The sequence below is a fragment of the Hymenobacter telluris genome, from assembly GCF_017313265.1.
GTDB classification, from domain to species: domain Bacteria; phylum Bacteroidota; class Bacteroidia; order Cytophagales; family Hymenobacteraceae; genus Hymenobacter; species Hymenobacter telluris.
This window is the reverse complement of sequence record NZ_JAFLQZ010000006.1, coordinates 115,344-289,970: the sequence shown is the minus strand read 5'-3', so window position 1 is coordinate 289,970 and position 174,627 is coordinate 115,344. Positions and strand designations below refer to the sequence as shown.

The 174,627-nt window shown below is 57.9% G+C and carries 155 protein-coding genes, 1 tRNA gene and 1 riboswitch (1 of these 157 cut by a window edge); of the genes, 82 read left to right on the top strand and 74 right to left on the bottom strand.

What is annotated here, in order from left to right; translation table 11 throughout:
- The first annotated feature begins 253 nt into the window (after positions 1–253).
- On the top strand, positions 254–2,686 hold the full coding sequence (locus tag J0X19_RS12160; RefSeq protein WP_206984627.1) for a zinc-dependent metalloprotease: 2,433 nt from the start codon (positions 254–256) through the stop codon (positions 2,684–2,686).
- Positions 2,687–2,716: 30 nt separating this feature from the next.
- Positions 2,717–3,484 carry a DUF6348 family protein gene (locus J0X19_RS12155; protein ID WP_206984626.1) on the top strand — a complete coding sequence of 256 codons (768 nt, stop codon included), beginning with the start codon at positions 2,717–2,719 and terminating at the stop codon, positions 3,482–3,484.
- Between the two features lie 69 nt (positions 3,485–3,553).
- Here J0X19_RS12155 and J0X19_RS12150 read toward each other — a convergent pair whose 3' ends face one another.
- Together J0X19_RS12150 and J0X19_RS12145 are read right to left on the bottom strand one after the other, a co-directional pair.
- Complete coding sequence (locus tag J0X19_RS12150) at positions 3,554–3,910, bottom strand: Imm51 family immunity protein (RefSeq protein ID WP_206984625.1); 357 nt, start codon at positions 3,908–3,910, stop codon at positions 3,554–3,556.
- Positions 3,911–3,949: 39 nt separating this feature from the next.
- Positions 3,950–6,181, bottom strand: coding sequence for an ATP-binding protein (locus J0X19_RS12145; RefSeq protein WP_206984624.1), 2,232 nt, complete (start codon positions 6,179–6,181; stop codon positions 3,950–3,952).
- Between the two features lie 263 nt (positions 6,182–6,444).
- Here J0X19_RS12145 and J0X19_RS12140 point away from each other — a divergent pair, with 263 nt between their 5' ends.
- Positions 6,445–9,039: a M1 family metallopeptidase gene (locus J0X19_RS12140; protein WP_206984623.1), complete on the top strand. Its 2,595-nt coding sequence runs from the start codon at positions 6,445–6,447 to the stop codon at positions 9,037–9,039.
- Positions 9,040–9,114: 75 nt separating this feature from the next.
- Here J0X19_RS12140 and J0X19_RS12135 read toward each other — a convergent pair whose 3' ends face one another.
- From J0X19_RS12135 to J0X19_RS12095, 9 genes are all read right to left on the bottom strand, one after another.
- Positions 9,115–11,484: a DUF5682 family protein gene (locus tag J0X19_RS12135; protein ID WP_206984622.1), complete on the bottom strand. Its 2,370-nt coding sequence runs from the start codon at positions 11,482–11,484 to the stop codon at positions 9,115–9,117.
- Positions 11,485–11,490: 6 nt separating this feature from the next.
- Positions 11,491–11,874 (bottom strand): hypothetical protein, encoded by a 384-nt coding sequence (locus J0X19_RS12130; protein WP_206984621.1) that lies wholly within the window; start codon positions 11,872–11,874, stop codon positions 11,491–11,493.
- A gap of 9 nt (positions 11,875–11,883) precedes the next feature.
- A complete protein-coding gene (locus tag J0X19_RS12125; RefSeq protein WP_206984620.1) occupies positions 11,884–12,477 on the bottom strand; it encodes a hypothetical protein in 594 nt (197 codons plus the stop codon).
- A 77-nt stretch (positions 12,478–12,554) separates the two neighbouring features.
- Positions 12,555–13,652, bottom strand: a complete 1,098-nt coding sequence (locus J0X19_RS12120; RefSeq protein ID WP_206984619.1) for an ATP-binding protein — start codon at positions 13,650–13,652, stop codon at positions 12,555–12,557.
- A 190-nt stretch (positions 13,653–13,842) separates the two neighbouring features.
- The gene (locus J0X19_RS12115; protein ID WP_206984618.1) at positions 13,843–15,477 is read right to left on the bottom strand and encodes a DUF5691 domain-containing protein; all 1,635 of its coding nucleotides are present in this window, start codon (positions 15,475–15,477) and stop codon (positions 13,843–13,845) included.
- A 36-nt stretch (positions 15,478–15,513) separates the two neighbouring features.
- Positions 15,514–16,980, bottom strand: coding sequence for an SWIM zinc finger family protein (locus tag J0X19_RS12110; RefSeq protein ID WP_206984617.1), 1,467 nt, complete (start codon positions 16,978–16,980; stop codon positions 15,514–15,516).
- Positions 16,947–17,297, bottom strand: coding sequence for a hypothetical protein (locus tag J0X19_RS12105; protein WP_206984616.1), 351 nt, complete (start codon positions 17,295–17,297; stop codon positions 16,947–16,949). The genes J0X19_RS12110 and J0X19_RS12105 overlap by 34 nt, the downstream gene beginning before the upstream one ends.
- 169 nt (positions 17,298–17,466) lie before the next feature.
- On the bottom strand, positions 17,467–18,039 hold the full coding sequence (locus tag J0X19_RS12100) for a hypothetical protein (RefSeq protein WP_206984615.1): 573 nt from the start codon (positions 18,037–18,039) through the stop codon (positions 17,467–17,469).
- Positions 18,040–18,114: 75 nt separating this feature from the next.
- Positions 18,115–20,415: an efflux RND transporter permease subunit gene (locus J0X19_RS12095; RefSeq protein ID WP_206984614.1), complete on the bottom strand. Its 2,301-nt coding sequence runs from the start codon at positions 20,413–20,415 to the stop codon at positions 18,115–18,117.
- A gap of 191 nt (positions 20,416–20,606) precedes the next feature.
- On the opposite strand from J0X19_RS12095, the gene J0X19_RS12090 reads away from it, so the two are divergent.
- The 5 genes from J0X19_RS12090 to J0X19_RS12070 all read left to right on the top strand — a co-directional run bounded on the left by J0X19_RS12090 (position 20,607) and on the right by J0X19_RS12070 (position 23,885).
- Positions 20,607–20,828, top strand: coding sequence for a hypothetical protein (locus J0X19_RS12090; protein WP_022824966.1), 222 nt, complete (start codon positions 20,607–20,609; stop codon positions 20,826–20,828).
- Between the two features lie 127 nt (positions 20,829–20,955).
- A complete protein-coding gene (locus tag J0X19_RS12085) occupies positions 20,956–22,074 on the top strand; it encodes a type I restriction endonuclease (protein WP_206984613.1) in 1,119 nt (372 codons plus the stop codon).
- 185 nt (positions 22,075–22,259) lie between these two features.
- Complete coding sequence (locus J0X19_RS12080) at positions 22,260–22,556, top strand: TIGR03643 family protein (protein WP_206984612.1); 297 nt, start codon at positions 22,260–22,262, stop codon at positions 22,554–22,556.
- 147 nt (positions 22,557–22,703) lie between these two features.
- A complete protein-coding gene (locus tag J0X19_RS12075; RefSeq protein WP_206984611.1) occupies positions 22,704–23,498 on the top strand; it encodes a thymidylate synthase in 795 nt (264 codons plus the stop codon).
- Between the two features lie 180 nt (positions 23,499–23,678).
- Positions 23,679–23,885: a hypothetical protein gene (locus J0X19_RS12070; protein ID WP_206984610.1), complete on the top strand. Its 207-nt coding sequence runs from the start codon at positions 23,679–23,681 to the stop codon at positions 23,883–23,885.
- 42 nt (positions 23,886–23,927) lie between these two features.
- On the opposite strand, the gene J0X19_RS12065 is transcribed toward J0X19_RS12070, so the two are convergent.
- From J0X19_RS12065 to J0X19_RS12050, 4 genes are all read right to left on the bottom strand, one after another.
- Complete coding sequence (locus J0X19_RS12065) at positions 23,928–24,761, bottom strand: aminotransferase class IV (RefSeq protein WP_206984609.1); 834 nt, start codon at positions 24,759–24,761, stop codon at positions 23,928–23,930.
- A 116-nt stretch (positions 24,762–24,877) separates the two neighbouring features.
- Positions 24,878–26,002, bottom strand: coding sequence for a DNA-processing protein DprA (dprA, locus tag J0X19_RS12060; protein WP_206984608.1), 1,125 nt, complete (start codon positions 26,000–26,002; stop codon positions 24,878–24,880).
- A 167-nt stretch (positions 26,003–26,169) separates the two neighbouring features.
- Positions 26,170–26,526, bottom strand: coding sequence for a MerR family transcriptional regulator (locus J0X19_RS12055; protein ID WP_206984607.1), 357 nt, complete (start codon positions 26,524–26,526; stop codon positions 26,170–26,172).
- A 99-nt stretch (positions 26,527–26,625) separates the two neighbouring features.
- Positions 26,626–27,717 carry a glycoside hydrolase family 53 protein gene (locus J0X19_RS12050; RefSeq protein WP_206984606.1) on the bottom strand — a complete coding sequence of 364 codons (1,092 nt, stop codon included), beginning with the start codon at positions 27,715–27,717 and terminating at the stop codon, positions 26,626–26,628.
- Between the two features lie 287 nt (positions 27,718–28,004).
- On the opposite strand from J0X19_RS12050, the gene alaS reads away from it, so the two are divergent.
- On the top strand, positions 28,005–30,686 hold the full coding sequence (gene alaS, locus J0X19_RS12045; RefSeq protein ID WP_206984605.1) for an alanine--tRNA ligase: 2,682 nt from the start codon (positions 28,005–28,007) through the stop codon (positions 30,684–30,686).
- Positions 30,687–30,853: 167 nt separating this feature from the next.
- Here alaS and J0X19_RS12040 read toward each other — a convergent pair whose 3' ends face one another.
- Complete coding sequence (locus J0X19_RS12040; protein WP_206984604.1) at positions 30,854–32,668, bottom strand: DUF885 domain-containing protein; 1,815 nt, start codon at positions 32,666–32,668, stop codon at positions 30,854–30,856.
- Between the two features lie 34 nt (positions 32,669–32,702).
- Between J0X19_RS12040 and J0X19_RS12035 the strand changes: the two genes are divergently transcribed.
- From J0X19_RS12035 to J0X19_RS12015, 5 genes are all read left to right on the top strand, one after another.
- Positions 32,703–33,491 (top strand): DUF5995 family protein, encoded by a 789-nt coding sequence (locus J0X19_RS12035; protein ID WP_206984603.1) that lies wholly within the window; start codon positions 32,703–32,705, stop codon positions 33,489–33,491.
- A gap of 98 nt (positions 33,492–33,589) precedes the next feature.
- On the top strand, positions 33,590–34,342 hold the full coding sequence (locus tag J0X19_RS25130; protein WP_206984602.1) for a TonB family protein: 753 nt from the start codon (positions 33,590–33,592) through the stop codon (positions 34,340–34,342).
- A gap of 124 nt (positions 34,343–34,466) precedes the next feature.
- A complete protein-coding gene (gene gatB, locus J0X19_RS12025) occupies positions 34,467–35,924 on the top strand; it encodes an Asp-tRNA(Asn)/Glu-tRNA(Gln) amidotransferase subunit GatB (RefSeq protein ID WP_206984601.1) in 1,458 nt (485 codons plus the stop codon).
- 364 nt (positions 35,925–36,288) lie between these two features.
- The gene (locus J0X19_RS12020) at positions 36,289–37,428 is read left to right on the top strand and encodes a TlpA disulfide reductase family protein (protein WP_206984600.1); all 1,140 of its coding nucleotides are present in this window, start codon (positions 36,289–36,291) and stop codon (positions 37,426–37,428) included.
- 169 nt (positions 37,429–37,597) lie between these two features.
- Complete coding sequence (locus J0X19_RS12015) at positions 37,598–38,722, top strand: TlpA family protein disulfide reductase (RefSeq protein WP_206984599.1); 1,125 nt, start codon at positions 37,598–37,600, stop codon at positions 38,720–38,722.
- A 50-nt stretch (positions 38,723–38,772) separates the two neighbouring features.
- Here J0X19_RS12015 and J0X19_RS12010 read toward each other — a convergent pair whose 3' ends face one another.
- The 4 genes from J0X19_RS12010 to J0X19_RS11995 all read right to left on the bottom strand — a co-directional run bounded on the left by J0X19_RS12010 (position 38,773) and on the right by J0X19_RS11995 (position 43,534).
- On the bottom strand, positions 38,773–39,612 hold the full coding sequence (locus J0X19_RS12010) for a hypothetical protein (protein ID WP_206984598.1): 840 nt from the start codon (positions 39,610–39,612) through the stop codon (positions 38,773–38,775).
- A 144-nt stretch (positions 39,613–39,756) separates the two neighbouring features.
- Complete coding sequence (locus tag J0X19_RS12005; protein WP_206984641.1) at positions 39,757–40,275, bottom strand: acyl-CoA thioesterase; 519 nt, start codon at positions 40,273–40,275, stop codon at positions 39,757–39,759.
- A 195-nt stretch (positions 40,276–40,470) separates the two neighbouring features.
- Positions 40,471–42,684 (bottom strand): M43 family zinc metalloprotease, encoded by a 2,214-nt coding sequence (locus J0X19_RS12000; protein WP_206984597.1) that lies wholly within the window; start codon positions 42,682–42,684, stop codon positions 40,471–40,473.
- A 196-nt stretch (positions 42,685–42,880) separates the two neighbouring features.
- The gene (locus tag J0X19_RS11995) at positions 42,881–43,534 is read right to left on the bottom strand and encodes a protein-L-isoaspartate(D-aspartate) O-methyltransferase (RefSeq protein WP_206984596.1); all 654 of its coding nucleotides are present in this window, start codon (positions 43,532–43,534) and stop codon (positions 42,881–42,883) included.
- Between the two features lie 208 nt (positions 43,535–43,742).
- On the opposite strand from J0X19_RS11995, the gene J0X19_RS11990 reads away from it, so the two are divergent.
- The 4 genes from J0X19_RS11990 (at position 43,743) to J0X19_RS11975 (ending at position 47,048) form a co-directional block, all read left to right on the top strand.
- The gene (locus tag J0X19_RS11990; RefSeq protein ID WP_242582482.1) at positions 43,743–45,158 is read left to right on the top strand and encodes a sugar transferase; all 1,416 of its coding nucleotides are present in this window, start codon (positions 43,743–43,745) and stop codon (positions 45,156–45,158) included.
- Positions 45,159–45,265: 107 nt separating this feature from the next.
- On the top strand, positions 45,266–45,865 hold the full coding sequence (locus J0X19_RS11985; RefSeq protein WP_206984595.1) for a riboflavin synthase: 600 nt from the start codon (positions 45,266–45,268) through the stop codon (positions 45,863–45,865).
- A 246-nt stretch (positions 45,866–46,111) separates the two neighbouring features.
- Positions 46,112–46,630: a hypothetical protein gene (locus J0X19_RS11980; protein WP_206984594.1), complete on the top strand. Its 519-nt coding sequence runs from the start codon at positions 46,112–46,114 to the stop codon at positions 46,628–46,630.
- Between the two features lie 211 nt (positions 46,631–46,841).
- Positions 46,842–47,048 carry a hypothetical protein gene (locus J0X19_RS11975; RefSeq protein ID WP_206984593.1) on the top strand — a complete coding sequence of 69 codons (207 nt, stop codon included), beginning with the start codon at positions 46,842–46,844 and terminating at the stop codon, positions 47,046–47,048.
- 71 nt (positions 47,049–47,119) lie between these two features.
- On the opposite strand, the gene J0X19_RS11970 is transcribed toward J0X19_RS11975, so the two are convergent.
- The 3 genes from J0X19_RS11970 to J0X19_RS11960 form a co-directional block, all read right to left on the bottom strand.
- Positions 47,120–47,698 (bottom strand): phosphatase PAP2 family protein, encoded by a 579-nt coding sequence (locus J0X19_RS11970; RefSeq protein ID WP_242582481.1) that lies wholly within the window; start codon positions 47,696–47,698, stop codon positions 47,120–47,122.
- Positions 47,695–48,648, bottom strand: a complete 954-nt coding sequence (hemF, locus tag J0X19_RS11965; protein WP_206984592.1) for an oxygen-dependent coproporphyrinogen oxidase — start codon at positions 48,646–48,648, stop codon at positions 47,695–47,697. Before hemF ends, J0X19_RS11970 begins: the two co-directional genes overlap by 4 nt.
- Before the next feature lie 631 nt (positions 48,649–49,279).
- Entirely contained in the window at positions 49,280–49,795 is a 516-nt protein-coding gene (locus J0X19_RS11960) for a GNAT family N-acetyltransferase (protein ID WP_206984591.1), read from the bottom strand.
- Positions 49,796–49,981: 186 nt separating this feature from the next.
- Here J0X19_RS11960 and J0X19_RS11955 point away from each other — a divergent pair, with 186 nt between their 5' ends.
- Positions 49,982–52,174, top strand: a complete 2,193-nt coding sequence (locus tag J0X19_RS11955; protein ID WP_206984590.1) for an alpha-ketoacid dehydrogenase subunit alpha/beta — start codon at positions 49,982–49,984, stop codon at positions 52,172–52,174.
- A gap of 99 nt (positions 52,175–52,273) precedes the next feature.
- Here J0X19_RS11955 and tamL read toward each other — a convergent pair whose 3' ends face one another.
- Entirely contained in the window at positions 52,274–54,793 is a 2,520-nt protein-coding gene (gene tamL, locus J0X19_RS11950) for a translocation and assembly module lipoprotein TamL (protein ID WP_206984589.1), read from the bottom strand.
- Between the two features lie 35 nt (positions 54,794–54,828).
- On the opposite strand from tamL, the gene J0X19_RS11945 reads away from it, so the two are divergent.
- Positions 54,829–55,572: a TrmH family RNA methyltransferase gene (locus tag J0X19_RS11945; protein WP_206984588.1), complete on the top strand. Its 744-nt coding sequence runs from the start codon at positions 54,829–54,831 to the stop codon at positions 55,570–55,572.
- Between the two features lie 92 nt (positions 55,573–55,664).
- Here the strand turns inward: J0X19_RS11945 and J0X19_RS11940 are convergent, their stop codons facing one another.
- The 3 genes from J0X19_RS11940 to J0X19_RS11930 are packed head-to-tail and all read right to left on the bottom strand — an operon-like array spanning position 55,665 to position 58,252.
- Positions 55,665–56,837 (bottom strand): outer membrane beta-barrel protein, encoded by a 1,173-nt coding sequence (locus J0X19_RS11940; RefSeq protein ID WP_206984587.1) that lies wholly within the window; start codon positions 56,835–56,837, stop codon positions 55,665–55,667.
- A gap of 13 nt (positions 56,838–56,850) precedes the next feature.
- Entirely contained in the window at positions 56,851–57,687 is an 837-nt protein-coding gene (locus J0X19_RS11935) for a hypothetical protein (RefSeq protein ID WP_206984586.1), read from the bottom strand.
- On the bottom strand, positions 57,668–58,252 hold the full coding sequence (locus J0X19_RS11930; RefSeq protein WP_206984585.1) for an RNA polymerase sigma factor: 585 nt from the start codon (positions 58,250–58,252) through the stop codon (positions 57,668–57,670). The genes J0X19_RS11935 and J0X19_RS11930 overlap by 20 nt, the downstream gene beginning before the upstream one ends.
- Before the next feature lie 239 nt (positions 58,253–58,491).
- Between J0X19_RS11930 and J0X19_RS11925 the strand changes: the two genes are divergently transcribed.
- Together J0X19_RS11925 and J0X19_RS11920 are read left to right on the top strand one after the other, a co-directional pair.
- A complete protein-coding gene (locus J0X19_RS11925; RefSeq protein ID WP_206984584.1) occupies positions 58,492–59,256 on the top strand; it encodes a DUF6250 domain-containing protein in 765 nt (254 codons plus the stop codon).
- Between the two features lie 68 nt (positions 59,257–59,324).
- Positions 59,325–62,054, top strand: coding sequence for an exo-rhamnogalacturonan lyase family protein (locus J0X19_RS11920; protein ID WP_206984583.1), 2,730 nt, complete (start codon positions 59,325–59,327; stop codon positions 62,052–62,054).
- A 75-nt stretch (positions 62,055–62,129) separates the two neighbouring features.
- Here the strand turns inward: J0X19_RS11920 and J0X19_RS11915 are convergent, their stop codons facing one another.
- Both J0X19_RS11915 and J0X19_RS11910 read right to left on the bottom strand, forming a co-directional pair.
- A complete protein-coding gene (locus J0X19_RS11915; protein WP_206984582.1) occupies positions 62,130–62,489 on the bottom strand; it encodes a CoA-binding protein in 360 nt (119 codons plus the stop codon).
- Positions 62,490–62,571: 82 nt separating this feature from the next.
- Complete coding sequence (locus J0X19_RS11910; RefSeq protein ID WP_206984581.1) at positions 62,572–64,146, bottom strand: NAD(P)/FAD-dependent oxidoreductase; 1,575 nt, start codon at positions 64,144–64,146, stop codon at positions 62,572–62,574.
- Between the two features lie 155 nt (positions 64,147–64,301).
- Here J0X19_RS11910 and J0X19_RS11905 point away from each other — a divergent pair, with 155 nt between their 5' ends.
- The 3 genes from J0X19_RS11905 (at position 64,302) to J0X19_RS11895 (ending at position 66,317) form a co-directional block, all read left to right on the top strand.
- Complete coding sequence (locus tag J0X19_RS11905) at positions 64,302–65,510, top strand: site-specific integrase (protein ID WP_206984580.1); 1,209 nt, start codon at positions 64,302–64,304, stop codon at positions 65,508–65,510.
- Between the two features lie 80 nt (positions 65,511–65,590).
- Positions 65,591–66,046, top strand: coding sequence for a hypothetical protein (locus tag J0X19_RS11900; RefSeq protein WP_206984579.1), 456 nt, complete (start codon positions 65,591–65,593; stop codon positions 66,044–66,046).
- 34 nt (positions 66,047–66,080) lie between these two features.
- Positions 66,081–66,317, top strand: a complete 237-nt coding sequence (locus tag J0X19_RS11895; RefSeq protein ID WP_206984578.1) for a hypothetical protein — start codon at positions 66,081–66,083, stop codon at positions 66,315–66,317.
- Positions 66,318–66,428: 111 nt separating this feature from the next.
- Here J0X19_RS11895 and J0X19_RS11890 read toward each other — a convergent pair whose 3' ends face one another.
- Positions 66,429–66,806, bottom strand: a complete 378-nt coding sequence (locus J0X19_RS11890) for a hypothetical protein (RefSeq protein ID WP_206984577.1) — start codon at positions 66,804–66,806, stop codon at positions 66,429–66,431.
- Positions 66,807–66,940: 134 nt separating this feature from the next.
- Between J0X19_RS11890 and J0X19_RS11885 the strand changes: the two genes are divergently transcribed.
- The 11 genes from J0X19_RS11885 to J0X19_RS11835 all read left to right on the top strand — a co-directional run bounded on the left by J0X19_RS11885 (position 66,941) and on the right by J0X19_RS11835 (position 72,974).
- Positions 66,941–67,492 (top strand): Nmad5 family putative nucleotide modification protein, encoded by a 552-nt coding sequence (locus J0X19_RS11885; RefSeq protein WP_206984576.1) that lies wholly within the window; start codon positions 66,941–66,943, stop codon positions 67,490–67,492.
- A 76-nt stretch (positions 67,493–67,568) separates the two neighbouring features.
- A complete protein-coding gene (locus J0X19_RS11880; RefSeq protein WP_206984575.1) occupies positions 67,569–67,835 on the top strand; it encodes a helix-turn-helix domain-containing protein in 267 nt (88 codons plus the stop codon).
- Positions 67,822–68,184: a hypothetical protein gene (locus J0X19_RS11875; protein ID WP_206984574.1), complete on the top strand. Its 363-nt coding sequence runs from the start codon at positions 67,822–67,824 to the stop codon at positions 68,182–68,184. The genes J0X19_RS11880 and J0X19_RS11875 overlap by 14 nt, the downstream gene beginning before the upstream one ends.
- Entirely contained in the window at positions 68,184–68,600 is a 417-nt protein-coding gene (locus J0X19_RS11870; protein ID WP_206984573.1) for a hypothetical protein, read from the top strand. The genes J0X19_RS11875 and J0X19_RS11870 overlap by 1 nt, the downstream gene beginning before the upstream one ends.
- Positions 68,597–68,932 (top strand): hypothetical protein, encoded by a 336-nt coding sequence (locus J0X19_RS11865; RefSeq protein ID WP_206984572.1) that lies wholly within the window; start codon positions 68,597–68,599, stop codon positions 68,930–68,932. Before J0X19_RS11870 ends, J0X19_RS11865 begins: the two co-directional genes overlap by 4 nt.
- Positions 68,933–68,947: 15 nt before the next feature.
- Positions 68,948–69,898: an ArdC family protein gene (locus J0X19_RS11860; protein WP_206984571.1), complete on the top strand. Its 951-nt coding sequence runs from the start codon at positions 68,948–68,950 to the stop codon at positions 69,896–69,898.
- Positions 69,899–69,980: 82 nt separating this feature from the next.
- Entirely contained in the window at positions 69,981–70,559 is a 579-nt protein-coding gene (locus J0X19_RS11855) for a Lar family restriction alleviation protein (protein ID WP_206984570.1), read from the top strand.
- Between the two features lie 183 nt (positions 70,560–70,742).
- Positions 70,743–71,465 carry a hypothetical protein gene (locus tag J0X19_RS11850; RefSeq protein ID WP_206984569.1) on the top strand — a complete coding sequence of 241 codons (723 nt, stop codon included), beginning with the start codon at positions 70,743–70,745 and terminating at the stop codon, positions 71,463–71,465.
- Entirely contained in the window at positions 71,462–71,929 is a 468-nt protein-coding gene (locus J0X19_RS11845) for a P-loop NTPase family protein (protein ID WP_206984568.1), read from the top strand. The genes J0X19_RS11850 and J0X19_RS11845 overlap by 4 nt, the downstream gene beginning before the upstream one ends.
- A 9-nt stretch (positions 71,930–71,938) precedes the next feature.
- Positions 71,939–72,367, top strand: a complete 429-nt coding sequence (locus tag J0X19_RS11840; RefSeq protein WP_206984567.1) for a hypothetical protein — start codon at positions 71,939–71,941, stop codon at positions 72,365–72,367.
- On the top strand, positions 72,345–72,974 hold the full coding sequence (locus tag J0X19_RS11835; RefSeq protein WP_206984566.1) for a hypothetical protein: 630 nt from the start codon (positions 72,345–72,347) through the stop codon (positions 72,972–72,974). The genes J0X19_RS11840 and J0X19_RS11835 overlap by 23 nt, the downstream gene beginning before the upstream one ends.
- Here the strand turns inward: J0X19_RS11835 and J0X19_RS11830 are convergent.
- Positions 72,937–74,676 carry a type IV secretory system conjugative DNA transfer family protein gene (locus J0X19_RS11830; RefSeq protein ID WP_206984565.1) on the bottom strand — a complete coding sequence of 580 codons (1,740 nt, stop codon included), beginning with the start codon at positions 74,674–74,676 and terminating at the stop codon, positions 72,937–72,939. The two genes, J0X19_RS11835 and J0X19_RS11830, sit on opposite strands and share 38 nt — an antisense overlap.
- A 258-nt stretch (positions 74,677–74,934) precedes the next feature.
- Between J0X19_RS11830 and J0X19_RS11825 the strand changes: the two genes are divergently transcribed.
- Positions 74,935–75,252, top strand: a complete 318-nt coding sequence (locus tag J0X19_RS11825) for a hypothetical protein (protein WP_206984564.1) — start codon at positions 74,935–74,937, stop codon at positions 75,250–75,252.
- Positions 75,236–75,967, top strand: a complete 732-nt coding sequence (locus J0X19_RS11820; RefSeq protein WP_206984563.1) for a relaxase/mobilization nuclease domain-containing protein — start codon at positions 75,236–75,238, stop codon at positions 75,965–75,967. The genes J0X19_RS11825 and J0X19_RS11820 overlap by 17 nt, the downstream gene beginning before the upstream one ends.
- Before the next feature lie 414 nt (positions 75,968–76,381).
- Here J0X19_RS11820 and J0X19_RS11815 read toward each other — a convergent pair whose 3' ends face one another.
- The 22 genes from J0X19_RS11815 to J0X19_RS11710 all read right to left on the bottom strand — a co-directional run bounded on the left by J0X19_RS11815 (position 76,382) and on the right by J0X19_RS11710 (position 94,969).
- On the bottom strand, positions 76,382–76,687 hold the full coding sequence (locus tag J0X19_RS11815) for a hypothetical protein (RefSeq protein ID WP_206984562.1): 306 nt from the start codon (positions 76,685–76,687) through the stop codon (positions 76,382–76,384).
- Positions 76,684–77,193 (bottom strand): lysozyme, encoded by a 510-nt coding sequence (locus J0X19_RS11810; RefSeq protein ID WP_206984561.1) that lies wholly within the window; start codon positions 77,191–77,193, stop codon positions 76,684–76,686. Before J0X19_RS11810 ends, J0X19_RS11815 begins: the two co-directional genes overlap by 4 nt.
- Complete coding sequence (locus J0X19_RS11805; protein WP_206984560.1) at positions 77,174–77,506, bottom strand: hypothetical protein; 333 nt, start codon at positions 77,504–77,506, stop codon at positions 77,174–77,176. Before J0X19_RS11805 ends, J0X19_RS11810 begins: the two co-directional genes overlap by 20 nt.
- Positions 77,507–77,551: 45 nt before the next feature.
- A complete protein-coding gene (locus tag J0X19_RS11800) occupies positions 77,552–77,902 on the bottom strand; it encodes a hypothetical protein (RefSeq protein WP_206984559.1) in 351 nt (116 codons plus the stop codon).
- Positions 77,902–79,017, bottom strand: a complete 1,116-nt coding sequence (locus J0X19_RS11795; RefSeq protein ID WP_206984558.1) for a hypothetical protein — start codon at positions 79,015–79,017, stop codon at positions 77,902–77,904. The genes J0X19_RS11800 and J0X19_RS11795 overlap by 1 nt, the downstream gene beginning before the upstream one ends.
- A complete protein-coding gene (locus J0X19_RS11790) occupies positions 79,014–80,363 on the bottom strand; it encodes a hypothetical protein (protein WP_206984557.1) in 1,350 nt (449 codons plus the stop codon). Before J0X19_RS11790 ends, J0X19_RS11795 begins: the two co-directional genes overlap by 4 nt.
- 14 nt (positions 80,364–80,377) lie before the next feature.
- The gene (locus J0X19_RS11785) at positions 80,378–81,514 is read right to left on the bottom strand and encodes a hypothetical protein (protein WP_206984556.1); all 1,137 of its coding nucleotides are present in this window, start codon (positions 81,512–81,514) and stop codon (positions 80,378–80,380) included.
- A 2-nt stretch (positions 81,515–81,516) separates the two neighbouring features.
- Positions 81,517–82,452, bottom strand: coding sequence for a hypothetical protein (locus J0X19_RS11780; RefSeq protein WP_206984555.1), 936 nt, complete (start codon positions 82,450–82,452; stop codon positions 81,517–81,519).
- A gap of 195 nt (positions 82,453–82,647) precedes the next feature.
- The gene (locus J0X19_RS11775) at positions 82,648–84,060 is read right to left on the bottom strand and encodes a packaged DNA stabilization protein (protein ID WP_206984554.1); all 1,413 of its coding nucleotides are present in this window, start codon (positions 84,058–84,060) and stop codon (positions 82,648–82,650) included.
- Positions 84,057–84,749 carry a hypothetical protein gene (locus tag J0X19_RS11770; RefSeq protein WP_206984553.1) on the bottom strand — a complete coding sequence of 231 codons (693 nt, stop codon included), beginning with the start codon at positions 84,747–84,749 and terminating at the stop codon, positions 84,057–84,059. Before J0X19_RS11770 ends, J0X19_RS11775 begins: the two co-directional genes overlap by 4 nt.
- A gap of 3 nt (positions 84,750–84,752) precedes the next feature.
- Complete coding sequence (locus J0X19_RS11765; protein WP_206984552.1) at positions 84,753–85,148, bottom strand: hypothetical protein; 396 nt, start codon at positions 85,146–85,148, stop codon at positions 84,753–84,755.
- Positions 85,149–85,204: 56 nt separating this feature from the next.
- Positions 85,205–86,425, bottom strand: a complete 1,221-nt coding sequence (locus J0X19_RS11760) for a P22 phage major capsid protein family protein (protein WP_206984551.1) — start codon at positions 86,423–86,425, stop codon at positions 85,205–85,207.
- A gap of 36 nt (positions 86,426–86,461) precedes the next feature.
- Entirely contained in the window at positions 86,462–87,229 is a 768-nt protein-coding gene (locus J0X19_RS11755) for a hypothetical protein (protein ID WP_206984550.1), read from the bottom strand.
- 52 nt (positions 87,230–87,281) lie between these two features.
- Entirely contained in the window at positions 87,282–87,836 is a 555-nt protein-coding gene (locus tag J0X19_RS11750; protein WP_206984549.1) for a hypothetical protein, read from the bottom strand.
- Positions 87,836–89,356: a GDSL-type esterase/lipase family protein gene (locus J0X19_RS11745; RefSeq protein ID WP_206984548.1), complete on the bottom strand. Its 1,521-nt coding sequence runs from the start codon at positions 89,354–89,356 to the stop codon at positions 87,836–87,838. Before J0X19_RS11745 ends, J0X19_RS11750 begins: the two co-directional genes overlap by 1 nt.
- Before the next feature lie 2 nt (positions 89,357–89,358).
- A complete protein-coding gene (locus J0X19_RS11740) occupies positions 89,359–89,682 on the bottom strand; it encodes a hypothetical protein (RefSeq protein ID WP_206984547.1) in 324 nt (107 codons plus the stop codon).
- On the bottom strand, positions 89,679–91,763 hold the full coding sequence (locus J0X19_RS11735) for a portal protein (protein WP_206984546.1): 2,085 nt from the start codon (positions 91,761–91,763) through the stop codon (positions 89,679–89,681). Before J0X19_RS11735 ends, J0X19_RS11740 begins: the two co-directional genes overlap by 4 nt.
- Positions 91,763–93,172 carry a terminase large subunit domain-containing protein gene (locus tag J0X19_RS11730; protein WP_206984545.1) on the bottom strand — a complete coding sequence of 470 codons (1,410 nt, stop codon included), beginning with the start codon at positions 93,170–93,172 and terminating at the stop codon, positions 91,763–91,765. Before J0X19_RS11730 ends, J0X19_RS11735 begins: the two co-directional genes overlap by 1 nt.
- On the bottom strand, positions 93,147–93,461 hold the full coding sequence (locus J0X19_RS11725; protein ID WP_206984544.1) for a hypothetical protein: 315 nt from the start codon (positions 93,459–93,461) through the stop codon (positions 93,147–93,149). Before J0X19_RS11725 ends, J0X19_RS11730 begins: the two co-directional genes overlap by 26 nt.
- Before the next feature lie 26 nt (positions 93,462–93,487).
- Positions 93,488–93,775, bottom strand: coding sequence for a hypothetical protein (locus J0X19_RS11720; protein ID WP_206984543.1), 288 nt, complete (start codon positions 93,773–93,775; stop codon positions 93,488–93,490).
- Position 93,776: 1 nt separating this feature from the next.
- The gene (locus J0X19_RS11715; RefSeq protein ID WP_206984542.1) at positions 93,777–93,962 is read right to left on the bottom strand and encodes a hypothetical protein; all 186 of its coding nucleotides are present in this window, start codon (positions 93,960–93,962) and stop codon (positions 93,777–93,779) included.
- 755 nt (positions 93,963–94,717) lie between these two features.
- Positions 94,718–94,969 carry a hypothetical protein gene (locus J0X19_RS11710; RefSeq protein WP_206984541.1) on the bottom strand — a complete coding sequence of 84 codons (252 nt, stop codon included), beginning with the start codon at positions 94,967–94,969 and terminating at the stop codon, positions 94,718–94,720.
- A 60-nt stretch (positions 94,970–95,029) separates the two neighbouring features.
- Between J0X19_RS11710 and J0X19_RS11705 the strand changes: the two genes are divergently transcribed.
- Positions 95,030–95,440 carry a hypothetical protein gene (locus J0X19_RS11705; protein WP_206984540.1) on the top strand — a complete coding sequence of 137 codons (411 nt, stop codon included), beginning with the start codon at positions 95,030–95,032 and terminating at the stop codon, positions 95,438–95,440.
- Here the strand turns inward: J0X19_RS11705 and J0X19_RS11700 are convergent.
- From J0X19_RS11700 to J0X19_RS11690, 3 genes are read right to left on the bottom strand one after another with little or no spacing between them, the layout of a single operon-like run.
- The gene (locus tag J0X19_RS11700; RefSeq protein WP_206984539.1) at positions 95,435–95,737 is read right to left on the bottom strand and encodes a hypothetical protein; all 303 of its coding nucleotides are present in this window, start codon (positions 95,735–95,737) and stop codon (positions 95,435–95,437) included. The two genes, J0X19_RS11705 and J0X19_RS11700, sit on opposite strands and share 6 nt — an antisense overlap.
- Positions 95,718–96,605 carry a YdaU family protein gene (locus J0X19_RS11695; protein ID WP_206984538.1) on the bottom strand — a complete coding sequence of 296 codons (888 nt, stop codon included), beginning with the start codon at positions 96,603–96,605 and terminating at the stop codon, positions 95,718–95,720. Before J0X19_RS11695 ends, J0X19_RS11700 begins: the two co-directional genes overlap by 20 nt.
- The gene (locus J0X19_RS11690; protein ID WP_206984537.1) at positions 96,602–97,174 is read right to left on the bottom strand and encodes an MT-A70 family methyltransferase; all 573 of its coding nucleotides are present in this window, start codon (positions 97,172–97,174) and stop codon (positions 96,602–96,604) included. Before J0X19_RS11690 ends, J0X19_RS11695 begins: the two co-directional genes overlap by 4 nt.
- A 236-nt stretch (positions 97,175–97,410) precedes the next feature.
- Here J0X19_RS11690 and J0X19_RS11685 point away from each other — a divergent pair.
- A tRNA-Trp gene (locus tag J0X19_RS11685) sits at positions 97,411–97,484 on the top strand.
- Between the two features lie 151 nt (positions 97,485–97,635).
- On the opposite strand, the gene J0X19_RS11680 is transcribed toward J0X19_RS11685, so the two are convergent.
- Positions 97,636–98,001 (bottom strand): RusA family crossover junction endodeoxyribonuclease, encoded by a 366-nt coding sequence (locus J0X19_RS11680; RefSeq protein WP_206984536.1) that lies wholly within the window; start codon positions 97,999–98,001, stop codon positions 97,636–97,638.
- Between the two features lie 284 nt (positions 98,002–98,285).
- Here J0X19_RS11680 and J0X19_RS11675 point away from each other — a divergent pair, with 284 nt between their 5' ends.
- Genes J0X19_RS11675 through J0X19_RS11645 form a run of 7 tightly spaced genes read left to right on the top strand, consistent with a single transcriptional unit; the run spans position 98,286 to position 101,260 of the window.
- Positions 98,286–98,669, top strand: coding sequence for a hypothetical protein (locus tag J0X19_RS11675; RefSeq protein WP_206984535.1), 384 nt, complete (start codon positions 98,286–98,288; stop codon positions 98,667–98,669).
- Positions 98,669–99,349, top strand: coding sequence for a hypothetical protein (locus J0X19_RS11670; RefSeq protein ID WP_206984534.1), 681 nt, complete (start codon positions 98,669–98,671; stop codon positions 99,347–99,349). Before J0X19_RS11675 ends, J0X19_RS11670 begins: the two co-directional genes overlap by 1 nt.
- Entirely contained in the window at positions 99,346–99,600 is a 255-nt protein-coding gene (locus tag J0X19_RS11665; RefSeq protein ID WP_206984533.1) for a DUF2312 domain-containing protein, read from the top strand. The genes J0X19_RS11670 and J0X19_RS11665 overlap by 4 nt, the downstream gene beginning before the upstream one ends.
- Positions 99,601–99,603: 3 nt before the next feature.
- Complete coding sequence (gene ssb / locus J0X19_RS11660; RefSeq protein WP_206984532.1) at positions 99,604–100,059, top strand: single-stranded DNA-binding protein; 456 nt, start codon at positions 99,604–99,606, stop codon at positions 100,057–100,059.
- A gap of 15 nt (positions 100,060–100,074) precedes the next feature.
- Entirely contained in the window at positions 100,075–100,563 is a 489-nt protein-coding gene (locus tag J0X19_RS11655; RefSeq protein ID WP_206984531.1) for a siphovirus Gp157 family protein, read from the top strand.
- Positions 100,563–100,946 carry a hypothetical protein gene (locus tag J0X19_RS11650; RefSeq protein ID WP_206984530.1) on the top strand — a complete coding sequence of 128 codons (384 nt, stop codon included), beginning with the start codon at positions 100,563–100,565 and terminating at the stop codon, positions 100,944–100,946. Before J0X19_RS11655 ends, J0X19_RS11650 begins: the two co-directional genes overlap by 1 nt.
- The gene (locus J0X19_RS11645; protein WP_206984529.1) at positions 100,943–101,260 is read left to right on the top strand and encodes a DUF968 domain-containing protein; all 318 of its coding nucleotides are present in this window, start codon (positions 100,943–100,945) and stop codon (positions 101,258–101,260) included. The genes J0X19_RS11650 and J0X19_RS11645 overlap by 4 nt, the downstream gene beginning before the upstream one ends.
- Here the strand turns inward: J0X19_RS11645 and J0X19_RS11640 are convergent.
- From J0X19_RS11640 to J0X19_RS11625, 4 genes are all read right to left on the bottom strand, one after another.
- Positions 101,257–101,721 carry a hypothetical protein gene (locus tag J0X19_RS11640; protein ID WP_206984528.1) on the bottom strand — a complete coding sequence of 155 codons (465 nt, stop codon included), beginning with the start codon at positions 101,719–101,721 and terminating at the stop codon, positions 101,257–101,259. The two genes, J0X19_RS11645 and J0X19_RS11640, sit on opposite strands and share 4 nt — an antisense overlap.
- 3 nt (positions 101,722–101,724) lie before the next feature.
- Positions 101,725–102,003 carry a helix-turn-helix domain-containing protein gene (locus J0X19_RS11635; RefSeq protein ID WP_242582479.1) on the bottom strand — a complete coding sequence of 93 codons (279 nt, stop codon included), beginning with the start codon at positions 102,001–102,003 and terminating at the stop codon, positions 101,725–101,727.
- A gap of 137 nt (positions 102,004–102,140) precedes the next feature.
- Positions 102,141–102,953, bottom strand: coding sequence for a NotI family restriction endonuclease (locus J0X19_RS11630; RefSeq protein ID WP_206984527.1), 813 nt, complete (start codon positions 102,951–102,953; stop codon positions 102,141–102,143).
- Positions 102,929–104,077, bottom strand: a complete 1,149-nt coding sequence (locus tag J0X19_RS11625) for a DNA cytosine methyltransferase (RefSeq protein ID WP_206984526.1) — start codon at positions 104,075–104,077, stop codon at positions 102,929–102,931. Before J0X19_RS11625 ends, J0X19_RS11630 begins: the two co-directional genes overlap by 25 nt.
- 230 nt (positions 104,078–104,307) lie before the next feature.
- Between J0X19_RS11625 and J0X19_RS11620 the strand changes: the two genes are divergently transcribed.
- Positions 104,308–104,607 carry a hypothetical protein gene (locus J0X19_RS11620; protein WP_206984525.1) on the top strand — a complete coding sequence of 100 codons (300 nt, stop codon included), beginning with the start codon at positions 104,308–104,310 and terminating at the stop codon, positions 104,605–104,607.
- Between the two features lie 263 nt (positions 104,608–104,870).
- Here the strand turns inward: J0X19_RS11620 and J0X19_RS11615 are convergent, their stop codons facing one another.
- Together J0X19_RS11615 and J0X19_RS11610 are read right to left on the bottom strand one after the other, a co-directional pair.
- Positions 104,871–105,191, bottom strand: a complete 321-nt coding sequence (locus tag J0X19_RS11615) for a hypothetical protein (RefSeq protein ID WP_206984524.1) — start codon at positions 105,189–105,191, stop codon at positions 104,871–104,873.
- A 139-nt stretch (positions 105,192–105,330) separates the two neighbouring features.
- The gene (locus tag J0X19_RS11610; RefSeq protein ID WP_206984523.1) at positions 105,331–105,762 is read right to left on the bottom strand and encodes an acyl-CoA thioesterase; all 432 of its coding nucleotides are present in this window, start codon (positions 105,760–105,762) and stop codon (positions 105,331–105,333) included.
- 182 nt (positions 105,763–105,944) lie between these two features.
- A riboswitch (cobalamin riboswitch) is annotated at positions 105,945–106,138 on the bottom strand.
- Positions 106,139–106,458: 320 nt separating this feature from the next.
- On the opposite strand from J0X19_RS11610, the gene J0X19_RS11605 reads away from it, so the two are divergent.
- The gene (locus J0X19_RS11605) at positions 106,459–109,182 is read left to right on the top strand and encodes a sugar-binding domain-containing protein (RefSeq protein ID WP_206984522.1); all 2,724 of its coding nucleotides are present in this window, start codon (positions 106,459–106,461) and stop codon (positions 109,180–109,182) included.
- Positions 109,183–109,368: 186 nt separating this feature from the next.
- A complete protein-coding gene (locus tag J0X19_RS11600; protein WP_242582477.1) occupies positions 109,369–109,893 on the top strand; it encodes a DUF2911 domain-containing protein in 525 nt (174 codons plus the stop codon).
- 361 nt (positions 109,894–110,254) lie between these two features.
- On the opposite strand, the gene J0X19_RS11595 is transcribed toward J0X19_RS11600, so the two are convergent.
- Positions 110,255–111,232, bottom strand: a complete 978-nt coding sequence (locus tag J0X19_RS11595) for a tryptophan 2,3-dioxygenase family protein (RefSeq protein WP_206984521.1) — start codon at positions 111,230–111,232, stop codon at positions 110,255–110,257.
- Between the two features lie 523 nt (positions 111,233–111,755).
- Between J0X19_RS11595 and J0X19_RS11590 the strand changes: the two genes are divergently transcribed.
- The 3 genes from J0X19_RS11590 to J0X19_RS11580 all read left to right on the top strand — a co-directional run bounded on the left by J0X19_RS11590 (position 111,756) and on the right by J0X19_RS11580 (position 114,954).
- Positions 111,756–112,643, top strand: coding sequence for a helix-turn-helix domain-containing protein (locus J0X19_RS11590; RefSeq protein ID WP_206984520.1), 888 nt, complete (start codon positions 111,756–111,758; stop codon positions 112,641–112,643).
- A gap of 52 nt (positions 112,644–112,695) precedes the next feature.
- Positions 112,696–113,466, top strand: coding sequence for an SDR family oxidoreductase (locus J0X19_RS11585; RefSeq protein ID WP_242582475.1), 771 nt, complete (start codon positions 112,696–112,698; stop codon positions 113,464–113,466).
- Positions 113,467–113,925: 459 nt separating this feature from the next.
- Positions 113,926–114,954, top strand: coding sequence for a LacI family DNA-binding transcriptional regulator (locus J0X19_RS11580; protein WP_206984519.1), 1,029 nt, complete (start codon positions 113,926–113,928; stop codon positions 114,952–114,954).
- Between the two features lie 118 nt (positions 114,955–115,072).
- On the opposite strand, the gene J0X19_RS11575 is transcribed toward J0X19_RS11580, so the two are convergent.
- The gene (locus tag J0X19_RS11575; protein ID WP_206984518.1) at positions 115,073–116,425 is read right to left on the bottom strand and encodes a sugar MFS transporter; all 1,353 of its coding nucleotides are present in this window, start codon (positions 116,423–116,425) and stop codon (positions 115,073–115,075) included.
- A 480-nt stretch (positions 116,426–116,905) separates the two neighbouring features.
- Between J0X19_RS11575 and J0X19_RS11570 the strand changes: the two genes are divergently transcribed.
- The 16 genes from J0X19_RS11570 to J0X19_RS11495 all read left to right on the top strand — a co-directional run bounded on the left by J0X19_RS11570 (position 116,906) and on the right by J0X19_RS11495 (position 144,428).
- Positions 116,906–120,157 carry a VCBS repeat-containing protein gene (locus J0X19_RS11570; protein ID WP_206984517.1) on the top strand — a complete coding sequence of 1,084 codons (3,252 nt, stop codon included), beginning with the start codon at positions 116,906–116,908 and terminating at the stop codon, positions 120,155–120,157.
- Positions 120,154–121,518, top strand: a complete 1,365-nt coding sequence (locus tag J0X19_RS11565) for a vanadium-dependent haloperoxidase (RefSeq protein ID WP_206984516.1) — start codon at positions 120,154–120,156, stop codon at positions 121,516–121,518. The genes J0X19_RS11570 and J0X19_RS11565 overlap by 4 nt, the downstream gene beginning before the upstream one ends.
- 86 nt (positions 121,519–121,604) lie before the next feature.
- Complete coding sequence (locus J0X19_RS11560) at positions 121,605–122,633, top strand: N(4)-(beta-N-acetylglucosaminyl)-L-asparaginase (protein WP_206984515.1); 1,029 nt, start codon at positions 121,605–121,607, stop codon at positions 122,631–122,633.
- Positions 122,630–123,382 (top strand): copper homeostasis protein CutC, encoded by a 753-nt coding sequence (locus J0X19_RS11555; RefSeq protein ID WP_206984514.1) that lies wholly within the window; start codon positions 122,630–122,632, stop codon positions 123,380–123,382. Before J0X19_RS11560 ends, J0X19_RS11555 begins: the two co-directional genes overlap by 4 nt.
- A gap of 60 nt (positions 123,383–123,442) precedes the next feature.
- On the top strand, positions 123,443–123,814 hold the full coding sequence (locus J0X19_RS11550) for an L-rhamnose mutarotase (RefSeq protein ID WP_206984513.1): 372 nt from the start codon (positions 123,443–123,445) through the stop codon (positions 123,812–123,814).
- 293 nt (positions 123,815–124,107) lie between these two features.
- Entirely contained in the window at positions 124,108–125,682 is a 1,575-nt protein-coding gene (locus tag J0X19_RS11545; RefSeq protein ID WP_206984512.1) for an alpha-L-fucosidase, read from the top strand.
- 26 nt (positions 125,683–125,708) lie between these two features.
- Positions 125,709–127,154, top strand: coding sequence for an alpha-L-fucosidase (locus J0X19_RS11540; RefSeq protein WP_206984511.1), 1,446 nt, complete (start codon positions 125,709–125,711; stop codon positions 127,152–127,154).
- Positions 127,155–127,386: 232 nt separating this feature from the next.
- Positions 127,387–129,780, top strand: coding sequence for a glycoside hydrolase family 3 N-terminal domain-containing protein (locus tag J0X19_RS11535; RefSeq protein WP_206984510.1), 2,394 nt, complete (start codon positions 127,387–127,389; stop codon positions 129,778–129,780).
- Positions 129,781–129,821: 41 nt separating this feature from the next.
- Positions 129,822–130,898 carry a sialidase family protein gene (locus J0X19_RS11530; RefSeq protein WP_206984509.1) on the top strand — a complete coding sequence of 359 codons (1,077 nt, stop codon included), beginning with the start codon at positions 129,822–129,824 and terminating at the stop codon, positions 130,896–130,898.
- Positions 130,899–131,027: 129 nt separating this feature from the next.
- The gene (locus J0X19_RS11525) at positions 131,028–132,278 is read left to right on the top strand and encodes an ROK family transcriptional regulator (RefSeq protein WP_206984508.1); all 1,251 of its coding nucleotides are present in this window, start codon (positions 131,028–131,030) and stop codon (positions 132,276–132,278) included.
- A gap of 105 nt (positions 132,279–132,383) precedes the next feature.
- Positions 132,384–134,327: a glucosamine-6-phosphate deaminase gene (nagB, locus tag J0X19_RS11520; protein WP_206984507.1), complete on the top strand. Its 1,944-nt coding sequence runs from the start codon at positions 132,384–132,386 to the stop codon at positions 134,325–134,327.
- Positions 134,328–134,509: 182 nt separating this feature from the next.
- Positions 134,510–135,394 (top strand): ROK family protein, encoded by an 885-nt coding sequence (locus J0X19_RS11515; RefSeq protein WP_206984506.1) that lies wholly within the window; start codon positions 134,510–134,512, stop codon positions 135,392–135,394.
- Complete coding sequence (locus J0X19_RS11510; RefSeq protein ID WP_317194769.1) at positions 135,391–137,739, top strand: glycoside hydrolase family 20 protein; 2,349 nt, start codon at positions 135,391–135,393, stop codon at positions 137,737–137,739. Before J0X19_RS11515 ends, J0X19_RS11510 begins: the two co-directional genes overlap by 4 nt.
- 145 nt (positions 137,740–137,884) lie before the next feature.
- Positions 137,885–139,192: a sugar MFS transporter gene (locus J0X19_RS11505; RefSeq protein ID WP_206984505.1), complete on the top strand. Its 1,308-nt coding sequence runs from the start codon at positions 137,885–137,887 to the stop codon at positions 139,190–139,192.
- 131 nt (positions 139,193–139,323) lie between these two features.
- On the top strand, positions 139,324–141,972 hold the full coding sequence (locus J0X19_RS11500) for a glycoside hydrolase family 2 protein (protein ID WP_206984504.1): 2,649 nt from the start codon (positions 139,324–139,326) through the stop codon (positions 141,970–141,972).
- Positions 141,973–142,130: 158 nt separating this feature from the next.
- Positions 142,131–144,428 carry a GH92 family glycosyl hydrolase gene (locus J0X19_RS11495; RefSeq protein ID WP_206984503.1) on the top strand — a complete coding sequence of 766 codons (2,298 nt, stop codon included), beginning with the start codon at positions 142,131–142,133 and terminating at the stop codon, positions 144,426–144,428.
- 33 nt (positions 144,429–144,461) lie between these two features.
- Here the strand turns inward: J0X19_RS11495 and J0X19_RS11490 are convergent, their stop codons facing one another.
- A complete protein-coding gene (locus J0X19_RS11490; RefSeq protein ID WP_206984502.1) occupies positions 144,462–145,547 on the bottom strand; it encodes a LacI family DNA-binding transcriptional regulator in 1,086 nt (361 codons plus the stop codon).
- Between the two features lie 931 nt (positions 145,548–146,478).
- On the opposite strand from J0X19_RS11490, the gene J0X19_RS11485 reads away from it, so the two are divergent.
- The 4 genes from J0X19_RS11485 (at position 146,479) to J0X19_RS11470 (ending at position 153,717) form a co-directional block, all read left to right on the top strand.
- A complete protein-coding gene (locus tag J0X19_RS11485; RefSeq protein ID WP_206984501.1) occupies positions 146,479–149,553 on the top strand; it encodes a SusC/RagA family TonB-linked outer membrane protein in 3,075 nt (1,024 codons plus the stop codon).
- 8 nt (positions 149,554–149,561) lie between these two features.
- Positions 149,562–151,154, top strand: a complete 1,593-nt coding sequence (locus tag J0X19_RS11480) for a SusD/RagB family nutrient-binding outer membrane lipoprotein (protein ID WP_206984500.1) — start codon at positions 149,562–149,564, stop codon at positions 151,152–151,154.
- 311 nt (positions 151,155–151,465) lie between these two features.
- Positions 151,466–152,626 carry a carbohydrate-binding family 9-like protein gene (locus tag J0X19_RS11475; RefSeq protein ID WP_242582473.1) on the top strand — a complete coding sequence of 387 codons (1,161 nt, stop codon included), beginning with the start codon at positions 151,466–151,468 and terminating at the stop codon, positions 152,624–152,626.
- A complete protein-coding gene (locus J0X19_RS11470; RefSeq protein WP_206984499.1) occupies positions 152,623–153,717 on the top strand; it encodes a family 10 glycosylhydrolase in 1,095 nt (364 codons plus the stop codon). The genes J0X19_RS11475 and J0X19_RS11470 overlap by 4 nt, the downstream gene beginning before the upstream one ends.
- 178 nt (positions 153,718–153,895) lie before the next feature.
- Here the strand turns inward: J0X19_RS11470 and J0X19_RS11465 are convergent, their stop codons facing one another.
- On the bottom strand, positions 153,896–156,157 hold the full coding sequence (locus J0X19_RS11465; protein ID WP_206984498.1) for a GH92 family glycosyl hydrolase: 2,262 nt from the start codon (positions 156,155–156,157) through the stop codon (positions 153,896–153,898).
- Between the two features lie 353 nt (positions 156,158–156,510).
- Here J0X19_RS11465 and J0X19_RS11460 point away from each other — a divergent pair, with 353 nt between their 5' ends.
- Positions 156,511–157,929 carry a glycoside hydrolase family 125 protein gene (locus J0X19_RS11460; protein ID WP_206984497.1) on the top strand — a complete coding sequence of 473 codons (1,419 nt, stop codon included), beginning with the start codon at positions 156,511–156,513 and terminating at the stop codon, positions 157,927–157,929.
- On the opposite strand, the gene J0X19_RS11455 is transcribed toward J0X19_RS11460, so the two are convergent.
- Together J0X19_RS11455 and J0X19_RS11450 are read right to left on the bottom strand one after the other, a co-directional pair.
- Entirely contained in the window at positions 157,918–160,470 is a 2,553-nt protein-coding gene (locus J0X19_RS11455; RefSeq protein ID WP_206984496.1) for a PAS domain-containing sensor histidine kinase, read from the bottom strand. The genes J0X19_RS11460 and J0X19_RS11455 overlap by 12 nt on opposite strands.
- Before the next feature lie 227 nt (positions 160,471–160,697).
- Positions 160,698–161,255, bottom strand: a complete 558-nt coding sequence (locus J0X19_RS11450; protein WP_206984495.1) for a hypothetical protein — start codon at positions 161,253–161,255, stop codon at positions 160,698–160,700.
- 496 nt (positions 161,256–161,751) lie between these two features.
- On the opposite strand from J0X19_RS11450, the gene sdaAB reads away from it, so the two are divergent.
- From sdaAB to J0X19_RS11420, 6 genes are all read left to right on the top strand, one after another.
- A complete protein-coding gene (gene sdaAB / locus J0X19_RS11445) occupies positions 161,752–162,432 on the top strand; it encodes an L-serine ammonia-lyase, iron-sulfur-dependent subunit beta (protein ID WP_206984494.1) in 681 nt (226 codons plus the stop codon).
- A gap of 98 nt (positions 162,433–162,530) precedes the next feature.
- Entirely contained in the window at positions 162,531–164,066 is a 1,536-nt protein-coding gene (locus J0X19_RS11440) for a TolC family protein (RefSeq protein ID WP_206984493.1), read from the top strand.
- A gap of 131 nt (positions 164,067–164,197) precedes the next feature.
- The gene (locus J0X19_RS11435; protein ID WP_206984492.1) at positions 164,198–165,607 is read left to right on the top strand and encodes an efflux RND transporter periplasmic adaptor subunit; all 1,410 of its coding nucleotides are present in this window, start codon (positions 164,198–164,200) and stop codon (positions 165,605–165,607) included.
- Positions 165,608–165,665: 58 nt separating this feature from the next.
- Complete coding sequence (locus J0X19_RS11430) at positions 165,666–166,703, top strand: NAD(P)H-dependent glycerol-3-phosphate dehydrogenase (protein ID WP_206984491.1); 1,038 nt, start codon at positions 165,666–165,668, stop codon at positions 166,701–166,703.
- Positions 166,704–166,783: 80 nt separating this feature from the next.
- Positions 166,784–167,212, top strand: coding sequence for a DUF4259 domain-containing protein (locus tag J0X19_RS11425; RefSeq protein ID WP_206984490.1), 429 nt, complete (start codon positions 166,784–166,786; stop codon positions 167,210–167,212).
- Positions 167,209–167,646 carry an EamA family transporter gene (locus J0X19_RS11420; protein ID WP_206984489.1) on the top strand — a complete coding sequence of 146 codons (438 nt, stop codon included), beginning with the start codon at positions 167,209–167,211 and terminating at the stop codon, positions 167,644–167,646. Before J0X19_RS11425 ends, J0X19_RS11420 begins: the two co-directional genes overlap by 4 nt.
- A 16-nt stretch (positions 167,647–167,662) precedes the next feature.
- Here J0X19_RS11420 and J0X19_RS11415 read toward each other — a convergent pair whose 3' ends face one another.
- From J0X19_RS11415 to pdxH, 5 genes are all read right to left on the bottom strand, one after another.
- Positions 167,663–167,941, bottom strand: a complete 279-nt coding sequence (locus J0X19_RS11415) for a hypothetical protein (protein ID WP_206984488.1) — start codon at positions 167,939–167,941, stop codon at positions 167,663–167,665.
- A gap of 142 nt (positions 167,942–168,083) precedes the next feature.
- Positions 168,084–169,835 (bottom strand): hypothetical protein, encoded by a 1,752-nt coding sequence (locus J0X19_RS11410; protein WP_206984487.1) that lies wholly within the window; start codon positions 169,833–169,835, stop codon positions 168,084–168,086.
- A gap of 13 nt (positions 169,836–169,848) precedes the next feature.
- On the bottom strand, positions 169,849–170,427 hold the full coding sequence (locus J0X19_RS11405; RefSeq protein ID WP_206984486.1) for a Maf family nucleotide pyrophosphatase: 579 nt from the start codon (positions 170,425–170,427) through the stop codon (positions 169,849–169,851).
- A gap of 104 nt (positions 170,428–170,531) precedes the next feature.
- Positions 170,532–171,857, bottom strand: a complete 1,326-nt coding sequence (locus J0X19_RS11400; protein ID WP_206984485.1) for a DUF1015 domain-containing protein — start codon at positions 171,855–171,857, stop codon at positions 170,532–170,534.
- Positions 171,858–171,977: 120 nt separating this feature from the next.
- Complete coding sequence (pdxH, locus tag J0X19_RS11395; protein ID WP_206984484.1) at positions 171,978–172,628, bottom strand: pyridoxamine 5'-phosphate oxidase; 651 nt, start codon at positions 172,626–172,628, stop codon at positions 171,978–171,980.
- A gap of 308 nt (positions 172,629–172,936) precedes the next feature.
- Between pdxH and J0X19_RS11390 the strand changes: the two genes are divergently transcribed.
- Entirely contained in the window at positions 172,937–173,503 is a 567-nt protein-coding gene (locus J0X19_RS11390) for a YqgE/AlgH family protein (protein WP_206984483.1), read from the top strand.
- Between the two features lie 71 nt (positions 173,504–173,574).
- Positions 173,575–174,627: the 5' end (the start) of a DUF349 domain-containing protein gene (locus J0X19_RS11385; protein WP_206984482.1), read on the top strand. The gene runs 1,371 nt beyond the window's last position; the window shows 1,053 of its 2,424 coding nt (coding positions 1–1,053); it begins with the start codon at positions 173,575–173,577; its stop codon lies off the right edge, out of view.

Sequence of the window (174,627 nt, the reverse complement as noted above, 5' to 3'; positions counted from 1 at the left end):
CCAGACCCCGGCCAGACCCCCTCCCCTAGGGGCCGGCCACTCTTTTAGACCCCCCCCCCGCGGGGCCGCCCCGGAACCTCCCCCCCCCCCCCCCCCCTCAACCAACCCCCCCCCCCCCGGGCGCCCCCCCCCGCCCGCGCCTCTGCATGACGAACCTTTCTTATTCTTCATACTCCCCGGAAAATGAGGCCGGGTTCGTTGTGCAAGAACCCGGCTGGCTGTTTACCTTGGCTTTCTGTAATCCTCTCTCCGCATGAAAAAATACTACTTGCTTCTGTGCTTACTTGTTAGCTGCGTCCAGCTGCTTTCTGCGCAGAGCTTGGCCGAAAAGACCAAGGGCCTGCAAAAATTCTCGGGCTTCTTTCCGTTTTACTGGGACGAGAAAGGCGGCCGTATCCTGCTGGAAATCGACAAGCTCGATCAGGAAGTGCTGTACGTCAGCTCGTTGCCCAACGGGGTTGGCTCCAACGATTTGGGGCTGGACCGGGGCCAGATTGGGCAGACGCGCATCGTGAAATTCGTGCGTAGCGGCCCCAAGATTCTGCTGCTGCAACCCAACTACAAGTTCCGGGCGCTGAGCGACAACGCCGACGAGCGCAACTCGGTGGAGCAGGCCTTCGCGCAGTCGGTGGTGTGGGGTTTCAAGGCGGAAGCGCAGGAAGGCAACCGGGTGCTCATCGACCTGACCCCGTTTCTGCTGCGCGACAGTCACCAAATCGGCGACAAGCTGGAAGCGCTGAACCAGGGCAGCTTCCGAGCCGAAGAAACCCGCTCGGCAGTGTTTATGCCCAACACCAAATCGTTTCCGCAAAACACCGAATTTGAGGCGGTTATTACGCTGGTGGGCAAAGCCAAAGGCCGGGAAATCAGCTCAGTAACCCCCGACCCGAACGCCGTGACGGTGCACATGCACCACTCCCTGATTCAGCTGCCCGATGCGCAGTACCAGCCCCGCGCCTTCGACCCGCGCGCCGGCTACTACGCCCACGAGTACATGGATTACGCCACGCCCATCAACCAGCCCATTATGAAGCGACACCTGGTGCGGCACCGGCTCCAGAAAAAGGACCCCAATGCCGCCGTGAGTGACCCGGTGGAACCCCTTGTGTACTACCTCGATAGGGGCGCGCCCGAGCCGGTACGCTCGGCTCTGCTGGAAGGTGCCGCGTGGTGGAACCAGGCCTTTGAAGCCGCCGGTTACCGCAACGCCTTTCAGGTGAAGCTGTTACCGGAAGGCGCCGACCCCATGGATATTCGCTACAACCTCATCCAGTGGGTGCACCGCTCCACCCGGGGCTGGTCGTACGGCTCATCCATCGTGGACCCGCGCACCGGCGAAATCATCAAGGGGCAGGTGTCGTTGGGCTCGTTGCGGGTGCGGCAGGATTTCCTGATTGCGGAGGGGCTGTTGCAGCCCTACGAAGATGGCAAGCCCACCAGTTCCGAAATGCTGCAAATGGGCGTGGCGCGCCTGCGCCAGCTGGCCGCGCACGAGGTCGGCCACACCCTGGGTTTGTACCACAACTACTCGGCCAGCACCAAAGAGCGGTCCTCTGTGATGGATTACCCCATGCCCCGCATCAAGCTGCGCCCCGACGGCACCATCGACCTGAGCGACGCCTACGCCGTGGGCATCGGCAACTGGGACAAGCGCGCCATCCTCTACGGCTACCAGGATTTCGGGCCGCAAACCAACGAAGCCGCTGGCCTCAAGGCTATTATGAACGAAACGCTCAAGGACGGCTACGTGTTTATGGCCGATGCCGATGCGCGGGCCGTGGGCAGCGCGCACCCCGCCGCGCACCTCTGGGACGACGGGGCCAATGCCGCCGCCGAGCTGAACCGCCTGATGGACGTGCGGCGGAAGCTGCTGGCGGGCTTCTCGGAAAAAGCGTTGGCGCCGGGCCAGCCCATGGCCATGCTGGAAGAAGTATTGGTGCCGATTTACCTGCTTCAGCGCTACCAGGTGGAGGCCGCCTCCAAGGAAATAGGCGGGCTCTACTACACCTACGCCGTGAAAGGCGACGGCCAGACCATCACCCAATTTGTGGAGCCCGCCGAGCAGTGGAAGGCCTTCGAGGCGCTCATGCGCACGATTTCGCCCCGGGAGCTGGTGTTTTCCGAGGAGTTGCTGGCCAAGATTCCGCCGCGCCCCATCAACTACGGCCGCTCGCGCGAAACCTTCCCCACCCGCACCGGCCTCACCTTCGACCCCCTGGGCGCAGCCGAATCGGCGGCGGCTACCACTTTGGAGCTGTTGCTGAATCCGCAACGGGCGGCCCGCCTGGAAGAGTACCACGCCCGCCAGACCGCCCAGCCCGGCCTCGCTGCGGTGCTGGATAAGCTGCTGCAACGCACCTGGCACAGCAAGCCCGAAACCGGCTACGTGGGGCAGCTCCAGCTATTGGTGAATACGCTCACGCTGCAAAAGCTGCTGGCCTTGGCCGCCGCCCCAACGGCCCCGGCCAACGTGCGGGCGTTAACTGCCTTGAAAGTAGATGAGCTAAAAACCTGGTTGCAAAAAGAAGAAAAGCGCACCAAGGACGAAGCCCGCAAAGCCACCCTATTCGCCGCGTTGCGCACCATCAGCCAGTTTGAAGCCGCCCCCGAGAAGTTCCAGCCCGAGCCCGCCCTCCCCATGCCCGACGGCGCCCCAATTGGGGATACTGGCTGTGAAGGGTTCTGAGGCAGTAAACAAGTATATAAGTCTATCCTAATGAATCTCTTAAAGAAATTGCGTCAAAAATTTCTTAGCAACGCTCCTGCTGCCTCTGATGTAACCCATCCAGAATCAGAGGTGCCTACACTTGATAATGTACTGCATAAACAAATCCTCACTCACTTAACTGCACTTTTCCCATCCCTGCAAATAGAGAAACAGGGCGACGAATTTATTCTCAAGCCCTACAGGCTGATACTACAGGCTAGTGTAGTAGAGCGAACGGAACATCCTACTGCAATTGTGCTGGCCTTAGGCATGTGGCTGAGGCACGCGGAGTATTTTCCTGAAGCCATGATGGAATGTCTGGCAGGTATTGGAGAAAATGATTTTGATGCTATTGACAGGGGAGTTCAAAACTACCTGCATAGTGTACTACCTGTAGTTATAGAGGCCTTGGAAGGGTACCATATACCTGATCTAGATATCGTCTCAGCTACTAACGAAGTACTGTGGCATCCAATAGTAAGTGAGCTGCAGCTACAAGGCGCCTGGGCTCGACAAATAGACCAAACAGATGACCGCCATTTTCTAACGCTACTAAAGCCCTTTTTGCTTCAGCACTTGACTCCTCAGCCAATTCATTGGCTGAAAGTGTATGCGAGCAAACTGCCCGATGGAGAGTTTATTGGAGAGTGCTTGTTAAACAATGAACCGTGGCCGGAAGGACTAGCGCTGATCCAGGATAACACGGAGGCGTGGCCCACTGGAGGAGACTTCGCAGGGCAAAAGCAATTTATTATTTTCCGTCGGTGTGGACCATAGGCTACGATAGTGTCAGGTGCCGACATCCTTTAGATAGTTCGAGTGATATCTACATCGACAACTAAGCTATTACTCGAAAAAGTCGCCGGGGTCGGTTTGGCTGAGGTACTTATTGAGGCTGCCGAGGTTGCCGAAAATCGGGTGGAGCAGGCGCAGGAACTGCTCGGTGCTGGCGCGGCTGTCGGTGTAGGCCCGGAAGATTTCGCCTTCGCCGGCCAGCTCCAGGTGGTCCAGCAGCTCGGGGGCGTGCTCTTCCAGAATGGTTTCGATGTGCTCCACCCAGGAGGCGCCGCTGCCGCTGTAGCCGTGCTTCTCGAACACGTTGTAGTAATCGTCCAGGTCCGACAAGTCCACTACAATGCGGTACTGGCGCTCGGGCGTGGGCTCCGGCACGTTGAAAACGACGAAAGGAAAGGTAGAACTCATGCGGCCAAGGTAGGGCAAAATACCCAGCGGCGAAGTCAGCTACGCCCGTAGCGTCACCACGAATTCAGTGTACTCACCTGGTTGGCTCTCCACTTGCAACCGGCCGCCGTGGCCTTTCTCTATGATGTCGTGGCTGAGCGAGAGGCCGAGGCCGGTGCCTTCGCCGGCTGGTTTGGTGGTGAAGAAGGGCTGAAAAACCTGCTGTTGAACTTCCTCGCTCATGCCCAGGCCATTGTCGCGCACCCTGATTTCGACGGTGTGGCCTAGCTGCCGGGTCCGGACCAGCACCTGCGGCTGGTAGTCGGGTTCGGCGGTTTGGGCGCGCTGCTGCACGGCGTAGAAGGCATTGGTAAGCAGGTTCAGCAGGGCCCGGCCCATATCCGGCGGTGCCAGCGCCAGCAGCGGCAGCTCGGGGGCCAGGTCGAGGGTAAGGGAAACCTGAGCAGCGGAATCCTGCGCCTGTAAGCCCTGGTGCGCCAACTGGGCCTGCTCGGCTACCAGCGCGTTCAGGTCGGTGGGGTGGCGGGGGCCGGTGCCGGCGCGCGAGTGGGCCAGCATGTCGCGGATGATGGACGAGGCGCGGGTGCCGTGCTGGCTGATTTCCTGCAAGTTCTGCTTCAACCCCGCCATAATATCGTGCTCCAGCCCGGCGGGTGCTTGGCTGTGCTGGTTCTGCTGCTTCATCTGCTCCAGCATGGTGGTACTGACGTCGGCAAAGCGTTTCATGAAGTGCAGCGGATTCTGCAGCTCGTGCGCAATACCGGCCGATACTTCCCCCACAAACGCCCATTTTTCGGCCGCTACCAGCTGCTGCTGGGTGGTCCGCAGCTGGGCCAACGTACGCCGGTTGAGGCGCAGCTGCCAGTACAGCACCGCCCCCAGGCCTGCCAGCAGCAACACTGCCCCGGCAGCCATTCCCAGCAGCAGATTCCGGTGGTAGAGGCGTAGCTCCTGCACGGCCCGCGCCTGCTGCAACCGGGCAATCTGGGCCTGCTGGGCCTGTTCCTGCCGTTCGCCCTCGTACTGAGCCACGTAGAAACTCCCTTGCGTGCGCACCAATGAGTCGGTGAGGGTCAGGTAAATGCGGGTGTACTGCTGCGCCTGCTTGGGCTGCCGGCGGGCATCGTAGAACCGGATAAGCTCTTGCAGCAGCTTGGGCCGCAGCATGTTCAGCTGGCTGGTCGTAGCTTTTTGGAGGGCAATTCGCCAGTGTGTTTCGGCCAGCGCATACTGCTGGCGGGCCACGTAGTACCGGGCCCAGGCTTCATCAAGCATAAACTCGCCGGGCCGCCCCGAAATGTCCATGTGCAGCGAATCGGAGAGCTGCTGGCTGCGTTGCAGCAATGGATACGCCTGTGCCAGCTGGCCTTGTTGCAGCAGCACGGCACTTTTCAGCACCAAGGCGTAGGCCGTGTAGGTAGGGCGGTTGGTGGGGTCGTGGAGGGCGGCTTGCAGTGCCAGCTCGGCGTAGCGCAGGGCCTGGGCTGGCTGCCCCAGCTGCCGGTGCAGCCTGGATAGGGCATTGAGAATGTACACTTCCTGCAAGCCCCTGAGCTGATAATGGCGCAGAAGTTGGTCGGCCTGTTGCAGGTACTGGATGGCTTTGGCGTGGTTGCCCCACTCGGAGTAGGTGCTGCCGGCCACCATCAGCTCGTTGGCATACAGCCGCCGGTCGAAGTGCCGGAACAGGTCGGCGGCGTGCAGAAAGCAGCTGATGGCCTGGTTGAAGTCGCCGAGGTGGCGGTAGCTGCCGCCCAGCACCAGGTAGCAGGCCGCCGCATTTTCGTGGTAGTTGTGCAGGCGGTAGTAGGTGAGCTGCCGCCGAAAATACGTCAGCCGGGCCGCCGACTGGTGCATGCGGTTGTAGAGCGGGGCCAGGTCGATGAGCAGCTTCGGCACGGGGTGGTGGGCCTGGTCGAAGAGGGTGATGGCGCGGTGTAGCTCGGTCATGGCCCGAGCGTCGGCGCCGCCCTGCACCCACAGGCCAAGGCCGGTGCGCAGGTGGCGGTAGGGTTGGGCGTTGAGCAGCGGCAGCCGTTGGTTGAGGGACAGCAGCTCATCCAGCAGGGGCAGGGCCTGCTGCCGGCGCTGGGCGTCGCTGAGCTCCGTGATGTCGAGCAGCTGGACCAGGGTGCGAAGGCGGGCCGTATCGGTGGGCTGCTGCGGCAGGGTGCGTTGCAGCGAGTCGTAGTTGGTGTTCCAGTAGTTGCGAGGAAGCGCCCGCACCGGCGGGCTGCCCAGCAGCCCGCCCGCTAGTAGCAGTACGCCCAACAGAACCCTTATCTGGAAAAAGTACACAAAAAGAAAAAAAGAAATCGAAAGCCGAAGTGCGAAACACCAATAGTTGGCATAAACCGCTCAACGGTGCTATATGGCCGGGGCAACCGTCAAAAATACGGAAGCAGGACAGAACAACGGAATACTTGCCGGAAAGAATTAGCTGCCGTGGCCTCTGTAGCGGTCCACTTCGCTGAGAGCCCGCCCGCGCCGGCCGGCAGTTGGCCGCCGCCGTTTTTCGCCCGACCTTGCGGCGCATGACTACTTCGGCCTTTTGCGCCCACGGCGCCCGTTTTTCACTGTGGCTAGCATTGCTGGCCTGCACCAAGCCTTTAGCGGTTACCAACGCCCCTACGCCGCCGGCGGCCACCGTGGCGGTGGTGCCGGGCGTGAGCCGGGAGTTGGCCGAGGACCGGGCCCGCCGCATTTCCCGGCTCGGCTATCAGCTGGCGCTAACCGTGCCGCCTCGTAAAGCCGACCCCGTTACCGCCACCGAAACCCTTACGTTTCATCTAGCCGACACTCGCCAGCCGGTGCAGCTCGATTTCAAGGAGCAAGCCGACCGCCTCAAAAGCCTGACCATCAATGGCAAATCCGCCGCCATTGATTTTCGGGAAGAGCATTTGGTGCTGCCGGCGGCTAGCCTGAAAACCGGCTCTAATCAGGTTGAAATCCACTTCATTGCCGGCAACCAGAGCCTCAACCGCAACGACGACTACCTGTACACGCTGCTCGTGCCCGACCGCGCCCGCACGGTGTTTCCGGTGTTCGACCAGCCCAGCCTCAAGGCCTCGTTCACGCTGGCCCTGACGGTGCCGAAAACTTGGCAGGCTCTGGCCAACGGCCCCTTGCAGGATTCCACTGTTACGGCGGAAAACAAGACGCTCCGCTTCGCGCCGTCCGATACTATCAGTACGTATTTGTTCTCGTTTGCGGCCGGCAGGTTCACGCGCATTTCGCGCAGCATGGCGGGGCGCGACATGCAGTTTCTGCACCGCGAAACCGACAAGAACAAACTGAAGCTCAGTCTGAACCCCATCTTCCAGATTCACGCTGATGCGCTGAAATTCTTGGAAGAGTACACCGGCATCCCGTATCCGTTCCGCAAGTTCGATTTCGTGGCGCTGCCCGATTTCCAGTACGGTGGCATGGAGCACGTGGGCGCCATCGACTACAAAGCCAGCACGCTCTTCCTGGACGAAGGCGCCACCCAGGACCAGAAAATAGCCCGCTCCAACCTGATCAGCCACGAAACCGCCCACATGTGGTTCGGCGACCTGGTAACCATGCAATGGTTCAACGACGTGTGGATGAAGGAGGTGTTTGCCAACTTCATGGCCGATAAAATCACTGAAATAGCCGTTGCCAATTCCAACTACGACCTCAAGTTTGTGGTAGACCACTACCCGGCTGCCTACGGTGTAGACCGCACCGCTGGCGCCAATCCTATTCGGCAGGAGCTTGATAATCTGAAAGATGCCGGCTCGCTCTACGGCAACATTATCTACCACAAAGCGCCCATCATGATGCGGCAGCTGGAGCGGCTGATGGGGGAGGAGCCGTTCCGCCAAGGCCTGCAGGAGTACCTGCGCAAGTACGCCTACGGCAACGCCACCTGGCCCGACCTCATTGTCATTCTCGACGCCCGTACCCCCGCCGATTTGCAAACCTGGAACCAGGTGTGGGTGAACCAGCCCGGCCGCCCGGTGTTCAGCTACCGCCGCGGCGGGCACGATGGGCAGACCGTGCTGGAAATCACGCAGCAAGCCGAAGATGGTTCAGCCCGCCTATGGCCCCAGGAGTTTACGGTGCTGTTGGAGTTTGAGGATGGGCGCACGCAGGAAAGAACCGTGAAAATGACGGAAAGAGAGGCAACCTTGAAAGTATCAGGCAACCCGCAACGTGTGGTGTTCAACGCCACGGGCATTGGCTACGGCGTGTTCCCGGTTGATGCCCCGTCGGCGGCTGAGCTGGTGGCCTTGCGTAGTTCCGTCACCCGCGCCGCCGCCTACGTGAACCTGTACGAAAACATGCTCAACGGCCGCACCTTGGCACCGCGCCAGCTGCTGGATGTGTACCGCCAGGTGCTGCCGAAGGAGCCAGAGGAGCTGAATATCAAGCTGCTGACTGGGCAGGCTACCGACATTTTCTGGAAGCTGCTTAAGCCTGCGGAGCGTGTAGCCCTGGCCCCGGCTCTGGAAAAAGAGCTGTGGACGGCCATGCAGCAAAATTCGGCGTCCAACTCCAAGAAGCTGCTGTTCAAGGCCTACCAATCGGTGGCCCTGACCAAGGAAGCGCAAACCCGGCTCTATACCATCTGGAACCAGCAGCAGGCGCCCCCCGGCATCAAGCTCACCGAGGACGACTACACCGCGCTGGCCCTGGCCTTAGCCGTGCGCGACTACCCGGCTGCTCAGCCTATTCTGCCCGCGCAGCTCGCCCGCATCCAAAACCCCGACCGCCAAAAGCGCCTGCAGTTCCTGCTGCCCGCCCTGGCCCCCGATGTAGCCACCCGTGACGCCTTCTTCGCCTCGCTGAAAGACGAAAAGAACCGCGAGAAAGAAGCTTGGGTGGTTTCGGCGCTGGGGTATCTGCACCACCCGCTGCGCGCCGCCACCTCCGAGAAGTACCTGCCCGAAAGCCTGGCGCTGCTCGAAGAAATCCAGCAGACCGGCGACATCTTCTTCCCGTATTCCTGGCTGCAAGCCACGCTCGGTTTCTACCAGACGCCCACTGCCGCCCGCACCGTGCGGGAGTTTCTGGCCGCACACCCGCAGTACAACCCCAAGCTGCGCGCCAAGCTCCTGCAAGCCGCCGACGACCTGTTCCGGGCCGAGAAATTGGTGAGGTAGCGGCGGGCGAAGTTGCTAAGAATGTAGCCAAACCGGTAGGCCGCGCCCCGCGAAGCTTGAGGGCCGGAGAATTCTCTAAACAGCTGCCGGCTCGACAAATCCCAGCAACTCCCGCAGCACCGGCAGCACCCGTTGGCCCCGTTCCAGGTCGAAATCCTCGGCCACGGCCAGCGCAGCCACGGGCTTGCCACTTTGCACAGCCAGTTCCAGTACTTGGCGGCGCTCCGGCTGGCTGAAGTCGGTGAAGGCGCGGCGCAGCAGGGGCACGATTTCGCGGAAGGTGTCTTCGTGTAGCTCACCAAGCCACTGGTCGAGCAGGTCGAACAGGGGACGATGGTGAAGTAAGAGCTGGCCGCTGCCGCTGAGGAAGCCTTCAATCCAGGCGGTGGCGTAGGCGGTGGGTTGGGCAGGAGCCAGGGCCAGGCCGAGGGCGGTGCCGGCGTCTTCCGAGGAAAGCTGGTGGGCATCAAACAGCAAGCGCCCCGCCGCACCGGCTAGCAAACCCGAACTGGCGGGATTGCGCAACACCACGGCCAGGGCGTCGTACCAGTCCACTTCCTGCGCGGTATCCTGAAGCAGCCGGATGGCTTGGTGGGTGCCTTCGATGCGAGGCAAAATCTGGCGGGCCGCGTCGTAGTCGAGGCCGGTGCAGGCCTGGGGCAGCCCGATGCAGAGGCGCGGCACCAAGTGGTGCACCACCTGCGCCACCTGAGCGGTTTCGGTGCGGCGCACGTTGCCGTAGCGCAGCACGTTCACCAGCGGCGGCAGAGCCGCCAGCAGATGCGTTACGTCGCGGGTGCCGGCCGAGAGGGTTTCCAGGCGCGCTACCAGGGCGGCTATGGCGGGACCAAGTTCGGCTTGCAGGGCTTCTTCCAGCAGCTTGCTCACGGTTTCCAGGTCGGGAGCTTCGCTGGCGCGCTGGCGGGCGCGGCCCACGGCGGCATCCAGAATGGTATTGCCCCACCGACCGGCGTCGAGTACGTGCAAGGCGTAATCGGGCTGCCATTGTAGCTCCCAGATTTCGTGGAACGTACCGGCTTTGCCTTGCGCCCGGCGCGGCTGGCCCCAGGGCACCTCCAACAGGCGCAGGCGGTGCAGCAGGTGGCTGCGGCTGAGGTCCAACTCCTTGCGCAAATCCAGGTCGAGGGTGCGGGTGGCGGCTTCGGGCTTGAGGCGGGTGAGGCGCTGCTGCTGCGTGAGGTCCTGCTGCAAGGGCGTGGCGGGCAGCTCGGCGGGCACTTCGCCCAGGCGCACCCCAATCACCAACTCGCGGTGTACCAAACTCAGTGCTTCCTCGTAGCCGCCACCCAATATAGCCACGGCCGCTTCCTGCAACTCCTCGATACCCGGCAGCGCCCGGCCCCGCACGGCGGCCAGCGTCTCGGCCAGCCGCACGCCCTCAATGGCATGCGCCGACGAGGCATCCAGATCCTGCCCGCGCAACAGCCGCGCCGCCCGCACCATCCAGTGCGTTACCACCTCGGTATGTGGCTCGGTAAACAGCAGCTCGTACCAGGCCGGCGACAACACGCCCGCCCCATAGCCGGAGCTGTAGGAGAGCCGCTCGTAGGTCCACGGAATCCAGGTGGCTTCAATGGGTACTTTCTTCAGGCCTTTGAGCAAAGCTTTGTCTTCACGCTTGAGCAGGTCGGGGTGCAGCACGGGCGCGTGCCAGGCCCCGCAGACCACGGCCACGCGCTGGTAGCCCTGCTTGAGCGTGTTGCGTAGGGTTTCGCGCATGAAAGCTTCGCGGAGCAAGGTTTCCTCGCTTTCCGGCAGGGCCAGTTCCTCCCGCAACGCCGTCATCATGTTCAGCACTGCCCCAAACGTATCGGCGTGGCCGGCGTGGTGCTCGAAGCGCAATTCCCACCACCGTTCCCCGTCGTCGTAGCCATCCAGCTCAGCGAGGTAGGAAATAGGGTCGCGGCGGACCTCACCCCCTAGCCCCCTCTCCAAAAGAGAGGGGGAACTAGTTTCCAGCTGATTTTCTAGCTCTATTTCTACTGCTGGTTCTGTTTCTTCCCTGGAAGGAGTACTAGTAGCTAGTTCCCCCTCTCCTGGGGAGAGGGGGCTAGGGGGTGAGGTTCCCGCCGGCACGTCTTCCACAGCATCCGGCAGGGCAAACCGCAGCGCGGCCGGCAAATCCATGCAGCGCAGGTGGGCGCCGTGCTCGTGGCAGTAGCGGAGCACCTGCGTTTCGGGCGAGAACGTGGCGAAGGGCAGAAACGAGGCCTGCTGGTACTGCTTGGGATTGTAGAGCAGCAGCGCCACCGGCATCCGCAGATCGGGGTGCTGAATGATGGTTTGCACGGCGGCTTCGCCATCGGCGGGGCATTCCAGCAGCACGATGTCGGGCCGGAACTCGTCGAGGGCGTGGCGCAGGCTGGCGGCACTGCCGGGGCCGTGGTGGCGGATACCGAAAAGGCGGAGGTCAGGCGTGGGCATGAGTATCTACGGATGTTGCTGAGGGGTCTTCCAGGTTGGTAAAACCTCACATAAGTATTCGGCAAACTCCTTGGTCAGTCGGTGTGGACCACCTTCAGTGGCAAAATGCTCTGCAATCAAGCTGTGGACCGCCGGGGAGTAGCAGACCTTCGGACGAAACTGCTCTAGCGTGTTTACGCGCATCACTAGCTTCATAAGCTGGTGAGACTTGCGGTGGTGCCCAATGACCGTCACTGCGTCACACATGCCTGGAAACCAGTCAATGATGTAAACTTTAGCCCCGGGCTGAAAATGCTTGGTTCCGCTGCGAGTTTCCAAGCCGCCTGGCCCATAGGGGCGCTCCGCAACCACGTTGGCAACGGCCGTCCAGTAAGAAGAATCCTCACTCATAGTAAAAAATTAACCCGCGGAATTTCCTGCTGTGGTTGCCTGCCGCTCCTGCAATAGTTCCTGCGCGGCCACTAGGGCAGCAGCAACAACTTTTCTTCCTTGCAGCATCAGGAGTAAGTGCTCATCTGACTTGCGGGCAAAAGTTTTTTTGAACTGGTCGATGCTTTCCCGGCGCCGCTGGCTGGCTTTCTCGGGCGTCGGCGTAGGAATAATATGCTGGTTGATGAAAGCATGAGCGGCTGGTTTATTCAGGAAATAGTACAGAAGCACTAAAGACAAGCCTAGGATAGAAAAACCTACTCCAACGTCGCCAAAACCAAAATTGAATTTGACGGAATCCGGCAAGAAATTGATAATGCCTAGCAGTGTTAGTGCCAGTGTCAGCAACAGCAGGGGCTTAAAAAGTTGGCGCCGAAAGAAGTACGCCAACAAGTTCAGCAGTAGTGCCACAAAGGCACCATAGTGCGCGAGTGTAAAAGCCCGCTGATAGGCTTCTCCATCTTGGTAAACGGGTACAGTTAGTACCTGAAGAACAGTGTACACACTAACTACTGCCAGCAGAACAAGTGGAAGTAGATTTTTATTGGTGCGTAAGAATTGCATTGCGTAAGAAGAAGAGTGAAAATGCGAGCGAGATGCTTCGTTGCACTCAGCATGACGGCCGGGCGAATCAGTGAATTCTACTCCACCACCTCCCGGCAGGCGCGGTACAAATCTTTCCAGCCGTCGCGCTCTTTCACTACGGTTTCCAGGTATTCCAGCCAGACGGTGCGGTCCTGCACGGGGTCTTTCACCACGGCGCCGGTGAGGCCGGCGGCTAGGTCGTGGGCGCGGAGGCTACCGTCGCCGAAGTAGGCGGCCAGGGCCAGGCCGCTGTTCATCACGGATATGGCTTCGCCGGTGCTCAGGGTGCCGCTGGGGCTTTTGAGCTTGGTTTTGCCGTTCTCGGTCACGCCACTGCGCAACTCCCGGAAGATGGTCACGAGGCGGTTGATTTGCTCGACGGCAGGCGCTTCCACCGGTAACTGGAGCGCCTTGCCCTGCTTGGCCACGCGGGTTTGCACGATGCGCACTTCCTCGCTCAGGTCGGTGGGGAGGGGCAAGACCACGGTGTTGAAGCGCCGGCGCAAGGCGCTGCTCAGCTCATTTACGCCCTTATCCCGGTCGTTGGCGGTGGCAATGACGTTGAAACCGCGCGCGGCCTGCACCTCGGTGGCGAGTTCGGGGATGGGCAGCACCTTTTCCGAGAGCATAGTGATGAGCGTATCCTGCACGTCGGAAGGAATGCGGGTGAGTTCTTCGAGGCGCACGAGGCTGCCTTCCTGCATGCCCTTAAACAGCGGCGAGGGCACCAACGCACCCAATGACGGACCTTCGGCAATCAGGCGGGCGTAGTTCCAGGAGTAGCGGATGGCGTCTTCGGAAGTACCCGCCGTGCCTTGCACCAGCAGGTTGGAGTGCCCGCTGATGGCCGCCACCAGATGCTCGGAAACCCAGCTTTTGGCCGTGCCCGGCACCCCCAGCAGCAGCAACGCCCGGTCGGTGGCGAGGGTGGCCACGGCAATTTCCATCAGCCGCCGCTGCCCGATGTACTTCGGCTCGATTTCAAACCCGTTGTCGAGCTTGCCGCCCAGCAGGTAGGTGACCACCGCCCATGGCGAGAGTTGCCAGTTGGTGGGCTTGGGCCGGTCGTCAACCGCAGCCAGCGCGGCTAGTTCTTCGGCATATAGCACTTCGGCGTGCGGGCGGAGCAGGTTCTCGGTTGGCGTGGCGGACATATAGGATAAGGTGAGGTGACAGAAGGTGAAAGCGAAGCTCTAAAGCTAGAATGATTAGGGAGCTAGTTCCCCTCCTTTTTTAAGGAGGGGTTAGGGGTGGTAAAACCGTCAGAACAACAACTGGTGCTAGCTTTCTAGCTCTAGATGAACCACCCTTAACCCCTCCTTAAAAAAGGAGGGGAACTAGCTTTTATCTTTCTTCCAGCGAAGCAGCCAGCTCGGCGCGGAAACGAAGGGTTTCGAGTAGGTTGTGGATGCTGTTCTGGAAGGTGCTGTGTACTTCGGGTAGGGCCAGCAAGGTGGTTTCCACCAGAGGGGCATCAGCAGGCGCAACGGCGGGGGCGAGGTGCTGGCTGATAAAGTAGGTAAGCTGGTAGAGGTCGGAGTGGAACCGTTCGAGGGTGGCGGAGTTGGCTAGCTTGGCGCTGAGGCTTTGCAGGACTTCGGTGGTTAGCTCATGGGGCCAGGGCGTGGGGAGTTGCAGCAGGTCGTCGGTCCAGCGGGGTTCCTGGCGCCGGACGCGCAGCAGCATGGGCTTTAGCAGGAGCTGTTGCCGGGTGGCGGCGGGCAGTAGTTCGGTGAGGGCTGCCCAATCGATGTTGCGGTCAGCGTGGTTTTTTTGCAGCGTCGGCCGCTGGTGCAGCCACAGGTGCAGAAAGGCGGCTGCAAAATCGGTGTCCTGGTGAGTGAGCGTGCTGATGGCCCAGCACGGCAGCAGCGGCACCACCCATTCCGAAGCCAATGCCGCGGCCAGCAAGTCATCGGCCGAAACGCCTAAGTGCGCGGTCCAGCGGCCGGGAGGCAGCAGCGCCAGCAGGTTGCCGAGCCGGATGGCGCTGGGGCCCAGCGGCGTGGCCCGGTTGCCGGTACCCGAATAGTAGGCGTACTGGTCGTTTTTCTCTTCGATGCCATCGGTTAGCCAGCTTTTGTCCCAGGTGGTAGGCAGCGTAACTTCCAAGGTGATTTTGCCCAGGCCCAACAAGCCGCGCTTCACGGTCAGCAGCGGCGCGGCCCGCGCCCACAGCCGTTCCACCAGCGCCGCACCAGGTAGCCGCACCAGCAGCGCGGCGGCTTGGCGGCGCACTTCCTGGCCCCGCGCCCGGAGCAGGGTTTCCAGCACGGGTTCGGTGTCAGGGTGCAGATAATCGGCCAGGATATTCAGGAAAGCTTCTTGCGCTTTGGCTGGTTCGGTGGGCAAAGCAGGTAGCAACAAAGCGCGGGCGGCAGCGGCGTCCTGCTCGAAGCGGGTGCGCAGCCAGGTGCGGCGCGTGGGCAGGGTACCGGTTTCCCAAGGCTCCAGGTCAAGGACACCGGAAGCAGACGAGGCCGCTAGCAGCGTGTGCCACGCGGGGTTGAGGGCGGCCAGCCACCGGCCGCGGGTACCGGCCACCGGGGCCAGCACCGCCACCGTTTCAGAGGAGCCAGCGGCATGGCGCAACAAATACGGCAGCAGCGAATCGGGCACCCGGCGCCCGGCGGCGGCTATTTGCTGCAAATATTCGGGCAGCATCTCGGGGTGCTGCGCGTCCAGCAGCATGCGTTGCAGACAAGTTGTGCCGAGCGGGCCAAGGGGCGGCACGGGGTCGGGGAGGGCGGGCACGGGCGCCGGGGTTGCTACCACGGGGGGCTGGTAGCCGGCGCGCCGCATCAAGGCCAGGGTGCCAGCGGCTAGCAACAGCTGCTTTTCCCGGTCGTCGGTGCTGGCGGTGGCGGTGTCGAATACGGCGGGCACGGGCTCCCCGCTTTGGCGCGTGCCCAGCAGAGCCACGCGGAGCAGCTGCGGCCAGGATGGTTGCGGGAGGGAGGTCGTTGTTGGACTGGACATGGCGCGGCTCGGGCTTTCTGAGGTGGTGGTATCCGCTTAGTGGGTGCTCTCGAAGTAGGTCAGCACGTGCAAGGTGCGGCCGTTCCATTCGCCAAACACCCGCATCGGTTGCCCGCCGCTGGCGGCCAGCAGCTGCCACCCAACTTCCGGCGCCAGGCGCAAGGGCAGCGCCACCGGCTCGGTGGCGTGGTGCAGCACCCACGCGTCGTCGGTGGGGAGGTAGGTGGGCAGCACGTCGTGGAGGGTGGCGGGCCATTGCCGTAGCCACGGATGCCGGGCCAGGGCGGTGGCGTATGCATCGAGCAGCTGCGCGGGGCTTTGGCCGGGTGGGTCGAGGTCGGGTGGCGCGGGGTTCAGTACAGTGAGGGTCACCGGAATAGCCCGCAGCTCCAACAGGCCAGGGTAGAACACCAGCTCGCCACTATACAGCGCATTGTGCACCAAGGCAGTAGCAAAGCGCTGGTTACCGAAAGCGTATTCCAGCACCAGGGCGTACCGGCCCGTATGGCGGCCCCACAGCCAGGCCCGGCGCACCGTCAGGCGTTCTTCTTCTTCCGTGTACAGGCCTACTACCTGCCATTCGTCGGTTACGGTGGGTTGGCGGGTGAGCAGGTCTTCTTTCTTGAGGTTGACCCCAATCTGCTGCAAAATCTCCTCGCGGGCCTCGGGCGTTTGATGGTCGAGGCGTTGGAAAGCGCCCACCAACAGATACAGCTCCCCGAGGCGGGTTAGTAGCTGGTCGGGCCAGTCGGGGCCGCTGTGGCACAGGGCCGGTAGCTCACGCACCACGCTGGCCAGCCCCGGCAGCTGGTTATCTACGAGGCGGGCGGCGGGTGTTTCCCAGTAGCTGCGCGGCTGGCTTTTGGCCACGGCCGTACCGGCGCGCACCAGGTCCAGCAGCCATTCTTCCAGCTCCGCCGCGCCCTGCCTCATGCGGGCCAGCCGCTTGTGCAGCGCCTGCGAGGCTTTGGCGCCAGAGGTGTCGTCGGGGGCGGCTTCCGCGTCCGGGGCGGCCAGCGAATCCGGCGGCACTTGCCGGGGCGCGGGGGCTTTGGGTGGAGCCTTGGTGGTTTTCTTTTCCTGGGTTTGCTGGCGCTTTTCCAGCCATTCTTCCAGCCAAGCAGGGGGAACCGTACCACCGAAAAGCTGCGGCTGGCGGGCTAGCAGTATCAGCAAGCCGGCGCCGTGCTTGCACGGAAACACCCGGCTCGGGCAGGAGCACTTGAAGGCGGGCTCGGTGAGGTCGATGCTGGTTTGGTAGGGCTTGGAGCCGCTGCCTTTACATTCGCCCCAGGCGGCGGTGGCAGTTTGGCCCAGGTTGCTCCATTTGGCGGGGCCGGCTAGTTCGAGGCCCCGTTTCAGGGTGCCGGAGTCGGTTATCAGGGCGCGGGCCTGTTCTTCGGTCCAGGTCAAGGAGGCAGAGGTTATGCCCGCCGAAGCGGAGCGGTAGACCCCGGCAAAGTAGTGGTTCAGACCGGAAATTCCGCGTTGCAGTTCGGGCATTTGTGCAGGACGGTGCCCGCGTAGAACAGCCGTTTCCACCACGCCGGACTAGGGCTGGGCACGGGGTCAGGAGCCTTGCACTTCGGGCAGCGCAGTACCCGCAGGCTGATGCGCTCAGCCTCAAAGGCTTCCACCGTTTCCCGCGCCGCTTCGGCCTCGGTTTCCTCTATCCAGAGCTGGTAGTACATGCCCTCCCCGTAAGGAAACGTAGGCGGCCCCGCTGATTTCACCAGCGCTATAATATCCTGCTCCCTTAAATCATTGTAAAGCGCCACCGCCTCGGCATAGGTTAGGTAGTCGGCGGCAGGGATGAGCATGGCGGAAGGTTAGAAAAGGTGCGGGATATCCTTCGCAACTAGAACGGCTGTAGAGACGCGACACTTCGCGTCTCGGCATTGAACGACTGGAACCACGCCTTTGTAAACAGCATCAGCACGCGGGAGACGCGAAGTGTCGCGTCTCTACAGCCGTTCAGGAAATTTCCTTTCACTTCCGCCGCCGAGCCGCTGGTTTCTGGCTGCGCAGCTTCACCACGTACACCAACAATCCCAAACTGAGGGCAGCCAAACCGGCGGCCAGCAGGTCGCGGCTGGAGCGGGCGGCAACGGCTTCGTCGGCGGTGGCTTGGAGGTCGACGAGCTTCTTTTGGCGCTGTTTGTCGCGGAGTTCCAGGTTGGTAATCTGGTTTTGCAGGTCGTAGAAGCGTTGCTGGGTGCTGCTTTGGTCGGTGCGGGCTACGGTCACCTGCTGCTTCACCTGCTGATTTTCGGCTTGCACGGCAGCGGTACGGCGCAGGGTTTCGGCCTGCACGGCGCGCACAATTTCGGTGTCTTTGCGGATGATGCCTTTCAGCGCGGCTACTACTTCTTCCAGGTCCTTCTTGCTGGGCTTGTTGCCGAACAAACTGTTGCGCTGGGCGTTGGCGGCTTCGTACTGCCGTACCATCTCTTCCCGTTGCTGAATGAGTGGGGCCAACGGGTCGGCGGGTGGAGTTGGCGCGGGCGTTTGGGCCTGGGCGGCGCAGGTGAGGAGCAGCAGGAAAGGCAGGAGTCGTTTCATAGCCGCAAATATGGCGCAGATGGTTGGTTCCCGCAGAAGGCGCAGAACGTTCTGCGCCTTCTGCGGGCTAAAAAATCACCCGCCCAGCGCCGGTACCGGCTGCCGGATTTCCTTAGGCTTGTGCCGGTAAAAAGCCAGAATCAGAATCGGCAGTAAGGTCAGCTCGGCTACTACCCCAAACAGCAGCGTGAGGCCGATAAGCAGGCCCACGTAAAAGGTGCCATCAAACGAAGAGAAAATCAGAGTGGAGAAGCCGCCCACCAGAATCAACGACGTAACAATGACGGCCTTGCCGGCCAGCAAATACGTGTGGCGCACCGCCTTGAATAGGTTGGGCTCCTTGAGCAAGGTCAACTTCAACTTGCTGATAAAGTGAATGGTATCATCCACGGCAATGCCGAAGGCAATGGTGAAAATGATGCTGGTACTCACCTTCATACTCACGCCCGCCAGCCCCATCACGCCGGCCACAATCAGGATGGGCACCAGGTTCGGAATCAGCACTACCAGCGTCATGCGCAAACTGCGGAACAAGGCCAGCACGATGAGCGTCACCATCACAATGTCGATGGTCATGCCGGTTATCATGTTGAGGGTCAGGTTCTCGTTGTTTTTATCAATGAGGTTGGCCGAGCCAGTGAGGCGGGTTTGCAGCACGTTCGGGTCGATATTGTCACGCAGAAACACGCGGAAGCTGGCGTTCAGCTTGTCGGCCCGGATGCTGCCCACGTCGGGCATGCGGCCGGTGAGGCGGCCCTCGGTGCCATCGGGCAGCACCAGGGCCTTAAACTCCGGCTTCTTGCGGAATAGCTTGATTTTGCTGGTGATGCGCCGCAATTCGGCCTCGGAATCGGGGAGGCGATACTCGCTCAGCAAGCCGCCGTTCAGGGCCTTGCGCACCGATTTCACTAGCGTAACCGGCGAGGCCACAAAGTTCAGCCCGAATTGCTTGGTCAGGTAGGTTTCGATTTCCTCGGTTTCGCGCAGCACCGCCAAGTCGTAGATGCTGCGCCCGGCGGCCGGCTTCAAATCCAGCTCCACGGGCCGTACACCGGCAAACTGCCGCTCGAAAAACTGGAAATCCAGCTTCACCGGGTCGTTCTTGGAAAGGTCGTCGAGCAGCGCCGAGTTGATGCGAATGCGCGAAGCTGAGGCCACCGAGCCAATCAGGAGCAGCGCGCTAATAGCTACCACCCACTGCCGCCGCGCCAGCACCCGCCGGAACAAGTTGCCCAGCACGCCGTCCCAGCTGTGGCCCTGCTCGCGCGGCACCCGCAGCTGCGGCTTGCGCAAAAGCAGCAGCATGGCCGGCAGCAGCGTGAAGCTGAGCGCAAACGTCAGCAGCACCGAAATGCCCGTAAATAGCCCGAAGTTGTAAATCGGCCGGATGGTGCTGGTCATCAAGGTGAAGAAGCCGATGCTGGTTGTCAGGGCCGAAAGCCCCGAGCCGAACCCCGATTCCTTGAGCGCAATCAGCAACGAATCCTTCTTGCTGGCCCCGTAGCCCAGCTCCGTGACGTACCGCGTGATAATGTGGATGGTATCCGACATGCCCACCACAAACAGCATCACCGGCAGCAGGGCCGTCATCAAATCAATGCTCACGCCGCAGGCACTCATCAGCCCCAGGCCCCATAGAATAGCGCCCAGCACCACCACCAGTGGCAGCACCACGCCCCACCACGTCCGGAACGTGAGCCAGAGCAGCCCCGTCACGAGCACCACCGACAGGCTCATAAACACCATCAGCTCCATTTGCAGCCGGTCCACGAACACCGACTGGGCCACCATTTTGCCGGCCATGTGGTACTGGCTTTCCGGAAAGTTCTGCCGGGCCAGCTCGGTGCGTACCGCCGCCAGCAGCGAGTCGCCGGGCGGTTTGCTGAGGTTGGGCGAGGTCTGGAACAGGATGGTGACGGCCCGCGCATCCTTGGAAATGAGGTTGCCCACCAGCCCCGGCGTGCGGTACACCAGGGCAGAATCCTGGGCGCGGCGGCTGGGCTCCTGGGGCCGCAGATACGGGATGTTGAACACGCCCAGGCCCTCCACCACCGGGTTGGTGGCCGTCGTCGGCGAGGATACCTGCGTGACGTGCCGCCGCCGCTGAATGAAGCGCGTCAGCGAATCGACGCGGGTCAGGAAGCGGGGCTCGAACACGGTCTGGCCGGCCGGGGCTTCCAGGCCCAGCAGCACATAGTCGTTGTCGTTGCCGAAGCGGGCGGAGTACTGCTGGTAATAGTCCAGGTCCGGGTCGCCGGCGGGGTAGAAGTCGTTGAAGTTGTAGTTGAACCGTAGCTGCGCCACGAAAAACAACGCCAGCCCCGACACCACGGCCAGGGCGAGCAACACACTGTAACTGAGTTTGCGAAGCGGCATAAATAAGTAGCGCGAAGCCTTTGCTTCGCGTAAGGATGCACGAGCAGCAGCGCATCGTGGCAACAAAGAACGGTTGGGAACACGCGAAGCTGGAGCTTCGCGCTACTTTTACTATCTTGGAGCCAGTAGGTGGCCCACGCAAGCCAACCGCCGTTTTCCTCGTTTTGTTTCCTTCTTACAACTTCCACTCCATGAAAAACGCTCTGCTCGCCCTCGCCCTGTTTGCCTTCGTTGGTACTGCTTCTGCCCACGGCGACAAAGACGCCAAGAAAGGCAAAAAAGGCTCCGCCAAAATGGAGTGCTCGGAAGCTCAGAAAACCGCTATGGGCAGCTCCTGCTGCATGAAGAAAGGCGCCAAAACCGCCGCAGTAACCCCAGCTCCCGCCGCTGCCCCAGCTGTGAAGTCGCTGTAAGTTTCCCGTATATGTATTTAGCTAAAAAGGCCGCCTTAAACAGGGCGGCCTTTTCTGTTTCTAAGCTATTGCGTTTTTGCTGAATGCAGCTACATTTAAGAATCTAAAAACAATTTAAAAACTATATATGGAGCTTATTGACCAGTTGACCAATCTAGCATCTAGAGCGCAAAAGCAACTTGCTCACGTTCAGACCGAGGAAGCCACGAAAAACGCGCTTATTATGCCGTTTATCAACGCGCTTGGTTACAACGTATTCGACCCTACAGAGGTAGTGCCTGAGTTTGTCTGTGATATTGGTACTAAGAAGGGCGAGAAGATTGACTACGCCATCATGCGAGATGGTAAGCCCATTATCTTATTTGAGTGCAAGCACGCAGGTGGCGACTTGAGTATCAACCACGCCAGCCAGCTATTTCGCTACTTCCACGTTACTGAGGCTCGCATTGCCATCCTGACCAACGGTATCACCTACCGACTGTTCACTGATTTAGAACAGCCCAACAAGATGGATGAGCGTCCTTTTATGGAATTCGACTTGTTCAACTTTCAGGAAAACGATGTTGCAGAGTTGAAGAAGTTGGGCAAGACATCTTTCAATCTGGAGGATATGCTTTTTGCGGCCTACAACCTTAAATACATGCGGGCCTTCAAAAAGTATTTTGATGAGCAGTTTACGCAGCCCTCCGCCGACTTCATTCACTTTGTTTCTAAGCAGGTGTACGATGGGGTACTGACACCCAAACTGAAAGAACAATTCAGCGCTTTGGTGCACCGGTCGTTTCATCAGTTTCTAAACGACAAAATCACTATGCGGCTACGTTCTGCCATGATGGATACGAGCAGTGGCAGCTTATTAGTGCCCGAAGTGCCTGCTGCCCCGCTGCCTGAAGTAGTTACAAATCAGGCAATTTCTGAGCCAGCGGATAAAGGCATCGAAACGACAATGGAAGAAACCGAAGGCTTTATGATTGTGCGAGCTATTCTACGCAAGATGGTACCTGTGAATCGAGTGGTCATGCGCGACGTGCAGTCATACTGCGGTATTCTGCTCGATGACAATAACCGCAAACCAATATGCCGCTTGCATTTTAACGGCAGTAAAAAATTTGTTACGGTATTTGATTCTGAAGGCGGAGAAAGGGTTGATATTAGTTCGCTTGATGATTTGTATGGCTTAGCATCTCGCATCCGGGTTGCTGTGCAACGCTATGAAACAAAGCCAGTTGTGGCGCCAACAGTGTAGTTGATGAGCCAAGTAGTGGAAAAGCCGTCCGTAACTGGCCGGCTTTTTCTGTTCTATGTCATTTCTCTGAGTTGTTATGCCATACTAAACTTGCAGCAGAAAAGCCGACAAAGCCGCCGGGAGTTTGTTGTAAGTATACCGGAGGGCAAAGAAACTGCCGGCACCCTCTTCACAACCAGCATCCCATGAACCACGAACCTTCGCCCCTAGAACACCTGTCAGCCGCCGACATCGACCGGATTATGGAAATGGGGTGGGAAGACCGCACGCCGTTTGAAGCCATTGAAGCGCAGTTTGGCTTAGCTGAAAAAGACGTTATTGCCCTGATGCGGCGCGAAATGAAGCTTTCTTCGTTTCAGATGTGGCGCAAGCGCATGAGTGGCCGCAGTACCAAGCACCGCGCCCTACAGGCCGAGGAGCCACGGCACTTCAAATCCAACCAGCAGCGCAGCATCTCGCTGAACAAAATCAGCAAGCGGTAAGCCACAGCCTGTTTATTGCGGACGCTGCTGAGTTGTGTAACAAGAAAAGCCGCTCCATCAGAGCGGCTTTTTCTATTTTTGAAGATTGCTACCAGTCTGCGCCATTTCGCTGCAAACGGAAGCTCCTGCCATTAATTTTCTTCCTCCATGCGCCAATACCTCAACCTCGTTCAGCATATTCTCGACCACGGCACCGCAAAAACCGACCGTACCGGCACCGGTACGCTCTCGGTATTTGGCTACCAGATGCGCTTCAACCTGCAAGAGGGCTTTCCGCTGGTAACCACCAAGAAAACCCACCTGAAAAGCATCATTCACGAGCTGCTGTGGTTTCTGAAAGGCGACACCAACAACAACTCGCTGGAAGAAGTAGGCGTGAAAATCTGGCGGGAGTGGGCCGATGCCGACGGTAGCCTCGGCCCCATCTACGGCCAGCAGTGGCGCAGTTGGCAAGCCCCCGACGGCCAGAGCATCGACCAGATTGCGGAAATGGTGCGCCTGCTCCGCACCCAGCCCGATTCGCGCCGCATGGTAGTATCGGCCTGGAACGTGGCCGACCTTCCGCAGATGCGCCTCACGCCCTGCCACGCGCTGTTCCAGTTCTACGTGGCCGAGGGGCGGCTGAGCTGCCAGCTCTACCAGCGCTCCGCCGACGTGTTCCTGGGCGTGCCGTTCAACATTGCCAGCTATGCTCTACTCACCCTCATGATGGCCCAGGTAACGGGCCTGCAACCCGGCGAGTTCATCTGGACCGGCGGCGACACCCACCTCTACAGCAACCACTTAGAGCAGGCGCGCCTGCAACTCACCCGCAAGCCGCATCCGCTACCACAGATGCGCCTGAACCCCGAAGTGAAAGATATTTTCGAATTCCAAATCAACGATTTCCAGTTGGAGAACTACGAGCCGTGGCCCGCTATTAAGGCGCCGGTGGCCGTGTAAGTTCGTACTGTATCTAGTTATAGTAAGAAGCCCGCTAAGTGAGATTAGTGGGCTTTTTTGTGCTATGCAATGAGCTAAGAGTAAGCTCAGAAGCAGGAGGTTAGATGAAATGCAACTTCTTGTTATAATTAAATTATAAAGTAAAAATCCAAATATGATTATAACTACGTAGCTTAGGGCATGAATCACGCTATTGCTACTATGCCCGCCAGCCCACTCTCACGCCGCGACCGTGCCTGGATTGCCTTGTACTCTCTTGATAACCGTCATTACAACCGTAATTACAATCAACAGTACGTGTTGTGGGCGAACAACGTAACCGAACAGGATTTAGCAGAATTCGAGGATAGCTGGCTGAAACTGCGTTGTCGGCCTACTGAACAATAGTCCGGCGTATAGCCACCCAAACCGCAAAAAAGCGCTGAGGCGCTAGTTGAGTTGTGCTTCCCACGCCCGAAGCTGCATTAGAAGCAGGTGCTCCGGCGCTAGCGCAGTAGTGGCCAGTTGTTGCACCACCCGAATACCGGCCACATTAGCCGTAAATACTACTTCAGCGGCTTCTAGCGCCGTTGGGAGGGCCAGCACTTCAGCAACCGGAACTTGGTGTTGCCGGGCTACGGCCAGCAGATGAGCCCGCCGGACTCCTGCCACGCATCCTGTAGTAAGTGCGGGAGTGTATAAATGACCTTCGCTGATCCAGAATACAGCGGCAGCTACGCTTTCCGCCACGTGGCCAGCCGCGTCGAGCAGCAGCAACTCGTCAAGGCTACGCTGGGTTCGTTCGCGCGCGGCCAGCACGTAGGTTAGGCTATTAGGGCCTTTGCAGAACGAAACCGGCGAGAAGTGCGTCCGCACGGTTTCGGCAAACCCGGCCGCAAGCACCGGGGTATCGTTAGAGTGAAAGGGGCGGCTGGTTGCCAGCCAGTTGCAGGCGGTGGTGTCGGGCGCGTACAGGCCGCCGCCGCCGCGCCACACTTGCAGCCGTATGCGGTAAGCGGCGTTGCTTTGGGGCTTCTGGGTTTCAGCTACTAGCTTATGCAGCGTCTGGGTTAGGCTTTCTGCCGTTGCCAGCTCGGGCGGTAGTAGCAGCCCTAAGGCATCGGCGGCGCGTTGCAGCCGGGTGAAGTGGTGCGGCAGGTACCGGATGCCCGCTTCAGCCCATACCAGTGTCTCGAAAAAACCGTCGTTGAAAAACAGGCCCCGGTTCGGTAGCGTTAGCGCAAAGTCCTCTTCAAACAGCAACTGACCATTGTAAAGAAGCATGCGTGAGGCTAATAGGTGGGTGAGGGTAGGGGGAACTTCGGGCCGCAGTTCGGGTACGGTACAACAGCCGCAAACCGGCAACTGTTCATCCGGGGCGCCAATTCCGAGCAGATGCTTCAGATCAAGCTAAACCGCTTGCCGGGTAGCGCCTTCACTACGTTCCGAAATTCCAGCCCAAGCAACAGAGACGCCATCTGGTGCATGGGCACTTGCGTTTTCCAAGCCAGATTGTCGATGTGCTCCTCTCTGGTGGCTTGCAGCGCTTCAATTACGCTGAATTCGGCGGGCGTGAAATCATCGGGGTTGTAAGTGGGAGGGCCTTTGAACTTGCCGTTGAGGTGCAGGGCGGCGTCCCAGTTCAGCAATTGCTCCAGGTCCTGGGGCTCGGAGTACAGCGCCGCGCGGTTGGCCTTAATCAGCTCGTGGCAGCCCTCGGAAGCCGCCGAGCCCAGCGGGCCGGGCACGGCCAGCACGTCCCGGTCGTAGCCCAGGGCCAGGTCGGCGGTGATGAGCGCGCCGCCTTTTCGGGCCGCTTCCACTACCACCGTCCCATCCGAAAGGCCCGCAATAATCCGGTTCCGCGAGGGGAAGTTATACTTGTCGGGCTGGGTACCGAAGGGAAACTCGGTGAGCAGGCCGCCTTGGGTGAGCATCTTCTCGGCGGTTTTGCGGTGGACCGCCGGGTAGAGCACATCCAGCCCCGTAGCCATAACGCCCACTGTTTCCAACCCTTCCTGCAAGGCCGCCCGGTGGGCGGCAATATCAATACCGTAGGCCAGGCCACTTATTATCAGCGGGCAGTGCTGCACTACGCCCTGTACCAGCCGCTCGGTTTGCTCGCGGCCGTAGTCGGTGGCTTTGCGGGTGCCCACTATAGCCAGGGTTTTGGGCTGGTTGAGGTCGGCGGTGCCTTGATAATAGAGCAGGGCGGGGGCATCGGCAATCTGCTTGAGGCGCGCCGGGAACTGCTTGCTGGTGTAGAACAGCACCTGCACACCGTCTTTTTCCGCTTTTCGCACGATGCTTTCGGCCTGATTCAGGGCGGCGGTGCGGTCGGCACCGGTCAGGATAGCCACCGTGGCCGGCCCCACGCCTGGCACCTTGCGCAGCTTGCCCGGCGGCAGGTGCAGCACGTTACGGGCCGAGCCGCCGTAGCTCATCAGCTGCCGCGTCATCTGCGGGCCGATGTTAGGAAAGAGGGTAAGCGCGACTTCGTAGAGTAGGGTGTCTGTATCGTGCATATGGCGAACCTCACCCCCTAACCCCTCTCCAAAAGAGAGGGGGACTAGCTTTTAGTGTTCTAGCACTTAAAGCTAGTTTTTATGAAAGGGAAAAGGGTAGGTTTTTATAAACTAATAAACTAGAGCTAGTTCCCCCTCTCTTTTGGAGAGGGGGTTAGGGGGTGAGGTTACTCCGCCTTACCAATCGTGTCCAGTTCCTTCTTCATCGTAATCAGAAACTTACGTACTTTTTCCAGGCTCTGAATCACGTCGATTTTCTCTTTGAGCTGGGGCCCTTTCTGCCGAATCATCTCGCGGGCGCCGGGAATGGTGTAGCCGCGCTCCTTCACCAGGTGGTAGATGGTGCGGAAAATGTCGATGTCCTGGGGCGTGTAGAGGCGGTTGCCTTTCTTGCTTTTGCGCGGGCGCAGTTCCTCGAACTCGGTTTCCCAGAAGCGAATCAGCGACGGCGCCACGTTGAACTGCGCGGCTACTTCGCCGATAGTGAAATATTGCTTTTCGATGTCGCGCTCTTTGTATGGCATAACGGGTAGGAGGAGCACCCCGGTTGAGCGAAGGCGCTGAAAATACTGCCCGAAGATAAAGCGGAACCAAACACCTGTTCCACTAAAGCGCGGGCTAAATTAGTTGAGCTTATACTTTTCACTTATTTCATCATACACCGGCAGCAACTCGTTGGCTTGGCCCTGCTTGTCGAATATCTGCTCCCAGGTGTTGAGCGGCTCCCAGATAAACGTGCCTTTGCCTTTGCCATTAGGCAGGGTGAAAGCAATGTCGTTTACCTCGCGTTTGCGCTCCGAGTATTCCACCACCACAATGTCCTGCGGGTAGCGGGCCGCCAAATCGGTGAGGTTCTGCTGCAACTCGGGCAGCGTGCGGTGCCATTTGGGGTAGTACGACTGCCCGATAACGTCGCAGGTGACGCCGCGGGCAAACATGTTATCCAGCCAGTACCTCGACTGCTCGTTCTGGCCACCCAGCGCAATATGCAGCATCACGATGCTCTTGGGGGCGGTTTCGCGCACGGCCGCCACGCTGGCTTTTAGCAGCATTGCCAAGTTGTCGAGTTTGGCTACGCTGTCGGCGCTGTGCACGTCGCCGTCGGGCCAGAGCAGGCCGTGGTTGATTTCGTTGCCGACCTGCACCATATCGGGCGGGGTGCCCTGGGCCTTGAGGGCCAGCAGCACGTCGCGGGTGTAGTCGTGCAGGGTTTGGGCAAGCTGGGCGCCGTGCAACTCTTTCCAGGCTTCGGGCTTGAACTGCTTCTGCGGGTCGGCCCAGGTGTCGCTGTAGTGGAAATCGAGCAGGAGCTTGAGGCCGGCTTTTTTAGTGCGGGCGGCCATTTGCAGGGTATGGGGCAAGTCGCAGAAACCTTTTTTCGGGGAGTAGCCGCTGTCGGCCGCCGGGTTATTGAACAGCCGCAGCCGCACGTAGTTAAAGCCGTGGTCCTTGAGAATCTGGATGGCATCCTTCGGCTGGCCTTTGTCGGAGAACTTCACGCTCCGCGCCTCCAACTGCGGCAGAAACGAAATATCAGCCCCCAGCATCTTGCCAATTTTCTTGCGAGGGCCGCCCAGGCTGGCGTCTTGCTTGGTTGGTTGCGGCGGCTTCACGGCCTGCGCCTCCGCCGCGGAAGCTGCGCATAAAAGCAGGAACAGCAGGATGAGCGGCTGAAAAAAGAGGGTAGGCTGCTGCAATGGAGTAAATGGTTTCATCGAACCTGTTTAGAAAGTTGCCGGACCGTCATGCGGAGCGGAGTGGAAGCATCTCTACCCCTTCGTTGAATGAAATTAGCTAGTGGTAGAGATGCTTCGGCCAGCTCCGCATGACGTTCTGGGTTTTCACGTAATACAATTGCCAAAATACGCACTGCTTCGACTTCCGGGCGAAGTGGCTACATTTGCAGGAATTGCCTTTCAGCCCAAATCAGTTGGGTTTCTGATGCGGCAAAATAGCTAAAATTGCCGCCGCCGTGGTTGCGGCGCTTCCTTATATCTCCCTCATGTCACTGCCCACCGCCAGTCACGTCCGCCAGCAATTCCTGGATTTCTTTGCTTCCAAAGGCCACCACATTGTGCCCTCGGCGCCTATTGTGGTGAAAGACGACCCCACGCTGCTGTTCATCAACTCGGGCATGGCCCCGTTCAAGGATTACTTCCTCGGCAATAAGCCCGCGCCCTTCAAGCGTATTGCTGACACCCAAAAGTGCCTGCGCGTGTCGGGCAAGCACAACGACCTGGAGGAAGTAGGCTACGACACCTACCACCACACCATGTTCGAGATGCTCGGCAACTGGTCGTTTGGCGACTACTTCAAGAAAGACGCCATTGCCTGGGCCTGGGAACTGCTCACCGACGTGTTCAAGCTGCCCAAAGACCGGCTCTACGTCACCTATTTCGAGGGCGACAAAGGCGACGGCCTCGGCCCCGATACCGAAACCCAAGACCTGTGGCGGCAGTACGTAGCCGAGGAACGCATTCTGCCCGGCAACAAGAAGGACAACTTCTGGGAGATGGGTGACACCGGCCCCTGCGGCCCCTGCACCGAAATCCACATCGACCTGCGCGACGACGCGGAAGTAGCCGCTAAATCCGGCCGGGAACTGGTGAATGCCGACCACCCGCAAGTGGTGGAAATCTGGAACAACGTGTTCATGGAGTTCGAGCGCCGCGCCGATAAGTCGCTGCTGAAACTGCCGCAGCAGAACGTGGACACCGGCATGGGCTTCGAGCGGTTGATGATGGCCGTGTCGGGCGTGAAGTCCAACTACGACACCGACGTATTCCAGCCGCTTATTCAGTTCATTGCCAAGGAAGTGGGCCTGAAATACCACGGCACCGCACCGGCCACGGTGAACGACCAGCCCGCCACCGAAAACGAGAAAACCGACATTGCCATCCGGGTCATTGCCGACCACATCCGGACCATCAGCTTCACCATTGCCGATGGTCAGCTGCCGAGCAACGTGAAAGCTGGCTACGTCATCCGCCGCATTTTGCGCCGAGCGGTGCGCTATGCCTTCTCGTCGCTGAACCAGAAGCAGCCGTTCCTCTACAAGCTGGTGCCCGTGCTGGCCGACCAGATGCGTACCATCTTCCCCGAGTTGAAAGCACAGCAGCAGTTCGTGCAGCGCGTGATTGAGGAAGAGGAAATAGCCTTCCTGAAAACCCTGGAAACCGGTTTGCGCCGCCTTGATGCCCTCGAAGAAACCGCCAAAGCCAACGGCAACCGTATCGACGGCAAAACGGCTTTCGAACTCTCCGATACCTTCGGTTTTCCGCTCGACCTCACCGCTCTGATTGCTCGTGAAAAAGGCTTGACGATAGACGAGGAAGGATTCAAAAAGGAACTGGAAGCCCAGAAAAACCGCAGCCGCAACGCCCAGGAAGCCGAGCAGAGCGACTGGACCATTGTAAAGGAATCGGAGGAGCAGCCGGCTTTCGTGGGCTACGACCAGGACGAGGCGCCGGCCCGCATCCTACGCTACCGCCGCACCGACCGCAAAGGCAAAACCGAATACCAAGTGGTGCTCGACCAGACGCCGTTCTACGCCGAGCAGGGCGGCCAGATTGGCGACACCGGTTACCTGGAGTCGCCGCTGAGCAAAGTGCGCGTGCTGGACACCAAGAAGGAAAACGACCTCATTGTACACACGCTGCTGGAGCTGCCGCAGGACCTCGACGCCGAGTTTACGGCCCGCTACGACCACGCCCGCCGCGCCCAGATTCAGCGTAACCACACCGCTACGCACCTGCTGCAAGCCGCCCTCCGCGACGTGGTAGGCGCGCACGTGGCCCAGAAAGGCTCCCTGGTAAACGAGAAACTGCTGCGCTTTGACTTCTCGCACTTCACCAAAGTAACCGACGACCAGTTGCGGCAGGTGGAAACCATCGTGAACGAGAAAATCCGCCAGCAAATCCCGCTCGATGAGCGCCGCAACGTGCCCATTGCCGAGGCCAAAAACCTGGGCGCTACGGCACTATTCGGCGAGAAGTACGGCGAGTTCGTGCGCGTTATCACCTTCGACCGGGACTTCTCAGTGGAGCTGTGCGGCGGCACCCACGTGCGCACCACCGGCGACATCGGCTACTTCCGCATCACGGCCGAAAGCGCCGTGGGCGCCGGTGTGCGCCGCATTGAGGCTGTAACCGCTGAGGCGGCCGAAAGCTACGTGAACCAGCAGCTCGACCTGCTAGCTCAGGTGCGTGAGGCGCTCGGCAACCCGCAGCAGCTGCTCACCAGCATCGAGAAGCTGAGCGAAGAAACCGCCGGTTTGCGCAAGCAGATCGAGCAGTTCGCGCAGCAGAGCATCAACCAGCAGAAAGAGCAGCTAGCCGGTCAGGTGAAGCCCTTGCATGGCATCAACTTCCTGGCCGCGCAGGTGCAGGTTACGTCGGCCGATGGCCTCAAAACCCTGGCCTTCAACCTCCGTCAGGCGGTGCCCAACCTGGTAGCTGTGCTCGGAGCCGAAATCGAGGGCAAGCCCCAGTTAGCCGTGATGCTAGATGATGAGCTAGCCAAAGCCGGTAAGCTCAACGCCAGCACGCTGGTGCGCGAATTGGCTAAGGAAATCCAGGGCGGCGGCGGCGGCCAGCCGTTCTTCGCTACGGCCGGCGGCAAGAACGTGGCCGGTTTGGGCGCGGCTATTAGTAAGGCAGAGGAACTGGTAGCTAAATCGTTGTAAAATAACAGCACCAACAACCAAGAAGCCCGGCTGCATATGGCGCAGCCGGGCTTCTTGGTTGTTGGCATTTAGAGTGTATTCGGGTGGAAAAGCGTGCCAAGCTAAGTTGGTCGGAGCATGACGGAAACGGCGTTGTATAAAATGCCAACCACAGTGGCAGTTGAATATCAGGCTGCCGTTTTTTTGGCCGCTATGTAATTGTTCACTACCTGTTCCAGGATTTCCAGCGGCAGGCCGCCGTTCTTCAACACCACATCGTGGAAGTCACGCAGGTCGAACTTGGGGCCTAGGGCTTGCTTGGCTCGCTCGCGTAATTCCAGGATTTTCAGCATGCCTACTTTATAGGAGCAGGCCTGGCCGGGCATGACAATGTAGCGCTCCACCTCGGCCGTGACGTCGGAGAGGGCCATGCCGGTGGTGCGGCGCATGTAGTTGATGGCCTGCTCGCGGGTCCAGCGCTGGTCGTGGATGCCGGTATCCACTACCAAGCGGACGGCCCGGAACAGCTCGGCCCGGAGCCGGCCCAGATTGTCGTACGGGTCTTTCTCGAAGCCCAGCTCCGAGGCCAGCCGCTCGGCGTACAACGCCCAGCCTTCCCCGTAGGCTGGGAAGGGTATTACGGTGCGGAAGGTGGGCAGGCCCTGCAATTCCTGCGCAATGCCAATCTGGAAATGGTGGCCCGGAATGCCTTCGTGGTAGGCCAGGGTGCGCATGCCAAACTTGGGCGTGGCCTTCACGTCGTAGAGGTTGGCGTAGAACACGCCCGGCCGCGAACCATCAAGAGCAGCCGGCTCATAGTACGCGCCCGGCGAGGTTTTCTGCTTGAACTCGGGCACCCGGCGCACTTCCAGCGCGGCTTTGGGCCGAATGCGGAACGCGCTGCCCAGGCCCTTATCTACTTCGGCGAGAATGCGGCGGTAGTCGGCCAGAATTTGGGTGCGGCCGCTGTCGGTATCGGGGTACGAGAACCGGGGTTCTTCCCCGAGGCGCACCATCGTGGGCCCTACGCTGTCGGCGCCGGATATTTTTTCAACTTGCAGAATGGCGCGCATCTCGGCCGTGATGCGCGTTACTTCGCTCAGGCCCAGGGCGTGAATCTGGGTGGCGCTGAGGTTGGTAGTGGTATAGAGCTGGAGGCAATAGGCGTAATAAGCCTTACCGTCGGGGAATTTCCACACGCCCGCGTCGTTGGTGGAGCGGGGGCGCAGGGCCGTAAAATAGCCTATCAGCGCCTGGTAAGCCGGATACACATTGCCGGTTATCTGCCGCTTGGTTTCGGCTAGGATTTCGGCCTGCGCGGCGGCATCCAGGTCTTTCACCTTGCCAAGCTTTTCCACCAGGGAAGTGTACAGAATGCTTTGCTCAGGCGCCTGCGCCACGAGGCCCGACATTTCAGTTAGCACCTTATCAATCACGAAGGTAGGCGGCACCACGCCGTGCTTTTCCCGTATTTTCAGCCCTTCCAGTACCTGCGCAAACTTGACGCGCACGGCCGCCAGCCGCTCGTTGTAGTAGTCGGCGTCGCGGCGGTTGTGCACCTGATGCACGTCGGCCATAAAGCTGGGAAAGTCGTTCTGCACCCCGAATAGCTGGTTGACGGGGTAATTGTCGTAGCGGAACTTCATTCCGGCCACTTCTTTGGCAATGTACCAGTCGAGTACCTGGTAGTTGAGTTGGTCCTGCCCGCGCATGCCGGTGGTATCATAGCGGTGCAAGGTGGCTTGCGTTTCGAGCAGAAACCGGAATTTCCGATTGTTCTCGGCCTCCGAAACGTCGTCGAGCTTGCGGTTGTGGCCCTGAATGCCCAGGCCCTCCACCAGCCGCAGCCGGGAAAGCAGCTCCGGCGAGTCAAACGCGAATTTCACGAAAACCCGCTCGTAGAAAGCCCGGATGAAAAATGGCTTAAACCAGATGGTGTTAACCACTAGTACAGCGAGTAGGAGCAGTACAGCGGCCAGCATACGAAGAATAATTTTTCTCATACAGGGAGGTAAGTAGCCAAGTAGTTGGAAATATTTGCTATTTACTATTTATATCAATGCAGTGATGGAGCCGCGCACAATTTCGGAAGTAGTAACCGCCATAGACGATATTGTACAGTACTGCCAGCAGCACCGCAACCGGGCGGGCTACTTCGCGGCGTTGTACAAGCGCATGACAATGGCCGTGGCGGAGGGCATTGCGGCCGGCGCCTTCGAGAACGGGCCGCGCATGGAGCAGCTGGACGTGGTATTTGCGCAACGCTACCTCAGTGCCTGGCACGCGTACCAGCAGCAAGGCGAGTGCACCAATTCCTGGAAATACGCTTTTGATGGCTGCCTCAATCAGTCGCTCACCGTGTTGCAACAGCTGGTGCTAGGCATCAACACCCACATCAACCTCGACCTGGCCATTGCTGCCGCCACCGTGGCGCCCGGCGCGGGCATCCACGCTTTGCAGCACGATTTCAACCGCATCAACGAGGTCATCACCTCACTTATCGATGACGTGCAGCAGTGCCTGGAGCAGGTGTGGTTCCCGATGCGGTGGCTGAAACGGGTGGCCGCCACCCAGCAAACCGACGTGCTTGATTTCAGCATTGGCGCGGCCCGCAAGGCGGCCTGGGCCAATGCCGTACTGCTAGCCAATATGAGGCCGCAACAGCAGCAACTGCATATCCGGGCCATGGACGCTACCGTGCACAGTCTGGGTCGGAAAATTATCAATCCCGGCTTGTGGTCGAAAGCCCTGCTGCAAGCCGTCAGGGCCACCGAGTACGAGGACGTGGCCCGCACCATCCGGCTGATTGATACCACCGTGGTGTAGTAGCGGGGTGATGAAAGTAAGGCAAATTGGGTAGTAACTTCTCGGCTTCACCTTACCTTTAAGCTCAACTTTTGCATCAATAATTACTTCAGATTCACGTGAAGAGACATCTAGTGCTGCTGGCCCTGCTAGTGGGCGGCTTCTCTGTTTCAGCGCAGCAAACCGTTCCCCCATCCGGCGCCAGGAAAGTAGAGTATTTTGACAAGGACGACCATTTGCTGGCTACGGCCCAGGGCGCTGAGTATCGCCTTGAAACAGAGTATGGCGACAGTACGGCGGGTATCCAGCGCGAATACGCGGCGGCGGGCCATCTGGTAGCTGTCACGCACTATTGCAATCTGCGGTGGAAAACGCAGCATGGCCCAACAGAACACTATTATCCTTCGGGCCAGTTGGAAGAGGTGCTCCCCTTTAACCGGGGCAAGATGGAGGGTGAAATTCTGCGCTACCACTCCAATGGAAAGCTACAGCGGCGCGAACAGTTCAAGAACTACGCCTCATTAGGCGGCGAGTGTTTTGATGCGGATGGCAAGCCGGTGGCATTCTTTCCGCATGTACTGCTGCCCCAGTACGCCGGCGGTCTAACTGGTTTGGCCCAGGAAATTGGCGCGCGTACGAAATACCCTATTCAGGCTATGCGAGCGGGGCAGGAGGCAAAAGTGATGATTGATTTCATTGTAGACAAAAAAGGCAAGGTGCAAAATGCCCACGTGCGGGAGGCTGGCTATCCGTTGCTTGATGCCGAAGCCTTGCGCGTTGTAAAAAGTCTGCGTCGCTGGACGGCAGGCCAGCACGAGGGTGCCCCAGCCGATATTGCCTTCACGCTGCCCGTTACCTTCAAGCTGCAATAGCGCTGCTTGCCTGTTGCTACTTATGAAATAAGACCTCCGTTTTTTGTCGTTTGTGGGGGCCGGATAGTGCTTAACTTGCAGCCTAATCAGCGCAATCAACCAAATCAGCGCTACTTAGCGATTCATGGACGAAAGCATAAAAGCCAAATACCAGCCCGTCATCGGCCTCGAAGTGCACGCGCAGCTGCTCACGCACAGCAAAATGTACTCCTCCGACGAGAATGAGTACGGCGCCCTGCCCAATAACAATCTGAGCGTTATTACTTTAGGTCATCCCGGTACGTTGCCGCGCGTAAACCGCACGGCCGTGGAGTACGCCATCAAAATGGGCCTGGCCACCAACTGCCACATCCGCCGCGACAACCTGTTTGCGCGCAAAAACTACTTCTACCCCGACCTCCCGAAGGGCTACCAAATCACTCAGGACAAAACGCCTATCTGCTACGAAGGCCACGTGGAAGTGCGCCTGGCCGATGGCTCGACCAAGCAGATTGGCGTGACGCGCATTCACATGGAGGAAGACGCCGGCAAGAGTATGCACCTGGCCGGCGAGGTGGAAACCCTCGTGGACTTGAACCGCGCCGGCGTGCCGCTGATTGAAATTGTGTCGGAACCCGACATTCGGAATTCCGAGGAAGCCTATGCTTACCTCACCGAAATCAAGAAGCTGGTGGAGTACCTGGAAATCTGCGACGGCAACATGGAGGAAGGCTCACTGCGCTGCGACGCCAACGTATCCGTTATGCTGCGTGGGGCCGAGAAGTTCGGTACCAAAGTGGAGGTCAAGAACATGAACTCGTTCCGGAACGTGCAGCGGGCCATCGAGTACGAAATCGAGCGGCAGATTGAACTACTGGAGCGCGGCGAGGTTATCGACAGCGAAACCCGCGGCTTTGATGCTACCACCGGCACCACCGGCGGCCAGCGCAGCAAGGAAACCATGAACGACTACCGCTACTTCCCGGAGCCCGATTTGCCCCCGGTGGTCATTGATGATGCCTGGCTGCACCGCGTGCAGGCCGAGTTGCCCGCCTTGCCGCAGCAGCTCTATACGCGCTTTACCGGCGAGCTGGGCCTCTCGGATTACGATGCCTCGGTGCTGACGGTGGAGAAGGATGTGGCCTTGTTCTTTGACGCACTGACTCGCCTGACGCCGAACGCCAAAGCCGCCGCCAACTGGGTGCAAGGCGCCGTGAAGTCGTTTTTGAACGAGCGGGCCCTCACCATGGCCGAGTTTCCGCTCACTGCTCAGCACCTCGCCGATATCATTCAGTTGATTGACGACAACAAAGTCAGCCACTCGGTGGCCAGCAAGCAGCTGTTCCCGTACCTGCTCGATAACCCCACGCAAACCGCCGCCGCGGCGGCTGAAGCCCAGGGCTTGTTGCAGCAGTCGGACAGCGGGGCCTTGGAAGTGATGATTCAGCAGGTGCTGGACGCCAACCCAGCCAAAGTAGCCGAGTACCGCGCTGGCAAAAAGTCGCTCACCGGCATGTTCATGGGCGAGCTGATGAAGCTCACCGGCGGCAAGGCCGACCCGAAACTAGCCAACCAACTGCTGCGCCAGAAACTGGAAGGCTGATAGGTAGGAAGTTATTGTCCTTGTGCAAGCCCGGATTACGTGCGTAATCCGGGCTTTTTCATGCGCTGGCTCTGAGTGCGGATTATAGTTGGTCGAAGCGGAGTTGCCTTGAAGGCAGGCGTTGCAAGTGCTCTGGAATTGGCTGCAAATACCTTTGGAATACTTCTTTGCAGAAGTAAAACAACTGGTTGCGGCCCGTCCTGGAACCAAGCTGTACCGTCTGGTTGTAACGCAACCGATAGGACGCAGGGGAAGTATTTTTGCATTCCCGCCGAAATCGGCAACTTGCATCCTCAAATCCCGACATTAGTAAAACCAGTGTGCCGGCTTGGTGCCGGCCTCTTCGCCTGAGATGATACAGAAAATGAAAAGTGTAGTGTTGATTGGAGCTGTGCTGGGCATGGCCAACGCCTGCAATAAGTCCACGCCGCCGACTACGGGCACGGCCGCCAACGCTGGTACTGGCTACCAAGTAACCGGCCAGTTCACCAACGCGCCGGCTGGCACCAAAGTGTACCTCGCCGAGCTGGGCGACACCCAGTTTATCTCGCGCGACACGGCCACCGTTGACGATAAAGGCCAGTTCAAGTTTACGGGTACGGTGCCCGAAGCCGGCTTGTACCAAGTGAAAACCAACGACCAGAACCAGGTGCTGGTGGCCATGGCCAACGGCAGCAGCCTCGCCCTGACCGGCGACGCGCAGAAGCTGGCGGAAAGCTACACCGTGAAAGGCTCGCCCGATTCCGAGATGCTGCAACAGCTCAACCGCACCATGTCGCAGTCGAAAATGCAGATGGGCCGCCTGGAGCAGCGCTATAACCAGAACGCCCAGGCCAACCGCACCGACTCGATGCAGGTGATTGAAAAGCAGTTCTACGCCTTGCAGGCCCGCGGCACCGAGAGCATCAAAACGATGGTACGCCAGCATCCGAAGTCGGTGGTGTCGAGCTTCGTGGTAGCCAACCTCATCAACCCCGACGAGCAGTTCGCCTTTGCCGACTCGATGACGACGGTGTTCAAAACCGCGCAGCCCGATTCGCGCTACACCAAGGCCTTGGTGGCTAAGCTGGAACCCATGCGCTCCACGGCCGTGGGCGTGCAAGCCCCGGAAATCAACCTGGCGGCCCCAGACGGTAAGGCGCTACCCCTGAGCAGCCTGCGCGGCAAATACGTGCTCATCGACTTCTGGGCCAGCTGGTGCGGCCCGTGCCGCCGCGAAAACCCCAACGTGGTGAAAGCCTACAACAAGTACAAAGGCAAAGGCTTTGAAATCTATGGCGTGAGCTTCGACCAGGACCGTGACAAATGGCTGAAAGCCATCCAAGCCGACGGCCTTACCTGGAAGCACGTATCGGACCTGAAAGGCTGGGAAAGCGCCGCCGGCCAGACCTACAGCATCAAGTCCATTCCGGCATCCATCCTGCTCGACCCCCAGGGCCGCATCATCGGCAAGAACCTGCGGGGCGAGGCGCTGGAAGCTAAGCTGGCTTCGGTGATGAAGTAAGAAGAAACACCGGCATAAAAAAAGCTGAGCCTACACAGGCTCAGCTTTTTTTATGCCGGTGTTGCGTGTGAGTTGCCGCTTATAGTCAGTGGTATATGATAATAGAAGAATTAAAGCTATATCGGTGCGTAGTATCTCGAAAGGTGTCATCATCAGTCTCTATTTCTATATGAAATTAGGTATGTGCTTCTCGCTTTTTATGACGTGTATAGTTCAACTTAATTGGGCCCAAACAGGTGCAGAAAGACTGCAACAGTATCAGCAAACGCTGCGGACTGTCCACACGGTTGGCTACAACGTTCAACGCATAGACACCTTCGGGAATGGGAGCGTGTGGAACCATGCGGGGCAAGTTCTGATGCAGCGCAACCCTACTAGCAAAATCCTGGCAAGCAGTTTTGTGGCATCCCGGCCCGACAAGGCTCTCTCATACCACTATAATGGTAATGTTGGCTTTGCTTTGGATGATAAGGCCAAAACATTTGAAATAGAAAAGGACCCCTACGAGCCTAGTGTGCTCGGGAGCCCGACCGGCCAAATGTTGAGCGAGGAATTGCTGACTATTGATCCGTCGTACCAAACGGTAACATACAGTGCAACTCCTCAAGGAGGCGTTTTTCACTTGCAGTACCCCGACCAGCCGAACGTAGATGTACTAGACCGACACACTTATCTACTGTTAGATGCTGCCACTGGCTTACCGCGCGTAATCAAAACGACGCAAGTGCGGGGTGGGGGCAAATGGACTACCATAAAGACTATTTCCAATCTTCGTGTCAACGCGCCCACCGATGTAGATACGCTCCAAAAACAAGCATTTCTCACAACATATACGCCTATAGTGACAGCGCCCTTAGCCGTGTCTACACCAAGTATGCGGGGTCAGATAGCACCGGCTTTCAAGTTGGCAAGTTTTGATAAACAGCTGGTTAACTTAACTGCTTATCGAGGAAAGGTTGTGCTACTTGATTTTTGGGCTACCACCTGTAGCCCATGTATTGGTTCTATGCCAACTATACAGCAGATGCAAAATCAATACAAGAAGCAGGGGTTGGTCGTATTGGGAGTGTTACTGAATGACGAATCCACGGAGAAAGCGCAGGGTATTTTACGACGGCAGCGGGCTACTTACACCAACCTATTGGGGAGCAAGGCTGTAGCTAGTGCATACCATATTGAATCGTTTCCGCGCTATATCGTTATTGGTAAGGATGGCAAAATTGCCTTAGATCAGGTAGGCGGCCCTCACATGGAACAAGTAGAAGCCGCCATTAAATCTGCGCTGGATAAGTAGTTAACTAACTTCCGGTAGTGGTCGGCTATTATCCGCAACTAGTAACCCATTCAAAGAAACATCCGCTGCATAGAGTGCCAGAGCTGCTTTTTGCGGCCGGCGTCGTACTCCAGCATCTTCACCTCACTGGCCCCGAGGAAAGCCGTATCACCGAAGAGGAGTACCGGTTCGTAGGGCTGAGTGGTGTACACGGCCACGTCGAGCAGGTTCTTGCCGAAGGCCAGGAACTGCTTGGCGGCTAGGGTCTGGCGCAGGGTACACAGAGCCACCGGATACTTTTCGTGCTCCACGTTTACCAGCACCACGTCTTCCATTACCAGCCGGATGGCTTTGAGAATGTTGTTGAGAAACACGTTGCGCGGCAGCTTCCGGAACTCCTCAGCCGGCAAACGCACCAGCAGAATCAGGCCGTTGGGGTTGCTGCCCAGCGTGGCAAACGGAATGTGCGCCACCGGCGACTGAGTGGGCGTGGGCTGCACGCGGCCCGGCTGCGACGCCGGGGCGGCGGGAGCCGCCGGCAAGTCGGCCAGGGTGGGCATCGAGAACAGGGGGCCGGCGGACTCCGGTGAAGGTACCGGAGCTGGGCCTGGAACGGCGGGTGCTACCGGCGCAGAGGAGGGAGGAATGGCTAAACCGGCCAGTGAGGGCAGCTTGGCCGGGGCCACTGGCACTGGGACGGGCGCCGCTGCAGGTACCGCTACGGGTACCACAGGGGCCGGTGCAGCCACAGAAGGTGCAGGTACTGGTGTGGGGGCTGAACTAACCACTGGCACTACAGGAGCCGCTGTTGTGGCGGCAGGGGCTTGTACCGCGGCCGGCTCCGGAACCACGTACAACGACACATCCGTGTAGAAATTCTGGAAGAAAGCTAAGGAGTCGGCAGTTGCCATAGAGAGTAACTGAGCAGCGGAGTAACTGAGTAATCGAGGAGCCTTAAATAGTGCCCGAATTTCCGGTATATCAACAGCAAGCAAGTAGGAAAGTGCCTGCCTCAAGCGGAGTAAGTTGATTACTCAGGTACTCCGCTGCTCTTTCTATTCAATATCGAAAAACGCTTTGAGCTCGGTGGCATCGGCGGGCTTCATGCGGCCCCCGAGTACCAGCCGGAGCTGGCGGCGGCGCAGGGCACCGTCGTACAGCTGGATTTCTTCCGGGGTTTCTGGTACGGCTTCCGGCACGTCAATCGGGCGGCCCGACTGATCCACGGCCACGAAGGTGAAGAACGCCTCGTTGGTTTTCATCTTGGTGCCGCTCGGAATGTCCTCGGCCCACACATCGATGTGCACTTCCATGCTGGAGCTGAAGGCCCGGGTCACCTGCGCCTGCAACGTCACGACGTTGCCCAGCCGAATAGCATCCCGAAACGACACGTTATCAACCGAAGCCGTTACCACAATGCGGTTGGAGTGCTTTTGGGCGGCAATGGCGGCGGCAATGTCCATGAGGTGCATCATGCGGCCCCCCATCAGGTTGTTGAGCGTGTTGGTGTCGTTGGGTAATACCAGTTCGGTCATTATCACGAACGAGTCTTTGACGGGCCTTTGTTTACGCATCATGCAGAAAAATCTCGGAGAAAGTAAGGGTGCAAAGATAGAACGACGGTTCGCTTAATCGGGGAATTGTTGCGGAGCGCATCATTACCAGTTTCGCTCCACTCAGCGGCCGGCCACTCAGCTACACCTAGTCAGTCAACAAAAACGCCCCGGCACCATTGGGCACCGGGGCGTTAGTAGTAGTAAAAAGCAAGGCTATTGCACCAGCACTTTCGTTGTGAAAGTTTTCTCGCCAATAGTCAGCTGTACCATGTATACGCCAGCCGGCAAGGCCGCCCCGTTAGAGGCTTGCAGGCGGATAGACTGCGCACCAGCCCCGTAGGATTTAAGCGCCGTGCGAGTTACCTCGCGGCCCAGTAGGTCGGTGAGGCGAACCTGAGCGCGCTCGGTGCCCGTGAGAGTGAAATGTACGGCCGTTTCAGCAGTTAATGGGTTAGGGTATACGCTGATGCCCCGACGCGCCATTTCCGCATCCTGGATGCCCAGCGGGTCCAGAATGCGCAGGTTGTCGATGTAGAGTGGGTTACCGCCCGTGCTGATGTCCTCCAACCGCAGCTGGAAACGCTGCGCACGCTGTACAGTGCTAGGCAACGGTAGCGACAGAGTCTGCCAATCAGCGGCAGTTGGCACAAAGCCAATCTGCGGATTCGAGCCGCGGGTGCTGAGGGCGGTAGCATTGTAGGCTTGCAAGGTCAGCCAGGTAACGCCGCAGTCGGTACTGTACGATACCAGCAGTTGCTCGTTGGAGGCCGTGGTCCGCAGGGCGAAGGCCCGGTCGAAGAGCAGAGTAGCCGTGCCCGAAATATTGCTTAGGTTGATGTTGGGCGAGGTGAGGGTGCTCACGGTACCCGTGGGCAGGAAGTTGTTGCGCACCTGCAAGAATGCGCTGCCATTGCTGGCTACGCCAGTTGCCCGTTCCCACGTGAGGCCTTGGCCACCGGGCAGCGAGGTGGAAATTTGCCAGTTGCGGATAGGCGCTGCGGGGTTGCTCTGCGGGAAGTCGGCATTTTCAAACGACTCGACAAGCGGAGCCCGCTCGCCGGAATTTGGGCCCTGTACGCGCACTAACTGCGTGAGGGTGAGCGTGTCGCGGCCGGCAGGGGTGATAACAATCAGGGTAGCATCGTAGCTGCCAGCAGTAGGATACGTAACAGTAGGGTTGCGCTGGGTGCTGGTAGCTGGCTGGCCGCCAGCAAAGCGCCAGTCGAACTGGGTGTTAGCCGCGTTGAAGGTGTAGTTATACGAGTAATCGGTGTAAGTTACTGTGCCTCCCTCGCACACCGACGGCGTGGTGCTTTGGAATGCGGCCACTGGGGCGCATGGTACGGCAATGTAGCCGTCGTTGGTACCGGTATCGTTCAGGTTGGCGGCCGATACCAGCGTAGCGCGGCAGGTAAGCAAGAGCGAAGCGCGCATCACCGTTTTCTGACCGGTCGTGAACATCAGGGCGCATGTAGCGTAGTCCATGTAGTTCTGCACGTTGGCCAGAATACCGTTGGGGTTGTTGTTGGGCGTGCTGGAGCCGGTGGTGCTGTTGGGGTTGCAGGGGCGGTATGTACTAACGGGGCAGCCCGAGCCTACACCCGACGTATTGGGCGTATCAGCAATGCCGTCGTCGAGGCCACAGTTGGAAGCCATGCCCGGCGTATTGGTGCCACCCCAGGTGTGCGGCAAGCCGAAGTAGTGGCCTACCTCGTGGGTCAGGGAGCGGTTGCAGAAGTTGGAACCACAAGAGCGGCCAATGCTGGCAAACTGTGAGTTGCGAATTACAATGCCATCAATACCAGTAGGTGGGCAAGGCAGGTAGGCGTAGCCACCCGCACCGCTGGCAATGTTGTCAACCACCCAGATGTTGAGGTAGCGGTTGGTGTCCCACCGGATCAGGCTCTTCACATTGTCGCTGGCCGAGGAGGTCAGGCTAGAATAGGTGCGGGTGATGCCAGTGGTGCAGTTGCCGTCAGGATCCTTCTTCGCTAGCCGAAAGCGGAAGCCGATATTAGCGTAGATGGGCTGGAAAGCGGCAATTACTGAACTGGTATCCGGGTTGGTTTTGCTGTAGTCCTCGTTGAGGATGCGGATAGCATCATTCACTTGGGCATCCGAGATGTTGTTGGCGGTACCGGTATGAATGATGTGCACTACTACCGGCACTGTTACATCAGGTTGGGCCAGAATACGAGCTTGGTCGGCCGCCGATAGCATAGCCGTTTGGCGCAGAAAGGCGCGGTACTGCTGCTCGGCGGCTGGGTTTTGCCGCCATTGCACCTGCTGCATACTGTCGGAGGCGCAGCGGAAGCCGTAGCGCTGTTCCGGATACAGCGTCCGGAGCTGCTGGGCGGCAGCCGGCCGGCTTCCGAAGCCAAGCACGGCTATAAGCAGCAAGTAGTTGAGTAGTTGTCTAAGTGGCATTTAAACTGGAAAAGAGGTGGAAGAAAAAGAAGGAAAATAGAAGGTGGTGATTACAGCAAAGGCAGCGTGAATACTTGCGGGCCAAGTATATACCAAGCAGAATGCAGTATGGTCCGACAAGTTACAATACAGGCAGATAATATTTTGCCTGAACGCAGGTTTTGCTTGTTACAACCAGCTACTTGCGCAGCGCAGGCTAGCCGGCCCAGCCGGCCCGGCCCAGCAATGGCACGAAGCGGAATTCCTCGAACTCTTCGCGCGTAAATTCCTCTTCGCTCACCCGCGTTACGCGTATCATGCGCTGCACCTGCGCATCGCCCACCGGAATTACCAGGCAGCCGCCCACCCGCAGCTGCCGCAGCAGGGGGCGGGGTAGGGTTGGGGAGCCAGCCGTTACCAGTATCCGGTCGAAAGGCGCGTGGTCGGGCAAACCCAGGGAGCCGTCGCCACAAAACAAGTGAGCCGCGCGGTGCAGGTGCGCCAGCCGCCGCCGGGTGCGCTCAAACAGCACGGGCTGGTACTCGATGCTGAATACGTGCGGTGTCAGCTCCAGCAGCACGCAGCACTGGTAGCCCGAGCCGGTACCCACTTCCAGTACTCGGTGCTGGGGTTCGGGAGCCAGCAAAGCCGTTTGGTAGGCTACGGTGTAGGGCTGCGAAATCGTCTGGCCCTCACCAATCGGGAAGGCCTTGTCCTGGTAAGCATGAGCCTGAAAAGCCGTTTCAAAAAAAGCGTGGCGCGGCACAACTAGCAGTGCCTCTAGCACCCGCTCGTCGCGGATGCCTTTACGGCGGAGCTCTTCTACGAGGGTGCGGCGTTGGCCGCGGTGTCGGTAGGTGTCGGCGTGCATGCGGTAAAATCAGGGCCTCTGGTAAGGTCTTTGATGCAAACAAAGGAATAGTGCAGCTTTTCCTTGTTTCCGGTTTATTGCCCTACCTTTGGCCCGCTGGAAAACGGGCTATTATGGCCTGCTACGGCATTTGTTTCGGCGCGAAGCTACCTATTCGCCCCCATAAAATCACTGGCTGGCTCTCGTGTCGGCCCCAATCCGTGCCCCTTTGATTCGCACCTTGCAACTACTAAAGCTGATAGCCGCCGACTTTCTGGCGGCCCTCTTGGCCTGGGTATGTTTCTATATCGTGCGCAAGTACTTGCTCGATGAGCTAACCAGCTACCACTTCACCGAAGGTATTCTGTTCGACCTGACGGGCTCGGCCCTGATGATTGCGGTTTTCTGGACCCTACTGTACACCCTCATCGGCGAGTACCGCGACATCTTTCGCAAGTCTCGCCTGTCTGAGATTATCCGGCTTGGGCAGGTATCGGTGCTGGGTGGGCTGGTGATTTTCTTTGTACTGCTGCTCGATGACGAGGGCGTGCAGAACTACAAATCGTACTATAAAACCATTTCGGCGTACTTTCTGCTGCATTTCAGTATCACGGCCGTTCTGCGCACCTGGGCCGTAAGCAGCGTGCAGAGCCTGGTACGTAACGGCACCATCTTTTTTAATACGCTGCTGGTGGGTTCTAATGCGCTGGCGCTGGAAACCTACCACGAACTACGCCGCAACAGCCGCCATCTGGGCTTGAAATTAGTGGGATTTGCGCCCGTGAGCAATACGGTTGATGCCGAGCTAGCCGCCCTGCTGCCCACCCCCGGTTCGTACCACCGCATGCCAGCGCTGGTGCGCGCCCTGAAAATAGAACAGATTGTTATTGCCATCGAGCCCTCTGAGCACCGCGTGGTAGAAGAGATTCTGACGCTGCTCGAAGGCACGCCCGCCCGTATCAGCGTGCTGCCCGACCTCTACCAGATGCTGCTGGGCTCGGTGAAAGTGAGCCACATTTTTGGTACGCCGCTCATTGAAATCAAGCAGGACTTGCTGCCGCCGTGGCAGCGGGTGCTCAAACGTATTATCGACGTGGGGGCTTCCGTGCTGTTCTTACTGCTGGCCTGGCCGGTGTATGCCTTCACGGCCGTTATGGTGAAACTGTCGTCGCCGGGACCGGTGTTTTACTCGCAGGAGCGGATTGGGCGGTTCGGGCACCCGTTCCGCATCTACAAGTTCCGCTCGATGTACACCGACGCCGAAAAGCAGGGCCCCTCGCTCAGCTCCGACCACGACCCGCGCATCACGCCCTGGGGCCGCTTTATGCGCAAGGTGCGGCTCGATGAGCTACCCCAGTTCTGGAACGTTATCAAGGGCGACATGAGCATTGTGGGGCCGCGCCCCGAGCGGCAGTTCTTCATCGACCAGATTGTGCTGCTCGCGCCGCATTACCGCCACCTGCACCGCGTCCGGCCGGGCCTCACCAGCCTCGGGCAAGTGAAATACGGCTATGCCGAAACCGTGGCCCAGATGGTGGAACGCCTGAAATTCGACATTCTCTACATCGAAAACATGAGCCTCGCCATGGACTTCCGGGTGCTGCTTTACACCCTTAAAATCATTATCGAAGGACGAGGTAAGTAGTCAATTAAAAATTGAGAATTAAAAATTAAAAATGGTCGTTGCAGGTCATCAGACCATTCAGCAGGCCTTATTCTCAATTCTCAATTTTTAATTTTTAATTGAAACCCATGTTCACTGGTATCATAGAATCTCTCGGAACCATCCAAGAGGTGCGCCGCGAGGGCACAAACATTCATTTCACGGTAGGGGCGCCCTTTGCCGCTGAGCTGCAAATCGACCAGAGCGTGGCGCACGACGGCGTGTGTTTGACCGTAGTAGCCGTGGATGCCGCCGCTGGTACGCACGTAGTGACGGCCATCGACGAAACGCTGCAAAAAACCAACCTGGCGCACTGGGAGCCCGGCCGCCGCGTGAATCTGGAGCGGTGCCTGGCCGCCAATGGCCGCTTCGACGGCCACATCGTGCAGGGCCACGTTGACCTCACCGCCACTTGCGAATCGGTGGAGGACCAGAACGGCTCGTGGCTGTACCGGTTCCGCCACGAGCCCGGCCCCGGCCGCGTAACCGTGGAGAAAGGCTCCATCTGCATCAACGGCACCAGCCTAACCTGCTTCAACTCCACCGATGATGGTTTTTCGGTGGCCATTATTCCCTACACCTACGAGCACACCACCTTCCAGGACCTGCGCCCCGGCCACCAGGTGAATCTGGAGTTCGATATTGTAGGTAAGTACGTGGCCAAGCTGCTGGGGCAGGTCAGCCGCTAAGGACGCCGTAATTGACGGTCTGTGCAGGCTAGGCAATGAGCGGCATTGCAACCTTTCCCGAGGGACGGGGCTCCAGTAATAGAACAGCTAATTCCCATTCCGATGAGTCGCCTCAGAATCCTGTTGCCTCCTATACTAGGCTCTTTTCTTGTGTTCTCCTGCGCCAAGCAAGAGGAGCGTCCTGGCAAAGATTGTAGCGAGCCACTGACTGTGCCGGTGAGTGCCCACAGCTTAAGCAGCTCCGATGTGGCAACTATCAACAGTCTGTTTGTTCGCAACCGCCTCGACAGCCGCAACCTTCGCTATGTGCGCTATGTGCGCGAATCGGTGCAAACATTTTTTTCACCTTATGCCAGTTTCGACTCGCAGGTAGTTACGGTGGAGGAATACACCAACGGGTTGCGCATCTTCACGGCCCAGTTAATTTTCGCCTTTAAAAATGGGTCGTTCAACTTTCAAAACGGTCAGCTCAGCAGCGGCACCAGCCTCAATACTACACCCACGCTCAGTGCCGGGCAGGTGGGCGAACTTTTTCAGGCTGCTATCACGGAGTTTGATGCTGGCCGTTTGAAAGATGTGCAGCGCCAGTGCGTGAGCGCCGAATTTGGGTATTACAACCTTAACGCGGGTATCAGCAACGCCCCCGAAAAGTTGGTCAAAGCGTGGCGGGTGAGCCCGAAAAATCAGGAGTATCCATTTGCTTACTATCAAGACGAGGCCGCGCAGCTGATTTACTACGACAACGGTATTCGTACGTTTCGCTAAGGGTTAGGGGCTTCTGCGGAAACAAAGTCGATGGATATAAGACAGAAAGCTGGCCTAGTAAAGCAGTGGGTATACCACTCATGGGTGGTACCTGCTTCAACTCTACCGATGATGGTTGCAATCAGGGTGACAACCCGGTAAGCAAGTAGCTAACCTGCTTGGCAAGAAGTGCGTATCAAGTAGATCGTCAACTTGTTACTTCCTTCCCGCCATGCCGAAATCCAAGCGCGAACAACTAGAGCCTACGCCCGGCGACAAGCGCTACGTGCGCCGGAATGCACGGGGCCAGTTCACCAGTGAGGTGGACCTGAACCGTTCTTTGTCGCAGGACGACCAGCACAACTCCAAAATCACCAGCAAGCCCGGCCAAGGCGACCGGGGCGACGGCCACACCGGCAACCGCAAGCCTGCCAAGTAGTATTCTACCCGATAAGAAAGCCGCTGTCAGGAGCTTGACAGCGGCTTTTATATAATTGAAAAAAGGCTTTTCTAGAAAATTTTACTAAGCGGGCCGGTACTGGTTAGGCGCTTATAAAGCGTGGCAAACCCCCAAGCCAGCAAACTGCCGAGCAGAGCGCCGGCCAATACGTCGGAAGGGAAGTGCGCGGCCAGATAGATACGGCTGTAGCTTACGATGATGGCCCAAACCAGTAGTAGCCATTGCGCCACCCGATAACGGCGAGGTAGCACCAAGGCCATGAACACCGTGAGGGCAAAGGCGTTAGCCGCGTGCGACGACATAAACCCGAACTGCCCGCCGCAGCCATTCACCATGTTCAACGTAGCCGATAGGGTAGGATCATGGCAGGGGCGGAGCCGGGCGAAGTAGGGCTTAAACAGGCGGCTGGAAATAATGTCGGCCAGGGCTACCGTGGCGCCCAGCAGCGGCAGCAGCACCCAGGCCCGGCGCCCCACCAGATACGCCAGCACCACCAGCAGCACGAAGTAAGCCGGAAACCACACAAACCGCTCGGTGAAGAACACCATCAGTTCGTCCAGCCAGGGGGCATGGTGGCGGTTGGCGGCCAGCAGCAGCCAGTTGTCCAGAGATTTTAGAGCTTCAATCAAGCGGGGCGGGAGGTTTCAGTAAGCCAGTCTACGCCTTTGCGCAGCCAGGCCTGGGTGGCGGCTTCGGGCGAGTTGGGCTCGATGGGGAAATTGTAGTGCCACTCCACCTGGGGGGGCAAGCTCATCAGAATGCTTTCGGTGCGGCCCCCGGTTTCCAGCCCGAAGCGCGTACCCCGGTCGAAGGCCAGGTTGAACTCGGCGTAGCGGCCCCGGCGCACCAGCTGCCACTGCTTCTGTTGCTCGGAGTAGGGCAGGTTGGCATTCTGGCGCATCAACTCAGTGTAGGTGCGGCCAAAAACCTCGCCCACGGCCCGGATAAAGGCAAACAGCGCCTCGGCCTCACCGTCTTTACCCACCGTGAGCCGGTCGAAGAACAGGCCGCCGATGCCGCGCGTTTCCTGGCGGTGAGGCAGGTAAAAATAATCGTCGGCCCACTGCTTGAAGCGGGCGTAGTAGGTAGGATTGTGCTGCGCGCACACCTCGGCAATCTGCTCGTGAAACCAGCGGCCCTGCGCTTCATCCACGTAAATCGGGGTTAAATCGAGCCCGCCGCCAAACCACGCCTCGCCGTTGCCGGCCTCGAAATACCGCACGTTCATGTGCGAGATGGGCACCAGCGGGCTGCGCGGGTGCTGCACCACCGATACGCCAGTGGCGAAATACTCGGGGTTGGGCATGAGCAGCACGCGGGCCGCCTGCTCGCTCATGGTGCCTTGCACGGCCGAAAAATTCACGCCGCCCTTCTCGATGATGGTGCCGTGAGTGAGCACGCGCGAGCGGCCGCCGCCGCCGCCGTGGTGCTGCCAAGCGTCTTCCTGAAAACGGCCAGTGCCGTCGGTAGTTTCCAGCTGCTGGCACAGCCAGTCTTGAAATTCGCGCAGCCAAGCTTCTACGCTGGCGCGCAAGGTGGCAGCCGGAGTGGCGGTAGGAAATGAGGTAAGATTCGACATAGAAGGCAAGGCGGCGCGTGGTGAGTAAGCAACGGGCCCACTCAGAAACGGATGCCACGTAGCGCCGCCGCAGTTTTCAAGGCTGCGAAGGTACGGCTTTACTGGTTTTGCAGACGTGCAGAGGCCTCGGATACTTTATTTGCACATGGTAAGTATAGCGGGACCAACTTGCTGTGCTACGGTTAGTTTGTCTTTTTTGGAAAGAGGCCCCGAGTCAACAAACTGAACCTGATATTTTTCGCCCTGTTCAAGCTTGAATTGCTGAAACCAATGCGTTGTGTCCTGAAGCCGAATTTCTGACAGTGGCGGTATGATAATTACGCCGGGCAGTGTACTAGTCGGTTCACTTATTATGGTACGTTCCGGCTCCTCCATAGTCGATATGTTTTCAATAGAATAAAAACCTAAACGAAATGAGTTAAACCGGATGCTTTCACGATTTGGGTTAAATACAACATACTCCAAGGCCGTAGCCTTTTCTAGTTGTATACAGACCGGTGAGGATAATCGCACAGAAAGAGGCTCTTGAGCTGGTAGACGGTGAACACAGGCCGCGCATATTAACAATGCCAGCAACCTAACCGATTGGTTGATTCGCATATAGAAAGTGTAGTAGGCGTCAGTCGATTATCTAACTCAACTCCTTCTCCAGCACCAGCAACTCCAGCGGCTGCCGAGGGATGCCGAACCGGGTGTCGGTGGGGAAGGCTTCGGTGGCGCCGGTGCGGTGGTAGCCATGCCGCTCGTACCACGCCAGCAGCTCGGTCCGCACCGAAATAACCGTAATCCGAATCCTGGTGCAGGCGGTTTGGCGGGCAAACGCCTCGGCGGCTTCCAGCAAGTGCTTGCCGATACCCTGGCCCTGCTGCGTGGGCGCCACCGACAGCATACCCAGGTACAGTACCCCGTCGGGTTCGGGGTGCAGGTACACGCTGCCGAGTAGCTCTCCGGTGGGCGTGGTGCCTTGCAGAATAGTGGCCTCGGGAGCGGCTAGCAACTCCAGCAGGGCGGCGGCATCGGTACGCTGGCCGTCGAGCAGGTGCGCTTCGGTGGTCCAGCCCTGGGTGGATACTTCGCCCCGGTAGGCACTGTTTACCAAGGTTACCAGCGCCGGAATGTCGGCCGCAGTGGCAGGGGTGAGGAGCATGGGTGGATGATTGGATGAGGGATATAGGCGCTCGGCTGTTGTAGGTGGCGCAATCTGCGCAGACAAAACGAGAAATTCGTGACTTCCGATGGGCCTTGCGCTTTGGCTGCTCCATCATTCAATCATCCCCTCATCCATTCATCCAATCTGAACCTGTAATTTCGTTGCGCCACCCACCGCCACTCTATGTCAAGCCAAGCCGCCCCCACTCTGGAACCTACCTTCGCTACCACCCAACCTACCCAGGCCACTTGGCAACGAGCCTACCGCCTGATGCACACCGCCGCCGAAATGGCCCGGCTCTACGAAGAAAACAAAGCCATAACGGCCAAATACGTGCACGCCACCGCCCGCGGCCACGAAGCCGTGCAGCTGGCTGCCGCTTTCCACCTGCGCCCCATCGACTGCGTGGCGCCCTACTACCGCGACGACGCCATGCTCATCGGGTTGGGGTTGCAGCCGTATGAATTGATGCTGCAACTCATGGCCAAGCGCGACGACCCGTTCAGTGGCGGCCGTACCTACTACAGCCACCCCTCGTTGCGGCGCAAAGGTTTCCCACTGATTCCGCACCAAAGCTCGGCCACCGGCATGCAGGCCATTCCGGCTACCGGTATGGCCCATGGCATCAAGTATTTGGAGTCAATTAAAAATTTAGAATTAAAAATTAAAAATGAAGCCGATAAGTCAGCCCCAACCAATTCTAACAGCAATGCCCAGTCAAATTTTAATTCTGAATTTTTAATTTTTAATTCAGAGGCAAAGCCTGTAGTGGTTTGCTCGATTGGCGACGGGGCCATGACGGAAGGCGAGGTGAGTGAGGCCCTGCAAATGGCCGTGCTGCACCAGTTGCCCATCATTTATCTGGTGCAAGACAACGACTGGGGTATTTCGGCCACCGGCCGCGAAATGCGCACCATGGATGCCTACGAGTTTGCCGCCGGCTTCAAAGGGTTGCACCGCTTGCAGTTCGACGGGGCCGATTTCCAAGCTAGTTACGCCGGTATGGCCGACGCCTTCGACTACGTACGGGCGCGGCGCGGTCCGGTGCTGGTGCACGCCAAGTGCCCGCTGTTGGGCCACCACACCAGTGGCGTGCGGCGTGAGTGGTACCGCGGCGACAACCTTACCGCCCACAACCTACTCGACCCACTGCCGCGCCTGCACCAGCAGATGCTGGATCTGGGTTTCACCGAAACCGCGCTATCCATGTTGGCCGCCGACGCCCGCGCTACGGTAGAGGCCGACTACCAGCGCGCCCTGGCCGCCCCCGCGCCCGACCCGGCCACCTACGCCGACCACGAATTTGCGCCGCCTGCCGTGACCGAGGAAGCCGGGGAGCGGAGCCCCGCCGGTGCCGACAAAGCGCTGATGGTAGACGCCGCCCTGCACACCATTGATGATATTCTGCGCGAGTTTCCGGAGGCGCTGTTTTACGGCCAGGATGTGGGAGGGGAGCTGGGCGGCGTGTTCCGGGAGGCAGCTTTACTGGCCAAAAAGTACGGCGACGCCCGCGTGTTCAATACGCCCATTCAGGAGGCCTACATTGTGGGCAGCACGGCCGGTATGAGCGCCGTAGGGGCCAAGGCCATTGTGGAAATCCAGTTTGCCGACTACATCTGGCCCGGCCTCAATCAGTTGGTGGAAGAGCTGAGCAAATCGTGCTACTTGTCCAACGGGCAGTTTCCGGTGCAAAGCCTGATTCGGGTGCCGATTGGGGCGTACGGTGGGGGCGGGCCGTATCATTCGGGCTCGATTGAAAGCACGCTGCTCAACATCCGCGGCATCAAGGTGGTGTACCCCAGCAACGCCGCCGACATGAAGGGCCTGATGCGCGCCGCCTTCCTCGACCCGAACCCGGTGGTAATGCTGGAGCATAAAGGCCTGTACTGGAGCAAAGTACCCGGCACCGAAGACGCCAAAACCGTGGAGCCGGCCGCCGGCTACGTTATTCCGCTCGGCAAGGCCGCCATAGCCCAAGCCGCCGACGCGCAGAAGCTGGCCAGCGGCGAAACCTGCGTGGTTGTCACCTACGGCATGGGCGTGTACTGGGCGAAAACCGCCAGCCGCCAGTTCCCCGGCCAGGTGGAAATCCTGGACTTGCGCACTCTCAATCCGCTTGATTTCGAGGCCGTGGAAGTGGCCGTGCGCCGCCACGGCAAGGCTCTGGTACTCACCGAGGAGCCGCTCATGAACTCCTTCGCCGAGAGCCTGGCTGGCCGCATCCAGCGCACCTGCTTCCGCCAGCTCGACGCCCCCGTTTTCACCCTCGGCGCCGCCAATCTGCCCGCCATTGCCCTCAACGTGGACCTGGAGCGCCAAATGCTCCCCAACGCCGATAAAGTAGCCGCCGCCATAGGTGAGTTAGTGAGTTGGTGAAATAGTGAGATAGTGAAATTGTGAGCTTGACGTTCTATTAGCGCAGATTACGCAGCTAGAACGTCAAACTCACCATTTCACTATCTCACCAACTCACCGCTAGAAGGGATACCCGATGCCGAGGTTGAGGGCGGTTTGGTTGCGGTTGTTGAATACGTTGATGTTGCGGATGGCCCATTTGCTGCCGGGGGCGGTGGGGTCATACACCTTGGTGGCAATGTCGAGGCGCAGAATCAGGAACGTGAAGTCGAAGCGCAGCCCGAAGCCGGAACCCACCGCAAACTCTTTGTAAAACCGGTTGACGTTGAACTGAGAGGCGGTGGGGCCTACCCGGCGCAGGTTCCAGACGTTGCCGAAGTCGGTGAATAGAGCCCCATTAATGAAGCTGTAGAGCGGGAATCGATACTCGATGTTGCCTTCCAGCAGCAGCTCACCGGGCTGCTCGTAGTTGAAGTTGCGAATGGGGTTGCCATTCTCATCCAATTGTAGGGGGCTAGGGCCGGGAGTAAGGTCGATTTGATAGGTGGTATTGGAGCCCGTGCCCAAACGCCGCGGCCCCCAGGCCCTGACGCTGCTGGTACCGCCCGCAAAAAAATATTTCTCGTACGGAATAACGGTGCTGTTCCGGCGTAGTGGCTGCACTACGCCGCCGTTCAACCGGTACACGAAAAACGACCGGGGGCCTAACTTGAAATAGCGCCGGTAGTCGGCATTGGCCTTGTAGAAATCATACACCGGAATGTTGCCCAGCGCGTCTTGGTACACTGGTTTCGTTACCCCACCAATTTCTACAAACCAACGGAAATACTCGGCGTTCAGGGTTTGGTTGAAGTCGTTGGAATTGTAGAGTGAGGTGAAGCTGAAGCTGGGAATGAACTGCCGCTGAAACGCCACCAGCACCGAGGGGTTGTCGGGGAACTGACTGCGCAGCGAGAGGATAAAGCTGGTGTCCCGTCGCGGCGTATTAATCAGGCTGACATCTATCGGCGTGAATACGAGTTGATGAAAGGGAGTGCGCTGCCAGATGTAGTCGAAGGTACCTTCCAGGTTGGTGCGCGTATATTCAGGCCGGTTCACGTAGTTGTAACCCACGTTGAAACGAGTCCGCGGGTTGTAGCGCGACAAAAAACGGTTGGTACGCCACGGTATCAGAAACTGCGGCAGAATCAGGTTAAGATTCGCGCCGAGCTGCGTAGTCAGTACACTTTCCAGCGGAGCATCGGGGTTTTCTTGGTTGCCGCGTCGGTACTGCCCTTCTAAACCGGCTCGTAGGCCGAGTTCCAGCACCTCGGCGCCGCCAAAAGGGTTACGGGCCTTGAGGCGCAAGTTGCCGAACGGCCCCGGTAGGCCTGCCACGTAGGTGCCCCCAAATTCCACGGTTTCCTGGTAGCGCTTGGCAGGCGAGGCGGCAATGTTGGCGTCGAGCTGGCGGTGCAGGCTGTCCTGCTCGGTTAGGGGGCGCACTTTCTGGTAGTTGACGCTGGCAAACCGGAACACGTCGAGTTGGCTGAGCTGGCGCTGAGTGGTTTGGGTGGCGGTCAGGCTATAATAGTCGCCGGCGTCGATGGTTACTTTGCGGTTGAGCAGGCGCGGGCTGATGCGGTGCTCGAAAGCCAAGAACAGCGTGGAATCCTGCACCAGCGTGTCGCGCTTCTGCCCGAAGCGCACCGTGCCGGCATCCGTTATAAACCGCACCCGCCGAATGGTATAGCGCGCGTGCGTCAATCCTGGGCCGGGGCTGGCTACAATGGTGCGTAGCCGTACGGTGGTCGGGGCAAAGCTGGTATCGGCTTCCAGGGTGATGTACTGCTGGCGAAAATCGAAGTAGCCGTCGTTTTTGAGCAGCGTTTCAATGCGGGCGCGCTCCTGCCCAATCAGCTCCTCGTCGTACTGGTCGTTGACGTGCAGCAAACTGGCCGGCTGCGAGGCCAGTACCCGGCTGGCCACGGCAGAGTCGGCAATGTCGTAGTCGAGCTGGGAGTAGTGAAACGGGGCGTTTTCGGTGATGGAGTACGTCACTGTTACGCGGCGGCGGTGCAGGCTGTCGGGGCCGCCCAGCAGCCGGCCTATCGAAAAGCGCTTGTCGGCCACCGTATCGGAGTAGCTAACCCGGCTCCGGAAAAACCCCTTGGATTTCAGAAACGTAGCCAGTTGCTCGGCTGTCTGGCGCGTCAGAGCCGAGTCGTACACTACGGGCGGCTCGCCCAGGCGCATAATGGCGTTACCCTTGTCGAGCACTAACTGGAGGCGGGTGGTGCGCCGCTCACGGCGAGTGAGCAGCCGGCCCACCTTGGCCGAATCGGGGCGGGCAGCCAGTATTTCCCGGCCGTATTCAGCGCGGGTACTATCCAGCTTGCGCTGCGTACGGTCGGCGTTGTAGAAGGTGCGCCCTAGCTGATAGATTGCTAGTTTTGGCAGCGGGAAGGTGCTGTTTGGTTTCTGCCGGTACAGAGCTTCGAGGCGCTCGGCATCGGCTTGCTTTACCCCTTTTAGCTCTACCCGGCTGAGTAGCTGCTGGTTGGGGCCGAGTAACCGTAGGGGCGAGCAACCCACGGCCAGCAGAATCAGCAGCAAACTAAGTACCCCGGTTAGCGCCGGCCCTTTTTTCTTATGTATCATTCGAGGCCCGGTTGGGCGTCCGTTTACTGAAGCGTATGGTCTCAAAAGCAGTAGCAAAATACGTACACGCGCTGCACCTGAAAAAGTATCGGCTCCGGCACGAAGCCTTTCTGGTGGAAGGCGGTAAAAGCGTGCTGGAGCTGCTAAGGTCCGGACTTCAAACGGAACGTGTGCTGGTAACGGTGGAATTCGCTGCAAAATTACCGGCCCAACTCCCCAATGTACCCGTGGAGGTGCTCACGGAGGCCGAGCTAACCAGCCTCGGCACCCTGGCCACCAACAACACCGCCCTAGCCATTGCCCGCCTGCCTACCGAGCCCCCGCTGCAACCCGCCCCCGGCGGCCTGCTGCTCGCCCTCGACCAGGTGCGCGACCCGGGCAACCTGGGCACCCTCATCCGGCTGGCCGACTGGTACGGCTTGCCCGGCGTGGTGCTCAGCGAAACCTGCGCCGACCCCTGGGCCCCGAAAACTGTAGCGGCTACCATGGGTTCCTTCACCCGCGTGCCCATCTGGCAGCGCGACCTGCCCGCCTGGCTAGCCACCCTGCCCGCCAATCTGCCGGTGTACGGCGCCGACCTGCACGGCGACAATGTGCACCACCTCACCCTGGAACCAACCGGTGTGCTGGTGATGGGCAGCGAGTCGCACGGCCTCACGCCGGAGGTGGAAGCCCGCCTCACCCAACGCCTGCACATCCCCGGCCGCGGCCAGGCCGAAAGCCTGAACGTAGCCATTTCCGCCGCTATCCTGCTGGATAATTTCCACCGGAATAAGTGAAATGGTGAGTTGGATGTTCCACTTGCGCAAGTAGCGCCGGCAGAACACCCAACTCACCATTTCACTATCTCACCATTTCACCAACTCGCCTCCTAGTGGAGCAGCGTGATACCGAAGCTGAGGGTTTGGGCCTGAATGCCCCGGTCGTTGCTGAACAGGTCGTTGAGGTGGTACTTGCCGAACAGCTCCAGGCTGCGGATGCCGATGAAGCCTTGCACGCCGTATTGAAAGTCGGTGAGGTTGTAGCTGCCCCGGTCTTTGTCTTTGCGGGTGCGGCCGTCTTCACTGTACTTGATTTTGGTGTGCGAGCCCAAGCGGTAGCCGGCAAAGCCCCCGGCCCCGATGCGGAAGCCGTCCTTATCGTTGTTGCCCTTGAAGCGGAGCGAAGCCATCAGGGGCAGGTTGAGGGTGGTAACGGCCAACTTACTCTTGTCCAGGCTGCGGTCGGCCTCGGAGGCTATGGTTGTAACGCCGTTGGTGTTGATGAAGCGGGCGTTGTTGTCGAGCATGTAGTTGTTGAACGACAACTCAGGGCCGGTCATCAGGTGGAAAGGCGAGCCTACTTTCCCCACCCGAATGTCGTAGAGCCAGTTCAGGCTAACGTAGCGGGAGCCAACGGGCTTGAGGTCGGGCTCCATCTGGCCGGGCTGCGCCTTCACATCAGTCAGCGTGTTTAGGCCCAGGTCGATGGTGAAGTTGTTGTGCACGGCGCGGTTGCGGTCCGCCTCCCTTTTGGCTTTGCGCTTGGCTGTGGCCAAAGAGTCTTTGCCGTAGTCGCCCACGTGCACCGATACCCGGTCACCGCCCTTGCCATCGGCGTTTTCTTCCACTTTCATCCCAAATACGCGGCCCATGTTCACCTCCACTTTGTCGCCGCTGCGGGTGCTTTTGCCGCCCTGGTCGTTGCGCATCGTGATGCGGATTTGCTCGGGTACCTGCTTGCCGGGCTGGTCTTTGGCGGGGTAGAACTCCATGGTCACCTGCTCCGATTTCGAGTTCTTGCCAGCCGTTTCCGCCTGCGTGATGTAGGTGTCCAGCAAAATCATCAGCGAATCAAGCTTATAAGCCCGCATTTCGCGCAGTTGCTGCTTGTTTTTCACGAACAGCGTCATGGTAGCCTGGTTGGGCAGCTTCACCACAATGGTATCGTCGAGGTGCGACGAAGGGAAAGCAGGCCGGGCAAAGGAGGTAGAGCGAGCAAAGGAAGGAGAAGAGGCCAAGGCCAGCATCAGGGAGGCAGCCAGCACGGTGGAGAGGCGTTTCATGACGAAGGGAAGATTAAAGTTGAATCACTTTGGTGATGGTGCGGCCCGCTACGTGGGCTTGCACCGTTACAGTTTCCGGCAGTCCGGTTTCAGCCAGACTAACCCGGTCGCCGCGCACCGCATTGCGGGCTTGGCGTAACAGAATACCTCCCAGGCTCCGGCGGTTTTCGCTGGCGGTGGTAGCCACTGCTGGGGTTTCGGCACTGCGCCGAACTTCCACCTCAATGGGGCCAGTAGGAGCGGCGGCTAAGGCAACCGTGGCTACCTGCGGCCGGGGAGCAGGCTCTGGGGCAACTACCACGGCCGGGCGCTCCGGTTGCGTTGCAGTGGTAGCAGCCAGGGCCTCGGGGGCAGGAGGGGTAGGCTGAGGTTTCAAGGCGGCGGAAGCCCGGCGGCTTTCCTGGTTGCGCGGGCTGCTTGCGGCGGCCAGCTGGTTGCGCTCTGAGGCGTGCACGCCTGCTGAGCGGCGAGGCAGTGCGGCTGGGTCCTTGGCAGCAACTGCTTCTGTGGGGCTAGATGCGGAACCGGCGGGTGGGGTTGCCTGGGTTGCAGCAGCTATTTTCAATTTTTTTTCTGGCTGAATTACGGCCTGCTGTTGAGGAGCGGAGGCGGCGCGTTGCGTGGTAGTAGCCAGCGGAGCGGGGCCGCTGGTGTGCCCCAGTTGCAGCCACAGTATTCCGCTCACGAGTAGCAGGGCTACGGCGGCGGCAGTGGCCCACATCCAAAGCACGGGGCGCTTTTTGGCGGGTTGCAGCTCTTCTTCGAGTTGGTTCCAGAGGTAGGCCGGCGGGGTGGGCGCGTGGCCCTCCAGCCGGTCCCGGAACAGCTTATCAATATCTTCCGGTTGCATATAATTCTTTTGGTGAAGCGTTGGAGGAAGGAGTGGCCGTTTGGCTGGCGGCTACCAGGCGACGCTGGAGCATGGCCCGCGCCTTACTAAGCTGCGACTTGCTGGTTCCTTCCGAAATACCCAGCAGCTCGCCAATTTCAGGGTGTGAGTACCCTTCCAGCGCGTACAGGTTGAATACCGTGCGGTAGCCGGCGGGCAGTTCGGCCAGCAGTGCCAGCATGTCGGCGGCGTTGAGCTGACTTTCGGCCTCGGCCGCCGTGGCCGGTACGTCGTACGTCAGGTCATCGATGGCGAGGTGCAGGGGCTCCTTGCGGCGGAGCATGCCCAGCGCCTCGTTCACCATAATCCGCCGAATCCAGCCCTCAAAGCTGCCCTCATGCCGGTACTGGCTCAGGGCCCGAAACGTTTTGGCAAAGCCGCTGAGCAGCGCTTCTTCCGCGTCTTCGCGGCGGCGCAGGTAGCGCAGGCACACACCCAGCATCATCCCCGCAAACCGCTCGTAGAGCAGCTTTTGGGCGCGGCTACTGCCTTGGCAGCAAGCAGCTATGAGGTCAGCGTCAGTCACGGGGTAGGCCTAAAGATTCAACAATAGTAGCGCGTTTGGTGGGGTAGATGGCAGCTTCTGGGGAAGGGTTGCCTGAAAAAGAAAAATAAATTACCCGGCATGCAACCCCGTTTTCAGGCGCGACTGAACTGTATGATAGCCAAATCAATAGCAGCGGCGTTCTATGCCGCGCTAACCAATGGCTCAGCGGGTCGGCCGGCCGGAGTATATTGCCGCCTTTGATACGCTTTCCTGTTTTTATGAGCCCCGACCAACTGGTACCTGAGTTGCGTAGCGTGATAGGGCGCGTGGTGTTGGTGGCGGCCAGCGGCCTGGCAGTAGGCGGCGCCAACCCCGCCCCCCTCAGTTCCGGCTCAGCTGCTGCTAGCTCCGTAGCGCCTACCGGGAGCCGGAAGAAGCTGCTCTTTGCCGATGCCTTCAACCAGCTTGATACACTGCGGTGGCGCGTGGAAATGGAAAAACAGCCCCATTCCAGCGTGTATGCCACGCAAGGCAAGCTGGTGCTCGACACGCAAGGCGGCGTGACGGTGTGGCTAAACAAGCCGCTGCAAGGCAACCTGCAAATCGAGTACACCCGCAAAGTGCTGGTGGCCGGCCAGTCCAACGACCGGCTCTCGGACCTAAACCAGTTCTGGATGGCCCACGAAGCTACACGCACCACCCTCGCCCGGCGCAGCGGCAAGTTTGAAGACTACGACCAACTGCCGATGTACTACGTGGGCATGGGCGGCAACACCAACACCACCACACGCTTCCGCAAGTACCAACCCAACGGCACCCGTACGCTCTTGCAAGAATACACCGACGCCGCGCACCTGTTGGCTCCCAACCGAGCGTATAAAATCAAAACCATCGTGCAAAACGGCACCACCAGCTTCTGGGTGGATGGCCAGTGCTATTTCACGTACCAGGACCCCGACCCGCTACGGGCAGGCTACTTCGGCTTCCGCGCCACCAAGTCGCGCCAGGAAATAGACGATTTGCGGGTGTACCAGCTGGAGTGAGCGGTCAGCAGGCAGTTAGCCCCGCCGCATTTCTCCTTAGTATCTAGTCTAACCGTTACCTACCCGCAGTGCCGCACTTCCTTTTGTCCCGCCGCGCCTTCGTTCGGACCTCTCTGCTGGCCGGGGCCTCGTTCTCTTTGGTGCCGGCTTGGGCCGACTATCTGGCCGACAACTCCGCTGCCGCTCCCAACGAGCCGGTGCCCCTCCGGTGGCTGTTTGGTGCCGCTTCCGGCCAGGCTACCGGCGTTACCTGGGGCGTGCCTTGGCCCAAAGGTAAGCACAAGCGCAACATTGCTTTTACGCTGCGTACGCAGCAGGGTGAAGCGGTGCCGGTGCAAAGCTGGCCGCTGGCTTTCTGGCCCGATGGCTCGCTGAAATGGTCGGCTCACGCGGCCGTGCTGGACCCGGCGCGCACGCCTGGCCTTTCCCTGCGCGCTGGTAAAGGCACGAATGCCAGCGGGATACGCGTTGCAGAATCGGCCACGGCGGTAACCATTGATACCGGCAAAATCCAGTGCCAGCTAAGCAAGCAAGGCACTTCCTTTCTTACCATCAGCCGCGGCGGGCAGGCGCTGGCTACCAACGGCCAACTGGTGCTGCTCACCCAGGACAGTGTGGACACCGAGCCGGCTGGCACGGTGCGCACCCAGGAGTTTACCGGCGAAATCAGTGGCTTAACCGTGGAGCAAACCGGCCCCGTGCGGGTGGTAGTGAAGCTGGAAGGCCAGCACCGCCAAACCGCCGGCACCCGGGCCTGGCTGCCTTTTGTGCTGCGCCTATATTTCTACGCGGGCAGCGAGGCAGTGCGCATCATGCACACCATCACCTACGATGGCGACGAATCCCGCGACTTTATCAAAGGGGTGGGGGTGCGCTGCACGGTGCCGCTGAGTGCGCCGTTGCACGACCGGCACGTTCGGTTTATGGGCGAGGAGCGGGGCGTTTTTGCCGAAGCAGTACGGGGCCTGACCGGCTTGCGGCGCGACCCTGGCCCGGCCATTACCGACGCCCAAGTGGCCGGCCAGGCCACCCCCGATAGCAAGGAATTTCCGGCCGCCGTAGCCCGCAACCTGGAGTACATTCCCGCTTTCGGCGACTACACGCTGGTGCAACCCTCCGCCGATTCGTTCACGGTGCGTAAGCGCACCCGCCCCGGGTTTAGCTGGCTTACTGCCGCCACCGGCCGGCGCGCCGCTGGGCTTGCCTACGTTGGAAGCCCTACGGGCGGCCTGGCGTTCGGCATCCGCAACTTCTGGCAAAGCCACCCCGCCCAGCTCGATATCCGCAACGCCGCCACCGCCCAGGCCAACGTCACGATGTGGCTGTGGGCTCCCGACGCGCCCCCAATGGATTTGCGTTTCTACCATGATGGCATGGGGCAGGATACCTTCGCCAAGCAGCGCGAGGGCCTCGATATTACCTACGAAGACTATGAGCCCGGTTTCGGCACGCCAAAAGGGGTGGCCCGCACCAGTGAGCTGATGTTGTGGGCGCTGCCTGCCACGCCCGCCGCCACTGAGCTGGCGGCCCTGGCTGAAACCCTGCAAGCGCCGCCTGTACTAGCCTGCACCCCCGCGTATCTGCAAGCGCAAGCCGTATTTGGGGGCAACTGGAGCGTGCCCGACCCGGCCGTGCCGGCCAAAGCCGCCATCGAGAATCAGCTAGGCAAGTACTTCGATTTCTACAAGAAGCAAGTGGATCAGCGCTCCTGGTACGGGTTCTGGAACTACGGCGACGTAATGCACAGCTACGACGAAAGCCGGCACGTGTGGAAATACGACATCGGCGGCTTTGCCTGGGATAACTCCGAGCTGTCCACGGATATGTGGCTGTGGTACTACTTCCTGCGCACCGGCCGCGCCGACGTGTTTCGGATGGCGGAGGCCATGACGCGCCACACTGGCGAAGTGGATGTGCACCACCTCGGGCCGTTTGCGCCGCTGGGCTCCCGGCACAACGTGCTGCACTGGGGCGACAGCGCCAAGCAGCTCCGCATCAGCACCGCCGCCAACCGTCGTTTCTACTATTATCTGACGGCTGATGAGCGGGTGGGGGATTTGCTGCGCGAACAGGTGCCGGCCGCCAAGGTGCTGCTGGCCATCCAACCCGGCCGCAAGCTCCCGCAAGACGACCCGCGCAAATCGGGTACCACGCCCACCGAAGCGTACTGCTCGTTCGGTACCGACTGGGGCGCAATTGCGGCGGCCTGGCTTACGGAATGGGAACGAACCGGCAACCCCGAAATCAAGCAGAAGCTGCTCAACAGCATGCGCACCCTAGCGGCGCAGCCGCACGGCTTTTTCACTGGCAGCGCGCTGCTGGACGTGGAAACCGGCAAGTTTCGTTTGTCCACCGACACCAAGCCGTACGCCCAGCACCTGAATGCCGTGTTTGGGCTGCCGGAAATCTGTGCGGAACTGGTGGCCTTGGTGGATATGCCGGAATTCAGGCAGGCGTGGTTGGCTTATTGTGAGCTATACAACGCTTCTGAAGCCGAGCAAGCCGCCCGGCTCGGGGAGTCGTTGGGCAAGCTCAACCTCCGGCAGGGCCATTCGCGCCTTACTGCCTATGCCGCGCAGCAAAAGAAAGATAAAATACTGGCCCAACGTGCCTGGCAGGAGTTTTACCACGCCTCGGGTGGCTTCACCAGCCATCAGCCTGCGCGCCAATTGCAAGGCCCGCAGGTACTGAATTCTGTTGAAGAAATTCCGGACGTTTCCACCAATGCAGTAGCACAGTGGGGCTTGGCCGCCATCCAATGCTTGGCGTTAGTGGGGGAGGCTATACCGGCCAAATAATAACCGGGTGCGGGCCCGCCATCTATAGCGTTGGACCCGCACCCGGCAACTGAAACAGAAAGCTAAAACGGCGGCCTAATACTGCCCTACGCTCAGCATCACCAACGTGCAGCCTTCCACCGTCTCGATACCTTTGGAATGCGCTTTGGCAACCAATTCGTCGTTCTCAGTGCCGGGGTTGAAGATGATACGCTTAGGGTTCAGGTCCAAAATGTAGTCGTACCAAGTGGGCTGGTTTTGGGGCCCTACGTACAGCGTCACGGTATCCACCTCATCTGCCGAAGGCCGGTCGGTGTGAATGTCGAGGCCGGCCACCTGGCCCTTCCGGATGCCAACGGGCACCACTTCGTGCCCGTATTTCTGAAGCTGATGGACGGCCCGATAGGAATAGCGCGCCGGGTTGTCGCTGGCGCCGAGAACGAGAGTCTTTTTCATATAGCTAGTAGCTTTCAGCTGTTGGCTGTTAGCTTTTTTTGGGTGAATAAAACTTAATACGCAAATCGGGGTACCGCAGCTATCAGCTTACCGCCGCAAGCACGGCTTCTGCGCACCGCTCCCCGTCCATGGCCGCCGACACAATGCCGCCAGCGTAGCCCGCCCCTTCGCCGCAGGGAAACAAACCTCGTACCTCCGGGTGCTCCAGCGTGTCCCGGTCGCGGGGAATGCGGACGGGGGAGGAGGTCCGGCTTTCTACGCCTACAATTTGGGCGGCATTGGTGGCGTAGCCCGGTATTTTCTGCCCGAAGTTGCGGAAGCCCTGCCGTAGCCGCTCCGCCAAACCCGCGCCCAGTACTTCATCCATAGCTACGGGCACCAAGCCAGGCTGGTAGCTGGTTTCCAGCAACTCGCCTGATACTTTGTTTTTCAGAAAGTCGCCGAGGCGCTGGGCCGGGGCCAGTTGGGTGTTGCCGGCCAGGCGGCAGGCGCGCTGCTCGATTTGCTCTTGTAGGCGTAACCCCGCCAGCACCCCGTGCCGCCGCAGGTCCATGTCTTCCAGCTCAATGGCCGTTACGATGCCCGAGTTGGCAAACCGGGAGTCGCGGCGGCTGGGGCTCATGCCATTCACTACCACCTCGCCGGGTGCCGTGGCGGCGGGCACAATAAAGCCACCAGGGCACATGCAAAACGAAAATACACCCCGCTGCTTGCCCTGCCACTGCGTCTGGTGGACCAAGGAGTAAGACGCCGCCGGCAACGGCCCGCGCTCCGGCAGCCGGTATTGGGCCTGATCAATCAGCTGCTGCTGGTGCTCAACCCGCACGCCCAGCGCAAACGGTTTGGCCTCGATGAGTACGCCGCGCCGGTGCAACAGCTCATAGATGTCGCGGGCGGAGTGGCCGGTGGCCAGAATAACGGCATCGGCTTCCAGCGCCTCCCCCGAAGCCGTAATCACACCCCGCAAACGCTGGTTTTCCAGCACCAAGTCGGTTACGCGAGTATCGAAGCGCACCTCACCGCCGGCCTCCCGGATACTGTCGCGGAGGGCAGCTACCACCAATGGCAGCTTGTTGGTACCAATATGCGGGTGCGCATCCACCAGAATGTCGGGGGTGGCGCCGTGCTGCACCAGCAGGCGCAAAATGCGGCCGATGTCGCCGCGCTTGGTGGCGCGGGTGTACAGTTTGCCGTCGGAATACGTGCCCGCGCCGCCTTCCCCGAAGCAGTAGTTGGAATCGGGGTTGACGAGGTGCTCTTTATTGAGGGCGGCTAAGTCGCGGCGGCGGGTGCGCACGTCCTTGCCCCGTTCCAGCACTACCGGCCGAATACCCAACTCAATGGCCCGCAGCGCCGCAAATAGCCCGGCCGGCCCCGCCCCCACAATCAGCACCGAGCGCCGCGCCTTACTAACATCGGGGTACTGAAACCAGGGGCCGAACAGGTCGGCAGGGGGAGTGGTTGGGTAGATGTCGGCGCGCAGGCGTACCAGGGGCTGCCGGCCGCGGGCATCAATGGAGCGTTTGCGCAGATGCACAAAATCGGCCTCGCCGGGGGTAAGGCCCGCAGCGGCCAGCAGCGCGCGGTAGCGCGCAAATTCGTCGTAGGCTTCGGCTGGCGGCAGCAAAACCTCGATTTCTCGTTTGAAGTCAGACATGCAACAGGTGAAAGGTGGTTATCCTCTAAACCGGTGAAATAATGTGGTGTAATCTGGCTTTAAATGGCCAGGAAGGCGGTTTTCGTTCTCATATCGGACCAAGTAACACCATATAATTCGTATTTTGTTGTTGTTCCCGTTGTTCCCAAAATTCTATGGCTTCCGTCAAGTTGGTCCTGAAAGCAAAAGCGAACAAAGATGGCAAGTTTCCGATTGCCATTCGCATCATCAAGAGCCGTAAGGCTTCATTCATTCATCTGGGGCACTATGTAGCCCGCGAGGATTGGGATGAAGCCGCGCAGCGGGTGAGAGGTTCCCACCCCTCCGCCAAACGGCTAAACAACTTCCTGCTAAAAAAGCTCACCGAGGCGACGGATAAATCCCTGGAGGTGGAAAGCCAGCGCGAGGATGTGTCGGTGAAGGCCATCCGGCAGAAGATCAAGCCCAGCGCCGGGGTGACGTTTGTACCGCAGGCCGAGGCGTATCTAGCCATCCTGAAACAGGCGGGCAAATACAACCGGGTCGTCGCCGAACGAGTTCATTTGAACCGGCTCCTGAAATTCATAGGGCATGACGTGGCCTTCTCGGACATCACCACGGGGATGCTGGAACGGTTTCAGGCGTGGATGTCGGCCACCGGCACGATAGGAGAGCGGAGCGCATCGAACAGCCTGGCGTTTATCCGCGACGTGTATAGCCGCGCCATGCAGGCTGAGCTGGTCGATAGCAAGCTGTATCCGTTCGGCAAGGGCAAGACCGTGATCAAAGTGCCGTCAGCGGTCAAGGTTGGGCTGTCAGCCGATGAAGTCAAGAAAATGGAGCTGCACACCTTCGAGAATGAAAAGCACCAACACGCGGTCAATTTGTGGCTGTTCAGCTACTATAATGCAGGGATGCGGGTATCGGATGTGCTACGCCTGCGCTGGCAGGATATTCAGGACGGGCGGCTGCATTACGTGATGGGAAAGAACAACAAGGCCGGCTCGGTGAAGCTGCACGAAAAGGCGCTGTTCATCTTGGAGCAGTACGAGGCGGGCCGGACCAAGGACACGGACCATGTGTTCCCCGAGCTGCGCGGGCTGGAAGGGGCGAAGAAATACGAGGTGCAGCGTAAAATCTCTCACAAAGTCACGAAACTGGACGAACGGCTGGCCTTCGTGATCGGGCCGATGCTGGGGATTAAGAAGCGGTTGTCGATGCACCTTGCGCGCCACAGCTTCGCCCAGGTGGCGGGCGACAAGATCAATATCCGGGTGTTGCAGTCCTTATATAGGCATAGCAGCGTCAAGACGACAATCGGCTATCAGGGTAACTTCATCACGAAAGGCGCGGATGACGCGCTCGATGCGGTGCTGGGGGTGTGAACGACTTGCTCGGTACAACCATTTTGCTTCGTGAATATTTGCTGTATTTTAGCAATGTTTGAATTCAAGCCTCGTAGATCATGAGTCCTTACGATCAGGGAAGAAACAATCCGTTTGGAGCAGTGCCCCATGAATTTAATGTCTCTGCCAGGCTTGAGTATGAGCGCGGTCAAAGAGATGGAATGCCTACTGAGCCTGACCCCGATGCCGGTAAAGGCATTGTCGCCTTCTTTGAGTTTATATTCGAGTTTATAAAGGCCCCACCTTTTGAAAAACTGGTGTGGCTGCTGCTTATCGCCATTTCGTTTAATGGCTGTGCCGTTGGACTTACAAATTTTCACAAACAGGGTAACCAAGGCTTTGAGCGCTTTGGCTATTTAATGCTTGCTGGCTTGGTGCTGTTTTTTGTTTTCAGAAGAAGCCGCCACCGAGTAATTGTATTCGCCTTGGCCGTGCTATCGGTCGTTATCTGGGACTATAAAATAATCGCAGATGATGTAAAAAAGAATAACGAATTGCGGGCTCGGGGATATTGAGGCGCGGGGTTATGGGTAACAATCTTAACAACTGATGGCAGAGAGAAAGAAGTTTTCAGACACCGGCAAACAGATCATGCCTTGCGTGATAGCCAAGACGCGTCATGCGCTGGGGGTAACGATTAAAAGGCCGACGAATAAGAAGTATTGCCCCGAGGCATATTGGGGGCGGGTCGTTCACGAGATGGCCGCGCATCATGGGATTGAAGACCAAGCGAGAATTGATGGGGCAATCGGGAAATATGGCGAGTATATCGTGAAAAAAAGCTGATTAGCCTCCGCATCATTCTATAGCAAGCCCTCTTAATCGAGGGCTTTCTTTTTGCCTTTGCTACCGTGACGGGCTGCGCCCGCACATTTTAGTTTTCGGGGAGGGTAAGGCTTAGTCTTTTGGATTGGCAAGCTCTTCTGAAGCATCAATAGCCTTATTGAGTGATTCTTCATCTTCTTGTCTGAATCTGCGAATGCCTTTGTCTAAAGCCATATAGGCATTTATATGCCTGTTAAACTGCTTCATTGGGCTTGTAAAGCCAATAAAGGCTACTATAACCGCTGCTATGCCAGAAAAAAGTTTATTCGGTAATATGTATTCGGTTCCTAAAATAGTCACACTGGATATCGCGCCTAATGTGGAGAACAGAACCCCAAGAGTCCCAGCAATCCAATGAATAGCTTTCCACCTTCTGGCCCACTTCAACCAGAGATCCAATCTGCCTTGAGCAATCTGAAGCAGTGTCTTAACGGTATCTGTTTTACTCATAATGCAAGCTGATTTGTCCTAGTGGTTAAGATAATAAATATTTATATATAAAAATATATGTTGACATCGCAGGCCGTGGTGGCCTATTCTATTGTTACGGTCAATGTTGATCGTGATTAACAGGAGAATATGACGTGACCAGAATTACCAATGAGATGCGTGAGAGCATTACCAATAATGCCACACATAAGAGCTTTGCCGACCAAAACGATGGTATTAAACAAGAGGAAAATGACTTGGCATTAGAGCTTTACAAGTCGATTTTCACTCCCGACGAATTGAAACTTGCAAATAAGCTCGACAAAAGATGGTTTCATCAAGATGACTGCTTGCGCTTTAATTGCGGCGGTTATGACTTGACGCTTTGTGTCAAAATTGGTGTCCCTGTTCCTTATAATAAAGGATATTGCAGCCGTTTGGGCAATATCACCGGCGAACTGGCCGAGAAAGCCCAGGCGTTTGCTAATAAGAAAAATGACATTCGGGACGAGCAAAACAAGGCATACCGTGCTATCAAATCTTTGCTGTACAGTGTCAACACCATTAAGCAGCTAAAGAGTGTTTGGCCAGAGGGTGCAGAATTTTACGCCATGTATGACGAAGCAAGCGCCAAGTCAAAAGGTGGCGTTCCTGCCGTGCAGATTGATGAAATCAATAAGCTGCTGGGTCTGGGTGGTACTGAGTGACCAACGCCCCTGAAGAAATCGGAAAGGCGGTGCGCTCATTGGCGCATCGTCATTCCACCTATCAAGGAGAGCAGACTTGACCGATACCACTATCACGCCAGCTGAAGCAAAGGCATTACGGGAAAAGCTGAACCTGTCGCAGGAGGAAATGGCCGATGTCGTGCGCCTGAACGGCGGCCGGGCTATCCGAAAGCATGAAGCAGGCCAACATCCTATCTCTGGACCCCATACATTGTGCCTTGACTATATTATGGAATACGGCATATTGCCCAAAGAAACGATCAAGAAAAACCGCAAAATCCTGAAAAAACTTGTTGACAAACTAGGCCGTGACGGCCTATAGTAATTATATCAACAACAGGAGAACAACGATGACATGTACCACTTGCAACGATGATGGAGTTTACCGCGATGCCAGATACCGCCTTTGGGCATGCGATGACTGCGCACCCGCTGGAAATAAGCATTGGAGAGGCGGTATCACCACCAAGGAAGCCAACGCCTCGATCTTCGATGAAGAAACCAAGGACCGTGGCTATGACTTCTCCCGCGTCCTGACGATGCGCAACGTCATAAGCAAAATCGGCACATTCAGCGCCAATGCAATCGACCAAGTGCCGCCGTATGCCTCGGCTGGCGTGTTGGCGATGACGCGCTATGCTGTCAAGCAGCGCAGAAAGGCGGTGGCGTAATGGCCGAGAATTTAAAGCACACGCCTGGGCCTTGGTATATGGACAAGGCGCCCAAGAGCGGGCAAATGTGCGTGGTTTCTGATACTGCGTGGATTTGTGGTCAGATTGTCAATGACAAAGACCCGAAAACAAAGCAAGAATGCGAAGCCAACGCCCGCCTGATCGCCGCCGCGCCTGATTTGCTGGAGGCTTTGCAGTGGTATCAGATGTTTGAGGCAAAAGACGGAGAGGATAGCATAGATCGCTTTGAGCGCGTTGCTAGGGAATTTAGAAAGGCAACAGGCTACTTGAAGCCGGGTAAAGATTGTCGCACACATGACCCAGAAGAACGGCAAGCGGCATGGTCTAAATGGATAGATGAAGGAACCGACCGCGCCCGCGCCGTCATCGCCAAGGCCACAGGAGAAACCGCTTGACCGTTGACGACCTGGCCCAGGCCATCATGTACCTCAAGAACGAGGACGGCATCGCCGCCAAGGACGCTTTTGTGGGCACGGACGCGGCGATCAGCATCCTCATACAGGCGGCTGAAAACTTTCTCGACATCGCGCTCGACCAGGATTCCGTTGTGGTGCCATTGGTGGCCAGTCATCGCATGATTGATGCGGGCATCGTGGCGATGAACGACCCGCGGGTGGCCCACAACGATTTTATAAAGATGCATGTCATTTACAATACCATGGTGCTGAAGGTGCCGCGTGATGCACGAATGCCTAGCGACACCCCCGGCCCAGCGCCAACCATTTAAACAGGAGAGTAATGATTGCCCCAAAACAAAGCACAGGAAGAATTTTGCCAAAGCATCGCTGATATTTTGGTGCAGCAAATCCTGACGGATGGACGCCCGTTCATGTCGGGGTTTAAGGGGAGGCCGGGATTGCCCAAGAACGCCGTGACCGGCAAGCGCTACAACGGGGCGAACATCTTCGGCCTATGGGGCAGCCAGATCGAGCATGGCTGGGAGAGCAACGAGTTTGCCAGCTACAAACAGTTGGCCAGCGTCGGCAAACAGGTCAAGCGCGGCGAGAAGGGAACCAAGATTGCTTATTTCGACCGGCTGGCGGTGGAGGATGCCAAGACGGGCGACGAGAAGCTGATTCCGTTTCTGAAAGTGTCCACGGTGTTCAACCTGGAGCAAACCGAGGGTTACGAGCCGGTCATCGTGCCGCATGTGCCGCTGGGTGAGCGCATGGCGCAAGTCGAGCAGTACATCGCCAACACGGGCGCGGTGATCACGCAGGACGGCAACGGCCAGGCGTATTACAAGCCCTCGACGGACAGCATCCATTTGCCGGATGACGGTTGCTGGCTGTCTACCGATACGATGTCGCCTATCGAGCAGAAATATGCCGTAACGTTTCACGAGCTGGGTCATTGGACCGGGCATCCGACGCGGTGCGACCGTAACCTGAAAACCCGCTTTGCCGAGCGGGCCTATGCGACCGAGGAACTGATCGCGGAAACCTATTCCGCCGTCGCCTGTGCCAAGTTTGGGGTTACCCGCGAGGTAGACCCGAACCACGGGCGCTATATGGCGTCATGGTGCGGCCCGGCTGGGTTGATTGAGGTGCTGAAACACGACCCTAAGGCGATTATGCCGATTGCGTCTGCCGCTAGTGCGGCCCTGACCTACACCGATATGCTGAACGAGAAGGCCGAAATGCTGGAAATGATGCGTAATGCGGTCAATGGCCAGCTGACGTTGAGGTTGTGATGATCGCGATTAAACGCCCCGCCAACGACAACTGGCGCCCATTCATGCAAGCCCTTATCAACCGATTATTTGGAGAAACACCATGACCGAAAACCAGACGACCGAATTGTTGCCTTGCCCGTTTTGCGGCGGTGAATTGCGCTGGCTGGATAGCTGGGCGCGTTCATTTAACCCGCCCCGTAAATACCTAGAGATCCACCACGACAGCGAAGATTGCTTCATCCGAAAAGGTATTATTTTTTCGAGCGATGAAAAACGCGAGAAACTGCCAGAATTCATTCGCAAATGGAACACTCGCGCCCCATCGCTCGAACGCGCCGAGCCTGTGAGCGTGGGGGATGGTTCAGCACTTAAGCGATTAAATGAATTGGCCGGGACCGTCTGGTTTGACGAGTTCAACAAACATGACCAGCTAGGGCGATGGGTACTCGAAAACTTTGAGGAAATCGTTGCCGCCCTATCCCAACAGCAACCCCCGAAGCCCGATGCGGTTGATTTATATGATCATATAAATTCTTTGCAGATATTAATTGATAAATTCAACGACAAAGAAAACGGCGGATTGCCTAGGGTTTATATGTTCGCATGGCTGTCTGATGATGCGCCAAAACTTTTAACATCCCTCAAAGCCGCCCAAGCAGAGCAAGGGGGCGGGGAATGATCTTGTTTCAAACAATTCGATATTTTATATCGGCAGTTATTACTTTCCCGTTTTGGCTAGCAATGACGGCCTTTTATTTTCTGGGCGCTATTGTTTTTCATGGTCTGGAAAGACTAGGGGCTGGCCAAGATTTCCGCTGGAACCGTCTCAATCCAGTGAGGACATACCAGACCGTAAAAGAAAATGTTGAACGAGAACCAAACGCTTTCAACAGATGGACTGGGAAAAGAAAGAAGGCCGACAATGCTTAAAACCACCGTTTACGACGACGCGACGCACAAGATCGTGCCATTAACCCCTACAAGTGAACAATACACGGCTGGGAAGGAGGGGATTGAAGAATGTAAATCTATGGGTCTAAAAAGCCATGCTGCTTGGGCTTACACAGCAATGGTTCGTGCAGCCCCCGAACACCCGCAACAACCCGCGCCTGATGTTGACGCGTTGACAATTAAGATTGATCAAGAATTATATAAAATATTCTGTGATGATGGCGGGCCACCTTTTCATGCATTTGCTAAATGTAACACTGCCACGGTGCGAGCTATTATCGACCACCTTGCCGCCAATGGCTATCTATCCAAGCCAGCGCCGTTAGATGCTGAACGCGCGGCGGCTTTGGAATTGCGATTACTCGAAAACATTGCAGAAAAGATTGAGGATGGTCGCATCAATCATGGTCATGCCAAGCACGTTCGTAAATCCATCGAGACAATCCGCGCAGCCCTGACAACTGACCCGCGCCATGATCGCGAACAGGGGCTGGTCGAGGCTTTGCGGTTTTATGCAGAGGCCGAACACTGGAAAGCTGAAAAAACCAGAGGTTACGGCAAAGCGGTTTTTGACATGGGTATCATAGCCCGAAAATGTCTAGCCGAATACGAAGCCAGCAAAGGAGATGCGTGATGCTCATCGGCAGTTTGGGGGCCGCAAGTAGCGGGAAAAGCACGGGCATCCTCGGCCTGACCCATCAACTGAAAATGCAGAACGTTGCCTGTGAATATTTGCCCGAGGCGGCAAGGGTCGTCATCGACAAGCTGGGCTACCCTGATCAGGACTTAATCGCGCAGCTAGAGCAGGAGAACATCGACCGGGCCAAGGCGCACCCTGACCGGATATGGCTGTCGGACAGTGGTATTTTCCTGGGCCAGTTTTACGCCGGGCCGGTGTATGGGGGCGAGGACTACGATCTGATCGTGCATTTCGACCAGCAGTACAAGGCGGGGCCGGATAGCGGGCGACTGGCGATGCCGGACGAGCAGACCGAGAGCATCAGTCAGGCAATGGCGCTATGGGCGGACAATCAGCCGAACGTGGTCAAATACAGCCAGATGATGAAACCAGATTACGCGATGAAATTGCGGGCCTAGGAGGGCGAAGTGACGGAAGCAGAGAAGATTTTAAAAATGATCGAAACGGTGGCGCCGGATGATGTGGCGATGCTGGACGAGATTGATTGCCGCGTACGGTGCTACGTTATGGGCTGGGGATACGGTGCGATACACCTTAATGATTACTGGAATTCGCAACAGCAGGACCCGGCATATCATGCAGAAAACTATCCTCATTACACCCGCAGCCGTGACGCGCTGAAGGCTATTCGTCCAAAGGGGTGGTGGTTTTCGGTTTCAGGTTATGGCCAAACCTTTCATGCCGTGGCTACATGGTCGGGAAATCCTGAAGATGTTGTTTTGACCAGCGCCCGGACATTTGGATCGGGAAAAGCGAATAAAACCGAAGAACTGGCTGAACTGCACGTCATCATTCAAGCTACAGAGCGCGACCGTGCCCACAATCAAAAGCCTTAGCGCCAAGATCAAAGACAAAGCATGCCTGGCCGAGATTGGGCGGCGCCAGCTCACCAAGGCCCTGGCCGAAACCTATCTGCAACAGGCCTTCATCACCCCCAACCGCATAAACGCCTTGGCTTTCCGCAATGACGCCGGGGGCCATGAGATTTATCACCGCAACGCGGAGCTGCATCAGGAAAAGAGCGGCACCATCGGCCCGGCAGGCGTCCGAACGCTACCGGCCAGCCCCGGCGCCAGGAGCGTGGCCGTGTTCGTCTATGTCCATTTCTGGGATTTCCTGACGCGCTGCCATCTGTACGGCCTGCCGAAGCCGGAGGAAATGCACGTCATCACCAACGGGCAAACGAAAAATGCCGCCGACGCAATCCGCAACGAGCGGCGCACCGGCAGCATTTTGTTCTTCGGCAATGGCGTGGCAGAGCACGTTTTCATTGAGGCGCTGGACAGCGAGATCGACACCCAGGTGGCCGCAATCGAAGATCTGAGCGAAGCCTATATGGACCAGCCGGAGAGCGTGCGCCGGGCCATTAGGGCGCCGGAGTATCGGCCCGACCAGTCAGCGGCGCTCAGCGTTTCGATGCGGTTGCGCTATACATCGGGTTAGTGTCGGCCCGTTCCAGCAGAGTTTCGTCCAGGTAATACGGATTGCGCCCCATGATCACGGTCGGTTTCTGGTCAACCTGAATAATCATGCTTTCCGTACTGACGATGCGCACCTCGTCGGCGGTAAAGAGCTGGCGCTGGGTGGAGTGGGTCTGGCTATTCTCGCCCTCTGTGCGGGTCACTATGGTGCTGACGCCGATCGAGTGCGAGACGTAGTCCGCCGTGAAATTGTCCGACACGCCCAGGTAATGCTTGACCGCCGTGTTGGCGATAAAATTCTCCCAGTTGTCGCGGTAAAGGTTTTTCAGCTGGGGCAGCGATTGCAGAATCATCCACAAGGAAATATTGTAGCCGGCCGCCGCCGCCAGACCAAACTCCGAGATTTCGCGGAGCGGGCCGAGGCTGGGAAACTCATCCAGGATGAACGTGACGCGCCGGTTGTGATTGCGCATTACCGCCCGCATGGAAGTGGTCACTACCAGGCGCAGCCACTGCGAATGGCTTTTGAGCTTGTCGGCCGGGATGATGACGTACATCGTGGTTTTGCCCTCGCTCAGTTCGTTGACGTTGAAATTGGATTTCACCATGGAGCGTTGCAGGGCCGGGGATTTCAAAAAGTCGGTGTGTTGCAGCGCGGTTGCGATGATCGAGGCGAACATTTTGTCGTTGGCCATGGCGTTGCTCAGTTCGTTGCCGGTGACCTTCACGATCGGATTCTGGCTGTAGCGCATATCGGCCACCAGTTCCGCAAAGGCTTTATCGTCAAGTCGTAGATACCGCCACAAATCGATTAAGGTGCCTTTGTTGCTGTGAATGTGAATGATCAGGCCCGCAATAACCGATCGGGCGCGCTCGGTCCAGAATTTATCGTGTTCACCGGGATTGTCCGGGACAATCATTTCGGCAATCATCATCGCGTCGTCGCCCAGGTCGTCGCCCGGCTTGAGAATATCCAGAGGATTGTAGGTGGCTGGCGCATCGGTCTGCATATCCCAGGGGTCGAGAAGCAAGACGGTCTGGCCCTTTTCCTTTTGATACCGGGCGGTGATGGCGGCGTTTTCACCTTTCGGGTCGATGACGACAAACGAGCCGGTGTATGCCGATCGGTCCAGCAGCGCGGGGATGATCAGCTCAACGCCTTTGCCACCCCGGGTTTTGCCAAGGGTCATGATGTGGCCTTGGTCGCGGTAGGAGAGATAGCCGCCGACGCTTAAGCCGTTCGGTGTAAGGTAGTGCGCGATGTCGTCAACCTGGCTGAGGCGGGCCGAGCCGTAGCGGGATTCCTCCATGGCGTGCCGGATGAATTTCCTTTGCCAGAAGATGAAGCCCACAAACACGAGCGACGAGCCGACGATGTTAAATCCAATTATGGCCATCATGCTGCCGGTGTCCATGCTGCTGCCGTAGAACATGCCCATAAAGTTGCGAACCGCCACAATGCCGACGAGTAGCAGCAGCCAGCCGATGACGGCAAACATGACCATGCCGGCCAGCACAGGCGCGGGAAGTTCCACAAGGTCCGGGAGAAGGTTGCGCTTGGCGAGGAAGCGATTGTAGCCCCGGACATAGCCCCAGAGCGCCCCGGCCAGGGTGATGGGGGTAAGCAGGACGCCGATAAAGAATAATAGCGCTTTGGCGAGGCCTCCGGGGTTGGGTCGGTTCCGCAGGAGGGTGACGAGATGATCTGTAGTTATTTGTTGCATAAGTATTGGGGTTTGGAAGGAGCCTGGATTTTATATGTTTAAATCGTAATATCAAAGCCTGATTTCCAGGTACTTCGCTTCAATCGCCACCGAACGGGACTTTTCAGAATAGGCTGACGGTTGCACTAAATAGAGGGCACGGACGCTACGTCATATATCATCCCGGCGGCGCGGACGATTTCTGGCAAGGTGTGTTTTGACCCCCATCAAAACATTTTTATGTGTATGAATACCAGCTATTTTAACATAGAATAATATATGGCCCGCCCGCGCAAAAAAGATGACGAAAAAAGAACGCATATTTTTCACCTTGCCCTGAATAAAAGGGAAGAGGCGCGGCATGTTCGGCATGCCCGGCGCCTGAAGGTGACGCGTTCCGAGTACCTACAGGACCACATCAACAGCCCCGGTAGCCTGAAAATTGAACTGCATCAGATGCTGGACGAGGTGTCGTTGGCAGCTCAGGTGATCAAGGATTCCGACATCGACGCCTTCATCCGGGAGGAAGCGGCATTCTCCCTCAAGCGGGCTGCGCAACGGCTCTTAGAACTGCTGAGCCATGATCGTAAAATCTAACGCACGGGGCGGCAAGGGCTGGGCCAAGTATCTGCTGGAAAGCAAGGAGAATGACCGGGCCGAGGTGCTGGATATCCGCGGCGTCGTCTTTGATGATAATCTGCACTTGGCCATCGCGGAAATGTCCATAAGCGGCGGGCGCTACAGCAAGCCCTTTCTGGCGGCCAGCATAGACCCGGCCATCGGGGAGGACAAGACCATGACGCCCGAGCGCTGGATGCGCAGCATTGAAATTCTGGAAAAGAAACTGGGCATGGAGGGCCAGCCCCGGTTTGCGGTCCTGCACGAAAAGAAGGGGCGGACGCACATCCACGTCGGCTGGTCGCGCTACGACCGGGAAAAGGGAACACTACGTTCGGATAGCAATCTGCATCACAAATCGGTCGCCGCCAAGGAGGAAATGGAGATCGAATTCGGCCATACCCGAACCCCGAAATATTTTACGGAGAAAGCTCAAGGCCGCGTGGCCAAGACCCTGCTTGACTTGACGCGCCAAGAGAAAGCCGCAGATTTGTACGCTGATAATAAGGAAATTGTCGCTGACGCCGGAAAAAAGCCCGAGCCCGAACCGAGTTTGCGCCAGGAGAAATTTGACGCGGCAGCAGATGCGTTTGCCGAAAACAAGCCGGAGCTGACCGAGCGGGAGAGGATGATCGAGGAAATGTTGCTCAAGCTGGCGCGAGGTAAGGACAACCTCAGCCGGGAGCGGGATTAGCGCGTCAGGCGGTATATCCACACCTTGAGCAAGGGGCGATAGTCCTTGGTCGATTTCCAGCCTTTTTTCCATGTTGTGCTTGCGGCAAAGGATTTGGGCGTTAAGGAAGCTGTATTCGAGGTCGGGCCGGGTGATGTAGCTTTTGATATGGTCGATCTGTAACGGACCATGACACTTGCCGCCCTTCATGCATTTTCGACCATAATAATCGAACACGCGCTTGCGAAAGGCTTTCCACCGGGGATCGTGAAAGTTGCGGACGCGGGTCACCGCACCGTCAGCGGGTTTATGACGGCGATGCAGATGTCGATGACCTCAGATTGGCGCGTAGCATAGGCCGCCAGCGCCTTATCCCAGCGCGAGCCAGTGAGGTTAGGCTTGAGCGGATGGTCGCATTGGGCGGCCAGCTCCGGGTTAATGCGTGGTGCCACGGGGTGCTGGCAGCCGGTCAATAGCATTGCGGATAACAGCAGGCACAGGGCAGGCAGGCGGCGGGGCGGGGGATGGGTCACGCTCGATCTCCACGTAAAAAGGGGTGTACTCGGTTTTGACGCCGGAAATGGCGCTGACGGTAGCGATATCGTTCTTGGCGCTAGATAGGGTGATGGCGGTTTCGTTGGCGGCGCGCTCATCTTTTGCGCCTTGCCACTTGCCGACCACCCAGATCGGACCCCACATCAGGACGGCGGCAATGGTGACCCAGTAAATCCACGCCTTCATTGCACACCTTTCAGACACATATCCCGCTCAGCCGCACGGCGCGCAATCAAACCGTAGCATTTATTGGCGCGCTTGCGACAGTCTTTTCCGCCCGCCGTGTACCAGTTCATCATCGCCTGGCATCCGTCTTTCAGCCTGCCGGCATTGGTCAGTTTGAGCGCCTGGGAATTGCGGTAGCCGTTGATGCCGATGTTGTAGGCAAAGCTGGTGTGCGCCGCCAGCGTGGCAGGGGAGATGTCCAGCGTCACAGCGTTATCGACCTGGGTCATAAAATGCCCAACGCGGGAATGCGTCATCAGACGGCATGCTTCCTTGGTTTTCACATCGCCTGGCTTCACGCCCAGGGTTTCACCGTGGCATATAGTCCACACGCCCGCCACGTCGCGGTAAGCGGTCAGGCTTTCGCCTTCCTTGTCAACGATAAACGGGACGGCCAGCAACAACGCCGCGCCGAATATGGCAGCAACGGCCGGGCCGGGAGACTTTTTATTGGGTTTCTGGTCCACGACGAACAACCTCCTGAATAGCGCCCCAATGCATTAAAAGCCAGCCAACAATAGTGGATCCTAAGCCGCAGGCGGTCGCCATGATGCCAATAAACCATTTCCGGCGACGGTGACCTTCTTCGATGTTGGAAATGCGTTTTTCATGGTCAACAGTCGTAACCTTGACCTCCAGGTGGTCTTTGGTCAACTCTTTAATCTCGCTCTCAAACTGCGTCATACGGACAGTGCTGACTTTTTGGTCCTGCAAAATGGTAGCGACGTTGTCCTTGGTATCAGCAACCATTTGTGTATTGCGACCCAGGGTGTCGCTCATAGTGATGAGGAGCGCATACACGTCAGGTTGAGAACTGGTAGGCATCTAGACCGCTTCCTTCCACATCTTGCCGTAAATCCAGAAATTGGCTGAGGCATTGGAGATGGTGTTCGGCGCAATGGCCACGCCGTTTTTCCCGAAATAAATAAACGCCTCGCCCAGGCCCACGCTGGCCCCGGCATGGATGCACGACTTAGCGCACGTTTCATCCGGGGTGACCAGCAGCGCCCCAACCTTAGTAGCGGCAGGGTAGGTGATGCGGACATAGCCCGATGTGGAGCTGCCATTGACCACAGAAACGCTATCAATGTTCAGCGGCTGATGCCCGGCATCATTTAGAACCTGCCATACGCCGCCGACGTTGCGGATCGTGCCGAAGATTTCAAAGGTGTCCATTATGCGTACTCCGTCGCGGTGAATTTGCTGATTGCGGCATTGCCGAACAAGTCCATTTGTGAACCTCGATTGATATAAGCGTTGGTGCCGCTGGTTCCAATGCTAGCAATTCCATAGCGGAAGCGGAAGGTGATCGGGGTCAGCGAAGTGGTTACAATGGCCGGTGCCTCCGCCATAAAAGAAAATTGAAACGTTTGGTCGGACGGGTTGACCATGGCCGTGGCGATGGCATTTGCATCGTTGTTCATGTAGATCGAGCCGATCAATCCCTTGGTGCCATTCGTGCCCGAAACCGAGGCATAAAAGCGCGGTACGATCTTGCTGCCGATTTTCTTCGGTGTGATCGTCACCGCCATAAACTCGATGCCCTCGTTGCTTTGCGGGATTGTGTTGTCCAGCGGAATGATGGCAGTCGTGGTAGATTTGGCGAGATTTATCTCCTCGACCTGCTGTAAAACGGTTTGCGTAGTGGCTTGCAGGGCACTGTCGGCTTTTCCGCCTTGCGCGGCAGTAGCAAAGCGCGCGTCAGCTTCAGCTTTGCTAAAAGAGTTGCGCGAAAAAGCTGTAAACCACTCGTCGCCGTCGCAAGCCAAAAGGGCACTGCTGCCAGCGTCTAGGGTAAGATTTTCGGCCTCATTAATCGTTTCGGCGCCGTTCGGCTCGATAATGACAGCGGCTGTGCCAGCATTAATGATCGTGATGGCAAAGCCCTCTCCCGCCATATCTGCCGCCAAAAGATTTAGGCTGAGGCTGCCGGTACAGACCAGCACCGCTTGGTCATAGGATTCCGTAATGTTGGTGTTGGTCGAAATCGAAAAGACCTTGGAGGCAAAGCCTTGCGCGGAATCCCCTGCCACATTGTCGATGGTCAGCTGCAACACGTCGTTGGCGTCCAGCACCACGATTTTGTAATCGCCCTGACCCAGCCAGATATCGGCATAACCCCGGCTGTCCAGGATGACCGGGTTGAAATTGGCTGTATCGCCCGCGCTGTCTGTGTAGGTGTCCTTGAGCGTGGACGTGCCGGCAGCGTAGGCGAACACCTTGCCGCCAGCCAGCGGCTTGCCATTGGCGTCGAGAAAGCGGGCCTTGATGGCGGGGAGCAACTGGGTCATTCAATGTCCTTTGCGAACTTATTAGGCATTTTAAACCGTCCATCCTTGGAAATCAAGCGCGCCAGATTGTTGGCCTTGCGGGTTTGAACGGCGGTCGCGCCGCTGCGCGAGGCCATCGACACCGCCTGACCGGCCACTGCGCCCAGCGGACCGCCGGCAATCGAGCCACCGATCGGGAGCAGGCGGCTGCCAAACGTGCGCAGAATGTCAGCCGTCACGCCGCTTTCCGCCGCTTTTTTCACCAGGGCGCGCTCCTCTTTGGTGAAGCCACGCATGCGCTTATCGTTCAGATACAGGTTGCGAAACCCGGTTTTTAATGAGGTGGCGGGGTTGTCGGTCATCTCAGCGCGGGTGATGATTTTCTCGATGTCTCGGACCTTGGCCTGCTTGGACCACAAGCGGCGCCCCTCTTTCAAGGACTCGAAGCCTTCCCGACCACCCGCGATCTGCGTCTCGTCGGCGGCGTCGATCATGCCGCGGAACTCGCTTTGCAGGTCAAGCACTTTCTTGCCCTCCTTGGTCAAGCGCCCGTTTTCCATCAGGCCGTCGATAACATCGCCAAAGGTTTCGTCAATTTCCTGGGCTTCGGCCAAGCTCAATGGTTGATCACGCAGGCCCTGCAAGCGGTCGGCCAGTTGGGTTGATGTGCTTTCGCCCGCCACGATCTTACCAGCGGCCGTCTGGGGCTTGAGGGCCTGCGCCCCGTCGATAAAGCTGTTGGTAAATTCCGGCTTCAACGTTCCGCCCCGCTCGGCCGCAAACTGGTACGCCTTGTTCGCCTCGGTCTTGATGGCGTCGGCAGTCAGTAATTCGCCCGGGTTGAGCTCCTTGGCAACACTGTTTCGTGCCATGGCGCCACTTTTGACCACGGGTGCGAGGTTTGCTGCCGCTTCGGTAATGTTGCCCACCGCTGCGAGGTTTCGGACCGCACGCGGATTTTCTTGCGCGAAGGCGTCGAATTTCTGTTTGCCCTTGCTGGCGAGATCAGCGACGAACTGACCGGGCGCCGAATTGGCCACGGCCCGTCCCACGTTCTGGAAACCCTCTTTTACGATGGGCGCGGCGGTGGCGTCAAATAGGCTGGACACCACAGCGCCCGCCGTGTCATTGGCCAGGCCCGCGATCTGGCCGACCTGCTGCATACCGGTTTCAATACCCGTTTGACTATCCTTGGCATTCAGAATATCGGTCATGTTACCGGCACGCTTATCAAACGCCTGATCGACCTTATCCATAAAGCCGGGTTCGGCTGACTTGGCTGCGTCGGGGAATTTCTGCGCAATCATCCCCTTGATTTGCTCTTTGGGCATATCGTCGGGGAACGTCACGTTGGTTCCATCGGGCATTTTAACGACGGGCATTATTTAAAATATTCCGTGTAATCGACAGTAGCCGGGGCGGCAGGCGCATCGTCAGGGAAAGGCGAGGGTAGGCCGCGCTGACTGGCCAAGGTATTGGCCTGCCGTTTCAGGGCGCTCATTGCCGCCGTGATCTTGGCGTCCTTGACTTCCGAGCTGTCTTTTTCATCCGGCAGCATTTGAATGAAAGGCAAGGCGTCGCGGTCGGAGGTGGCACCGCTGCCCACAACCTTAAAGGTTTGTCTAATCATGTTCTCGGCGTTGGCCTTTTTGACGCTGAAAACGCCCTGTGCCTTAGCAGCGTCCGATTTGATGTTAGCCTTGTTGGAAAAGGTCGCCTTGAGGTCTTGCAACAGGCCGGACGGCGCGGCTTTGGATGCGTCACGCAACTGCTCGAAAGCGTCCAGCGTAACGCCGGTATTTTTCATTTTACCCAGCGCGCCAGCCTCAACCTTGGCATTTTCCTCAGCGCTGGCTTTCACCGCCGCCGTATTGATGCCAATGGTCGCATCCATTTCGGCCTTTTGACCAACCGGCGAGCTGGCAATGGATGGATCGACCCCGGCCATGACGTTCGCTTTGACCGGCACCCGTTCCAGTGCCGAAATAGGCGTGCCTTTGAAATCAGGCGGCGGGGTATTGGGATCAAATCCCAGCACGGGAGGTCCAGCTGCAACGCCACCCGTGCCTGGCACGTTGGGCAAGGGCGGCAATTCGCTGGCCTGAATTGGCGGAACACCCATAACGCCGCCCATGGTAGGGCCGGCAGCGAGGGTAGGGGTTGGTGGCTGCATCATCCCGCCCAGCGTATTACCGCCCATGCGGTCCAGCACCGAGGGGCGCGTGACCTGGTTGCCCAGCGGGTCGGTGTAAATCTGCTGGCGGGAGGCGTCGAACGCGCGGGCAAGACCCATTTCCTGCTCGGAAACCGGCATACCACTAGCCGCTTTGTAGAACGCGTTTTTAGCAATGTCGGCCAGATCAACTTGACCGGCCTTCTGTTGCGAGAGTTCTATTTGCGCCTGTTTAAAGGCGGCATCCTGTTCCAAGGCTGCACGACGTAGTTTGCGATCTTCTTGTTCGTCCGAGAAGTCCGCGTAACTTTTCAAAGCCATGATAATGTTGGGATTAGTCGGCATGATTAACTCCCATAAGGATTCCACTTGATCGGCTGTTGCGCCTGGTATTGACCGTACAGATTGCCGAAGATGCTGCCCATCGTAGCTCCCGCCTGATTGTTCAGATTGGCTTGTTGGATCGTCCCCGCTGCTTGGGTGTTGCCGATATTACCAAACATCCCAGAGACATTCTGCGCATAGTTTGCGCCCAGATTGGCTAGCGTGCCCGCCGCATTTTGACCTGCCGCCGACGTGCCAGAGAGCATGCCGAAAATGTTCTGTTTATTGGTTGTGTCGCGGGCAAAAGCGTTGTTGAACTCCTGCGAGGCCAAGCCGCTGTTGAAATCCAACGCGCCCTTGATGGCCGAGCCGCTGAGGAAATTGCCCCTTGCGGAATTGGCCCGGTCCAGCGCTGTCTCGCCTTGGGTTAACCGGAAATTATAACCCGGATCATCGGCCAAATCAGCCCCGGTAAACGGATCAAGCAAGCTGCCATATTCGCCCGGTGCAACGGTTGCGCCCGCTTTCTTGTTGGCGACATCGGAATTAATGCCCACCAAATCGAGGTTTTTCATCGTGTAGAACGACGGGCTGGCCCCCGCAACCTTGCCTTTAACAAGCGCACCGGTTGTCGGGTCCACCGTATAGTGCTGGCGTTCCGTACCCCATTCGGTTGTTCCGTTCACCGCCTCTTTATAGGCCGATAAAGGGTCGAACGTAGGCGCAACGCCTAGCAACTGGCCAAGGCGCATATTTGCCGCCGTGCCGGTATTCAGGTAAGGGGTGAGGTTTTTCTTGGCTTCGGCTTGCTGCTGATTGTAAAGCGCGATTGAATCCTGATCCGCCGCTACCAACTGGCCTTGAGCGTTCCGAACGGCGTTTTTACCCTCAATCAGGCCGCCAATAGCCGCCCCCGCAGGTCCGCCGAGCGCACCGCCAATAATACTACCAAGCCCCATTTTGCACCTTTGCAGTTAGTAGTCTGGGCGCACTGGCGCAAAGCGTGACATACTGATCGTAGTCTAAAAGATCAGGGCGCATTTTGCAAGCCGGTAATCGCGTCGAACACCCGTTGAAACCAGATGCGCCATTCCATTGACATCTCACCGTTTACGATGATCGGCACCGTCATCGGCGGGTTGGGCAAGACTGGATCAGCCATTGAAGCGCGCCCCCGTGATAATGACCTTGACCGGGTCGGAAACCGAGACCTCAAACGTGGCTTCGCGCTGGATGCCCAGCCGGCGCCAGATCACGCGGCGCAAGTAATCGCCCACCTTGCCCAGCTTGGCGCTATACTCGTTCGACCAGGTGTTGCCACCGTCTTTGGACAGGCGCAGCCACGCTTGCGGGTCCGGGCAGGCGGCGTTGCCGACACCGGGGTCGAAATCGACCTGCAACGAGGCAATTTTGAATCGCTTGCCCTCATTAAAAACATGCGAAAACACCCGGCTGCGACGAATCGGCTGGTCGTTGTCGGTATAAGTGTCTTGGTCGATGACGTAGATATTGCCGGAAAGCCGGTCGCCGGTCAGATTTTGGTTGAAGGCAAAGCAGTGAAAAACAGCCTGCCAGCGTTCATAATCACCATTGAACAGGAAAGCGCGCTCATGCCATAGCTGAGTGGCCGCGTCAAACACCAACGCGGTTTCCATGCCATTTCCGGTCAGGATATAGAATAGGTGCCCTTCCTGCTGGTAAGGAAAGCCGATTATGCCGGACAGGTCGCCAGCCAGCTCGATTACCTGGGCGAGCGCGTATTCGATGGCCTGAGTCGAGATGCGCAACGGCGTGACGCCGTTGGCCCGGAACACCATGCCTGAGCCGTGTTTATCCTGACCGAGCCAAAAGACGCTATTATCCAGCTTGGCCAAGCTGAATTTTGCCGCGGCGCCGGTCTCCATGCGCCCACCCGAGAGGCGCGCAAAAGGGAAGTCGGCCGAGCCGTTGTTGTACCAGATTTCGGTGGTGGAAACCCCGAACAGCATCAGTTGGCCCGCAACGGATTCCAGCGACACCAAGCCGTCCGGTGAACTTTCTGCCGTGGCAAAGTCCAGGGCATCCCAGCTCAGGCCATCGTAAATCTTGGAGATGTTGAAGCGACCCATGTTGTTGGGCGGCACGATGATGAAAAAGCCATCTTGAAAAATGACGTAATCGGCGCCGGGAAAGTCGGGGTCGGTGATTTTGGCCAGCGTGTTGTCGGCAAACTTGAAGATATACCCATCCGGCGAGGTGGCCAGCATCAGTTGTAAGCCGTTTTCTGCCATCGAAACCGGGCCATTGAACGTGCTCAGCATGCCGCGCACCACGGTAGTCTTGTCGGCCAAGATTTCATACAACTCATTGCCCGACACGCAGAACGTGCGGCCATTGCCGCAGGTGATCAGGCCGCGAATAGGCCCTTGCCCGGCAGTGGCAAACAGCTTGAGGCCCGGCGTGCCATACAGCGCGGCGACGTCCTTGGCTTTGCTTTCGGCCAGGATCGGAAACAGGTTAATGCAGCGCTCGGCGCTGAACGGGCGGGAACGCATCTTGTAGCTGGGACCGACGAGTCCGGCTTTCATTCAACCTGATCCGTGTAAATATTATAGCGGCCCGAGCGCTGCTTGACGGTTTCGGGCTGGCTGCGCAGAGCGGTAATTTTCAACTGGCCCTTAGCGTTTTGCGCGCCCAACAGCACCAGCTGGCTGGGCATGACATCATATTCTGGCGCCATTTCTATGGCCAGATTATAGCGCAGCGCGCGCGCCCAGCCGGGCGGCAGTAGGATTTCGCTATCCAGCGAGGCAAATTCTGTGATTGGCTTTTCCGACGACAAAATCAGCGTCGAAGCGCGATCGGGAACCGGGTTGACGCGAATGGTGCCGACCGGGTAAGCGTTGTCGAACGACAGGCGCGTTGGGTAAATGCTCGGCGTGGATTTATCGTAAATGCCGTTGTATTCCTCGTCCGAGATGATCCACAATTCCTGATCGAAACCCTGATAACGGACGTAGGCTTCGTGAATGACGGTCGGGCGCACCGTGTCGAACGTCAGGCCCGGGCCGATAGGATAGGCCGCAACATTGGGTTGCAGGGTGAATTCTTCAACCGTACGGCTGAAAATCAGCAGGCTTTCGTTGGACCAGGTGCCCAGCATATCATTCAAGGCAGAAAAGCCGTCCGCAGCCTCGTCGGCGGCCAATGCTTCACCCTTCTGGATAACACCCAGCAGGCGGGCAGCGCCGGTAATGAGGTCGCGGACGGTGGTCATGGGTTATTTTTTCTTCTTGGGGGCGACGGCGGTCGAAGCGGCGGCGTCCAGGCCCATGCGCGCCAAGCGGTCGCCGGCATCGCTGGTCTGATCTTCGCGCTCGCCCATGGCAATGCCCTCTTTGTTGGCATTGTGGATCTGCGCTTCCGTGGCCGCGACGTTATCGCGCTTGGTCGCTTCATCAGGCTCAGCAACTGCCTTTTCCAGCTCGGCGTTCAGAACCTCAAGACTGTTTTCGACGCCATCGCGGTCGCGGCCTTCGCGTTCTTCTTCTTGCAACAGGCCAGCAGGGCTGTCTTTCCAACCAACTTTCTTGGCGGCGGTCACGTCATCGGCGCTAACAAAGATGCGGGCGCCGTATTCGCGGTGGTATAGGTAGGCGGGTAATGTTTTGATCATGTATTCACTCCATCAGGGGAAAAATGAGAGGCCCGAAGGCCCCTCACGTTTTAAGATTAACCGGTCAGGCGGACCATGAAGTCGTCACGCACCACCGCCGAGCCATACAGCACGTCGAGGCGGCATGGCAGCGTATCATTGACCACATCGTACTGGCGCACGACGCGTACCGAGATGCCATCGACCGTTTCTTGGGCCGCGAAATCGACACCATCCGGCAGCATCAGCGGCAGGGTAATGAAGCGAACCGCGTCCTTGTGGAACAGCAGGTTTTGCGGGAACAGGCCGTTGGCGGCACCGGTTTGCAGGGTGATGGCAGCGTTATCGACTAAGGCAGCCGACACGTTTTGCTTCGGTGTGGTGGCGGCGATTGGTGGGTTGATGGCCAAGGTTGCGTTACCGCCACCGTCCGCCGTCACGTCAGCCGTGACCACAAACTGCTTGAGGTATGGATAGGCAACTTTGGTTTCCGGGTGTACCGCTTGCGCGCCGCTGATGGTGATGACCGTACCTGCCGTAATGGTTGCGCCCGGCGACCAGCCATCGGTGATCAGGGAGGCGCCGGACTGGCCCGCGCCGTTGATCAGTGGCGTACCGCCTTGCGTACCGTTCTTGTGGATCGGCAGCAAGTTATTGCGCATGAAGTGGAAGCCGTTCATGTCGCCCAGATAGCCGGATTTGTACTGCTTGGCGATCGCTTCCTGCGAGTTGAACAAGCCTTTCAGGCCATCCACCGTCTTGTTATTGGCAGCCGGGTTGATAAGGGCGAATCGCTCCTCGTCCATCGGCGCCAGGTTTTCATCCAGACGCTGCAAGGCATCACCATAGACGCCGAAAGTCGCAGGCGTGGTGCCCGGCGTACCGACGAAGTTGGCCACGCGCTTATAGGCTTTGGCCATCACGTCAGCCTCGATAGCCGACGCCAGAACCGCCATTTGCGGTTCCAGGACGCGCTTGGCCATCTGCTTGATACCGATTTCGGTGGCGATTTCAGCCGAGGTGAAACTGACATCGACGCCAACCTGGTTGTCAACCACCAGTGGGACGGTATCCTCTTGGAAGTCTTGCGGTGCCAGAACGCGGCCTTTGCGAACGCTGAATTGGGCAGGGCGGGCAATTTTGATGGTATCGCCAGGCTTATAGTCATCGCGCGTCCAAGGGGCGTTATCCTCGGTGCGGATGGCTTTCAAAAACTGCAACTTGTCGTGCAGGATAGAGTTGGCAACCTTGGAAATAATCGCGGCCGCCTGTTTGGAAGTAAGGGTTTGGTTTGCCACTCAGGGCCTCCATAGAGCAAGTGTTGTTGGGGCGTTCTAGCTACGAAGCCACTTGAGGATTTCGTCGCCGGACTGTTTTTTAAGTATGTCGGGCTGCTCCGAACCGCGCCCTTTCACGGGCGACATCGGCGCAGGGGTCTTGGTAATCGGTTTTGCCACGGCCTTGCTCGACAGCTCTTTGATACGGATCGTGGCGTCGTAGATGTCCATGGCGTTCAATTCGTCCAGGGCATCCTCTTTGACGATCCAGTATGCTGATGCGGGGCCAAACTTGCGGATAAGGGCCTCGACGTGCGGGGCCACGTATTCGTCGTTCGCTTCCTGCATCACAGCGTCGAAATCGGGAAGTTCGTCGCGCACTTTTTCGACCTGGGTCAGGAAGTCCTGCTGGGCTTTTTGGGCCTGAGCGTTCTGCTCTCTCTCGGTCTGCTCTTTGCGCGAGCTTTCCCATGCTGCTTTGGCGGCGTCTTTTGCTTTCTGGTCGGCAACGGCACCAACGTATTCCTCAATCGTGTCAAAGTCCTCCGATTTTAGTGTCGCGGGGGCTTGAGGGGAGGGTTTTGCGTCTTTTTCGCCAGTCTGGCCAGCATTGCGCAAGGCGCTCAGCTCTGCCGTCTTCTTGGCGATATTGCGGTTCTTGCGTTCCAGGGCCTTGCGGAGCTTGGCAATCTCCTGTTCGGGAGTAAGTTCGACCTGTTCCTTGGTGGAATCAGGCGAGGTCGCGTCAGCTACGGTTTCGGCTGGAGCAATCTCCGCTAATGGCTCAAGATTTTCATCTGATAAGGCGGGGTTTGGGTCAGTCATTTACACTTTCCTTGGGTTATAATACAGCATCCAATGGATAATGCAACATTTTTTAGCGCCCGTAAATGATAAAAGCCGAGCTGGTCAGGTTCACCGTGGCTAAAAAGCTATTCTGCATCTTTAATTCGATGCCCAGGCCGTTGTCGCGGATCATTTGGTTGACGTAGATAATCGTGTTGTCCGTCACGCGCTTATCGGCAGAACCGGCGAACGTGGTAATTTCCTTGAAACCGCCATCATCGGGAAACGGGAAATAAAAGTTATTGCCCAGCCCGTTGCCGTTCGGAATGACGTAACGCATTTGGACGGCGTTGCCGGTGAGTAGGGCCGAGGCAACCAGGTGCATGAACAGCGAGACATTATAGTTACGATCCACCGTGTCGCTGAACAGGAAAACCTTGTTCACACTGTCCCAACGGACTTTCTTAGTGCCCTGCCCATCAACATCGGGAAAGGTATTGACGTTAACCGAGCTGACGCCGTTAAAGTCCACGCGCTGCCAACTGGTAGAGAGCGCCAACGCCGTCGAGCGATTAACGCGCAAACGCGGCGAGCCTTCCAGGTTACCGTTTAAAATATCGTTATCGGTGCGGTGAATGGGTGCCATTAGGTCACCTGTGTGGTTACGATGTTGCCGGTGTCGTTGACGGTCAGGCGCCAAACGCTACCATTGGGAGAGGTCAACTGCGGGCCATCGGTGGCGTCGAGAAAGCGCAAATCGCTACGGGTCTGGCGCGGCGTCAGGTAGTCTGGGCCGTTTGGCAGGCGTACCAGCTTTGGCCGACCCCATTTGATCGTGCGCGTACCCGTCACGGTGCCGTCCATGTCGGCGTACATATAGAACGTCAGGCCAGTGGTGCTACGGGCACGCATCGGCCAGGTGCGCAACACCATGCGAATCGAGCCATCGGGGAAAATATCCTTGATGACGGCACTCTGGGTATTGGTGTACGAATAACCAGCGGCGAAGCAGCGGGCGAAACTGTTGTCGGTGCTCAGGTCACGCAATTCCAGGATGGGTGAACGAATCGGATTGACGCCCGAGCTGGTCGGGTCGAGCACGATTTCCACTTCTGCCACGTACCATTCATTAAGAATAACGCCCGCCGTTACTGACGTTGCCGTGGGTCTGGCGCGCATAATTTCGCCATCCACCCCTGTACCATTGGCGGAATATGCCATGGAGATAAAGTTTTCGGTTTCGTCATTCCAGTCTTTCATGGCGATGATAGATGCTATCGCCGTGACCGAGGAGCCAAGGCTACGCTCTGCCCGCCAACTGTCCGGCAGGGTTCCCGAAACGCCGGTCGAGATAGTGCCACCCGTGCCGGTGAACACTGGGTTTGTCAGCATATTGCCATACGGAACCAACGTCACGTCGTAGGCTTCCGGTTTAGTGCGCGGGATACGGGTCGCGCCATAGACGCTCTGGAACCATGATACCAGAACCTGAGAAGCGATGGCGAACACGCCGCTGCTGTTCAGGTGCAGGCCGTCATAGGAATAAGTGATGCGCAACAGGCCGGTCGCCGGATCAATCAGGACCGGGTCGCAATTCAGGAAAAACACCTTGCCAGGCAATGTCGCGGCATACGCCATCAGCTTGGCGTTGACATCGAGGCGGACCAGTTCTTGCGGGGCCGTAAAAGCCTTGCCGTCGGCATTGTGGCGCGGCGGAAGGGACAGAATGACAAACGTTTTGCCGCCAGCCAACGCGATATCCGCCATCGAACGCACATTGGCGACGATGGAATTGGCCGTGCGACCCGGAGGGATATCGTTGGTCGGCGCACGGAAAAACACGACGTTCGGGTCGTAGGACATGACGTCGCGCTTGAAGCGAGCCAGCATATTCGCCGATGTCTCGCCGCCGATGCCCGCGTTATGACCCTGAATAGGGGACAGATTACCGTCGTAGTTTACCAGGTACTCGAACGGATAATTTAAGAGCGCCTGCATCCAGTTATAATCGCCGCGCTGATGCACGTAGGTCGAATAGCCGGTTGTGCCAGCCAGCGCCACCCCAACGCCGTTGCCAGTCAGCGAATCCCCGATTGTACCCATCCGGCCCACCACCGAAGCGCCACCTTTAGACCCCGAGCCACCCGTTACGCCACGTACAGACATGCTTATTCTCCATACCCGGTTGTGATATAGGTTTTGCCCGTGCCGCCGTTCAAGGCAATGGTGCTTATATAGTTCTGCGTGGTGTCCGACTGAAACGAAAACAGCTCGACCACGCCCGCATAGGCCACGAACTGCTTGCCGGCCAGCTTGTTATTGGTCAGGCCATTGCTGGCAGGGGTGGCGACCGGGGCCACGCAGATGATCGTATCAACGTCGCACTTGACGCGATAGGTCAGCGACTGACCGCCATCGGTGGTGCGGACCGGCGTCGAGGGCGTGGCATTGGTGTCGAGGATAAATTGCTCAACAGGACAAAACAGGGTCATTTAGCGGGTTCCTTGATCGGAGTGTTCATCTGGGCGAAGGTTTGGTTGTCACTGGCCTTGATAGATGCATCGGCCTTGATTTTCTCGGTCACGATCTTGGCCTGAGCATCCGTATCGATCTTATGCACCTGCAAGCTGCGGTCGTCGGATTGACCCATCATGGCGTCACGGTGCTTCATGGCCTCCAGCTGAACCTGCATTTCCTTGATTTGCAAATCCTTGTTTTTCAGGGCCAGTTCGCCATTTTTATTTTGCAAATCCTGCTGTGCCTGCTGCAATTCGGCGCCCATGGCCTGCATCTGGGCCTGCATCTGCTGCAACGCGCCTTGCAATTGCATGACTTCCGGCGTCTGTTCGGTGTCTTCGTCAGCCGTTAGCTGAGGTGACAGGCCGCGCTTAACGCGCTTAGCGATGGCTCCAGCGTTCGGGATATCAAGAGATTCCACCAGCATATCCGGTGCCGCGTTTCCGATCAATGGAATGGTTTTGCTCAGCTCCATCAGGGCCTGCGCGCCTTCTTGGCGCTTGGTGGCGTAGCCTGGGCCGGTGATGACCGCGACGTCATACTTGCCGACGCGCAGATCGTGCAGTTGGTTACGGGAATTGATTGCGGATTGATCGTTAGGGTCGGTCGGGAGCTGGCCGTTGACCGGCACGCGCTTGGGTGTGCCATCTTCGCCCAGGATGCGCAAAATGCGCGGGGTGTCAAAGACGCGGGGCAGCATATCCAGAATGATCACGCCGCCATGGCCGACCGAGCGAGCCAGGTTGTCGCCAAAGTGAAACGTGGCCGTGTCGCCCTGCTGCTGGGTGGCCAGGATAGCGCGGCCCGACTTTTCGCCCGTGCGCTCATTGCCCAGCGAGGGGTCATACATACCCATGGTCGCCTTCATGTCCTCGACGGTCGCCATGCGGGCATTGACCACAGCGGCGGGGATTGGCGTTGGCGGCTCTCGGAACGGGCGCTGCGTTGGCTTACCCATGACGTCGGTGCCCTTGTATTTCAGGACCTTTTTCTTGGCAGGGTTGACCCAATCGGCATTAAAGTCGGCAATCGTGTCGGAGTCCACCACCCAGGGCGAGCGCGGCGCCTCCATAATCAGCTCGGTTTCCAGCGAGGCCCAGAAGTTGTGCATTTTCTGCGCGTCTTTGGCGTGGCGGATCAGGCTATACAGCTTGCGCTTGCCGTCGATCCAAATTTCCTTGCCGTAGACCGGAATAATCGGGATATACGAGGACGGAAACTCGGTTTCTTCTAGTATTTCCGCGCCCGTCATCTTGTAGCGCTTGACCGTGTTTTTCTGGATCATGCGGGTTTTCAGGACCGTGTATTGCCCCTCGCGCTTGGCCAGATCGTCGGAAAATAACACAGAGCCATCGTCAAGCAGGGAAATTTCTTTTTCCTCTGGCACGCGCTTAAAGTATTCGGCAACCGTGATCATTTTGTCCGACGCCGCAAACCCGGTCTTGCTCATAGCCATATCATCAAAATTGCGCGCGTCCGCCTTGGGGTATTGTTCCTTGAACGTGTCGAGGCGCATTTCTTCGATAATAAACCCATCGTTGGCATCGCGGCCGTCCGGCTCAACGCTCATGTTGTCGATCAGGCAAGAGCGGGGATCATGCACCCGCTTAATCAGGATGTGCTGCTCGAAGCTGTCGGGGTCAACGTAATCATGGTCAATGCGGATGAAGCCAATGCCGCCCTGAACGGCATACTCCATGGCCGTGTCATAAGCGGTGTCAGCCTTGGAAACCTTCTCGATATTGCGGATTAGGTCTTGGATAAGTTCGGCGGTCTTGATGTCAGCCTCGTCATCGACCGGCAGCACCTTGATGGTCGGCGTGTTCTGGCGGTTGCTGTTGATGACCTGATTGATGAACTGGCCCATACGGTTGATGGTCAGCGTCGGCTTTTCGCCGCGGGCAGTCATGTCGCCAGGTTTCCATTGCTGGCCATCGACTGCGAATTTGAGATCGTCGGTGAATTCGTCGTAGATCGGTTTCCAATAATCGCGCAGCTCTTGCAGGCGGTCTGAAGCCTCTTTAATCAGATCGTCTTTGTTTTCGTCGTTCGCCATTAACCTGCCATCCACGTATCGCCAGACGCATGATACTCTTGCACAGCTGCTTTAGCAATAGGCTTTATCGTAGCCACGCCCAGACCGGACACGATGCCATAGCGCAGGCAATCCATGAGGTGATCGAACTCCTTCACGATGCGGCCCTTGTCGTCGCGGCGATACAGCCGGATTTCGGCCAACGTTTCGGTCAGGTTGCTGAAAATCTTGAGCTTGCCGACGGTCATTTTTTCGTACACGTCGAAGATGCCGGATTCGACCGCATTACTGGCCGGGATGATCTTCAAGCCCTGTTGCTGGTAGAGGTAAATCAGTTGCTCACCGTCCTTTTGCGCCCGGCCGCGCGATGCCGGGTCGATGACGCCATGGATCCAGTCGCCCTTGGCGCGGATTGTGGCGGCATGAACGCTCGGCTCGGCCTGGCCGCGCTTGTATTCGGCATAGGCATAAGTCACGTCCGTATCAGGGTCGGTGGCCAGCCACAGCGAAGCGGTGTTGTTCCAGCCGACATCCATGCCGTAGCAGCGCTTGTAATGCTTGGGCAGCTCGAACGGCTCGCAGGTGAAATCGCTCTCCGGGATCGGATAGACGGCACCGGAACCCAGAGACGGGATACCCTTGGAACGGGCATCGCGCTGGTGGGGCGGGAGCGAGCGCATCAGCTCCTCTTTGTCCTCGTCGGACAGATGCGGCGCATCGTCCCAAGTCGCGCTGATGACCGTGACAACGCCGTCCTTTGCCTGTTTTTGCAGGTGCAAAACGGTTTCCGAGACACCCTTAAGCGGGGTGAAGGTGGACATGACGATGCCCTTGGTGGTCATCGTGCGGATCAGGCCCTCCGTATAGATGTCGATCGGCGGCTCCTCGTCAAACCACACGCCATCGCGTTCGGTCGCCTGAAAAACTTCGCGCCCCTGGTCATACGATTGCAGCTGACAGGTGCTGACCCCGCCCGAGATATGCTTGACGTAGATGTTGCCGACCGCCTTGGGAATACCCGATTTTGGCGTGGTGCTTTCGATATATTCTTTCGGGATCATGCCCGTGCCGATGTCGTGCAATTCGCCCAGCAGCTTGAGCTGGATGGAGTCGCGCACTAGCATGCCAGTCTCACCACCAACGAGGAAATTCACTGGCTTGCTGAAACGGCGCCCAGGCCACCACCAAGGATAAATGCCCGTCAGGTGGCAGGTCAGCTCGTAACCGCCGGCGCCATCGGTTTTGCCGACGCGGTTGGCTGCGATCATGGCCCGTTCGCGATGCACGGCACCAGCCTTGAAGAAATCTAAATGCTTGTGATACAGTTCACGGCGAAACGGGCCAGTGTCGGGAAAATACCCGTCAATCTTGCGATACTTGCGACGCTCCAACTCGCGCCGGATATCAGCCGTTGTTATTTTCAGCGTCAAGAGCAGCCTCTAGCTGTTCCTTGGTGAGCATGCTCAGCAGCTTGGACGTGACGTCGGCCGTGCGGACCTCGACCGGGTTTTCTTTGTCGCCGGCCAGCGTCGTGGGCAAGACTTTGCCAACCAAGGTCATGAAAGCGGTCGGGTTTTCTTTGGATTGCCGAAGCAGGTATTCCTCGCCACCAGCCTTATTAAGGGCACCGAGCACCATACCCTTGACGTCACTGGAAATCTTGTTTGGCGTTCCCTTTTTACGTCCGCCGAGCTTTGGCTGTCCTTTTGGCCGGGCCATGAATACTACCTTTAACTATTTTGGTATCAGTTCTTTGGGTTTGTGATTTTGTCAATAGCAAATTGTAGGCGACTGCGCACCATATCTGGCATGTCGATGATACTGCGCTCGTCAGGCGAGTGGTAGCCATGACCAAACGATGCAGGCTCATCAGAGAAAATCACGTATGCAAAACCCGTGGGCTCCTTTCCATTATCCTTCAGGGACTGAAAAGATTCGCCGATCTGTTCGCTCATTTTGCGCCGCACTACGTCGGCGTCAAATTGCTTTGGCCTAATGACCTTAATGCGAGGGATGCTGACGCGATCAGCCATATCAGGCCACCAGCGCGCGGAATTGGTTCAGTAAACCGTTAAGCTCGCTTTCTTGGTCGCTAGTCTCAGCGTTAACCATGATAGCGTCATGGCAATCAATAACGAATTGATCGTCGGGCATATCAGGATTGGTGCCGAGCGCTTTTGCCAGCTGCGCCTTGAGTTTCCCTTTGTTCGTCTTAGCCACGTCTATCCCCCTTGGTTAAAAATTGCCTGTGCGCCCCTATTTCTCGAACTATGACGTTGGCCACAACCGGCAACTCGATAGGGACTTGGTTTGCCGGGTTGACAGGCGCAACCCCCGTGAGCGGCGGCGTGGCATGAAGTCAGAATACCAACCGGCGCAGACGTTCGTCAAGCCCTATCTGTGCTGCAAATAATAGATCAGGCAAGGCCGCATAATTACTCGCCAAACCCCTGAAACCGCGTCCGACCCATGCCGGATTGGGGCGACCGAGGGTGTCAAGCACAAAAAAGGCCCGGTCAGCGCAATAGGCGCAAGGACGGGGCCTTTTGATTGGTTGGCGAAGCAGAGGATTGCTCCTCACTCTGCTTCCACCACTTAGACAGATTCCTAAAAGTTTGGGCTATCGTTCTTCACTTCGCCAGGTAAGAACCCAAATCTTTCATTTTAGCAAGTAAACAGTTGATTGTATGCATAGTATTGTACGTTAGAGGTTTAATTATTTCCCAAGCATGCTCGATAAAGAAAGCGCCGACCTTAGCTTCGAGGTAATGGCGTATCAAAAATGTTGCGCAAGCAGCGAGAGGAATAAGTAAAGGCCACTTCTGGCACAAGGCATTCCACCAAATTGGAATCTGCTTCAGCGAGCAGATCTTTGACAGCGCCGATTACACTGTCTACAATACAAATATACAAAAATAATTTAAGAAAATGGTTGTTACATCAGAAATTATTTTATGAGACTGCGCAAAAGTGGCTTATAAATCACCCGGCAGCTTGATGTAGCAGGCGTAATCTTCCAGTCTATCCTTATCGGTAAAGGCACGCACCCCGCTCAGTGCGTTTTCCATCTGATCGTAGAACACCTCAACGAAATAGCCGCCGGGCATCCGGTACAGATTGACCGCATCTTCTTCTTCGTAGCGCCGCGCCAAGTAGTCACCCTCAGCCCAGACGGCGGCGTACTGAAATTCGAGGCGGCTTGCGTTGAAGTTATCAAGGCTAATCATAATAGGAAATTTATATATTTGGTGCTAGGTGCTATTCGTTACAAACCAAATAAAATTATCATGTTTGGCTTACCGGAACAGATTCTATCGGCGATAATTGGCGCTTTAGCCACATTTGGCGCAGAAGTATTTTCGAAATACGCCCCTGGGAAAAGCGAAACCAAAAAAGAAGCGGATAAGGCCGTTGATGAGGTTTACGCCAATCTTGTCACCCAGATCACCAAAGGAAACATCAAAGCGCTCAAAATCCTTGATAAGGAGGAAAGTCAATCACCTGAGCAGGTGCGTGAAAAGATGTATCCCAGCATCTTTCTCGTTGGTAAACAGGAAAAGGAGTTTGACGGCGAATTCCGTTATCGTCTGGAATATTTGAGGGTTCTTGGATTGACTTATACGCACAGCGGTACGGAATACTCTTTAACGGCCTTAGGAAAGAGCTTTCTTAATCGCTATAAGCGCGAGGGGTTATAGATCACCAATCTGCCGAGCCTCGTATCGGTCGATATACTCATGCTCGGCGCGGGTCAGTGCGAATGGCCCCTCCTTCGACCGCTCAACCAGCCGCTGGTACATACGACCGCACATCGGCCTAACAGACGGGTCTAGAATTTCGATGATGTCGGTCGGCGTGGGTATCTCCCTGCCCGTTTTCAGGTATTGCCTGAACGCGGTCGTCACTTGGTCGATGTCGTAGTCCTCAAGCATCCACTGAAAACCCGCATCACGAATAGCGGTGATGTCGGCCGCCTCACCGTATTTCTTCAGCATCAGGTAGCATTGCTGCAACAGGCGGCTCAGCTGCTCTTGGCTTTCCAAACAGTCCTTGATTGGGGTTTTTGCCGCCATTGGCTGCCCAGGCTGCACGGCGCTCGCGGATGATGCGCTCTGTTTCTTCGCTGGCGAGCTGGGTCTGGGACTTGCGGCCACCAAAGCCGTTTCCTTTCGGTTCTCCGGTAGCGCCTGCATTTCCAGCAAAAGCGTTTCCAGAGCTGATTTGACGGGTTCCATTGTAATCTCCTTTGATCTCAAACACGCCGGACCAGCCGCGTTCCAGTGATTGTTGCAAAACGGCGGCAGGGTCGTGGCCTTGCTCTCGGAGCTTGTCCAGCTTACCGATGATGAGCTGCTTGGCGCGGGCGGTGAACTTGGCGCCGCGCATCTGGCAGAAGTCTTTCCAGTCGGTCACTGGCAGCCATGCCGGCAAGCCTTTGGGGGTAGGGGGTATAGATACGTTAGTATCTATATTATTTGGTTCTGGTTCTGGTTGCTTGGGCATTGCTCTAGCATTGCTAGGGCTTTGCTTGGCGTTTTTCGACTTAGCCAAACCGCCGTTTTTCCCAGCGTTTACGCGGCGTTGGTGCTGCTCATTAGCCTTGGCGATGATATGCTCGCACTTGTCCTGACGCCACATCTCACCATCACGAAAGAAGAATTCTTCAAGCACGGCGTCTGTATCGCTACGTTCTTGCTCTGACATTGCTCTAGCAATGCTATAGCGTTGCTTGTCAGGCACAGGCTTTTCGGTGGTGTAAATCCAGCGCATCAACATCATGAACGCGCCGTGCTGCCCTTGGGTGAGGTGCATTGTCTTGCCGGAATAGTCCGACCAATAGAACGGATAATAAGCCTGGGTCATACCGCCTCAAACTTTTCTGTTTGATTGCCCCAGCTCGACCAGCCCTTGCGGGTATTTCTGGCAAACAATTCAAGATATGGGCCCTCAAACAGGCTTTCAATCATGGCATACTGGCAATCAGGTTTTCGGCTATGCTCCCTGACCGCGGCCTCGATGATATTCCGTGTAGACCGGTTGAGGATGTTTGGGTTTCCAATCGTGCCGACGAGAAACGGTTCTGACGCACTCCGAAACAGATAGCCTGTTCCAAAGGCTGATTTAGGCCTCAGGCAATCTGGTGTCCAGCTCTTTGACCGTTTGTGCCATGCGCCGCCAGTTTTGTATTGAAAGCCCCAATCGGCCATGAGCTTAAAGGCTTCATCCAACTTTGGCCAAACGGCCCACATAAAGCAAACCGCGTCGGGAGCAGTCGAGAAAATGAACTCGTCGCGTAATTGAGCCAACTCTGGATAAGTCATGCAATCGTAGTGAGCATGAGGGCTTTTTGCGTGTCCCTTCTCTGAATACATCTCATACGACCACGGCGGGTCGGCTAGTATTAGCCCGTACTGGCCCGGTGGGAATTTCATTGTGAACCTCCTACAGTTCTGGCCTACAGTAAATGGCTGGCGGCCTTGAACCTGTAGGAACATTCAAGCGAGGGCATAACCACCGCCATGGCTTGATTATGCATGACCCGAAATGCTCGTCAAGGATTTATTTGACAACCAATTTGTGGCTGGCTACAATATGGCTGTGTGCGGCTCTAGCGATATCCGCGTCTAAGTCCTGATATCAGGCAGGCCGGTTAGCTACCAGCTTTTTTATGGGCATAGCTCAATGGCAGAGCGCCGGTCTCCAAAACCGTAGACCTAGGTTCGATTCCTAGTGCCTGTGCCATTACTCTGCCAAATGTTCGAGCCGCGTCTTGCCCAGCTCGACCCGATAGGCGTCCTGCTGCTCTTGCTGGCTTTCCGGCACTGGCGGCTCGTAACGCTGCCGGGTGGGCCGGTCTGTCCAAATTTCGTCTTGTCGGGGCTTATATGATTTCTTACCGAAGTTGATGCGTCTCACCGATTGTGATCTCCACTCGTGGGTTGGCCTTATCGGCTTTGCCGACGTCGAGCGTCATGGGCCGGAATAGCTTGTCGTTGACGCCCCAGGCATCGGATACACCATCAAACAGGGCCTTGCAAGAGGAAAGCATGTTGTCCAGGTCGCCGGTATTGCGCGGCGGGTAAAAGACGATGCTCAGCGGGATTTTGCCAGGCGGAAAGGTCGGCGCCATGCTCAAGGCCAGGGCGCGGCAGTGTTCCCGATAACGGACCTTGACCGGGTTTTTCTTGGCCCAATGGCTGCGGTTATTTGGATTGAGGATGCTTGGCGGGTAGGGGAGAACCAGCCTTAAAATAGGCAAGGGGGCCAGCGTACTGTCAGATACCACTGAAACCCCCTTTTCATGCGCGACAACAGGATAGTGCGCAAAACCTAGCCATCTCGGCTCGCTGATTATTCCCTGATAATTTATTTTTTGTCAACTGCATTTTTCCTGTTGACAGGCCGATATGGCTTGCTATGGTGGTGAGGTCAGATACCAACTAAAACAGGAGAACAATCAATGAAATTGACTAGAGAAGATTTATTGCTCGGCTTAATCGGGGGTATTGGTGGTGGCTTGGTGTTCCAGGCCGTCAAGGGCTTTTGCTGGCTGTTTTTTATCGCCAGACAATTTTTGGTGCAATAATGATTTTACACCTTCAAACCCTCGAATACCTGGCTCAATACTTCGATGGCCGCGCCGACTGTAAGACTGCTAATCAGGAAATCCGCACGATGGCCCTAAAGCGTAGCGCTGAAATCCTTGAGCAAGCACATAGAGCAGCGACCAGAACCGCAAATGAAGCTATAATGGAATGTGTAATTGCTGATATGCGGCATTTTTGCGACCCTAACGGCGTGACCCTTGACCATTTGATATTGAGATCGGGAGCGCCTGAAATGGTCCCTGCTGCCGTCAAGGCGTTGGTAAAAGCCAAGCGTGTCTTTTTGAACAATGGTATTTATAAGCTATCGGAGAATAAATAATGGAAAACATGGATATATGGAACGCGCTTAGCGTCACGGACCCGCAGCATACGAAGAAATTCACACGCGCAGGCGGCTTTAAAGGTAATGCAATCAAACCGATGTACGCCATCCAAAAAATGACCGAGCGTTTTGGTGCTTGCGGAATTGGATGGGGGTATACAAAGCCAGAATACCAAATTGTGTCAGGAACTGACGGTCAAGTGTTGGTTTATTGTACCGTTGGTTTGTGGCATACTGGAGACCCGGAAAACAGAAACCCAGCATATGACGAATCTGCTTTCGTCTGGGGTGTGGGCGGCGACTTTGTGATCGTCAAGCAAGCAACGGGATTGCGTTCAGATGACGAGGCCTTCAAAAAGGCTTTCACGGATGCCTTGATGAACGCCATGAAGCATATCGGCATGAGTGCTGATGTTCATATGGGGCAGTTCGATGGCAGCAAGTATTCACCCAATCAAGACGAGCCAAAGCCCATACCCAAGCAGTTGTCAACTGAACGCAAAGGCGCACTGGTTACCATGATGCTTAATGCAAACACCCCTGAAAAACTAAAGGCTATTCAGGATGGGGTTAAGAAAGAATGTGAAAACGATGGAACGGTTCAGGATTACAAAGACATCATTGCCGCCGTCAAAGCAGAAAAACCAAAACCACACAAACAGGAGAGTAATAATTGACAGAAACAGCAAACATCGGTGGTGTCACCGGCGAACGCCTCAAGCAGTACATTGAGCGTATTGAACGGCTCGAAGAAGAAAAATCCGGCATTGCCGAGGATATCCGCGATGTATATGCCGAGAGCAAGAGCGCTGGCTACGAAACAAAGATCATTCGTCAGATCGTCAAGCTGCGCAAAATGGACCGCCAGAAACGCCAGGAGCAGGAAGAAATTCTGGAGCTTTATAAGTCAGCCATCGGATTGGAGTAAATCATGGCATCAGTAAATAAAGTCATCCTTGTTGGCCATGTGGGCAAAGACCCGGAAATCCGCAGTTTTCAGTCGGGTGGTCGGGTCGCCAATTTCACCCTTGCCACGTCCGAGAGCTGGAAGGATAAGGCCACCGGCGAGCGCAAAGAGAAAACCGAGTGGCACAACATCGCTGTTACCAATGATGCCCTTGTCGGTATCGTGGAGCGCTTCGTAAAAAAAGGCTCGAAAGTGTACCTAGAAGGCCAGCTGCAAACCCGCAAGTGGCAGGACAACAACGGCAATGATCGGTACAGCACCGAGGTTGTGCTTAAGCCCTTTAAAGGCGAGGTTGTGTTGCTTGACAGTAAGCAAGACGGTGAATCCGCTTCCAATGGAGAAGCGCGGAGCCAAGCGTCGCGTGATGCGCAACGGCCAGCCGCTTTTGACGATGATTTAGACGACTCAATCCCGTTTTAAGGAGGCGGGAATACCATGAAATATGCAGAACTGTTAGCACGCGTTCGCCTGCAAAATGACAAGCTGGACGAGCAATATGGCGAGATCATGGCCGAGGATGAAGTCGAAATCGACAACATCGAAAACAGCCTTGAATGGTGGACCAACTACCTGATTGAGCGTGCTGCCGAAGACAAAGCCAACGCAAAAGCCGCCAAAGAGCTGGCCCAGCGCTATGCCGACCGTGCCAAAGTGTTTGAGCGCAAGGAAGAATACCGGAAGCTGGGCATTTTCACCCTGGTGGCAATGGCAGGCAAGGGCATCAAGACCGTGGCCGGCAATGCCCGCATTCAGGAAGGTGTCTTAAGCCTGACGGTCAACTGCCCCGCAGAGCTTCTGCCGGAGGAGTACCGGAAGGTTGAATACAAAGCCGACAAGGACGCAATCAAACGCGACTTGCAGGCTGGCAAGGAACTGAACTATGCCGTTCTTGAACGCGGCAGGCCATTCCTGGTCATTCGTTAGTGGAACAGACCTTCATCATTGTCAACGACCAGGTAAGGGCGAACGCTATAACGGCGGTCGCCCTGCTTCCACTCGATAAATGGGAAGTGTCGATTAAGCGCAAAGGCAAAACCCCCGCCCAGCGCCGGTACTGGCATAAATGCATGGACATGATGTGTGAAGGCACAGGCTACAGCCTGCTTGAACTGAAGACGATCATCAAACGCCAGGTGCTTGGGGTTAAGTCGTTCACTACCCGGCGCGGCGAACTGATCGAATACGATTATTCCAGCGAGGATTTGACAGTGGTGGAGTACACAAAGCTGATCGAGCACACGTTGACGCTTGCCGATATGGCCAAGATTGCCCTGCCAAATCCCCGCGACTATGGGTTTCAGGTATGATGTTCCCGAAGCCCGGTAAAAAGCCCAAGAAGAAACGCGAGGGCGACAAGGGCTATCTTTTATGGATCGCCTCTTTGCCTTGCTGCGTTTGTCGCTGGTGGTCAGATACGGTGGTCGCGCATCATAGCCTCACCAGTAAGCACAAGGGCATGGCGACCAAGGCGCTGGACACGGAAACAATACCGCTCTGCCATCAACATCATGCTGCGTTGCATGCCCACGGCAACGAAACAGCATACCTAGCTTCTCACGGACTGCCGGATAGCCTGACGCTAGCCAGGGCTTATAATGAGCAGTACGGCGCCGAACGCTAACGTTCCCGATCATTATCCTTGTTCTTTTGCCGTTCCTCGGCGGCCCGCATCATGTCATCGACCATTTTCTGCCAGCCCGGAGGCTTGCCAGGCGGGTCGGCGCGGTCTTCGGTTTTTTCGGGTTCGGGTGTGCGGGGGGCCGCAGCCTCCTTGATTTGTTCCTTAAAGTCGGCAGCTGGCGTATCCGGGAAATCACCGCGATTATAGGCCTCGTCCATGCCCCGGTAATATTCGTCCAGCACCTCGGATTCGGTGCGCTCGCGTTTGGGCGTGATGTCCTGGCCCTCGATCGCATCCTTGGTGAATTGCTGCTTGCCGGCGCTCAAAGCGTGTTTCTCGATGTCGGTATGAGCCTTGGCGATCATCTTTTTGAGCACGGCGTTCGTGTCCGGCTCCTGCGAGAGCAGATAGCCGATGTTGAACAGCAGCTTGGTATTCTTATCGACCGTTTCGTCGCTCATGGCCTAGAAGGGGTTTTTGACGTGCTTTTCGATGTAGGAAATAATGCTTTCCCGATCGTAAAGGATGATCTTCTTTTCCGGCTGGCTGTAACGGATGGCGCCAGTGTCGCGCAGCTTCTGTAGGGTCGTCGGGGATTTGATGCGCAACAGGTGCATGGCCTCGGCGCCGTCTATCCAACGGTCGAGTGCTTTTTGGCCATGCTTGGCCACCAGCTCGTCAGTGACGCGCTTCACCAACTCCCAGAAGGCTTGATCTTCGAGCGCTATAATGTCGATGCCCATGCTTGAATATATGCAGGGCTGACGACCTGAGCAATAGCGTGTTGCCTTATGGTGCGATGCGGTTTGATAAAAATAAAAAAGGGTGTTGACAATATGACCAACACCCTTCTGAATACTGTTTTACTGATCAAAGCATCCTATTCGCCATTCATGCGGGATAATATCTTGGCTTTGGCATCGTGAACGTCGATGACTTCCCGATATAAGGGGCCATTTGTGATATTCTGATGGGTGGTTGGGTATACTCTAGATAATTCCAGCTTATAAACGTTTTCCTCGCTATCAAACACGTATTTATAGCCTAGAAATACTATGTTGCTATTATTGAGCGGCACTTCGTTAATATTTCCAATCTTCAACATTCGGTTCATTACAGTTTCCTGCATAACGGAAATCATAATGGTATTCCATTGATGGTGTTGAAAGCCTTTGCCAATTAATTGGGTGACATACCGCTTATAAACGTTCATCCAATTTAAGCCAAGCGTTGACTTTTTCTTTAGCTGATCGCTGTTCGTAAGCGCGGTATAAGCCGGAAAGTAGCTCCCCGTTATATCAATTGCTTGATACTCGACAGAGACAAATTTCTTGACATGACCAGAGGATGTAAGCTCCGCAATCACCAAATCCATATTGCCCAAATGGCCAAGATGGACCTCGCTTGTCACCTTTATATTAGCGGGATTGGGCGGCGTCCCAGGCCAACAATTTTCTAAAACGTCTTTGACAATATCAATTTCGTTAAGCCTTTTTGGGCAAACGCATATCGGGTCTGTTGAATTAGGACGAAAGATTGTGCAGACTGGGTACGGACCCTCAAGCTGTGGTGATCTTTTAGTACATGGACCGGATAAAAAAGGACATTCGTAATCAGCGTTAGCCGGGTTGCGCATGTCGGGTGCTGGTTGCCCTAATATTTCACAAATTATTGTTGTTGGATCAATTGGCATTTCTCTTCGGTAAGTAGCAGATATTTCTTAATTTCTCCTGCTACAGCGGCAGCAAGCAACGGGGGTACTGCATTACCTACCTGCCTGAACTGTTCAGTTCGGGGGCCTTGGAAAATATAGTTATCAGGGAATGATTGAAGCCGTGCAGCTTCTCTCACCGTAATGCTACGTTCCTGGTTTGGATGGTAAAAAGTCCCCCAATGTATGTCGCATTTGGTTAATACAGTCGAGGACAGACCATCTTCTTTAAGACGACCGTAACGCTTTGTGTGGTCGCTTCTTTTTGCTCGCTTCATTCCGGTTGGCAGTAATTCGTGCGGAATGTCCCGCCAGCTACCACCTTGCGGCACATATTGCATGCGCTTCAAATTCACTTCCGAGAGTTTTGGCGCTTCGTGGTTGCTCACAAAGAGATTATTTTTCCGCATCAGGCGTTGGTAGGCCGTCGCCTTATTGAAGGGCACGGGGTAAACAGCAGCTGAATCGCAGCCTTGCCCGTTATCAAGGACCGGTAGATCTGACAGCGCATCCTTCACCGTAACATGCGGCTTGCCGTTAGCTACGTGCGTGGGTTCAGGCCAGGTTATTTCATGACCCATCCGGTTCGCAATAATAATGATGCGACGGCGCTCCTGGGGCACGCCGAAATCCTCAGCTTTCAAAACCTTGGAATCAACGTTGCTATAACCTAGGTCAATAAGCCCCTTTTTAATCTCCTTAATCGCCTGACCCTCTGACACGGACGACATGCCCGTTACGTTCTCAATAACAATGTACTTTGGATTTAGGCCCTCAACAATTCTCAGATATTCTTTGAACAAGCCGCTACGCTCGTCATGCATGCCGCGCTGGTGATTGTAAACACTGAAGGCTTGACAAGGAGGTCCGCCCACGAGGCAATCTAGCTCGCCATATTCTATTTTCGCCGCTTTTAAGAAATCTTCGGCATCTATATCCTGGATGGGACCGGGCAGGAAAACAGTTTCTGGGTGAGTTACTTTGAAGGTTCGGGCAGAAAATTCATCAAAGTCATTTGCAGCTAACGCATTGAAACCTTGTTGACGGAAACCTTCGGACAGCCCACCAGCGCCGGCAAAAAGGTCAATCACAGTTGGCTTTTTCATTTTCTTGATTTAAGGGCGGAGTAATCCCCCAGGGACTAGCTTCTTTTCGTAAAGCTAGTGCAAAACTAAAAAAATTAGCAAATCGAGCTAATCTATTTTTGCCAGTAAAGATAACTGAGGCCGCGTTTTGCACCAAACAACAAGATTACAGGGCGCGATGTTAATGGTGCCGGATGAACAATGAGCCTATAGACCAATATGTTTATCTTCCCCGCAAAACTTCACGAGCCATGAATGCCTTTCTTTATCAACCCGGCCAGCGGGAACAGATTTATTCCGCCGAGGGCTTTCATCCGACCACCGCAAATGTCACGCAGATGGCCCGAGCTGCGCGTGCGCTGGAATGTATTCCTGAAATGGTTGATATTCTTGCCAGCACCCCGGAATACACGGTTTACACCATTTTCGATCATGAGGGAGATCCGAACCTTGCGGCGACCGAAGCGGTGGCCGAGCTGACCGGTATTGAGTTTAACTTAGACGACGAAGATCAGGTACTAAGCGGGCCAGTGCTGATTATTGCAGAATAGAAGATGTCGCCGCGCATGTTGTTCCCACCGTTTTTAGACAACAACAAATAACTGTTATTAGGTAGACAATCAGTAACTTACAGAAGTTTTGCCGCGTATTGTCTAGAGGTGGTTATCCTTTTAACCGGGAAATAAAAAACAGCGGTAAAGGTACGAAACAGCCGAGCTTCAGCCGCCAGCCTGCCCAGGCAGAGCCAGCAATTGAAGCCCGGCCGAGGGGTGGCAGGCTACTGCAACGGGGGAGGAGTGGCGCAGTGCGTGCCCTATTTTTCGTTGTGCGAATCAGATTCGGTGCTACTGGTACGCTTGCGGGGCCAGAACTTTTCCATCGACTGGTTGAAGGCGTCCAGCACTTGCCCGCGCACTTCGCCGGAGCTGTTGCGCAGCAGCTTGCCCAGCATGTAGCGGTACATTTCGGTGGTGACTTCCAGGCCTTTAGCACTCACGAGGCCGTGGTGCAGCAAGTCGCAGTTGGTTGCCACGGCGTTGGCCATCGACTCGGTGAGTTTCTCGCGGGCTTCGTCAGCCTCTTCAAATGATTTTTCCAAACGGGCGCTTAAATCGGGGTGGTACTGCTGGTCCATTCTTAAACAAACAAAGTCAGTGTAGTAGGAAATCTATCCGGCCCTCTAAACCGGGGCAAAAGCCGAAAAGGTTCAGTACGCGGCCATAGGCTGCGCAAGTAGTGGTTGTAAACTGCTTTACGCGTTGATAGAGGGTGAATTAGCCGTTGTTAAGAATTGAATTTGAGGGCGCGCCGTGTTCTTGTAAAATGCGCACCGGGCGCTTATCCTGGTCGATGGCCACAAACGTAAACAGCCCCGAAACGGCCTTGTGCCGCTCCTCGGAGTACATCTGCTCGACATACAGATCAACCCGCACTTGCAGGCTGGTATTGCCCACCCGCACTACGCTGCCAATCAGCTCCACGAGGCTGCCGCCCGGAATTGGGTGGGTGAAATCCACCTTATCAGACGAAACGGTCACCATTTTGAGGCGGCTGAACCGGGTGGCCGTAATGAAAGCCACCTCGTCCATCATGTGCAGGGTAGTGCCCCCAAACAGCGTGTCGTAGTGGTTGGTGGTGTTAGGAAAAACGGCTTTGAAAACGCGCGTCTCGGCGCGGGCAATTTTGTGGTCGAGCAGTTCAGTCATCAGCGGAGAGGATGGAAAATGAATAATCCACTGCCCTTCATCTAATTCGGGCTGCCTGCCAAGCACCAAGTTGGCGTGAAAAACACGTAGCTACCCGCCCTAAGTCTGACCAAAGGCGGCTCCGCCCGGTGAGGGCCAGCGCTTTTCAGTACCAAACAAGGGCCCTAGTCGCGAAGGCAGCCTCGTTCATGCAGCGGAAGGCAGGTCTCCTGACTCGTAACATTTTCACCGCCCTTCTCAGCCAGCTAGTGCCGGCCAATGGGCTTGTAGTAGATGAAAAGTAGGTGTTACTTACAGTAGCGCGTCTGTCCAGGAGTTGCACCTGGTTCCCTATTAATTCTGGTATCACCCAGAAACCTTCCGCCGTCTGAATTCAAATCAAACAAAGAACAACGGTGGCAAAGGTAGGAGGAAGCGCGAGGTTTGCGGCTCCGCCACGAAGAAGGGGCACCTCGTCCTGGATTGCCAAGCTAAAAACAAATAGCAGCGGATTGTCCATCTTTTCGACGGAAAAGCCATTTGATTGCGCTACAGGAAACCGCAGCTTTGTGGTAGTAACCCCATTCGGAATGCGGCTACATAGTACCTCTCCCCGTTGAGCTTTCGTGGTGGCTTTGCAAGCCCTGCGGGTGCGGTGTGGGTGCGTAGCCAACCTGTTCAAATACAAGAGCATAGCTTGTTAAAACCCACCAATTCATGAAGCGCATACTCGCTCTGCTGCTGCTTATCCTAACCGTAACGCAAACCCAGGCCCAACATAAGCCCTTGTCGCTGGCCGGGAGGTGGCAATTTCAACTCGACTCGCTGGACCAGGGGATAGTCGGGCAATGGTTTCGGCAGTCGTTTCGGCAGAGTATTTCGCTTCCCGGCACGCTCGACGACGCCGGGGTTGGGCAGGCCACGCACACTGATACGACGGTGCTTGCCAAAGATATTATGCTGCACCTAGCCAGAAAGCACCGGTACACGGGCCCAGTCTGGTACCAGCGGACGTTCACTGTGGAGCGCACCCTGGACAATGCGCAACTGATGCTGGAACGCGTAATCTGGAAGACGGATTGCTGGCTTGATGGCAAACAGGTAGGCAGCGGCCAAAGTCTGATTGCGCCTCAGGGGTTCAGCCTGGGTGACCTGGCTCCCGGCCAGCACACCATCACCTTGCGGATCGACAATCGGAAACAGCACGATATCAGCTTCAACGATTTTGCGCATGCCTACACCGATGGCACCCAGATTCTTTGGAACGGCGTTATTGGCCGAATAGAAATCAAGGCCCGACCAGCCAACTCGATTCAGCAGATAAAAGTGGAGCCGTTGCTTGCCCAAAAAACTGTCCGGGCAACCGTGGCAATTACGGGGGCTCGAAACGACGGAACCTTCCTGCGGGCCCACGTGCTGCTAGGCAACCGGGTGGTGGCTACCGGCCGCAAAATCAACCTAACCGGGGCTGCCAGCCAGCAACTGGCGGTGGCGCTACCCGAAGTGAAGGCGTGGGATGAGTTTCAGCCGCAGCTCTACCAACTCCAACTCGAAGTGCGGAGCGCCGGTGGGAAATTGCTGGATCAGCAAACAGAATCGTTTGGTTTCCGGACTCTGGCCACGGCTGGCAGCGCCCTGCTGCTAAACGGTCGGCCCCTTTTTCTGCGCGGTACGCTGGAATGCAATATTTTTCCGCTGGAAGGTCACCCTCCGATGCATTCGGCCGGCTGGGTGAAGGTGTTCAAGGCGGCCAAGGATTACGGGCTCAACCACCTGCGCTTTCATTCTTGGTGCCCACCCGAAGCAGCCTTCCGGGTGGCCGACTCACTGGGCGTTTATCTACAGGTTGAGCTGCCACTCTGGAGCCTACAGGTGGGGAAAGACGCCCGCACACTGGCTTATCTGGAAGAAGAAGCCCGGCATATTATGGACAGCTACGGCAACCATCCTTCTTTCTGCTTTTGGAGCATGGGCAACGAGCTGGAAGGCAATTTCGAGTGGCTCCGGCAACTGGTTGCCAAACTCAAAGCAGAAGATGCCCGGCATCTGTACACCACCACTACGTTCAGCTTTCAGAAAGGGCACGGCAAAGCGCCCGAACCGGTAGATGATTTTTTCATCACTCAATACACCGACAAAGGCTGGGTGCGTGGCCAGGGCATCTTCAATACCAACCCGCCCGATTTCAAAACCGATTACAGCAAGGCCGTGGTGGGGCTGCCAGTACCGCTTATTATCCATGAGGTGGGGCAGTACTCGGTGTATCCCGACCTTACTGAAATTCCGCGCTACACGGGCGTGCTGGTACCGGCAAATTTCGCCGCCGTCCGGCACGACTTACGGAAAAAAGGCATGCTGCCCCTGGCTGCGCCGTTTCTTAAAGCCAGCGGACAATTGGCGGCCAATCTGTACAAAGAAGAAATCGAAAGAGCCCTGAAAACCCGCGGGGTAGGCGGCTTTCAACTCCTGGACCTGCACGATTTTCCGGGGCAGGGCACGGCTTTGGTGGGTTTGCTGAACGCCTTCTGGGAAAGCAAAGGTGTCGTGACACCAGCGGAGTTCCGGCGTTTTTGTGGGCCGGTGGTGCCGTTGCTGCGCTTCGATAAGGCCGTGTACACCAGCTCCGAGACCTTTACGGCAAGTGCCGAGCTAGCCAATTACGGCCCGCAGCCGCTTGATGATGAGCTAACCTGGGCGGTAACAACGGCCGATAAGCGCCGGCTGGCCACGGGCACTCTGGGCAAAAAGCATGTGGCCATAGGCAACGGCCAGTCCCTGGGCACTATAGCCGTGCCATTGCAACCGGTTACCCGCGCCCAGGAACTGACTATTACCCTGCAACTAACGAAATCCGGCTACGCTAACCACTGGAAAATATGGGTGTACCCGCCGCCTTCGCCAGCACCTACCCAAGCAGTATTTACCTCATCAATGGATAGTGCCGTCGCCTTGCTGAGGCGTGGTGCCTCGGTGGTATTCAATCCGGATAGCAAAATGATACGGGGCATTGACGGGCGGTTTGCGCCGGTGTTCTGGAGCCCCGTGCATTTTCCCGACCAGCCCGGTAGTATGGGCCTGCTTATTGATAAGAAGCATCCGGCGCTGGCCGACTTTCCAACCAGCTACCACAGCGACTGGCAATGGTGGGATTTGGTTACGCAGTCCAAGTCGTTGGTGCTTGATGAGTTGAAAAGCCAGCCCGTGCCTATTATTAGAGTAGTAGACAACTTCTTTAAAAACAGAAACCTAGGTACGCTAGTAGAGTTTCGGGTGGGCACAGGCAAACTGCTGCTGTGCACGATGGATATTCGGCAAAACTTAACCAACCGGCCAGCGGCTCGGCAGCTCCGCGCCAGCCTGCTTGAATACGCCACAACAAGCGGTTTCAACCCCCAGCAACAGCTGCAAGAAGCTGAACTCAAGGCCATTGTTAAACAGTAGAGGCTGTGGTGTAAATGCACAAGGGTACTGTTTACGGCTGGTGTTGCGTTGCTCCCTTGGCGTGGTGTGGCAGGCTATTTGCCAACCTGCTGCCCAAGCATACGTCTTTGGCTTGCAACCCGGAGTCTATGGCCTGAGTATCTTGTTGCTGTTTATTTTTTTCAACCTCTTTCACATCACTCCATCATGCGTAACAACTCCCTGAAATTTCTGCTGCTCTTCGTTTGGAGCGTACTGCTGGCCGGCAGCGCGCTGGCGCAGGGCAAAATGCCCGACGACAAATCCAAGCGGCCCAGCCCTCCGGCTACCGTCACGGCTCCCAACTTCACCATCGAGTACAGCCGCCCTTCCCTGAAAGGGCGGAAGGCGTTTGGCGAGCTAGAGCCTTATGGCAAGGTGTGGCGCACTGGAGCCAACGAGGCCACCACGTTCGAAGCGAAAAAGGACCTCAAAATCAACGGCCAAGCGCTGCCTGCCGGTACGTATGCGCTGTTCACTATTCCTGGTGAACAGGAGTGGACCATTATCTTCAACAAAACGGCCAAACAATGGGGCGCTTTCAAGTACGACGAAAAGCAGGACGCCCTGCGCGTGAAAGTGAAACCCACCAAAACGGCCGCTCCCGTCGAGCAGTTCACCATTGCCGCCGATAAAGCCGGCACCGTTACTCTGGCCTGGGACAACACGCAGGCCGCCTTCACGGTGAAGTAGCCGCAAAATTCCTCATCAACAAGCCGGCCGCCGTTCCTGAGTTAGTAGGAGCGGCGGCCGGCTTGTTTGGCAGTGGCACAATCGACAGTTCAAGAATTAATTCAGCACTAATCGGTGCCAGCAGAAGACATTCAATTATCTGATATCGGATGGTGGCAGGCGATACGCAGAAACTAGCAGAAGTGTGGCAAGGGGCCCAATGAATAGGGGTATAACAAACCAATTCACGCCACTGCGCTGCTTACTCTGCGCAATAGCTGCGTTGATAAGTGCTAGGCTACCCCACCCGACACTGCTTTCTTTATCTGGGGCCATATTGGTGAATGTTCAGCTTAGTTTATGATAGAACATAGGTACGCTATTACGCCCGTACTTCTTCCAATACGCTTTCCACCCAGCCTTTGCCCCAGTCTTCCAGCTCCTGAGCGCTCCACAGCTGGGGGTAGAAAATGCGGCGCTGAAACTTGGGAGGCAGGTACTTCTTCCAGTTGGTGCCGCCGGTGGCCGCAATAGCCGTTGGGTCGCGCTCCAGGTAGCGCACTGCCGACTTGAAGTGCATCAGGGGCCAGTTTACGTTCACATTTACGTCGAGCTGCTTGAGCTGGCGCAAGAGGCGCGGGTGGTCCTGGTCTTCCTGGGGGAGGCGCTGAACCACGCTCCACAGGTTGCGGTGGTGGTAGTGGGCGGCGTGAGCGGCTAGTTGAGAAGTATATTTTTCTTCAAATTGAATCAGGGTTAAGGCTTTGGCACCGCTTTCCTCGATGGTAGCACCGGCTTTCCAGTAGATGCAGCCCAGCAGCTCGTCGTGGGCGGCGGCTTCGCCCAGCAGGCGGCGCTTTTCTTTGTCCAAGAGGTTATCGAGGGAGGTGCTGGCAATTTCGATCATGCGGTATTGCACGCTCTGGAAACCGGAGGCCGGCATCAGGGCCATGCGGAATTGCAGGAACTGCTGCTTGTCCATGCCGTCCACCATTACATCGAACGAGTCGATGAGGTTCTCGAAGTAGCGGTTGATGCGGCCCACGCGCAACACCACTTCCTGAAGCGCGGGATGCTGCAATTCGCCAAGCTGCTCGTACTCACAGAGGCAGAGCTTGAAGTAGAGCTCGGTAATCTGGTGGTACATAATGAAAATCCGCTCGTCGGGAATCTGGGTGAGGGGCCGTTGCAAGCTCAGCAGCGTGTCGAGGTTGATATAGTCCCAGTAGTTGACGTAGTCGGCGTAGTAAAGACCTTCCAGGTAAGCGGCAAGGTCCTGACCATCAGCGGCATACTTCTCCTGTAGCCGGCGCAGCTGTTCGAGCACTGCGGGCGAAAAGTCGTCCTGAAGGGTAGACATAGATGAAGAGGGGTGGTGGGGTGGTAGCATAAATGCTGTTACAAAGAACGAAAAAGCGGGCAAATCTGCCAGCCGCAAGCTCTCCTTACCCGCCAGAACCTCTATGCATAGCTGCCGGCATCGGGCGTTTAATCTTGGCAGAGTGCAACTATAAGCGCTGCCCTGGCATCCCCAGCAAATCAGGTGCTTCTGCGTGGCTGAAAATCGAGCTTCTGGAATGCTGCAAAGCGTTTTATAATCTTGTTTCGGAAACGAAAAGCATGGTTTTGACCATGCAAATGCTTCATGCTATTGGGGTGGCCCTCTAGCTGATGTGGGCCCTTGCGTGTAGTATTCGTTTCAGCCCTCGAACAGATGAAGCTTCGAGCCATTCATCCAACTCTCGATTACATGACGGAAGGCTACGGCGTATGCTGCCTTGTTGTGAGCGACAGGGCTACGCTACAGCCAGATAATGGGCCTTCACTCATCCAACTAATACTGCTGTGGAGTTATTTGAATTTCGTACTTTCGTCTGATGCCGATGCAGCAAGCAATTACAGACTATTACCAACGCTACGGGCGTGGGGAACCAGCTACGAGCCAGATAACGGCTTACCGTATCGAGGATGTGGTAACTGACGATGCATTTCCGCACGTCCGACGGGATTTCTACAAAATCAAGCTGCTGTGCGACGCCCAAGGTATCCTGTCGTACGCCGACCAGCGCGTAGCAGTACAGGGCTGCGCATTGATTTTCGTCAACCCCTTGATTCCCTACGCTTGGGAGCGTACCGCGGGGCACGAAACGGGTTTTGCGTGTTTGTTTACTGAGGAGTTCAGCACGCCACAGTTGCGTACAACGAGCCTCGCGCAGTCGGCGCTGTTCCGGGTGGGAAGCGTACCGGTGCTGTTTCCGCCCCCGGCGGCTGTAGCGCGCCTCACGCATTTATTCGAGCAATTGCTGGCAGAATTGCCTTCGCCTTATTTGCATAAGTACGAGGTGCTGCGCAACTACGTGCAGCTACTGCTGCACGAGTCAATGAAGCTGTTGCCAGCTGTTCCGGTGCTTGGGGCAGCAGAGCGGCTCCGAGCGCAGTTTCTGGATTTGCTGGCCCGGCAGTTTCCGTTGGCCTCGCCGTACCAACCGCTACTGTTCAAGAATGCCAACGAGTTTGCCCGGCAGCTAGCCGTGCACCCCAACCACCTGAATAAGGTGCTGCAAGCTACAACAGGCCATACCACCACCGCTCACATTGCCGGGCGGCTAATTGAGGAAGCGCAAGCCTTGCTACAACACAGCAACTGGAGCGTGGCCGAAATTGCCCACGGCTTGGGGTTCGAGCACTCGTCTAACTTCCACGCGTTTTTCAAAAAGCACACTGGCCATACGCCCAGTAAGTACCGCCAGCGGCTGGCGTTGCTTTCATAACACTTGGCTTGATTGGCATACTTTTGCGGCGCCGCCAAGCCAGACCTTTGCCATGTTCATTTCACTTAACGCAACAGGCAACATGGAAAACGGTATCACTGGCAAAGTCATTATCATTACGGGTGCTAGTAGCGGCATCGGCGAAGCCACTGCATTATTACTGGCCGAGCGCGGCGCAAAGCTGATATTGGGTGCGCGGCGGCCCGAACGCCTAGCTGCGCTGGTAGCCCGCATTGTGGCGGCCGGTGGCGAGGCCATCTACGCGGCCACCGACGTAACGCAGCGCACAGCTGTAGCTGAGCTGGTACAACTGGCGCAAACGCAATTCGGCCGACTGGATGTGCTGATCAGCAACGCAGGAATAGCGCCCATTTCTATGCTGGACGAGTTATGCGTTGCCGACTGGGAGGCCATGATTGACGTGAACATCAAAGGGCTGTTGTACGGCATTGCGGCCGCGCTACCGGTGTTTCGGCAGCAGCAAAGCGGGCACTTCGTCAACGTGCTGTCTACGGCGGGGCTTTCCATTGTTCCCACTATGGCCGTGTACGCCGGCACCAAGAATGCGGCACGGGCCATTACCGAAGGGCTACGGCAGGAAGCCGGCCCCCACCTGCGCGTAACCGGAATTTCGCCTGGCTTTGTGCAAACGAACCTTGCTGAGTCTATGAGCAGCCTTGAAGTGCAGGCTCAGATCAAAGAGAAGATGAACGAAATGGCCATTCCGCCAGTGGCCATTGCTCGCGCCATTGCCTTCGCCATCGAGCAGCCGGCCGAAGTCGATGTCAATGAAATTGTGGTGCGGCCTACTGCCCAAAACTGATAGCAATGCAGTAATAGCTGCTGGCGTAAACGAGCGAAATGTAGTACGTGCCCACTACCGGAAGGCTGCGGAAAGCCCGTCAGCCACTTGCGACTAAACGTGCTTGCTAAGGAGCTTTAGGAGTGGCTTATCCCACGTTTGTGCCTGCTGGCAAGAAAATCCCGTTAACTTTAATCAGAACCTGGCGCTCCTTATTTCGAGCGCATATACTTGGCAACCCTTGTTCTACTGCTTAGTACGGCATGCCCGAACTGTATCTTATCCATGTCATCACTAAACCTTCTGCCTTGCTTTGAAGCTACTTACGGCACCTCAGCACAGTAGCACTAAATGGCTGGCAGCCGGTAGTAAGCTTGGCTGGCTTTTGTAGGGTAAGATTCGGGCTGGTCAAAGGTCTTTTCAGGAGCGTATATACAACCACGTACTAGCGCCAGCCTTCCGCGGCAAAACTGTTCGGACTTGAAAAAGAAAATCCTCATTCACGACATTGCCAAGCATTTGGGCGTTTCCATTGCTACGGTGTCGTTGGTGCTCAACGGCAAGGCTCGTGAAAAGCGCATCAGCGACACGTTGGCCGAAAAAGTGCTCAAGTATGTTGACGAAGTGGGCTACAAGCCCAACCAGTTAGCCAAGAGCTTGCGTACCGGCAAAACCCACGTTATTGGGCTGGTAGTAGAAGACATTGCCAATCCGTTCTTCGCTACCATAGCCGCCCTGATCGAGCGGAAAGCCCTGGCCCGCGGTTACCGCATCTTGTATTGCAGCACCAACAACGACACAACCAAAGCTCTTGACTTGCTGGCAATGTTTGAGGAGCAGCACGTTGATGGCTACATTCTGGCGTTGCCCAACGGAGTGGAGGCCGAAGTAAGTGCCCTGGTGCGCCGGAGCAAACCGCTAGTACTTTTCGACCGGGTGCTGCCGGGTGTACTAACCAATACAGTGGTGGTTGATGGGGTAGCAGGCACTTACGTGGCCACCCAGCACCTGTTGGCGCAGGGCTTCACCACTATTGCGCTAATCATCACCCAACTCGAGCAAACCCAAATGGCAGCGCGGCAGCAAGGCTACGCCCAGGCCCTGCGTGAGCACAACCAACCGGAATTGGTACAGGAAATTGCGTTTCCGCAGGAACCCGAGCAGATTGTGTTAGCCATGCAGCGCTTTTTCGAGGCGCACCCCACCTGCGACGCGGTGCTGTTTGCCACCAATTACCTGGGCGTATCGGGCTTGGAGGCTTTGGGCCGGCTGGGCCGCCGTATTCCCGAGCAAATAGCTGTGGTTTCCTTCGATGACAACGACCTGTTCCGGCTGTATTCGCCGCCTGTTACGGTAGTGGCACAACCGATGGAAACGTTGGCTGAAAGCATTATTGGGGCTTTGCTGAACGAGCTAGAACGCCCAGGTACTACCGATGCCTTGGTGCAGATCCAGCTAACACCACAACTTGTGGTACGCCAGTCTTCCATTCGGCCGGTAGCGTTGTAACTGCCAGTAGCAACTATTCACACGTTGTAAGAATACAGCAAGGCCGCCATTCCTCAATTATGCTGGGAATGACGGCCTTGCTGTACTTCTTTGCTATCTACACGACCTAGTGCACTGGTTATGCAGCATCAACCCGCTGGCTGCCACGCAGACCGTACCACATAATGTAGAGGTAGCAAACCACAGGCAGCAGCAGCGCCATGCGCAGGCTGCTATGGTCGGCAATGAAACCAAACAACAGTGGCACCAAGGCTCCTCCCACAATGGCGGTGCAGAGCAGCCCCGAGCCTTCTTCCGTAAGGCGACCCAGGCCGGCCACCGCTAGCGTAAAGATGATAGGGTACATCACGGAGTTCATCAGGCCCACGGCCAGTAAACTCCACATGGCCACTGGCCCGGTGGTGCTTATGGAAATCAGGATGAGGGCCACGGCGAACACGGCGTTAAATGCCAATAGCTTAGCAGGAGAGAATTTGTTGAGCAGATATGCTCCTGCAAAGCGTCCAATCATGGCTGCGCCCCAATAAAAGGAAACCATTACCCCAGCGGCGGCTTCGGTATTATCTATATTAAAACCGAATAATTTTTGGGCCTCTGAGATTATGAGCATACCCTTAACATAGGTAAGCAAGTCTGCCATTACATTATCTAAGCTGAGGTAGCTTACAATGTGCGAGCCAATGGCCACCTCAGCGCCCACGTAGGCGAAAATACCGATTACGCCAAACGCCAAATGCCGATAGCTCCAGGCTCTACGTAGCTCAGAGGCACTCATTTCATCATCAGTAGCGGCGTGCTCAATTACTGGTAGGTGCACTCGGCTTAGCAGCAAACTAATAAGCAGCAGCGCCCCGCCAATAACCAAGTACGGCAGCTGCACGGCCCGCACGTCGATGGCGGCGGCCGAGGCGGCGGTATCAAGCTTGGGCAGGTGGCTCAAAATAAGCGCGCTGCCCAGCAACGGGGCCAGCGTGGTACCCAGCGAGTTGAAGGCCTGGGTGAGCGTGAGGCGCGCCGAAGCCGACTCCGGTGGCCCCAGAATAGCCACGTAAGGGTTGGCCGCTACTTGCAGCAGCGTAATGCCCGAAGCCAGCACAAACAGCGCCCCCAGAAACAGCCCGTAAGCCCGCTGGGCCGCCGCCGGATAAAACAAAAAGGCGCCAACAGCGGCCACCACGAAGCCCAGTAGCATCCCGCGCTTATAGCCCACCCGCGCCACCAACTTGCCCGCCGGAATACTCATCAGAAAATACGCCCCGAAAAAGCACAAGTTGATGAGGTTGGCCTGCGCAAAAGAGAGCTGGAAAATAGCTTTCAGATACGGAATCAGAATATCATTGAGGCAGGTAATGAAGCCCCACAAGAAAAAGAGCGTCGTGACGGCACTCAGCGCGGACGTGTAGCGCTGCGTAGTAGCGGACGTGTTGCTAACGGTAGATAAGCTAGGTGAAACAGGAGGGGGGGCAGCCATAAAAGCGGATGGTGGGAATGAAGTGAAGAACAGCCAGCGGTGCTGTAGTGAATATAGCATGCAATCCAGCCGGTGGAAGCTAAACCCAAAGCTAAAATGTTTTAGCAGATTAGTTACATGTAGGTTAAGAGCAGACTTGTTAGCATATTCGCCATCAGCCACAGTGCGCGGTACCTCTCTAAGCAGATAGAAGAAGCCTCGCAAATAGCTTGAAACTCGCTGCTAGGATACCGCCCTGCTGTGGAGGCAGCGTAAGACAACGGCCTGTCGATAGCCTCGGGGTAAAGCCTCGTGAGCCCTATGGCGGCCAACGTTGCCATTTTCGGCCTATGAATTAATTGCGTGTTAAATAAAATTTTATATAAATTATTTATTGCCACCAAAACTCGCCAACTCAGCAATCAGCAAACTTCAACCAACTTAATTATGCGCATTTGCTGTTTTGAAATCAGTTTGAAAGCCATAATTGTTTTATGCAGTATGGGGGCCAGTGTTGGCAGTAAGGCGCAACAGCCTTTATTTAATCTGCTCAGCGCAAAAGAAACGGGCATTGCTTTCAATAATGAAGTCAGTGAGAACGAAGCGCTTAATATTTTATCATACGAATATTTTTATAATGGTGGCGGCGTAGCTGTTGGTGATATTAACAACGACGGATTATCGGATATTTTATTTACCGGTAATATGCGGCCCAATCGGTTATACCTTAACCAGGGTAATTTCAAGTTCAAGGATATTACCAGCCAAGCCTCGCCCGCACTGGAAGGCCGCAAAGACGGCTGGAAAACGGGCGTCACGATGGCCGATGTAAACGGCGACGGCCTGCTGGATATTTACGTGTGCTACTCCGGCAAAAAAGCCGACGATATACGGCGCAACCAGCTGTTTGTCAACCAGGGCGACAGTAAATTCAAGGAAGAGGCGAAGGCGTACGGGCTGGATGACCCCGGCTACAGCACCCAGGCCGCCTTCTTCGATTATGACAACGACGGGGACCTGGACATGTTCCTGCTCAACCATAATATCAAGAAGATTGACAACATGGAATTTGCCCGCTATAAAGGCGAAGTAGACGCACTGGCGGGCAATAAATTATTTCGAAACAACAACGGGCATTTCACCGATGTTTCTAAAACGGCGCGTATCGTGCAAAGCCCGCTGACGTTTGGACTGGGTGTTGCGGTAGCGGATATTAATAAAGATGGCTGGGCGGATATCTACGTTACCAACGACTACAACGAGCCCGATTACCTGTATATAAATAACCACGACGGCACGTTCACCGACCAATCCAGGCAAATGCTGCGGCACCACTCGCATTTTTCGATGGGCGTGGATATTGCCGATTTCAACAACGACGCGCAGCTTGATATTTTCACGCTGGATATGCTGCCCGCGGATAATCACCGCCAAAAATCCTTGCAGCTCCAGGAAAACTACGAAACGTTTGGGCTGATGCTCAATCAGGAGTTGTACCAGCAGTATATGCGCAATATGCTGCACCTGAACAACGGTGACGGTACGTTCAGCGAAATCGGACAGCTGGCCGGCGTGGCGGCAACCGACTGGAGCTGGTGCCCCCTGATTGCCGATTTCGACAACGACGGCTTCAAGGACATCTACATCAGCAACGGCTACCTGCGCGACTACACCAACAAGGATTTTCTGCGCTACTGGGGCGACTACAAGATCAAAAAAGCCATGGCGCGCGAGCCGTTCCTGCTCATGGACCTGGTAACGGCCATGCCCTCCACAGCGGTGCCCGACTACATCTTCCGCAACGAGCACAACCTCACGTTTTCCAACAAGCAGGTGGAGTGGGGCCTCAACCAGCCCAATATGTCCAACGGCGCCGTGTACGCCGACCTCGACAATGATGGCGACCTGGATTTGGTGGTCAACACCATCAACCAGCCCGCTGGCATCTACCACAACCGCAGCACCGACGACCATCGTGCCAACTACCTGGCCCTGAAGCTGAAAGGCGAAAGCCAAAACACCCAGGCTGTCGGTGCGAAGGTGTACGTGTACACGCCCGGCAACGTGCAGTACCAGGAGCTGAACCCCAATCGGGGCTACCTGTCGTGCGTTTCCACCACGCTGAACTTCGGCTTGGGCAGCCACCAAACCGTTGATTCCGTGCGCGTGGTGTGGCCCAACCAGGCGGCGCAGCTGCTGACTAAGGTGAAGGCCAACCAACTGCTGCAACTCAGCGCCAAGCCCGACGAAAAGCAGCTGGCCCGCAAGGTGGCCGCGCCGAAAACGATGTTCAGGCCGGCCGCGCCGCTGTTTGATTTCCAGCCCGAGGAAGTGGCCCTCAACGACTTCAAGCGCCAGCTGCTCATGCTGTTCATGTACTCGAAAACCGCCCCGGTGATGACCAAGGCGGACGTGAACAAGGATGGGCTGGACGACCTGTTTGTGAGTGGCTCGAAAGACGAAATCGGCAAGCTTTACCTGCAACAGCCGGGCGGCAAGTTCACGGAAACCACCCTGGCGCGGCCGGCTACCACCCAAGTGGGCACGGTAGCAGCGGCCACATTTTTTGACGCCAACAACGACGGCGCCCCCGATTTGTACCTGGCCAAAGGCGGCTACTCTTTGTACGAGCCGGGCAACGACGAGCTACAGGACGAGCTGTACCTCAACGACGGCAAAGGCCGCCTGACGCTGGCTGCTGCCAATTTGCCGCCCCTGCACGCCGGCAGCAAAAGCTGCGTGCGAACAGCCGACGCCGACAACGACGGCGACCTGGACGTGTTTGTGGGCGGCCGGGTGATACCGGGCAAGTACCCGCTGGCGCCCCCCAGCCACCTGCTGCTCAACGACGGCAAAGGCAAGTTTACGGCCACCGAGGTGCCCTTCGCCCAGGCCGGTATGGTAACCGACGCGCAATGGGTGGATTTGAACAAGGATGGCCGCCAGGACCTGGTGCTGTGCGGCGAAATGATGCCCCTGACCGTCTGGATCAACACCAAGCAGGGCTTTCAAGATCAAACCACCACCTACTTCCCCACTCCTCAAAAGGGCTTCTGGTTCAGCCTGCACGTGGCGGATGTGAATGCCGACGGGCAGCCGGACCTCGTGGCCGGCAACCTGGGCCTGAACACGCAAATCAGGGCCACCCGGCAGGAGCCAGCCGAGCTGTACTACGCCGATTTCGACAACAACGGCTCCATCGACCCCTTCCTGAATTTCTACGTGCAAGGCAAAAGCTACCCGTTCGTGAGCCGCGACGAGCTGAACGAGGAAATCTACCCGATGCGCCGCCGGTTCACGTCCTACAAGGCCTACGCCGACGCCGGCATGACCGATATTTTCCCGGCGGAAGAGCTGGCTAAAGCCGGCAAGCTGGAAGTGAACGAGCTGCGCACCATGCTCTACCTCAACCAGGGTGGTAAGTTTGTGGCAGCCGAGCTGCCCACCGAAGCGCAGTTTTCGGTGGTGAGCCAGATTACCAGCGGCGACTACAACCACGACGGCCACCCTGACCTGTTGCTGCTCGGTAACCACGCCGATAACCGGCTGAAGCTGGGCAGCATAGACGCCAATTATGGCTGCTTGCTGCAAGGCAACGGCCGCGGGCAGTTCAGCTACGTGCAGCAGCCCGCCGCCGGCATCTGCGTGCTAGGCGACGTGAAATCGGTGAGTGAAATAACGGTGAACCGCCAGCCCTACCTGGTAGTGGGGGTAAGTAATGGCCCCATCCAGTTTTACAAGAAGGAACGATGAGCTGTAAAACCAATCTGATAATCGTGCTCTTGCTGCTGCTTGGTACGCACCGGTTGCAGGCCGGTACGCCCTCAATAGAAGCGCAGCTAGAGCCAGGTAACGCCCTCAATACCATTAATATGCTAATGGTGCACGATGTGGTAAGTCCGCCAGTAGCGGCTCGTTACTACGCCTACACCATGCTGGGCGCCTACGCCATTGTGGCCGCCCACGACCAACGTCTGCCCGTACTGCCCAGCCTCGTCAAAAGCTTCCCGGCTACGCTGCAACTCGATACCGTGCAAGCCAAGTACGACTACCGGGTGGCCGCCTACTACAGCATCTTGGAAACCGCGCGCTTGCTGCTGCCTTCCGGGGAGGAACTGGCCAATGAGCAGGCCCGCCTGCTACAAGAACTGGGAAAAGCAGGTTTCAAGCCCGCCGTGCTAACGCAGTCGGTGCGGGTGGGCAAGCTGGCGGCGGCGGCAGTGGTGGGCTTCTCGAAAACGGACCGCTACGCCCAACTCAGCGCCCTCAAGCGGTATGCGCCGCTCAAAGAGGATGGGAAATGGTACCCGACGCCGCCCGCGTATTTGGAGCCGGTAGAGCCCAATTGGAAAACGATTCGGCCGCTGATGATTGACTCGGCCCAGCAGTTCCGGCCCGCGCTGCCGGTTCCGTTTAGCCGGGATACCGCCTCGGCTTTTCACCGGCAGGCAAAGGCGGTGTACAACGTTTCCAGGCAACTCACCGCCGACCAAACCCAGATAGCGCAGTTCTGGGATTGTAACCCGTTTGCCGTGAATACGGCGGGCCACATGGCCATTGGGTTCAAGAAAATCAGCCCCGGCGGGCACTGGATGAATATTGCGGCGCTGGTGTCCCGGCAGGCCAAGCTGGGCTTCGACAAAACCGTGGTAGTCTTGTGCCTGGAAGGGGTTACGCTGATGGACGCCTTTATCAGCTGCTGGGAAATAAAGTACGCCACCAACCGCATCCGCCCCGAAACCTACATCAATCGGCACGTGGATGTGAAATGGCAGCCCATGTTGCAAACCCCACCCTTTCCCGAGTACACCAGCGGGCACGCCGTGGTTTCCAACGCCTCGGCCGAGCTGCTGACCTATCTGCTGGGCGACAACATTGCGTACGTGGACGACACCGAAATTCCGTTTGGGAGCGGGGAGCGGGCCTTTACGTCTTTTCGGCAGGCGGCTACCGAAGCGTCCATCTCGCGTTTTTACGGCGGCATTCACTACCTGGAAAGCATCAACAATGGCAACGACCAGGGCAAGCAAATCGGGCGCTACATCGTTGCCCGGCTTCGTAATGTTGGCCTCAAGCCCCTGGCAAGCAGTAAGGGGGTGGGGTACCGCCGATAACGCATGGTGCCGGCTGTTCTGAATTTTCAAAAACGTTACTCGCAAACCCAACGACCTTGCGAGCGTCCACTTTATTTTCTTCACGCATGCCTACTCGCCGCAAGTTTCTTACCTCTTCCGCTGCCTCGCTGGCAGTACTAGCCACAAGCCAATCAACCGAAGCCGTGGCCTTGCCGCTATTACCGGCGGCCGGCAAGCCGCTGGTTATATCCACCTGGAACGATGGCATAGCTGCCAACCTAGGCGCCTGGAAAATCCTGAGCAAAGGTGGCCGTGCCCTCGATGCCGTGGAAGCCGGCGTGATGGTAACCGAAGCTTCGCAAAACTGCTGCGTGGGTTTGGGCGGCAACCCCGACCGGGACGGCATCGTGACGCTGGACGCCTGCATCATGGACGAGCAGTTCAACTGCGGCAGCGTGGCCGCTTTGGAGCGCATCAAGCACCCTATTCAAGTGGCGCGGCGCATCATGGAGCGCACCCCGCACGTGATGCTGGTGGGAGAGGGCGCGCAGCAATTTGCCGTGGCGCAGGGCTTCGCGCTGGAACCCCAAAAGCTCAGCCCCGATGCCGAAAAGGCGTACCGGGAGTGGCTGAAAACCAGTGAGTACAAGCCCATTGTCAACATCGAAAACTCCGGCAACAAGAAACCCGTGGGCCCGGTGGGCGGCGGCCCCAACAACCACGACACCATTGCTATGCTGGCTCAGGATGCGCGCGGCAACCTAAGCGGCAGCTGCACCACCAGCGGCATGGGCTTCAAGATGCGCGGCCGCCTCGGCGACTCCCCCCTGATTGGCTCGGGCTTGTACGTGGACAACGCCGTGGGGGCCGCCGCCGCTACCGGCCAGGGCGAAGACGTGATTCGCATGGCCGGCGCCCACACGGTGGTGGAGTTTATGCGCCAGGGCTTGGCACCGAAAGCAGCCTGCAAAGCCGCCGTGGAGCGCATTGCCAAAATCAAAGGTACCAAGGCCCGCGACATTCAGGTGTGCTTTATTGCCGTGAACAACCAGGGCCAGCACGGCGCTTTTGCGTTGCAAAAAGGCTTCAGCTACGCCGTGTGTGATGCCAGCAACCAGCAGCAGCTCGTGCAGAGCGAATACCTGTTGAAATGAGGACGCGCGTATTGGAAATCTGTGCGGGCTCGGTGCAGTCGGCGGGGGCGGCCCAGGCGGGCGGGGCGCACCGCATTGAGTTGTGCCAGAACCTGGAACAGGGTGGTACCACGCCCTCATTTGGCACCATTCAGCGGGTGCTGGAGCTGCTGGCTATTCCGGTGTTCGTGCTGATTCGGCCGCGCCCCGGCAATTTCCACTACGATGCCGAGGAACTATCCATTATGGAAGCGGACGTCCGGCAGTGCCGCGCGCTCGGGTGCGCCGGCGTCGTGCTGGGGGCCCTGAATCAGGCGGGCCGCGTAGATGTAGCGGCCTGTGAACAACTGATGGCAGCGGCCGGCCCCTTGCAAGTGACGTTTCACCGCGCCTTTGATGCGTGCGTAGACCAAAGTCAGGCCCTGGAAGAAATAATCAGCCTGGGTTGCCAGCGCATCCTGACGTCGGGCGGCCAACCAACTGCGCCGCTGGGGCAGCAGCAGCTGGCCGCGCTGGTGCGGCAGGCGGCCGGGCGCATCAGTATTATGCCAGGCTCAGGAGTTACGCCCGCCACCATCCAGGAGGTAGCGGCAACTACCGGCGCCCACGAGTTTCATGCCAGCGCCAAAACCCAGCTTGCCAGTGTGCCCGCCGCAAAGGCCACCGAGTTTGACACGCCGCGCTGGGAAACCGCCGCCGCTATTGTGCAGGAACTGGTAGCGCGCCTGAACACTAGGCAAGGTTCGGTTAGCCTCGTACCTCCGCTTTGAAAACAGGCCTGCAAGCAAGCAGAGCGCCTACATATCGGCACCATCATACCTTTTCCAGCTATGGAATACAACGAAACCAACTACCCCCCGCACTTCAAGCGCTACTGCAAAACGCTCACTCTGCAAGACGATGCCACGCTGATTGAGCAATACAAGCAGGCCCACGCGCCTAGTGCGGTGTGGCCGGAAATCAATCAGGGGCTACGCGAGGTGGGCGTGCTGAAGATGGAAATCTATCTGCTCGGCCGCCAACTGTTCATGATTATGGACACCGTAGCCGACTTCGACCATGAGCAGGCCATGACCACCCTCGCCGCCAAACCCCGGCAGGCGGAATGGGAAGCCTACGTTGCGCAGTTCCAGAAAACCACGGCCACGAGCACCGCCAACGAGAAATGGCAACTACTAGAACGGATATACACCTTAGAGTAAGCGTACTACTCACGTTTTACGCCAATTGTATTTGTGCGGGTGTGTTGGCGCGCACACCAAATTATTTTTTATACATATTTCTGAATTTTCTAATTATATCCTTGAATAGTTTAGTACTTTCGGTTTAGCTCTACGCCTTTCCTTGCAGGCGCCGGAATGTAATGTGGCGGGCCCTCAGATGGCAAGGTGGGCGCTAGGTTACTGCTAGTCCTGAAGGCCATGCAGTTCCGGCCGAAGTTCCTGAGGGTAGCAGCCGGCAATGCGCTTCCCAATTCACCTACTACTGATCTGGCGTGAAAAAGCATCCTACCTGTTTGGGCAGAACCAAAGGGCCAAAGCGGCTGGTGCAACTCCTTGCCATCGGTGCGGGGTTATTGGCGCCCCGGCCTGGCTTCTCGCAGCTGTATACCGAGAAAAGCTACGTGAAAATCGAGGCGGGCAGCTCGGAAGCGGCCATCGTTCGGCAAGCGGCCAACGTAACTCCTTCGCCCCAGCAGCTGCGGTGGCAACAGCTGGAAATAACGGGGTTCATTCACTTCGGCATGAACACCTTCACCAACAAAGAGTGGGGGGATGGTACCGAGAGCCCGCAGCTGTTTAACCCCACGGCGCTCGACGCCAGGCAATGGGTGCGGGCGTGCAAGGAAGGCGGCATCAAGCAGGTCATCCTCACGGCCAAACACCACGACGGCTTCTGTTTGTGGCCCAGTAAGTTCACGGAGCACTCGGTGAAAAACAGCCCTTGGAAGAACGGCCAAGGCGACGTAGTGCGCGAAGTAGCCGATGCCTGCCGCGCGCAGGGCCTGGGTTTTGGCGTGTACCTCTCGCCCTGGGACCGGAACTCTAAATACTTCGGCGACTCCGCGCAGTACAACAACTACTTTGTAAACCAGCTCACGGAGCTGCTCTCCAACTACGGCCGCGTGGATGAGGTGTGGTTTGACGGGGCCAACGGCGAAGGGCCGACCGGCAAGAAGCAGGTGTACGACTTTACCCGCTGGTACACGCTCATTCGCAAGTTGCAGCCCACGGCCGCCATTGCCGTGATGGGCCCCGATGTGCGCTGGGTAGGCACCGAATCGGGCTACGGGCGCGAGACGGAGTGGAGCGTGGTGCCGCTGGAAACGCAAAGCCAGGAGCAGGTGGCCGCCAACTCGCAGCAAGAAGTGGCTTTCGCGCCCAAAAATATGATGGAGGACGACCTGGGGAGCCGGGTGAAAATCCGGCAGGCGCAAAACCTGGTGTGGTATCCGGCGGAAATCGACGTGTCTATCCGGCCGGGCTGGTTCCATCATCCGGCCGAAGATACCAAGGTGAAAACCCCGGCGCAGCTGCTGGATATTTACAACAGCTCGGTGGGCCGCAACGGCGTGCTCCTCCTCAATATCCCGCCCGATAAACGCGGCCTCATCAGCCAAAACGATTTAGCTAGCCTCAAAGCCTGGAAGGCGGCCATCGACAAAACGTACGCGAAGAACCTGCTGCAAGGCGCCAAGATAACCGGTACTAACGCCAGCCAGGCGAAAGCCATGCTGGATGCCAAATACAACTCGTACTGGACCACCACCGGCCGCGACACCACGGCGGTGCTCAATTTCACCTTCCCAGCTCCGCAGACTTTCGACGTGCTACAATTGCAGGAAAATATCAGCGTGGGGCAGCGCATCGAGCAGTTTGTGCTGGAATACAAGCACGGCGAAGAGTGGAAAACCGTGGTGGCGGGTACCACCGTGGGCTACAAGCGCATCCTCAAGTTCGAGTTGCTGCAAGCGCAGTACCTGCGCCTGCGCATCACGGCCTCGCGGCTGAACCCCACGCTTTCTTCCGTTGGGCTTTACAAGCAGGCTGAGCTGCCGACCAATAAGTAACAAACTGAATTTCAAGACAAAAGCCTATGAGCTTCAAGAAACTTACCCTGGCTTTTTCACTGCTTACCGGGGCTGGCACGCTGCCAGCACTGGCCCAGGAGCAAGGCATACACCAGCAGTCCAGCCAATATGAGGCCCCCACCGACCCGCTGGTAAAGCAGAAGCTGGAGAAGTGGCAGGACCAAAAATTCGGCCTCATCATTCACTGGGGGTTGTACGCGGTACCAGGCATTATCGAGTCGTGGCAAATCTGCTCCGAGGACTGGATTGAGCGCGACAGCACCGTGGCCTACGAGGACTACAAAAAGTGGTATTGGGGCCTGAGCAAGGACTTTAACCCCGTGAAGTTCAACCCCGAGCAATGGGCCAGCGTGGCCAAAAAGGCGGGCATGCGCTACCTGGTGTTCACCACCAAGCACCACGACGGCTTCAATATGTTTGATACCAAGCAGTCGGATTTCAAAATCACCAGCGGCCCGTTCAAAGACAACCCTAGGTCGAACGTGGCCAAGTACGTGTTCGACGCGTTTCGCAAGGAAGGCTTCATGATTGGGGCCTACTTCTCGAAGCCCGACTGGCACTCCCAGAACTTCTGGTGGCCGAAATACGCCACGCCCAACCGCAACGTCAACTACGACATCAAGAAGTACCCGTGGCGCTGGAATCAGTACAAGCAGTTCACCTACAACCAAATCAGTGAGCTGATGCACGACTACGGCTCCATGGATATTCTGTGGCTCGATGGCGGCTGGGTGCGGCCCAAGGAAACCGTGAATGCCGAAGTGCGCTCCTGGGGCGCGCCCATTCCAGAGTTCAGCCAGGACGTGGATATGCCGCGCATTGCCACCATGGCCCGGCAGGCCCAGCCCGGTCTGATCATGGTCGACCGCACGGTGCACGGCCCCTACGAAAACTACCAAACCCCCGAGCAGCGGGTGCCCGCCCACAAAATCGACAACCCCTGGGAAAGCTGCCTGACCCTGGCCAACAACTGGGGCTACGTACCCAACGATACCTACAAGTCGCCCACCAAAGTCATTCATTCGCTGGTGGAAGTGGTGGCCAAGGGCGGCAGCCTGCTGCTCGGGGTGGGCCCTAAACCGGACGGCACCCTCGACAACGAAGCCGTAACGCGCCTCACGGCCATCGGTAAGTGGCTGGAGGTGAACGGCGCGGCTATCTACAACACCCGCGCCACGGACAAGTACCAGGATGGCAGCACCTACTTCACGCAAGGCAGAAAAGGCGCGCGCTACGCCATTGCCTGCCTGCCCGAGGACAAAGCCGCCCCCGCCACCATCGAGTGGACCGGCAACGCCCCGAAAAAAGGCAGCAAAATGACGCTCTTGCAAACCGGCAAAACCGTGAAATGGACCCGCTCCGGCGACAAAGTGCGCGTGACACTACCCACGGCGCTAGCCCAGCAAGCCGGCGCGTATCCGGCGCTGGCGTTTGCCTTCTCGGCGGAGTAACTCACCTCCTTTTAGGCTAAAGCCAAGAATTCACCACAACCTCCTAAACGGTGTAGAGACGCGTATTCGCGTCTGATCGGCCGCGCCGACTGCAACGATGTTGTTCAACGATTAGACGCGAATACGCGTCTCTACCCCGTTCAGGAGTCCGTTGTAGGCAGTGTTTTTTGCCTGCTTCAAAATGACATCCCCCGGATTTGCTGCTTGCCTTACCCCATTACTCTCGTTCTGAATGCTAAAGTCCGTCACCCTTGGCCTGTGTCTGGTAAGCGCCACGGCCACCTACGCCCAGCAAGTGAAGCCGCTCTACAAAGACAATAAAGCCCCAACCGAAGCGAGGGTGCAGGACCTGCTCGGGCGCATGACGGTGGAAGAAAAAGTAGGCCAGCTCTCAACCATCTTGGGGTGGGAGATGTACCAGAAAGACGGCAAGAAAGTCGGTATCAGCGCCGCCTACAAAAAAGCCGTGGATGAGCGCCACATCGGCGGGCTGTGGGCCACCCTGCGCGCCGACCCCTGGACGCAGAAAACCCTGGCCAACGGCCTGAACCCCACGCAGGCGGCCGAGGCTTCCAATGCCTTGCAGAAGTATGCTACGGAAAGCACCCGGCTCGGAATTCCGCTGTTTCTGGCCGAGGAGTGCCCGCACGGCCACATGGCCATTGGCGCCACGGTGTTCCCCACGTCCATCGGGCAGGGTAGCACCTGGGACCCGGCGCTGGTGCAGCGCATGGCCGCGGCCATTGCTACCGAGGTGCGCGTGCAGGGCGGCCACATCGGCTACGGCCCGGTGCTGGATTTGGCCCGCGAACCACGCTGGTCCAGGGTGGAGGAAACCTACGGCGAAGACCCCGTGCTGACCAGCCAGATGGGCGTGGCCATGGTGAGGGGCTTGCAGGGGGCCAGCCTGAAAAGCGGCGTCAACGTTATTTCCACGCTCAAGCACTTCGCCGCCTACGGGGTGCCCGAGGGCGGCCACAACGGCGGCAGCATCAGCACCGGGTACCGGGAGCTGTACCAGAGCTTTCTGCCGCCCGTGCACGCGGCCGTGAAGGCGGGCGTGCTGTCCATTATGACGTCGTACAACTCCATTGACGGGGTGCCGTGCTCCTCCAACGAGTTTCTGCTCACCGACTTGCTGCGCCGGCAATGGGGTTTCCAGGGCTTCACCGTGTCCGACCTGGGCAGCATTAGCGGCATCCTGACCAGCCACCACGTGGCGGGCACTGCGCCCGAGGCGGCGGCCCTGGCCATCAACGCCGGCCTCGACGACGATTTGAGCGGCTACGGCTTCGATAAGGAACTGCTGGCGGCCTACAATCAAAAGCTGGTGTCGATGGAAACGCTCGACCGGGCCGTGGGCCGGGTGCTGCGCCTGAAGTTTGAAATGGGTTTGTTTGAGAATCCGTACGTGGACGCTAGGAAGGCCGCCAGGCAAGTGAACAGCGCGGCCAACGTGGAGCTGGCCCGGCAAGTAGCCCGCGAATCGGTGGTGCTGCTCAAGAACGAGAAAGACCTGCTGCCGCTGTCTAAGTCCATTCAACGCATTGCCGTCATCGGCCCGAATGCCGACAACATCTACAACCAGCTCGGCGACTACACCGCGCCCCAGCCCGAAAGCAACATCGTGACGGTGCTGGAAGGTATTAAAAGCAAAGTAGCAGCGGGCACGAAGGTGACCTACGTGAAGGGCTGCGCCATTCGGGACACCACGCAGGTGGATATTGCCGCGGCTGTATCAGCTGCCCGCAACGCCGATGTGGCCGTGGTGGTGCTCGGGGGCTCCAGCGCCCGCGACTTCAAAACCGATTACCAGAGCACCGGCGCCGCCAATGTAACCGCCACGGGGACCCAAGCCCTCAGCGACATGGAAAGCGGCGAAGGCTACGACCGTGCCACCCTCGACTTGCTCGGTAAACAGCAGGAACTCTTGCAGGCCGTAGTGCAAACCGGCAAGCCGGTAGTGGTGGTGCTCATCAAAGGCCGGCCACTGAACCTGAACTGGATGGCCGCCCACGTACCAGCTCTGCTTGATGCCTGGTACCCCGGCCAAGAAGGCGGCAACGCCATTGCCGACGTGCTGTTCGGCGACTACAACCCCGCCGGCCGCTTGCCCATCTCGGTGCCCAAGCACGTAGGCCAACTGCCGGTGTACTACAACGCCGCCCGCCCCGCCCGCCGCGACTACGTGGAAATGGACGCCAAGCCGCTCTACAGCTTCGGCTATGGCTTGAGCTACAGCAAGTTCGAGTACTCCGACTTGCAGGTGAACCCCACCGAAAGCAAGGACGCCGTGAAAGTAGTGGTGCGGTTTAAAGTGAAGAACACCAGTACCCGCGACGGCGACGAAGTAGCCCAACTCTACCTCACCGACGAAGTAAGCTCCGTGGTGACCCCCGTGCAGCAGCTCAAGAAGTTTCAACGGCTCAGGATAAAAGCCGGTGCACAGCAGGAGGTGGCCTTCGAGCTCACGGCGGAAGACCTTATGTTGCTCAACCAGAAGATGGAGTGGGTGGTGGAGCCCGGCACATTTACGGCGCAAGTGGGTGCCTCATCAGACGACGTGCGCCTGAAACAAACATTCCAGGTGGCGAAGGCCCTCAAGCTGGCAAGCGTTGAGAAATAGGGTGCTACCTGCCTAACAGGAACAGTACAAGTGGTTTGTTTATGAGAAAACGCCTTCTATCCTCCATAGTGGTGCTTTTGGCCTTTCAGGCGAGCGTAACCGCCCAGACTACCTGGGTGAAAGCCAAAGAAGAGCTGCTGTTTACGGCGCCTCCCTTTCAGCAGTGTCACGCGTCTACGTTGGTGGAAGTGTCGGATGGAAGCTTGCTGGTAGCGTGTTTCGGGGGCTCGGGGGAAGGCGCTAAGAACGTAGCTATATGGCTAACCACCATTACCAACGCGGGGCAGGTTGCGCCGCCTAAGTCGGTGGCCGACGGGATGATGAACGACACGCTGCGCTATCCGACATGGAACCCCGTGCTGTTCAAGGCGCGCGAGGGTACGCTGTTCTTGTTCTACAAAGTAGGGCCGAACCCGCGGGAGTGGTGGGGCATGGTGAAAACCTCCGCTGACGAAGGCAAAACGTGGTCGGGTGCCCGCCGTTTGCCGGATGGCATTTTGGGGCCTATCAAAAACAAACCGGTGCAGCTAGCCAATGGCACCATTCTGGCGCCGTCCAGCACCGAGGAAGCCACCGGCCGATGGCAGGTGCACCTGGAGAAATCCACTGATTTGGGGCAAACCTGGCAGGTGCTGCCAGTGGACCCCGCCTCCTCGTTTGATGTCATTCAGCCCAGCATCCTTACCTATCCGGGCAACCGGCTCCAGCTCTTGTGCCGAAGCAAGCAGGGCAGTGTGGTGCAAGCGTGGTCGATGGATGGGGGGAATACGTGGGGAAAACTCTCGAAAACCACCTTGCTCAACCCCAACTCCGGCACCGATGCCCTCACGTTGAAAGATGGCTCGCAGCTGCTGGTCTATAATCCGGATGTGCCCGGCAAAGAATGGTTCAACGGCCGCAGCAAGTTGCGAGTGGCCCAATCAACCGATGGCCAGCAGTGGCATGATATAGTGGTGCTGGAAGACGGAAGCAAAGAAGAGTACAGCTACCCAGCCATTATTCAGGCCCGGGACGGCCGCGTGCACATCACCTACACCTACGACCGGAAGAACGTCAAGCACGTGGTGCTTACAGCCCAAAAAAGCGAGAAAAGCGGCCGGAATATGAAGAAGAAATAGCCCTCGTTGTTACCGCCCGTTTCGATATTCTTTCATGATTCGTTTATGACTTTTGCAATAAATTAATAGAAGTGTTTGCCCTTGTTGAAAATTTTAACTTGATTTAACAAAATAAAAAGTTGGCCTGCAATGAGTTCTTTACTGGCATTGGAAGGAACTTACTTAGCGCGGCTCAATAACATTGAGCGCCGGAAATACACGTATAAGCTTAAGATTATTAAGCACTTGTATGTGAAAGGCGCGAAAACCAATGCCGACATCTGCACGCGGTTTAATATCAGCTCGCCCACTTCCATTGCCATCCTCAACGAGCTGATTGCCGAAGGGCTGGTGGAAAAGCAGGGGCGGGGCAAGTCGATAGGAGGGCGCAAGCCGGAGCTGTACGGGCTGTGTGGCCGGTCATTGTTCGTTTTGAGCATCCAAATCGAGAAGTTCAAGACGCGCATGGCCATCTTCGACAACAACAACCACAGTGTCACGGGGATACAGACGTTTGCCATTGAGCTCACCAAAGACCTGAGCGCGCTAAAGCAAGTGTACGAACACGCCGACCAGCTGATTGCAAGCTCCGGCATTGACTTGAAAAAGCTTATTGGCGTGGGCATCAGCATGCCGGGGCTCATCTCATCCAAAGAAGGCAACAACCACACATACCTGCGTGCCGCAACCGAGTCGGAATCGTTGCAGCAGCTACTGGAGCAGCGGTTTGGCAAGCCGGTCTTCATTCAGAACGACGCCAAAAGCGCCACCCTGGCCGAGTACCGGTTTGGGCTGGCGCACGGCCGGCGCGACGTGCTGGTGCTATCCATGGACTGGGGCATCGGGATGGGTATGCTGCTGGACGGCAAGCTGCGGAGCGGCGTTTCGGGCTTTGCCGGCGAGTTTGGGCACATTCCGCTGGTGGAAGGCGGCGTGCTATGCACCTGCGGCAAGCGCGGCTGCCTGGAAACGGTGGCGTCGGGCAGTGCCATTGTGCGGACCGCCAAGGAAGGCATCAGGGCCGGGCAAAACACCTTGCTCGCGCAGCTCTCAGCCCAGGAACTAGAGCAGCTGGAGCCCGAGCAGGTGATTAGCGCAGCTCACGACGGCGACCAGTTTGCCATCAACCTGCTGGCCGATGTGGGCACCAACCTGGGCAAAGGCATTGCCATTCTCATCCAGCTTTTCAACCCCGAGCTGATTATCCTGGGCGGTGAAATTGCGCAGGCCAAGCCGTTTTTGGTGCCCTCTATTCAGTTGTCTATCAATACGTACTGCATGACCCAGCTGCGGGAGAAAACCAGCATTGTGGTATCGGAGCTCGGCAACGACGCCGTGATTCTGGGCTCGGTAGCCACGGTGATGGAAAACATTTTTGAAAGCTATTTGGAGCTGGCCTGAGCCCACTAACCCAGCGTGCCGCTGGCGGGTCTTGTTCAGTTGAAATTTTCCTGCGCCTCACCTTACATGCACTAGCCTTTTCGCAAACTTCCAAGCTTTCACCCAATGCAAAACGTCGCGCTACCGATCAAGACCCGCTTGAATCTCCTGGAAGAAACCCGCTTCGAGAAGCTTCCCGTGAGCGTTTACCCCAACAAGGACGTGGCCTCCGTGCAAGTGGCCAAACGCATTGCTGCCCTGATCAGAAGCAAGCAGGAAACCGGGGAACCCGCCGTGCTGGGTTTGGCTACCGGCGCCACGCCGGTGGGCGTGTACGAGGAACTGGTGCGGCTGCACCGCGAAGAAGGGCTGAGCTTCCGCAACGTGGTGACATTCAACCTGGACGAGTACTTCCCGATGCCGCCCACCGCGCCGCAGAGCTACGTGACGTTCATGAACGAAAACCTGTTCGACCACATCGACATCCAGCGGGAGAACATCCACATTCCGGATGGCACGCTGGCGGTGGAAGACGTGGCCGCGTTCTGCCTTAACTACGAGCAGCAGATTGAAGAATACGGCGGGCTGGATCTGCAAGTGCTGGGCATCGGGCGCACGGGCCACGTGGGCTTCAACGAACCGGGCTCGGCGCCCAACTCCGGCACCCGCCTGGTCACGCTCGACGACCTCACCCGCCGCGACGCCTCCCGCGACTTTGGCGGCAAAGAGAACGTGCCCACCAAAGCCATTACCATGGGCATCGGCACCATTTTCAAGGCCCGCGAGATTATTCTCATGGCCTGGAGCGGCAAGAAGGCCTCCATCATCAAGAAGGCGGTGGAAGGCGACGTGTCGGGCGAGGTGCCGGCTACGTACTTGCAGCTGGCCGATAACGTGGAGTTTGTGCTGGACGAAGATGCCGCCGCCGAACTCACGCGCTTCGATACGCCGTGGCTGGTGAAGGACTGCGTGTGGGACGAGCTGCTGATCAAGAAGGCCGTCATCTGGCTGTCCAACGAGTTGGGCAAGCCCATCCTCAAGCTCACCGAAGAGGACTACAACAACAACGGCATGGCCCAGCTGGCCACCGAGCGGGGCCCGGCCTACAACATCAACATTCACATCTTCAACAAGATCCAGCACACCATTACGGGCTGGCCGGGCGGCAAGCCCGGCGCCGACGACTCGCAGCGGCCGGAGCGGGCGTTGCCCGAGAAAAAGCGCACCCTCATCTTCTCGCCCCACCCCGACGACGACGTTATTTCCATGGGCGGCACCTTTATTCGCCTCATCGACCAGGGCCACGACGTGCACGTGGCCTACCAAACCTCGGGCAACACGGCCGTGTGGGACGACGACGTGCTGCGCTACATGGAGTTTGCCATCGACTTTGAAGGCAGCCTGGGCAAAGACACCCGCCAGCTCCAGTCGATTTACGAGGACATGCGCGGCTTTATTCAGCAGAAGCAGCCCAACCAGACCGATACCCAGGAAATCCGGAACGTGAAAAGCTTCATTCGGAAGAGCGAGGCCATTGCGGGGGCGCGCTACGCCGGTCTGCCCGACAGCCACATTCACTTCCAGGCGCTGCCCTTCTACGAGTCGGGCAAGACCTCGAAGTACCCCGTCACCGACCGGGACATTGAGCTGACTATCGAGCTGCTGCAACAGGTGAAACCGCACCAAGTGTTTGTGGCCGGCGACTTTGCCGACCCGAACGGCACGCACATTGTGTGCTTCAACATCGTGACGGAGGCGTTGCGCCGCCTGCAACAAACCGAGGCCTGGGTGCAGGATTGCTGGGTGTGGATGTACCGCGGGGCCTGGCACGAGTTTAAGCCCTACGAAATCGAAATGGCCGTGCCGTTGTCGCCGCAGGAAGTGATTCGCAAGCGCAACGCCATCTTCAAGCACCAGTCGCAGAAGGATAGTCCGGTGTTTCCCGGCGACGATTTGCGCGAGTTCTGGGTGCGCGCCGAGCACCGCAACCGCGAAACGGCGCAGCAGTACGACAAGCTCGGGCTGGCCAACTACGAAGCCATGGAGGCCTTCGTGCGGTGGCGGTTTTAAAGGCGCGACCTCACCCCCGGCCCCTCTCTCCTCGGGGAGAGGAGTGCGTTCAATGAAGCCAGTGAAGAAGCTACGTCGTCTGGCACCCCTCTCCCCAAGGAGAGGGGCCGGGGGTGAGGTTAGGCATCGGCACAAGTAACGGAGCAGAATCAGAGAAAAGAAAGCACACGTGTTGAAAGTACATGCATACAACCAAGTACATCGGAATTGATATTGGCGGCACGAAAATCCAGGTTGGGGTGGTGCAGGACGGGGTGATTGTGCAGGAACTGCGCTTTGAAACGTCTACCACCGCCTCGAAAGAGCAGATTCTGGCGGAGCTGGCCAGCCACCTCGAAACCGTAGTGGACGCCGAGGTGGCGGGCATCGGGATTGGGGCGCCGGGGCTGGTTGACGAGGAAAACGGCATTGTGTACAAGGTGCAGAATATCCCGTCGTGGCAGGAAGTGCACCTCAAGCAGTACCTCACCCGCCACTTCGATAAGCCGGTGTACCTCACCAACGACGCCAATGCCTTTGCCGTGGGCGAGAAGATGTACGGGCAGGGCCAGCCGTTTGCCAACCTGGTAGGCTTGGCGCTGGGCACCGGCTTCGGCGCGGGCATCATCATCAACCACGATGTATACTCCGGGGTGCTTTCCAGCGCCGGCGAGTTTGGCTGCATCCCGTACCGCGACAAAACCCTGGAGGATTATTGCAGCGGCAAGTTCTTCACGCAGCAAACCGGCCGCCCCGGCGCAGAGTGGCACGCGCTGGCTGCGCAAGGCAACGCCGAAGCGCTGAACGTGCTAACGGAGTACGGCCGGCACCTCGGCAACGCCATCAAAATCATTCTGTTTGCAATGGCGCCGCAGGCTATTTTCCTGGGGGGCTCGGTCAGCAAGTGCTTCAACTATTTCCGGGGCGGCCTATACGAAAGCCTGCAAGAGTTTCCGTTCCAGATTGTGACCGAGCAGCTGGTTATTGCGCCTTCCGCCATTGAAAATGTCGCCGTGCTGGGCGCCGCGGCCCTGTGCAAAATGAAGCAGGAGTTACTTCCCACCCCTTTAACCATGCCTTCCCTGTGAGAAAAATTACTTGGGTATCGAGTGTTGTGCTGTTAGGGCTGAGCGGTTGGCTGGCCGGGGCGCCGGCTGCGGCCCAGCAAGCCACTGTACGTGGTAGCGCCGTGTCCGTTATTCCGCTACCGATGCAGCTTACAACCGGCAACGGAAGCTTTCCTGTTACGTCCGCTACCAAGATTTACGTCGACCCCAAAAACGAGGAATTACGCAGCATCGGGCAGGCGCTAAGCCAGGAAATACAACGCGCCGCGGGCGTGCAGCCGCAAGTGGTAGCCGCCCCGTCGGGCAAGCCCAGTGCCGGCGGCATCTACCTCACGTTGCGGCAACCCCTCCCGGACACCCTGGGGGCCGAAGGCTACAAGCTCAGTGTGCAGCCCACGCAGGTGGTGCTGGCCGCCAACCAGCCGCAGGGCCTGTTCCTGGGCATGCAAACCATCCGGCAGCTGCTGCCCACCCAGCGCACCACCGCCGCCACGGTGAGTTTGCCGGCCGTGGAGGTGGTGGATAAGCCCCGGTACCAATGGCGCGGCATGCACCTGGATGTGTGCCGCCATTTCTTCCCGGTGGAGTTCGTCAAGAAATACATCGACTACCTCGCGCTGCACAAGATGAACACCTTCCACTGGCATCTCACCGACGACCAGGGCTGGCGCATCGAAATCAAGAAGTACCCCAAGCTGACCTCGGTGGGCGGCTGGCGCGACGGCACACTCATCGGCCACTACACCGACCAGCCCCACCAGTTCGACAACATCCGCTACGGCGGTTTCTACACCCAGGAGCAGATCAAGGAGGTGGTGAAGTATGCCCAGGAGCGCTACATCACGGTGGTGCCGGAAATTGAGATGCCCGGCCACGCCGTAGCCGCCCTCACGGCGTACCCGGAGCTGTCGTGCACGGGTGGCCCGTTCAAGGTGGAGCGGCTGTGGGGCGTGTTCGACGATATTTTCTGCGCCGGCAACGAGCAGACCTTCACCTTCTTGCAAGACGTGCTGACGGAGGTAATGCCCCTGTTCCCAAGCAAGATCGTGCACATTGGCGGCGACGAAGCGCCCAAAACCCGGTGGCACGAATGCCCCAAGTGCCAGGCCCGCATGAAGGCCGAAAACCTCAAGGACGAGCACGAATTGCAAAGCTACTTTGTGCAGCGCATGGAGAAGTTTGTGAACTCCAAGGGCAAAACCATCATCGGCTGGGACGAAATCCTGGAAGGCGGCCTGGCACCGAATGCAGCCGTTATGTCGTGGCGCGGTATGGAAGGCGGCACCACCGCGGCCCAGCAAAAGCACAACGTGGTGATGACCCCCGGCTCGTACGTCTACTTCGACTATTTGCAGGGCGAGGCCAGCCTGGAGCCGCTGAGCATCGGGGGCTACGTGCCGCTGGGCAAGGTATATGAGCTGGAGCCCACGCCGCCGGCCCTGACTGCTGCCGAACGGAAGTACATTCTGGGGGCGCAGGCCAACCTCTGGACCGAGTACATTCCCAACGAGAAGCAAGTGGAGTACATGGTGATGCCGCGCATGGCGGCGCTGGCCGAGGTGCTCTGGACGCCCGCCAAACAGAAGAACTGGCCCAGTTTCAAGGAGCGCATGCAGAAGCAATACCAGCGCTACGACGCCCTGGGAGTCAACTACGCCCGCAGTGCCTTCAACGTGCGCCAGCAAATCACCATCGACCCGGCGCAGCGTGCCGCCCTGGTTGCGTTGCAGATGGATGCCGCCGGACCACAAATCGTGTATACCCTCGATGGCTCCGCGCCAACGGCCGCAGCGCAGGTGTACACCAAACCGTTCAGCGTGCCCAAGTCGGCCGTTATCAAAGCTGCTTCCTTCGAGAATGGCAAGATGATGGGCAAGGTCACGACCAGGCAGCTCACCACGCACAAGGCCTTTGCCGTGCCCGTGGTGCTGGCCAACGAGCCCAACAAGAACTACAAAGGCGCCGGCACGGTAACGCTGGTCGATGGCCTGGAAGGGTCCACCAACCACACCGACGGGCAGTGGCTGGGGTTCCTGGGCACCGACCTGGTAGCTACGCTGGACCTGAAACAAGCCACCGAAATCAACACCGTCAAAAGCAAGTTTTTGCAGGAAACCGGCTCTAAAATCCTGCTGCCGACCAACGTGGAAATTGCGGTGTCGAATGACGGCAAGAAGTATAAAACCGTGTACTCGGCGCCGGTAGCGGCCCAGGCTGCCCAGGCCAAGCCAACGCTCAGCACCGTGCAGGCCGACCTGAAGAAAACCACCGCCCGCTTCGTCAGAATCACGGCCAAGAACGCCCAGGTAGCCGGTGCCAAAACACCCGAAACCTGGCTGTTTGCCGATGAAATTGTAGTGGAATAGGTGTAGAGACGCATACTTGCGTCTCATCATCCGCGCCATCCGAACAACACAGGGTAAACAACATCAGCAACGAGGAGACGCGAAGTGTCGCGTCTCTACACACCTCGCACAGCGTCCCCCACCTGTACCTTTTCACCTCACATCAATGACCAAAGCAGCTACCACGGCCAGCGTTGCGGCGCCCGCCACTACGCAACAAACCCGGTCGATTGTTATTATCGGGGCGCTGTTTTTCATCTTCGGGTTTGTCACTTGGTTGAACTCGGTGCTGATTCCGTACCTGCGCATTGCGTGTGAGCTCAACAACTTCGAGTCGTACCTGGTGGCGTTTGCCTTCTACATCAGCTACCTGGTAATGGCCATTCCGTCGGCGTGGGTGCTGAAAAAGACCGGCTTCAAAAACGGCATGTCGGCGGGGCTGCTGGTGATGGCGGTGGGCGCGCTCATATTCGTGCCGGCTGCCCTCACGCGCACGTATGGGCTGTTTCTGCTGGGGCTGTTCGTGCAGGGTACGGGGCTGGCGGTGCTGCAAACAGCGGCCAACCCCTACATCACCATCCTGGGGCCGCGGGCCAGCGCCGCCAAGCGCATCAGCGTGATGGGCATTTGCAACAAAGTGGCCGGCGCCCTGGCCCCCATTGCTCTAGGAGCAGTGGCGCTGAAAGATGCTGACGCATTAGTAAAACGATTAAGCAGCCTGGATGCAGCCTCGAAAGCCGCGGAGCTAAATGCCCTGGCAGCGCGCGTGGTAACGCCGTACCTGATTATGCTGGCCGTGCTTGTGCTGCTGGCCGTGCTAATTTACTTTTCCTCGCTGCCCGAAATTGATACCGACCACGAAGACGAAACCGTGGCCGCCGCCAACACCAACAAAACCAGCATCTTCCAGTTTCCGCACCTGCTGCTGGGGGCACTGGCCATGTTTTTCTACGTGGGCGTGGAGGTCATTGCCGGCGACACCATCATCAGCTACGGGGCCTCGCAGGGTATTGCCCTCACCACCGCTAAGTTCTTCACGGCCTGCACCATGGGCGCTATGACGCTAGGCTACCTGGTGGGCGTGGTGGCCATTCCGAAGTACCTCTCGCAGGAAAAAGCCTTGCAGCTGTTTGCCGTGGCGGGCGTGGTGTTTGCGCTGGGGGCGCTGTTCACCAGCGGCTACACCTCGGTGCTGTTTATTTCGCTGCTGGGGCTGGCCAACTCGCTGATTTTCCCGGCTATCTGGCCGCTGGCTATTGAAGGGCTCGGCCGGTTCACCAAGATTGGCTCTTCCTTGCTGATTATGGCCATTGCCGGGGGCGCGGTGCTACCGCCGCTCTACGGCTGGCTGGCCGACCACTTCAGCCCGCAACAAGCTTACTGGCTGGTAATTCCGTGCTACCTGTTCATTCTCTACTACGGGCTGTACGGCCACAAAGCCCGGCAGGGGACACCCGCTGCCCAGCCTCGCTGAGTTACCAATTGTCAGTTGCGAGTTGTCAGTTGCCAGTTGCGAGTTGCCAGCCAAGAATTTGCTGAGATACGGACAACTGGTAACTCGCAACTGACAACTGACAACTATAAATTCACCCTGAGTTCTTTCGAATGAAGAAGCATCTACTCACTTTGTTGTTGGCGTGGCTGGCGGCGTACCCGCTGGCGGCGCAGCAACGCTACGAGTTGAATTCGGGCTGGCAAGCCCAATCCATTGCCAAAGTGCAGGCCGACGGCGCGCGTCTCTCCCAGCCGACTTACGCGCTGGCGGGCTGGCTGCCGGCCGTAGTGCCGGGCACGGTGCTCACCACGCAGCTAGCCAACAAGCTGGTGCCCGACCCCTTCTTTGGGATGAATAACAACCGCATCCCCGACATCTACCGCACGGGGCGCGACTACTACACCTACTGGTTTGTCAAGGATTTCAAGGAAGCGCCGGCCACCGACGACGACCAGGTGTGGCTGCACCTGCGGGGCGTCAACTACAGCTGTGAGGTGTACCTGAACGGGCAGAAGCTCAACCAGCAAACCCACCACGGCATGTTTTTGCGCCAGGCCTACAACATCACCCCCCACTTGGCCCAGGATGGCAACAACCGCCTGGCCGTGGTGGTGTACCCGCCCGACCCGGTGGGCAACCCCAACGGCGGCCAGGGCGGCGACGGCACCATTGCCCGGGGCGTGTCGCACCAATACGTGGCCGGCTGGGACTGGATTCGGCCCATCCGGGACCGGAACACCGGCATTTGGGACAAGGTGACGATTGAAAAAACCAAGCAAATCAACCTCAAAAACCCGCACGTGGTAACCCGCGTGCCGGGCATGCGCCAACCCAACGGCCCGCAGCAGCCGGCGCTGCTCGACGTAACCGCCGAGCTGGAAAACCCCACCAACAAAAAGGTGTCGGGCGTGCTGCAATACAGCATCGGGGGGCAAACCGTGACCCAGAAAGTGAGCTTGCCGGCCCGCTCAATGCAGGTGGTGAGTTTGCCCCAACTGACGCTGCCCAACCCCAAGCTGTGGTGGCCCAACGGCTACGGCCCGCAGAACCTATACCCCTCGAAGGTGCAGTTTCTGGTGGGCAAAACCGTGTCGGACGAGGAAGACGTGCAGATTGGCGTGCGCGAAATCCAGACCGAGTGGAACGCCAAAACCCAGAGCATGCAGGTGCTGCTCAACGGGCAGAAAATCTTCATCAAGGGGGGCAACTGGATTATTTCCGACGCCATGCTGCGCTTCACCGATGCCCGCTACGACGCCGAAATCCGCTTCCACCGCGACATGAACCTGAACCTGATTCGGGTGTGGGGCGGCGCCCTGATTGAGCGGCCCGAGTTCTACCAGGCCTGCGACAAGTACGGTATGCTGGTGATGCAGGACTTCTGGATGTCGGGGGACTGCAACGGCCGCTGGGTGGACCCCATGAAGCTGGAAGACCAGTGGACCCGCCGCCAGTACCCCAACGACCACCGCCTATTCATCAACTCGGCCGCCGACCAAGTGAAAATGGTGCGCAACTATGCCTCGCTGGGCATGTGGTGCGGCGGCAACGAAATCACCCCGCCCAAGGACATCCTCACGGCGCTGCAAGATTCGATTCTGCCGAAGCTGGACGGCACGCGCTGGTTTATCACGTATTCCAACTCCGACAGCATGTCGTACAACACCCAAGGCGGCAACGGCGACGGACCCTACGGTATTCAGCCGATTAGCCGCTTCTGGGCGCACCGCACGTATCCTTTCAACTCGGAAGTGGGCTCGGTGGGAGTGGGAGACTACGAGTCGTTGGAGCGGTTTCTGCCGGTGGCCAACCTGGTGCCGCCGCAGTACCTGGGGCCCAAAAGCAAGCCCACCGAGAAAGTGGATTCCATGTGGGACTACCACACCTACATCGGCTACGAGCAGTACCTGCTGCCCTACGGTGCCCCCAAAGACGCCCGCGACTTCGGCCTGAAGGCGCAACTGGTCAACTACGACCAGTACCGCGCCCTCATGGAAGGCTTCAGCTCGCACATGTGGGAGTGGTACACGGGCAGCATCATCTGGAAAACCCAGAACCCCTGGACTTCCCTGCGCGGCCAGATGTACGACTACTACCTCGACCCCAACGCCTGCCTCTACGGCCTGCGCAACGGGAGCGAGCCGCTGCACGTGATGTACAACCCCGTGGACAGCGTGGTGATGATTACCAACAACAGCTTCGAGGTGAAGCGCGACCTGATGCTGGTGGTCGACGCCTATGACATGGCCGGCAAGAAAACCCCCGTCACGCAGGTAATCGTGGAAATCAACCCCTCGATGTCCAAGAAATACCTGCCCATAAATGCCATTGTCAAGCAGCTGGGCCAGCAGAAAGGCATGTTCCTGTCGGTGCAGCTGCTGGACCTGACCAAGAAAGCAGTCAGCAGCAACTTCTACTGGCTGCCCGATGCGAAGGGGGAATATTCGGGGCTGAAAACCATGGCCAAAGCCCCCCTGACGCTCACTGCCCGGCAAACTGCGGCCAGCCAGGTATCGGTGACGCTTACCAACCCGGCCACCGCACCCGTTGCTTTTTTCAACCGCCTGGCGCTGGTGAATCCGCAAACCCAAAAGCGCATTCTGCCCGTGTTCTACACCGACAACTACGTGTCGGTGTTGCCCGGCGAGAGCAAAACCGTGCTGCTCGACTACACCCCCTCGACTGACGTACCGGCGCCCGTCGTTTCGGTGGAAGGCTGGAACGTGGCCAAGCAGCTGGTGCCCGTGGCGGTTAATTGAGTTGCCGGCTGATGTAGAGACGCGACACTTCGCGTCTCAGCGTTGAACGACCGGAACCGCACCTTTGTAAACAACCTCAGCAACGCCGAGACGCGAAGTGTCGCGTCTCTACAACCGACCGATAACCTCGCCCTCCACTGGTTCAAGAAAGTAACTTCATGAAGCGCATAACCCGTCGATTCAGTGTTTTAATAACTGCCGTGGCTTGCGGCCTTGCCACGTTAGTAGCTTCCGCCGGCACCCCGCCGGGTAAGGCGCCCCGGCCGGCGGCTGGCCTCACGCAGTACGTCGACCCCTACATTGGCACCGGGTTTCACGGGCACGTTTTTCTGGGGGCCAACGTGCCGTTTGGGGCAGTGCAGCTTGGGCCGGTGAACCTTTCCGAGGGTTGGGACTGGTGCTCGGGCTACCACTATTCCGATTCCACCATCGTTGGTTTCTCGCACACCCACCTCAGCGGCACCGGCATCGGCGACCTGGGCGACGTGGCTGTAATGCCCACTACCGGCGCCGTGCGCGTAACGAAAGGCACCCTCAAAAACCCGGAGAAAGGCTTCGTATCCTTGTTTTCGCACCAAGAGGAAACGGCCCGGCCCGGCTACTACGCGGTGCGTTTGAAGCGCTACAACATCAGGGCCGAGCTAACCACCACTGAGCGGGTCGGCTTTCATCAGTACACCTTCCCCAAGTCCGACGCGGCGCACCTGGTTATTGATTTGCAGCAAGGCATCGGCTGGGATTTGGCTACCGATACCCACATCGAGCAGCTCAACGACAGCACGCTGGTCGGCTACCGGTTTTCCAAAGGTTGGGCCGTGAAGCAACGTCTGTATTTCGCGGCGGTGTTGTCGAAGCCTATCAAGCAGTTTACCAGCTTGCAGGTGACGGACACGTTGGGGAATACCACGCCCGCGGCCACCGGTACCCGCATCAAGGGCGTCGTCACGTTCACCACCAAAGCCGGCGAAATTGTCAAGCTGAAGGTGGGCATTTCGCCCGTTAGCACCGCCAATGCGCTGGCCAATATCCGGGCGGAAGTGCCGCACTGGAACTTTGCCAAAGTGGTAGCCGCCGCTGATGCCAGCTGGAACCGGGAGCTGCAAAAAGTGCGCATCCAGGCCGAGCCGGCGCGTATGAAAACCTTCTACACGGCGCTCTACCACACCATAGTGGCCCCGTCCGTCTTCAACGACCACAACGGCGACTACTGGGGCACCGACGAAAAGGTGCACAAGGGCGCGACGTTCACCAACCTGACCACGTTTTCGCTCTGGGACACGTACCGGGCCGCGCACCCGCTGTTCACGCTGCTCCAGCCCAACCGCGTCAACGACATGATTAGCTCGATGCTGGCTATTTACCAGCAGCAGGGCAAGCTGCCCGTGTGGCACCTCATGGCCAACGAAACCAATACTATGGTGGGCTACAGCGCCGTGCCGGTAGTGGCCGATGCCTACCTGAAGGGCTTCAAGGGCTTCGACGCCAACCTGGCCTACGAGGCCGTGAAGGCCACCGCCATGCGCGACGATTGGGGCCTGAAAGACGTGAAGGCGCTGGGCTTTATTCCGGCCAACAACGAAGTGGAAAGCGTATCAAAAGGCATGGAATACGCCATTGACGACTGGTGCATTGCGCAGATGGCCAAGAAGATGGGCAAAGCCGACGACTACGCGTATTTCAGCAAGCGCGCCAAAAACTACCAGAACTACTTCGACAAACAAGTGGGTTTCATGCGCGGCCGGGTATCACCAACCGAGTGGCGCACGCCGTTCAACCCATTCTCGTCGGTGCACATGAAAAGCGACTTCACCGAGGGCAACGCCTGGCAGTACACCTGGCTGGTCCCGCAGGACGTGGAAGGCCTTATTGGGCTGCTGGGAGGCGACAAACGCTTCAGTGAGAAGCTCGATTCGCTGTTCGTAGTGAAGGGCAACATGGGTTCCGAAGCCTCGCCCGACATTTCGGGGTTGATTGGCATGTACGCCCACGGCAACGAGCCGGGCCACCACATCACCTACCTCTACAACTACGTGGGGCAGCCCTGGAAAACGGCTGAAAAGGTCCGCTTCATCAACGAGAACTTCTACACCACCAAGTTCGACGGCATCATCGGCAACGAAGACGTAGGGCAGATGTCGGCGTGGCACGTTTTCTCGGCGCTGGGTTTCTACCCGCTCAACCCCGCCAACGGCGCCTACGTGTTCGGCAGCCCGGCAGTGAATGAGGCAAATGTGGCGCTGGCTGGCGGCAAAACGCTATCCATCACCGCCAAGAACAACAGCGCGGCCAACAAATACATCCAGCGGGTTACGCTCAACGGCAAGCCGTACCCCAAGTCCTACATCACGCACCAAACCTTGCTGCAAGGCGGTACGCTGGTATTTGAGATGGGCGCCAAGCCCAGCGCCACCTGGGGCACCGCACCCGCCGACCGGCCGAAATCGGTGATGCAGTAAGCCAGTTTGCTGCCGCTAGCGGCGCGGCGGACCCTACTTTTCCACGTAGTAGTGGAGGTTTTCCTTGGCAATAATATCGAGTGGCAAGTACTTTAAAGCAGCCACGTCCTTCTTGAAAACCAGCTGGTCGGCCAGCGCATACAGCCCGTGGTAGCCCTGTTCCTTCGGGTTCTGGTTGATTAAAAAATCAATGGTGCCCTCGTTGAGAAAATGGATGTTCTCTGCCAGCAAATCGTAGCCCACCAGCCGAATACTGCGGGGGTGGAGTGGGAGGTAGGGGGCAATTTCGTAGGCCTTGGACGTACTGACGAAAATCCCCAGCAGCTGCCTTTCCTGCGCAAGCAGCTGGGTGAGCTTCTGCGCAAACGACGGCTCCCGCGCAGGAGGCAGGTCGATGCTGAGAATGGTGTACGGAGATGATTCTGCCGGCTGGCTGGGGCTGCGTTGGGCGGCCAGCTGCGCGAAATAGTCGCGGAAGCCGCGCTCCTTTTGGGTGATGTGCACCGAGTTGGCAATGTCTTCGGCAATGTGCGCAATGGCGAAGGTACCGGCCGACGCCTGCCCGAACTGCAACAGCTTGCCGGCCAGAAAACCACTCTGGTACGAATCCTGCCCGACGTAGCTTACGGCCTCAATGTCAGTGATGTAGCTGTTAAACAGCACGTACGGAATCTGCTGCTGCTGCCACCGCTCGAAAAACGGCAACGACTCGCGGTAGAACAGCGGCGCAATCAGTATCCCGTTTGGCCGCGACTGAGTAGCCAGCTCGGCTTGCTCCAGAAAAGACTCCACCCGAGTCATGTCGTAGGAGTACACCGTCAGGGAGATGCCGTACTGCTGTAGCTCCCGGGCCGCTTTATGGATGCCGTCCCAGGGCGCTTGCCAGTACGGGTCGAGGGTGTGGTTGGGCTGGATGGCCGCCAGCCGGTAGGTGCGGTTGGCACCCAGCGTGCGCGCAATCATGTTGGGCTCATATTCCAGCTCCTTCATCATGCGCAGCACCTTCTGGCGCACATCCTCGGCCACCCGGCCGCGGTTGTGCAGCACCCGGTCCACCGTCCCCACCGATACGTTGGCTTTAGCCGCTATATCCTTAATACGCACCGCTTTCTTTGCCATAACGGTATCAAGCTTACCCTGAAAATCAGGCTGGAAGGAAATATGTCCCCGTGTCCGTCGGAGTATTTCTTAACTTATTCGCCAGGGGCCAATCAAATGAGCCCAGCCCAGCAACGCCGCTGCCGCCAATCTGCTAAAGATTACTACTTTTTTCTAATTCCGGCACTACTTCCCGTGGCGGTATGGGCAGTACGCCCCCGCTAACTGGTGCGTGCTGGCTGTTTAAGTAGCAGGCAGCGTTGTATAGCTACTTATGGTCTGGCTTATGTCTTATCTCAACTATTTTTAGTTATAAAAAGCTTGGCGCTATATAAAATTAGGTGTTTTCAGCGTAATAGGGGCGCGTGTGCGCACACTCCGGCTATATTCAGGTTCATTCGTGCGCGTATATTTTTACTTTATTTATTTGGTTTATAATAAACAGGTGATTACGTTTGGATTAAGTCATTGGTACCTGCTTTCTAAAATGCAGTTCAATGCCGGACTGATGATTCATGCTGCATAAAGCATGAGGCGTCAGATGATGTAGAGTAAGTCTGCATTTGCAAAGTATCCCAAGCACTGCCAAAGGGGATGCTCTACCAGAGTGCAGTTGGTATGTTCTTGCCTGGAAAATTACATTTTTCAGGCAGTCAGGGTGCGAAGAACTCACAATATTCAATAAAGCTAAGTTGCCCACAACGGGAATACCCTTCGCGTAAAACTGCTTTATAAGTTTGGTTAAACGTTTTTGCACATGCGTAGTAACCGCTTCATAGACTCGATTCGGGGTTTTCATATACTCACGTACCCGTTGGGGTTCTTGGCTTTGCCGCCAGGGCAATAGCTCGTTTTCTGCTGCCCGAACAAGGCGAATCAATCAGCATCTTCCTTTTTTTAACTCAGGGAGTTTATTAATGCAATCAGCTCACCATCACTTACTTAATTTGCCATGAGAAGAACAGTACAGTTGATTGTTTTACTCTTGCTGCTTTGTCAGAGCTACGGCTATGCACAAACAAACAAGGTATCCGGTAAGATAACCGGCTCCGACAACGCGCCACTCATTGGAGTGAGCGTGCAGGTGAGCGGCACCACGCAGGGCACTGTCTCGGATGTGGAAGGAAACTACGCCCTCAGCGCCCCCGATAACGCCTCGCTGGTGTTTTCCTACATCGGCTTCGTAAGCCAGACGGTGGCTGTGAACGGGCGCTCCTCCATCAACGTGGTAATGGCCACGGACACCAAAGAGCTTGGCGAAGTGGTAGTAACCGCGCTGGGTATCAAGAAAGACGAGCGGAAACTGGGGTATGCCGTCACGAAAGTGGATGGCAACGTGCTGAACGTAGCGCGGGAAAGCAACGTCGCCAACTCCTTGTCGGGGCGGGTGGCCGGCCTGAACGTGCAGGGCACCAGCGGCGGACCGGGCGCTTCGGCCCGCCTCAATATCCGGGGAGTTACGTCGTTTTCGGGTACTTCGCAGCCGCTGATTGTTATCAACGGGGTGCCCATGGACAACACGGTGCGCGGCAGTGCCGGCGAATGGGGCGGGGCCGACCTCGGCGACGGCCTCGGCAACATCAACCCCGACGACATCGAGACGATGACCGTGCTGAAAGGCTCCACGGCCTCGGCGCTGTACGGAGCCCGGGCGGCCAACGGCGTGATTCAAATCACGACCAAGAGCGGCAACCGCGGCAAAACCACCATCGAATACAACACCAACCTGCAATTCGACCGGGCCGTTGACAACACCGACTTTCAGTACGTGTACGGGCAGGGCAGCCAGGGCGTCCGGCCAGTTGACGCCGCTTCGGCCATCAGCTCGGGCAATACGGCCTGGGGCGAACGGATGGACGGCGCGCAGGTAATTGGCATTGATGGCCAGCCTCATGCGTACTCGCCTGCCCGCGACAACATCGAAAACTTCTACCGAACGGCGCCTTCCTGGACCAACACCCTGGCTATTTCCGGCGGCGGCGACAAAGGCACCTACCGCCTGTCGGTGTCGAACCTGGATGGCAAGTCGATTCTGCGCAACAGCGGCCTGGACCGCCGCACCGTCAACCTGACCACGGGCTACGACCTGACCAAGCGGCTGAGCTTCAACCTGACCGCCAACTACATCGACCAGAAAGATCAGAACCGCCCGTATCTGAGCGACTCGCCGCTGAATGCCAACAACATCATCTTCCTGGCGCCCAACGTGGACCAGGCCATTCTGAAGCCGGGTTTCAACCCCGATAACAACGGCCTGGAAACCGCTTGGAACCCCGACAGCTACGCCACCAACCCCTGGTTTGTGGTGAATCAGTTCAAGAATGATATTTCGCGCAAGCGCATCATCAGCGCGCTGTCGGCCAAGTACGCCCTCACCGATTTCTTGTCGTTGATGGGCCGCGTGGGCTACGACTACTCCAGCGACCGGCGCTTCAACGTGACGCCTTACGGCACGCTCTACTCGGCCAGCGGCGAAGGCGGCCTGGAAAACCTGACCCTGGGCTCGCGCCTGGAGCTGAACACCGACGCCTTGCTGTCGTTCAGCAAGCAGTTCACCGAAGACTTCTCGGTGGATGCCAGCCTGGGCGCCAACTACCGCCGCAACAACTTTGAGAGCAGCCGCTTGTACGGCGGGCAGTTCATCGTGCCGTACCTGTACGCGCCGTCCAACTTGCGCAGCCGCAACTCGGAGTATCAGTACACGCTGCTGGAAACGCCGTCGGCTTACTACACCGCCGACTTCTCTTACAAGTTCCTGACCCTGAGCACGACGGGCCGCTACGACCAGTTCTCGACCTTGCCGCGCAACAACCGCAGCATCTTCACGCCGTCGGTTTCGGGCAGCTTCATCTTCTCCGATTTGCTGGAGTCGTCGGTGCTGAGCTACGGCAAGCTGCGGGCCTCGTACGCCGAAACCAGCGGCGAGCCGGCCCAGCCCTACCAGACGTCGTTCTACTACAACATCGGCAACCCCATCAACGGTGTTCCACGGGCGTCGTTTGATAGCCGCTTGCCCAACGCCAACCTCAAGCCCTACAGCCTCAACGAGTACGAGGTGGGTACGGAGTTGCGCTTCTTCCAGAACCGCATTATGCTGGATGCAGCCTACTTCCGCCGCAAAACCAACGGCGAGATTGTAGCCGCCAGCCTCTCTTCCTCCACCGGCTTCGAGAGTCGTTCGGTGAACCTGGGCTCGACCCTGAACCGGGGCGTGGAAGCCATGCTGACGGTGGTACCAGCCAAAACGGGCAGCTTCAACTGGACGTCGTCGTTCAACATCACCAAGCTGAAAAACGAAGTACTGGAAATCGACCAGTCGGAGAACCCACCGGCGCTGCAAACCGGCACGTACCGCCCCATGAACGGCAACATCTCCATCGTGAAGGGCTTGCCGATTGCGCAGGTGATGGCCTACGACTACAGGCGCGACGCCAGCGGCAACATCATCGTAGGGGCCAACGGGGTGCCGTTGCGCGGCGACCTGAAGCCCATGGGCTCGGGCATTGCCAACCTGTTCGGGGGCTGGAACAACGACTTCACGTTCAAGGATTTCAACCTGTCGTTCCTGATTGACTACAAGTTCAACAACAAGATTCTGTCGGCCACCGAGTACTACTCCTATACCCGCGGCTTGAACAAAGCCACCCTGGAAGGGCGCGAAACCGGCATTGTGGTGCCCGGAGTGAAGGAAAACGGCGAGGTGAACAACATTTCGGTGCCGGCTTACACCTACTACCCGCAGCTGGCCACCAACGTGTCGTCGGTGGCGGTGCTGGATGGCAGCTTCATCAAGTTCCGGCAGCTCACCTTCGGGTACACGCTCAACCAGGCTATCCTGGCTAACACGCCGTTCCAGGCCGTTACTTTGTCGTTGGTGGGCCGCAACCTGTTCACCATCATGAAGCATACCGACAACATCGACCCCGAGAATACAATTTCGCCGCTGGTTACCTATGCCGGCGTGGAAGGCGGGTCGTTGCCCTTCGCCAGAACGTACGGCGTGACTCTCAACGTTAAATTCAAGTAATCGGAACCATGAAAAACCCGATCCTCTACATAGGTTTCGCCGCCATCCTGTTTAGCTCCGCCTGCTCGGAAGACAAGCTGGACGATGTAAACACCAACCCCAATGCGGCCTCGGCGGCCAATCTGAACCCGAACTACCTGCTCGCCGATGGCCAGCTGCGGTACGGCAACACGGGGTACACCCAGCTGCTCTACCAGGCCCCGGCTATTCAGGCCATAGCCAGTACCTTCAACTACTACGGCAACGGCGACAAGTACGTCAATGCCGGCGGTTTCACTGGTTACCAGGCCCAGGCGTTCAATGAAGGCTACACCGCCCTGAGCCGCTTGCAGCAGGCCATCAGCGTAGCCAATACGCAGAATCCCACCCGTTTCGCCAATACCATTGCCATCAGCAATATCATGAAGGTCATGATATTCCAGCGCATCACGGACACCTACGGCGACATTCCGTTTTCGGAAGCGTTGCAGGCACCGCAGGGCATCGTTACGCCGAAGTACGACCGGCAGCAGGATATTTACCCCCAGTTGCTGACGCAGCTGGAAGCGGCCATCAACAGCCTCGACCCAGCGGCTCCCACGGCCACCGGTGACTTGTTTTACGGCGGCGACGTGGCGCAGTGGCGGCGGTTGGGCTACTCGCTGATGGTGCGCGTGGCCATGCGCATGACCAAGGTAGATGCCGCCGCGGCCCGTACCTGGACCGAGAAAGCCGCCGCGGCCGGCACCCTGGCCAGCACCACCGAAAACGCCCTGCTGCGCACCGACATTGCTTTCGGCGACACCCAGAATGCCTCCAGCAACGCCCTGCGCACCACCGACGACTTCCGGGAAGTGAAATGGAGCAAGACGCTGATTGACTACCTGCGCACCACCAACGACCCGCGCCTGGGCGTAATTGCCGAAATTCCGCAGGCCGGTGCAGCCAACAATGCCAACCAATCCTTGCCCGGCAATACCGCGGCGGCGGCCCAGCGCGGCCTGCCCAACGGCTACGACCTGACCGGCGGCGCTTTCGACATCCGCCGCCGCGCCGACTACCCCGGCCCGACGGGTACCGGCGCTGATGCGGCGCCGCTCGGCAACTACTCCCGGCCGCGGGCAAGCGTGTATATCAAGCAGAACACGCCGGCCTTCCTGCTGACCTACGCCGAAACCGAGTTTCTGCTGGCCGAAGCCGCCTCGCGCGGCTGGAGCGTGGGAGCCAATGCCGCCACGCACTACGCCAACGGCTTGCGCGGGGCCATGCAGTCCTTGGCCCAGCTGGATGCGGCGGCTACCGTGCCTGCCGCTACTATCGATGCCTTCGTCGTGGCCAATCCGCTGCGGACCACCAATGCGCTTCAGCAAATCAACGAGCAGTACTGGCTGGAGGCGTCCACTACCTTCAACTTCTTTGAGGCGTGGTTTAACTGGCGGCGTTCCGGCTTCCCGGTGCTGGTGCCCGTGAACTACCCCGGCAACGTAACCAACGCCACCATTCCGCGCCGCATACTCTACCCAACCACCGAAAACTCCAACAACCCGAACGGCTACCAGGCCGCCGTAGCCAACCTGAGCGGCGGCGACCAGCTGACGTCGCGGGTGTGGTGGGATAGATAATACAAGCTGCACAATGGCCGCGTAGCGGCGCCAGGTTGATAGAAAAGGGCCGCTCTGTTCGTGCGCCGCGTAGCGGTGCCAGAGTCGTTCCGGCAGTTCTGGCACCGCTACGCGGCACGCTGGCAGCGCGGCCCCGGTACGCTACCAACCTAACGCCGCTATGCGGCTACTGTGTAACTGACTGGTACTTGGTTGTACGTGAGGCTTTACTCTGGGCGAGCCTGGGGTGAAGCCTCACTTTTTGTTTACTGGAGAGGAGGGAGGCCGCCACTCAAATCGGCAAAACTTCCTCGTCCATATACGTTGGTCGATTGAAGCGAAACACCATTACACACAAGGGAAAACCAGGTAGTCAACTGCAAATAGGAGCCCGCAAAGCACGTGCATCGGGGCGGTGGTGGGGCTGGCTGCTGGGCCTGGGAGTAGCGGCGCCGCTGCACGCGCAAACCCCGTTTCAGGGACTGGAGCACCTGTTTACCGCGCCCAACAGCTACGTGGTGCAGCACACCAGCCAGCCGCTGACCATGGACGGCAACTTAGCGGAAAGCGCCTGGCAACAAGCTGCCTGGACCACCGATTTCGTGGACATTGAAGGCAAGGCCAAGCCGCGGCCAAGCCTACAGACCCGGGTGAAGATGCTCTGGAACGACTCGACGCTGTTTGTGGCCGCCACGCTACAAGAGCCGCAGATCTGGGCCACCCAAACCCACCACGACGATATCATCTACCACGACAACGACTTCGAGCTATTCATCGACCCCGACAACAACACGCACCAGTACTTCGAGATTGAAGTAAACGCGCTGAACAAGATTTTCGACCTGTACCTGCCCAAGCCCTACCGCAACCGGGGCGACGCGTTGATTGGCTGGGACGTGGCGGGGCTGCGCTCCGGCGTTTCCATCAAGGGTACCCTCAACCAACCCCAGGACACGGACGAAAGCTGGACCGTGGAAATGGCTATTCCGCTGAAAACCCTGCGGATGGGGTTTCCTTTCCAGCCGCCCACGGAAGGCACCCAATGGCGCATCAACTTCTCGCGGGTGCAATGGGATACGCGGGTGGTTGACGGCAAAAACCGTAAGCTGCAAGACGCGGCAGGCAAGGATTTACCGGAGCACAACTGGGTCTGGTCGCCGCAGGGCGTTATCAATATGCACTACCCGGAGCGCTGGGGCTACCTGCAGTTCACCCGCCAGGCCAACACCCCATTCAAGCTGCCCGATAGTGAGCTGCGCCGCCGCTACTTGTGGCTGGTGTACTACCGGCAGCAGCAGTACCGGCAGCAGCACGGCCGCTATGCTACCACGCTGGCCGAATTGCAGGTGGCGCCGCAAGCGGAAATCAACCGCCGCCGCCACCAATTGCAGCTGGCCGCTACGCCCTACCAGTTCACCGCTACTATTGCGGCCGCGGGCAACCCCACTATTCACATCAACGACGAAGGATTAATCGAAACCCTGAAACCATGACCAGCCGCCGGAAATTCGTTAGAACCAGTTTGTTGACGGGCTTGTCGGCCGCCGCGCTGCCAGCCGTAGCCCAGGCGGCGTTGCCCGTAGCCGCTCCCACTGCCTGGAAACACTGGGTGTGGATTAACCCCGACTCGAAAGACACCGCGCCGCAGCTCGCCGCCCGCTACCGCAAGTACTACGAGGCGGGCATCCGGGGCATCTTCTTTGAAAAGGACAGCGAGAAGCACTTTCGGGCGGCCAAAGCCCAGAAGCTGGAAGCGCACCACTGGATCTGGACGATGAACCGGGGCGAGAAAACCTTGCTGCAAGCCCACCCCGAGTGGTACGCCGTGAGCCGCAACGGCCAGTCTTGCGCCACCCACCCGCCATACGTGGACTACTACCGCTGGCTGTGCCCCTCGCGCGAGGAAGTGAAGCAGTACCTGGAACAAGACTACGCCGCCGCCCTGAAAAAAGACTACGTCGACGGCATTCACCTCGATTACGTGCGCTTCTGCGACGTGATTCTGCCGGTGAACCTCTGGGACAAGTACAAGATTGTGCAAACCAGCGAGCTACCCGAATACGACTTCTGCTACTGCGCGGTGTGCAAAGCGGCCTACAAGGCGGAATACGGCCTCGACATTGATACCGTGCAGTACCCCGAGGCCAGCCCCTCGTGGCGGGCGTTTCGGTATGAGCGGGTGAATGAAGTGGTACGGCGGCTCACCAACGTGGCCAAATCCTACAAAAAGCCGATAACCGCCGCCGTGTTTCCCACCCCCGATATTGCGCACCGCAACGTGAAGCAGGACTGGGTGAACTGGAACATCAGCGGTGTGTGCCCCATGATTTACCACGGCTTCTACAAAGAAAACGTGACCTGGATTGGGCAGGCCACCAAAGAAGGCGTGCAGGCGCTGAACGGCAAATTTCCGCTATATGCGGGCCTGTTCCTACCCGATTTCAGGAACGACGCCGAAGTGCAGCAAGGCATAGAAAACGCCCTGCGCAACGGTGCCGCCGGGGTTTCCCTGTTCGGCGACGTCTCGGATGGGACGCTGGCCGCCCTGAAAACGGCTTCCACCAAAGTACCCCGCCGCTCCTAAGCTGCGCGGACAGCAACTTATAGCAGATTCAAGAACGGTGTAGAGACGCATGCTTGCGTCTCCCCGTTGAACAGTAAACAGCACGGACGACGCTACACCGTTCTTGAAATGGCTATATACTATACAGATACTATACAAAGGCCGTCATGCCGTGCGGTTATATTTAACGACAGGCTCCTTACTTGTACACCTCGCGGGGGCGGGTGGCCGCGGCGGTTCCGAACGTGCGGTTAGGTTGGGGTCCCATCGTTAGCTGCAAGGTGCCGCCCGCTACAATGTCGCGGTGCAGCAGGAAGCTGTTGGGGTACGGCTTGCCGTTGAGCGTTACTGATTGGATGTAAGGGCTTTGCGGGCCGTTGTTTTTAGTTTCAATCACGAAGCGTTTGCCCTTCGGCAACTGAATAGTGGCTTTGTCGATGATGGGGCTGCCCAGCACGTAGGCCCCACTGCTGGGGCTTACCGGGTAGAAACCCAGCGCCGACAGGATGTACCAGGCGCTCATCTGCCCGCAGTCCTCGTTGCCACTGATGCCGTCGGGTTTGTCTTTGTACATTTCGTGCAGCACCTGGCGCACTTTCTCGGCCGTTTTCCACTGCTGGCCGGCGTAGGAGTAAAGGTACACAGTAGCGTGGCTGGGCTCGTTGCCGTGGGCGTACATGCCAATCAACCCCGAAATGTCGGGGGAGGCGCTGCTGCCCAAATCCCCCTTGATGATAAACAGGCTGTCGAGCTTCTCCGTGAAGGCGGCGTCGCTGCCGAAGAGCTTGATCAGGCCCGGCACGTCGTGGGGCACCAGCCAGGTGTACTGCCAGGCATTGCCCTCGGTGTAGTTGTTTTGGCGGTGAATGGACTGAATCGGGTCGAAGGGCAGCTGAAACTTGCCGTCGGAGGTGAGGCCGCGCATGAAGCGGGTGTGCGGGTCGTAGTATTTCTTGTAGTACTGGGCGCGCTCCGTGTACGTTTTGTAGTCGGCTTGGCGGCCGAGCTTCAGGGCCACCTGGGCAATGCTCCAGTCGTCAATGGCGTACTCCATGGCCTTCGCCACCGATTCGCTTTCCTTGTCGGCCGGAATGAAGCCCATGGTTTTCAGGTAATTCACGCCCTGGTCGTCGCGGGTGCTGGAGGTCTTCATGGCGGCCAGCACCTGGTTGCCGTCGAGGCCGGGCGTGCCTTTGAGGTAGGCTTCGGCCAGGGCCGGTACGGCGCTGTAGCCCACCATCGTGTTGGTTTCGTTGCCCATCAGGTGCCAGATGGGCAGCTTGCCTTGCTGCTGATGAATGGCCAGCATAGACTGCATCATGCCGCTCACCCGCTCGGGCTGCACCAGGGTGAACAGGGAGTGCTCCGTGCGGTACGTGTCCCAGAGCGAGAAGGTGGTGTAGTTGGTGAAAGGCGCCTTGGGGTACACCTTACCGTCGGAGCCGCGGTAGTCCCCGTTCACGTCGTTAAACAGCGCGGGCGCAAACAGGGCGTGGTACATGGAGGTGTAGAAGATGCGCCGGGCCGTGGCGTCCTTGGTTTCGATGGTGAGCTTGGCCAGCTCCTGGTTCCATTTCTGGTCGGCGGCCTGCTGCACCTTGCCGAAGTCCCAGCCCGGAATTTCCTGCGCAATATTGGCCAGCGCGTTCTGGGTACTAACCGGCGACAACCCCACCTTCAGCAGTAAGTTGGCCGGGGCCTTGTCGAAGGTGAAGACGCCCTTGGTGGCCTTGCCTTTCCCGGCTTTGCCAGCCAGCAATTGGGCTTCCTCATACAGCGCAAACTTGGGCACGGGCGCCGACGCTTTGATGGCAAAATACACCCGCTGCGCGTTGGCCCAGCCCTTCGAGAACCGGTAGCCCACGAAGGTCTGCGGGTCCACCTGCTCCAGATACGTTTCCATGGCCTGGTCGTCAATGCCTTCTTTCAGGTCGATGATGACGTGCGCCGGCTGGCGGCCTCCGGCCGGAAACGTGTAGCGGTGAAAGCCCACCCGTTCCGTGCTGGTCAGCTCCGCCCGAATGCCGTAGTCGTCGAGCGTGACGGCGTAGTAGCCGGGGCGGGCCACTTCCCGCTGGTGCGAGAAGCGCGAGAGGTAGCCCTGGTGGGGCGCTTTCTGCTGGCCTTTGTCGGTTTTGATTTCCCCGGTGTACGGCATGATAAGCACGTCGCCGAGGTCGGCGCCGCCGGTACCGCTGAGGTGGGTGTGGCTGAAGCCCGTCAGCAAACTATCGGAGTAATGGTAGCCCGAGCACCAATCCCAGCCCTTGAAAATGTTCTGCGGCCCGAGCTGCACGGCCCCGAAGGGTACGTTGGCCCCCAGAAAAACGTGGCCGTGGCCCCCGGTACCAATCAGCGGGTCAACAAACGAAGTAAGGCGCTGGCCCGACGACCAGGTGGCTGCCAGCAACAGGCTGCTGGTCAGCAGCCGCGGAACCCATTTCAAAGCAGATTGAAACATGCAAAGTGGGAGTTTGACTTGTACAGATATAGGCTTGGAAAGCGGAAGTTTGCCCTCATAGTACTAGCTGGCGGCTAGGCTTCTGGGTAAATATGCTAAAATGTTTAAGCACCTGTTGGGAGATTGTACATTTCGTGAATATTTTAGCCCTTAATCCATTCCTGAAAGCGGCAATGCTGGCTAATGCATAGCTACGAATGGCTGGGCAACGCAGAGTTGACACCCGGTCCTTTGAGCCTGACCCGGCTATCTGCATCCTTAGCTGCTCTCCGCTTGGTACCGCTCCATTCTCCTGTCCTGAAATCCACCGTAGCTTGCCTCGGAAAGCTCCCCACCCACTTCCCCCTAACCCCATGAACCGTAGACTATTCCTCCAGGGCCTCACGCTACTTTTCGGCGGCGCGCTGCTACAGCCCACCTCGTTGCTGGCCGCGGCGCCCGCCTTCCCAGTTGTGCGCCCGGCCGAGGCAAAGCGGCGGTTCCGCAGCCGCTCGGTGGAAGCCGCCATCAAGGAATTCCAAAAGAAAGTGCCCAATCAGGAGCTGGGCTGGCTGTTCGAGAACTGCTTCCCGAGCACCCTGGATACCACCGTAACCTACGCCACGCGGGACGGGCGCCCCGATACCTACGTCATCACCGGCGACATTGACGCCATGTGGCTGCGCGACTCCTCGGCGCAGGTGTGGCCTTACTTGCAGTTTATGGGCAAGGATGCCGAGCTGCGGCAGCTGGTGGCCGGCGTTATCAACCGCCAGACGCGCTGCATCCTCAAAGACCCCTACGCCAACGCTTTCTATGGCGACGACACCAAAGTGGGGGAGTGGAAGTCGGACCTGACGGCCATGCAGCCCGGCGTGCACGAGCGGAAATGGGAAATCGACTCGCTTTGCTACCCCATCCGGCTGGCTTACCACTACTGGAAAATCACCAAGGATGCCGGCCCGTTCGATGCCACCTGGCAGCGGGCCATCCAGACGGTGCTGCAAACCTTCCGGGAGCAGCAGCGCAAAGCCAGCCTGGGTCCCTACAAGTTTCAGCGCGAAACCCCCAAAGCCACCGACACCCAGCCCATGAACGGCTACGGCTACCCGGTGCGCCCGGTGGGCCTGATCTGCTCGGCTTTCCGCCCCAGCGACGACGCCACGCTGTACTCGTTCCTGATACCCAGCAATTTCTTCGCGGTGGTCAGTTTGCGCCAGGCCAGCGAGATGATGACCCAGCTGACCAAGGATTCCAAGACGGCCCAGGAACTCACCGCCCTGGCCGACGAAGTGGAAGTGGCCCTGCGCCAGCACGCCGTAGTGGACCATCCTCAGCACGGTAAAATCTACGCCTACGAGGTGGATGGTTTCGGTAGCCAGGTGCTCATGGACGATGCCAACGTGCCCAGCCTGCTGGGCCTGCCTTACCTGGGTGCGCTACCCGCCACCGACCCTATTTACCAGAACACACGAAAATTCCTGCTCTCCGAAAACAACCCGTTCTTCTTTAAAGGCCGGGCTGCCGAAGGTATTGGCGGCCCCCACGTCGGCCAGGACATGATCTGGCCCATTGCCATTACCATGCGCGGCCTCACCAGTTCCACCGACGCCGAAATCCGGGCCTGCGTGGAAAGCTTGCGCGCCACCCACGCCGGCACCGGCTACATGCACGAAGCCTTCCACAAAGACGACGCGGCCAAGTTCACGCGGGCCTGGTTTGCCTGGGCCAACACCCTCTTCGGGGAGTTTCTGTGGAAGGTGTACCAGGAGAAGCCTAGGCTATTGGTTTAACGGGCTACTCCGTGCTGAAAGGGCCTCCGGACGGCGGGGCAGGGAAACGGTGAAGGTGGAGCCGACACCCAACTGGCTTTGCACGGTGATACTGCCGCCGGCGTTTTCAATCATGCGCTTAATCAGGTACAGGCCCACCCCGGAGCCTTCAACGTGGGTATGAAGGCGGCGAAACATAATGAAGAGTTGGCTTTGCTGCTTCTCGCTCAAGCCCAGGCCATTATCAGCCACTTCCAGCAGCAGGTGAGTGTCTGAGCAATGGGAGCGGACGTGCACCTGAGGAGGGCGGTCGGGGGTGCGGTACTTGAGGGCATTGCTGAGCAGGTTGAACAGCACACTGCGCATATTTTTGGTGGAGAAACGAATGTTAGAACACGCTTCCACTGCTATGCGCACGTCGGCGTTTGTGCTTTCTATCAGGGGCAGCAAGTCCAGGCGGACGTTTTCCAGCACTTGCGCAATATCCAACCCCTCGGGCGACAACTCTTCTGCGCCCTGCTGCAGGCGCGACACGTCGGTGAGGTGGGCAACCGTCTGCTGGAAGCGGGCAATGGAGCCCTCCATCATGCCAACCAAGCGCGGTACCATCGGCTCCTGCACTTCGGTGGGCAGATAGTCGCGCAGGGCATTGAGTAAGCCCTCGATGTTGGCAATCGGTGACTTCAAATCGTGCGAAGCCGCGTACACAAACGTGTCTAGGTCGCGGTTGGTGCGTTGGAGCTGGTTGTTGGTATCGAGTAGTTCCTCGTTGGTTGCCAGTAGCTCCTCGTTGATAGCCGCCAGTTCTTCGTTTAGCTGTTGTACCTGGGCCCGCACCTGAAACTGCTCGGTTACATCGAAGGCAAACGTGCAAATGCCCACAATATTCCCGTTTTCCCGGTAGGCCTGGTACGTGAAGTCGTAGTAGCGAGAATGCCCAACCGTATCGTCGGGGCCGTTGAAAAACAGCAGTTGATCGGTGCCAAAATAAGTTTCCCCGGTCTGATACACCTGATCAATAAGGGCCAGCAGGCCCTGACTGCTGGCTTCGGGCAGGGCCTCCGCCACGGTCCGGCCCAGCAACTCGCGCCCGGCAAACAGCGTCTGGCAGGCGGTGTTAAGGTAGATGTAGTGATGGTCGGGGCCGGAGGTCAGCGAAATAGCCGCGGGCGTTTGCTCGAAAATCTGGTACAGGGCCTCCCGCTCCTGCACTTGGCGCTGGGTGGCGGCAAGCATGGCCTCTTGCAGCATTTCGGCCTGGCGGCGCGACTGCACCTTTTCCGTCACATCAATTGCAAAGGCCAGGATGCCGTGTACCTGCTGCGCATCGTTGAACAGCGGCTGGTAGATAAGGTCAATGTAGGAGAGCTCCGGCTGGCCGGTAGCCACATCATACAGCTGCGCGGGCATGTCGCGGCTAATAAATGGCTCGCCGGAGCTGTATACGCCATCCAGTAGCTCAATGAAACCTTGTTCCACCACTTCCGGAAACACTTCGGCTACGGTTTTGCCGAGCACTGTGCGGTTGGCTGACAGGCGCTGATAAGGCTCGTTGAAGAAGGTATACTGATGATTGGGGCCGCTGAGCGTGGCAATACAGGCCGGTACCTGTTGCAGAATCTGGCCGAGTAGGGCCTGTTGTGTGGCCAAGGCCTGGGTGCGTTCCTGCACCCGGGCTTCCAGCTCCTGGTTGAGCTGCTCGAGGCGCTGGCGGGCCCGCACCTGCTCGGTTACTTCGTTGGCCACTACCATCGCCCCATCAATGTGCCCATCGGCGGCATACGTGGGCACGTACACGAAGTCCCAATACACCGTTTCGCGCTGGCCATTACGGTCGTGCTGGGCCTCCATGGCGTGGGCCACATGCGGGTTGCCGGTTGCCATTACCTCATCCAGCAATTGCTCGTAGCCCATGCCGGCTACTTCGGGCAGGGCCTCAAACAATCCTTTGCCAATAAGCTGCTCCTGCGTGCGTCCCCAGAGCCGGGCCACGGTGGGGTTGGCCAGCTCAATAGTGTAGTTGGGGCCGCGGTACACGGCAATGGCCGTAGGGGCCTGCTCAAACACGCGTTGTAGTTCGCCGCGCCGCAGTTCGGCTTCGGCCCGCGCCGCTTGCTCCCGGGCCTGGCTTTGGCGCAACGCTTCCTCCACATCCGTGCGAGGACGGTCGTTGGTATCCGTGAAGTTAACGACGAGAAGGTCTGCGTAGCGCTGGGCAATAAGCAGAAAATACCCGTCCAGGCCGTCGGCTTGGTAATAGGTTTGGTAGCGCTTCAGCTCCCCGGTTTTAAATGCCTGGCGACACACCTCGAATACGCCATCCTCTTTGGCCGTTGGAAACAGTGTGAGTAGCGTTGCGGGTGGGCGCTCGGGTTGCCCCAGCATCTGCTGGCCCGCCGGATTGAGGCGCACCCAGGCAAAGTCACGGATTTCCTCTGCGTGTTCGTCGTAGAGGGGTTGCAGAACCGCAACGGCCGTCAACGACATCGTAAGCAGGGTATCCAGTAGCCCGGTGGGGTGGGCAACATCGTCTGGCAAAGTAGGCGCGGTGAAATCAGGCATGGTAACGAGGTAGAAGCTCAGCTATGTCAACAAAAGTAAGCTGCCATTCCGCTGCCCAAATGAAAGCGCACTAAACTTTACGGTTTCCGCGGGCTAGCCAGCAACCATATAACACGCCCGCGCCGTGCAGCGCCGGTGGCAGGGTAGGTAAAGAGGCCGATGCCTTTACGAAAGGCTGAGGTGTAGCGGAGCTGCTCTACCACTGGTAACGGGAGCTGCCAACTGTTTCAGGGCTGGAGTTGGCGTGCGCCGCTCGTGAAAAAACCGAACGTTTTGAAGAGTTGCCACGGCGGACGGGCTGCGTGTTCGTTTTCCGGCGTTGCCTCTTCCAGTTTTCGGCGGTACACGCGTAGCTGGTTGCCTTCGGCTACAGCGTAGTAGTGGTGCCCCGCGCCGGCATAATAGGTCTGGAAAAGCAGGACGGCCGACTTCGGAACGCCCAGCCGCGTACCCTGGTCTGGGTCAAGCACCGAAGGCTCAGTATCTACGCCCACCAAAACGCTGTCGGGTTGCTGGCTTGGATATAGGTAGATAGTGACTTGCGGAGCTTCGCCGGCAGTATTATCCAGTGGAAACGACTTTAAGCGAAACGTTTCTCCAGCCAATGAAACCGGTGCTTCCTGATTTGCCTGGTGGAGCGCACTAGGGGAGGCCGCCGCCGCAGTACGACCTGTTGGCTCGGTTGGCGCGGCGGGCGAGGTCGTTGGCTGGTCGGTAGTGGTGTTGCAGCTGCTCACGCTCCACAAGAGTGCAACTGCCAACAGAGGCATGGTGAAAAAACGCATAAACGAAGAAATCAGAAAATTCAGAACGCGTGAAGGCAGCAGCGCAGGCAACTTGCTTTCACCAGCTACAGAATACGGTGCCGCCTGCTCGCCCACAAACGGCCCTTTCCTGCTCCAGGTTGAAGACTCCCTACGTTAACCGGCTGATAAATGAGGCAAGGCAGTTGTTGCATGCAGCGCAGCCGTGGGTGCGCCACCCGATAAACAGGGCAATGCCGGCTTCCAACGTAAGGTGTCGGTTCGCCTGTTCAGCCAATTGCTTTTTTACCTACCTTTCGAGCCGCGAAGCAACGCTTTTGGTGGTGGCTGCATCTGTGTGAAGCAGTAGCACTTCAGCTATCTTGCCGGGTATTCTGAACGCGCAGCTCAGGATATTTGAAAACGAGAAAAGTAGGATACATGACCAAGTGCTTGCATGCTAAGAACTGCCTTTGCTGGCTTGAAACGGCTTTTTTTAAGGTACGACACTTGTAATCTGATACCTTTACCCCGTCTTATGGCTGAGAAAAGCAGTATTTTCGACATGATTGGCCCCGTGATGATCGGGCCCAGCTCCTCGCACACGGCGGGCGTGGTGCGCATTGCGCGGGCGGCCATCCGGATTCTGGGCAGCACGCCCACTCACGCCACCATCACCTTCTACAACTCTTTCGCCCGCACTTACGAGGGCCACGGCTCCGACCGCGCCATTGTGGCGGGCTTGCTGGGCATGGCCACCGACGATGTGCGTATTCGCGAGGCCTTCGAGCACGCCCAGCAGGCCGGGTTGCAGTACACGTTCCAGGGCGTGGGCAACGCTTCCACCATGCACCCTAACACCATCCGGCTGCAACTGCGCGACGAGCAAACCGGGCAGGCGGTGGAAGTGCTGGGCCAGAGCCGGGGCGGCGGCGTCATCCGGATTGTGGAAGTGGATGGCTTTCCGTCGGACTTCTCGGGCAGCCTGCACACGCTCATCCTCGATGCCGACGACGCCAAGGGCTCCATTGCCTTTATTGCCTCCGTCATTGCCCACGACGATTGTAATATTGCTACCATGCTCGTGTCGAGGAAAGGCAAAAACGATATTGCCCGGCAATTCATTGAAATGGATTCCAGCATTAAAGATATTACGCTGGCTTACCTGCGCCAGCTGAGCTGGGTGCACCGCGTGACCTACATTCCTACTATCGATTAGTGCTTCGTACCTGGTGCTTGGTGCCTAGATTGTTTTAATTATGATGAACAAACAACGAAGCACCAAGCACCAGGCACCAAGCACCAAGCACTAACCATATGAACCCAACTGCTACGCTGCTACCGCGCACCTTGCCCTGGGCCGGGGCCCTGGCGCTGCTGCTCGGCGCCGCCGGCCCGGTAGGCGCCCAAACTACGCCCCCCACGCAGCCGCCCGCCGGCACGCTGGCGGCCAGCCAGGTGGCTACCGGCCCCTGGACGCTCCAACGCGCCATTGATTACGCCCTGGAGCACAACCTGACCGTACGCCAAAACCAACTGACGGCCGAGAATGGCAGTGCCGTGCTGCGGCAAAGCAAGGCCGCACTGCTACCCACGGCCAACCTCAACGGCAGCCAAACCTGGAACTACGGCCAGAGCGTAAACCCGCTCACGTTTGAATTCCAGAACCAAACCACCCGCTCCAACAACTTCTCGGGGGCTACCCAGGTCACGCTGTTCCAGGGGTTTCAGCTGCGCAACACCATCAAGCGCAACACGCTGGACTATCAGGCCAGCCTGGGCGATATTCAAAAATCCCGCAACGACCTCTCGCTCAACATTGCGTCGCAGTTCTTGCAGCTGGTATTGTCCGAAGAGCTCATTCGCTCCAACCAAGCGCGGCTCAACAGCACGCAGCAGCAAGTGGAGCGCACCCAGAAGCTGCTGAAGGCGGGTTCGGTAGCGGAAAGCAACCTGCTCGACAGCCAGGCCCAGTTAGCCTCCGATGAGCTGAGCGTGATTACGGCCCAAAACCAGCGCGATATTGCCCGCCTGCAACTCATGCAGCTCATGAACCTGGATGAGGCGTCGCAGGGCGGTTTCCAGATTCAGGTGCCCGAGCTGGCCGACCCCGACGAGCAGGCGCCACTCAGCGAAGACCCCGCCGCCACCTACCAAACGGCCCTAACACTGCTACCCGAAATCAAGACCGCCGAGCTGCGCGTGCGCAGTGCCGAGGCCACCGTGGACGTAGCCCGCGGGGCGTATCTGCCGCGGCTGGTGTTTGGGGGCAGCGTGTTTACGGGGTATTCGTCGGCGCGCACCGTTACCTCGGTCGGCAGCGACTCGACGGCCCGCAAAACCACGTTTTTCGTGGAGCAGCCGGGCGGTGGGCCTGTTATTCCGCTGAACGTGCTGCTGTACCAGCGCAACACCACGGTGCTTTCGCAGCGGTACTGGGACCAGCTCGACCAGAACCTGGGCCGGCAGCTGCAATTCTCGCTCAACATTCCCATCCTCAACGGCTTGCAGGTGCGCACCAACGTGCAACGCTCCCTGATTGGGGTGCAGCAGGCCCGCCTGAATGCCGAGCAGGTGCGCCTGACGCTGCGGCAGAATATTCAGCAGGCCTACGCCGACGCCCTAGCCGCCCAGCGCCAGTTTGGGGCCTCCCGGCGGCAGGTGGAAGCGCTGACTACCGCCTACCGCAACGCCGAAATTCGCTTCAACAATGGGCTGCTCAACGGCACGGAGTTTAATATTGCCAAGAATAACCTGGCTACTGCCGAATCGACGATGATTCAGAACAAGTACCAGTTTATTTTCCGGCGCAAAGTGCTCGACTTCTACCAGGGCCGGCCGCTGGCGCTCTAGAGAGCAACTGAGTAAGTGAGTAACTGAGTAGTCGGTCTGTATGCTCGACAGTGCTATCAAACCGATTACTCAGTTACTCACTTACTCAGTTGCTCACTTACTCAGTTATTCAGCTACTCACTTACTCTTTCATGAAAAATAACCGCTTACTCTACACTCTTCTGATCCTGGCCGTTGTGCTGATTGGTGGCTTTGTAGTGGGGAAGAAACAGGGCTGGTGGGGCAAGCCAACCGGTACGGAGGTAACGGCAGCCAAGGCTACTACCGCCAACATTGTGGAGCAGGTGAGTGCCTCGGGCAAAGTGCAGCCCGAAACCGAAGTGAAGATTTCGCCCGACGTATCGGGGGAGATTATTGAGCTGTATGTGCAGGAAGGCGACTCAGTGAAGAAAGGCCAGCTGCTGCTGCGCATTCGCCCCGACAACTACCAGGCCCTGGTTAATCAGCAGTCGGCGGTGGTGAACACCCAGCGCGCCAACGTGGGCCAGACCCAGGCCCGGTTGCAGCAATTGGTAGCCAGTGCCAAGCAAACCGAGCTGACTTACCGGCGCAATGCCTCGCTCTACAAGCAAAAGGTGATTTCGCTGGCCGACTATGAGGCGGCCAAAGCCGCTTACGAAGCCTCGCAGGAAGAGCTGAACAGCGCCCGCCAGAGCATTCGGGCCGCCCAAAGCAACGTGGCCAGCGCCCAGGCCAGCCTGGACGATGCCCGCAAAAACCTCAACAAAACCACCATCTACGCGCCGGTAAGCGGCACCGTGAGCAAGCTGAACGTGGAGAAAGGCGAGCGGGTGCTGGGTACGTCGCAGATGGCGGGTACCGAAATCATGCGCATTGCCAACCTGAATTCTATGGAAGTGCGGGTGAACGTGAATGAAAACGACATCATCAACGTGCAGCTCGGCGACTCGGCCGTGGTGGAAGTGGACTCCTACGCCAGCAAGGACGAGAAGTTCCGGGGCTTGGTAACCAGCATTGCCAACACCGCCAAGGACGCCCTAACGGCCGAAGCTGTGACCGAATTCGAGGTGCGCATCCGGCTGCTGCCCGACTCGTACCGCCACTTGCAGCGCACCGTGAATGGCCGTACCACGGTACCGTTCCGCCCCGGCATGACAGCTTCGGTGGACATCATCACCAACCGAAAAACCGGCGTGCTGAGTGTGCCGCTGGCCGCCGTTACCACCCGCTCCGACAGCACCATGACGGCCGACAAGGACGCGGCCAAAACCCCCGCCGTGCGCGTGGGCCGTGGTGGCGGCGGTTCTCCGGAAACTGCAGCGGCCCCCAAAGCCGCCGACGTGCAGGAAGTGGTTTTCGTTATTAAGAACGGCAAAGCCGTGCTGACGCCCGTGAAAACCGGCATCAGCGACTTCCAGAACATCGAAATTCTGAGCGGGCTGCAAGCCGGTACGCAGGTGGTGAGTGGGCCGTTCCGGGCGGTGGCCAAAACGTTGAAAGACGGCACGTTGGTGGATGTGAAGGATGCCAAAAGCCTCAATAAGGAAGCCCTGAAAGAAAGCCCCAACGAAGGCAACTAACCGTAGCCGGGCCAGGCCGCCTGGCCTCCGCAAAACCGTCATGCTGCGCACACGTAGCATGACGGTTCTTTTTTACCTGATTGTTCAGCTCCTACATCCCACCGAATTGGAAAAAATAGCCATGCTCGGCGGCGGCTCCTGGGCCACTGCTCTCACCAAAATTTTGTCGGAAAACGGGTCCCGCGTGGGCTGGTGGCTGCGCTCCAAAGACGACGTGCAGCACTTGCGCAGCACCCGCCACAACCCCCGCTACCTCTCGTCGGTGGCCCACGACCTGACCCGCGTGTTTCCGTCCACCGACCTGGAAGAGGTGGTGAAGGAGGCCGACTGGCTGGTGCTGGGCGTGCCGGCCGCGTTTGTGCAGGGTGTGCTGGAAAAGCTGGACCGTGATGCGCTACGCAACAAGCGGGTTATTTCTGCCATCAAGGGCATGATTCCCGGCAAAAACGTGCTGGTAACCGACTACGTGGCCGAGCGGTTTCGGCTACCGCACACCCAAATTGGGGTGGTGGCCGGGCCGTGCCACGCCGAGGAAGTGGCGCTGGAAAAGCAAAGCTACCTCACCATCGGCTCGCCCGATTCTGTGCTGGCCGAGGATTTCTGCCGGCTCTTGCGCAACCGCTACGTGAAAGCCAACCCCGCCCAAGACCTGGATGGCATCGAGTATTTCGCCGTGATGAAGAACATCATTGCTCTCACCGCGGGCATTGCGCACGGCCTGGGCTACGGCGACAATTTTCAGGCGGTGCTGGTCAGCAATGCCGTGCAGGAAATGCGCCGCTTCGTGCACGCCCTCAACCCCCAGCCCCGCGACCTGTCGGGCTCGGCCTATCTCGGCGACCTGCTGGTGACGGCCTACTCGCAGTTTTCACGCAACCGCACCTTCGGCAGCATGGTGGGCCGGGGCTACTCGGTGAAGTCGGCACAGCTGGAAATGAACATGATAGCCGAGGGCTACTACGCCGTGAAAAGCATCTACGAACTCAATAAAAAGCTGCAAGTAGCCATGCCCATTACGTCGGCGGCGTACCACATCCTCTACGAGAAGATTGCGCCAGCCGTGGAAATCGAGCTGCTCAAAGAGAAGTTCAGGTAAGGAACTGTTTGCCTGGCTATTGACCATAAGAGGGAATTCCACGTACTAATAGCCTTCTGCTACCCACCATACCACGCCCTATGAGTACCTGGAGCCACTACACTTTCGACAATGATGCAGCGGCGGACTTCGCCGAGGAGTTTTTGGAAAACCCGAACGAGGCGATGCTGTATGAGGCGCTGGCCACAGCTGCCGAGGAAGAAGGTACCGTAGCCCTGGATGATGCGCACGTAGCCCTGGCCGCCGCCGAAATAGTAGCCGCCGTACTCGGCAAGCCCGCCGCCGATTTGCCGCCCGGTCTGCTGCCAGCCGTAGTTCACCTTGATGCCGATGGCGAAGACCTCCGCGAACTGGCCGAAGAAGCCGTACAGGCCGTGCTGGAGAGGTCGGAGCTACAGGCAGCGCGGGCTACAGGCGAAGAATACGCCAGCTGGCAGCAGCTTCAGCAGGATCTGCTGGCCCGCCTCCAGGACGCGGATACCGACGGAGCTACTCCAGACGAGGCATGAACTGGCTGGCGCTGGCGGCCTGCGCCGCGTTGGGCATGGCCTGCTACAACCTATTGATTAAGACCGCTGCCGGGCAGATTCACGCAATGGCAGGGGCCGTGGTATTGCAGGTGGTAGCCGCTCTGGTAGGAGCGGGGCTGCTGTTGCTGCTGTACTTGCGCGGCACGCTGCCAGCTACGCTATTTACTAGCCGTGGTTTAGCCTTGGCGGCTTTAGCCGGGGCCAGCATTGGGGTAGCGGAAATCCTGACTTTTGCCGTGTACAGCAAAGGCGCTCCGGCTTCGGTTGGCACGCCTCTTATCGTGGGAGGATCGGTGCTGTTAACGGCCGTGCTGGGTGTGCTGGTACTGCGCGAAACGTTGGCCTGGCCGCAAGCCATAGGGCTGCTGCTGGTGGTGGGAGGCATTGCCCTATTGGCCCGCGGAGGGCATTAGTCGCCGCAACGTGCGTTTAATTAGCCTCCACGCATTCCACTTGCAGCAGGAGATTGTATAAGCCGGTGGAAAGCTGCTGTACAAATTCTTGGTCGGCGTCGGCAACCTTGAATTGGTCGAGCACATTGCCCATTACTTCCATGAGGGCGTTTACCACGAGCGGTTCGTTGGTATGGTAGTGCTTTGTTTCCAGTACTTTACGAATAATGCCGTACGAAAACTGATGGTAGTTCTGCTGCTGAAAGTTGGCTAAAAGAGCGGAAGACTCTTGCTGGCTGAAGGGAACGGCTTGCATAGGAAAGTACAGAAGGGTGTGTCAGTGTGAATATACTGATAATATTCTGTACTAATTAAATGGAAAATAGTTTTTCCAAGTTGGTTTTCTTTTAGAAAGAATTTGTTTTTTGTTATCTACGCTCTCAAGCTGCAACCGTAGTCTAGTTGCGCGCACGGGCATAAATCACGACGAAATTGTTGCGGTACACCGGGAAGTAGAAGGGGGGTAAGGCCCAGGCGGGCAATGAGTCGGCGCCTTGTCTCTGAACAGTGAAATTGTAGACCTGGCCCGGCGCGGGGGTGGTGTGCAGCAACATTGGCCGGTGTTCTTGCTGGGTGTAATGCCGGAAGTACAACTCGTAATCAGGGGCCGCTAAGAGCACCCGCGGATTGCTTTGCTGGGTCAGCCAGGCATAAGCGGCTTGCATTTGGTTGTGCTCCCGCACCTCATCCTGGTGCGGAGCCAGCTGCCGCCGAAACTGATATCCGCCGTACGCTGCCACCACCAGCAGGCCTAGTGCCAGTTGCCACCGGGCCGGTAGCCGCAGCCGGTCGAGGAAAAAAGTTGCCACTAAACTGCCCAGTACGCAGCCCAAGAAACTGGTATACAGCAATGCGCGAGCGGGTACTTGTACTTGCTGAAAGGCCATGAGCGGCAGTGGCAGCAGCAGTAGCAGCCAGGCCAGCATAGCCAGTAGTTGCCGTGGGCGCGGCAGTAGCCAGATACAAACGGGCCCCAGAACAAGCAGGCCGCCACCTGCTACCATACCCACCCGCCCGTTACCGGCCAGCATATCCGCCAAAATGCGCAGATACTTCAGGTATTGAGGCCAGAATGCGGTGTCGGACATTGTAGCTACGTAGCGGTTGCCTATCAGCTGCTGTAGACCCGACACGCAGATTACCGGCCAATACAGCAAGGCCGTCACTACCCCAACAATACAGCTCGCCAGCGCCAATTGCCGTAGCTCTGCCCAGCGCCGTTGCCACCCCAGCCCCAGCAAAAGCCCCAGTGCCAACGACACGAACGGGTACAGAAACGTAGGAATAGCATAGAAGCCCAGAATACTGGTAGCAATAAACACCGCCCAACCTAGCCGTTGGTACGTACGGCTCCGCAGCACTGCTAGCGCCGCAAAAAAGGCCAGCAGCAACAGCGTGAGCTGCAGAAAGTAGCCTCGGCCCGCTACTGCGTAGTATAAGCTCAACGGCAGCAAGCTAAAAAGGCCCGTAGCCAGCGTAGCTACCCGAAAATTGCTCCAGCGCAGCAACAGCAGGTAGCCGAAAGTGGTACCTGCCATCGAAGCAGCAAACGTGGGCAGGCGCATCACCAGCCGGGTATTATCAGTGAAGAAGGTAAGCGGCCAGCAGGTGAAATTGAACAGTAAGTGGTTGTTGGGAATGGGGTAGAAGCAGCTAATGGTCAGCAGGCCCGGCCGCACAAAATAGTCGTAGGAAGCTACTTCATCGGTGCCCAATACATAATTAATCAGGTACCAGACCCGTACGGCCAGAATCAGCGCCAGTAGTCCGCAGGCTATCAGCTTTTCCAGCCGTGGCAGCTGCTGCCACACGCTACCCAGCGTTACCCAAGCCTGATAGCACTCCTGCCTGAATAGTTGAGCTTCTCGCCGGAAAGCGGTGGTGTGGTTGCTGCTCAGCGCCACCAATCCACCGAAACTGCCAAGCGCTACCGCCACCAAGCCGTAGCGCAACAACTGGTAGCTACTTGGGGTAACGGCCAGCGGTAGGTAGCGGTAACCGCCTTCGTGGTAAGTGTGGCGACCCAACTCTTGCACTTGGGCGTAGGAGGTGGGCCCAAAAATCAGCAGCAGAAACCCACTGCCCGCCAGCATGCACAACAGCCCGAAGGCCACAAAAAAGCGGAAGGAAATGGCTGAAGGGGCAGGCATAAGCCGGAACAAATCAGACGGCCAGCGGGAAGCCCAGCTTCGCCAGCTCGTCCCAGACGCGGTGCACGGGCAGGCCCATCACGTTGTAGTAAGAGCCTTCCAGCCGCGTCACGGCTACCATCCCAATCCAGTCCTGTGCCCCATAGGCTCCGGCTTTATCCAATGGTTGATAGGTATGGACGTAGTGTGCTATTTCTGAGTTGGATAAAGCGCGAAAGTGTACGGTGGTTCGGTCGGAAAAGACCACCTGCCGGCCGTCGCCGGCAAGCAGGCACACGCCCGTGAATACGTCGTGGGCGCGGCCTTGCAGGCGGGTGAGCATCCGAATGGCTTCGGCGGTATCGGCAGGTTTATTGAGCACATCATCATCGAGGCAAACGATGGTATCGGCCGTAAGAACTACCTCGTCGGGGGCCAAGCCGGCCCGGTAGGCGCTGGCTTTGTGAGCGGCCAGGTACTCGGCAACCTCGGCGCGGCGCAGGTGCGCCGGAAACGACTCGTCCACTTCCTGCAAGCGTACCGTGTAGGGCACGCCTAGGTCGGTGAGCAGCTGCCGCCGCCGCGGCGAGTTAGAGGCCAGAATGAGGTGCATGGATTGATTGTTAAATTGTTGTATTGCCGAATTGCTGATTGTTGAATTGTTCGTTGTTTGGCACACCCGCAACGATGAAAGGTTGTCAAGCAACCATCCAGCAATCAACAATCAGTCATCAATTCAACTAAAAACGGATGGGTGGTTTCTTCGGCGCGGATGCTGCTGAAGAGGAAGCCACCAATAGTTTTGGGGTAGAAAAAGGTGGACTTGGGCGGCATAACGGCCCCGGAATGGCAGACTTGCTCCACCTCTTGCATGGTTACCTCGTTGGTAATAAAGGCGGCGCGGGCCTCGCCGGCATCCACCCGCGTGAGGCACTCTGAAAAGCTCCGCACGTAGGCCACACCCGGCCATTGCCGTTGGGCATCCAGGCCCACTAAGCCCAGGGCTTTTTCCAGCACAAAGAAGTGCAGCACCGTCAAATCCAGCGCTTTTACTTCGGGCGTAGTGTCCCAGCTAAGCTGCGCGTGCACCTCGGGCCGCAGCCGGATTTTGTAGGCCTGGCCGCCCTGCAAGTACAGCCCAAACGCCCAGGGCTTGCCGGCAATCAGCTCGGGCAGGTCGTAGGCGTCTTCCTTGGGCAGCACCGTGAAATACGGTTCCAGTCGGGCCAGCAGCTCAGCGTCGGTGAGGGCGCCGGGCAGATCCAATAGCAAGCGGTGGGTGGGCAGAATCCGCAGGTCGTCGGCGGCCGAGTTGGTGAGGTACATCAGGTGGTAGTTCCAGCCTTCCTGCCCGGTTGCGTTGGGGGTAGCCGCCAACTGAGCCTGCCGATACGCCAAGGAGCCTTCGTAGCGGTGGTGTCCGTCGGCCAGTATCACCTGCCGCCGCGCCAGCACCGCCTGAAACTGCCGGATAACGTTGGTGTCCTGAATGACGGCCAGCACGTCGCGGGCGCCCTGGTAGTCTTCGGTGGTTTCGTAAAGCGGGTCCTGCATGGCCTCGTCCATCCACCGTTCCAAGGTGAACTCGTCGTCGCGGTAGAGGCCGTGAGTGGCGCTGGTCTGGAACTCGGTGCGAGCTAATAGTTCGGCCCGGTCGTTGACGGAAGCCGGCAGCGTGTTTTCGTGGCGTAATATCACCTCCTCAGGCCAGGCGTAGGCCCGGATGTGGCACATAAAGCCTTTGCGGCAAAACTCGCGGGTACTGCCCGGCAGCCGGAAGTACTGATAATACACGTAAATGCCCGGCAGCTCGTCCTGGCGCAGTACCCCGGCCTGCTGCCACTCCTGGAGCCGTTGTAGGGCCGCACCAGCCGCATCGTCGCCACGCGGTACGGAAAGGTGGATGCTGTTGAGCGGGTTCTGATAGAGGGCCTCCCGCTGCTTCCGCGACACGACATCAAACAGCGGCGACACATACTCATCTATTTGCTGGCTCAGCACCGGATTGTAGCGCCAGCCGCGCAAAGGTTGAATTTCAGCCAAGGGGAAAGGAATTAGAAATTAAGAATTAAAAATTAAGAATGAATCGGGAGTGAGCGTCAATTCCTGCATCCAGGAAGCAACGCCCCATTTTTAATTCTTCATTCTTAATTTTTAATTGACTCACGGTGCCAGGCGGCTCAGGCGCCAGGTGTCACCGGCCAGCTCATACACGATTCGGTCGTGGAGGCGGCTGGGGCGGCCCTGCCAGAACTCTACGCGGTGCGGCCGCAGAATGTAGCCGCCCCAGTGCGCAGGGCGGGGGAGTGGGTTCTGACCCGCAAATTCCGCTTCCAACTCTTTTTCCCGGCTTTCCAACGCTTCCCGGCTCTCGATTACCTGACTCTGGGGCGAGGCCCAGGCGCCAATCTGGCTGCCGCGCGGCCGGCTCTGGAAATACTCGGTCGACAACGAATCAGGGGCTTTCTCTATCCGACCTTCCACCCGCACTTGTCGCTCCAGCCCCGGCCAGAAAAACGTGAGGGCGGCCAGCGGCCGGGCCGCCAGCTCCTGGCCCTTGCGCGACTTGTAATTGGTATAGAACAGAAACCCCGCGTCGTCGGGCAGGCCTTTGAGCAGCACCACCCGCGCCGACGGCTGGCCCTCCTCTGATACTGTGGAAACCGTCATGGCCGTGGGCTCGTCCAGTTTAGCTTGCAGGGCCTCATCGAGCCACACCCGAAACTGAGGAACAGCGCCGGGCAACACATCCGCTTCGGAAAGGGTACGCTGAGCGTAGGTTTTGCGCAGGTCGGCCAGGTGCGGGTCGAGCATAGTCGTTGTGGGTTTTTGGTTCTTCGTTTTTCGATTTTGGGGTTGGGTTGAAGGGTTAATTTTGGGTGGTGTGTTGACTTGGCTACCACGCTTAAGCAAGCGTCGAACAGCCAACCACCAAGAACCTACAACGAATAACCAGCAACAAACCGGGCCGCAAGGTAACACAATGCCGATAGGCAGGGAACCTCCGGCGGCCCGTCTGACGTACTAAACGTACGTATTTACGTTCCACTGTCTGGAATTCAAGCGCGGGCCTGCTTTCTATCGGCCTGCGCCAGGTGCACACTATTACTAAGTAGAAACCCATGCCTCGTCTTCGTTCCAGCAGCCTGCTGATTTCGCAGCCCTTCCTTGGTGATCCTAACTTTGAACGCTCCGTGGTGCTGCTGTGCCGGCACGACGAAGAGGACGGCTCGTTTGGGCTCGTGCTCAACCGCGCCTCCAACCTAAACCTGTCCGACGTGCTGCAACTGCCCGTACCCGCCGATTCGCCGGTGGCGCAACTGCCCCTGCTCATCGGCGGCCCGGTGCAGCCCGACACCCTTCATTACCTGCACCAGCGCCCCGATGTGCCCGAGGCCATTGACCTGGGCCAGGGTGTGTACTGGGGTGGCGACTTCCAGGTGCTGGTGGGCTTACTGCTTAGTGGTGAGCTGGCGCCGGAGGCCGTCCGCTTCTACGCTGGCTACTCTGGCTGGACGGCCGGGCAGCTCGCCGAGGAAATCGGGGAGAATGTTTGGATTGTGCATCCGGATGCTGCCGGGAAAGTCTTTACTTTGGACAATGATGCCTTTTGGCAGGCGATTCTGCGGGAAAAAGGTGGGCGCTTCCGGGCCCTATCCAACTACCCCGTCGATCCGCGCCTGAACTAATACCCTTCCTTCCCCGTCGCCCGCCGCTAGTTCCTTTGTGGGACGCGGTTGGGCCTTTTTCGCTGAATTGTATGCTACCCGAAAACGACAACACCCCCACCAGCTCTACTAACGAGGATTCGGAATCACCGATGAGCATTTTAGAGCGTCGTTTAACTGAAATCCGCTCCAAGCAGGACCCGGCGGAGGCCTCAACGCCCGATATTATCGAGCAGCCCGCCACCGAAACCCACCTTCCGAGCGGGCAGCCCGCCGGTGCCGGTACGGCCGAAGCCCCCGCCGAGGCGGTAGCGCCCGACGTAACCCCAGGCTCTGCCGGAACCCAGGTGCCCCCCCACGACCCCGCCGTTTCCGACTCGCAGGCCCGCGCCGAAGACCATTACGGCCCGGACAACCCCGGAGTAGCCAGCGCCCAGGAGTCGGCGGTGCCCACTGAGCAGCAGCCTACCACGGTGGTAGAAGCCGGAGCGGCTCCCTCCGAGCCGTCGGCTGCCCCTGCCGAGGAACCAGCTGCGTCGCCGTCGGCGGTAGCTGCGGAAACGCCTGCCGCAGCCAGCTCAGCCGCTGTAGACGCGCAAGGCACCCCCGAAGCCACGCCCGACACCAACCTGCCGGTAGAAGAGCTGCACGCTGCGCCCGAAATCGAGGATTTCCCCGAAGGCATTGCGCACCTGACTACCTCGTCGCCAACACCGGCTACGCCCGAGAATACCGCGCCGGATACCGAGCACAGCGCCGAGGAAGAAGAGTTTGTGCCGGAAACACCGGGCGTGGATTTCGCCACGCTTGATTTGCCCGCGCAAACCGCCCATCTGGTGGAGCTCCTGCGCCGCCCCGATGCCCGCCAGAACCGCAAGCAAATCACCGACCTCTACCGCCAATACGAAACCGGCAGCAAAGCCGACCGCGCCGCCGCTCGTCAGCAGTTCACCGAAGCCGGCAATGCCCCCGACGACTTCACCTACACCGGCCCCGCAGGCTACCAGGAACTGACCAAGCTGATGCAGGAGTTCCGCGACAGCCGCGTGCGCGACGCCAAAGCCGAGGATGAGCAGCGCGCCCGCAACCTGGTGCACAAGCAGCACCTGCTGTCCCAGTTGCGGTTGCTGGTTGAGTCGGCCGAA

Excerpts from the sequence above, each read along its gene's own strand:
- J0X19_RS12085 (WP_206984613.1), top strand. The coding sequence starts at position 20,956 with ATGGAGCTTATTGACCAGTTGACCAATCTAGCATCTAGAGCGCAAAAG.
- alaS (WP_206984605.1), top strand. The coding sequence starts at position 28,005 with ATGTCACTGCCCACCGCCAGTCACGTCCGCCAGCAATTCCTGGATTTC.
- J0X19_RS11795 (WP_206984558.1), bottom strand. The coding sequence starts at position 79,017 with ATGACCCAGTTGCTCCCCGCCATCAAGGCCCGCTTTCTCGACGCCAAT.
- J0X19_RS11910 (WP_206984581.1), bottom strand. The coding sequence starts at position 64,146 with ATGTCTGACTTCAAACGAGAAATCGAGGTTTTGCTGCCGCCAGCCGAA.
- J0X19_RS11605 (WP_206984522.1), top strand. The coding sequence starts at position 106,459 with ATGAAGCGCATACTCGCTCTGCTGCTGCTTATCCTAACCGTAACGCAA.
- J0X19_RS11825 (WP_206984564.1), top strand. The coding sequence starts at position 74,935 with ATGGCCCGCCCGCGCAAAAAAGATGACGAAAAAAGAACGCATATTTTT.
- J0X19_RS12080 (WP_206984612.1), top strand. The coding sequence starts at position 22,260 with ATGAACCACGAACCTTCGCCCCTAGAACACCTGTCAGCCGCCGACATC.
- J0X19_RS11775 (WP_206984554.1), bottom strand. The coding sequence starts at position 84,060 with ATGAAAGCCGGACTCGTCGGTCCCAGCTACAAGATGCGTTCCCGCCCG.
- J0X19_RS11480 (WP_206984500.1), top strand. The coding sequence starts at position 149,562 with ATGAAAAACCCGATCCTCTACATAGGTTTCGCCGCCATCCTGTTTAGC.
- J0X19_RS11745 (WP_206984548.1), bottom strand. The coding sequence starts at position 89,356 with ATGTCTGTACGTGGCGTAACGGGTGGCTCGGGGTCTAAAGGTGGCGCT.
- J0X19_RS12130 (WP_206984621.1), bottom strand. The coding sequence starts at position 11,874 with ATGAGTGAGGATTCTTCTTACTGGACGGCCGTTGCCAACGTGGTTGCG.
- J0X19_RS11415 (WP_206984488.1), bottom strand. The coding sequence starts at position 167,941 with ATGCAAGCCGTTCCCTTCAGCCAGCAAGAGTCTTCCGCTCTTTTAGCC.
- J0X19_RS12055 (WP_206984607.1), bottom strand. The coding sequence starts at position 26,526 with ATGCCATACAAAGAGCGCGACATCGAAAAGCAATATTTCACTATCGGC.
- sdaAB (WP_206984494.1), top strand. The coding sequence starts at position 161,752 with ATGGCTGAGAAAAGCAGTATTTTCGACATGATTGGCCCCGTGATGATC.
- J0X19_RS11500 (WP_206984504.1), top strand. The coding sequence starts at position 139,324 with ATGAAGAAGCATCTACTCACTTTGTTGTTGGCGTGGCTGGCGGCGTAC.
- J0X19_RS12115 (WP_206984618.1), bottom strand. The coding sequence starts at position 15,477 with ATGTCCAGTCCAACAACGACCTCCCTCCCGCAACCATCCTGGCCGCAG.
- J0X19_RS12100 (WP_206984615.1), bottom strand. The coding sequence starts at position 18,039 with ATGAAACGACTCCTGCCTTTCCTGCTGCTCCTCACCTGCGCCGCCCAG.
- J0X19_RS11645 (WP_206984529.1), top strand. The coding sequence starts at position 100,943 with ATGATGTTCCCGAAGCCCGGTAAAAAGCCCAAGAAGAAACGCGAGGGC.
- J0X19_RS11590 (WP_206984520.1), top strand. The coding sequence starts at position 111,756 with ATGCAGCAAGCAATTACAGACTATTACCAACGCTACGGGCGTGGGGAA.
- J0X19_RS11770 (WP_206984553.1), bottom strand. The coding sequence starts at position 84,749 with ATGACCACCGTCCGCGACCTCATTACCGGCGCTGCCCGCCTGCTGGGT.
- J0X19_RS11640 (WP_206984528.1), bottom strand. The coding sequence starts at position 101,721 with ATGAGCGACGAAACGGTCGATAAGAATACCAAGCTGCTGTTCAACATC.
- J0X19_RS11935 (WP_206984586.1), bottom strand. The coding sequence starts at position 57,687 with ATGCAACCGGAAGATATTGATAAGCTGTTCCGGGACCGGCTGGAGGGC.
- J0X19_RS11800 (WP_206984559.1), bottom strand. The coding sequence starts at position 77,902 with ATGGACACCTTTGAAATCTTCGGCACGATCCGCAACGTCGGCGGCGTA.
- J0X19_RS11450 (WP_206984495.1), bottom strand. The coding sequence starts at position 161,255 with ATGCGTTTTTTCACCATGCCTCTGTTGGCAGTTGCACTCTTGTGGAGC.
- J0X19_RS12090 (WP_022824966.1), top strand. The coding sequence starts at position 20,607 with ATGAAAAACGCTCTGCTCGCCCTCGCCCTGTTTGCCTTCGTTGGTACT.
- J0X19_RS11525 (WP_206984508.1), top strand. The coding sequence starts at position 131,028 with ATGAGTTCTTTACTGGCATTGGAAGGAACTTACTTAGCGCGGCTCAAT.
- J0X19_RS11430 (WP_206984491.1), top strand. The coding sequence starts at position 165,666 with ATGACGGTTCTTTTTTACCTGATTGTTCAGCTCCTACATCCCACCGAA.
- J0X19_RS12015 (WP_206984599.1), top strand. The coding sequence starts at position 37,598 with ATGAAATTAGGTATGTGCTTCTCGCTTTTTATGACGTGTATAGTTCAA.
- J0X19_RS11420 (WP_206984489.1), top strand. The coding sequence starts at position 167,209 with ATGAACTGGCTGGCGCTGGCGGCCTGCGCCGCGTTGGGCATGGCCTGC.
- J0X19_RS11515 (WP_206984506.1), top strand. The coding sequence starts at position 134,510 with ATGCATACAACCAAGTACATCGGAATTGATATTGGCGGCACGAAAATC.
- ssb (WP_206984532.1), top strand. The coding sequence starts at position 99,604 with ATGGCATCAGTAAATAAAGTCATCCTTGTTGGCCATGTGGGCAAAGAC.
- J0X19_RS11780 (WP_206984555.1), bottom strand. The coding sequence starts at position 82,452 with ATGGGGCTTGGTAGTATTATTGGCGGTGCGCTCGGCGGACCTGCGGGG.
- J0X19_RS11750 (WP_206984549.1), bottom strand. The coding sequence starts at position 87,836 with ATGGCACCCATTCACCGCACCGATAACGATATTTTAAACGGTAACCTG.
- J0X19_RS11495 (WP_206984503.1), top strand. The coding sequence starts at position 142,131 with ATGAAGCGCATAACCCGTCGATTCAGTGTTTTAATAACTGCCGTGGCT.
- J0X19_RS11625 (WP_206984526.1), bottom strand. The coding sequence starts at position 104,077 with ATGAAAAAGCCAACTGTGATTGACCTTTTTGCCGGCGCTGGTGGGCTG.
- J0X19_RS11915 (WP_206984582.1), bottom strand. The coding sequence starts at position 62,489 with ATGAAAAAGACTCTCGTTCTCGGCGCCAGCGACAACCCGGCGCGCTAT.
- J0X19_RS12135 (WP_206984622.1), bottom strand. The coding sequence starts at position 11,484 with ATGCCCACGCCTGACCTCCGCCTTTTCGGTATCCGCCACCACGGCCCC.
- J0X19_RS12065 (WP_206984609.1), bottom strand. The coding sequence starts at position 24,761 with ATGCTTCTTTACAATGGTCAGTTGCTGTTTGAAGAGGACTTTGCGCTA.
- J0X19_RS12150 (WP_206984625.1), bottom strand. The coding sequence starts at position 3,910 with ATGAGTTCTACCTTTCCTTTCGTCGTTTTCAACGTGCCGGAGCCCACG.
- J0X19_RS11600 (WP_242582477.1), top strand. The coding sequence starts at position 109,369 with ATGCGTAACAACTCCCTGAAATTTCTGCTGCTCTTCGTTTGGAGCGTA.
- J0X19_RS11630 (WP_206984527.1), bottom strand. The coding sequence starts at position 102,953 with ATGCCAATTGATCCAACAACAATAATTTGTGAAATATTAGGGCAACCA.
- J0X19_RS11765 (WP_206984552.1), bottom strand. The coding sequence starts at position 85,148 with ATGATCAAAACATTACCCGCCTACCTATACCACCGCGAATACGGCGCC.
- J0X19_RS11455 (WP_206984496.1), bottom strand. The coding sequence starts at position 160,470 with ATGCCTGATTTCACCGCGCCTACTTTGCCAGACGATGTTGCCCACCCC.
- J0X19_RS11720 (WP_206984543.1), bottom strand. The coding sequence starts at position 93,775 with ATGGCTGATCGCGTCAGCATCCCTCGCATTAAGGTCATTAGGCCAAAG.
- J0X19_RS11470 (WP_206984499.1), top strand. The coding sequence starts at position 152,623 with ATGACCAGCCGCCGGAAATTCGTTAGAACCAGTTTGTTGACGGGCTTG.
- J0X19_RS12040 (WP_206984604.1), bottom strand. The coding sequence starts at position 32,668 with ATGAGAAAAATTATTCTTCGTATGCTGGCCGCTGTACTGCTCCTACTC.
- J0X19_RS12110 (WP_206984617.1), bottom strand. The coding sequence starts at position 16,980 with ATGCCCGAACTGCAACGCGGAATTTCCGGTCTGAACCACTACTTTGCC.
- J0X19_RS12050 (WP_206984606.1), bottom strand. The coding sequence starts at position 27,717 with ATGAAACCATTTACTCCATTGCAGCAGCCTACCCTCTTTTTTCAGCCG.
- J0X19_RS11735 (WP_206984546.1), bottom strand. The coding sequence starts at position 91,763 with ATGGCGAACGACGAAAACAAAGACGATCTGATTAAAGAGGCTTCAGAC.
- J0X19_RS11435 (WP_206984492.1), top strand. The coding sequence starts at position 164,198 with ATGAAAAATAACCGCTTACTCTACACTCTTCTGATCCTGGCCGTTGTG.
- J0X19_RS12155 (WP_206984626.1), top strand. The coding sequence starts at position 2,717 with ATGAATCTCTTAAAGAAATTGCGTCAAAAATTTCTTAGCAACGCTCCT.
- J0X19_RS12020 (WP_206984600.1), top strand. The coding sequence starts at position 36,289 with ATGAAAAGTGTAGTGTTGATTGGAGCTGTGCTGGGCATGGCCAACGCC.
- J0X19_RS11405 (WP_206984486.1), bottom strand. The coding sequence starts at position 170,427 with ATGCACCTCATTCTGGCCTCTAACTCGCCGCGGCGGCGGCAGCTGCTC.
- J0X19_RS11995 (WP_206984596.1), bottom strand. The coding sequence starts at position 43,534 with ATGCACGCCGACACCTACCGACACCGCGGCCAACGCCGCACCCTCGTA.
- J0X19_RS11465 (WP_206984498.1), bottom strand. The coding sequence starts at position 156,157 with ATGTTTCAATCTGCTTTGAAATGGGTTCCGCGGCTGCTGACCAGCAGC.
- J0X19_RS11390 (WP_206984483.1), top strand. The coding sequence starts at position 172,937 with ATGCCTCGTCTTCGTTCCAGCAGCCTGCTGATTTCGCAGCCCTTCCTT.
- dprA (WP_206984608.1), bottom strand. The coding sequence starts at position 26,002 with ATGCACGATACAGACACCCTACTCTACGAAGTCGCGCTTACCCTCTTT.
- J0X19_RS11595 (WP_206984521.1), bottom strand. The coding sequence starts at position 111,232 with ATGTCTACCCTTCAGGACGACTTTTCGCCCGCAGTGCTCGAACAGCTG.
- J0X19_RS11485 (WP_206984501.1), top strand. The coding sequence starts at position 146,479 with ATGAGAAGAACAGTACAGTTGATTGTTTTACTCTTGCTGCTTTGTCAG.
- J0X19_RS11440 (WP_206984493.1), top strand. The coding sequence starts at position 162,531 with ATGAACCCAACTGCTACGCTGCTACCGCGCACCTTGCCCTGGGCCGGG.
- J0X19_RS11900 (WP_206984579.1), top strand. The coding sequence starts at position 65,591 with ATGAGTCCTTACGATCAGGGAAGAAACAATCCGTTTGGAGCAGTGCCC.
- J0X19_RS11565 (WP_206984516.1), top strand. The coding sequence starts at position 120,154 with ATGAGCTGTAAAACCAATCTGATAATCGTGCTCTTGCTGCTGCTTGGT.
- tamL (WP_206984589.1), bottom strand. The coding sequence starts at position 54,793 with ATGATACATAAGAAAAAAGGGCCGGCGCTAACCGGGGTACTTAGTTTG.
- J0X19_RS11505 (WP_206984505.1), top strand. The coding sequence starts at position 137,885 with ATGACCAAAGCAGCTACCACGGCCAGCGTTGCGGCGCCCGCCACTACG.
- J0X19_RS11985 (WP_206984595.1), top strand. The coding sequence starts at position 45,266 with ATGTTCACTGGTATCATAGAATCTCTCGGAACCATCCAAGAGGTGCGC.
- J0X19_RS12010 (WP_206984598.1), bottom strand. The coding sequence starts at position 39,612 with ATGGCAACTGCCGACTCCTTAGCTTTCTTCCAGAATTTCTACACGGAT.
- J0X19_RS11635 (WP_242582479.1), bottom strand. The coding sequence starts at position 102,003 with ATGGGCATCGACATTATAGCGCTCGAAGATCAAGCCTTCTGGGAGTTG.
- J0X19_RS11615 (WP_206984524.1), bottom strand. The coding sequence starts at position 105,191 with ATGGACCAGCAGTACCACCCCGATTTAAGCGCCCGTTTGGAAAAATCA.
- J0X19_RS11945 (WP_206984588.1), top strand. The coding sequence starts at position 54,829 with ATGGTCTCAAAAGCAGTAGCAAAATACGTACACGCGCTGCACCTGAAA.
- J0X19_RS11540 (WP_206984511.1), top strand. The coding sequence starts at position 125,709 with ATGAGCTTCAAGAAACTTACCCTGGCTTTTTCACTGCTTACCGGGGCT.
- J0X19_RS11425 (WP_206984490.1), top strand. The coding sequence starts at position 166,784 with ATGAGTACCTGGAGCCACTACACTTTCGACAATGATGCAGCGGCGGAC.
- gatB (WP_206984601.1), top strand. The coding sequence starts at position 34,467 with ATGGACGAAAGCATAAAAGCCAAATACCAGCCCGTCATCGGCCTCGAA.
- J0X19_RS11805 (WP_206984560.1), bottom strand. The coding sequence starts at position 77,506 with ATGAGCGACACCCTGGGTCGCAATACACAAATGGTTGCTGATACCAAG.
- hemF (WP_206984592.1), bottom strand. The coding sequence starts at position 48,648 with ATGTCGAATCTTACCTCATTTCCTACCGCCACTCCGGCTGCCACCTTG.
- J0X19_RS11820 (WP_206984563.1), top strand. The coding sequence starts at position 75,236 with ATGATCGTAAAATCTAACGCACGGGGCGGCAAGGGCTGGGCCAAGTAT.
- J0X19_RS11490 (WP_206984502.1), bottom strand. The coding sequence starts at position 145,547 with ATGGCAAAGAAAGCGGTGCGTATTAAGGATATAGCGGCTAAAGCCAAC.
- J0X19_RS11695 (WP_206984538.1), bottom strand. The coding sequence starts at position 96,605 with ATGACCCAGGCTTATTATCCGTTCTATTGGTCGGACTATTCCGGCAAG.
- J0X19_RS11570 (WP_206984517.1), top strand. The coding sequence starts at position 116,906 with ATGGGGGCCAGTGTTGGCAGTAAGGCGCAACAGCCTTTATTTAATCTG.
- J0X19_RS11410 (WP_206984487.1), bottom strand. The coding sequence starts at position 169,835 with ATGCCTGCCCCTTCAGCCATTTCCTTCCGCTTTTTTGTGGCCTTCGGG.
- J0X19_RS11975 (WP_206984593.1), top strand. The coding sequence starts at position 46,842 with ATGCCGAAATCCAAGCGCGAACAACTAGAGCCTACGCCCGGCGACAAG.
- J0X19_RS11960 (WP_206984591.1), bottom strand. The coding sequence starts at position 49,795 with ATGCTCCTCACCCCTGCCACTGCGGCCGACATTCCGGCGCTGGTAACC.
- J0X19_RS11620 (WP_206984525.1), top strand. The coding sequence starts at position 104,308 with ATGAATGCCTTTCTTTATCAACCCGGCCAGCGGGAACAGATTTATTCC.
- J0X19_RS11705 (WP_206984540.1), top strand. The coding sequence starts at position 95,030 with ATGTTTGGCTTACCGGAACAGATTCTATCGGCGATAATTGGCGCTTTA.
- J0X19_RS12160 (WP_206984627.1), top strand. The coding sequence starts at position 254 with ATGAAAAAATACTACTTGCTTCTGTGCTTACTTGTTAGCTGCGTCCAG.
- J0X19_RS11530 (WP_206984509.1), top strand. The coding sequence starts at position 129,822 with ATGAGAAAACGCCTTCTATCCTCCATAGTGGTGCTTTTGGCCTTTCAG.
- J0X19_RS11830 (WP_206984565.1), bottom strand. The coding sequence starts at position 74,676 with ATGCAACAAATAACTACAGATCATCTCGTCACCCTCCTGCGGAACCGA.
- J0X19_RS11940 (WP_206984587.1), bottom strand. The coding sequence starts at position 56,837 with ATGAAACGCCTCTCCACCGTGCTGGCTGCCTCCCTGATGCTGGCCTTG.
- J0X19_RS11575 (WP_206984518.1), bottom strand. The coding sequence starts at position 116,425 with ATGGCTGCCCCCCCTCCTGTTTCACCTAGCTTATCTACCGTTAGCAAC.
- J0X19_RS12070 (WP_206984610.1), top strand. The coding sequence starts at position 23,679 with ATGAATCACGCTATTGCTACTATGCCCGCCAGCCCACTCTCACGCCGC.
- nagB (WP_206984507.1), top strand. The coding sequence starts at position 132,384 with ATGCAAAACGTCGCGCTACCGATCAAGACCCGCTTGAATCTCCTGGAA.
- J0X19_RS12105 (WP_206984616.1), bottom strand. The coding sequence starts at position 17,297 with ATGCTCATCCCTGCCGCCGACTACCTAACCTATGCCGAGGCGGTGGCG.
- J0X19_RS11725 (WP_206984544.1), bottom strand. The coding sequence starts at position 93,461 with ATGGCCCGGCCAAAAGGACAGCCAAAGCTCGGCGGACGTAAAAAGGGA.
- J0X19_RS12140 (WP_206984623.1), top strand. The coding sequence starts at position 6,445 with ATGACTACTTCGGCCTTTTGCGCCCACGGCGCCCGTTTTTCACTGTGG.
- J0X19_RS11855 (WP_206984570.1), top strand. The coding sequence starts at position 69,981 with ATGACCGAAAACCAGACGACCGAATTGTTGCCTTGCCCGTTTTGCGGC.
- J0X19_RS12125 (WP_206984620.1), bottom strand. The coding sequence starts at position 12,477 with ATGCAATTCTTACGCACCAATAAAAATCTACTTCCACTTGTTCTGCTG.
- J0X19_RS11740 (WP_206984547.1), bottom strand. The coding sequence starts at position 89,682 with ATGACCCTGTTTTGTCCTGTTGAGCAATTTATCCTCGACACCAATGCC.
- J0X19_RS12005 (WP_206984641.1), bottom strand. The coding sequence starts at position 40,275 with ATGCGTAAACAAAGGCCCGTCAAAGACTCGTTCGTGATAATGACCGAA.
- J0X19_RS11710 (WP_206984541.1), bottom strand. The coding sequence starts at position 94,969 with ATGATTAGCCTTGATAACTTCAACGCAAGCCGCCTCGAATTTCAGTAC.
- J0X19_RS11610 (WP_206984523.1), bottom strand. The coding sequence starts at position 105,762 with ATGACTGAACTGCTCGACCACAAAATTGCCCGCGCCGAGACGCGCGTT.
- J0X19_RS11560 (WP_206984515.1), top strand. The coding sequence starts at position 121,605 with ATGCCTACTCGCCGCAAGTTTCTTACCTCTTCCGCTGCCTCGCTGGCA.
- J0X19_RS11755 (WP_206984550.1), bottom strand. The coding sequence starts at position 87,229 with ATGACTGACCCAAACCCCGCCTTATCAGATGAAAATCTTGAGCCATTA.
- J0X19_RS11555 (WP_206984514.1), top strand. The coding sequence starts at position 122,630 with ATGAGGACGCGCGTATTGGAAATCTGTGCGGGCTCGGTGCAGTCGGCG.
- J0X19_RS11870 (WP_206984573.1), top strand. The coding sequence starts at position 68,184 with ATGGCCGAGAATTTAAAGCACACGCCTGGGCCTTGGTATATGGACAAG.
- J0X19_RS11785 (WP_206984556.1), bottom strand. The coding sequence starts at position 81,514 with ATGCCGACTAATCCCAACATTATCATGGCTTTGAAAAGTTACGCGGAC.
- J0X19_RS11815 (WP_206984562.1), bottom strand. The coding sequence starts at position 76,687 with ATGAAGGCGTGGATTTACTGGGTCACCATTGCCGCCGTCCTGATGTGG.
- J0X19_RS11670 (WP_206984534.1), top strand. The coding sequence starts at position 98,669 with ATGGAAAACATGGATATATGGAACGCGCTTAGCGTCACGGACCCGCAG.
- J0X19_RS11905 (WP_206984580.1), top strand. The coding sequence starts at position 64,302 with ATGGCTTCCGTCAAGTTGGTCCTGAAAGCAAAAGCGAACAAAGATGGC.
- J0X19_RS11890 (WP_206984577.1), bottom strand. The coding sequence starts at position 66,806 with ATGAGTAAAACAGATACCGTTAAGACACTGCTTCAGATTGCTCAAGGC.
- J0X19_RS11550 (WP_206984513.1), top strand. The coding sequence starts at position 123,443 with ATGGAATACAACGAAACCAACTACCCCCCGCACTTCAAGCGCTACTGC.
- J0X19_RS11955 (WP_206984590.1), top strand. The coding sequence starts at position 49,982 with ATGTCAAGCCAAGCCGCCCCCACTCTGGAACCTACCTTCGCTACCACC.
- J0X19_RS11690 (WP_206984537.1), bottom strand. The coding sequence starts at position 97,174 with ATGAAATTCCCACCGGGCCAGTACGGGCTAATACTAGCCGACCCGCCG.
- J0X19_RS12095 (WP_206984614.1), bottom strand. The coding sequence starts at position 20,415 with ATGCCGCTTCGCAAACTCAGTTACAGTGTGTTGCTCGCCCTGGCCGTG.
- J0X19_RS12000 (WP_206984597.1), bottom strand. The coding sequence starts at position 42,684 with ATGCCACTTAGACAACTACTCAACTACTTGCTGCTTATAGCCGTGCTT.
- J0X19_RS11460 (WP_206984497.1), top strand. The coding sequence starts at position 156,511 with ATGAACCGTAGACTATTCCTCCAGGGCCTCACGCTACTTTTCGGCGGC.
- J0X19_RS12120 (WP_206984619.1), bottom strand. The coding sequence starts at position 13,652 with ATGTCCGCCACGCCAACCGAGAACCTGCTCCGCCCGCACGCCGAAGTG.
- J0X19_RS11585 (WP_242582475.1), top strand. The coding sequence starts at position 112,696 with ATGTTCATTTCACTTAACGCAACAGGCAACATGGAAAACGGTATCACT.
- pdxH (WP_206984484.1), bottom strand. The coding sequence starts at position 172,628 with ATGCTCGACCCGCACCTGGCCGACCTGCGCAAAACCTACGCTCAGCGT.
- J0X19_RS11895 (WP_206984578.1), top strand. The coding sequence starts at position 66,081 with ATGGCAGAGAGAAAGAAGTTTTCAGACACCGGCAAACAGATCATGCCT.
- J0X19_RS11700 (WP_206984539.1), bottom strand. The coding sequence starts at position 95,737 with ATGCTGAAGAAATACGGTGAGGCGGCCGACATCACCGCTATTCGTGAT.
- J0X19_RS11925 (WP_206984584.1), top strand. The coding sequence starts at position 58,492 with ATGAGCCCCGACCAACTGGTACCTGAGTTGCGTAGCGTGATAGGGCGC.
- J0X19_RS11535 (WP_206984510.1), top strand. The coding sequence starts at position 127,387 with ATGCTAAAGTCCGTCACCCTTGGCCTGTGTCTGGTAAGCGCCACGGCC.
- J0X19_RS11790 (WP_206984557.1), bottom strand. The coding sequence starts at position 80,363 with ATGCCCGATGGAACCAACGTGACGTTCCCCGACGATATGCCCAAAGAG.
- J0X19_RS11850 (WP_206984569.1), top strand. The coding sequence starts at position 70,743 with ATGTTGAACGAGAACCAAACGCTTTCAACAGATGGACTGGGAAAAGAA.
- J0X19_RS11655 (WP_206984531.1), top strand. The coding sequence starts at position 100,075 with ATGAAATATGCAGAACTGTTAGCACGCGTTCGCCTGCAAAATGACAAG.
- J0X19_RS12075 (WP_206984611.1), top strand. The coding sequence starts at position 22,704 with ATGCGCCAATACCTCAACCTCGTTCAGCATATTCTCGACCACGGCACC.